Annotated in this window: 199 protein-coding genes (1 of these 199 cut by a window edge); 77 read left to right on the forward strand and 122 right to left on the reverse strand. The window is 72.1% G+C overall.

The window, feature by feature from the left end; all coding sequences use genetic code 11:
• The coding region (locus tag FXF60_RS04035) for an ATP-binding protein (RefSeq protein WP_238335723.1) at window positions 1–139 on the forward strand (139 nt) is incomplete at its 5' end.
• Between the two features lie 253 nt (window positions 140–392).
• Here FXF60_RS04035 and FXF60_RS04040 read toward each other — a convergent pair.
• Both FXF60_RS04040 and FXF60_RS04045 read right to left on the reverse strand, forming a co-directional pair.
• The gene (locus FXF60_RS04040) at window positions 393–1,478 is read right to left on the reverse strand and encodes a 5-methylcytosine restriction system specificity protein McrC (RefSeq protein ID WP_192796586.1); all 1,086 of its coding nucleotides are present in this window, start codon (window positions 1,476–1,478) and stop codon (window positions 393–395) included.
• Between the two features lie 23 nt (window positions 1,479–1,501).
• The gene (locus FXF60_RS04045; RefSeq protein WP_151523995.1) at window positions 1,502–3,664 is read right to left on the reverse strand and encodes a DUF8426 domain-containing protein; all 2,163 of its coding nucleotides are present in this window, start codon (window positions 3,662–3,664) and stop codon (window positions 1,502–1,504) included.
• Between the two features lie 707 nt (window positions 3,665–4,371).
• Here FXF60_RS04045 and FXF60_RS04050 point away from each other — a divergent pair.
• Complete coding sequence (locus FXF60_RS04050; RefSeq protein WP_238335696.1) at window positions 4,372–6,246, forward strand: DUF2075 domain-containing protein; 1,875 nt, start codon at window positions 4,372–4,374, stop codon at window positions 6,244–6,246.
• Window positions 6,247–6,411: 165 nt separating this feature from the next.
• On the forward strand, window positions 6,412–7,671 hold the full coding sequence (locus FXF60_RS04055; RefSeq protein ID WP_151523997.1) for a hypothetical protein: 1,260 nt from the start codon (window positions 6,412–6,414) through the stop codon (window positions 7,669–7,671).
• Between the two features lie 9 nt (window positions 7,672–7,680).
• On the opposite strand, the gene FXF60_RS04060 is transcribed toward FXF60_RS04055, so the two are convergent.
• Window positions 7,681–9,837 (reverse strand): DUF6351 family protein, encoded by a 2,157-nt coding sequence (locus tag FXF60_RS04060; RefSeq protein ID WP_151523998.1) that lies wholly within the window; start codon window positions 9,835–9,837, stop codon window positions 7,681–7,683.
• A gap of 134 nt (window positions 9,838–9,971) precedes the next feature.
• Here FXF60_RS04060 and FXF60_RS04065 point away from each other — a divergent pair, with 134 nt between their 5' ends.
• The 3 genes from FXF60_RS04065 to FXF60_RS04075 are packed head-to-tail and all read left to right on the forward strand — an operon-like array spanning window position 9,972 to window position 12,684.
• Window positions 9,972–10,820, forward strand: coding sequence for a TrmH family RNA methyltransferase (locus FXF60_RS04065; RefSeq protein WP_151523999.1), 849 nt, complete (start codon window positions 9,972–9,974; stop codon window positions 10,818–10,820).
• An 8-nt stretch (window positions 10,821–10,828) separates the two neighbouring features.
• Window positions 10,829–11,815, forward strand: coding sequence for an aldo/keto reductase (locus FXF60_RS04070; protein ID WP_151524000.1), 987 nt, complete (start codon window positions 10,829–10,831; stop codon window positions 11,813–11,815).
• Complete coding sequence (locus FXF60_RS04075; protein ID WP_151524001.1) at window positions 11,812–12,684, forward strand: amidohydrolase family protein; 873 nt, start codon at window positions 11,812–11,814, stop codon at window positions 12,682–12,684. Before FXF60_RS04070 ends, FXF60_RS04075 begins: the two co-directional genes overlap by 4 nt.
• Here the strand turns inward: FXF60_RS04075 and FXF60_RS04080 are convergent.
• From FXF60_RS04080 to FXF60_RS04095, 4 genes are read right to left on the reverse strand one after another with little or no spacing between them, the layout of a single operon-like run.
• Entirely contained in the window at window positions 12,660–14,318 is a 1,659-nt protein-coding gene (locus FXF60_RS04080; protein WP_151524002.1) for a fucose isomerase, read from the reverse strand. The genes FXF60_RS04075 and FXF60_RS04080 overlap by 25 nt on opposite strands.
• On the reverse strand, window positions 14,315–15,808 hold the full coding sequence (locus tag FXF60_RS04085; RefSeq protein WP_151524003.1) for an FGGY-family carbohydrate kinase: 1,494 nt from the start codon (window positions 15,806–15,808) through the stop codon (window positions 14,315–14,317). The genes FXF60_RS04080 and FXF60_RS04085 overlap by 4 nt, the downstream gene beginning before the upstream one ends.
• A gap of 11 nt (window positions 15,809–15,819) precedes the next feature.
• Window positions 15,820–16,578, reverse strand: coding sequence for an SDR family NAD(P)-dependent oxidoreductase (locus FXF60_RS04090; RefSeq protein ID WP_151524004.1), 759 nt, complete (start codon window positions 16,576–16,578; stop codon window positions 15,820–15,822).
• Window positions 16,579–16,595: 17 nt separating this feature from the next.
• Window positions 16,596–17,480, reverse strand: coding sequence for a fumarylacetoacetate hydrolase family protein (locus FXF60_RS04095; protein ID WP_151524005.1), 885 nt, complete (start codon window positions 17,478–17,480; stop codon window positions 16,596–16,598).
• Window positions 17,481–17,643: 163 nt separating this feature from the next.
• Here FXF60_RS04095 and FXF60_RS04100 point away from each other — a divergent pair, with 163 nt between their 5' ends.
• The gene (locus FXF60_RS04100) at window positions 17,644–18,996 is read left to right on the forward strand and encodes an enolase C-terminal domain-like protein (RefSeq protein ID WP_151524006.1); all 1,353 of its coding nucleotides are present in this window, start codon (window positions 17,644–17,646) and stop codon (window positions 18,994–18,996) included.
• Between the two features lie 106 nt (window positions 18,997–19,102).
• Here FXF60_RS04100 and FXF60_RS04105 read toward each other — a convergent pair whose 3' ends face one another.
• From FXF60_RS04105 to FXF60_RS04125, 5 genes are all read right to left on the reverse strand, one after another.
• Window positions 19,103–20,134 carry an ABC transporter substrate-binding protein gene (locus tag FXF60_RS04105; RefSeq protein ID WP_151524007.1) on the reverse strand — a complete coding sequence of 344 codons (1,032 nt, stop codon included), beginning with the start codon at window positions 20,132–20,134 and terminating at the stop codon, window positions 19,103–19,105.
• A gap of 99 nt (window positions 20,135–20,233) precedes the next feature.
• Window positions 20,234–21,283, reverse strand: a complete 1,050-nt coding sequence (locus FXF60_RS04110; RefSeq protein ID WP_151524008.1) for an ABC transporter permease — start codon at window positions 21,281–21,283, stop codon at window positions 20,234–20,236.
• Entirely contained in the window at window positions 21,280–22,797 is a 1,518-nt protein-coding gene (locus FXF60_RS04115; RefSeq protein ID WP_151524009.1) for a sugar ABC transporter ATP-binding protein, read from the reverse strand. The genes FXF60_RS04110 and FXF60_RS04115 overlap by 4 nt, the downstream gene beginning before the upstream one ends.
• Window positions 22,798–22,898: 101 nt before the next feature.
• Window positions 22,899–23,324 (reverse strand): RbsD/FucU domain-containing protein, encoded by a 426-nt coding sequence (locus tag FXF60_RS04120; RefSeq protein WP_151524010.1) that lies wholly within the window; start codon window positions 23,322–23,324, stop codon window positions 22,899–22,901.
• Window positions 23,318–23,929 carry a glucose-6-phosphate isomerase family protein gene (locus tag FXF60_RS04125; protein WP_151524011.1) on the reverse strand — a complete coding sequence of 204 codons (612 nt, stop codon included), beginning with the start codon at window positions 23,927–23,929 and terminating at the stop codon, window positions 23,318–23,320. Before FXF60_RS04125 ends, FXF60_RS04120 begins: the two co-directional genes overlap by 7 nt.
• Before the next feature lie 150 nt (window positions 23,930–24,079).
• On the opposite strand from FXF60_RS04125, the gene xylB reads away from it, so the two are divergent.
• From xylB to FXF60_RS04160, 7 genes are all read left to right on the forward strand, one after another.
• Window positions 24,080–25,573, forward strand: coding sequence for a xylulokinase (gene xylB, locus FXF60_RS04130; protein WP_151524012.1), 1,494 nt, complete (start codon window positions 24,080–24,082; stop codon window positions 25,571–25,573).
• A complete protein-coding gene (locus tag FXF60_RS04135) occupies window positions 25,570–26,541 on the forward strand; it encodes an NAD(P)-dependent oxidoreductase (protein WP_151524013.1) in 972 nt (323 codons plus the stop codon). Before xylB ends, FXF60_RS04135 begins: the two co-directional genes overlap by 4 nt.
• The gene (locus FXF60_RS04140) at window positions 26,538–27,440 is read left to right on the forward strand and encodes a shikimate dehydrogenase family protein (protein WP_151524014.1); all 903 of its coding nucleotides are present in this window, start codon (window positions 26,538–26,540) and stop codon (window positions 27,438–27,440) included. The genes FXF60_RS04135 and FXF60_RS04140 overlap by 4 nt, the downstream gene beginning before the upstream one ends.
• Window positions 27,437–28,411, forward strand: a complete 975-nt coding sequence (locus FXF60_RS04145; protein WP_151524015.1) for a phosphotriesterase family protein — start codon at window positions 27,437–27,439, stop codon at window positions 28,409–28,411. The genes FXF60_RS04140 and FXF60_RS04145 overlap by 4 nt, the downstream gene beginning before the upstream one ends.
• On the forward strand, window positions 28,392–29,042 hold the full coding sequence (gene eda, locus FXF60_RS04150) for a bifunctional 4-hydroxy-2-oxoglutarate aldolase/2-dehydro-3-deoxy-phosphogluconate aldolase (protein ID WP_151524016.1): 651 nt from the start codon (window positions 28,392–28,394) through the stop codon (window positions 29,040–29,042). Before FXF60_RS04145 ends, eda begins: the two co-directional genes overlap by 20 nt.
• A gap of 5 nt (window positions 29,043–29,047) precedes the next feature.
• Window positions 29,048–29,851 carry a GntR family transcriptional regulator gene (locus FXF60_RS04155; protein WP_151524017.1) on the forward strand — a complete coding sequence of 268 codons (804 nt, stop codon included), beginning with the start codon at window positions 29,048–29,050 and terminating at the stop codon, window positions 29,849–29,851.
• Between the two features lie 71 nt (window positions 29,852–29,922).
• Window positions 29,923–30,669 (forward strand): FadR/GntR family transcriptional regulator, encoded by a 747-nt coding sequence (locus FXF60_RS04160; protein WP_151524018.1) that lies wholly within the window; start codon window positions 29,923–29,925, stop codon window positions 30,667–30,669.
• A 15-nt stretch (window positions 30,670–30,684) separates the two neighbouring features.
• Here the strand turns inward: FXF60_RS04160 and FXF60_RS04165 are convergent, their stop codons facing one another.
• Both FXF60_RS04165 and FXF60_RS04170 read right to left on the reverse strand, forming a co-directional pair.
• Window positions 30,685–31,332, reverse strand: a complete 648-nt coding sequence (locus tag FXF60_RS04165) for a transaldolase family protein (RefSeq protein ID WP_151524019.1) — start codon at window positions 31,330–31,332, stop codon at window positions 30,685–30,687.
• 47 nt (window positions 31,333–31,379) lie between these two features.
• Window positions 31,380–32,387 carry a Gfo/Idh/MocA family protein gene (locus FXF60_RS04170; RefSeq protein WP_202879555.1) on the reverse strand — a complete coding sequence of 336 codons (1,008 nt, stop codon included), beginning with the start codon at window positions 32,385–32,387 and terminating at the stop codon, window positions 31,380–31,382.
• A 113-nt stretch (window positions 32,388–32,500) separates the two neighbouring features.
• Between FXF60_RS04170 and FXF60_RS04175 the strand changes: the two genes are divergently transcribed.
• Together FXF60_RS04175 and FXF60_RS04180 are read left to right on the forward strand one after the other, a co-directional pair.
• A complete protein-coding gene (locus FXF60_RS04175) occupies window positions 32,501–33,322 on the forward strand; it encodes a ribokinase (RefSeq protein ID WP_238335697.1) in 822 nt (273 codons plus the stop codon).
• A gap of 48 nt (window positions 33,323–33,370) precedes the next feature.
• A complete protein-coding gene (locus tag FXF60_RS04180; RefSeq protein WP_151524022.1) occupies window positions 33,371–34,237 on the forward strand; it encodes a sugar phosphate isomerase/epimerase family protein in 867 nt (288 codons plus the stop codon).
• A gap of 39 nt (window positions 34,238–34,276) precedes the next feature.
• Here the strand turns inward: FXF60_RS04180 and FXF60_RS04185 are convergent, their stop codons facing one another.
• From FXF60_RS04185 to FXF60_RS04205, 5 genes are all read right to left on the reverse strand, one after another.
• Window positions 34,277–35,935: a thiamine pyrophosphate-binding protein gene (locus FXF60_RS04185; protein WP_151524023.1), complete on the reverse strand. Its 1,659-nt coding sequence runs from the start codon at window positions 35,933–35,935 to the stop codon at window positions 34,277–34,279.
• Window positions 35,936–36,110: 175 nt separating this feature from the next.
• Window positions 36,111–36,896: a 2-keto-4-pentenoate hydratase gene (locus tag FXF60_RS04190; protein ID WP_151524024.1), complete on the reverse strand. Its 786-nt coding sequence runs from the start codon at window positions 36,894–36,896 to the stop codon at window positions 36,111–36,113.
• 10 nt (window positions 36,897–36,906) lie between these two features.
• The gene (gene hpaD, locus FXF60_RS04195; RefSeq protein WP_151524025.1) at window positions 36,907–38,070 is read right to left on the reverse strand and encodes a 3,4-dihydroxyphenylacetate 2,3-dioxygenase; all 1,164 of its coding nucleotides are present in this window, start codon (window positions 38,068–38,070) and stop codon (window positions 36,907–36,909) included.
• A complete protein-coding gene (gene hpaE / locus FXF60_RS04200; RefSeq protein ID WP_151524026.1) occupies window positions 38,067–39,587 on the reverse strand; it encodes a 5-carboxymethyl-2-hydroxymuconate semialdehyde dehydrogenase in 1,521 nt (506 codons plus the stop codon). Before hpaE ends, hpaD begins: the two co-directional genes overlap by 4 nt.
• A 3-nt stretch (window positions 39,588–39,590) precedes the next feature.
• The gene (locus FXF60_RS04205; RefSeq protein WP_238335698.1) at window positions 39,591–41,132 is read right to left on the reverse strand and encodes a fumarylacetoacetate hydrolase family protein; all 1,542 of its coding nucleotides are present in this window, start codon (window positions 41,130–41,132) and stop codon (window positions 39,591–39,593) included.
• 34 nt (window positions 41,133–41,166) lie between these two features.
• Here FXF60_RS04205 and FXF60_RS04210 point away from each other — a divergent pair, with 34 nt between their 5' ends.
• Window positions 41,167–43,059 carry an FAD-dependent monooxygenase gene (locus FXF60_RS04210; protein ID WP_151524027.1) on the forward strand — a complete coding sequence of 631 codons (1,893 nt, stop codon included), beginning with the start codon at window positions 41,167–41,169 and terminating at the stop codon, window positions 43,057–43,059.
• Here FXF60_RS04210 and FXF60_RS04215 read toward each other — a convergent pair.
• Window positions 43,040–45,679, reverse strand: a complete 2,640-nt coding sequence (locus tag FXF60_RS04215) for a DEAD/DEAH box helicase (RefSeq protein ID WP_151524028.1) — start codon at window positions 45,677–45,679, stop codon at window positions 43,040–43,042. The genes FXF60_RS04210 and FXF60_RS04215 overlap by 20 nt on opposite strands.
• Before the next feature lie 283 nt (window positions 45,680–45,962).
• Window positions 45,963–46,256, reverse strand: a complete 294-nt coding sequence (locus FXF60_RS16435; protein WP_192796618.1) for a hypothetical protein — start codon at window positions 46,254–46,256, stop codon at window positions 45,963–45,965.
• Window positions 46,257–46,382: 126 nt separating this feature from the next.
• Between FXF60_RS16435 and FXF60_RS04220 the strand changes: the two genes are divergently transcribed.
• A complete protein-coding gene (locus FXF60_RS04220) occupies window positions 46,383–46,991 on the forward strand; it encodes a TetR/AcrR family transcriptional regulator (protein WP_202879556.1) in 609 nt (202 codons plus the stop codon).
• A gap of 67 nt (window positions 46,992–47,058) precedes the next feature.
• On the opposite strand, the gene FXF60_RS04225 is transcribed toward FXF60_RS04220, so the two are convergent.
• The 5 genes from FXF60_RS04225 to FXF60_RS04245 are packed head-to-tail and all read right to left on the reverse strand — an operon-like array spanning window position 47,059 to window position 50,279.
• Window positions 47,059–48,303 (reverse strand): HNH endonuclease signature motif containing protein, encoded by a 1,245-nt coding sequence (locus FXF60_RS04225; protein WP_151524029.1) that lies wholly within the window; start codon window positions 48,301–48,303, stop codon window positions 47,059–47,061.
• A gap of 58 nt (window positions 48,304–48,361) precedes the next feature.
• On the reverse strand, window positions 48,362–49,045 hold the full coding sequence (locus FXF60_RS04230) for a haloacid dehalogenase type II (protein ID WP_151524030.1): 684 nt from the start codon (window positions 49,043–49,045) through the stop codon (window positions 48,362–48,364).
• Between the two features lie 41 nt (window positions 49,046–49,086).
• Complete coding sequence (locus tag FXF60_RS16440; protein WP_192796588.1) at window positions 49,087–49,689, reverse strand: SHOCT domain-containing protein; 603 nt, start codon at window positions 49,687–49,689, stop codon at window positions 49,087–49,089.
• A gap of 40 nt (window positions 49,690–49,729) precedes the next feature.
• On the reverse strand, window positions 49,730–50,071 hold the full coding sequence (locus FXF60_RS04240; protein WP_151524031.1) for a DUF2200 domain-containing protein: 342 nt from the start codon (window positions 50,069–50,071) through the stop codon (window positions 49,730–49,732).
• A 13-nt stretch (window positions 50,072–50,084) separates the two neighbouring features.
• Window positions 50,085–50,279, reverse strand: coding sequence for a hypothetical protein (locus tag FXF60_RS04245; RefSeq protein WP_151524032.1), 195 nt, complete (start codon window positions 50,277–50,279; stop codon window positions 50,085–50,087).
• 145 nt (window positions 50,280–50,424) lie between these two features.
• Here FXF60_RS04245 and FXF60_RS16445 point away from each other — a divergent pair, with 145 nt between their 5' ends.
• The 5 genes from FXF60_RS16445 (at window position 50,425) to FXF60_RS04275 (ending at window position 55,743) form a co-directional block, all read left to right on the forward strand.
• Window positions 50,425–51,189: a hypothetical protein gene (locus tag FXF60_RS16445; RefSeq protein ID WP_192796589.1), complete on the forward strand. Its 765-nt coding sequence runs from the start codon at window positions 50,425–50,427 to the stop codon at window positions 51,187–51,189.
• Window positions 51,190–51,193: 4 nt separating this feature from the next.
• Window positions 51,194–51,985, forward strand: coding sequence for a DUF429 domain-containing protein (locus FXF60_RS04260; RefSeq protein WP_151524035.1), 792 nt, complete (start codon window positions 51,194–51,196; stop codon window positions 51,983–51,985).
• 400 nt (window positions 51,986–52,385) lie between these two features.
• Window positions 52,386–53,570, forward strand: coding sequence for an NAD(P)/FAD-dependent oxidoreductase (locus FXF60_RS04265; protein ID WP_151524036.1), 1,185 nt, complete (start codon window positions 52,386–52,388; stop codon window positions 53,568–53,570).
• Between the two features lie 94 nt (window positions 53,571–53,664).
• Window positions 53,665–54,246 carry a (2Fe-2S)-binding protein gene (locus FXF60_RS04270; protein ID WP_151524037.1) on the forward strand — a complete coding sequence of 194 codons (582 nt, stop codon included), beginning with the start codon at window positions 53,665–53,667 and terminating at the stop codon, window positions 54,244–54,246.
• A 108-nt stretch (window positions 54,247–54,354) separates the two neighbouring features.
• A complete protein-coding gene (locus FXF60_RS04275; RefSeq protein WP_151524038.1) occupies window positions 54,355–55,743 on the forward strand; it encodes an AI-2E family transporter in 1,389 nt (462 codons plus the stop codon).
• 45 nt (window positions 55,744–55,788) lie between these two features.
• On the opposite strand, the gene FXF60_RS04280 is transcribed toward FXF60_RS04275, so the two are convergent.
• The 6 genes from FXF60_RS04280 to FXF60_RS04305 are packed head-to-tail and all read right to left on the reverse strand — an operon-like array spanning window position 55,789 to window position 64,139.
• Window positions 55,789–57,642, reverse strand: a complete 1,854-nt coding sequence (locus FXF60_RS04280) for a glycoside hydrolase family 2 protein (protein ID WP_238335699.1) — start codon at window positions 57,640–57,642, stop codon at window positions 55,789–55,791.
• Window positions 57,643–57,644: 2 nt separating this feature from the next.
• Window positions 57,645–58,697 (reverse strand): glycoside hydrolase family 43 protein, encoded by a 1,053-nt coding sequence (locus FXF60_RS04285; protein WP_151524039.1) that lies wholly within the window; start codon window positions 58,695–58,697, stop codon window positions 57,645–57,647.
• Window positions 58,694–60,958: a glycoside hydrolase family 43 protein gene (locus FXF60_RS04290; protein ID WP_151524040.1), complete on the reverse strand. Its 2,265-nt coding sequence runs from the start codon at window positions 60,956–60,958 to the stop codon at window positions 58,694–58,696. Before FXF60_RS04290 ends, FXF60_RS04285 begins: the two co-directional genes overlap by 4 nt.
• A 25-nt stretch (window positions 60,959–60,983) precedes the next feature.
• A complete protein-coding gene (locus tag FXF60_RS04295; RefSeq protein WP_151524041.1) occupies window positions 60,984–61,811 on the reverse strand; it encodes a carbohydrate ABC transporter permease in 828 nt (275 codons plus the stop codon).
• Complete coding sequence (locus tag FXF60_RS04300; RefSeq protein ID WP_151524042.1) at window positions 61,808–62,776, reverse strand: carbohydrate ABC transporter permease; 969 nt, start codon at window positions 62,774–62,776, stop codon at window positions 61,808–61,810. Before FXF60_RS04300 ends, FXF60_RS04295 begins: the two co-directional genes overlap by 4 nt.
• A 4-nt stretch (window positions 62,777–62,780) precedes the next feature.
• Window positions 62,781–64,139, reverse strand: a complete 1,359-nt coding sequence (locus FXF60_RS04305) for an ABC transporter substrate-binding protein (RefSeq protein WP_151524043.1) — start codon at window positions 64,137–64,139, stop codon at window positions 62,781–62,783.
• 131 nt (window positions 64,140–64,270) lie between these two features.
• Here FXF60_RS04305 and FXF60_RS04310 point away from each other — a divergent pair, with 131 nt between their 5' ends.
• Both FXF60_RS04310 and FXF60_RS04315 read left to right on the forward strand, forming a co-directional pair.
• The gene (locus FXF60_RS04310) at window positions 64,271–65,278 is read left to right on the forward strand and encodes a LacI family DNA-binding transcriptional regulator (RefSeq protein WP_151524044.1); all 1,008 of its coding nucleotides are present in this window, start codon (window positions 64,271–64,273) and stop codon (window positions 65,276–65,278) included.
• Between the two features lie 114 nt (window positions 65,279–65,392).
• Entirely contained in the window at window positions 65,393–67,402 is a 2,010-nt protein-coding gene (locus FXF60_RS04315; RefSeq protein ID WP_151524045.1) for a DUF305 domain-containing protein, read from the forward strand.
• Here the strand turns inward: FXF60_RS04315 and FXF60_RS04320 are convergent.
• Window positions 67,350–67,721, reverse strand: a complete 372-nt coding sequence (locus FXF60_RS04320; protein WP_202879557.1) for a 2-polyprenylphenol hydroxylase — start codon at window positions 67,719–67,721, stop codon at window positions 67,350–67,352. The two genes, FXF60_RS04315 and FXF60_RS04320, sit on opposite strands and share 53 nt — an antisense overlap.
• A gap of 21 nt (window positions 67,722–67,742) precedes the next feature.
• Complete coding sequence (locus tag FXF60_RS04325; RefSeq protein WP_151524046.1) at window positions 67,743–69,161, reverse strand: vWA domain-containing protein; 1,419 nt, start codon at window positions 69,159–69,161, stop codon at window positions 67,743–67,745.
• Between the two features lie 90 nt (window positions 69,162–69,251).
• Between FXF60_RS04325 and FXF60_RS04330 the strand changes: the two genes are divergently transcribed.
• Window positions 69,252–69,986: a flavodoxin family protein gene (locus tag FXF60_RS04330; protein ID WP_151524047.1), complete on the forward strand. Its 735-nt coding sequence runs from the start codon at window positions 69,252–69,254 to the stop codon at window positions 69,984–69,986.
• Between the two features lie 7 nt (window positions 69,987–69,993).
• On the opposite strand, the gene FXF60_RS04335 is transcribed toward FXF60_RS04330, so the two are convergent.
• Both FXF60_RS04335 and FXF60_RS04340 read right to left on the reverse strand, forming a co-directional pair.
• Window positions 69,994–70,953, reverse strand: coding sequence for a diacylglycerol/lipid kinase family protein (locus FXF60_RS04335; protein ID WP_151524048.1), 960 nt, complete (start codon window positions 70,951–70,953; stop codon window positions 69,994–69,996).
• Window positions 70,950–72,182: an amidohydrolase gene (locus FXF60_RS04340; protein ID WP_151524049.1), complete on the reverse strand. Its 1,233-nt coding sequence runs from the start codon at window positions 72,180–72,182 to the stop codon at window positions 70,950–70,952. The genes FXF60_RS04335 and FXF60_RS04340 overlap by 4 nt, the downstream gene beginning before the upstream one ends.
• 11 nt (window positions 72,183–72,193) lie before the next feature.
• On the opposite strand from FXF60_RS04340, the gene FXF60_RS04345 reads away from it, so the two are divergent.
• The gene (locus FXF60_RS04345; RefSeq protein WP_151524050.1) at window positions 72,194–73,351 is read left to right on the forward strand and encodes a M20 family metallopeptidase; all 1,158 of its coding nucleotides are present in this window, start codon (window positions 72,194–72,196) and stop codon (window positions 73,349–73,351) included.
• 13 nt (window positions 73,352–73,364) lie between these two features.
• Here the strand turns inward: FXF60_RS04345 and FXF60_RS04350 are convergent, their stop codons facing one another.
• The gene (locus FXF60_RS04350) at window positions 73,365–73,913 is read right to left on the reverse strand and encodes an acetyltransferase (protein ID WP_238335700.1); all 549 of its coding nucleotides are present in this window, start codon (window positions 73,911–73,913) and stop codon (window positions 73,365–73,367) included.
• 485 nt (window positions 73,914–74,398) lie between these two features.
• On the opposite strand from FXF60_RS04350, the gene FXF60_RS04355 reads away from it, so the two are divergent.
• Both FXF60_RS04355 and FXF60_RS04360 read left to right on the forward strand, forming a co-directional pair.
• The gene (locus tag FXF60_RS04355) at window positions 74,399–76,351 is read left to right on the forward strand and encodes an HNH endonuclease signature motif containing protein (RefSeq protein WP_151524052.1); all 1,953 of its coding nucleotides are present in this window, start codon (window positions 74,399–74,401) and stop codon (window positions 76,349–76,351) included.
• A 25-nt stretch (window positions 76,352–76,376) separates the two neighbouring features.
• Window positions 76,377–76,850, forward strand: a complete 474-nt coding sequence (locus tag FXF60_RS04360) for a PPOX class F420-dependent oxidoreductase (RefSeq protein ID WP_151524053.1) — start codon at window positions 76,377–76,379, stop codon at window positions 76,848–76,850.
• A gap of 9 nt (window positions 76,851–76,859) precedes the next feature.
• Here FXF60_RS04360 and FXF60_RS04365 read toward each other — a convergent pair whose 3' ends face one another.
• Genes FXF60_RS04365 through FXF60_RS04375 form a run of 3 tightly spaced genes read right to left on the reverse strand, consistent with a single transcriptional unit; the run spans window position 76,860 to window position 79,791 of the window.
• Window positions 76,860–78,350, reverse strand: coding sequence for a cryptochrome/photolyase family protein (locus FXF60_RS04365; RefSeq protein ID WP_151524054.1), 1,491 nt, complete (start codon window positions 78,348–78,350; stop codon window positions 76,860–76,862).
• Window positions 78,347–78,889 (reverse strand): 2'-5' RNA ligase family protein, encoded by a 543-nt coding sequence (locus tag FXF60_RS04370; RefSeq protein ID WP_192796590.1) that lies wholly within the window; start codon window positions 78,887–78,889, stop codon window positions 78,347–78,349. The genes FXF60_RS04365 and FXF60_RS04370 overlap by 4 nt, the downstream gene beginning before the upstream one ends.
• Window positions 78,886–79,791 carry an oxygenase MpaB family protein gene (locus FXF60_RS04375; RefSeq protein ID WP_151524056.1) on the reverse strand — a complete coding sequence of 302 codons (906 nt, stop codon included), beginning with the start codon at window positions 79,789–79,791 and terminating at the stop codon, window positions 78,886–78,888. Before FXF60_RS04375 ends, FXF60_RS04370 begins: the two co-directional genes overlap by 4 nt.
• 92 nt (window positions 79,792–79,883) lie before the next feature.
• Here FXF60_RS04375 and FXF60_RS04380 point away from each other — a divergent pair, with 92 nt between their 5' ends.
• On the forward strand, window positions 79,884–80,828 hold the full coding sequence (locus FXF60_RS04380) for an aldo/keto reductase (protein ID WP_151524057.1): 945 nt from the start codon (window positions 79,884–79,886) through the stop codon (window positions 80,826–80,828).
• Between the two features lie 57 nt (window positions 80,829–80,885).
• Here FXF60_RS04380 and FXF60_RS04385 read toward each other — a convergent pair whose 3' ends face one another.
• On the reverse strand, window positions 80,886–83,282 hold the full coding sequence (locus FXF60_RS04385) for a xanthine dehydrogenase family protein molybdopterin-binding subunit (RefSeq protein ID WP_238335701.1): 2,397 nt from the start codon (window positions 83,280–83,282) through the stop codon (window positions 80,886–80,888).
• A 51-nt stretch (window positions 83,283–83,333) separates the two neighbouring features.
• Here FXF60_RS04385 and FXF60_RS04390 point away from each other — a divergent pair, with 51 nt between their 5' ends.
• Window positions 83,334–84,509 carry an acyl-CoA dehydrogenase family protein gene (locus FXF60_RS04390; protein ID WP_151524058.1) on the forward strand — a complete coding sequence of 392 codons (1,176 nt, stop codon included), beginning with the start codon at window positions 83,334–83,336 and terminating at the stop codon, window positions 84,507–84,509.
• Here FXF60_RS04390 and FXF60_RS04395 read toward each other — a convergent pair.
• The gene (locus FXF60_RS04395) at window positions 84,500–85,192 is read right to left on the reverse strand and encodes a YwaF family protein (RefSeq protein WP_151524059.1); all 693 of its coding nucleotides are present in this window, start codon (window positions 85,190–85,192) and stop codon (window positions 84,500–84,502) included. The two genes, FXF60_RS04390 and FXF60_RS04395, sit on opposite strands and share 10 nt — an antisense overlap.
• A 17-nt stretch (window positions 85,193–85,209) precedes the next feature.
• A complete protein-coding gene (locus tag FXF60_RS04400) occupies window positions 85,210–86,037 on the reverse strand; it encodes a L,D-transpeptidase family protein (protein ID WP_238335702.1) in 828 nt (275 codons plus the stop codon).
• A gap of 211 nt (window positions 86,038–86,248) precedes the next feature.
• On the opposite strand from FXF60_RS04400, the gene FXF60_RS04410 reads away from it, so the two are divergent.
• From FXF60_RS04410 to FXF60_RS04420, 3 genes are read left to right on the forward strand one after another with little or no spacing between them, the layout of a single operon-like run.
• Window positions 86,249–87,559: an ABC transporter substrate-binding protein gene (locus FXF60_RS04410; protein WP_238335703.1), complete on the forward strand. Its 1,311-nt coding sequence runs from the start codon at window positions 86,249–86,251 to the stop codon at window positions 87,557–87,559.
• Window positions 87,559–88,467, forward strand: coding sequence for a carbohydrate ABC transporter permease (locus tag FXF60_RS04415; RefSeq protein ID WP_151524060.1), 909 nt, complete (start codon window positions 87,559–87,561; stop codon window positions 88,465–88,467). Before FXF60_RS04410 ends, FXF60_RS04415 begins: the two co-directional genes overlap by 1 nt.
• A 2-nt stretch (window positions 88,468–88,469) precedes the next feature.
• A complete protein-coding gene (locus FXF60_RS04420; RefSeq protein ID WP_151524061.1) occupies window positions 88,470–89,303 on the forward strand; it encodes a carbohydrate ABC transporter permease in 834 nt (277 codons plus the stop codon).
• Window positions 89,304–89,421: 118 nt separating this feature from the next.
• On the opposite strand, the gene FXF60_RS04425 is transcribed toward FXF60_RS04420, so the two are convergent.
• From FXF60_RS04425 to FXF60_RS04435, 3 genes are all read right to left on the reverse strand, one after another.
• A complete protein-coding gene (locus FXF60_RS04425; protein WP_151524062.1) occupies window positions 89,422–90,066 on the reverse strand; it encodes a maleylpyruvate isomerase family mycothiol-dependent enzyme in 645 nt (214 codons plus the stop codon).
• A gap of 12 nt (window positions 90,067–90,078) precedes the next feature.
• Entirely contained in the window at window positions 90,079–93,363 is a 3,285-nt protein-coding gene (locus tag FXF60_RS04430; protein WP_151524063.1) for a DEAD/DEAH box helicase, read from the reverse strand.
• A 67-nt stretch (window positions 93,364–93,430) separates the two neighbouring features.
• Complete coding sequence (locus FXF60_RS04435; RefSeq protein WP_151524064.1) at window positions 93,431–94,276, reverse strand: alpha/beta fold hydrolase; 846 nt, start codon at window positions 94,274–94,276, stop codon at window positions 93,431–93,433.
• 97 nt (window positions 94,277–94,373) lie between these two features.
• Here FXF60_RS04435 and FXF60_RS04440 point away from each other — a divergent pair, with 97 nt between their 5' ends.
• A complete protein-coding gene (locus tag FXF60_RS04440) occupies window positions 94,374–95,903 on the forward strand; it encodes a DEAD/DEAH box helicase (RefSeq protein ID WP_151524065.1) in 1,530 nt (509 codons plus the stop codon).
• Between the two features lies 1 nt (window position 95,904).
• Here the strand turns inward: FXF60_RS04440 and betT are convergent, their stop codons facing one another.
• From betT to FXF60_RS04455, 3 genes are read right to left on the reverse strand one after another with little or no spacing between them, the layout of a single operon-like run.
• Window positions 95,905–97,938 (reverse strand): choline BCCT transporter BetT, encoded by a 2,034-nt coding sequence (gene betT, locus FXF60_RS04445; protein ID WP_151524066.1) that lies wholly within the window; start codon window positions 97,936–97,938, stop codon window positions 95,905–95,907.
• On the reverse strand, window positions 97,935–99,695 hold the full coding sequence (gene betA / locus FXF60_RS04450) for a choline dehydrogenase (protein WP_151524067.1): 1,761 nt from the start codon (window positions 99,693–99,695) through the stop codon (window positions 97,935–97,937). The genes betT and betA overlap by 4 nt, the downstream gene beginning before the upstream one ends.
• Window positions 99,692–101,305, reverse strand: a complete 1,614-nt coding sequence (locus FXF60_RS04455) for an aldehyde dehydrogenase family protein (RefSeq protein WP_202879559.1) — start codon at window positions 101,303–101,305, stop codon at window positions 99,692–99,694. Before FXF60_RS04455 ends, betA begins: the two co-directional genes overlap by 4 nt.
• On the opposite strand from FXF60_RS04455, the gene FXF60_RS04460 reads away from it, so the two are divergent.
• Window positions 101,304–102,836 (forward strand): BCCT family transporter, encoded by a 1,533-nt coding sequence (locus FXF60_RS04460; RefSeq protein ID WP_151524068.1) that lies wholly within the window; start codon window positions 101,304–101,306, stop codon window positions 102,834–102,836. The two genes, FXF60_RS04455 and FXF60_RS04460, sit on opposite strands and share 2 nt — an antisense overlap.
• Here the strand turns inward: FXF60_RS04460 and icmF are convergent.
• On the reverse strand, window positions 102,815–106,096 hold the full coding sequence (gene icmF / locus FXF60_RS04465) for a fused isobutyryl-CoA mutase/GTPase IcmF (protein ID WP_151524069.1): 3,282 nt from the start codon (window positions 106,094–106,096) through the stop codon (window positions 102,815–102,817). The genes FXF60_RS04460 and icmF overlap by 22 nt on opposite strands.
• Before the next feature lie 138 nt (window positions 106,097–106,234).
• On the opposite strand from icmF, the gene FXF60_RS04470 reads away from it, so the two are divergent.
• From FXF60_RS04470 to FXF60_RS04480, 3 genes are read left to right on the forward strand one after another with little or no spacing between them, the layout of a single operon-like run.
• Window positions 106,235–107,095, forward strand: coding sequence for a DUF1295 domain-containing protein (locus FXF60_RS04470; protein WP_151524070.1), 861 nt, complete (start codon window positions 106,235–106,237; stop codon window positions 107,093–107,095).
• 26 nt (window positions 107,096–107,121) lie between these two features.
• Window positions 107,122–108,504 (forward strand): UTP--glucose-1-phosphate uridylyltransferase, encoded by a 1,383-nt coding sequence (locus FXF60_RS04475; protein ID WP_151524071.1) that lies wholly within the window; start codon window positions 107,122–107,124, stop codon window positions 108,502–108,504.
• Window positions 108,501–109,274, forward strand: a complete 774-nt coding sequence (locus FXF60_RS04480; protein WP_151524072.1) for a helical backbone metal receptor — start codon at window positions 108,501–108,503, stop codon at window positions 109,272–109,274. The genes FXF60_RS04475 and FXF60_RS04480 overlap by 4 nt, the downstream gene beginning before the upstream one ends.
• Here FXF60_RS04480 and FXF60_RS04485 read toward each other — a convergent pair.
• The 7 genes from FXF60_RS04485 to FXF60_RS04515 form a co-directional block, all read right to left on the reverse strand.
• Complete coding sequence (locus FXF60_RS04485) at window positions 109,271–110,332, reverse strand: LacI family DNA-binding transcriptional regulator (protein WP_151524073.1); 1,062 nt, start codon at window positions 110,330–110,332, stop codon at window positions 109,271–109,273. The genes FXF60_RS04480 and FXF60_RS04485 overlap by 4 nt on opposite strands.
• A 17-nt stretch (window positions 110,333–110,349) precedes the next feature.
• Window positions 110,350–111,762, reverse strand: coding sequence for a GH1 family beta-glucosidase (locus tag FXF60_RS04490; protein ID WP_151524074.1), 1,413 nt, complete (start codon window positions 111,760–111,762; stop codon window positions 110,350–110,352).
• On the reverse strand, window positions 111,759–112,652 hold the full coding sequence (locus FXF60_RS04495) for a carbohydrate ABC transporter permease (protein WP_151524075.1): 894 nt from the start codon (window positions 112,650–112,652) through the stop codon (window positions 111,759–111,761). The genes FXF60_RS04490 and FXF60_RS04495 overlap by 4 nt, the downstream gene beginning before the upstream one ends.
• Complete coding sequence (locus FXF60_RS04500; RefSeq protein ID WP_151524076.1) at window positions 112,649–113,635, reverse strand: carbohydrate ABC transporter permease; 987 nt, start codon at window positions 113,633–113,635, stop codon at window positions 112,649–112,651. The genes FXF60_RS04495 and FXF60_RS04500 overlap by 4 nt, the downstream gene beginning before the upstream one ends.
• Window positions 113,636–113,637: 2 nt before the next feature.
• Window positions 113,638–114,939: an extracellular solute-binding protein gene (locus FXF60_RS04505; RefSeq protein ID WP_151524077.1), complete on the reverse strand. Its 1,302-nt coding sequence runs from the start codon at window positions 114,937–114,939 to the stop codon at window positions 113,638–113,640.
• A 271-nt stretch (window positions 114,940–115,210) separates the two neighbouring features.
• Window positions 115,211–116,173 carry an NAD(P)H-dependent flavin oxidoreductase gene (locus FXF60_RS04510; protein WP_151524078.1) on the reverse strand — a complete coding sequence of 321 codons (963 nt, stop codon included), beginning with the start codon at window positions 116,171–116,173 and terminating at the stop codon, window positions 115,211–115,213.
• A 28-nt stretch (window positions 116,174–116,201) separates the two neighbouring features.
• Entirely contained in the window at window positions 116,202–117,689 is a 1,488-nt protein-coding gene (locus tag FXF60_RS04515; RefSeq protein WP_151524079.1) for an aldehyde dehydrogenase family protein, read from the reverse strand.
• A gap of 80 nt (window positions 117,690–117,769) precedes the next feature.
• On the opposite strand from FXF60_RS04515, the gene FXF60_RS04520 reads away from it, so the two are divergent.
• The gene (locus FXF60_RS04520; protein WP_151524080.1) at window positions 117,770–118,207 is read left to right on the forward strand and encodes a type II 3-dehydroquinate dehydratase; all 438 of its coding nucleotides are present in this window, start codon (window positions 117,770–117,772) and stop codon (window positions 118,205–118,207) included.
• 7 nt (window positions 118,208–118,214) lie between these two features.
• Here FXF60_RS04520 and FXF60_RS04525 read toward each other — a convergent pair whose 3' ends face one another.
• Window positions 118,215–119,777 carry a phytoene desaturase family protein gene (locus tag FXF60_RS04525; protein WP_151524081.1) on the reverse strand — a complete coding sequence of 521 codons (1,563 nt, stop codon included), beginning with the start codon at window positions 119,775–119,777 and terminating at the stop codon, window positions 118,215–118,217.
• Window positions 119,778–119,800: 23 nt separating this feature from the next.
• On the reverse strand, window positions 119,801–121,816 hold the full coding sequence (locus tag FXF60_RS04530) for a DEAD/DEAH box helicase (RefSeq protein ID WP_202879560.1): 2,016 nt from the start codon (window positions 121,814–121,816) through the stop codon (window positions 119,801–119,803).
• A gap of 219 nt (window positions 121,817–122,035) precedes the next feature.
• Here FXF60_RS04530 and FXF60_RS04535 point away from each other — a divergent pair, with 219 nt between their 5' ends.
• Complete coding sequence (locus tag FXF60_RS04535) at window positions 122,036–123,151, forward strand: hypothetical protein (protein WP_151524083.1); 1,116 nt, start codon at window positions 122,036–122,038, stop codon at window positions 123,149–123,151.
• Here FXF60_RS04535 and FXF60_RS04540 read toward each other — a convergent pair.
• The gene (locus tag FXF60_RS04540; protein ID WP_192796592.1) at window positions 123,102–125,213 is read right to left on the reverse strand and encodes a DNA gyrase/topoisomerase IV subunit B; all 2,112 of its coding nucleotides are present in this window, start codon (window positions 125,211–125,213) and stop codon (window positions 123,102–123,104) included. The genes FXF60_RS04535 and FXF60_RS04540 overlap by 50 nt on opposite strands.
• 187 nt (window positions 125,214–125,400) lie before the next feature.
• Here FXF60_RS04540 and FXF60_RS04545 point away from each other — a divergent pair, with 187 nt between their 5' ends.
• Together FXF60_RS04545 and FXF60_RS04550 are read left to right on the forward strand one after the other, a co-directional pair.
• Window positions 125,401–125,616: a DUF7455 domain-containing protein gene (locus tag FXF60_RS04545; protein WP_151524085.1), complete on the forward strand. Its 216-nt coding sequence runs from the start codon at window positions 125,401–125,403 to the stop codon at window positions 125,614–125,616.
• A 79-nt stretch (window positions 125,617–125,695) separates the two neighbouring features.
• The gene (locus FXF60_RS04550; protein WP_151524086.1) at window positions 125,696–126,184 is read left to right on the forward strand and encodes a DUF456 domain-containing protein; all 489 of its coding nucleotides are present in this window, start codon (window positions 125,696–125,698) and stop codon (window positions 126,182–126,184) included.
• Between the two features lie 84 nt (window positions 126,185–126,268).
• Here the strand turns inward: FXF60_RS04550 and FXF60_RS04555 are convergent, their stop codons facing one another.
• From FXF60_RS04555 to FXF60_RS04595, 9 genes are all read right to left on the reverse strand, one after another.
• A complete protein-coding gene (locus FXF60_RS04555; RefSeq protein ID WP_151524087.1) occupies window positions 126,269–127,051 on the reverse strand; it encodes a class F sortase in 783 nt (260 codons plus the stop codon).
• A 1-nt stretch (window position 127,052) separates the two neighbouring features.
• On the reverse strand, window positions 127,053–127,817 hold the full coding sequence (locus FXF60_RS04560; RefSeq protein WP_151524088.1) for a CHRD domain-containing protein: 765 nt from the start codon (window positions 127,815–127,817) through the stop codon (window positions 127,053–127,055).
• Window positions 127,818–127,972: 155 nt separating this feature from the next.
• The gene (locus FXF60_RS04565) at window positions 127,973–128,794 is read right to left on the reverse strand and encodes an anti-sigma factor (protein ID WP_151524089.1); all 822 of its coding nucleotides are present in this window, start codon (window positions 128,792–128,794) and stop codon (window positions 127,973–127,975) included.
• A complete protein-coding gene (sigK, locus tag FXF60_RS04570; protein ID WP_151524090.1) occupies window positions 128,791–129,435 on the reverse strand; it encodes an ECF RNA polymerase sigma factor SigK in 645 nt (214 codons plus the stop codon). The genes FXF60_RS04565 and sigK overlap by 4 nt, the downstream gene beginning before the upstream one ends.
• On the reverse strand, window positions 129,405–129,836 hold the full coding sequence (locus tag FXF60_RS04575; RefSeq protein ID WP_151524091.1) for an SCO2097 family morphological protein: 432 nt from the start codon (window positions 129,834–129,836) through the stop codon (window positions 129,405–129,407). The genes sigK and FXF60_RS04575 overlap by 31 nt, the downstream gene beginning before the upstream one ends.
• 190 nt (window positions 129,837–130,026) lie before the next feature.
• Window positions 130,027–131,253 carry a DNA polymerase IV gene (gene dinB, locus FXF60_RS04580; RefSeq protein ID WP_192796593.1) on the reverse strand — a complete coding sequence of 409 codons (1,227 nt, stop codon included), beginning with the start codon at window positions 131,251–131,253 and terminating at the stop codon, window positions 130,027–130,029.
• Complete coding sequence (locus FXF60_RS04585) at window positions 131,247–135,227, reverse strand: DNA polymerase III subunit alpha (protein ID WP_238335726.1); 3,981 nt, start codon at window positions 135,225–135,227, stop codon at window positions 131,247–131,249. The genes dinB and FXF60_RS04585 overlap by 7 nt, the downstream gene beginning before the upstream one ends.
• A gap of 59 nt (window positions 135,228–135,286) precedes the next feature.
• Complete coding sequence (locus FXF60_RS04590; RefSeq protein ID WP_151524093.1) at window positions 135,287–135,730, reverse strand: SAV_6107 family HEPN domain-containing protein; 444 nt, start codon at window positions 135,728–135,730, stop codon at window positions 135,287–135,289.
• A gap of 70 nt (window positions 135,731–135,800) precedes the next feature.
• On the reverse strand, window positions 135,801–136,175 hold the full coding sequence (locus FXF60_RS04595) for a DUF6504 family protein (protein WP_202879561.1): 375 nt from the start codon (window positions 136,173–136,175) through the stop codon (window positions 135,801–135,803).
• Between the two features lie 314 nt (window positions 136,176–136,489).
• Here FXF60_RS04595 and FXF60_RS04600 point away from each other — a divergent pair, with 314 nt between their 5' ends.
• On the forward strand, window positions 136,490–137,572 hold the full coding sequence (locus FXF60_RS04600; RefSeq protein ID WP_151524356.1) for a polyprenyl synthetase family protein: 1,083 nt from the start codon (window positions 136,490–136,492) through the stop codon (window positions 137,570–137,572).
• Between the two features lie 46 nt (window positions 137,573–137,618).
• On the opposite strand, the gene FXF60_RS04605 is transcribed toward FXF60_RS04600, so the two are convergent.
• Entirely contained in the window at window positions 137,619–137,942 is a 324-nt protein-coding gene (locus tag FXF60_RS04605) for an Rv2175c family DNA-binding protein (RefSeq protein ID WP_238335704.1), read from the reverse strand.
• A 186-nt stretch (window positions 137,943–138,128) separates the two neighbouring features.
• Between FXF60_RS04605 and FXF60_RS04610 the strand changes: the two genes are divergently transcribed.
• Window positions 138,129–139,433, forward strand: coding sequence for a LysM peptidoglycan-binding domain-containing protein (locus FXF60_RS04610; protein ID WP_151524095.1), 1,305 nt, complete (start codon window positions 138,129–138,131; stop codon window positions 139,431–139,433).
• Window positions 139,434–139,504: 71 nt separating this feature from the next.
• Window positions 139,505–141,460 carry a Stk1 family PASTA domain-containing Ser/Thr kinase gene (pknB, locus tag FXF60_RS04615; protein ID WP_151524096.1) on the forward strand — a complete coding sequence of 652 codons (1,956 nt, stop codon included), beginning with the start codon at window positions 139,505–139,507 and terminating at the stop codon, window positions 141,458–141,460.
• A gap of 6 nt (window positions 141,461–141,466) precedes the next feature.
• Here pknB and FXF60_RS04620 read toward each other — a convergent pair whose 3' ends face one another.
• The 4 genes from FXF60_RS04620 to FXF60_RS04635 are packed head-to-tail and all read right to left on the reverse strand — an operon-like array spanning window position 141,467 to window position 145,442.
• Complete coding sequence (locus tag FXF60_RS04620; protein ID WP_151524097.1) at window positions 141,467–142,054, reverse strand: molybdopterin-dependent oxidoreductase; 588 nt, start codon at window positions 142,052–142,054, stop codon at window positions 141,467–141,469.
• Window positions 142,054–143,139 (reverse strand): threonine aldolase family protein, encoded by a 1,086-nt coding sequence (locus tag FXF60_RS04625; RefSeq protein ID WP_238335705.1) that lies wholly within the window; start codon window positions 143,137–143,139, stop codon window positions 142,054–142,056. The genes FXF60_RS04620 and FXF60_RS04625 overlap by 1 nt, the downstream gene beginning before the upstream one ends.
• 1 nt (window position 143,140) lies before the next feature.
• Window positions 143,141–144,508, reverse strand: a complete 1,368-nt coding sequence (locus FXF60_RS04630; protein WP_192796594.1) for a class II 3-deoxy-7-phosphoheptulonate synthase — start codon at window positions 144,506–144,508, stop codon at window positions 143,141–143,143.
• 43 nt (window positions 144,509–144,551) lie between these two features.
• Window positions 144,552–145,442 (reverse strand): 1-acyl-sn-glycerol-3-phosphate acyltransferase, encoded by an 891-nt coding sequence (locus tag FXF60_RS04635; RefSeq protein WP_151524098.1) that lies wholly within the window; start codon window positions 145,440–145,442, stop codon window positions 144,552–144,554.
• Between the two features lie 120 nt (window positions 145,443–145,562).
• Here FXF60_RS04635 and FXF60_RS04640 point away from each other — a divergent pair, with 120 nt between their 5' ends.
• Complete coding sequence (locus FXF60_RS04640; protein ID WP_151524099.1) at window positions 145,563–146,018, forward strand: hypothetical protein; 456 nt, start codon at window positions 145,563–145,565, stop codon at window positions 146,016–146,018.
• A gap of 42 nt (window positions 146,019–146,060) precedes the next feature.
• On the opposite strand, the gene FXF60_RS04645 is transcribed toward FXF60_RS04640, so the two are convergent.
• From FXF60_RS04645 to FXF60_RS04655, 3 genes are read right to left on the reverse strand one after another with little or no spacing between them, the layout of a single operon-like run.
• Window positions 146,061–146,747: an endonuclease/exonuclease/phosphatase family protein gene (locus tag FXF60_RS04645; RefSeq protein WP_151524100.1), complete on the reverse strand. Its 687-nt coding sequence runs from the start codon at window positions 146,745–146,747 to the stop codon at window positions 146,061–146,063.
• Window positions 146,748–146,798: 51 nt separating this feature from the next.
• Complete coding sequence (locus tag FXF60_RS04650) at window positions 146,799–147,821, reverse strand: ROK family glucokinase (RefSeq protein ID WP_151524101.1); 1,023 nt, start codon at window positions 147,819–147,821, stop codon at window positions 146,799–146,801.
• Entirely contained in the window at window positions 147,818–148,774 is a 957-nt protein-coding gene (locus FXF60_RS04655; RefSeq protein ID WP_151524102.1) for an ROK family glucokinase, read from the reverse strand. Before FXF60_RS04655 ends, FXF60_RS04650 begins: the two co-directional genes overlap by 4 nt.
• Window positions 148,775–148,851: 77 nt before the next feature.
• Between FXF60_RS04655 and FXF60_RS04660 the strand changes: the two genes are divergently transcribed.
• The gene (locus FXF60_RS04660) at window positions 148,852–150,651 is read left to right on the forward strand and encodes an AMP-dependent synthetase/ligase (RefSeq protein ID WP_151524103.1); all 1,800 of its coding nucleotides are present in this window, start codon (window positions 148,852–148,854) and stop codon (window positions 150,649–150,651) included.
• Between the two features lies 1 nt (window position 150,652).
• Here FXF60_RS04660 and FXF60_RS04665 read toward each other — a convergent pair whose 3' ends face one another.
• A complete protein-coding gene (locus FXF60_RS04665; RefSeq protein WP_151524104.1) occupies window positions 150,653–151,000 on the reverse strand; it encodes a hypothetical protein in 348 nt (115 codons plus the stop codon).
• Between the two features lie 127 nt (window positions 151,001–151,127).
• Here FXF60_RS04665 and FXF60_RS04670 point away from each other — a divergent pair, with 127 nt between their 5' ends.
• Entirely contained in the window at window positions 151,128–152,960 is a 1,833-nt protein-coding gene (locus tag FXF60_RS04670; protein WP_238335706.1) for a DEDD exonuclease domain-containing protein, read from the forward strand.
• Window positions 152,961–152,973: 13 nt separating this feature from the next.
• On the opposite strand, the gene FXF60_RS04675 is transcribed toward FXF60_RS04670, so the two are convergent.
• The 6 genes from FXF60_RS04675 to ctaE all read right to left on the reverse strand — a co-directional run bounded on the left by FXF60_RS04675 (window position 152,974) and on the right by ctaE (window position 158,066).
• Window positions 152,974–153,255, reverse strand: coding sequence for an Lrp/AsnC family transcriptional regulator (locus FXF60_RS04675; protein WP_151524105.1), 282 nt, complete (start codon window positions 153,253–153,255; stop codon window positions 152,974–152,976).
• A 23-nt stretch (window positions 153,256–153,278) separates the two neighbouring features.
• A complete protein-coding gene (locus FXF60_RS04680; protein WP_151524363.1) occupies window positions 153,279–153,614 on the reverse strand; it encodes a metallopeptidase family protein in 336 nt (111 codons plus the stop codon).
• Between the two features lie 55 nt (window positions 153,615–153,669).
• Window positions 153,670–155,478 (reverse strand): cytochrome bc1 complex cytochrome b subunit, encoded by a 1,809-nt coding sequence (qcrB, locus tag FXF60_RS04685; protein WP_151524106.1) that lies wholly within the window; start codon window positions 155,476–155,478, stop codon window positions 153,670–153,672.
• A complete protein-coding gene (qcrA, locus tag FXF60_RS04690) occupies window positions 155,475–156,509 on the reverse strand; it encodes a cytochrome bc1 complex Rieske iron-sulfur subunit (RefSeq protein ID WP_367889956.1) in 1,035 nt (344 codons plus the stop codon). Before qcrA ends, qcrB begins: the two co-directional genes overlap by 4 nt.
• A 64-nt stretch (window positions 156,510–156,573) precedes the next feature.
• A complete protein-coding gene (qcrC, locus tag FXF60_RS04695) occupies window positions 156,574–157,377 on the reverse strand; it encodes a cytochrome bc1 complex diheme cytochrome c subunit (protein WP_151524108.1) in 804 nt (267 codons plus the stop codon).
• A 53-nt stretch (window positions 157,378–157,430) separates the two neighbouring features.
• Window positions 157,431–158,066, reverse strand: a complete 636-nt coding sequence (gene ctaE, locus FXF60_RS04700) for an aa3-type cytochrome oxidase subunit III (RefSeq protein ID WP_437440848.1) — start codon at window positions 158,064–158,066, stop codon at window positions 157,431–157,433.
• A 125-nt stretch (window positions 158,067–158,191) separates the two neighbouring features.
• On the opposite strand from ctaE, the gene FXF60_RS04705 reads away from it, so the two are divergent.
• Genes FXF60_RS04705 through FXF60_RS04715 form a run of 3 tightly spaced genes read left to right on the forward strand, consistent with a single transcriptional unit; the run spans window position 158,192 to window position 160,686 of the window.
• Complete coding sequence (locus tag FXF60_RS04705) at window positions 158,192–158,611, forward strand: response regulator transcription factor (RefSeq protein ID WP_151524110.1); 420 nt, start codon at window positions 158,192–158,194, stop codon at window positions 158,609–158,611.
• A complete protein-coding gene (gene trpD, locus FXF60_RS04710) occupies window positions 158,608–159,690 on the forward strand; it encodes an anthranilate phosphoribosyltransferase (protein ID WP_238335707.1) in 1,083 nt (360 codons plus the stop codon). Before FXF60_RS04705 ends, trpD begins: the two co-directional genes overlap by 4 nt.
• Before the next feature lie 24 nt (window positions 159,691–159,714).
• Window positions 159,715–160,686, forward strand: a complete 972-nt coding sequence (locus FXF60_RS04715) for a quinone oxidoreductase family protein (protein ID WP_151524112.1) — start codon at window positions 159,715–159,717, stop codon at window positions 160,684–160,686.
• Between the two features lie 10 nt (window positions 160,687–160,696).
• Here FXF60_RS04715 and FXF60_RS04720 read toward each other — a convergent pair whose 3' ends face one another.
• The 9 genes from FXF60_RS04720 to FXF60_RS04760 form a co-directional block, all read right to left on the reverse strand.
• Window positions 160,697–161,098 (reverse strand): cytochrome c oxidase subunit 4, encoded by a 402-nt coding sequence (locus FXF60_RS04720; RefSeq protein WP_151524113.1) that lies wholly within the window; start codon window positions 161,096–161,098, stop codon window positions 160,697–160,699.
• Window positions 161,098–162,873, reverse strand: a complete 1,776-nt coding sequence (gene ctaD, locus FXF60_RS04725; protein ID WP_151524114.1) for an aa3-type cytochrome oxidase subunit I — start codon at window positions 162,871–162,873, stop codon at window positions 161,098–161,100. The genes FXF60_RS04720 and ctaD overlap by 1 nt, the downstream gene beginning before the upstream one ends.
• A complete protein-coding gene (gene ctaC, locus FXF60_RS04730; RefSeq protein ID WP_151524115.1) occupies window positions 162,873–163,763 on the reverse strand; it encodes an aa3-type cytochrome oxidase subunit II in 891 nt (296 codons plus the stop codon). The genes ctaD and ctaC overlap by 1 nt, the downstream gene beginning before the upstream one ends.
• 53 nt (window positions 163,764–163,816) lie before the next feature.
• Entirely contained in the window at window positions 163,817–164,605 is a 789-nt protein-coding gene (gene aat / locus FXF60_RS04735) for a leucyl/phenylalanyl-tRNA--protein transferase (RefSeq protein ID WP_238335708.1), read from the reverse strand.
• Window positions 164,584–164,934: an iron-sulfur cluster insertion protein ErpA gene (gene erpA / locus FXF60_RS04740; RefSeq protein ID WP_151524116.1), complete on the reverse strand. Its 351-nt coding sequence runs from the start codon at window positions 164,932–164,934 to the stop codon at window positions 164,584–164,586. Before erpA ends, aat begins: the two co-directional genes overlap by 22 nt.
• An 85-nt stretch (window positions 164,935–165,019) precedes the next feature.
• Entirely contained in the window at window positions 165,020–166,123 is a 1,104-nt protein-coding gene (locus tag FXF60_RS04745; RefSeq protein WP_151524117.1) for a glycerate kinase, read from the reverse strand.
• 8 nt (window positions 166,124–166,131) lie between these two features.
• Window positions 166,132–167,271: a tryptophan--tRNA ligase gene (gene trpS / locus FXF60_RS04750; protein ID WP_151524118.1), complete on the reverse strand. Its 1,140-nt coding sequence runs from the start codon at window positions 167,269–167,271 to the stop codon at window positions 166,132–166,134.
• A gap of 54 nt (window positions 167,272–167,325) precedes the next feature.
• The gene (locus FXF60_RS04755) at window positions 167,326–168,300 is read right to left on the reverse strand and encodes a glutathione S-transferase family protein (protein WP_202879562.1); all 975 of its coding nucleotides are present in this window, start codon (window positions 168,298–168,300) and stop codon (window positions 167,326–167,328) included.
• Complete coding sequence (locus FXF60_RS04760; protein WP_151524119.1) at window positions 168,290–169,678, reverse strand: dipeptidase; 1,389 nt, start codon at window positions 169,676–169,678, stop codon at window positions 168,290–168,292. The genes FXF60_RS04755 and FXF60_RS04760 overlap by 11 nt, the downstream gene beginning before the upstream one ends.
• 49 nt (window positions 169,679–169,727) lie before the next feature.
• On the opposite strand from FXF60_RS04760, the gene FXF60_RS04765 reads away from it, so the two are divergent.
• The 3 genes from FXF60_RS04765 to FXF60_RS04770 all read left to right on the forward strand — a co-directional run bounded on the left by FXF60_RS04765 (window position 169,728) and on the right by FXF60_RS04770 (window position 171,161).
• Window positions 169,728–170,321: a DUF3043 domain-containing protein gene (locus tag FXF60_RS04765; protein ID WP_238335729.1), complete on the forward strand. Its 594-nt coding sequence runs from the start codon at window positions 169,728–169,730 to the stop codon at window positions 170,319–170,321.
• Between the two features lie 52 nt (window positions 170,322–170,373).
• Window positions 170,374–170,511, forward strand: coding sequence for a hypothetical protein (locus FXF60_RS16450; protein ID WP_192796595.1), 138 nt, complete (start codon window positions 170,374–170,376; stop codon window positions 170,509–170,511).
• A 92-nt stretch (window positions 170,512–170,603) separates the two neighbouring features.
• Complete coding sequence (locus FXF60_RS04770; RefSeq protein ID WP_151524121.1) at window positions 170,604–171,161, forward strand: bifunctional adenosylcobinamide kinase/adenosylcobinamide-phosphate guanylyltransferase; 558 nt, start codon at window positions 170,604–170,606, stop codon at window positions 171,159–171,161.
• 29 nt (window positions 171,162–171,190) lie between these two features.
• Here the strand turns inward: FXF60_RS04770 and gcvT are convergent, their stop codons facing one another.
• Entirely contained in the window at window positions 171,191–172,303 is a 1,113-nt protein-coding gene (gene gcvT, locus FXF60_RS04775) for a glycine cleavage system aminomethyltransferase GcvT (protein WP_151524122.1), read from the reverse strand.
• An 81-nt stretch (window positions 172,304–172,384) separates the two neighbouring features.
• On the opposite strand from gcvT, the gene FXF60_RS04780 reads away from it, so the two are divergent.
• The gene (locus tag FXF60_RS04780; RefSeq protein ID WP_151524123.1) at window positions 172,385–173,899 is read left to right on the forward strand and encodes a leucyl aminopeptidase; all 1,515 of its coding nucleotides are present in this window, start codon (window positions 172,385–172,387) and stop codon (window positions 173,897–173,899) included.
• Window positions 173,900–173,980: 81 nt separating this feature from the next.
• Here the strand turns inward: FXF60_RS04780 and FXF60_RS16455 are convergent, their stop codons facing one another.
• Window positions 173,981–174,157 carry a DUF5302 domain-containing protein gene (locus FXF60_RS16455; RefSeq protein WP_192796596.1) on the reverse strand — a complete coding sequence of 59 codons (177 nt, stop codon included), beginning with the start codon at window positions 174,155–174,157 and terminating at the stop codon, window positions 173,981–173,983.
• Window positions 174,158–174,346: 189 nt separating this feature from the next.
• On the opposite strand from FXF60_RS16455, the gene sucB reads away from it, so the two are divergent.
• Both sucB and FXF60_RS04790 read left to right on the forward strand, forming a co-directional pair.
• A complete protein-coding gene (gene sucB, locus FXF60_RS04785) occupies window positions 174,347–176,326 on the forward strand; it encodes a 2-oxoglutarate dehydrogenase, E2 component, dihydrolipoamide succinyltransferase (protein WP_151524124.1) in 1,980 nt (659 codons plus the stop codon).
• Window positions 176,327–176,333: 7 nt separating this feature from the next.
• On the forward strand, window positions 176,334–177,299 hold the full coding sequence (locus FXF60_RS04790) for a TIGR01777 family oxidoreductase (RefSeq protein ID WP_151524125.1): 966 nt from the start codon (window positions 176,334–176,336) through the stop codon (window positions 177,297–177,299).
• A gap of 6 nt (window positions 177,300–177,305) precedes the next feature.
• On the opposite strand, the gene FXF60_RS04795 is transcribed toward FXF60_RS04790, so the two are convergent.
• Window positions 177,306–178,919, reverse strand: a complete 1,614-nt coding sequence (locus FXF60_RS04795) for a serine/threonine-protein kinase (RefSeq protein ID WP_151524126.1) — start codon at window positions 178,917–178,919, stop codon at window positions 177,306–177,308.
• A gap of 80 nt (window positions 178,920–178,999) precedes the next feature.
• Between FXF60_RS04795 and lipB the strand changes: the two genes are divergently transcribed.
• The 7 genes from lipB (at window position 179,000) to glnA (ending at window position 187,783) form a co-directional block, all read left to right on the forward strand.
• Window positions 179,000–179,650: a lipoyl(octanoyl) transferase LipB gene (lipB, locus tag FXF60_RS04800; RefSeq protein WP_151524127.1), complete on the forward strand. Its 651-nt coding sequence runs from the start codon at window positions 179,000–179,002 to the stop codon at window positions 179,648–179,650.
• A gap of 169 nt (window positions 179,651–179,819) precedes the next feature.
• On the forward strand, window positions 179,820–180,851 hold the full coding sequence (locus tag FXF60_RS04805) for an ABC transporter ATP-binding protein (RefSeq protein ID WP_151524128.1): 1,032 nt from the start codon (window positions 179,820–179,822) through the stop codon (window positions 180,849–180,851).
• Window positions 180,851–181,834, forward strand: a complete 984-nt coding sequence (locus tag FXF60_RS04810; protein ID WP_151524129.1) for an ABC transporter permease subunit — start codon at window positions 180,851–180,853, stop codon at window positions 181,832–181,834. The genes FXF60_RS04805 and FXF60_RS04810 overlap by 1 nt, the downstream gene beginning before the upstream one ends.
• 133 nt (window positions 181,835–181,967) lie before the next feature.
• Window positions 181,968–183,014, forward strand: a complete 1,047-nt coding sequence (lipA, locus tag FXF60_RS04815; RefSeq protein WP_151524130.1) for a lipoyl synthase — start codon at window positions 181,968–181,970, stop codon at window positions 183,012–183,014.
• 5 nt (window positions 183,015–183,019) lie between these two features.
• Entirely contained in the window at window positions 183,020–183,802 is a 783-nt protein-coding gene (locus FXF60_RS04820) for a DUF4191 domain-containing protein (protein ID WP_151524131.1), read from the forward strand.
• Between the two features lie 191 nt (window positions 183,803–183,993).
• Entirely contained in the window at window positions 183,994–186,225 is a 2,232-nt protein-coding gene (locus FXF60_RS04825; RefSeq protein ID WP_151524132.1) for a spermidine synthase, read from the forward strand.
• A gap of 133 nt (window positions 186,226–186,358) precedes the next feature.
• Window positions 186,359–187,783, forward strand: coding sequence for a type I glutamate--ammonia ligase (glnA, locus tag FXF60_RS04830; protein ID WP_151524133.1), 1,425 nt, complete (start codon window positions 186,359–186,361; stop codon window positions 187,781–187,783).
• Between the two features lie 67 nt (window positions 187,784–187,850).
• Here the strand turns inward: glnA and FXF60_RS04835 are convergent, their stop codons facing one another.
• A complete protein-coding gene (locus tag FXF60_RS04835; RefSeq protein ID WP_151524134.1) occupies window positions 187,851–188,948 on the reverse strand; it encodes a site-specific integrase in 1,098 nt (365 codons plus the stop codon).
• A gap of 245 nt (window positions 188,949–189,193) precedes the next feature.
• Between FXF60_RS04835 and FXF60_RS04840 the strand changes: the two genes are divergently transcribed.
• The 11 genes from FXF60_RS04840 (at window position 189,194) to FXF60_RS04890 (ending at window position 197,918) form a co-directional block, all read left to right on the forward strand.
• Window positions 189,194–189,493, forward strand: a complete 300-nt coding sequence (locus FXF60_RS04840) for a hypothetical protein (RefSeq protein ID WP_151524135.1) — start codon at window positions 189,194–189,196, stop codon at window positions 189,491–189,493.
• A gap of 230 nt (window positions 189,494–189,723) precedes the next feature.
• Window positions 189,724–189,936, forward strand: a complete 213-nt coding sequence (locus tag FXF60_RS04845; RefSeq protein ID WP_151524136.1) for a helix-turn-helix transcriptional regulator — start codon at window positions 189,724–189,726, stop codon at window positions 189,934–189,936.
• Between the two features lie 145 nt (window positions 189,937–190,081).
• The gene (locus FXF60_RS04850; RefSeq protein ID WP_151524137.1) at window positions 190,082–191,911 is read left to right on the forward strand and encodes a hypothetical protein; all 1,830 of its coding nucleotides are present in this window, start codon (window positions 190,082–190,084) and stop codon (window positions 191,909–191,911) included.
• A gap of 344 nt (window positions 191,912–192,255) precedes the next feature.
• Window positions 192,256–192,540, forward strand: coding sequence for a hypothetical protein (locus FXF60_RS04855; protein ID WP_151524138.1), 285 nt, complete (start codon window positions 192,256–192,258; stop codon window positions 192,538–192,540).
• 88 nt (window positions 192,541–192,628) lie between these two features.
• Window positions 192,629–193,696 carry a hypothetical protein gene (locus FXF60_RS04860; RefSeq protein WP_151524139.1) on the forward strand — a complete coding sequence of 356 codons (1,068 nt, stop codon included), beginning with the start codon at window positions 192,629–192,631 and terminating at the stop codon, window positions 193,694–193,696.
• A gap of 217 nt (window positions 193,697–193,913) precedes the next feature.
• Complete coding sequence (locus FXF60_RS04865) at window positions 193,914–194,345, forward strand: hypothetical protein (RefSeq protein ID WP_151524140.1); 432 nt, start codon at window positions 193,914–193,916, stop codon at window positions 194,343–194,345.
• Window position 194,346: 1 nt separating this feature from the next.
• A complete protein-coding gene (locus tag FXF60_RS04870; protein WP_151524141.1) occupies window positions 194,347–194,619 on the forward strand; it encodes a hypothetical protein in 273 nt (90 codons plus the stop codon).
• Window positions 194,616–195,455, forward strand: coding sequence for a WhiB family transcriptional regulator (locus tag FXF60_RS04875; RefSeq protein ID WP_151524142.1), 840 nt, complete (start codon window positions 194,616–194,618; stop codon window positions 195,453–195,455). The genes FXF60_RS04870 and FXF60_RS04875 overlap by 4 nt, the downstream gene beginning before the upstream one ends.
• Window positions 195,452–196,369, forward strand: a complete 918-nt coding sequence (locus tag FXF60_RS04880; protein ID WP_151524143.1) for a hypothetical protein — start codon at window positions 195,452–195,454, stop codon at window positions 196,367–196,369. Before FXF60_RS04875 ends, FXF60_RS04880 begins: the two co-directional genes overlap by 4 nt.
• Before the next feature lie 56 nt (window positions 196,370–196,425).
• A complete protein-coding gene (locus FXF60_RS04885) occupies window positions 196,426–197,265 on the forward strand; it encodes a HipA family kinase (protein WP_151524144.1) in 840 nt (279 codons plus the stop codon).
• A complete protein-coding gene (locus tag FXF60_RS04890) occupies window positions 197,262–197,918 on the forward strand; it encodes an HIRAN domain-containing protein (protein WP_192796597.1) in 657 nt (218 codons plus the stop codon). Before FXF60_RS04885 ends, FXF60_RS04890 begins: the two co-directional genes overlap by 4 nt.
• Window positions 197,919–198,253: 335 nt before the next feature.
• Here FXF60_RS04890 and FXF60_RS04895 read toward each other — a convergent pair whose 3' ends face one another.
• From FXF60_RS04895 to FXF60_RS04910, 4 genes are all read right to left on the reverse strand, one after another.
• Window positions 198,254–198,838, reverse strand: coding sequence for a hypothetical protein (locus FXF60_RS04895; protein ID WP_151524146.1), 585 nt, complete (start codon window positions 198,836–198,838; stop codon window positions 198,254–198,256).
• A gap of 358 nt (window positions 198,839–199,196) precedes the next feature.
• A complete protein-coding gene (locus FXF60_RS04900) occupies window positions 199,197–200,096 on the reverse strand; it encodes a prenyltransferase (protein ID WP_192796598.1) in 900 nt (299 codons plus the stop codon).
• On the reverse strand, window positions 200,093–200,719 hold the full coding sequence (locus FXF60_RS04905) for a class I SAM-dependent methyltransferase (protein ID WP_202879569.1): 627 nt from the start codon (window positions 200,717–200,719) through the stop codon (window positions 200,093–200,095). Before FXF60_RS04905 ends, FXF60_RS04900 begins: the two co-directional genes overlap by 4 nt.
• Complete coding sequence (locus tag FXF60_RS04910; RefSeq protein WP_151524148.1) at window positions 200,719–204,210, reverse strand: TM0106 family RecB-like putative nuclease; 3,492 nt, start codon at window positions 204,208–204,210, stop codon at window positions 200,719–200,721. Before FXF60_RS04910 ends, FXF60_RS04905 begins: the two co-directional genes overlap by 1 nt.
• A gap of 87 nt (window positions 204,211–204,297) precedes the next feature.
• Between FXF60_RS04910 and FXF60_RS04915 the strand changes: the two genes are divergently transcribed.
• Complete coding sequence (locus tag FXF60_RS04915; protein ID WP_151524149.1) at window positions 204,298–205,029, forward strand: potassium channel family protein; 732 nt, start codon at window positions 204,298–204,300, stop codon at window positions 205,027–205,029.
• On the opposite strand, the gene FXF60_RS04920 is transcribed toward FXF60_RS04915, so the two are convergent.
• The 21 genes from FXF60_RS04920 to mraY form a co-directional block, all read right to left on the reverse strand.
• A complete protein-coding gene (locus FXF60_RS04920) occupies window positions 205,020–205,436 on the reverse strand; it encodes an HIT family protein (protein WP_151524150.1) in 417 nt (138 codons plus the stop codon). The two genes, FXF60_RS04915 and FXF60_RS04920, sit on opposite strands and share 10 nt — an antisense overlap.
• 10 nt (window positions 205,437–205,446) lie before the next feature.
• Complete coding sequence (locus FXF60_RS04925; protein ID WP_238335709.1) at window positions 205,447–206,739, reverse strand: aminotransferase family protein; 1,293 nt, start codon at window positions 206,737–206,739, stop codon at window positions 205,447–205,449.
• A gap of 49 nt (window positions 206,740–206,788) precedes the next feature.
• Complete coding sequence (locus tag FXF60_RS04930) at window positions 206,789–208,153, reverse strand: aminotransferase class III-fold pyridoxal phosphate-dependent enzyme (protein ID WP_151524152.1); 1,365 nt, start codon at window positions 208,151–208,153, stop codon at window positions 206,789–206,791.
• Window positions 208,154–208,212: 59 nt separating this feature from the next.
• A complete protein-coding gene (locus FXF60_RS04935; protein ID WP_151524153.1) occupies window positions 208,213–209,772 on the reverse strand; it encodes an aldehyde dehydrogenase family protein in 1,560 nt (519 codons plus the stop codon).
• Window positions 209,773–209,877: 105 nt separating this feature from the next.
• The gene (locus FXF60_RS04940) at window positions 209,878–212,022 is read right to left on the reverse strand and encodes a S9 family peptidase (protein ID WP_151524154.1); all 2,145 of its coding nucleotides are present in this window, start codon (window positions 212,020–212,022) and stop codon (window positions 209,878–209,880) included.
• 34 nt (window positions 212,023–212,056) lie between these two features.
• A complete protein-coding gene (dnaE, locus tag FXF60_RS04945; RefSeq protein ID WP_151524155.1) occupies window positions 212,057–216,763 on the reverse strand; it encodes a DNA polymerase III subunit alpha in 4,707 nt (1,568 codons plus the stop codon).
• Window positions 216,764–216,814: 51 nt separating this feature from the next.
• The gene (locus FXF60_RS04950) at window positions 216,815–217,744 is read right to left on the reverse strand and encodes an RluA family pseudouridine synthase (protein ID WP_192796613.1); all 930 of its coding nucleotides are present in this window, start codon (window positions 217,742–217,744) and stop codon (window positions 216,815–216,817) included.
• A 2-nt stretch (window positions 217,745–217,746) separates the two neighbouring features.
• A complete protein-coding gene (lspA, locus tag FXF60_RS04955) occupies window positions 217,747–218,298 on the reverse strand; it encodes a signal peptidase II (RefSeq protein ID WP_238335710.1) in 552 nt (183 codons plus the stop codon).
• Window positions 218,271–218,651, reverse strand: coding sequence for a TraR/DksA family transcriptional regulator (locus tag FXF60_RS04960; RefSeq protein ID WP_238335711.1), 381 nt, complete (start codon window positions 218,649–218,651; stop codon window positions 218,271–218,273). Before FXF60_RS04960 ends, lspA begins: the two co-directional genes overlap by 28 nt.
• Window positions 218,652–218,916: 265 nt before the next feature.
• Window positions 218,917–219,903: a DivIVA domain-containing protein gene (locus FXF60_RS04965; RefSeq protein ID WP_151524158.1), complete on the reverse strand. Its 987-nt coding sequence runs from the start codon at window positions 219,901–219,903 to the stop codon at window positions 218,917–218,919.
• 109 nt (window positions 219,904–220,012) lie between these two features.
• The gene (locus FXF60_RS04970) at window positions 220,013–220,297 is read right to left on the reverse strand and encodes a YggT family protein (protein ID WP_151524159.1); all 285 of its coding nucleotides are present in this window, start codon (window positions 220,295–220,297) and stop codon (window positions 220,013–220,015) included.
• A 61-nt stretch (window positions 220,298–220,358) separates the two neighbouring features.
• Window positions 220,359–220,868: a cell division protein SepF gene (locus FXF60_RS04975; RefSeq protein WP_151524160.1), complete on the reverse strand. Its 510-nt coding sequence runs from the start codon at window positions 220,866–220,868 to the stop codon at window positions 220,359–220,361.
• Window positions 220,869–220,929: 61 nt separating this feature from the next.
• A complete protein-coding gene (locus FXF60_RS04980) occupies window positions 220,930–221,664 on the reverse strand; it encodes a YggS family pyridoxal phosphate-dependent enzyme (protein ID WP_151524161.1) in 735 nt (244 codons plus the stop codon).
• 2 nt (window positions 221,665–221,666) lie between these two features.
• Window positions 221,667–222,434 (reverse strand): peptidoglycan editing factor PgeF, encoded by a 768-nt coding sequence (gene pgeF, locus FXF60_RS04985; protein WP_151524162.1) that lies wholly within the window; start codon window positions 222,432–222,434, stop codon window positions 221,667–221,669.
• Between the two features lie 13 nt (window positions 222,435–222,447).
• Window positions 222,448–223,740, reverse strand: a complete 1,293-nt coding sequence (gene ftsZ / locus FXF60_RS04990) for a cell division protein FtsZ (RefSeq protein ID WP_151524163.1) — start codon at window positions 223,738–223,740, stop codon at window positions 222,448–222,450.
• 128 nt (window positions 223,741–223,868) lie between these two features.
• A complete protein-coding gene (locus tag FXF60_RS04995; RefSeq protein ID WP_151524164.1) occupies window positions 223,869–224,666 on the reverse strand; it encodes a cell division protein FtsQ/DivIB in 798 nt (265 codons plus the stop codon).
• Window positions 224,663–226,171, reverse strand: coding sequence for a UDP-N-acetylmuramate--L-alanine ligase (gene murC / locus FXF60_RS05000; protein ID WP_151524165.1), 1,509 nt, complete (start codon window positions 226,169–226,171; stop codon window positions 224,663–224,665). Before murC ends, FXF60_RS04995 begins: the two co-directional genes overlap by 4 nt.
• Entirely contained in the window at window positions 226,168–227,292 is a 1,125-nt protein-coding gene (murG, locus tag FXF60_RS05005) for an undecaprenyldiphospho-muramoylpentapeptide beta-N-acetylglucosaminyltransferase (RefSeq protein WP_238335712.1), read from the reverse strand. The genes murC and murG overlap by 4 nt, the downstream gene beginning before the upstream one ends.
• Complete coding sequence (locus FXF60_RS05010; protein ID WP_151524166.1) at window positions 227,289–228,614, reverse strand: peptidoglycan glycosyltransferase FtsW; 1,326 nt, start codon at window positions 228,612–228,614, stop codon at window positions 227,289–227,291. The genes murG and FXF60_RS05010 overlap by 4 nt, the downstream gene beginning before the upstream one ends.
• Window positions 228,611–230,164 (reverse strand): UDP-N-acetylmuramoyl-L-alanine--D-glutamate ligase, encoded by a 1,554-nt coding sequence (gene murD, locus FXF60_RS05015; protein WP_151524167.1) that lies wholly within the window; start codon window positions 230,162–230,164, stop codon window positions 228,611–228,613. Before murD ends, FXF60_RS05010 begins: the two co-directional genes overlap by 4 nt.
• A protein-coding gene (mraY, locus tag FXF60_RS05020) for a phospho-N-acetylmuramoyl-pentapeptide-transferase (protein ID WP_151524168.1) crosses the window boundary here: on the reverse strand, window positions 230,161–230,686 show its 3' end. It continues 590 nt past the right edge of the window; 526 of the gene's 1,116 nt are visible here — the last part of the coding sequence; its start codon lies beyond the right edge, outside the window; it ends in the stop codon at window positions 230,161–230,163. Before mraY ends, murD begins: the two co-directional genes overlap by 4 nt.

Consider the following 230,686-nt stretch of genomic DNA (forward strand, 5'->3'; position numbering starts at 1 on the left):
TGACGACGTCGTGGCTGCCGCGATGATCGACCGCCTGGTCCACCACGCCGAGGTCATCAACCTGCGCGGTGACTCCTACCGGCTCAAGGATCGAGACCTCGGCCGCGTCCCCGCGGCCACAAACCAGGAAGAGAACTGACATGCAGGGGGTCAGCTTTCACCTGCCGTCAGGGGGTCAGATTTGGCCTGCCGTTGACACGGCTTGGCAGATACGACGCGCGCAAATCGCCTTGTACAGACTGCGCCACCACGCCCCATCCTCGCGGAACGCGGCGGTATGTCCCCACCCATGGCGATATATCGAAGGTGCGCCCTGCGGCAGGCGCATCGATGTAGGTCAGCCCGCGACTATCGCGGTGGCGCCGCCCGTCGGAAGTCTGCCCCAAGCTCACTCACTCGGGCGGTCGCGCTCGTACGGGAACTGTTGGAGCGGCACTCGGACAGGATGGAGTGATCGCCTCAAGCAGCTGGTCGGCCATGGTCGGCGCGTCGGCTGCTAGGTCGACCGTCGCGAATCTGATCCGATGCCCCTGAATCACAACTTCCTCGTCAACTGGCTCGCCTACCGTTGGATGCAGCATCAACCCTTCCGACTTCGGGTCGATCTCCGACGCCTCCTGGGACATCAGGTAGGCATAGATCTGGTAGACGTAGCCGCTCCTCAACTTCAGGTCGCCGAACTGGTTTGTCTTGGTTACCGACGTGAACTTGGTGTCGACGATGATTCGGCGACGACCAGGCCCCGTCGGGTGCGGCTGGACGAGCTCGATGTCGAGCTTCATGCTGGGTAGTAGTCCATCCATGCCCGAGGACATGGAGGAGGCGTCCCACTTCAACCGCGAGCCGTGCTTGACCTTCCACCCTTGCGGCCGAAGGCGTAGCCGGTAAAAGCCCACGCACGCTCGCTCGAACAGGTCGCGAAGGTAGTGCTCGTTCATGTCCGGTACCGGCAAGAACTTGCTTCCATCATCGGTCGCGGGGAGCGCGAGCCCGAGCAACAGATCTGCGGCCGCGATCATCTGTCTGTCGCGTACAAGAAGCCGCTCGCGGTGCAAGCCTGGCACATGGCTGAGCGGTGGGCATGGGCCGCGGACACCTGCAGCCTCGAACTGGAGAGCAAGCGACCGCAGACGCGGCTCGCCAGGAACAAGCACTGCAGCCCGCCAGAGCGCAAACCTCACTAGGCGGTTGGCCGGGGTGTCGGTGACGACCTCATCGAAGGTGCAGTGCACCTGCCCGCGTGGCAATAACTGGTGCCGCGCAGTGGGAAGAACGTTGATCCGGCCTCGGATCCTCGTCACCGGGCGCGAAGTCTGCCGGAATCCCACAGAGAGGCCAGTGTGCAACCTCTGCGTCACCGCATCGGCGAGAATGCCCGCGACGAGGGCGGGCAGGTCCTCGGGGTTTTCCTCGGCGGCCGCGAACTTGTGGCCGACCGCGCGGTAGAGGGAAGACGCGTAGAGCTGCAGCAGCCACACGTTCCGGATTGGGATTCTTAAAGTCACGGTCCGAGCAGAGCCTGGCAGGAGGTCTCGGCAAGATCGGGCCTGTCGAACCAGTACTCCTCCAGAAGTGGACGCACGTCGGTCTCGACAACGCGCTGCCACCAGCTACGAGTGTCCAGTCCAGTTTGGACAAGGCTCACCGTCGGTGTGAAGAAACTGTGGCCGATGCAGTACTGCCGCCCGAGGGCGGAGTCCTGAGTGATGGTCTCATTGAGCGCTTCCAGTCGCTTGCCGTACACCTCCAGGCGCTCTCGGTCGTAGCCCAGCCCAGACACGTACTCCACCCAGTCATCACCGAACTCAGGCTTGAGCTCAATGAAAGCAAACCGCCGCCTCAGCGCCATGTCCACGATAGCCAACGACCGGTCAGCGACGTTCATTGTGCCGATCAAGTGTAGATTCGGTGGAATGAAAAAGGCCTCATCCTTGCTACGGGGGTACGCCAGCCGCATTGCCTGATCGGGGAAGCGCTTGTCCGCCTCGATCAACGTGAGTAGCTCGCCGAAGATTTGAGCTGGGTTGCCACGATTGATCTCTTCGATCACCAGGACGTAGTTGTTGTCCGGGTCTGCACTCGCCTGCGTACACAGGTCCAGGAAGAAGCCATCCGTGAGCTCGAGTCCAGTCGTTGACGTCGGCCGCCATCCTCGGACGAAGTCCTCGTAAGTAAGCGATGGATGAAACTGGAGCACTTGGACCCGCTTGCTGTTCTTTTGGTTGCAGAGCGCCCAGCCGAGCCTTCGGCCCAACCAAGTCTTTCCGGTTCCGGGAGGGCCCTGCAGGATCATGTTCTTCTTGGCTCGCAGCCGCTCGAGCATCGGCTCTAGCTCCGCCTCAGGTATGAAGCACCCTTGGTCGCGGATTGATTCCAAGTCATAACTCTCGCCACGTAGGACGTCTGCCTCTGTGTCGCTCAGATCGTCAGGAGCCGGGTTCGGTTCGGGTGCTGACAGAGCGTTCCATGCCGCTTGGGAGAATTGCGGGAACGTGTCAAAGGGCGAAGTGGAATCCGCGATCCAGGCAGCCATGGTCTCGGTGTTGGCTAGAAACTGTTCGCCGCCGAGTTTGGCGTCGAGAGAAAGGCGGCCGGCGATCGCAGGAAAGTTGGTCTTCAGGAATGCCGTGCTCGTGGAGTCATAGGATGCGAACGACCCGGGGCGGATCCAGTAGAGCGCGATGGACAACTTTCGCGCACCAACACCCGGGCACGCATCGAAGGTTGCAACCAGCCGCTCACGCGTTGCTTCATTCGCATCAGTCGCGTAGTCGATTGCGGCACGTCCGAGGTCCCACAGCGCGTCGATGTCGTGCTCTCCACGGTCCTTCTCCCAGTGAAAGAACCACGAGTTCAAGTTGTTGAGGACAGGCACTCCAGCGAATGACGTGGGAAACGGCGGACCGAGGCTGAACTCCTCGCCGAACGCTGCGGCGATCAGAGCGCGTGCGTCGTTGCGAATGCCGCGGTTGAACGAGCCGAGCACGGTGAAGGGGTCTATGTCGCGGACCGGACCTCTAGATCCGTCGACGCGGCGGTCACCCCGCAGGTACTTGAACAACTGGGGGCGTTGGGACGCCGTAGACGCCGCCCACAACCTTTCAAGGAGGGCTGTCCGATCTCCCCGGTACTGCATGAGTGCGTCCCCCAGTCGCGGGTAGAAGTCTGTCCATGAGTAGTCCGGCTTCGTGTCCCGCTGGGGCGTTGCCAGGAGGTGCCCTATCTCGTCTTCGCCTGTCACGATTTGAAAAAGCGTCGTCGCGGAGCTGATTTCCTCTTGGGCTGGGTACGACAGCTCGTCCCGAGGAACGCCCGTGCGAATCCACGTCACTGGCCGCCAATGCTTGTGCACGTCGCTCGTGGGATGAAGTTCGTAGGGGCCCGACACGCGGCCGATGTTGAGCGTGCTGGTCTGGCGGTCCGGACAAACAACGATGTCGCCGACCTTCACCGCGTGGACGAACCGGTACACGGTGCCTGCCTGGTAGGGGATGCTGGCATCGTCGATCTGCGGCATCCGCTCCGACATGGCTGCCTTGAAGGCGTCGCGCGTAGCCTCCAGCTGCGCGAGGTCGCCCATCTCGTCCCAGCCGATCCGCACGGCACCGTCCGTTACAGGATCAACGCTACTTTGATTGTTGTGGATGCCCCAGGTCGTAGCCATGGTCTTATCTTTCCTGGCCCGGCGGCGATTCGGAAGGCTCGCCCTCAGATTCGGCCCACTGCCATGTCAACTTCAGCAAGCCCGGGAGGCATCGACTCTGCGCTGCTCGCGCGTCCTCGAATCGAAAGCCCACCCCCGACGCCCCAACTTCTGGATCGACGCACTCCGTCGCCGCGCTTGGGCACAGCGTGCAACCGCGTCCGTGCCAACGGCGGATCTCGTAGGGCTCTGTCCCCGGTGCATGTTCGAGCGACTGTCTGCTACGTCATATTGGGCGGAAAGACGCCCCCAACAGCCCGGAAGTCGAAACTTCACCGCTAGCGGTGCCATGCCACGCCTGGGGTGGGCGAGCGCGTACCCGCCAGTCTGGACGGCTAGCGCGTCGCCGAGTTTGCCACCTCTTCACTTCTCGACCTTTTGAGCTGGGGTTGTAGGTAGTCGACCAGGTCCGTCATCTCGCATTGCGCGTCCTGGCTCCGTGCAGCGTCGTCGTGGCCGGTGCGGAATTTCCTTACCGCCGTGCATCCGCCGGACGACGGCCGCAATAGCTGCCAGTTCGTCGACATCTACTGGGTTCGCCTAACCTCCCTTCTCTCAGGATCGCGTCTGCGACCTAGAGTGGGTCGCGTCATACGCGGCCCGACGGGCTTCCACTCCGGACACGCCCCCACCCGCACGAGTTTCGTGCTGCCTGGGGAGTCCTGCCGGTGTTCTTGCTTCGATCGTCCGCGCAGGGGCTGTCCGTAGGCGAGGCCCAACTCGCCCAGCACATCGCGGAGCAGATGGCCATCACGACAGGTCGTTCAGCCTCCCCCTCCGAACGCCGCTCGTGGGAGCGCAGTCTCCCCCGCCTGCGCGCCGATCTCATCGACGCCGGGCTCGGCGACGTCGAGATGCTCGTCGAGTACCAGCTTCCGCTGACCAGCAAGCGCGCCGACGTCGTCCTGGCGGGACAGCATCCGCAGACCGGACGCCCGTCATACCTCGTCGTCGAGCTGAAGCAGTGGAGCGAGGCCGAACGGTTCGAGGACAGCGACGTCCTCGTGCGGATCGACGGCTACGGGGACCGCCCCGTGCTGCACCCGCTGGAACAGGTGCGGGGCTACTGCGACTACCTCACCGACTTCGTCGTGACCCTGGCTGAGGACGAGCACGAGCTCGCCGGCACGGCATACCTGCACAACGCGACCAACCTGGGCATCGCGGACCTGCGCGACATGGCGAGCCCTGACAGCGCGCGGCCAGCACGGATGTTCAGCGGGCAGGACCGGGGTGACTTTCTCGACTACCTGAGGAGCCGCTTCGCGCCCGGCGTGCCAGGGGCTGAGTATGCCGACCAACTACTGGGCAGCCGCATCGCGCCCTCCAAGCAGCTCTTGGCCCTGGCGGCCGACGAGGTGCAGCGGCGGGAGCAGTTCGTGCTGCTCGACGAGCAGCGCGACGCGTACGAACTGGTCCTGCACGCGGTCGAGAGGGCGCGGCGGGGCAACACCAAGACGGCGGTCGTCGTCAGCGGCGGACCTGGCAGCGGCAAGAGCGTCATCGCGCTGTCGCTGATGGGTGAGCTGTCGCGGCAGGGGCGTGGCGTCATGCACGCGACGGGCTCACAGTCTTTCACCCAGACACTGCGAAAGGTGGCGGCTTCCCGAGCACCGCGGGTGCGCAAGCTGTTCGGCTACTTCAACGGCTTCATGGCGGCGGAGCCGAACGAGCTGGAGTGCCTGATCCTCGACGAGGCGCACCGCATCCGGGAGACGTCGGAGTCGCGGTTCACCCGCAAGGAGCACCGGACCGGGCGGCCACAGCTCGACGAGCTGCTCAGCGCTGCCCGGGTGCCGGTCTTCCTGCTCGACCAGAACCAAGTCGTGCGGCCCGGAGAGATGGGCACGGTGCTTGCGATCACCGAGTACGCCGAGTCACTGGGCATGGACGTGCACGAAATCGACCTCGACGATCAGTTCCGGTGCGGTGGGTCGGCGCTGTATGTCGAGTGGGTCGAGCGGCTCCTCGGGCTGGCCCCGGGCGGGCCCTTCACCTGGGAGGGTGACGGGACATTCGAGCTGCACGCCGTGGACTCCCCCGAAGAGCTAGAGCACGTCTTGGCCGTGCGTCAGGACGATGGCTACACCGCGCGGATGGCGGCAGGTTATTGCTGGCCGTGGTCGGACCCAGAGCCAGACGGGACGCTCGTGCCGGACGTGCGGATCGGTGACTGGTCGCGCCCGTGGAACCTCAAGGGCGATCGCTCGGTCGGCGGAGCGCCGGCGGCCGCGCTGTGGGCGACGGACCCTGCCGGCTTCGGGCAGGTGGGGTGCATCTACACCGCGCAGGGCTTCGAGTACGACCATGCCGGGATCATCATCGGGCCCGACCTCGTCTGGCGAGACGGTCACTGGCGCTCGGTGCGCGAAGGGAACAGGGACCCGGCCCTGCGCAACCGCACGAAGGTGTCGGAGCACGACTTCGACCGGCTCGTGCGCAACGTCTACAAGGTGCTCCTGACGCGCGGGATGCAGACCGCCTGGATCTACTCCACCGACCCACAGACGAGAGACTTCCTCCGAAGTCTGATGCGGAGATAGCGGGCGGCGACTTGCTGCCCACGACCCACAACCACACACCGACGGATCGACAGGCTTTCGCTCATGGACACGTCGAGGGCCTGCGAGCCTCACCCTCCCGGGTGTAGCCTGACCGAACCCTGTGAACCGGCGTCACCGTGGGCGCCGCCTGGCGAGGAGCCCGTGATGGCCGCTACTGCTGTCTGCTACCCCTGCACCGACACCCCTCCTGCCCCGCCGTCCTGGCGTCGGCCACGGGCGGTGCTCCCCGTCGCCGTGCTGGCGGGCCTCACCCTCACGGGCTGCGGCGGCTCGGCCGAGGCAGGCGGCTGCCCGCTCACCGAGGACACGATGAGCGCCTATCTCACGACGCTGCACGTCGAGGAACAGGTGGTGACCATCACGCCCGACGAGGAGCTGCCTGGGCTCTGCGTCTACACCGTCACCACCGCCGGGACCCCGCCGGAGGAGGGCGACTCCGCGCGGGTGACGATCGACACGGGATGGGACGACTTCTCCACCCAGGAGGACCACGAGGCGACCCTGGCCGAGTACGCGCAGGACGACGACGACTACACCGAGGTGCGCGAGGTCGGCGGGGTGCCGTACTTCGTCAACGTGGAGCGGGGCGCCCAGGTGGCGCTGGACGACGAGCGCTACTGGGTGACCTGGACCATCTACGAGGACGGCGTCGTCTACCGACCCTCGCTGTCCCGCGAGACCACCGGGCTGCGCGCCGCCTGGGTGGTGGACCTGCTCATCCACACCCGGGCCGGTCAGGATCCGGACGGCTGGCGGGACGCGCAGGCTGCGGAGTCCGCCGAGCCTGCGACGGCCGAGCCCGAGGAGGACGCATCCGTCGAGGACACCGACGTGCAGGTGCAGCCCGACGACGTCGGCGCCGTGGAGCCGGGCCCCGAGGGCGGGGTCGTGGCCGCGCCGGAGACGTTGCAGGACGACAGCCTCCAGGGCGAGGGCACCGGTCCGTTCCCCGATGACGGCTCGGTCTGGCTCGGGGACGAGGGCACCGGCCCCTTCCCTGATGACGGCTCCGTCTGGCTCGGGGACGAGGAGCCTGGCACGGACCCGGGCGACGGCTCCGCTGCTGCGGATCCGGGCGACGGCACCGACCACCCCCTGGTCGGCAGCGTCCTGCCTGCCGCCGGCCCCGAGGACGCCGCCTTCCTGCTCTGGCAGGTCTCCGGCTACCCGCCGTGCGAGGCGATGCTGCCCGGTGAGTCCTGCGTCGACGGGCCGGTGGAGGTCGGGGGCGAGGTGCTCGTCACGGCCCTGCGGGCACCGGTCCCGGACGTCCCGATCGACCCGGTGGACCCGGTCCGGGACACCGCGGTGCTGCTGCAGCCCGCCGCGGACGGCTGGACGGTCGTCCGCTACTGGGAGACCGACCAGCCGATGGTTGAGACGTTGCCCGCCTGGGCCGGCTGAGACACCGCCTCAGAAGCGCAGCCAGACGCCGTCCAGGCCCTGCTGCTCCACCCCGCGGCGGCGGTAGTCGCAGACGCCCTCCGCGAAGACCTCCCGCAACCGGCTCCACTGCTCATCACTCATGGGCGGGTAGGACCGGCGCCTCGGGTCGCGCGTCTGGCACACGATGACGTCGGCGCGCACCGACTCGCCGGCGACCTCACGCGGGAAGCTCGCCGAGGGATAGAGCTGCTCGCAGGTGCCCTCCGGGTCGCGATCCAGGGTCTCGGCGACGAAGGTCGGCTCGGCGTCGCGCGTCATACATCCCTCGACCAGGTCGTGCGGCCTGGCCCGCCCGATCTCGCGCAGGCTCGGCCGCTTCCGGCCCTCCAGGTCGAGGTCGGACAGCCACGCGTCCATCTGCACCACCGCGTGCTGCAACAGCGGGCTGCCGGTGCTGAAGAGGCCGTAGCGGTTGTCCTCGACGAGGCTCACGTGGTTTGCCACGGACCCGTTGGCCGCCCGCATCCGCTCGCGCATCGAGTTGGTGTGGTAGCGCACGTGGATGTCGCCGTTGGTGACGTCGTCGTAATAGGCGCGGTAGTCGATGACCGGGGTGCTCGCCAGACCGCCGCCGCCGTTCGTGAGACGCCCGGTCTCGTAGGCGGCCTCCACGGCGGGGAGGTCGGCCACCGACCGGCCCTCCTGGAAGCCGCCGTCCTGGTCGTAGCCGCCGATCTGCTCGTTGAGGTCGAGGAACTGGTCGACCGAGATCGCGCCCTCCCGCAGCGCCCCCAGGCCGTACTGGATCCCCACGTTGTCGAGCGGCCGCAGCGCGAAGCCGGTCTCCGGGTCCGTGCCGTAGACGTTGACGGTGTGGTCGTAGACGTCGCACCTGGCCCCGCCCGGGTTGGTGTCCGGGTCGTAGCGCAGCTCCTCCGGGAGCACGTCGGGGCAGAACACGCGCGGATCGATGCGCTGGGCGCCGTAGGCCACGTTGGTCATCGTCGCCAGGGTCTGGAAGCCGGTCACCGCGCGCTTCTGCTCCTCGCTCCACGCGGTCGCGGTGCCGCTGAAGTAGTGGTCCAGCAGACGGGCGTCGGTGATGAAGTTCACCGTGCCGAAGCCGACCTCCGGGAAGGAGCAGCCGACGACGATCCCGTCGAAGATCCCCGGGTAGTTGTCCGCCGCCTGGTGCGCCTGGTAGCTGCCCCCGGAGCAGCCGAAGCCGATGGTGAAGTCGTCACGGCCGTAGCGCTCGATGAACTCCTCCTTCGTCATCTGCGCGGTCTCGGAGGTCAGCAGGTCCGAGCAGTTCTGCCCGAAGACGTTGAGGCTGGAGGAGGCCAGGGCATACCCCTGGCCCAGCATCCACGGGTCGGTGACGCCGCCGGTCGAGGCGCCCTGCCGGAACCAGCCGCCGGTGCACCCGCCGCCGAGGGTGTAGACGACCTTGCCGTTCCAGCCCGCGCCCCGCTCGGTCGGTGTCGGCTCGGGCTCGGTCAGCGGGTCGTGCAGGGTAGTGTGCTGGAAGATGCCCCGGTTGGCGGTGCCCGTCTCCATCCGCACGATGAAGGGGACCTCCTCACCCTCGGTGGGCGTGGTGCGGGCCAGGTCCTCCGGGTATGCCGTCGCCCCCTCCGGCCACGCGAGGTACTGCTCGTCCACGGTCCGGTAGAAGTAGTCGACCCGGTCCTCGATGGAGCAGTCCGCGTCCAGCGGCGCGCCGAGCGTGCCCCCGACCACGGGCACACCGAAGCTGTCCGTCTCGCAGATGAACGGCTCCTCGTGCGGACCGGAGAACAGCGGCCCCTCGTCGGGGTGGTTGATGAGCGTGAGCCGGTCGCCACGACGGTCGCGCCAGCCGGCCGACGCGGTGAGCGTGTTCTTCCCCAGCGACAGGCCGTCCACGACGCCCACGAGCACGCGACGCTCCCGCTCCCAGGTGAAGGAGTCGGAGACGTCCTCCCGCCCGAGGCGGACCGTGACCCGCCGCGGGTCGACCTTGCGCGGTACCGAGACCTCGACGAGCGCGTCGCCCGAGGTGACGAGGTCGGGTGCGCTGGACACCGTGCGGATCTCGAGGCCGGACCCGCGGCCGTCCGCCGCGTCGCTGGTCGCCGGAGTGGTCAGCTGGGCCGTCATCAGGGCCAGGGCGGTCAGGGCCGTGCCGAGCAGGAGCTTCATCGCTGTTCCTCGTCTGTGAGCGGGACCTCCTGGCAACGTAGCACCGGCCAGAGCCCCGGGACGGCCCTGCGGGTAAAGGTTCCGTAAGCGTTTTCATCCCGTCCCTCGCGAGTCGGTCTGGTTCGATCGGCGGTATGCCCACACCCCACCGCCCGCTGCGCGTCACCACCCGCAACGCCACCTTCCAGCGGTGGCAGTCGCTGCTGGGCAACCGCACCGCGCGGCACCGCGCGGGCGAGTTCCTCGTGCACGGGGTGCGCCCGATCAGCCAGGCGCTCGCGCACGGCTGGCAGGTGCGCGCGCTGCTGCGTCCCCTCGGCGCCCGCCCCTCGACGTGGGCCGAGCAGGCGTGGGCGGACGCGGGCGGCGAGCGCTACGAGGTGGCCCCGCCGCTGCTCGCCGAGCTGGCCCAGCGAGAGGACGAGGGCACCGAGCTGCTGGCCGTGGTCCGGATGCCGCCGGACGACCTGGAGCGGCTGCACCGGCCCGGCACCGTCCCCCTCGTCACGGTCTTCGACCGGCCCGGGCAACCGGGCAACATCGGCACCCTGCAGCGCTCCGTCGACGCCTTCGGCGGGACCGGCCTGGTGATCACCGGCCACGCCGCCGACCCCTACGACCCCAAGGCGGTGCGCGCCTCCACCGGCTCCTGCTTCGCGGTCCCGACCGTGCGGGTCCCGTCCGCACGGACCGTCCTGGACTGGGTCGCCGCGCAGCGGGCCCAGGGCATACCCCTCCAGATCTGGGGCACCGACGAGGGCGCCGAGACCGACCTGGGCCGGGTGCCCTGGGCCGCACCGACGGTGCTCGTCGTCGGCAACGAGACGCGCGGCATGGCGCAGGCCTGGCGGGAGGCGTGCGACGGCGTGCTGAGCATCCCCATGGCCGGCTCGGCGAGCTCGCTCAACGCCGCGGTCGCCGCGTCGATCGTGCTGCACGCCGCGATGCGGGCGCGGCTGAGCGGGCCACCGCCGGCTGGTTAACTGGCCCCATGCCCGCTCCCCCGCCGTCCGGCCCGTCCCTGTCCACCTTCGGCCCGCTGGGACTGGGCGCGGCGAACGCCGGGAACCTCTACACCGCGATGAGCGACGAGGACGCCGCGGCCCTCTTCGAGGCCGCCTGGGAGGGAGGCGTCCGGCACTTCGACACCGCCCCGCACTACGGCCTGGGACTGAGCGAGGAGCGGCTCGGGGCGTTCCTGCGCACCAAGCCGCGCGAAGAGTTCCACCTCTCGACCAAGGTCGGCCGGCTGCTCGTCCCGAACGAGGCCTTCGCCGGGGAGAGCGACCCCTTCGACCAGTTCGACGTGCCGGCCACGCGGCGACGGGTCGTCGACTACTCCTCCGACGGGGTGCGACGGTCGGTGGAGGACTCCCTCGACCGGATGGGGCTGGACCGCATCGACACCGTCTACGTGCACGACCCGGAGCAGCACGGCGCCGAGCGCACACTGCCCCACCTCGAGTCGGCCCTCCCCGCGGTGTGCCGGCTGCGCGAGGAAGGTGTCGTCGCCCACGCCGGCGTGGGCACCGGCTCGGTCGCAGCAGCCCGTGCCGCCGCGGCCATCGGGGGCATCGACCTGCTCATGCTGGCCGGCCGCTACACCCTGCTCGAGCAACCCGCCCACCCCGAGCTGCTCGACGAGTGCGGCTCCGCCGGGATCGGCATCGTCAACACCGCCCAGTTCAACTCCGGGCTGCTCGCCAGCCCCACCCCCGCGCGCGACGCCCACTACGAGTACGCCGAGGTCCCCGAGGACAAGCACCGGCGGGCGGTGCGCCTGGCCGAGGTCTGCGCCGCCCACGACACCGAGCTGCCCGCCGCCGCGCTGCAGTTCGGCCTCCAGCACCCCCAGGTGGTGGCGGTCGTCATGGGGGCGGCGACGGGTGACCAGGTGCGGCAGAACGTCGCCCGGATGCGCGCTTCGGTGCCCGCTCAGCTGTGGTCGGACCTGCGAGAGGAAGGACTGATCCCGTGATCATCGACAGCCACATGCACGTGTGGGACCGCACGGTCAGCGACTACGACTGGATCACCGACGACCTCGGCCCGCTGCTCGAGGTGCACACCCCCGAGCGCAACGCGGACGCGCTGGCACGGTGCGGCGTCGACCAGGTCGTCCTCGTCCAGGCCGAGGACTCGGCGACGGACACGGCATACATGCTGGACATGGCGCACGGACGCCTGCCCGGCGCGCTGGCGGCCTCCCACCCCACCCGGATCACCGGTGTCGTCGGCTGGGCGCCGCTGGACGACCCCGCAGCCACCGCGGAGCACGTGGAGGGCCTGCTGGCCGATCCCCTCGTCAAGGGGGTCCGGCACCTCATCCACCGCGACCCGCGGGCCGAGGAGTTCCTGCGCCTCGACCCCGTGCACGCGAGCCTGGACCGCCTCGCGCAGGCAGGGCTCACGCTCGACCTCCCCGACGCGTGGCCCTGGTTCGCCGCAGACATCGCCGCCACCGCGCGCCGCCACCCGGACCTCACCGTCGTGATCGACCACCTGGCCAAGCCGCCCAGCGACCCGGACGCCTGGGACGCGTGGGCCCGCTGCCTGCGCGAGAGCGCCGCGGTGCCCACCACGGTCGTCAAGCTCTCCGGCCTGCACCTGGACGGGATCCCCTACACCGCCGACGCGCTCCGCCCGTCCTTCGAGGTCGCCCTGGAGGCCTTCGGCCCGGACCGGATGATGTATGGCGGCGACTGGCCGATGACCCGGCTCACCGACGACTACGTGCCCACCTTCGAGGTGCTCGCCGAGCTCATCGGCAGCCTCAGCGAGGCCGAGGCGGAGGCGGTCTGGTCCGGCACCGCGGCCCGGACCTACCGGCTCCCGCTCCCGGCCTGAGCCACCGGCACGTCGCCGCACAGGTGCACCTGCAGGCCGAGCCGGTCGAAGAGGGCCGCCTTGGCCAGCAGCGCCCGGTCGGCGCTGTCCGCGTCCTCGCCGTAGGCGATCTGGACATGGTTGGCCTTGTGCCGCGCCATGAACTGGTTGCGCGTGACGCCGTGCAGGACGACGTGGGCGACCGGCCACTCGGGGTTGGTCGCCTCCTTGCGCCGCGTCGACTCCTCCTCGGGCAGCTCGACCACCGAGGCCCGGCCGATGTCGACGTGCAGCGCGCCCTGCGCGACGTAGACCCGTGACCACACGATCTCGCCGGGCTTGGACACGCCGTTGATCGTCGCGCCGCCGGCGGGGAAGAAGACGTTGCCCTGGCGCCATCCCTCGGCACCGGCATACCCCTGCGCGAAGTGCGAGGGAGGCACGGACCCGGAGATCTCGTAGACCCAGACGAAGTCGCCCTCGAACTCCTCGCCCCACCGCACGTCGTGCAGCGTGGTGGCGGGGTCGAGCCCCATGGCGGTCCACACCCGGTTGGTGACCAGGGCGTCCACCGCCACCCCCTCGTCCACCTCGTTGAAGTGCGGCAGCGCGACGCCGGGATAGAGCTCGCGGGAGCCGTCCCTGCTGGTGACCGGCGGCCGCTGCACGTTGTTGAGCAGCCCCTCCACCAGGTCCGAGGCCGGCGCCAGGTCCTTCAGCCCCTGCTGGTACTGGATGCCCACGGCGTCCAGGCCGAAGTCGTCCGAGATCCGCAGCGCCGCGACGTACATCTTGTACTGCCACAGCAGCTGCCGCTCGGTGAGCTCGGTGTCCTCGTCCTCCCCGAGCCGGAAGGTCATCCCGGCCTCCGTCAGCCAGTCGCCGACGGCCCTGGCCTCGGCGTCGTCGACGCGCTGCATCTCCGCCCAGAGGGCGCTCTGGGAGAGCCGCTCCTTGTAGATCCCGACGGGGTTGAGCAGCTCGTCGTCGATGATCGCGTTGTACATCCCCATGCAGCCCTCGTCGAAGACCCCGATGATGGCCTTGTCGCGCAGCAGCTGCTCGGCCAGCGCGACACCCAGGTCCCGCTCGGCCGACTCGGGCAGGGCCGGCAGGTCGCGCACGTGCGCGTCGTCGTGGGTGACCTCGCCGGTCGTCAGCCACTCCCGGATCCCCTCGCGGAACCAGTCGTCGGTCCCGTCCACGGTCCACAGCGTGGAGTAGTCACGGCCCATCTTGGTGAGGCCGGCGTTGAGCCCGAGCAGGCCCACCAGCCCCGGCCACTCGCCGGCGAAGTTGGCGACGGTGAGGATCGGGCCCCGGTGGGTGCGCAGCCCGGCCAGCACGTGGTGGCTGTACTGCCAGACCGCCTCGGCCACGACGAGCGGCGCGTCCGGCGGGATGGCTTTGAAGGCCCCCAGGCCCATCCGCTGGGAGGAGATGAAGCCGTGGCCGGTGCGCGGGTCGACCTCGATCGCGCGGACCACCTCCCACCCGTGCTCGGCGAGGGCGCCGCCGACGATCCGCTCCAGCTCCTGCTGCACCGGCCAGCCGGCCGTGTTGGCGGACTCGCGCAGGTCGCCGCTGGCGATGAGGTATGCCGTGCGCTCGGGCGCCGTGGGTGTCGCCGGGGCCTCGGGGAAGAGATAGGTCATGAGGGGTCCTCTCTGGTCGTGGCGAGATCGTGCTGCAGGTCGGCCAGGGCGTGCGCGACCTCGGCCGTGGCGGGGTAGAGCTGCCGGTACATCGGGTACAGGTCGTCGTAGCGGCGCCGGCTCTCCGGGTCCGGCTCGGTCGTGCGGGCCGGAGGGTTCCAGCGGTCGACGTCGACGTCGCCGGTGGAGGCGGCGGCGAGACGGGCCATCCCGTAGCTGGCGCCCACCGTGGTTTCCGGAATGACCTGCTCCAGGCCGGTGACGTCCGTGACCACCTGCGGCCAGAGCGGGTGCTGCACACCCCCACCGGCAGCGACCACCCGCCGGACCTCCACCCCCTCGGCACGCAGGGCCTCGATGTTGTGCCGCACCCCGAAGGCCGTCGCCTCCAGCGCCGCGCGGTAGAGGTCGCCCCGGGTGTGCGACAGGGTCAGGCCCACCACGAGCCCTCGCGCCCGCGGGTCGGACACGGGCGTCCGCTCGCCGTCGAAGTAGGGCAGCATGAGCAGCCCGCCGGCCCCGACACCGCTGGCCTCGGCCTCGTCCAGCAGGGTGCCGAAGTCGGCGCCGCCGGTGAGCTCCCGCACCCAGGCGGTCACCGAGCCCGAGGAGGCCATCCCACCGGCGAGGTTGAAGGTCCCGGGGAACGCGCCGACGGTCCCCCACAGGACCTCGCTGGTCCGGGGCTGGTCGGCCGTGGCGATGAGGAACATCGTCGTGCCGTACATGAGCATGAGGTCGCCCGGCGTCTGCGCGCCGACGCTCACCGCCTCGGCCCAGGCGTCGATCGTCCCGGCCACGACGGGCACGCCCGCCTCGATGCCACCGACCCGGGAGGTGGTGCGGCCGACGACCTCCCCCGGCCAGGCCAGCTCGGGCAGCTCGATCCCCGGGGCGACCAGCTCGGCCCAGGGCCGGTGCCACTCCCCGGTCGAGAGGTCGAGCATCGGCTGGCACTGGCTGGCCGAGTGCCGGTCCATCCGGTAGGCACCGGTGAGCCGGTGCACCAGCCACGAGGACGGCATGAACACGCGTCGGGCGCGGGCGTAGGCCTGCGGCTCCTCGTCGCCCACCCAGGCGATCTTGGGTCCGGCGGCCTGGCTGGAGAGCACCGACCCGCACCGGCGGCGGATCTCCTCCCGCCCGAGCTCCCCCTCCAGCCTCTCGATCTGCCGGGTGGCGCGGCTGTCCACGCCGTAGAGGATGGCCGGACGCACGGGGACGCCCTCCTCGTCCGTGAGCACCACGCACGGACCCATCCCGCTCACCCCGACGGCCGCGATGTCGACGGCGCCGTCACCGGTGAGCTCCTCGACGAGCGACACCAGCTCCTCCCACCAGACGGAGGGGTCCATCTCCACGTGCCCGGGAGCGGGGCGCCGGACCCGGTGCTCCCGGGTCGCGGAGGACGCGACCGACCCGTCCTCGAGCACCACCACCGCCTTGGTGCTGGAGGTGCCGACGTCCAGGCCGAGGAATCCGCGAGGCATACCTGATCCTGTCAGGAGCCCACGGGGCGCAGCCGCAGCCCCTGCATGCCACCGTCCACCGCGAGGGCGGTGCCGGTGGTGGACCCGGAGCGGGGGGACGCGAGGTAGGCGATGGCCTCGGCGACCTCGTCGGCCGACACCAGGCGACCGTGCGGCTGACGGGCCTCCAGGGCGGCGCGCTCGGCGGCGGGGTCTGCCGCCGACTCGAGCAGGCGGGAGACCCACGGGGTGTCGGCGGTCCCCGGGTTGACGCAGTTGAACCGGATGCCCTCCCGCAGGTGGTCGGCGGCCATCGCCAGGGTCATCGAGAGCACCGCCCCCTTGCTGGCGCTGTAGAGGACCCGGCTCGGCAGCCCGGCGGTGGCCGCGATGGAGCTGACGTTGACCACGGCGGCGGACGGGGACCGGCGCAGGTGCGGCAGCGCCGCGGCGACCACCCGGGCGGTGCCTGCGACGTTGATGTCCAGCACGCGGGCCCACTCCTCGTCGGGGTTGTCCGCCACCGTTCCCTGGGCCCCGACCCCGGCGCTGTTCACGACGATGTCGAGGCGACCCCACCGCTGCACGACCTCGGCCACGGCGGACTCCACCGAGGCCCGGTCGGCCACGTCCGCCTGCACCGCGAGTGCCGCCTCCGCCCCTCCCGGACTGCGGTCCAGGACCGCGACGCGGGCCCCGCGCGCGGCCAGGGCAGCGGCCGCCGCCGCACCGATGCCGGACGCTCCCCCGGTCACCAGGGCGGTCAGCCCGTCCATCTCCTGCCCACTCATGTGATCTCCTTCCCCGCTCACCGGGTCGGTCCTGCGCCGTGCGGGTCGTCCGCCACGAGCTCCTGACGCTGCCGGCCGAGTCCCCCGATCTCCAGCTCCACCACGTCCCCGGGTCGCAGGTAGGGGAACCGCCCGGAGAGGGCGACGCCCTCCGGCGTGCCGGTGAGCACCAGGTCTCCCGGCTCGAGCCGGAGGTACTGGCTCAGGTGGTGCACGATTTGGCCCACCGAGAAGATCAGGTCGGCGGTCGAGGAGTCCTGGCGCGGCTCGCCGTTGACCCAGGACCGCAGCCGCAGGGCCGAGGGGTCGACCTCCTGCGCCGGCACCAGCCACGGGCCGAGGGGGGAGTATCCCGGTGCGCACTTGCCCTTGGACCATTGCCCGCCCGACTCCTCCAATTGCCAGGTGCGCTCCGAGAGGTCGTTGCACAGCGCATAGCCCGCGATGCACCCGAGCGCCTCCTCCGGCGAGGACAGCTGCCAGGCCGGCCGCCCCACCACCAGGGCCAGCTCGACCTCCCAGTCCGTCTTCTCGCTGCCGGGGGGCACGCGCACGGTGTCGTGCGGACCCGCCACGGTGTTGGGCGTCTTGAGGAAGAGCACCGGCCGCTCGGGGGGCGCGGCACCGGACTCGGCGGCGTGGGCGGCGTAGTTCATCCCGATGCAGAGCACCGCGCCGGGCCGGGCGATCGGGGCGCCGATCCGCAGCCCCTCGATGTCCAGCCGCGGCAGCGACCCCTCACCCGCGGCCCGGGCCGCCCGGGCCAGTCCGTCCCCCTCGAGGAACGGCCCGTCGATCGCGTCCGTCAGGGGCGACAGGTCGAAGGTCGACACCTCCCCCGCCTCCTCGACCTGGACGACGGGTGTCTCCGCGCCGGGCTCACCCACCTGAAGAAATCGCACCGACTGGCCTCTCTGTCGTGTCCCGGACGCCGGGGCCTCCGGGTGGCGCGATCCCGCGCCGGATCGGGTGGTCGTCCGATGATCGTGCACCGGCCCATTGACCGTCAAACATCGGATGTCTAATCTTGAGCGACACTATCACCCAGCTGAGGAGCGCCCCGACATGAGCACCATCGCGTCCGCCGAGAGCCTGGACATCCGCTTCCCCACCTCGCGGACGCACGACGGCTCGGATGCCATGAACCCCGATCCCGACTACTCCGCGGCCTACGTGGTCCTGGAGACCGACGCCGCCGACGGGCTCAGCGGCCATGGCTTCGTCTTCACCATCGGGCGGGGCAACGAGGTGGTCCGGGCTGCGCTCGAGGCGCTGCGGCCGCTCTTGGTCGGCCAGCCGGTCGAGCCCCTCCTCGACGACATGGGTGGGACCTGGCGGCGCCTCGTGCACGACTCGCAGCTGCGCTGGCTCGGGCCGGAGAAGGGCGTCATGCACATGGCGATCGGGGCGGTGGTGAACGCCCTCTGGGACCTCAAGGCCAAGCGGGCGGGCCTGCCGCTGTGGCAGCTGCTGGCGGGGATGGCTCCCGAGGAGCTGGTCGACCTGGTCGACTTCCGCTACCTCACCGACGCGCTCACCCGTGAGGAGGCGCTCGAACTGCTGCGTCGTGCCGAGCCCGGCCGCGCCGAGCGCCAGGAGCAGCTGCTCCGAGACGGGTACCCGGCCTACACCACCACCCCGGGGTGGCTCGGCTACGACGACGAGAAGCTGCGGCGGCTGTGCGAGGAGGCGGTGGCCGACGGCTTCACCCAGATCAAGCTCAAGGTCGGGACCGACCTGGCCGACGACGTGCGGCGACTGCGCATCGCCCGGGACGCGGTCGGGCCGGACGTGGCGATCGCCGTCGACGCCAACCAGCGCTGGGACGTTCAGGAGGCGGTCGACTGGATCCGCGGGCTCGGCGACGAGCACCTCGCCTGGGTCGAGGAGCCCACCAGCCCGGACGACGTCCTGGGCCATGCCGCGATCGCGCGGGCCATCGCCCCGATCCCGGTCGCCACCGGCGAGCACGCCGCCAACCGGGTGATCTTCAAGCAGATGCTCCAGGCCGGCTCCCTGGAGGTGCTGCAGCTGGACGCGACGCGGGTGGCCGGCGTCAACGAGAACATCGCCATCCTGCTGCTCGCCGCCAAGTTCGGCGTCCGGGTCTGCCCGCACGCCGGCGGAGTCGGACTCTGCGAGGCCGTGCAGCACCTCAGCATGTTCGACCTCGTCTCGGTGTCCGGGTCTGCCGACGGCCGGTTCGTCGAGTACGTCGACCACCTGCACGAGCACTTCGTGACCCCCACGGTGCTGGACGGGGGGCGCTACCGCGCTCCCCTCGCGCCCGGCGCCGGCACCGAGATGAGGCAGGACAGCCGGGAGCGGTATGCCTTCCCCTCCGGCGCCGCGTGGTCGGGGACCGAGCGCACGGACGCCACTCCCGTCCTCGGCCGGCCGGAGCCCGTCGAGGTGTGACGCGACCGGCTCCGGCCGGTCGCGTCCGGGCCTGCGGGTCACGGCGACGGGGGCCCGGCCGAAGCCAGGCCCCCGCGCGGGACAGCGACGAGACGTCGGGTGTCTGTCACTGGTAGAGCATCGCCTGGATCTCTTCGTCCTCGATGTTGGACTGGTCCACCCAGAAGGACCCGGTGTCGATGATCTCCTCGACGTCCTCGCCCTCGATGACCTGCACCGCGGACTCCACGGTGAAGCGACCGATGCCCTGCGGGTCCTGCGTGATCAGACCGGCCATCACACCGCTGTTGATCGCGTCGATCTGCGCCTGACCGGAGTCGAAGCCGATGATCGTGACCTCGCCGGGCTCCATGCCCAGCTCGTTGACCGCGTTGACGATGCCGATGGCCGAGCCCTCGTTGGTGCCGTAGAGGCCGGCCATGTCCGAGTTCGCGGCGAGCATGGTCTTGGCGATGTCGGCGGACTTCAGGTGGTCCCCGTCGCCGTACTGGATGTCGACCACCTCGATGTCGGGGTAGTCCGCCTCGATCTTGTCGACGAAGCCGTCCCGCCGCTCGACGCCGGTGCTGTTGATCTGGCTGTGCGCGACGACACCGACCTTGCCCTCACCGCCGATGAGCTCGGCCATGTGCTCGGCGGCCAGGGCACCGGCCACCATCGAGTCGGTCTTGGAGATGTTGACCGGGACCTCGGAGTCGCAGCCCGCGTCGAACTCGACCACGGGGATGCCCGCCTGCTCGGCCTCCTCGTAGAGCGGCACGCAGGCCTCCGGGTCGAGGGCGGCGAAGCCGATCGCGTCCGGCCCGCGCTCGATGGCGCTGCGCAGCATCTGGAGCTGGGCGTCGATCTCGGTCTCGGAGGCGGGGCCGTCGAAGGTGACGCTCACCCCGAGCTCCTCGGCCTTCTCCTCCGCGCCGGACTGCACGGCCTGCCAGAACTGGTGCTGGAATCCCTTGGAGACGAGGGCGATGTCGTACTCACCGTCCTCGGCGCCGCCCTCCTCGCCACCGCTGCCGCCCTCGGCCTCGGCCTCGGCGCCGGGGTCCTCGACGAGCTCGCCCGAGCTGCCGCCGCAGGCGGACAGGGTGAAGGCGGCGGTGGCCGCCACGGCCAGGAAGGTCGCTCTGCTGTGCTTCATGTGGTCTGCTCCTTTGCAGGATGGGTGTCCGATCAGGACGTCAGGGGGTGGTGGAACGGGTCGGCACGGGTGTCCGTGCGGATCGACGGACGGGAGGGGCTAGGCGCGGCCACCCCCTTCGGCCCGGCGCTTGCGGAGGTTGTCGGCGAAGACGGCGACGAGCACGACGATGCCGACCACGACCGTCTGCCACTCGGACTGGACGGCCATGATGCGCAGGCCGTTGATGAGCACGCTCATGATGAGCGCCCCGATCAGGGTGCCCAGGATGCTGCCCCGGCCGCCGAGCAGGGAGGTGCCGCCGATGATGACCGCGGCGATGGCCTGCAGCTCGTAGCCCATGCCCAGCTGGGGCTGGGCCGAGCTCAGCCGCGACGCCAGGACGACGCCCGCGAGCCCGGTGCACGCGCCGGCGAGGGCATAGATCCCGAGCAGCCACCGGCGGGTGTTGATGCCGGACAGCCGGGTGGCCTCCTCGTTGCTGCCGATGGCGTAGGTCATCCGGCCCAGCACGGTCTTGGTGAGGACCACCCCGAGCACCAGGGCCAGGGCGAAGAGGATGAGGACGGCGTTGGGGATGCGGGGCACCAGCTGACCCAGCGCGATCTGCTGGAAGCCCGGCACCCCGCTGAGGTAGATCGGTCGCACGCCCGAGAGGACGAGCGCCAGGCCCTGGGCGACCATCATCATCGCCAGGGTGGCGATGAAGGGCGGCAGCCCCAGGACGGCGACGTTGAAGCCGTTGATGAAGCCCACGAGCGCACCGAAGGCGATGCCACCCAGGACCCCGACGATCAGCGGCAGCCCCATGTCCGTGAGCAGCAGACCGGTGACGACCGAGCACAACGTCATACCGGTGCCGATCGACAGGTCGATCCCGCCGGTGATGATGACGAAGGTCGTGCCGACGGCGAGGATGCCGATGACCGCGGTCGCCAGCAGGATCGAGGTCAGGTTGCTCACGGTGAAGAAGTTCGGGCTGGCCACGGCGAAGAAGAGCATCAGCGCCATGAGCGTGCCGAAGGCGAGGAGCTGCTGCAGCCCCTGCCCGAGGCGGCCGCGCCAGCCGCCGGTCGACTGCTCCGGAGGGGCCTCGGCACCCTCGTCCGAGGTCTGCCTCTCCTTCGCCGGTGCCTGAGATTCAGTCATGCCACATCTCCCTCGTCGATGTTCTTGGTGGCGAGCGCCATCACCTTCTCCTGGTCCGCCTCGTCGTTGGCGAGCTCACCGGTGACCCGGCCCTCGGACATGACCACGATCCGGTGGGCGAGCCGCAGCACCTCGGGCAGCTCGGAGCTGATCACCATCACCGCCTTGCCCCGGCCCGCCAGGTCGTGGAGCAGCCGGTAGATCTCCTCCTTGGCGCCGACGTCGATGCCGCGCGTCGGCTCGTCGAAGATCAGCACGTCGCAGTCCCGCGCCAACCACTTGGCGATGACGATCTTCTGCTGGTTGCCCCCCGAGAGGTTCTTGACCATCGCCCGCGTCGACGGCGTCTTGATCCGCAGCGCATCGACGAAGGAGGAGGCGAGCTGACGGGCCTTGCCTCCGCGGAGGACACCGAGGGGACCCCGGACCTGGGCCAGCGAGGACATGGTCACGTTGAAGGCGACGTCCTGCTCCAGCATCAGCCCGTGCCGCTTGCGGTCCTCGGGCAGGTAGCCGATCCCCCGGCGGACCGCCTGGTCCGGCCGCGAGATCCGGACTTCCTCCCCGCGGACGTAGATCGTGCCGGCGCTGATCGGGTCGGCGCCGATGATCGCCCTCGCGGTCTCGGTGCGACCGGCGCCCATGAGCCCGGCGAAGCCGAGGATCTCCCCCCGGTGGAGGTCGAAGGAGACGTCCGACAGCAGTCCCCTGGTCGACAGTCCTCGGACCGAGAGCACGACCTCCGCGTCGCCGCCCTGCCGTTCCGGCCGGTCCTCGTGGTGCGCGGAGAGCTCGCGGCCGACCATCATCGCGATGATCTCCTCGTCGGTGACCTCGCCGATGTCGCGCGTGTCGACATACCGGCCGTCCCGGAGCACCGTCACCCGGTCCGCGATCTCGCGCAGCTCCTCCATCCGGTGGGAGATGTAGACGATGCCCACCCCGCGCTCACGCAGCGAGGCGATGAGGCGGAAGAGCACCTCCGTCTCGGAGATGCTGATGGCCGAGGTGGGCTCGTCCATCACCAAGATCTTGGTCGACTCGAAGGACAGCGCCTTGGCGATCTCCACCATCTGCTGCTGCGCCACGGTCAGGTCACCGACCACCGCGGTGGGCCGCAGCCGGATGCCGATCTCGTCCAGCAGCGCCTGCGTCTGCCGACGCAGCGCGCGCTCCTGGAGCATGGGTCCGACCCGTGGCTCACGACCGATGTAGATGTTCTGCGCCACGGTGAGGTGCGGCAGCAGGTTCATCTCCTGGTGGATGATGCTGATCCCGAGCTCCTGGGCGGCGCGGGGCCCGGCGATCTCCACCTGCTCCCCGTCGATGCTGATCGTCCCGGTGTCCCTGGCGTAGATGCCGGAGAGGATCTTCATCAGGGTGGACTTGCCCGCACCGTTCTCCCCCACCAGGGCGAGCACCTCGCCCCGGTCGAGGACGAGGTCGACGTCCTGCAACGCCTGCACCCCCGGGAATCCCTTGGAGACGTCCCGGATCTCAAGGAGTGCACTCATTCGTCACCTTCTCCATCGAAGTCAGATCCTCGTCGGTCGGTGGGAGGGACCTCTCACCGACTAGACATCCTATGTCTGGCCGATACTACGACGTATCTCGGTCAGACGACACCCTTGCGCAGCAGATAGCACGAGTAGGGGATGGTCTCCCCGGTCTGGACGAAGGCCATCGCCCCCTCCGCGAGGTCGTAGAAGTCGAACCGGGCCACCGGCTCGACCCGGATCTCGCCCTCCCCGGCGCCTGCAGCCGCGGCGACCAGCGCGGTGGTCGCGTCCGTGATGCGCTCCGGGTCGTCGTCGATCTCCATCCGCTGGACCGGGGCCTCGACGAAGCCGTCGAGGGGCAGGACGCTCAGCAGCGCCCGCGCGGCCGCGGCGGTGTCCGCGCCACGCAGGTCGATCACCGGCACGGAGTAGCGGTAGGCGGGGAAGTTGCGGTCGACCAGACCGATGACGTCCCCGTGTCCCATCTCGTCGAGCAGCCGCAGCAGCGATCCGGTGAGCAGGGGGTCGGTGTTCTTCAGCACGGGCTTCCTCCGTCGTATCCGCGGTGGTCGGGGTTGGGGCGTGTGGTCCAGCCACCCGCACCGTCGTCGACCACCAGGGACGCCATGCCCTCCGCGGCCTCGATGAGGGCGTAGTTCTGCCCGGAGTCAGCGGGATAGCAGAACATCGTCACGAAGGGCTCGGTGCCGGTGTTGACGCTGCGGTGCACCCAGTGGCCGGGCACGTGGACCGCCTCGCCGGGCGACAGCGGCAGCGCCTTCGTCCTCCCGTCGACGGTGTCCACCAGCATGACCCCGGTGCCGCTGAGGCAGTAGTACAGCTCGGCACGGTTCGGGCGGGCGTGCAGGTGCCCGCGGGTCACCGCGAACTCGTCGCCGTAGCGGCCGGGCAGCAGGGTGCTGGTGCCGACGATCAGCGCGCCGTCGTCCTCCACGTCACGCTGCTCCTGGACCGTGTAGACCACCGCGTCAGCACCCCGGGCGGCGAGCTGCTCGGCGTAGGCCGTGCGGTCGCGGTAGACCCCGTCCATGTCCCCGAGACGCTTGGTGTAGCGCCCGGTGGCCCCGGTCAGGCGACCGTCGGTGGCCACGGCCAGACGGGCCGGGTCAGGGGGCGGGCTCGGCACGGTGGATCTCCTCGGTCGCGGTGGTCGGCGATGACGACAGAGCCGACGATAAGCCGTGACGACCTGTCATGACAAGAGGTTGACAACTTGTCATGACATCGGCAGTCTCTGGGAGACGGATCAGGCCCCCGGCTCGCAGGAGAGACAACGATGATCGTGGCGCACGACCTCGGCACGACGGGGGACAAGGCCTCGCTCCACGACGACGCCGGGCACACCCTGGCCACCTTCACCGCCGAGTACCCCACCCGCTTCGACGCGCACGGCGTCGCCGAGCAGGACCCGGAGCAGTGGTGGCAGGCCGTCGGCACCGCCACCCGGGGCCTGCTGGAGCAGACCGGCACCCCGAGCAGCGAGGTCCGGGGGGTCGGGCTCTCCGGGCAGATGATGGGTGCCGTCTTCCTGGACGGGGCCCATCACGTCACCCGACCCGCCATCATCTGGGCAGACCACCGCAGCGCGCCGCAGGCCGACCGGCTGCTGGCCGAGGTCGGGCAGGACACGGCATACCGCGAGCTGGGGCACCGGATCCACCCGACCTACACGCTGGCCAAGATGATGTGGGTGCGGGAGAACGAGCCCGAGGTGTGGGGGCGCACCCGCCACGTCTGCCTGGCCAAGGACTTCGTCGTCCATCGACTCACCGGGGTGCTCGTCACCGACCCCTCGGACGCCTCCGGGACCGACGCCTTCGACCAGGTGGCCGGCCGGTGGTCGGCGCGGATGCTGGACGCGGCCGGTGTCGACGAGGGACTGCTCCCCGAGGTGGTGCCGTCGACGACGGTGGTCGGCGGGCTCACCCCGGAGGCCGCCGCGGCGACCGGTCTGGATGCCGGCACCCCCGTGGTCCTGGGCGGTGGCGACGGGCCGATGGCGGCCGTGGGCGCGGGGGTCCTCACCGCCGACGACGCGGCCTACGCCTGCCTCGGCTCGTCGTCGTGGATCTCCTGCTCCTCGACCCGCCCGCTGCACGACCCGGAGCTGCGGTCGATGACCTTCAACCACGTCGTCCCGGACCACTACGTGCCGACCGCCACGATGCAGGCCGGTGGCGCGAGCCTGAGCTGGGTGATCGACCTGCTCGGCGGTGCCGGCGCCTACGACCGGCTGCTCTCGGAGGCCGCGCACGTGGCCGCCGCCGACGAGGGGTTGTTCTTCCTGCCCTACCTGCTCGGCGAGCGCTCGCCGAACTGGAACGCGGACGCCGCCGGCACCTTCGCCGGGCTGCAGCGCCACCACGGCCCGGCGCACCTGGTCCGCGCGGTGCTCGAGGGTGTCGCCTTCAACCTGAGGACCTGCATGGACGCCTTCACCGAGAACGGCGTGGGCATGGAGGCCGTGGACGTCATCGGTGGCGGCGCGCAGAGCGCGGTCTGGATGCAGGTGCTCGCCGACGTGTGGCAGGTCCCGGTGCGGCAACGCACCATCGTCGCCGACGCCAACAGCCTCGGTGCCGCGGTCACGGCCGCGGTCGGTCTCGACCTCGTCGACGGCTTCGACGTCGCCCGGACCCTGTCCTCCCTCACCGACGAGTTCACGCCCGACGCCACGCGTCGTGACCTGGCGGCGGCCCAGCACGAGGTCTTCCTGGGCGCCTACGACCGGCTCGAGCCCTGGTTCAGCACCCGGACGGTCACCCGGTGAGCGCCACCGTCCTCGTCACCTCGCGGTCCTTCTCCTCCGGCTCCCTCGACCTCGTCGGCCGCCTGGAGGAGGCCGGCCTCCGGGTGGTGCGGGGTCCGGCGGACCACGACCTCGCCTCGCTCGGGGCCTACCTCGTGGACGCGACCGCCTGGATCGCCGGCACCGGCCCGGTCACCGACCAGCACCTGGAGCGGGCCCCCGGGCTGCGCGTGCTCGCGCGCTACGGCGTCGGGGTGGACGCGGTCGACCTCGCCGCCGCCGCCCGCCGCGGGGTCACCGTCACCAACACGCCCGGGGCGAACACCGAGGCGGTGGCCGAGCACGCGCTCGCCCTGCTCCTCGCGGTGCTGCGCTCCGTGCCCGCGGGAGACCGTCGGGTCCGGGACGCCGACTGGAGCGTCACGAGGGGACGGCAGCTGGCGGGGTCCACCGCCGGCGTGGTGGGGCTGGGTCGCATCGGGCGCGCGGTCGCCGCGCGGCTGGCCGCGCTGGGCTGCACCGTCCTCGCCCACGACCCCTGGCTGTCCGACGATGAGGTGCGCTCGGCCGGGCCGGAGCCCACGACGCTGGACGAGCTGGTGCAGGAGTGCGACGTCGTGTCGCTGCACGCACCCGGCGGACGGACGCTCGTGGACCCGACCTGGACCGGCGCCAGCCGCCCCGGTCAGGTGCTGGTCAACACCGCCCGCGCCGACCTGGTCGACGAGGCCGCCGTCGCCGCCGGGTTGGCCTCCGGTCGGCTGGGTGGGTATGCCGCGGACACGCTGGTCTCCGAGTCCGGCAGCGCGACCTCCCCGCTCCTGGAGGCCGCCCTGGCCGACCGCGTGGTCCTCACCCCGCACCTGGGCGCCCAGACCACCGAGGCGGTCGACCTCATGGGCTCGATGGCCGTCGCAGCCGTCCTCGACGTCCTGCAGGGACGCGAACCCGCGCACCCGGTGCCCACCCGGGCGGGGAACACCCGATGACCGCGCGGATGAGGTTCGTCGGCGTCACCACGGGCTCCTCGTCGATCATGCGCCTCTTCCCGGTCTGGTCCGAGCTGCTCGGCCTGGACGCCGAGCTGGTCGGGCTGGACATCCCGCTCGACGCACCGGCCGCCTCCTACCGCGCCGCGATGCGCGAGATGCAGGAGGACCCGGACTGCGTCGGCGCCCTGGTGACCACCCACAAGATCGCGCTGCTGGACGCGACCCGCGACATGTTCGACGACCTCGACCCGTTCGCCGCGGCCGTCGGGGAGGTGTCGTCGATCGCCTTCGGTCCGGCCGGGACCCGGGGCGCCGCCAAGGACCCGGTGACCGCCGGCCTGGCGCTCGAGGAGTTCCTCGACCCGGGCCACTTCGCGGCCGGCGGGCACGTCCTGTGCCTCGGCGCCGGCGGCGCGGGCACCGCCCTGGGGTGGTACCTCGCGCAGCGCACGGACCGCACCGGCCCGCTCACCTTCGTCGACCCCGCCCCGGAGCGGCTGGAGCACCTCCGGGCCACCCTGACCGCCCGCTGGCCGGACCTCGACCTGCGCACGAGGCTCCTGGACGAGACCGACGTGTCCGACCTGCTGCGCTCGCTGCCGCCGGCCAGCCTGGTCGTCAACGCCACCGGGCTGGGCAAGGACCGTCCGGGCAGCCCGGTGCCGGACGGCGCCACCTTCCCCCGGGGCGCGGTGGTGTGGGAGCTGAACTACCGCGGCAGCCTGGAGTTCCTGCACCAGGCACGCGCCCAGCAGGCCGGGCAGGGCCTCACCGTCGTGGACGGCTGGCGCTACTTCATCCACGGGTGGACCCAGGTGATCTCCGAGGTGTTCGGGGTCGACATGCCCCCCGAGACGGTCCAGACGCTGGCGCAGGCCGCGAGGACCTCACCGTGACCGGCGTCGTCCGCACGGTGCTCGGCGACATCGCTCCGGACGCGCTCGGGCCCACCGACTACCACGAGCACCTCTTCCAGGTGACCCCGCTGCTGCCCGGTGAGGACCTCGACGACGAGGACGCCAGCCGCGCCGAGGCGGCCGCACTGCTCGCCTCGGGCGCGAGCGCGATGGTCGAGGCGACGCCCACGGGTCTGGGCCGGCGCCCGCAGGCGGTCGCCCGCATCTCCAGGGACACCGGCCTGCACGTCGTCCACACCACCGGGCTGCACCGGCACGCCCACTACCCGGGGCCGCACCAGCCCACCGAGCTGTCCCGGTCGGACCTGCTGTCCCGCTTCCGCGCCGACCTGCTCGTCGGGATGGACGACACCGCCGTCCGAGCGGGTCTGCTCAAGGCCGGGGTCGGCTACTGGTCCGCGGACGAGGTGGAGCGCACGGTGCTGGACGCGGTGGGGCAGCTGGCGGCCGAGACGGGGGCACCGGTGATGGTCCACCTGGAGCACGGCAGCGCCGCCCACAAGGTCCTGGACCTGCTCGACGAGAGCGGCTGCCCGCCCGACCGCGTCGCGCTCGCGCACGTGGACCGCAACCCCGACCCCGGGCTGCATCTCGAGCTGGCGGCGCGGGGCGCCTACCTGGGGTACGACGGGGCGGCCCGGCACCAGCGCTGGCCCGACTCGATGCTCCTCGACTGCCTGGCCGAGGTCGTCGCCGGCGGAGGCGGGCGGCGGCTGCTGCTCGGCGGGGACGTCGCCCGGCGATCCCGCTACGTCTCCTACGGTGGTATGCCCGGCCTCGCCTACCTCTTCGACCGCTTCGTCCCGCGGGTCCGGGCCCGGGTGGGCGACGAGGCGACCGACCAGATCCTCACCGAGAACCCGGCCCGCTGGCTGAGCTGGGAACCCGGACCCGCCCCCCGGCACCGTCCAGAGAAAGGCTCCGTGGTCCATGACCAGCACCGAGGTTGACGCCCCGTCCGCGATGGTGGACCTGATGCACCGCGGACCGGTGATCCCGGTCGTGGTGATCGACGACGCCGCCACGGCGGTCCCGTTGGCACGCGCCCTCGCCCGCGGCGGTGTGCAGGTCGTCGAGATCACGCTGCGGACCAGCGCGGCGCTGGACGCGATCCGACGGATCTCCCACGAGGTCACGGACGTGGTGGTCGGCGCGGGGACGGTCACCTCGCCCTGGCAGGCGGAGGAGGCCGCACGCGCCGGAGCCGAGTTCCTCGTCACGCCCGGCGGCCCTGCCGGGCTGGTCGACGCCGCACTGGGCACCGGGCTGCCGGTGCTCCCCGGAGCGACCTCGCTCACCGAGATGATGACGCTGCTGGACCGCGGCCTGCGGGCGCTCAAGTTCTTCCCCGCGGTCCCGGCCGGGGGCGCCCCCTACCTCGCGGCGGTGCACGGTCCCCTCCCCCAGGCCGTCTTCTGCCCCACCGGTGGCATCACCGCCGACACGGCGGGCACCTTCCTGACGCTGCCGAACGTCGCCTGCGTCGGCGGGTCCTGGCTGACCCCCGCGACGGCGCTGGCCGAGCGCGACTGGGACCGGGTGACCGCCCTCGCCACCACCGCCGCCTCGCTCCGGAGCTGATCGCCATGACCGCCGAGCCCGAGACCCCGCCGAGCGGCACGATCGACCGCAGCGCGTCGACGCCGTACTACCTGCAGCTCAAGCACATCCTGCAGGACCAGGTGAGCAGTGGGCTGCTGCGCCCGGGTGACCAGCTGGAGGGGGAGCACGACCTCGGCCGGCGGTACGGCGTGTCCCGTCCCGTCGTGCGCCAGGCGCTGGCGGAGCTGCACCGCGAGAACGTGCTCGAACGGGTCCGGGGCCGCGGCACCTTCGTCGCCGAGCCACGGACCTCCCAGAGCCTGGTCCAGTTCGTCCACGGGCTCTACGACGACGTCGCGGCCCTCGGCAGGACGCTGCGCAGCGAGGTCCGCCGGTTCACCGTCGAGCCCGCCGACCACGACCTCGGGCTCCGTCTCGGGGTGGACCTCGACACACCGGTCATCGCCCTGGAGAGACTCCGCTTCGTCGACGACGAGCCCTGGGTCTACACCATCAGCCACGTCCCGTTCGCCCTCGCCCCCGACCTGCTCACGCACGACCTCACCCGGCTCTCGCTCTACCACCTGCTGCAGGAGGTCTACGGCCTGCAGATCGAGCGCAGCGACCGCGTCGTGGAGGCCCAGGCCGCCGACACCGAGCTGGCCAAGGACCTGCGCATCCCACCCGGCGGACCGGTGCTCAAGCTGACCAGCGTGAGCTTCACCACCGACGGGACGCCCCTGGAGACCTTCGTGGCCTACCACCGGGCCGACCGGTCCCGGTTCGAGGTGAGCCTCACCCGCTCGGAGCAGGGTGGACCCTCTCACCCGGTCGTGCGGATCGTCTGACCCCACGCCGCGGACCCCCGCTGCGGCACGACCTGCACCACGGCGACGGGCGACATACCTAGGATGCCGTCATGTCCCTGACCGACCAGGCGATCCTCAGGATCAAGGAGATGATCATCTCCGGCGAGCTGGGACCGGGCGACCGGTTGCCGCCGGAGCAGGAGCTCAGCGAGCGGCTCGGGCTCTCCCGCAACTCCCTGCGGGAGGCGGTCAAGGCGCTGTCCATGTTCCGCGTCGTCGACGTGCGCCGCGGCGACGGCACCTATGTGACGAGCCTGCGCCCCTCGCTGCTCACGGACGCCCTGGGGTTCGTGGTGGACCTGCACCAGGACAGCAGCGTCCTGGAGCTGATGGAGGTCCGCCGGGTGCTGGAGGCGGCCGCGGTCCGCCGCGCCGCCGCACGCATCAGCGACGCGCAGCTGCAGGAGCTGTGGGCCTCCATCCCGGACGCCGAGGGCCTGGACCCCGAGGACCTGGTGAGCGCCGACCTCACCTTCCACCGGCTGCTCGCGGTGGCGTCCGGCAACGACTACCTCGTGGGGATGCTGGACGGACTGTCGGCGAGCACCGTCCGAGCCCGGGTGTGGCGCAGCCTCACCGAGGAGGGCGCGGTGGAGCGGACGATCCGGGAGCACGAGGCGATCCTGCGCGCGCTCGAGGCGCACGACAGCGAGCTGGCGGAGGCGAGCCTGGTCGCCCACATCGGCGGGGTCGAGGCGTGGCTGAGGCACACCCTCGCCACCGAGGAACGCGCGTCCCAGGCGGCGCTGCTGGACGGCGACGGCGACGAGCAGCCGCTCCCCGAAGGACCGGGCTGACCGCGGGCCGTCGCGTCAGCGGGAGGCGGCTGCCCGCGCGTCGCTCTCGAAGTCGGCGACCGCCCGCGCGGTGAGCTCGTCCTCCACCACCGCGCGGGCCACGGCCTCACCCAGGGTGAAGTCCGGCACCCCGGCCGCGGCCAGCCGCGCCACGTCGTCGGCCGAGCGCAGCGATGCCGCCAGGATCCGGGTGGGCTCGGACCCGATCGCCTGCTGCATCTGGATCACCGCCTCCACGCCCGGGCGGCCCGCGTCGGTCATCCGGCCGACGTAGGGGGCGACCCCGGCGAGCCCCAGGTCCCGCGCCAGCACGGCCTGGACCGGGTGGTACACCGCCGTGAGGAGGATCGGCACGCCGTCCCGCGCGAGGGTGGACGCGGCCGCGAGCCCCGCTGCCGAGGCCGGGACCTTGACCGTCACCGGGCCGAGCTCGAGCAGCCGCTGCGCCGACGCGAGCATCTGCGCCGTCTCCGTGCCGAGCACCTGGGCGTAGATCGACCCCACGCCCAGATCCCGCAGGGAGCGGTAGAGCTCGGGCAGGTCGTCCTGGGCCAGTCCCGCCCGGGACAGGATGGTGGGGTTGGTCGTCACCCCGCGGAAGACCCCGGTGGGCCACAGCTCCTCGACGAGGGCGAGGTCGGCGGAGTCGATGTACAGGCCCATGGGCGCTCCTAGGGTCGTGGTCGTCGCGGGACGGGTCGGGTCGGCGGTCAGGTCGGTGCGATGGTCGCGGCGAGCCGGGAGACGGTGCGGACGGTCCGCCCGGTGAGCTCCCAGGACGGCTCGTCCCGCTCCCCCCGCGCCACCTGACGGGCGAAGGCGCGCACCTGCTCGGCGTACTGGTCGCCCTCGCAGGACAGCTCCCGCCGACCGCGCTCGTCCTCGACCACGAGGGTCGCGACGCCGCCGTGGCGGTCCGCGCGGAAGACGTCGGTCAGCGTGACCGCACCCCGGGTGCCGATGACGGTGGCCGAGTTGCGGAACGGGGCATCGAAGCTGCAGTCGAAGGTCGCCAGGACCGGGCCGTACCGCAGCGCTGCCGCGAGCCGGGTCTCCACCCCGTCCGGACGGTCACGGGAGGACACGGTCGAGACCTCGTCGGGCTCGGCGCCGGTCAGCATCCCGAACAGGTCGACGCAGTAGCAGCCCAGGTCCCGGAGGCTGCCGCCCCCCAGCGACGGGTCGAGCCTGATGTCGTCGGCGCCGTCGCGCCGGTCCAGGTCGAAGTGCAGGCGCGCCTCGAGGGCGACGAGGTCACCGAGACCGCCCTCGGAGCAGAGTCCGCGCAACGTCTCCAGCTGCGGGTGGTGGCGATACATGAAGGCCTCGGCCACGACGACCCCGGCGGCCTCGGCGGCCCGCTCGACGCCCTCCAGCTGCGCCGGCCCCATGACCATCGGCTTCTCGCACAGCACGTGCTTGCCGGCGGCGGCGGCACGCTCCACCCACGCCGCGTGCTCGGTGTTCGGCAGCGCGACGTAGACGGCGTCGACCCCGGCGTCGGCGAGGAGCTCCTCGTGCGAGTCGTAGGCCCGACCGATCCCCAGCCGCCGGGCATACCCGGGTGCGCGCCCGCTGGCGCTGCTCACGGCGACGACGTCGCCCGCACCGGACCGACGGATCGCCGGGATCACCTGCTCCTCGGCGATGCGCGCCGCTCCCAGGACACCCCAGGCCAGGTGGCTGTCGGACATGATCTCCTCCACGGGCCGGGGCATGGCCGACCTGACGGAGGCAGCCATCGGATGTTTGACTACAGTCTAGCGAGAGGCGTGATCGACATCGCCAGGCGCCCGAGGGCCGGCAGGCCCGCTCGATGAGGAGGAAACCCGTGGGCAAAGTCGTCGTCTTCGGCTCGCTGAGCCAGGACCTGCACCTGCCGATGGAGCGGCACCCGAGCACCGGCGAGACGGTGATGTCGGGCGACATCGAGTACCGCTTCGGCGGCAAGGGCGCCAACCAGGCGGTGGCGGCCGCCCGTGCCGGGGTCACCTCCGTCTTCGTCGGGAAGGTCGGCGACGACCCGCAGGGCCACGAGTACGTCCGGCGGCTGGGTGCGCACGGGGTGGACACCTCCAGGATGGAGATCGTCGAGGGTGCGCCGACGGGCACGGCGATCATCTACAACGACGCGAGCGGGGAGAACATGATCGTCGTCGCGCCGGGGGCCAACCACCACGTGCAGCTCTCCGACGTGGACCGGCTGGACGACCTGACCTCGGACGACGTGCTGCTCATGCCGCTCGAGCTGCAGCACGACGTGGTGGCCGCCGCGGCCCGCCGCGGCAGCGAGCTGGGCGCGCGGGTGGTGCTCAACCTCGCGCCCTTCGCCGAGCTCCCCGACGACGTGCTCGCCCTCTGCGACCCGGTCGTCGTCAACGAGCACGAGGCCGGCCTGCTCTCCCGTGCCGGCATCACCCCGCGGTCGTTGCTGACCACCCTGGGGGCGGAGGGGTCGCGGTGGGGAGACCTCCAGGTCCCCGCCGTCCCCGTCACGCCGGTGGACACGACCGGGGCCGGTGACGCCTTCTGCGGCACCCTCGCCGCGGCGCTGTGCCGGGGCGAGGGGCGCGAGGCCGCGATGTCGCTGGCCGCCGAGGCTGCCTCGGCGTGCGTGCTGCACCACGGCGCGCAGCCTCCCCTGGAGACCTGACCCGAGATCCACGGCGCACGAGCGCCAGACGTCCGAGGAGGACCCCCTGTGAAGATCGGCTGCCACGGCCTGGTGTGGACCGGCACGTATGACGCCCGCGGCATCCGGCACGCGGTCGAACGCACCCGCACGGCCGGGTTCGACCTCGTCGAGTTCCCCCTCATGGACCTCGAGACCTTCGACGTCCGAGCCGCCCGCGAGGCGCTGGACGAGCACGGGCTGGTGGCGACCGGCAGCCTCGGGCTGACCGCCGGCACCGACATCAGCAGCGAGGACCCGGAGGCGGTGCGGGCGGGTGAGACGCTCCTGCTCCGTGCGGTGGACCTGCTCGCCGAGCTGGGGTCGCGGCACCTGTGCGGGGTGATCTACAGCGCGATGCAGAAGTATGCCGGGCCGACGACCGCCCAGGGCGTGGAGAACAGCCGCGCGGTGGTCCGGCGGGTGGCCGAGCACGCCGCGGCCGCCGGCATCCAGGTCAGTGTCGAGGTGACGAACAGGTATGAGTCGAACGTCCTCAACACCGCTCGTCAGGCCCGCGACTTCGTCGCCGGCCTGGAGCCGGGGGTGGGGGTGCACCTGGACACCTACCACATGAACATCGAGGAGGCGGGGATGTCCGCCCCGGTGCTGGAGACCGCCGACCAGCTCAGCTACGTGCACATCGGCGAGAGCCACCGCGGCTACCTGGGCACCGGCACCGTCGACTTCGCCGGCTTCTTCGCCGCGCTGCGGCAGATCGACTACGACGGACCCGTGGTCTTCGAGTCCTTCTCCTCGGCCGTCGTGTCCGCGGAGCTCAGCAACGCGCTGGGCATCTGGCGCAACCTCTGGGAGTCGGGGGACGACCTCGGCGAGCACGCCCACCGGTTCATCCGCGACCACCTCGCCGGGGAGGCATCTCCGCCCGGGCGCTGAGCACGGACCGGACGCGCCCCGGTGCACGCCCGAGGGGCCTCAGCCGTTGACCCGGATGATCTCCTCCTGGTAGGGCGCGACCACGTCCCCGGAGATGCGGCAGTCCAGCACCAGGAAGCGTCGCTGCTCGGGAGGCTCGGCGGCCCAGCTCGCGAGCCGGTCCAGGTCCTCCACGCGACGCACCGCCACCCCTTCGGCGCCCACGCCCTCGGCGAGCGCGGCGAAGTCCACCTCGGGGATGAGCATCGGGTCCCGGGCCAGGCCCTGCAGACCGTAGAGGTTCACCTCCGCCCCGTAGGCGGCGTCGTTCCACACCACGGCGATCCCGCTCCCGCCGGCGACCCGGACCGCCGACTCCAGGTCCGCGAGCGCCATCAGCCCTCCCCCGTCCCCGGTGGTGAGGACGACGGTGGCTCCCGGCCGGGCCAGCGCGGCGCCGAGGACGGACGGCCAGCCCAGCCCGATGGACTGGAAGGCGGTGCCGATCATCATCATCCGGTCCGGCGAGGCGACCGGCCAGTACATGTTCGCCCACCCGATGAAGTGGCCGCCGTCGGAGACGACGACCCGGTCCTCGGGCAGCAGCTCGCCGAGGCGGGCCGCCACGGTGCGCGGGTCCAGACGCCCGTCCTCGGCCACGCCGACACCCGGGTCGTAGCCGCGCAGGGAGGCGACGTCCACCGACTCGCGCCACCCGCCCGGTCCGTCATCGCGTGGGAGGCGCGCCAGGTGCTCCGTGAGCGCCCGGGCGACGACGGCGGCGTCGCCGCGCACGAACCCCCCGACGTGCGGGTGGGTCGCCGCCGGGGCGACGTCCACCTGGAAGACCCTCGTGCCCGGGGAGAACAGCTCCCCGAAGCGCATCGTGAACTGGTTGAGCGAGGCACCGAAGACGACGGCGACGTCCGCCTCACGGACCAGCTCCATGGCTCCCGCGGCACCGAAGCCGCCGGTCACGCCGAGGTCGAACTCGGGCCGCGGGAAGATCCCCCGGCCCAGTGCGGTCGACGCCGTCACGGCACCGGTGGCGTCCGCCAGGTCGCCCAGCGCCGCACCGGCGTCCGCGAGCCAGGCACCGCGCCCCGCGAGCAGCAGCGGCCGTCGCGCGGACGCGAGCGCCTCGGCCATGTCCCTGATCGTCCCGTCCGCGAAGTCGCCCGCCGGTCGCTGCACGTCGGGCGGCCGGGGCGAGGGCACCTCGGGCACCGGACCGACCTCGAGACGTGCGACGTCGTAGGGGATGGCCAGGACGGTCGGCACCCGGTAGGTCAGCGCGTGCTCGATCGCGATGACCGTGGTCGCGGTGGCGTCGGCCCGGCCGACGGTATAGGTGCGCGCCCCCACCGCGGAGGCGATCGCGATCTGGTCGACGTCCCACGGCCTCGGCCCGGACGTGGGTCCGTCACCGACGACGAGCAGGAGGGGCACCTGGGCCTGCACCGCCTCGGCGAGGGCGGTCAGGGTGTTGGTGAAGCCTGCGCCGTAGGTCGAGGTGGCGGCCGCCAGCCGGCCCGAGGCCCGGTGGAAGGCGTCGGCGGCCACGACGCCACCGGCCTCGTGCCGGACCGCGGTGTAGACGACGTCGGTGGCGCGCTCGAGGGCGTCCAGCAGGTAGGCGTTGCCGTTGCCCATGACCCCGAAGACGTGGTCGACGTGCTGGGCGAGGGCGAGGGCGACGTGCGTGGAGACGGTGGGCACAGGCAGGGTCCTTCACGAGACGGGACGGGGGTGAGTCCGTATGTGTCCCGCGCGCCGTCGCGGCGGTGTGCCCCTTTTTCGAGCACCGACGCGCACCGCGCGCCGGACCCGTCGATGATAGAGGAGGTGTCCGGGGACCGCCGCGGACGTGGCGAGGTCCTCGCGGACATCGGCCTCAGACGAAGCTGCAGGTGATGCTGCCCATCTCGCGGTAGTCGCAGTGGACGACGTCTCCGCGGGAGACCCACATCGGGCGGGTGAACGACCCGGCGAGAATGATCTCGCCCGCCTCCAGCCGGGCACCGTGCTGGTGGAACTTGTTGGCGAGCCAGGCCACACCGGTGGCCGGGTGGCCGAGCACCCCGGCCGCGACCCCGGTCTCCTCGATCTCGCCGTTGCGCGCGAGCACCCCTGGCACCCACCGCAGGTCGATCTCGTCCGGCCGCCGCTGCACGTCGCCGAGGACCATCGCGCCGTAGGCGGCGTTGTCGCTGATGGTGTCCACGATGGTCCGGCCCTCCATCTCGATGTGCGAGTTGAGGACCTCCAGCGCGGGCACGGCGTGGTCGATCGCCGCCAGCGCGTCCTCCAGGGTGGCGTCCGGCCCCTCCAGCGGCTCGCCGAGCACGAAGGCCAGCTCGACCTCGATCCGGACGTTGGAGAAGTGGTCGACCGGGATCTGCACCCCGGAGCGGTGGACGGTGTCGTCGAACATCACGCCGTAGTCCGGCTCGGTGATGCCGGTCGCCTGCTGCATCGCCTTGGAGGTCAGCCCGATCTTGCGGCCCACCAGCCGTCGCCCCGCGGCGAGGTTCGCGTCCCGCCACAGGCCCTGGATGGCGTAGGAGTCCTCGACCGTGGCGTCCGGGTAGCGGGCCGAGATGCGCGGGATCACGCCGTGCGTGCGCCCCGCCTCGGCGAGCTCGTCGGCGATCTGCCTGATCTGCTCCGGTGTCAGCATCGGCGCCTCCTCAGAGCTGGTGGCCCAGCTTGTACTCGCCCTGCTTCCAGGTGGGCATCTCCTCCTGCTCCCCCGGCCGGGTGTAGGAGAACCCGTCCGCGCCGATGGTGACGCCCATCTCCGAGTCGTCGGTCCGCTCCACCACCGGCTGCGGGTTGCCGTCGAGGTCCAGCACCAGCGAGGCCTCGGTGTACCACGACGGCACCACCGGGTTGCCCCACCAGTCGCGGCGCTGGTTGTCGTGCACGTCCCACGTCACCACGGGGTTGTCCGGGTCACCGGTGTAGTAGTCCTGCGTGTAGATCTCCACGCGGTGCCCGTCCGGGTCCCGCAGGTAGAGGTAGAACGCGTTGGAGACGCCGTGCCGCCCCGGGCCCCGCTCGATGGCGTCCGAGCGGCGCAGCGCCCCGAGCTTGTCGCAGATCGCCAGGATGTTGTGCTTCTCGTGGGTCGAGAAGGCGACGTGGTGCATCCGGGGACCGTCGCCGCCGGTCATCGCGGTGTCGTGCACCGTCGGCTTGCGCCGCATCCACGCGGCATACACCGTGCCCGCGTCGTCCTGGATGTCCTCGGTGACCCGGAAGCCCAGGTCCTGCATGAACTTCGTCGCCCGGGGCACGTCCGGGGTGACCTGGTTGAAGTGGTCCAGGCGCACCAGCGCACCCGGCGTGTAGAGGTCGTAGCGCCAGGCGAGCCGCTCGACGTGCGCGACGTCGTAGAAGAACTCGTAGGGGAAGCCGAGCGGGTCGGTGACCCGCACCGAGTCGCCGATCCCCTTCGTGAAGCCGTCCGCCCGGCGCTCGACCCGGCAGCCCAGCTCGGTGTAGAAGGCGACCGCCGCGTCCAGCTCCTGGGGCGAGCGCACCCGGTAGGAGAAGGCCGCCACGGCCGCCACCGGGCCCTGGCGCAGCACCAGGTTGTGGTGGATGAACTCCTCGATGGAGCGCAGGTAGACGCACGCCTCGTCCTCCTCGGTCACGGTGAGCCCGAGGACGTCGACGTAGAACTGGCGCGAGGCGGCCAGGTCGGTGACGACGATCTCCATGTAGGCGCAGCGCAAGATGTCCGGCGGCGGCGCCGACGGCGTGGGGATCGGGTCGTCGGTCTGGATCGGTGCTTCCTGCGAGACGTAGTAGCCCGAGGAGGTGAGGGTCTTGTCGGTGTGCCTGCTCATCGGTCGCCCTTCCCGAAGGTGGGGTTGTGGACCGCGCCCAAGGTGATGTGCACGGCCTGCTGGTCGGTGTAGAAGTCGATCGAGCGGTAGCCGCCCTCGTGGCCGAGACCGGAGGCCTTCACCCCGCCGAACGGCGTGCGCAGGTCGCGCACGTTGTTGGAGTTGAGCCAGACCATCCCGGCCTCGACCGCCTGGGCGACGTTGTGCGCCCGCTTGAGGTCGTTGGTCCAGATGTAGGCGGCCAGGCCGTAGCGCACACCGTTGGCGAGCTCGAGCGCCTCCTCCTCGGTGTCGAAGGGGGTGATGGCCACGACCGGACCGAAGATCTCCTCCTGGAAGATCCGAGCGTCGGGCGGCACGTCGGCGAAGACCGTCGGCGCGACGAAGTTGCCGGTGTCGAAGCCGTCCGGCCGCCCACCCCCGGCGACCAGCCGACCTTCGGTCTTGCCCAGCTCGATGTAGCTCATCACCTTGTCGTAGTGCTCCGGGTGCACGAGGGCACCGACCTCCGTCCGCTCCTCGTGCGGATAGCCCACGACCACCCGCTCCGCCTGCGCGGCATACCGCTCCACGAACTCGTCGTAGACCTCGCGCTGGACCAGGATCCGGCTGCCTGCCGTGCACCGCTCGCCGTTGAGGGAGAAGACGCCGAAGATCGTCGCGTCGATCGCGGCGTCCAGGTCGGCGTCCGCGAAGACGACGGCCGGCGACTTGCCGCCGAGCTCCATCGACAGCCCCTTGAGGTAGGGCGCCGCGTTGCCGAAGATGAGCTCCCCGGTGCTGCTCTCGCCGGTGAAGGAGATGAGCGGGACGTCCGGATGCTTCACCAGCGCGTCACCGGCGTCCTCCCCCAACCCGTTGACCAGGTTGAACACGCCCGGCGGCAGGCCCGCCTCCTCGAAGATGCCGGCCCAGAGGGAGGCGGACAGCGGGGTGAACTCCGCGGGCTTCAGCACGACGGTGTTGCCGGTGGCCAGCGCCGGCCCCAGCTTCCACGACTCGAGCATGAACGGCGTGTTCCACGGCGTGATGAGGCCGGCGACCCCGATCGGCTTGCGGTTGACGTAGTTGACCTGCCGGCCGGGCACCTTGTAGGTGTCGTCCGCCTGGGCGACGATCAGGTCGGCGAAGAAGCGGAAGTTCTCCGCCGCGCGGCGCGCCTGGCCCAGGGCCTGGGTGATCGGCAGGCCGGAGTCGAAGGACTCCAGCTCGGCCAGGCGGGTGTCCCGGGACTCGACGATGTCCGCGATCTTGTGCAGGACCCGGCTGCGCTCGCGCGGCAGCATCCGCGGCCAGGGGCCGTCGGTGAAGGCGCGACGGGCGGCCGCGACGGCCGCGTCGACGTCCGCCTTCTTGCCGGCCGCCGCCCGCAGGTAGGTCTCGTTGGACACGGGGTCGAGCACCTCGAAGGTGTCACCGTCGACGGAGTCGACGAAGCTGCCGTCGATGTAGTGCTGGATCTGCTCCGGCAGGTCGGCCGGCAGGTGACGCCCCTGAGCGGCGGCGGTGTCGGTCATCGGTCAGTCCTCCTGGGTGGGGGTCCGGGTGCGGAGCCAGTCGTCGTACCTGGTCCGCCATTCCTTGTTCATCGGGAAGAGCCCGTGGACCGGATGGCCCTCGGCGACCCGGTCGGCGACCCAGGCGTCCTCCCTCTCCTTGGCGAGGGCCGCGTCGGCCACCTCCTCCGCCAGGCCCGGCGGGATGACCACGACGCCGTCGGCGTCGCCGACAAGGACGTCACCCGGCTGGACGGCGGTGCCCCCGCAGGCGATGGTCAGGTCCACGTCCCAGGGCACGTGCCGTCGGCCCAGCACGGCGGGATGGGCGCCGGAGCTGTAGACCGGGATCCCGACGGCTGCGACGGCGTCGTGGTCACGGACGCCACCGTCGGTGACGATGCCCGCGGCCCCGCCGGCCCGCGCCCGGATCGCCAGGATGTCCCCCAGGGTGCCCGAGCCGGTCTCACCACGCGCCTCGATGACGATGACCTCCCCCTCGGAGACGGCGTCGAAGGCCCGCTTCTGCGCGTTGTAGCCCCCGCCGTGGCTGGCGAACAGGTCCTCCCGGTGCGGGATGAAGCGCAGCGTCCGGGCCAGCCCGACCAGCTTGACCCCCGGGTGCATGGGGCGGACCCCGTCGATGGTCACGTTGTCGAGGCCGCGCTGGCGCAGCTGCTGGGACAGGCCGGCGGTCGGCGCCTCCAGCAGCTTGGCCCGCAGCTGCGGGTCCAGGCCGGTCGAGCCCTGCTGCGGGAGACCGGCCGCCTCGCGCGAGCCCCAGGCCTCGGCCCGCTGGGTGTCATCGACCGAGGGCAGCGAGCCGAGCTCGGCGTCGAAGTCCTGGTCGCCGGCGACGACCGTGGTGACCAGGCGTCCGCTCGTCGGGGTGTCGGGCGACGAGGGGGCGTCGACCTCGACCTCGACCACGTCCCCGGGCTCGATCACCGAGGAGCCGGCGGGGGTCCCGGTGAGGATGACGTCGCCGCGCTCGAGGGTCAGGTGCTGGGCCAGGTCGGCGACGATCTGGGTGAGCGGGAAGATCAGCCCGGCCGTCGTGTCGACCTGCACCAGGTCACCGTTGACCCAGGTCCGCACCCGGAGAGCCTCGGGGTGCACCGCGGCGGCGTCGATGAGCTCGGGGCCGACCGGGGTATACCCGTCACGCCCCTTGGAGCGCACGTTGGAGCCCTTGTCGTTGGCGCGCAGGTCATAGACCCCGAGGTCGTTGGCGGCCGTCACCCAGCCGACGTGCGCCCACGCCTCGTCGGCGGAGACCTGGTGCGCGGGGGTGCCGATGACCAGCGCGATCTCGCCCTCGAAGGCCAGCAGCTCGGTGCCGGCCGGGCGCTCGACGGTGCTGCCCGAAGCGGTGACGGAGCTGGCCGGCTTGAGGAAGTAGGACGGGTGCGCCGGCCGTCGACCGCGCTGGTCGGCGCGTGAGCCGTAGCTGAGGTGGACGGCTATGATCTTGCCGGGTCGGCACGGCAGGCTGGCGAAGCGCGGATCCTTCGCGACCCCCTCCCGGCGCTCAGGGTTCTCGTGAGCCTCGTCGCTCGTCATCATGTCCAGAATCGTATGACGAAGGAGTCATCGCCCGATGCAGTACCACCACCACGGCTACGTCTCCGGCGATCCCCGCGTGCAGGACGCCGCGGGCACCGGCGTCGACCGCCCCGCCGAGCTCCCCGGCCAGACGGACGTGCTCATCGTCGGCTCCGGCCCCGCGGGGATGCTGCTGGCCGCCCAGATGTCCCAGTTCCCGCAAGTGAGCACCCGGATCATCGAGCGGCGCGAGGGACGGCTCGAGCTGGGGCAGGCGGACGGGATCCAGCCGCGCAGCGTCGAGACCTTCCAGGCCTTCGGCTTCGCCGAGCGGATCGTCGCCGAGGCCTACAACATCGCCTACATGAACTTCTGGGGCCCCGACCCCGACAACCCGCAGCACATCGTCCGGACGGCGCGCACCGAGGACTACGGCTTCAAGATCAGTGAGTTCCCGCACCTCATCGTCAACCAGGCCCGGGTCCTGGACTACTTCGCCGAGGCCGCCCGGCGCGGACCGGGTCGGATCGTGCCGGACTACGGCATCGAGTTCCTCGGCCTCACCGTCCACGACGACGGCGACCACCCGGTGGAGGTGCGGGTGCGCCACCTGGGTGGGGAGCGCGCGGGCGAGGAGCGCACGATCCGGGCCAGGTATGTCGCGGGGTGCGACGGGGCACGCAGCCGGGTGCGCGAGGCCATCGGGCGGCGCCACGTGGGGCAGCTCGCCGCGCACGCCTGGGGCGTGATGGACGTCCTGGTCAACACCGACTTCCCCGACTGGCGGACCAAGTGCGCCATCAACGCGGAGGCCGGCAACATCCTGCACATCCCCCGCGAGGGCGGCTACCTGTCCCGGATGTACATCGACCTCGGCGAGTCGCCCGAGGACCCCGACCACGCCATCCGCAGGACGCCGATCGAGGAGATCATCCGCCGGGCCAACGAGATCCTGCACCCCTACTCGATCGACGTGAAGCAGGTCGCCTGGCACAGCGTCTACGAGGTCGGCCACCGGGTCACCGACAAGTTCGACGACGTGCCCGAGGGTGAGCACCACGCGCCCCGGGTCTTCCTCACCGGCGACGCCTGCCACACGCACAGCGCCAAGGCGGGACAGGGGATGAACGTCTCCATGCAGGACGGCTTCAACCTGGGGTGGAAGCTCGGCCACGTCCTCACCGGTCTCAGCCCCGCCTCGTTGCTGGCGACCTACTCCGCGGAGCGGCAGCCGGTCGCCCAGCAGCTCATCGACTTCGACCGCGAGTGGTCCTCGCTCATGGCGCGCAAGCCGCAGGACATCACCGACCCCTCCGAGCTGGCCACGTTCTACCTCGGCACGGCCGAGTTCCCCTCCGGCTTCATGACCGAGTATGCCGCCTCCGACCTGGTCGCGGACGCGGAGCACCAGGGGCTCGCCGCCGGCTTCCCGCTCGGCAAACGGTTCAAGTCGGTCGAGGTGGTCCGCGTCTGCGACGGCAACGCCGTGCACCTCGGGCACCACGCACGCGCCGACGGACGCTGGCGGATCTACGCCTTCTCGGACGCGCCCCCACCGGGCGAGACCTCCGTGATGGCGGACTGGGCGCGGTGGGTGACCTCCCCCGAGTCCCCCGTCACCCGGTTCACCCCCGCCGGGGCCGACGTCGACGCCGTCTTCGACGTCAAGGCGGTCTACCAGCAGGCCTACGAGGACGTCGACCTCGCCCGGGTGCCGGACGTCTTCCTCCCGCGCACCGGACCGCTGGGGCTCACCGACTGGGAGAAGGTCTTCGCCGCCGCGCCGAACACGTGGACCGACGTCGACATCTTCGACGAGCGCGAGCTGTCCCGCGACGGCGTCGTCGTGGTGGTCCGCCCGGACCAGTACGTGTCGGCGATCTTTCCGCTCACCGCCACCGAGGAGCTCGCGGCCTGGTTCGGCGGCCTCATGCTCGACCCTGCGTAGAAACGTCCTCGGGGAACAGCCGCGACCGCTCGGCGGCGATCACCTGCCGGGCGAGGTCGCCCTCGCTGAGGTCGAACGCCTCCGGCGCGCTGTGCGCCGTCTCGCTGACCCTGGCGTAGTCCTCGAAGGTGCTGGTCTTGGTGGACAGCAGCTCGACCAGGCGCTCGTCCACGCTGTCCTCGGTGAGCAACCGGTGCACCTGGACCGAGTGCAGCTGACCCATCCGCCGCGCCCGCGCGATCGCCTGCCACTCGGTGGTCGGCTTCAGCTGCGGCTCGCAGATCACCACGACCGAGGCGGCCTGGATGTTCAGCCCTACGCCGACCGCCTGGATCTGCGCGACCAGCGCGGCCCCGCCCGGCGCGGTCGAGAAGTCGTCGACCGTGGCCTGCCGCTCCACCGGCGGCACCGAGCCGGTCAACGGCCCGAAGACCCGCCCCGGGAGCGACGCGGCCACCTGGTCCAGGACGTCGCGGAAGTAGGAGAAGACGAGCACCCGCCGGCCGTTCGCCTCGGCCTCCGCCACGATCTCGACCAGGTGCGCCATCTTGGCCGACGCCATACCCGCCTCGAACGCGGCACGGCGCATCGCCATGAAGTTGCCGGACGCCACCGCGTCCCGGTAGGCCTGCTGGTCCGCCGCGGTGAGCTCGAGCCACTCCTCGACCTCGACCAGCTCAGGCAGCTCGAGCAGGACGTCCTCGGTGTTGCGGCGCAGGTAGACCGGGGCCACGCGGCGGCGGAACTCCAGCGGCGAGTCACCCATACCCTGCAGCAGCTCGGGCTGCAGGTAGTCGATGAGGGTGGTGAAGTCGCCCACCGTGTTCTCCAGCGGGGTGCCCGTGAGCAGCATGACGTGCTGGGTCCGGCGGACGAGCGCCTCGACCCGCCGGGACCGCTGGGCCGCGGGGTTCTTGACGTAGTGGGCCTCGTCGACGACCAGGCTGTCGATCTCGAAGCCGTCCAGCCCGTCCCACACCGAGCCCAGCGTGCCGTAGGTCGTCACCGCCACTCCCCCGTGCGCCCGCCAGCGCGACAGCTCACCGTCGCGCCGCTCGCCATGGAGCCGCCGGGGCTCCAGGTCGGTCTTGCCGTCGATCTCGCGCACCCAGTTGCTCAGGACGGCGGCCGGGCACACGACGAGGAACCAGCGCGCCCCCTCGCTCGCCCGGTGCGCCAGCACGGCCAGCGCCTCGATCGTCTTGCCCAGGCCCATCTCGTCGCCGATCACCACCTTGCGCTGCACCAGCGCGAACCGCGCGGCGAAGCTCTGGTAGCCCCGCAGCGAGACGTGCAGCCGGGTGTCGTCGAGGTGCTGCTCCCGGACGGCCTGCACCACGTCGTCCGGAACGTCGCCGTAGGTGCCGGTCTCCTCGATCAGCCCGAGCTCGGAGAGCAGGGCAAAAGAGTGGGCCGGGCGCGCGGCGAAGTCCGGCCAAGGATCTGCGGTGGCGGCCCGCTCGACCGCGTCGCCCAGCTGGGTGGCGTGCTCCAGGACCGCGTCCACGACCTCGCGCAGCTCGCCGGTGCCGGTGTCGCCGAGCACCGCGAGGTGGGTGGTGCCCGTCGTCAGGCTCGCGGCGAGCGGCGACAGCGCCTGCGCCTGCGCGACGACGTCGGTCGCCTTGGCGGCCTGCCGCAGCACCTCCCAGGTATGCAGTCGGCGCAGCAGGTCGGTGGCCTCGGGACTGCGATCGTCGGGGTCGAGACGCAGCGGGGTGTCCTCCAGCGCGAGCGAGCGCAACGTCTGCGCGGCACCGCGCATCCGGGCGGCGGTGACGGCGCCCACACCGGGGACGTCGGCCAGGTCCCCACCGCGGTCGAGCACCTGCTGGACGCTGCGCACCCCTGCCTCCTGGAGCGCGGAGATGCGCAGCCGCTCGCCGGTGGCCTCCCTGAGGCGGTCCACCGGCATCTGCTCCAGGAGCCGGCCCACCGCCGCCTCACGGACCTGCTCCCCGGCCCGGAACGCGGCCTCCCGGGCCAGCTCGGCGTCGGTGATGACCGACGCCAGCGGCGGCACCCGGTCAGAGAGGTGGCGCATCGCCCCGAGCGGCAGCACGGCGTGCTGCCGGCTCCGCGGTGCGAGCGCCTCCCGGAGCCCGACTCCCTCGTGCAGGGCGGAGGTGCGCGGGAGCGGCAGGCCGGGCTCGCGCGTCTGGGCGTCGAGGCGGCGGAGCCAGGACACCGAACCCGCCGACCCCCACCGCGCGTGACCCTCGAGCAGCCGACCGGCCGCCCGTCCGGCCTCCTGGCGCCGCCCGCCGAAGGTGAGGAACCGTCGCAGGCCGAGCAGCCCCGCGGCCGCGTCCGCCTGGCCGGGCACGTCCTCGGCCAGCGTCCGGAGCAGACCCTCGCCGGTCGGGTCGACGGGGTGCAGGGCAGACCAGGCCGCCAGCTGCCCCACCAGCTGGTCGTCGCCGGTCCCGAGCGGCAGCACCGCCCACGACCCGGTCGCCGGCAGACGAACGGTCACCAGCCGCCCGCGCAGGGTGTCGAGGGCCTGCTCGGCGGCGCGGCGGGTGGTGGCGCGGTGCGTGAGCACCCGGCCGGCGACGGGCGACCAGCGCCGTCCCGCCTCGATCACGGACCGCAACCGGTCCCGCTCGCGCCTGTCCATCGTGAGGAGGGTAGAGCACCCAGGGACGCCACTATGGGCCTCGTCGTCATGCGCTATCCATACTTAGGGTAGCCTCACCACATGACCTCGACGGCTCCCACGAGGACGACCCTGGCCCGAGCGTGCCCGCACCGTCATCGGCACCTGCAGCCCGCTGCGCGTCGGCGTCCTGGGCGAGATGGCCCCGCTGGACCGGCACCTCGTCGAGACCGACGGCAGCATCCTCGGCCGCGCCGCCGTGCTGGCCGGGCCGTGCGTCGAGCGTGCCGCACGGGGGGACCGATCACCGCTGCTCCAGGTGCTGGCGACCGACATCACCCCGGTGCCCCAGCCCGACCGGCAACGCCGCACCCTGGAGCTGAGCGGGCACGTGAGGATCGTGCCCGAGGGAGTCCCCGATAGGTACCGCGAGATCCTGCGGGCCGCGCCCGACGAGGACATCGCCGTGCCGGAGCGCATCCCCGTGCGGGTCGCGCTGCACCCGGTCCGCCCAGGCCGAGGCGAGGTCACGATGCCCCGGCGGGAGCGTGCTCGGCACAGCGTCGGGATAGTGCTGCAGCCACGGTCGTGTCGTCATCGTCACCTCCGTCGACCGAGCGATCGCTCGGTCGGCGGTGCTAGCGTAGCACCTGCACCCCGCGCGCGGCTGGCACCACCCACCTCGCGCGGGGTGCCTGACCACCGACGAGGACGAGGGATCTGTGTGAGCGCCCAGGACTGGCGGACCCACGACACGGACGAGCTGCCCACCATCCTGGCCGCGGCCCTGGAGTGCTTCGTGGAGCAGGGCTACCACGGCACGTCGATCCGCGAGGTCGCGTCCCGCGCCGGCCTGTCGGTGCCAGGGGTCTACCACCACTACCCCTCGAAGCAGGCCATCCTGGTCGCGATCATGGAGCACGCCATGGCGGATCTGTGGTGGCGCAGCGAGGCAGCCGCCGCGGAGGCCGCCGACGACCCCTGGTCGCAGCTGCGCGCCCAGGTCGAGTGCCTGGTGCTGTTCCACTCCCGCAAGCAGGATCTGGCCTTCATCGCCTGGAGCGAGATCCGCAGCCTCTCGCCCGAGCACCGCGTCGAGCACATCTCCCGGCGCGACCGCCAGCAGCGGGTCCTGGATCGGATCGTCGAGCAGGGTGTCGCCGACGGGGTGCTGCAGAGTCGCCGGCCCCGTGAGGCGAGCCGGGCGGTGACCACGATGTGCACGGCCGTCGCGCAGTGGTACCGCACCGGCGGACCCCTCTCGCCGGACGAGCTGGCCCTGGAGTACGTCGCGCTGGTCGCGGCGATGCTCGGTCGTCCAGATCCCGGCTGACCCCCGAGGTCGCACCGCGCCTGGGCATGCCGGACGCCCCGGCGGTTTGTGGCCGGGGTGCGGGGCGTCACGGTCGCAGTCTCCACCGGACGCCGTGGGCGTCCACGTCGGCCGACGGCTCGTGCTGGTGCACCCAGGTGTGGTGCCTCGGGCAGAGCAGGGCGTAGTTGCCCAGGTCCGATCGCCCGCCGTGGGCCCAGTGCACGACGTGATGGGCGTCGCACCACGTCGCGGGCACGCTGCACCCCGGGAAGGTGCACCCGTCGTCGCGGTGCGCCAGCGCCACCCGCTGCCCCGGGGTCACCAACCGACGGGCGCGGCCCAGGTCCAGGATCTCGCCGCGGCTGCCTAGCACGGCCGGGATCAGATCCGCCTCGCAGGCCAGCCGCCGCACCTCCTCGGCCGACAGCGCACCCCCGTGCACCGTCCGCCCTGCATCCGCACCGCTGCCGACTCCGGCGAGCTCCTCCCGCAGCGCGTCCAGGGTCACGGTCACCATCACCTGCGCCTTCGGCGTCGTCGGCTGCCCCCGGGTCCCGGCAACACCGCGGCGCAGCACCGTCATGAAGGCGTCGTACCGCCGCTGGCCGGCGGTGCGCGAGTCCACCTCGCCGGTCGCCTCCTGCTCCTCCCGGCTCGCCGGCGCGGCCAGCGGAGACATCAGCACCGCCCTGATCGTCTCGCAGTCCGCGTCATCCCCGACGGTCAGCACGAAGCGGCGCACCGACCCATCCCCCAGCGAGGTCTCGTGCAGGTCCCGCAGCCCGTGCATGGCTCGCGCTCGCTCGTCCTGCTCCCGCCGGGAGGTGCACGCCGCCACCAGCCGGCGGCACACCCGGTCCAGGTCCTTCTCGGTGAACCTCTCCTGGGCCGCGGCCCCGGCCAGCAGCGTGACCGCCGAGGCATACTCCTCGCGCTCGACCCCGCCACGCACCCGCTCCAACGCCCGCACCACCCGCGCCGCCCGCGCCAGCGGCACCCTCCCGTCCTCCACCGCCTCCACCAGCGCACGGTGCACCGGGTCCTGCCCCGCCCGCGCCACCACCGCGACCTCCGTCGCATCCCGCACCGACAACCCCGGGCACAGCAACCGCACCCAGTCCGGGACCGAGAAGCCCGCCTCCACGTGCAACCCCCGACCCACACCCTCACGCACCAGGGCCACCAGCGACGCCCTGGACGAGGCGATCACCTCACCCAGCCGCTCCACCCGCGACACCAGCTCGGCCTGCTGCACCCACCCCAGATCCCCACCGGGCGCACCACCCGACGGATCGCTCGAGCCCCCGAAGGCCCCCGTCCTCCCCTTCATGCGAACAACTGTACGACCACCCTCCGACAGACCCCTTGACCTGCACAGACAGCGCAGATCAGGCCCCGCCGGCGCCCAGCTGCCGCGCGAGGTCGCCGAGGCCCGTCGCCGTCACGTCGGGTGCCGCCATGTGATCGGGATACCGACCACCGGCCCGGTCGATCCATGCCGTCGCCACCCCGGCCGCCCGCGCCCCGTGCAGGTCCCACGGATGGACCGCGACGAGCATCGCCTCGGACGCCGGCACCCCGCAGACCTCCAGCGCGTAGGCATAGGCCTCCGGCGCAGGCTTCCAGCGCGGCGCCTGCTCCACCGAGAGCAGACGCTCGAAGCAGTCCAGCACCCCGGCCCGGTCGAGCAGCCCGCGCGCCACGTCGGCCGAGCCGTTGCTCAGCGTCACCAGCCTGACACCGGCGGCACCGAGCGCGCGCACGCCGTCGACGACGTCAGGGTGGACGTCGAGCTGACCGAAGCCGGACAGCACGTGCTCCACCGCGTCGTCGAGCTCGCCCCGGCCCACGTGCTCCGTGAGCTGCGACCCCAGCACGCCGCGGGCGACCTGGGCGAAAGCAGGGTTCTCGCCCGTCACCGTCAGCGCGAAGCCGTCCCGGAGCAGCGAGGCGAACCAGGTCGCCGCGAGAGACGTCGGCGCACCGACGTCGGCGAAGCGCCCGGCCATCGGCGCCATGTCGGACAGCGTCTCGTTGACGTCGAAGAGCAGGACGGAGGGCGAGGGGGTCATCGGTCCATCATCGGCCACGCGGCGGGCCGGGGAAAGGGCTGTCAGTCCCGCGGACCGCGGAGCAGCCGGGCCTTGGCCGCGGCGAACTCGCCGTCGGTGAGTGCCCCGCGCCGGTGCAGGTCGGCGAGCGACTCCAGCTCCGCGACGAGCGGGTGCCGCCCGCCCGAAGGACCCACGGGGGCGTCCTCCGGCGGGGGCTCGGCACCTGGCCGCCCGAGCGTCGGGATCACTGGGAGCCGCGGTCCGCCACCCCGGGCCCACACCTCGTCGAGCCCCAGGAAGGTCTCCGGGCCGTAGTCGAGGGTGCCGAGGTTCACCGCGTCGGCGTCCGTGACGGCGGTGACCCGACCCATGCTGAAGGTCTTGACCCGCTCGACGTGCAGCTCGGTGACCTCGCTCCGCGGCACGTCGTCGACGACGGGGAGCCCGGCGCTGGGGTCCCCCAGGGTCAGCAGCCGACGGTCGGTGATGACGAGCAGGCTGATGCTGCGGCGGATGCGCCAGCTCACGAAGAGCCCCTCCACCTGCTCACCCGGCTGCAGCGTGACCGCGAGCGAGCGACGCAGCGCGCGCAACGTCCGTCTGCCGACCTTCTTGTCGCGGTATGCCGTGTCCTCGCCGGGCAGTGGCGCGGGCACGCTCACGGCGTCCTCCCCCGGCCGCCGCGACCCGTCGCGCCGCGCATCAGGAGCGGAGCACCTTCTCCATCGGTCGGCCCTTGGCGAGCTCGTCGACCAGCTTGTCGAGGTAGCGGATCTGCCGCATCAACGGGTCCTCCACCTCCTGCACCTTCACCCCGCATACCGATCCGGTGATCTGGTCGACGTGGTCGTTGAGGTCGGCGGCGGCGAAGAACTCCTCGAACGTCGTCCCGTCGTCCAGGTGCCGGGTGAGCGCGGCGTCGTCGAACCCGGTCAGCCACTCGATGACCTCGCGCACCTCACCCTCGGTGCGACCCTTGCGCTCCGCCTTGGTGACGTAGTGCGGGTAGACCGACGCGACGCTGGTGGTGAAGATGCGGCTCATGGCCCGATCGTAGTCAGTGCCGGGTGCCGTCCGCCTCGTCCTCGGCCGAGGGGTCCCCGGCAGACGAGTCCTCGGCGGAGGCGTCGTCGGGGCCCGTGTCGTTGGTGTCGGGGGTCTCCGGCACGGCGTCGGCCCCGCCGTGGGCGGTCTCGCTGTTGAGCGCGCCGGACCCGCCCTCGGAGACGGTGCCGTCGTTGCTGTCGGTCATCCCCCCAATGTAGGCGACGGCCATCGGCTCGGCGCGGCACGACGTCGCCGCGAGGCCTAGCCGCGTCTGCGCCCCGCGGTGTAGCCTCCTCGCCATCCCCGTGACTCGACCCGGGCCCGTGAGCCCGGGGCGCGAAAGGCTCGACATGGCCAAGCAGGCGTCCATCGGTGAGTGGTACTGCCCCGGATGCGGTGGGTCGGGCAGACCCGTCGGCGACACCCACGAGCAGTGGTGCATGGTCTGCGGCGGACGCGGCACGGTGAACTGGGACCCCGACAAGCAGCAATCCGGCGAGATCAACCCGCTCGACATCGCCACGGACGGCCGGCTCTGGGCCATCGGCGTGCGCAACATGGCTGCGGCAGCCGTCCTCCTGGTGATCGTCGGGGGTCTGGGACTGGCCGTGATGATCACCTCCACCTGGCTGCAGGTGGGCTCCGGGCCGCTGCGCGGTCTCGCCGAGATCCTGCCGGAGTCCCTGGTCGCGCGGACGCCCGAGGGTCAGGGCCGCCCCTGGGTGGTGGGCCTGCTGGTCTTCGCGCCGTTCCTGGTGGCCGCGGTCGTCGCGACCGTCGCCGCGCGTCGGGAGGCACGGACGGGGCGGGGTATGCAGACGCTCGCCTGGACCCTCGGCCGCGCCACCGCCGTCGTGATCGGTCTGGCGACGGCGGTCACCCTCGCCGCGATCGCGACCGGGGCGGACCTCACACCGCCGGGGGACGCCGACAGCTACGTCGGGGTCGGGTCCGGCGTGCCGGAAGGATTCGCCGGGCCGGTGCTGCGCACCGACACCTGGTGGGCCTTCGCGGTGGTCGCCGGCGTGGTCGTGGTGTGGGCGTGGTGGAGCCAGTGGCGGCTGGGGCGCCGTGCGAGGCGTGCCGGCCTCGCGGCAGGGACCGAGGCACCATGACACGATGCCCGACATGTTCGTCGGCATCGACCTGGCCTGGAACGACCGGGCACGGACCGGACTCGCCGCCGTGGACGCCGACGGCCGGCTCGTGGGCTCGGCGACCTTCCGCTCGGACGAGGAGATCGACGCCTGGCTGCGGGCATACCCCGGCCCTGAGGTCGTCGCGGTCGACGCGCCGCTGATCGTCACCAACCCGACCGGCCAGCGACCGTGCGAGCGGCTGGTCACCTCCGCCTACGGCCGCTACGACGCCGGTTGTCACGCCAGCAACACCAGCAAGGCCTACATGGACCCGCCCAGGGCGGCGCGGCTCGCCGGACGGCACGGCTGGGTCACCGACCCCTCCGCGTCAGGGCCAGGGGTGTGCCTGGAGGTCTACCCGCACCCGGCGATGGTGGGGCTCTTCGGGCTCGGTCGGATCCTGCCCTACAAGGGCAAGCGGGGGCGCAGCGTCGAGGCTCGCCGCACCGCCACGGTGGATCTGCTGGACCGGATCGACGGGCTGAGCGATCTCGACGTGAGCGGGAGCGACCGGTGGCGCGAGATCAGGTATGCCGTCGAGCACGCCTCCCGGCCGATGCACCTGGAGCACGTCGAGGACGAGATCGACGCCGTCTTCTGCGCCCACCTCGCGTGGCTGTGGCGGCACTCCCCCGGCGCGCTGCGGGTGTACGGCGACGTCGGGACCGGCTACATCGTCGCCCCGCCAGCACCGACGCACGAGACGACGCCACGGGCTGCGCACTCGGGGGAGATCCGGCGGAAGGCGAGCTCGCCGACCTGCTCGGCGTAGCCGACCGTGACCTGGTAGGTGAGCAGCAGCGCTGACGCGGCGCCGATGACGATGGCGACGGCGATCTCCGGGGTGGTCAGGAGGTGGTGCATGTTCTGCTCGGGCGGGCTGTGTGAGCACCACCCTGCACATCCGCTCGGTCGACGCATCGCTGGCGCCCAGAATTCGCCCTCTCGAATCGTCGCCATGGCAGACAAAGGCACAGTCGAATTCCGGCAGGCGCAGGGTCAGCAGGAGTTCGACCTCTCGAATGTTCGCCATGGCGACGATTCGAGAGGTCGAATTCGGGTCGGAGGTGACGTCGGTGTCCAGGTCGACTCCCCCCAACCGACACGTCGCCCGCACCAGCTCCAGGATCACTACTGTGGTGAGGTCCGCGCCCCTCGAGAACGGAGCCCCCATGGCACGACACGACGTGCTCATCGTCGGTGGCGGCAACGCCGGGATCTCCTTGGCTGCGCGCCTGCGACGCCTCGGGGCACGGGACGTGGCCGTGGTCTCACCCGACCGCCCGCACCTGTTCCGCCCGACGCTGAACTACGTCGCCGGCGGACAGGCCACCATGAGCGAGCTGACGCGCAGCGCCGCCTCGGTGGTCCCCCGCGGGTGCACCTGGGTCGACGACCGCGCCGTCGCCGTGCACACCCACGAGAGGGAGCTGGAGCTCGCCGGAGGTGCACGGGTCGGCTACCGCGACCTGGTCCTGGCGCCCGGCCTGGAGGAGGACCTCGACGCGGTCACCGGCCTGGCCGAGGCGATGGAGGCGGGGTGGGCGCGTTCGGCCCACGTGCACACCCAGGCGTCCGCCGTGTGGGAGGCGGTCGACGGTATGTCGCGTGGCCGGGTCGTCTTCACCCTGCCTCCCGAGCCCTCACCGTGCGGTGGCACGGCGCTCAAGCCGCTGTTCCTCGCCGCGGACCTGTGGCAGCAGCGTGGGGTGCTCACCCACATCGACGTCCACCTCGTCACGCCCTACGCCGACGTGCTCGGCCTCCCCTTCGTCGACCACCGTCTGCGCGCGCAGCTGCAGCGTCTGGGCGTCACCGTCCACCACGGGGCGAGGGTGACGGCGGTGGACCACGGGGCGCGCACCGTCACCCTGGGCGGTGCGACCGAGACCACCGTCCTCGACCAGGTGGACCACGCCTTCGTGGTCCCGCCCTACCGCGGGCCCGGGTGGCTGGGTCCCCTCTCGGCGGACGACGGCACCGGCCAGGTGGACGTCGACCCCGGCACCATGGCGCACAAGGACGTCGCGGGAGTCTGGAGCCTCGGTGACGTCGCGGCGCTGGGCACCCGCCCCTCCGGCGGTGCGCTCCGGCGACAGGTCGAGGTGCTCGCCGACAACATCCGGCGCTCACGGCTCGGGGAGCCGCTGCGCGCCTACGACGGCTACACCATCATCCCGGTGACCGTCGACCGTCGACGGCTGCTGCTCGCCGAGTTCGACCGCAACGGCAGCCAGGCCCCGACGACGAGCCTGGTCGACCTGGCCGTGCCACGACGGGCGCTCTGGCTCTTCGACCGCTATCTCGAGCCGCAGATCTACTTCCGGGCGCTGCTCAGGGGGCGCCTCGTGCCCTGACCGGCACCATGCCCGCACCGCCCGGGACGCGTGCCGCCGGCCCCACCTGACGCGTCGGCGTGCGCCCCTCGCCGCCAGGCTCGACGATGTGGGGATGGACGAGACCCACACCACGCCCGCGCTCGTGCGGTGGACCCAGCGCCTGGAGGAGACCGAGGCACTGGACGGACCGGTCAGTGCGATCGAGCCCACCATCACCTCCGTCTTCGGCTCCGGAACGCGCGGCGCGCTCCTGCGCGGCGAGCAGCTCGGTCACGCGCTGCACCCCGTGCTCACCGACCTCACCCTGGGGTCGTGGACCTCGGCGACGGTGCTCGACCTGGTCGGTGGCCCCGACTCCGCGGCGGCCGCACGCCGGCTCGTCGGCCTGGGCCTGCTCACCGCCGGCCCGACGGCGTGGTCCGGGTGGGCAGAGTGGGCCGAGACCGGCCCGCGGGACAAGCGCGTCGGCCTGGTCCATGCGATCAGCAACGGCGTCGCGGCCGGTGCCTACGCCGCATCCTGGATCGCCCGCCGCCAGGGCCACCACCGCCTCGGCGCGGTGCTCGCGCTCGGCGGTGCCGGCGCCTCCGGCGTCGGGGCATACCTCGGCGGGCACCTCGCCATCGCGCGGGACGTGGGCAGCCGCGACCCGGCCTTCGGCACGGACGCCCGGGTGGGGACCCTGGAGGCGTAACCGGGGACGATCCCGACCCGCCCGTATGTCGTGAGGGTGCTGCGAGGGAGACTCGCAGCAGGACGGACGGCACACCCCGCGGCCACCGTCACGGACGACAGGAGCACCATGCCCACCCACGACCTTCCGGACGAGGCCCGCGCGATCGCGTCCTTCGGCGTCCGCGCCGAGGATCCCGCCGAGCGACCCGGGCACCGGCCCCCGACCGTCCCCGGCACGAGCACCCACCCCACCGACACCCCGGAGCCGACGACCAACGTCGGCACCGACCGGATGCGGGTCATCGGTGACGGCTTCACCTTCATCACGGCGTGGACCCTCCGAGCGATCGTCGTCGCGGGCGGCCTGTGGCTGCTGTGGTGGGTGCTGGACCGCGTCTGGTTCGGCGTGCTGCCCATCCTGCTCGCGCTCATCGTGGCGACCCTGCTGTCCCCGGTGGTCGCCCTCGGCCGACGCTGGGGGCTGCACGGCACCCTGGCGACCATCCTCACGCTGCTGCTCTCCCTGGGGCTGGTGGTGGGGGTCTTCGCGGCGCTCGCCCCCTCGATCACGTCCCAGTCGCGGGAGATCTTCGAGCAGGCCTCCGGCGGGGTGGACGAGGTCCGCGAGTGGATCGGCGGGCCCCCGCTCAACCTCGACAACGCCCAGATCGACGAATACCTGGGCACCGCCATCTCCTGGCTGCAGGAGCGCAGCAGCGTCGCGGCCGGTGCGGTCGCCTCCGGCCTGGGCGCCGTCGGATCTGCCCTGGTGACCCTGGGTCTCATGGTCGTCCTGCTGTTCTTCTTCCTCAAGGACGGGCCACGCTTCCTCCCGTGGCTGCGGCGCACCACCGGACGCACCGTGGGACGCCACCTCACCGAGGCCCTGACCCGGATGTGGACCACCCTCGGCGGCTTCATCCGCACCCAGGCGATCGTCAGCGCGGTGGACGCCGTGCTCATCGGCATCGGCCTGCTCGTCCTGCAGGTCCCGCTCGCCCTGACCCTGGCGGTCCTCACCTTCTTCGGCGGCTTCATCCCCATCGTCGGCGCGGTCGTCGCCGGTGGCCTGGCGGTCCTGGTGGCGCTGGTCACCCAGGGCTTCACCACCGCCCTGTGGGTCCTGGCCATCGTCCTCGCCGTCCAGCAGATCGAGGGCAACGTGCTGCAGCCCGCCCTGCAGGGCCGCAGCATGCAGATGCACCCGGGCATCGTGCTCCTCGCCGTCGCCGGGGGCAGCACCCTCTTCGGCATCATCGGCGCCTTCCTCGCCGTCCCGTTCGCCGCCACCTTCGTCGTGCTGCTGCGCTACCTCAGCGAGCTGGTGGACCTGCGCAGCGGGGACGTCGAGGTGCAGGACATCGCCTTCGCCACGCCCGAGGGACGGGTGGCCGGGGCACGGACCCAGCACGCCGGCGAGGACGAGCGGGCGGCGCGGGCCACGGCCACGCCCTCCGAGGGCAGGCAGCCGCAGGCCCGGACCGGCTTCCTCGCCTGGCTCTGCGGTCGCCACTGAGCAGGCGGCGGTGTCCCGCCCGGCCCGTCCGACGGGCCGTCCGCCTCACTCCTCGTAGGCCGCGGCACCCCCGAAGACCCCGCGGATCCGCGCCATGTCGAACTTCTCGCTCCGGTCGAAGCCGTAGATGCCATTCTTCTCCTGGAAGACGTCGGTGAGCTGGGTGTAGCAGTAGCCGAACATCATCGGGTCCCGGTCGAGCACCCGGGTCAGCCCCTCGGCACGGGCGTAGAACTCCTCCTCGTCCCGCACCCGGTCGCCGTAGCCCCACGACTCGCCCGCGTCGTGAGCGGCGTCGGCTTCGGAGCGCTGCGCCTCCGGCACCCACCAGATCCCGCCGTACTCGCTGCAGAAGTAGGGCTGGCCGGCATACGGCAGCGAGTAGCCCGGCGCCCCGTCGACGCAGGCGCCGGTGTTGGACCCGGTGTTCTCGTGCGGTCTGCCGTCCGCGAGCCCGGCCATGTGGGCGGCGAACCGCTCCGGGTCCTGGGTGTAGTCGTGGCTGTCCCACACGTCGGTCGTCGGCACCCGGTGGCTGTAGCCCGAGGCGTCGATGACCGGCCGCGTCCGGTCGATGCCCTTGGTCGCCCAGTACATCGCGAGGGTCACGTCGTCGAGCACCGTGAACCGGTCGTGCAGGAACTGGTGCGTCTCGTTGAGGGGGCACCAGCCGACGATCGCCGGGTGCGAGTAGTCGCGCTCGACCGCCTCGACCCACTGCGCGACGAAGGTCGGTCCCGGCTTCTGGTTCTGCCCGGCGGCGCCCTGCCCCGAGACGCCCCAGTCGGGGAACTCGCCCCACACCAGGTAGCCCAGCCGGTCGCAGTGGTGCAGGAAGCGCTCCTCGGCGATCTTCTGGTGGATCCGGGCGCCGTTGAACCCGGCCGCCAGGCCCAGCTCGATGTCCGCCACCAGGGCGGCCTCGCTCGGCGCGGTCATCAGCGACTGCGGCCAGTAGCCCTGGTCCAGCACCAGCCGCTGGAAGACCGGCTCCCCGTTGAGCAGGATCCGGTGCCCGTCGATCGCGATGGTGCGCAGGCCGGCATACGACTCCAGGGTGTCCAGCGTCGTGCCTGCCTCGTCCAGCAGCTCCAGCCGCAGGTCGTAGAGGTGCGGGTCACCCGGCCCCCACCAGCGCTGCCGGTCCTGCGGCACCTCCAGCCGCACCCGTGGCACCAGCTGCCGTCCGACGGCGCACTCGGTGACGGTGATCTCGCCCCGGTCGTCGCCGAGGGTGGCGCGCACCCGCTGACCCGGTATGCCGTGGCGCACCGGGATCTCCACGTCGAAGGCACCGGCGGCGTCCGGGGTGATCCGCGCCCGGTCGAGGTAGGCCCGGGGCACCGACTCCAGCCACACGGGTTGCCAGATGCCGGTGGTCCGGGGGTACTGCGCGTGGGTGCCGTGGAACCAGGTCGCCTGCTTGCCCCGCGGCAGCAGCTCGTGCCGCGGGTCACGGGCGCGCACGACGAGCGTCACCGCCGGTCGCCCGGCCACGGCATCGGTCAGGTCCAGCGAGAAGCTGGTGTGCCCGCCGCGGTGCCGCCCCACCTCGACGCCGTCGACCCAGACCGTCGCGTCGTGGTCGATCGCCTGGCAGTGCAGCAGCACCCGGTCCTCCTCCGGCCAGTCCGGGGGCAGCTCGACGCGGCGGCGGTACCACACCGCCTCGTGGAAGTCCGGGTCGCCGATCCCGGACAGCTCCGACTCGGGTGCGAAGGGCACCACGATCGACCCGGACAGCTCGGCCTGCACCAGGCCCCGCTCGAGCCCCGAGTCACCCGGGTCCCGCTCGAAGCCCCACGCCCCGTTGAGACTGAGCCACCGCCCGTCCGGCCGCACGAACTGGGGGCGGGGATGCTCCGGCCTGGGAATCTCCTCGGTCAGACCGCCGTCCACGCTCACTCCCCCGCCTCCGGCGCCACCGGGTGGTCCACCGTCGGCTGCTCCACCTCGACGCCGCCGTCCTCGGTGAAGTCGACCCGGGAGAGCCACATCTGCCGCCCGGTCACCTCGTCGCCGACCGCCCCGGGAACCCAGGCGTGGTAGACCATCCAGAGCTGCCCACCGACCTCGATCAGCGAGTTGTGCCCCGGCCCGGCGGCGACGTCATTGGTCACCAGCACCGGCTCCTCGTCCTTGACGAAGGGTCCGGTCGGGCTGTCCGAGGTCGCGTGCCCCACGGCATACCGGTCGGTCCAGAAGCCGTTGCCGGAGTAGAACAGGTGGAACACCCCGTCGCGCTCCCACATCGAGGGACCCTCGACCAGCATGTCCTCCCACGGCAGGTCCTGCTGCAGCACGTCCACGGTCTCCCCCTCGACGCTCAGGCCGTCCTCGGACAGCCTCGCGGCCCGCAGGAAGGTGTCGACCCCGATGTGGTTGCCGTCGTTCTTCCAGTAGAGCCAGGCGGTGCCGTCCGCGGCGACGAAGGGGCTGGTGTCGATCGACCCGCCCTCGTCGATCTCGCACAGCAGCGGCTCGCTCGACTCGTCGACGTAGGGACCCTCCGGCGTGTCGGCGACCGCGACCGAGATGCACTGGCGGTCCTCGCCGGCGAGCGCGGTCGTGTAGTACATCCGGTAGGTCCCGTCGGACCAGGCGATCGTCTCCGGTGCCCAGACCTTGCCCGGCGTCGACCAGCCCGGCAGCTGCGGGAGGGCGTCGCTGCCCTGCTGCCAGGTCACCATGTCCTCGCTGGTCGCGGTCTGCACGTTCATCGCGTTGCCGTTCGTCGCGAACGCGAGGTAGCCGCCCTGCCCATCGGTCAGGATGTGCGGGTCGGGGAAGTTGGTGGGGTAGACCGGGTTGGTGAACCCGGAGGTGGAGCTCACGGCGGCGTCCTCGCTCTCGGTGGTGGGTGACTGGCTCGCGGTGCCTACCTCGCCCCCGCCGGCGCACCCGGCGAGGGCGAGGAGGATCAGGGGTATGCCGACCGCCCGGCGACCGGTCACGGCGCGGTCTCGTAGACGGTGACCTCGTGGAAGCGCGCCTCGGTCGGCGGCTCGGCGCCGCCACCGGCATACAGTCCGAGCCGCGGCTCGGCGTCGGCGGGGAAGGTCCAGGCCGCACCCCAGACCCAGGACTCGCCGTCGCGGCTGATGCCAGCACGGTAGACGTGCTCTCCCTCCTCGTTCGTCGAGTGCGCGATCCGCATCGACATCGTCGGTGCGGGGGCGCCGATGATCGCCCCGCCGTAGATCGTCCGCTCGTCGGCCGGGTCGGTGCTGGCGGCCAGCTCGCGGCCGTACTCGACGGTCCGGGTCGGCCAGATCGCGACCGTCCCCAGCCGGGCGAAGTCGTCGTCGCTCTCGTGCACCACGAGGCCGGCCTGCTGGTAGTTGCGGACCGTCGTCTCACCCAGGTCGAGGGTCAGCTCGGTCTCGGCGATCCACTCCCCCGCGGGCATGTCGCGCAGCAGCAACGCCCCGGTGTTCGCCTCGCCCACGAGGTCGACCGAGCGCAGCGGCCAGACCAGGTCGCCCTCGCTGACCTGCACGTCCTGCTGCGGGCGGACCCACGACCACGAGTCGTCCACCGTCCCGTCGAAGGTGTCGGTGAAGAGCACCTCGCCCGGCTCCGGCACGGGCGCCGCGTCGGTGACCGGCTCGGCCGGGCGCTGGAGCCCGACGTTGTCCACGCGCGCCCCCTCGCCGGTCAGCTCCACCGGCGCGGCGGCCAGGGAGAACCCCGGGAAGGTGCTGCCCGCCACGGCCATCGGGTCGCCGAGGTCGTCGGCGGAGACCTGCGCGGTCACCGTGCGGCGGCCCGCCTCGACGACGAGGGTGCGCCAGCCGGCGCCACGCGGGAGGCTGCTCACCTGCTCACCCTTGGGCTTCCCGCGCCCCATGAGGACGGCCGTCCGCAGCTCCCCCGCGGAGCCGTCGTAGGTGACGCGGACCCTCTTGGGGTGCTCGCCCAGGACCACCGTGACGGTGTCCTCGGCCCGCACGTCCAGACGGAGGCGGGCGGCGTCGCGGGGCGCGTCCGTGGCGCTCCTCGTCGTGCCGTCGACCACGCCGATCGCACCCCCCTGCGCGTCCGAGCCGGCCGCCAGCCCGGGGAACGCACCCGTCGGGTCGGCGGGGTCGCCGGGGAGCAGCGAGTCGGTGACCGGCAGCGGCATCGGCCCGTCCGAGGGTCCGGCGCCGGCGTTGGTCACCGGCCACCCGTCGATCCAGTCGAGCCGGTCGATGAGCATCGGGCGGCGGTTGATCCCGAACGGATCGGTCAACCAGGGCTCGTCCTTGTCCAGGGCGTGGTAGACGATCCAGTCCTGGCCGGCGGCGTCGGTCATGACCGCGTGGTGCCCGGCACCGATCCAGTCGTTGCCGTTCTGCGTCAGCACGGTGGTGCCCCCGGTCACGGAGGCGTTGAGGTCCAGCCCGTCGGCGTCCAGGAACGGCCCGCGCGGGTCGCGGGACCGCCCGGCGAAGACGGAGTACCCGGTGGCGGGCCCGGCGCAGCAGTTCGCCGAGGACCCCATGAGGTAGTACCAGCCGTCGTGCTCCACGACGTAGGGCGCCTCGTACCGGTCGAAGCTGCCGACCTGGGTGAGATCGCTGATCGAGGTCAGCCCGTCGGCGCTGAGCTCCACCGCGTGCACGCCACCGAAGTAGTTGCCGAAGTAGAGCCACTGCCGCCCGTCGGTGCTGGTGAAGCCGGCCGGGTCGATGGTCCAGTACCACCGGCCGTCGCCGCTGGGCCGGGGCGCCACGATCGGCTCGTCCGTCGGCACCCATGGCCCGGCCGGGTCCGGCGAGGTCGCCACGCCGATCGCCGAGTCCTGACCCTCGTTGAGCGTGGTGTCGGTGACGGTGAAGTAGAGGACGTACTGCCCGTCGACGTAGCGGATGTCCGGGGCCCACAGCCCGGCGGACTCCTCCGCCCAGCCCGGCCGGTTGGTCTCGTCGAAGATGGTGCCGACGTACTCCCACGTGGACCAGTCCTTGGTCCGGGCGATGTGCCCGATCCCCGGCTCGTCCCCGGCACGGAGCGGGTCCGCGGTGGCGTAGGCGTACCACCACCCGTCCTTGGCCTGGATCACCGCCGGGTCGGCATAGGTGTCGGCGAAGGAGTCGGACACCGCGTTGGTATACGTCGGCTCCGCTCCGGCCCCGGGCTCGGCGAGGGCCAGCCCGGGAGTCATCAGCGCCGCTCCCACGGCGAGCGCGGAGACGGCGGCGAGCAGGGGACGGCGGGCTCGAGCGGACATCGGGTTCTCCTCGTGGGTGGTGGGGTCAGCCCTTGACGCCCGAGCTCGCGACGCCGTCGATGACGTAGCGCTGGACGAAGGCATACAGCAGCAGGACCGGCAGCGAGGCGATGACGGCGCCGGCCATGATGATCGGGTAGTCGATGGTGTAGGCCCCCTGGAGCTTGGTCAGACCGATCGGCAGGGTCAGGCTGGTGTCGTTGAACAGCACGTAGAGCGGCCAGACGAAGTCGTTCCAGTTCGTCAGGAAGCTCAGCACCAGCAGGGTCACCATGGCCGGCATCGCGTTGGGCAGCACGACCCGGAAGAACGTCGTGAACGGCCCGGCCCCGTCGATCCGCGCGCTCTCCTCGTACTCCTTCGGCAGGGAGAGGAAGAACTGCCGCATGAAGAACACCCCGAACGCCCCGGCGGCCCCCGGCACGACGATCGCGAGCAGCGTGTCCAGCCAGCCGAAGCTGTCCAGGATGAGGAAGTTCGGCATGAGGAAGATGAAGCCCGGGACGAACATGGTCGAGAGCACCACGGCGAAGAGTGCCCCTTTGCCCTTGAACTCCATCCGGGCGAAGGCATACCCGGCCATCGAGGCGACCAGGACGACCAGCAGCGCGTGCGCCGTCGCGGCGATCATCGAGTTGGCGAACCAGCGCAGCACCGGGTTGTCCGGGCTGGACAGGAGCACGTCGTAGGCCCGGCTGGTCCACTCCCCCGGCCAGATCGTCGGGGGCACCGCCTGCGACTCCCCGGTCGTCTTGAACGACGTCAGGGTCATGACGACCAGCGGGCCGAGGAAGACCACGGACAGCAGGAGCAGCAGCAGCCACAGGAAGGGGTTGCGGGCGGCCCGGTTCATCGCGCCACCACCTCGGGCTGCTCCCGCACCGTCCGGCGCTGGTCGCGCACCAGTCGGCGCTGGGCCGCGGCGTCCCGGTCGCGCATCAGCCAGAAGTTGAGGATCGAGACCACGGCGAGGAAGAGCGCCAGCAGATAGCTCTCGGCCGCCGCCGCGCCCATCTGGAAGCGGGACAGGCCCAGCTCGGTGATGACCATGATGGCCGTCTGGGTCGACTGGGTGGGCCCGCCCTGGGTGATGATGTAGGACTGGCCGAGCATGTTGGCGCTGGCCAGGACGGTGATGACGACGATGAAGACGAGCACCGGCCGCAGGCCCGGGAGCGTGACGTAGACGAACTTCTGCCACCAGTTGGCGCCGTCCAGCGAGGCCGCCTCGTAGTGCTCCACCGGGATGTCCCCCAGGCCGGCGAGGTAGATGATGGCGTTGAACCCCATGGTCCACCAGACCGTGACCGCCACCAGGCCGACCCAGGCCCACGGCTGCGAGGTGGTCCACGCGATCTCGGTGCCGAGAGCTGAGTTCACCAGACCGAAGTTGGCGTCCAGCAGGTAGCGCCACATCAGGCCGATGACCGCCACCCCGAGGACGTAGGGGGCGAAGAACATCGCCCGGAAGAACGTCCGGCCAGGGAACTTCTGGTGCAGCAGCATGGCCAGCAGCAGGGGCAGCACGACGAGGAAGGGGACGCTGGCGAGGGTGAAGATCAGCGTGTTCTGCATCCCGTTCCAGAAGTCGGGATAGATCACCGACGTGGAGTCGAACAGGTCGGCGTAGTTCCCCAGGCCGACGAAGATCTGGGAGTCCAGCATGTAGTCCCAGTCGTGCAGGCTGATCCACAGGCCGAAGACGGCCGGCACGGCGACGAAGGTGACGAACAGCACCAGGTAGGGCGCCAGGAAGAGGTAGGGCACGAGGGGCGAACCGGTGCGCCGGTCCGCCCCTCGTGGGGCACCACGCGGCATCGACTCAGCCGCCGTACTTCTTCGCGTTGTCGTCCAGGATCTTCTGCGCCCGGCCGGCGGAGTCCGCGAGCGCCGTGGCGGGGTCGGTGCCGCCCAGCGTGGCCGCGTTGAGGGCCTTGTCGAACTCGCTCATCGAGTCGGCGATACCCGGCACGGTCGGCGGGAAGCGCAGCACGTCGATCTGCGCGGCCAGCGCCGACTGCTCCTCCAACGCGGTGAACTCCTCGGACTCGCGGGCGCTGTTGCGCGCCGGCACCTGGCCCGCCTCGGCCCAGGACTGGGACTGCTCGCTGATCCAGTTGAGGAAGACGCGGGACGCCTGCGCCTTGTTCTCGTCCGCCGACTTCTGCACTGGGAGCACGAACTGGTGCGAGCCGGCCCACGCCGCCGCGGAGCCGCCGATGTTCGGCAGCGGCGCCACGCCCCAGCCGATGTCGGTCTGCTTGAGGTCGTTGATCTGCCAGATGCCGTTCCAGTTGAAGGCCGACTTGCCGTTCTTCAGCGCGATGTAGTCCGCGTCCTGGTCGACCTTGGCCGGCGAGTACCCCTCGTTGATGAGGTCCACCCACCAGGTGAGGGCCTGCACCGCCGGGTCCTCACCCCAGGTGACGGAGGTGCCGTCCTCGTTGAACAGGCTCCCGCCGAACTGGTAGATCAGGCTCTGCAGCGAGAGCCCGCCGGTGAACGGGAAGGGACTGGCCCAGTGGCCCTCCACGCCGGCGCTCTTGAGGCTCTCCAGCGCGTCCATGTAGGACGCGGCGTCGGTCGGCGGGGCCTCCGGGTCCAGCCCGGCGCTCTCCATGACGTCCTTGTTGTAGTAGAAGCCGAGCGGGTGGACGTCCAGCGGGATCGCGAACCGCTTGCCGTCGTAGATGCCGGCCTGCCACGGGACGGGGGCGAAGTCGCCCTCGGCCAGCTCGAGGGCGGTCGCGACGTCGTCCAGCGGCTGGATGACGTTGCGGGCGGCGTTGGTGGCGACCGAGTCGACGTGCATGATCCCCACGTCGGGCCCGTTGCCGGAGGTGACGGCGGTCGGCAGCTTGGAGTAGTAGTCCGCCCACTGCATCGTCGTCATGGTGACCGCGATGTTGGCGTGCTCGGAGTTGAACTGGTCGACCAGGGCCTTCATCGTCGGGCCGTCGCCGCCGGTGAAGCCGTTCCAGAATTTCAGGTCGACCTCCGGCCCGTCGTAGCCGCCGGCACCCCCGTCGCCGGTCGCGGCCGCGGGCTCGCCCCCACCGGCGTCGCGCGGCGAGCTGCCGCTGCCGCACGCGGCCAGGGTCGCGGTCATGCCGCCGGCCGCGGCGAGCGACAGGAAGCTGCGGCGGGTGAAGGGGGAACGGTGCGCGTTCGGCTGGGTCATGAGACGTCCTTGTCCTGGTTTACAACGGATAACCAACAGCGGTTGGGGCTGAGTATGCCGCGTCGGTTCACCGTTGTAAAGGGCGTGGCACCGGCGTTTCCCCGACCGTGTCGTGCCCTACGATGTGTCGCATGCCGGTCAGACTCAAGGACGTCGCGCAGCACGCCGGCGTCTCGGTCAAGACCGTCTCCAACGTGGTCAACGACCACCCTCACGTCAGCCCCACGATGCGCGCCCGGGTCCAGGCGAGCCTCACCGAGCTGGGCTACCGCCCGAACCTCGCGGCGCGCCAGCTCAAGCACGGCCGCGGCGGGTTCATCACGCTGGCCGTGCCGGAGCTGGACTCCCCCTACTTCGCCGAGCTCGCCGCCCGGCTCTCGGACGAGGCCACCCGGCGCGGCTTCCTGCTGCTGCTCGACATCACCGGGGCCGACCCGGCCCAGGAGCGGCTCGTGCTGTCCGGGATGCGCGCCCACATGGTGGACGGCGTCATCTTCAGCCCGCTCGTCGTCACGGCGGAGGAGATCGCGGCGCGGACCGACGACATACCTCTCGTCCTGCTCGGCGAGCGCCGGACCCCCACGCAGTTCGACCACGTGGCCGTGGACTCCGTCGCCGCCTCCCGGGCGATGGGCGAGCACTTCGTGGACCGGGGGTGCCGCCGGCTGGCGGTCATCGGCCGGCAGACCCGGGTCGGCACGGCGTCGGTGCGCCTCGAGGGGTTCACCGCCGCGGTCCACGACGCCGGCCTGGACCTGCCGGACGAGCGGGTGGTGACCGTCGACGGCTTCGGCCGCGAGGAGGGCTACCGCGGCATGCAGCAGCTGCTGGCCCTCCCGCCGGAGCGCCGCCCGGACGCGGTCTTCGCGTTCAACGACCTGATGGCCGTGGGCGCCCTGCGGGCGTGCCACGAGGCGGGGGTGCGGGTGCCGCAGGAGGTCGCGGTCGGAGGATTCGACGACAACACCGAGGGCCGTTTCCACACGCCCTCGCTCACCACGGTGTCGCCCGACCTCGGAGCGCTCACCGCCGCCGTCCTCGACCTGCTCGTCGCCCGGATCCACGGCTCCACCGCTCCGCCCGAGCACCCGGTCGTCCCGTGGCGGCTCACCGTCCGCGAGTCGTCGAACGCCGGGTAAAGGTGTCCCCAAGGTCTGTCCAAGATCAGGTCAAGACGCTGTTCACCGCCGACCCCGAGGACTAGCGTCGAGGGGGTCGCTATCGAACTCGTCGAACCAACGGGGGTTGGCATCATGAAGCGTCCTGCAGGATCCACTCGTCGACAGCTGCGCGGATGGGCCGCGGCGCTCCTCGCCCTCGTCATGGCGGTCGCCATGGTGCCCGGCACGGTCCAGGCCGATCCGGACGACATCCAGATGAGCGGCAACATGCGCCACCTGGACAACACGCCGAAGCGCTCCCCGCTGGACGCCAGCTTCAACTCCGACATCGCCTTCTGGGGCGACTACGCCTTCCAGGGCAACTACGACGGCTTCACGATCTGGGACATCTCCCGGCCGCGGAACCCGCAGATCGTCAGCCAGGTCCTCTGCCCCGGCGGACAGGGCGACATCTCCATCACCGAGGACGGATCCCTGCTGTTCTTCTCGGTGGACTACGCCCGCACCAGCGACTCCTGCGCCAGCGAGCCGACGGGCAGCGGCGACCCGGACGGCTGGGAGGGGATGCGGGTCTTCGACATCAGCAACCTGCGCAACCCCGACTACGTCACCGCCATCCCCACCGAGTGCGGTTCGCACACGCACACCTACGTGCCTGACCCGGCCGGCGAGAACGCCTACCTCTACGTCTCGTCCTACGGGCCCAACGACGCCTTCCCGAACTGCCAGCCACCGCACGACAGCATCTCGATCGTCGAGGTCCCGCTGGACGACCCCGGCGCCGCCGAGGTGGTCGCCGAGCCCGTGCTCTTCCCGGGCGGCGGTGCGGCGAACACCAGCGGCTGCCACGACATCACGGTGGCCCCCGAGCGTGAGCTGGCGGCCGGCGCCTGCATGGGCAACGGCATCCTCATGGACATCGGCGACCCGGTGGACCCGCAGGTCATCGACCGGGTGCAGGACCCCAACTTCGCCTTCTGGCACTCGGCGACCTTCAACAACCACGGCACCAAGGTCGTCTTCACCGACGAGCTCGGTGGCGGTGGCGCGGCCACGTGCAACGAGGAGGTCGGGCCGAACCGCGGCGCGAACGCGATCTTCGACATCGCCGGTGCCGGGAGCTCGCGCGACCTGATGTTCCGCAGCTACTACAAGATCCCGAGGCACCAGACCGACAACGAGAACTGCGTGGCCCACAACGGCTCGCTCGTCCCGGTCAAGGGCGGCGACGTGATGGTGCAGGCGTGGTACCAGGGCGGCGTCTCGGTCTTCGACTTCACCAACTCCTCGGAGCCGGAGGAGATCGGCTACTTCGACCGCGGCGCGCTCTCCGACGAGTTCCTCACCGTCGGCGGGTCGTGGTCGGCCTACTACTACAACGGCCACATCTACTCCAGCGACATCGAGCAGGGCCTGGACGTGCTGCGGATCAACGGCACCAAGGGTGACCGTCGGGTGAGCTTCGACGTGCTCAACGCGCAGACGCAGTACCAGTACGCCGAGGGCCGCTCCCGCGGCCGGATGCCGACCATGACGGCCCAGGGCGACACCGACAGCGCCCCGGTCATCGTCCCGGGGGCACCCGGCGAGAGCACCCGGTCACTCAGCGCCGGTCAGGCGGACCGGATGACCGCCCAGGGCGGGTCCATGACCACGGCCGTGGTGAACGACGCCGACGAGATGTTCATGCACATGATGGCCCCGCACCACCACCAGGCGGTCCTCATGAGCAGGATGGCCCCGTCGCGGGCGGACGACCCGCAGGTCAAGGCGCTCGCCGCCCGGATCCTGGTCGAGCAGGGCCTGGAGATCGACGCCATGCAGGGCTGGCAGGCCCGCAACGGCCTCCCGGTGACGAACGAGAAGAAGGCCTACCGCGAGATGCTCGGCGACCCCGAGATGGTCGAGATGATGGGCATGGCGACCAGGCAGGAGATGCGCGCCCTGCGCGCCTCGGACGGAGCCGACTTCGACGCGCTCTTCCTGGACCTGATGATCCCCCACCACGAGGGTGCGGTGGACATGGCCGTGGACGTGAGCATCAACGGCTCGGACTTCTTCGTCCGGCAGTTCGCCTCGGACCTGATCGTCACCCAGCAGGCCCAGATCCACCAGATGGAGGAGCTGCGCGAGGCGGTCTGACCGACTCGCCCTGGCGGTCCAGCTCGTCCAGGGCCGCCAGGGCCTCCTGCCACCGGACCCTGCGCTGGTCGGCGTCCTGCTCCCACCAGGGTGTGCCGCGCTCCCCCAGGCCGTGCTTGGCCAGGTCCACGCGGCGCCGGGCCGGGCTGGGATCCTGGCCCTCCCGGCGTCGCGACCGCACCGCAGCGCGCCCGCGCCCCAGGTGGGAGCGCAGACGTCGCGCGACGTCGTCGGGCAGGTCCGGATCCTGCCTGCGCCAGCGTCGCCCCCGCACGACCAGCCAGCGCTCGTCCTCCTCGGGCACCTCGACCCCCGTCACGGGTCGGACCTCAGGTCGGGCTCAGTCGCCGACCTGCTTGCGGTAGTACTCCGACCACTTGTCGTTGCCCTTGTCGTAGACGTCCCGCCAGTTGAGGTTCTTCTCGTCATAGGCCGCCCGCCAGTTCGAGTTCTTGCGGTCGTAGGCCCAGCGCCACATGTCGTTCTTGCGGTCATAGGCCCAGCGCCAGACGTCGTTGCCCGTGTCGTAGTCGACGACGTCCTCGTCGCCGAGGCGGCTCGCGAGGTCCATCGCGTGGTCGCCCTCGGCGTCCGCGCCCTCCATCAGGCGGCGCCCGACGTCCGAGGCCTCCTCCATGTTGTCCCGGCCCTCGTCCGAGATGCGCTGCATCTCCGCCTGCTGCCACTCGTTCCAGGCCTGCATCATCCGGTCGTACTCCTCCGCCCAGTACTCCTCCAGGTCGGCGCCGGAACCCACCGCGGTGAACTCACCACCGCCGGCCTCGGCCATCGCCCGCAGCGCCTGCTGGTCGGCGTCACCGACCTCGAAGCCGATGACGTTGACGATCGGCTCCACGCCGGACCCGGCCAGGTCCTGCGCCGCCTGCACCGGGTCCCCGCCGCACGACTCCAACCCGTCGGTCACGACATACACGATGCCGTCGGTGGCGTCCTCCGGTATGTCGTCGGCCGAGTCCCGCACCGCGCGCGCGAGCGGGGTCCAGCCCACCGACTCCACCTCGTCCAGCGCCTCACCCAGCCCCGAGCCGGCCGCGTCCCCCTCGAAGACGACCTCGCTGGACTCGCACGACTCGGCCTTGCCGGCATCGGTGTTGTCCCCCTCGTGGCCGTAGATCCGCAGGCTCACCGTCGACCCCTCCGGCAGCGTGTCGGCGAACTCGGCGATCGCCGCCTTGGCCTCGGCCATCCGGGTGCCGCTCCTGGCCTCCGCAGCCATCGAACCGCTGGCGTCGAGCACGATCGCGAAGTGGTTGCTGCCCACGGTCTCGGCCTGCGGCGCCTCGCCCTCGGTCGGCTCGGCCGCGCGGTCCGAGAGGCTGGGGTCGAAGAGGATCGCGGCCTTGACGTCCTCGGCGTAGTCGCCCTGCACCTGGGACTGGATCGCGCGCTGCCACTCCTGCGCGCTCTGCGGCTCCATCGCCAGGACCGCCTGGTAGGCCGCGTCCTCGTCGTAGGCATCGCCCGCGTAGGGGCCGGGGGCGTACATGAACTCCCGCTCGACGTCGGTCAGCTCGCGCGGGGCGTCCGCCCACTCGACCGGCACCAGCTCGGGGATCCCCGAGGCCGCCGGCGGGGCGGAGGTGGCGGCCGCGTCCTCCTCAGCGTCGGTGGACTCCTCCACCGCGTCACTCACCTGGGTGCCGCTGGGGGCGCTCTCCTCCGATCCGGAGGTGCCGTCGCAGCTGGCCAGTGCCAGCGCGAGCGCGAGCGCGGTCGTCGTAGCGGTCGTGGTCTTCACGGTCGTCCCCTCGGTCCTGGCGATCCAGGCTCCCCAGGCTAACCCCACCGTGCCACGCTGGCACCCCACCCACTCTCCAGGAGGTCAGCCATGGAGGCACCCCGCTACGAGCAGCTCACCGCGCTGCTCATCAACTGCTCGCTCACGCCCGAGCCCGCCCGGTCGCACACCGGGCGTCTGCTCGACGTCGTGGAGCACCTCATGTCCGGGGCCGGTGTGACCGTCGACCGGCTGCACGCCGTGGGCCACGACATCGCACCCGGGGTGCAGCCGGACATGCGCGAGCACGGCTGGGAGCAGGACGAGTGGCCCGACCTCTGGCCGAGGGTGCAGGCCGCCGACATCCTGGTCCTGGGCACCCCGCTGTGGCTGGGCGAGGAGTCCTCCGTGTGCCGCACCGTGATCGAGCGGCTCTACGCCATGTCCGGTGAGCTCAACGACGCCGGTCAGTCGATCTACTACGGCAAGGTCGGGGGCGCCGTCATCACCGGCAACGAGGACGGCGTCAAGCACACCTCGATGTCCCTGCTCTTCGCGCTGCAGCACCTCGGGCTGGTCATCCCGCCGCAGGCGGACTGCGGCTGGATCGGGGAGATCGGCCCCGGACCGTCCTACGGCGACCCGCGCGAGGGCCAGGACCCGGTCGGCTTCGACAGCGACTTCACCCGCCGCAACGCCACGATCATGAGCTGGAACCTCATGCACCTGGCCCACCTGCTGCGCTCCGCCGGGGGCCTGCCGACCTACGGCAACGACCGCAACGCGCTGGCCGACGGCGAGCTCTTCGGGTATGCCGCTCCCCGCCCGGTGGCGGACGAGGGCTGATCCACCCCTAGCGGCGCGCCCGCTCCTGCGGCACCCGCAACGTCCAGCCCTGGTCCAGCAGCCGCCCGGACCGCCGGGTCACCCGGTCCTGCTCGACCTCGCCGTCGGTGTTGACCCGGAAGGCGTCCTGCTCGTCGGCGGCCTCCACGACGATCTCGTGCCCCGACGTGAGCGTGACGTCCTCGCGCCGGGTGTGCCGGCCCTTGCGCAGGTCCCGGGCGAAGCCCACCCGTGCCCACGGAGAGACACCGTGCGCCACGACCACCTCGACCTGGCCGTCGTCGGGCCGGGCATGCGGCGCGACGGGGGTCCCGCCCCCCACCGAATTGCCCAGCGCTAGGGACACCATCAGCTCGGGCCGGTCGTCGTCCGCCGTGCCCTCGCCGTCGACCCGCACCCGCAGGTGCCAGCCCTTCGAGGTCAGCCCGGCCGCCCGGAGCGCGCCCCAGGCGTAGGCCGCCTTGCCGAACGTCCCCTTGACCTCGCTGGCGTGCGCGGTGGCCTCCGCCGCGACGCCGGCGTGCACGACGTTGACCACGACCGACCCGGTGTGGTCCACCATCAGTCCGCGCTGGAGCGGGCTGCCCTCGATCGCCACCGTGGCCGCCTCGCGGGGGTCGAGCGGCAGGCCGGCTCCCCTCGCGAGGTCGTTGCCGGTCCCGAGGGGCACGACGCCCACGGCGCCGATGCGCCCCAGCAGGTCCTGGTCGTGCACGGCCTGCAGGAAGCGGTGGACCGACCCGTCCCCACCCATGACGACGACGTCCCGCCCGGCCGCCGAGGCGACCGCGGCGGCATACTCCTCGTCCGACCCCGGTGCGCGGACGTCGAGCTGCTGCACGGAGCAGGACTCGAGGTGGGCGCAGACCTGCTCCACGACGTCCCCCTCGGAGCTGCCTGCCGCGGAGTTGGACAGCACGAGCACGCCCCGGTCGCCGGCCCCGTCGCGAGTCTCCTCGGCCGTCATGCGCGCGCCAGCCGGTCGGTCAGGACCGCGTGCGCCGCGGTGACGCCCACACCGAGGGTGGGCTCGAGCTGCGGCGCGAAGAAGGGCGAGTGGTTGGTGACCGTCGGCTCCTCCCCCTCGACCTCGTCGCGGGTGAGACCGCCGAAGAACCAGTAGACGCCGGGCACCTCGATCGCGTCCGGGAGGGCACCGAAGTCCTCGCTGCCCATGACCGCCGGGATCTCGTCGACCTGCTCCTCGCCGATCGCCCCGCGCAGCACCTCCACGACGCGGGCCGTCTCGTCCTCGTCGTTGACCAGCAGCGGGAAGGTGTAGAGCTCCTCGATCTCCGGCTCCGGTGCGTCCGAGGCCATCGCCTCGGCGAGGATGACCCGGCGGAGCCCGTCGAGCAGGTGCTCGCGCACGTCGGCGTCCAGGTTGCGCATGTTGACGGTGAACTCGGCGGTGGCCGGGATGATGTTCTCCTTGAGCCCGGCGTGGATGGTCGCGATGGTGATCACCGCCGCCTTCTGGGCCGGCACCTCACGGCTCTTCAGACTCTGGATCCGCACGATCATGTGGGCGGCCAGGACCACCGGGTCGATCGTCGACTCCGGCTGCGAGCCGTGACCGCCACGACCTTTGACCGTGACCTTCCACGCGTCGGAGTAGGTCATCGCCGGACCGGGGGTGAGGTCGATCGTGCCGGTGACCCCCGGCCACACGTGCTGGCCGTAGATGACCTCCGGGCGCTCCGCCCGGTCCCAGAGCCCGTCGGCCAGCATCGACGCGGCCCCCTGGGCCGTCTCCTCCCCCGGCTGGAAGAGGAAGACCACGGTCCCCGACCAGGCGTCCCGGTCCTGCGCCAGCAGGGTCGCCGCGCCGATGGCGGCGGTGACGTGCATGTCGTGCCCGCAGGCGTGCATCACCGGCACCGCGGTCCCGTCCGGCAGCGTCCCGCGCGCCGTGGACGCGTAGTCCAGGCCGGTGTCCTCCTGCACCGGCAGCGCGTCCGTGTCCGCCCGGAAGCCGACCACCGGTCCCTCGCCGTTGCGCAGGGTCGCCACCACCCCGGTCCCGCCGCACCGGAAGACGTCGTAGCCCAGCCCGCTCATCCGGTCCTCGATCAGCTCGGCCGTCGCCTCCTCCTGCATGGACAGCTCCGGGTGCGAGTGCAGGTGGCGGTAGAGATCGTGCAGCGAGGCGCGCAGATCGGGGTGGTCGTCGAGGATCGTGGCGGGATCAGACATACGGTGAGGGTATGCCGACCACTCACGCGGCCGCGGCGCGGGACTACGTGACCGCCCACCTCGACGACGTCCTCGCCGACCTCGCGCTCCTCGTGGGCCTGGAGACGCCGAGCCAGCGCCGGGACCTGCTGCAGGCCGCACTGCCGCGGATCGAGGCATACCTCGTGGGGAGGCTGGGTGAGCCGTCCGGACGCACGCAGCACGACGGGGGTGAGCACGGGGACGTGCTCGACCTGACGTGGACGGGCAGCGGCCCGGCCGGACACGTCCTCTCGCTCGCGCACTACGACACCGTGTGGCCGGAGGGGACGCTCGCGCAGTGGCCGCTGCGTCGGGACGGCGACCGGCTCACCGGCCCGGGGGTGCTCGACATGAAGGTGGGGATCGTCCAGACGGTGTGGATGGTCCTGGCGCTGCGCGAGCTGGGCCTGCCGCACCCCGACGTCCGCCTGCTGCTGACCGCGGACGAGGAGATCGGCTCTCGCGGCGGGCGCCCGCACCTGGAGGAGGCGGCCGGTGACGCCCTCGTCACGCTGATCGCCGAGCCCAGCGCGGCGGGTGCCGTCAAGACCCGGCGCAAGGGCATGGTGTTCGCCGACCTCACCGTGCACGGCGTCGAGTCGCACGCCGGGCTCGACCCGGACGCCGGCGCGAGCGCCGTCCACGAGCTCGCGCGACTGGTGCCCACGGTGCTCTCCCTCGCCGACAGGGAGCGGCAGACCACGGTGAACTGCGGGACGATCTCCGGAGGCACGGGGCGCAACGTGGTCGCCGGGCACGCGACGTGCGCTGTCGACGTGCGCATCCAGCACCCTGCCGAGGAGGACCGCGTGGTCGCGGCGCTGGAGGCCCTCCGGCCGACCGACGAGCGCTGCCGGCTCGAGGTCTCGATCGACCGGAACCGACCACCGATGAACCCGACGGCCCACACCGAGCGCCTCCTGGCCCTGGCCCGGTCCGCCGGCGCGGACCTCGGCGTCGAGGTGCGGGACGAGCCGGTGGGTGGCGCCAGCGACGGCAACTTCATCGCCGCACGGGGGCTGCCGGTGCTGGACGGGCTCGGCGGGATCGGCGCAGGCCCGCACGCCCGGCACGAGCACGTGCTGGTGAGCGGGCTGGCCCGGCAGACGGCTCTGATGGCCGGGATCGTCGAGCAAGTGGCGCGCTGACTTCCGGCTCTGGTCAGCTCGGGGAGAGCGTCACCCACTCCTCGTCCACGACGTATCCCAGGGCGAGGTTCGAGGCGAGACCGGCACTGTTCTCCGCGGACCCTCCGGTGCGAAAGACCTCAACTCCCTCAGCACGGAGGGTAAGCACGGATGCCGCCTTGACAGCCGTGCCCAGGCCGAGGCCTCGACGCTCTCGCACCACCACCGTGAAGTCGGTCTCGGCGTGCTGCCCGTCGAGGTCGACGAAAGTGATCGCGATCGCCCGCCCGGCCTCGTCGAAAGCCCCGAAGCCTCGTCTCGCGGGCGTCGCCCAAGCGGTCGACCTGGTCAATGGAGTGTGCTGGGTCGCGATCCCACCCGGATAGTCGCCCAGGGTCGCCGAGTCCAGCGCCAGGACCGGCTCGACATCCCCGCCGTCGAGCTCGCGCAGGGTGCCGTGACGACGGCCACGCCGGACGATGTCCGAGAGGGCATCGGCATCGATCCTCGCCGCGGTGAGCTGCGCGGCCCACGAGCGCGCGACCACGCGCCACCCGTCGCCCACGAACTCCGCAATCCTCACGTCGTCCGACCTCAGCACCAACTGCTCACCCTGCACCCGGCCAGTGTGGCTGACTGGAGGGTTCGCAGCCATCCCGGACCTTGCTCGCCACCGGCGTCGGCGAAGTTTCTGGGCGCGAGGCTTCTGTGCGCGGGGCCTTCTGCTGTTCGAACATGTGTGCTAACATCAACCCATCGAAGGGAGGGACGATGAGTCGACACAGGGGCCAGGGGGCCGCGCACGAACAGCCGCGCGGGTCGACGGCGTGCGAGGCACGGCTGCACCGACTCGTCTCCTCCTCCCAGCGGATGTCCTCCGTCCCGCGGGTGCAGACGTCCTCGCTCGGGGGATGTCGCGTGGTCCTGGAGCTGTCTGCCCCCTCTCCACCACAGACCTCTGCGAGTCGACCACAGCGCAGCTCGACTCCACCACAGCCCACCGCGACCGTCCCAAAGACCGACGACAGCCCGCGAGTCCTGCACGGCAGCGCGGATGGCTCGACCGCCATGGCGCGCGTCCGGGAGGTCGCCGCCCGCCGCTGCACGCTCGAGGCGGAGCTGTTGACATCGGCCCGCGAGCTGGCCGCCGAGGTCGGCAGCGCCTTGCTGGCGGACAAGGGGTTCTCCGACGTCGAGGAGCTCTCCGCCGGTCAGCGTCGACGCTGGCGGGCCGAGACGAAGCGGCTCGCGTGCGCCGAGCTGCAGATCGCCCTGGGTGTGGGCATCAAGGAGGCACGGCAGCTCGTCGGCGTGGCCTGTGCGCCGGTGTCGGTGCGCACCGTGGTGCACGAGGCGCTGCGCAGCGGCCTGGCCGGCTGGGGCCATGTGCGCGGCTTCTGGGACCGGTGCGGGTCCCTGCCTGCCGAGTCGGGAGCGCTGGTGGCCGAAGCACTGTTCGGGTCCGATGCGGCGACGGTGGTGCCGGAGCGCCGCGGGCCGGACGGTCAGCTGCTGGACCGACCCTGGCACGCCGCGGAGTTCTGGGCCGCCCTCGAGCGGGAGGCGGTGCGGGTCGAGGGCGAGGACGTGCAGTCCGAGCGTGAGCGTCGCCGTGAGGCACGCGCCGAGCGGCGCCTCTGGATGCGGGTCGACGACGACTCGACGGCCACGCTCGCGATCACCGGCCCGCTGACCAGCCTCTGCGCGATCTCCCAACGGGTGGACTCCTGCGCCAAGGCGCTGCGCAAGGGCGGCGACGAGCGGACCCTGGCGCAGCTGCGCTCGGACGTGGCCCAGACCCTGCTGCTGCACGGCCGGGTGGACCCGCCCGAGAGCGACACCGATCCGCTGCTCACACCGGACGGTGCCGAGCACATCGCGCAGGTCGTCACTGCCCAGCCCCACATCTCGCTGCAGGTCGTCGTGCCGTGGACCGCCTTCGCGTCCCCCTCGACCAGCCGGTCCGCAGACGCGGCCGACGACCCACCCGGCGACACCCCGGACGCACACGACGAATCACCGCCCGCCCCACCGGATCGATCCGGTCCAGAGCGCTCGGCCGACGATCCAGCCCGCGACACCCACGGCGAGCACGACGAATCACCGCCCGCCCCACCGGATGGTCCCGGCACTGACCGCTCGGGCGACCCCCGGTCCGGGCCCGCGGGCACCGTCGGCGAGATCTTGGGGCGGCACCCTGCCTTCATCACCCCCGGGCACGCGCGGGAGCTGGCCCTCACGCCAGGTGCCACGCTGACGAGACTGCTCACCGACCCAGCGGACGGGCGACTGATCGAGCGCAGCATCACCTCCTACCGTCCGGACGCCGCGATGCGCCGACAGATCGTCGCCGCGGACGTCTACTCCCGTGCCCCGGGCAACCGGCGACCGGCAGCCGCGTGCGAGATCGACCACGAGACGCCCTGGGGTGATGGCGGCGCGACGACCGAGACCAACCTGAGCCTCAAGGACGTCGCGAGCCACCAGCTGAAGACCGCAGGCTGGTGGTCCACGACCATGGCCCCCAACCGCGACCTGACCTGGGAGACCCTGCTGGGCCAGATCGAGCGGACCCGCTCGCACGACTACCGCCAGTACCTCCCCACCATCCGCGCCCAGGCCGACGCGGCCGGCGGGGCCGGCGGGGCCGGCGGGGCCGGCGGCGAACGCAACACCGTCTGCGGAGGGCAGGAGGAAGACCTCGACCTGGCCTGCCGCGCTCTCTACACCGCGCTCGCCCACCGCGGCACGGCGGCCCTGCTCGCGGATGACGACGACGCGGACGGCGCCACCGACCACGACCCACGACTCAGTGGCTGGATCAGCCTCACCCACCGGGATCGCGACGGGCAGCGGCGCCACGGGCCCCGCGAGGACCTGGCCACCCTCCCCAGCCTCCTCGGATTCGGCTCGCCGTCCGAGCCAGAGAGCAAGAACGAGACCGAGAGCGAGACCGAGAGCGAGGACAGCGGGCCGCAGCAGCCCTGGGGCGACCGGCCCGACGCCCCACCTCCCTTCTGAGACCGATCAGTGACACAGTGGCGTCATGCCACGCACCATCGCTACCACGACCGACGTCGACCGCGACGCCCTGCTCGACTTCGTCCGCCCGCGGCACAACCTCGTGCTCATCACCAGCCGCAAGGATGGCCACCCGCAGGCCTCCCCCGTCACCGGCGGCGTTGACCAGGAGGGCCGCATCGTCATCTCGACCTACCCGGACCGCGCCAAGACGCACAACGCCCGGCGTGAGCCCGAGGTCAGCATCCTCGTCACGTCGGACGACTTCGGCGACGCCTGGGTCCAGGTCGACGGCAGCTGCGAGGTGCTCGACGGCGAGGAGGCGATCGAGCCGCTCGTCGACTACTTCCGCTGCATCTCCGGCGAGCACCCGGACTGGGACGAGTACCGCCAGGCGATGCGGGACCAGGGCAAGTCGCTGCTGCGGATCACGCCCACCCGCTGGTCCCCGGTCGCGACCGGCGGCTTCCCCCCTCGGCTGGCCGACCAGGACGACTGAGGCACGGGGCTACCGGCCCAGCCAGGGCGCTGCGGCGTCCCGGTGGGACTGCCGCTTCTCCTGCGCCATCCCGTCCCAGGTGCGCACCGCGAAGCCGGCGCGGCTGTTGGCCTCGAAGACCTCACGGTGGTCCTCGACGAAGGTCCAGTAGAGCCCGTCCCACGCCTCCCGCCAGTCCCCCGCGGGCAGGTCGGACATCTTCCTCAGGTAGTTGCTTCCGGAGACGTACGGCTTGGTCGTGATCGCGTCGCCCGCGGCGAACTGGCTCATGGCATAGACGTTCGGCACCATGACCCAGTCGTAGGCGTCGACGAACAGCGACATGAACCACCGGTACACCTCGTCCGGGTGCACCCGCAGCAGGCACAGCGCGTTGCCCAGGACCATCAGCCGCTCGATGTGGTGGGCATACCCCCGCTCGAGCACGCGGCGGATCACGAGGTCGACCGGCTCCAGCCCCGTCTCCCCCGTCCACCACGACGTGTCCAGGCTCCGGCCGTGCTCGAGCACGTTGCTGGTGCGCATCCGTCGCCCCCACAGGCGGTAGGTCGCGCGCATGTACTCCCGCCACCCGATCAGCTGGCGCACGAAGCCCTCCAGGCTGGCGAGCTCCACGTCGTGCTCGTCCGCGGCCGCCAGGACCCGCTCCAGCACCTGCGCCGGGTCGATCAACCCGCAGTTGAGACCGGGTGTCAGGGCGGCGTGGAAGATCACCGGGTGCTCCCGGCTGATCGCGTCCTCGTACGGCCCGAACTGGGTGAACCGCTCGTCCAGGAAGCGGCGCAGCGCCGCATCCGCCTCCGCGGGTGAGGTCGGCCAGCAGAAGGTCCCGGGGTCGCCGGGGGCGTCCGGGAAGTGCTCGCCGACCCAGTCGACGGCCTCGGTGACGCGGGTATGCCGTCGCGCCGGCCCGAGCGACGGGTCCGGCACGGGGTGACCGGAAGGCAGCTTCTTGCGGTTCTCGGTGTCGAAGGACCACCGGCCCCCCACCGGCTGGTCGCCGTCCATGAGCACGTCCAGCCGTCGACGCTGCCAGGCGTAGAAGTGCTGCATCCGGGCCCCGCCGGACGCGAAGTGCTCCCTGACCTGCTCGCGGGTGGTGAGGAAGCCCGGCGTGTCCAGGACGTCCTCCGTGCGCAGCTCGTAGCCGCCCTCGCGCAGCTGGTCGCGGCAGTGCCGTCCCAGCCAGTCGTCGGCGACGTCGAGCACGGTGACCTGGCCGGGCCGCAGACGCTCCACCAGCTCCACCAGCCCACGGCCGCTCGTGCGGTCCGGCGAGGACTCGACGACCTCCACGTCCAGGCCCTGCTCCCTGGCCCGGTCCGCGAACCGCCGGGTGGCGGCCCGGTGCAGGACCAGCTTGTGCGCGTGGAAGGGGTACTGGCGGTAGAGGAGGTCCTCCTCCACCACGACCAGCACCGTCCCGGGCGGGACGTGCAGCTGCTCCGTGTGCAGCTGGTGCGGGTAGACCAGGCGCAGCCGGGTGGAGCGCCCGCTCATGCCGCCGCTCCGGCGACGTCCGACACGACCTCGTGCTCGGGATCCCACCAGCGCAGACCGCATGCGGTCAGCCCGGTGGGCGCCCGGACCGGCTCTCGAGGTGACGGTGCGCCGGACAGCACGGCCAGCGCAGCACCCACCTCGGGGACGCGCAGGCGGGTGCCGAGGGTGACGTGCGGGACCCACGGCCGCTCGTCCACGCCCGGCCACGCGCGCACCGTCCGGGCCCGGGCGTCCTGGACGGCCGGGGCCGGCACGATCAGCACGGCGAGGCTCAGCCGCCGTCGACCCAGCAGGACCAGCCCGCCCGTCCCCAGCCGCAGCGGCAGCAGCGGCGCCCACACCTCGCGCGCCCGGCGCAGCACGCTCTCGTCCGGGGCGGACGCCGATGACGCGACGGTCAGGTGGGGCCGGTGGGTGGGGCCGCGGTGCCGGGCGGACGAGCGGACCCCACCACGTTCCAACGTCTGCCAGGTCGACCGCACGCGCTCGTCGTCGTCGGGAGCGAGCACCAGCTCCAGGGCGTGCTCCCGGCTCACGCGGCCGCGTCCTGCTCCCGGTCCCGTGCGACACCAGCCATCGCCCAGCGCACCGTCGACGTGCTGGCCCGGCCCAGAGGACGCAGCAGCGTGCGGGACAGCGCGGGCGAGGCCGGCAGGCCGAGCTCGACCCGCGCCCACCGTGGCAGCACGGCCAGGCCGCCGGCGGCGATGGCCCAGTAACCGGGCCGGGTAGCCACCGGCAACGGCGGCTCGGTCAGCAGGAAGCGCGCCGCATCCCGCGCCGCCTCGGTGGCCGCCAGCTCGCCGCGGTAGGCGAGCAGCTGTTCCTCCAGGGCGGCCACCGAGCCCGGGGGGTCGAGCACGCCGAGGTGCGCGGCCGAGACCCCGGCCTGCGCGACGTAGGTGTCCGCCTCGTCCTCGGTGAGCGGACGCCGGGCGAACGCCTGGTAGGCCTGCAGGAAGGATCGGACCTCAGCCACGTGGACCCACCGCAGCAGGTGCGGGTCCGAGGCGTGGTAGCTCCGGCCCAGGGCGTCCTTGCCGCGCACCCGCTCGTGGATGTCGCGGACGTGCCCGATGGTCTCCAGCGCGTGCTCGACCGTGCCGAAGGTCGTGGCCGCCAGGTAGGTGCTGGTCCGCTGCAGCCGACCCCACGGGTCCCCCCGGTAACCCGAGTGGCCTGCCACACCGGCCATCGCCATCGGGTGCAGCATCTGCAGGAGCAGGGCCGCCACGCCACCGGGGAACATCGCCGCGTCGGCGTGGACACGCCAGACCGGGTCGTCCTCGGTGAACCAGCGCTCGCCGGGGGTGTCCCAGATGCGCGCCGCACGGACGCTCGCGTCCTGCCCGGCCACGCGGGCTCGGAGGGCGCTGCCCAGGGCGGTCTGCAGCCGTCCGACGCTCACCGGCACCGGCACCTCCGACGTGATCGACATGTGGAACCCAGGATTGTCGATCCTCGCACCCCCGGTGCACCCCGTCCAGGCCAAGCGGACGGCGCGCGGTGCCGACGCGTACCGTCGGCCCCATGCAGACCCCCACCTTCCCCGGCACCGACCGTCCGTTCGCACCGATCAACCTCGGCGGCAACCCCTTCGGCTGGACCGCCTCCGCCGACGCCAGCTTCGCGGTGCTCGACGCCTTCCTCGACGCGGGCGGTGCCTTCGTGGACACCGCCGACGCCTACTCGGCCTGGGCCGACGGGCACGAGGGCGGCGAGTCCGAGGCGATCATCGGGCGGTGGATGGCCGACCGGGGCAACCGCGACCAGGTGCTCGTGGCCACCAAGGTCGGCAAGAAGCCCGATCGTCAGGGGCTCGGGCGGGCGAGCGTCCTGGCCGCCCTGGACGAGTCGCTGGACCGGCTGGAGACCGACCACGTGGACCTCTACTACGCCCACGCCGACGACGAGAGCGTCGCCATCGCCGACCAGGTCGCCACCTTCGACGAGGTCGTGACCAGCGGCAGGGCCCGAGCACTCGGCCTGTCCAACTACACCCCGGCGCGGCTGCGCGAGTTCCTCGAGACCGCCGCGAGCCAGGACGCGACGCTGCCGACGGCGATCCAGCCGCGCTACAGCCTGGTCTCCCGGGGCGACTACGAGCGCACGCTGGCGCCGCTGGTCGCGGAGTTCGACCTCGCGGTCTTCTGCTACCCGGCCCTCGCCTCCGGCTTCCTCACCGGCAAGTACCGCACCGAGGCCGACTTCGACGGCAACGCCCGGGGAGGCGCCGCCCGACGGTATGCCGAGGCCGGCGGGCTCGCCGTCGTGGACGCCCTGGTGCAGGTGGCCGACCGGCACGGCGTCGAGCCGGCCACGGTGGCCCTGGGCTGGCTGCTGGCCAAGGGCGTGACCGCTCCGATCGCCTCCGCCTCCCGGCCCGAGCAGCTGGCGCCGCTCATGGCGGCGACCGGGCTGCGGCTCACCGAGGACGACGTGGCCGAGCTGGACGAGGCGTCGGCGAGCTTCTGACCGAGCCCGACCGGCCCGGCACCGGACCGTCAGCGGGCGCGACTCCGCGCCGCCGGCTCAGACCTCGACGTCGTCCACGGCATCGAGGTCAGGCAGGTCGTCGAAGACGGCGGGCGGCTCCCGCCAGGGGTGGTGCTCCCCCCGCTGCGCCTCGCGGATCGCGGTGAGCACCCGCTCCGGGGTGCACGGGATGTCGACGTGGCGTACGCCGAGGTGCGCGACCGCGTCGACGACCGCGTTCTGCACCGCCGGGGTGGACCCCACCGTGGCAGCCTCCCCGATCCCCTTGGCCCCCAGCGGGTTCCGGTCGGTCGGGGTGGTGGTCGAGGTGGTCTCCAGCTGCACCAGGTCCCCCGTCGAGGGCAGGGTGTAGTCCGCGAAGCTCGCCGTGACCGGGTTGCCCCACTCGTCGTAGCGGAACTCCTCCCAGAGCGCCTGCGAGATCCCCTGCACGCAGCCTCCCTGCTGCTGGCCACGCACCAGCAGCGGGTTGACGACGACGCCGCAGTCGTCGACCGCGACGTGCCGCAGCAGCCGGACCGCCCCGGTCTCCACGTCGACCTCCACCACGCTGACGTGGGTGCCGAACGGGAAGGTCGAGCCGTCCTGGGAGAAGTCGTGGTCCACCTGCAGACCGTCCGACTCGTCGTGCGCGTACCGGGCGACGTCGTCCCAGTCGACCGCTGCACCGGGGACGCCGCGCACGGAGAAGGTGCCGTCGACCAGCTCGATGTCCGCCTCGGCGACCTCGAGCAGGTCGGCCGCCACCCGGGTGGCCCGCTCGCGCAGCTCGACCGCCGCACCCAGCACGGCGCTCCCGCCGAGCTGGAGCGACCGGGCACCACCCGTGCCTCCCCCGGTGCGCACCTGCGCGGTGTCCGACTGCACGTAGGTCACCCGCTCCATCGGCAGCCCCAGCTGGTCCGCGACCAGCATCGAGAAGGCGGTCGCATGGCCCTGCCCGTGCGCGGAGGTCCCGGCCATGACCGTGAGCGAGCCGTCCCGGGCCACCCGGATGCCGGCATACTCCGACCCGCCGAACCCGGTGACCTCGACGTAGCTGGCGATCCCGATGCCGAGCTGCCAGGACGCCCCCTGCTCACGCCGACGACGCTGCTCGGCCCGCAGACCCTCGACGCCCGCCCGCTCCAGCGCGACCTCGAGGGTGCCCGCGTAGTCACCGGTGTCGTAGCGCGCCCCGAACTTGGTCTCGTGCGGGAAGGCGTCGGCCGGCACGTAGTTGCGGCGCCGGAACTCCTCGGGGGTCAACCCGCTCTCCCGCGCGGCATGGTCGACGAGGCGCTCCACCATCGCGGCGGCCTCCGGTCGGCCGGCGCCACGGAAGGCACCCGTCGGGGCGGTGTTGGTCAGCACCGAGACGGCGTCGTAGCGCAGCCGCGGGATCCGGTAGGCGCCCTCGGACATGGTGCGGGTGGAGCCGCTGGCGAAGGAGCCGCCGAAACCGGCGTAGGCGCCGCAGTCGCCCACCAGCCGCGCCCGCATCCCGGTGATGCGCCCCTCCTGGTCCACGCCGAGCTCGGCGTACTGCACCTGCCCGCGGCTGCTCATCGACAGCATGCTCTCGCTGCGCGTCTCGACCCAGCGGACCGGCCGGCCCAGACGGCACGAGGCGCGAACCACCGCCGCGTGCTCGGGCACGATCCCGGCCTTGCCGCCGAACGCCCCTCCCACGTGCGGCGCACGCACCCGCACGTCGTCGGCCGGGAGCCCGGTCCAGCGGACCAGCAGCCGCTTGGCCAGGTGGGGGTGCTGCGTCCCGAGCGTCACGTCCAGCCCGGTCACCTCGCCGGCCTCACCGGACGCCGGGGCCAGCGGCGTCGGGCGGACCAGGATGCCGTGCCCCTCGATCGGGCTGGTGGCCATCCGGTTGTTCTCCATCCGCAGCCGCGCCACGTGGTGCGCCCCGGCCAGGACGTCCGGCTCGCCCTCCGGGTCCTTCACCGCCAGGGCCAGGTTGCTGCCCAGCTCCGGGAACTGCCGCGGCGCGTCCGGCCCGAGCGCCTCCTCCAGGTCGATGACGGCGTCGAGCTCCTCGTAGTCCACGTCGACGAGGTCACCGGCGTCGACGGCCGCCGCGCGGGAGGTCGCCACGACGAGCGCGACGGGCTCGCCGACGAAGCGGACCCGGTCGGTGGCGAGCGCGGTGCGCCCGATCCGGTCGTTGATCTGGGCGAACGGCGGCACCGGGTCGGAGCCGAGCTCCGCCGCGGTGAGGACCGCCACCACCCCCGGCGCGTCGCTCGCGGCGCCGGTCCCGATGCCCCGGACCAGCGCGTGCGGCACCGGGCTCCGGACGAAGGCGGCGTGCAGCACGGTCGGGTCCGCCAGGTCGACGTCGCCCACGAAGTCGCCCCGACCGCGCAGCAGGTCAGGGTCCTCCACCCGGCGCACCTCGGTGCCGAGGATCGAGGTCCCGCGCATCGGTTCGGTCATGAGCCCATCCTGCCTCCCCGGGAGGCGACCGGCGACCGGCATGATGGTGGTATGCCTGCTGCGACCCACGACCTGCTCGACCTGGACTCGCTGCTCACCGAGGACGAACGCGCGGTCCGGGCCAGCGTCCGCCAGGCCTGCGCCGACCTGGTGCTCCCGCACGTGGCGGGGTGGTACGAGAACGGCGACCTCCCTGCTGCGCAGGTGCGCGAGCTGGTCGGGGAGTTCGGCCGGCTCGGCCTGCTCGGGATGCACCTCGAGGGCTACGGCTGCGCCGGGATGGGCGCGGTCGACTACGGCCTGGCCTGCACCGAGCTGGAGGCCGCGGACTCCGGCATCCGCTCGATGGTCTCGGTGCAGGGCTCGCTCGCGATGCACGCCCTGCACACCTTCGGCAGCGAGGAGCAGAGGCAGGAGTGGCTGCCGGCGATGGCCGCCGGCGAGCGGATCGGCTGCTTCGGGCTCACCGAGCCGGACCACGGCTCGGACCCCGCCTCGATGACCACCCGCGCCCGCCAGGACGGGTCCGACTGGATCCTGGACGGCACCAAGACCTGGATCACCAACGCCCCGGTGGCCGATGTCGCGGTCGTCTGGGCCCGGACTGACGACGGCGTCCGGGGCTTCGTCGTGCCCACCGGCACCGCCGGTGTCCAGACCCCGACCATCAGCCACAAGCTGTCGCTGCGCGCCTCCGTGACCGGGCAGGTCGTCCTGGAGCAGGTGCGGCTGCCCGGGGACGCGGTGCTGCCGGGCGTGCGCGGCCTGAAGGGGCCGCTGTCCTGCCTGTCCGAGGCCCGCTACGGCATCGTGTGGGGCGCCATGGGTGCTGCCCGGACGGCGCTGCTGACGGCGTTGGAGTATGCCGGCACGCGCGAGCAGTTCGGTCGCCCGATCAGCGGCTTCCAGCTGACCCAGGCCAAGCTGGCCCGGATGCACCAGGCCTGGGCGACCGGCACCCTGCTCGCGCTGCACCTGGGCCGGCGCAAGGACGAGCACGGGCTGCGGCCCGAGCAGGTCAGCGTCGGCAAGCTCAACAACGTCACGGCCGCGCTGGAGATCTGCCGCACGGCGCGCACCGTCCTGGGCGCGAACGGCATCTCCGGCGACTACCCGCTCATGCGGCACGCGAACAACCTCGAGTCGGTGCTCACCTACGAGGGGACCGAGGAGATGCACACCCTCGTCGTCGGGCAGGCGCTCACCGGCGAGCCGGCCTACCGCTGAGGTCGGGCTCCCGGGAGCCGGCGGCTCACGGCATACCCCAGCCCGAAGAGGGCGACCGTGGCGGCCATCGACGCCAGCAGGTACCACGGCTGACCGAGCCAGGGCAGCAGCGGCCGCTCCCGCTGGTAGAAGTAGTTGCCGTCGAAGAGCGCGTTGGCGCCCACGGCCACGACGAGGTAGGCGGCGAACCAGGCGAGCGCCCACCTCAGCCCGCGCAGGCTGGGGCGCCAGTCCGTGGTCACCCAGGCGAGCACGGGCATGAGCAGGGTGACCGCGTGGTTGACGAAGAAGCTCCAGCCCAGGATGTTGGTGGGTGGCTGGATGTTCTGCGGGTAGGCGAAGCTCGCCCACGCCCACAGCCCGAAGTAGAAGAGGACGTCCATCACCCTGCGGTTGCCGGTGAGCAGGTAGACCAGGCCCAGCAGGGCGGACACCCGCGAGATGTGCAGCGGCAGCGTCTCCGCCGGGTCCCACCCGGTCATCGCGTAGAAGCCGTAGAGGGTGAGCTGCTGCAGGAGCACCACGACGGCGAGGACGCGTCGCACGCCGACCTGGTGCTCCCGGACCCAGCCTCGGGTGCCGAGCAGGGTGAGGGCCAGGAGCAGCAGGGCGAGGACGTAGCCGAGATGCTGGCCACCACCGATGGTGATCCACTCCGGATGGGGGTCCAGGAACGAGTCCACGACGCCTCCGGCCGGCCTCAGATCACGACGACCCGGTCACCCATGCCGAGCAGCCCCTGGGCCCAGATCATCTCCATCGCGGGGACCGACACGCGGGCGCACCCGTGCGAGGCCGGGAACGGCGGGATGGACTGCGAGCCGTGAACCGCGTAGTTGCCGTAATAGAACATCGGCCGGTACATCTTCCCGAGCTCACCGTCGCGCCAGCCCTTGCTGTGGGTCAGCCACACCGCGAAGTCGCCGGTGGGGGTGTTCGCGTCGTACCTGCGCTTCTCGAACTTGTAGGGCTCGCCGTTGCCGGTCGAGGTGTTGAGGATCATGCTCGCCCACCCGCCGCGGACCACGAGCAGCAGCTGGCTGGCGAGATGGACCTCGACGTGGTCTCCGCCGTAGGCCGCAGCCGGGCGGTAGCCGGTCGCGAGGGCCGCATAGGTGTTGGGGCCGACGATGCCGTCCCGACCCAGCCCGTGCGCCTTCTGCAGCGCCCACACCGCCTGCTGGGTCAGGTGCCCGAAGCCCCCGTCCGGCGCACCGCACCAGTAGCCGGAGGCGTTGAGCTGCTCCTGCAGCACCCAGACCTCATCCCCGGCGTTGCCCCGCTGCAGGATCGACGGCGGAGCCGGCTCCGGCTCCGGCGGGGGCTCTGGTTCCGGCTCCGGCTCAGGTTCGGGTTCGGGCTCTGGTTCGGGTTCGGGCTCCGGTTCCGGCTCGGGTTCGGGCTCCGGCTCCGGTTCGGCGCGGACGAAGACGGCACCGTCGTCCTGCAGTCCCCCCACGATCGCGCCCACCATCAGACCCGCGCCGCCCTTGACGAGCGCGCGTCGCTGCAGCGGCTCGGCGAGCACGCGTCCTGCGTCTCGCACCAGTCGTTGCCTTCGCATTCCGGTTCCCCTTCGTGAGTGTCGTCTCCAGTAGACGGGATCGGCACACCTCCACGTTGCCAGCACACTCGCACTGTTGCGCAATCGTGACCTCAGTCGTCCCACCCGTCACATCCGCGCGCGGCCGAATATGCTGCCTCCATCACGACCGCGCCCGTCCCGCACCAGGAGGTCCATGATGGCTCGCCCACTGCGCCCCAGCTCGAGCCTGTCCCGCCGCCGCATGCTGGCGCTGACCGGGGCGGGAGCCCTGGGGGCCTCCCTGGCCGCGTGCGGTGACAACACCGGCCGCGGGACCTCGGCCAGCGACGACGCCGGTGCCGCCAGCGGTGGTGGAGGCCGTCCGACCATCGCGCAGTGGTACCACCAGTACGGCGAGGCGGGCACCCAGGAGGCCGTCGAGCGGTATGCCGCGGACTACCCCGACGCCGACGTGACGGTCTCGTGGAAGCCCGGTGACTACGACCAGTCCACCGCCGCCTCGCTGCTCACGGATGCCGGACCCGACGTCTTCGAGTACGGCAACGGCCCCACCATCGACATGATCAAGGGTGGGCAGGTGGCGGACCTCACCGACCTCTTCGGCGACACCCTGGACGACTTCACCCCCTCGCTCATCGAGCGGATGAGCTACGACGGCATGATCTGGGCGGTCCCGCAGGTCCTCGACATGCAGGTGCTGGTCTACCGGCCGAGCCTGCTGGAGCAGGCCGGGATCGAGCCGCCCCAGCAGATCCCCGACCTGGTGGCCGCCGCGCGCGAGCTGAGCCGCGGCGACGTCAAAGGTCTCTTCCTCGGCAACGACGGCGGCGCCGGCCTGCTGGGTGGCCCGATGCTGTGGTCGGCCGGGCTGGACTACCTCGACGAGGACCAGGTCGGGTTCGAGGCCGCCGGAGCGGCCGAGGCCCTCACCGTGCTGCGGACGCTGTGGACCGATGAGTCGCTGCTGCTCGGCGAGGCCCAGGACTGGTTCGACGCCACCGCCTTCACCTCCGGCCGCGCGGCCATGCAGTGGACCGGCCTGTGGACCTTCCCCGCCATCAGCGAGGCGCTCGGTGACGACTTCGGAGCGATCCCCTGGCCCGCGATGGAGGGCGGGGCACCCTCGGTGCCGGTCGGCGCCTACGGCTCGTGCGTGTCGACCCGGGCCCAGGACGTCGAGGCGGCCAGGGAGTTCGTCCGCTGGCTGTGGATCGACCAGACCGACAAGCAGCTGGACTTCGCGACGTCCTACGGGTTCCACGTGCCCTCGCGGGCCAGCCTGGTCCCCGAGGCGGACGTCCTGACCTCGGGTCCGGCGGCAGACGCAGCGGCCTACGTGACCGAGTACGGCCACGCCCAGACCCCCCTGCTGTGGACGCCGCGGTGCGCGACGGCGTGGAACGACATGATGAGCCGGGTGGTGCGGGACGGCGCCGACGCGCAGGCCGAGCTCGAGGCCCTGGTGCCGATCGTGGAGGACGAGTTGGAGCGGGTCACCGCCTGATGCTGGGGCGCCTCCGGGGTCGCCAGGACGTCAACCTCTGGTTCTGGGTCTTCGTCGGTCCGTTCTTCGCCGGGCTGGTGCTGTTCATCTACGTCCCGATCGGCTGGAGCGTCTACCTCTCCTTCTTCGAGGCGTACAACACCGTCACCCCCACCGAGTTCGTCGGTCTCGCCAACTACCGGGACATGCTGGCCGACCGCGCGTTCCGCGACTCGCTGCTCACCTTCGTCGTCTTCGCGGCCTTCATCGTCCCCACGACCTTCGCGCTGTCGCTGCTCACGGCGGTGCTCGTGGCGCGGACCCGGCTGATGCAGGCCTTCTTCCGGTCGGTGTTCTTCCTGCCGGTCGCCTGCTCCTACGTCGTGGCGGCGCTGATCTGGAAGATGTCGATCTTCTCGGGCATGCGGTCCGGTGTGGCGAACGCCGCGCTGGGCCTGGTCGGCGTCAGCCCCGTGCCCTGGCTCTCGATCACCGACCCGCCGTGGTACTGGCTGGTGATCGTCTCGGCGCGCCTGTGGCTGCAGGTGGGGTTCTACATGATCCTGTTCCTCGCGGCGCTGCAGCGGGTCCCGGCCAACCTCTACGAGGCGGCCGCCATCGACGGGGCGGAGGGCTGGCAGGTGTTCCGGCACATCACCTGGCCGCAGCTGCTCCCCGCGTCCACGGCGGTGCTGCTGCTGCTCCTCATCAACGCCTTCCAGGCCTTCGACGAGTTCTACAACATCCTGTCCAGCTTCGGCAGCTACCCGCCCTACGCCCGACCCCCGCTGGTCTACCTCTACTACACGGCCCTCGGGTCGGGCCAGAACTTCGGCGACGGGAGCGCGGGCGCGGTGATCCTGACGGTGATGATCGCGGTGGTGGCCCTGGCCCAGACCCGGCTGCTCCGGCTCGGCGGGAGGGACTGACGGTGCTGCACGAACGACGGCGCTACGCCCTCCTGCGTTGGGCCCTGCTGCTGGTGGGGACGGTGCTGTTCCTGCTGCCCTTCTACCTGCTCCTCCGGGGCGCCCTCAGCACCGAGGCCGACCTCGCCTCGGCCGAGTGGCACTGGCTGCCGCCCTCGTGGGAGTGGGGCAACCTGGCAGCCGTCTTCGGCGACCGGACCGTGCCGATGGGTCGGGCGCTGCTCAACAGCACCGTCATCGCGGTGACCCAGACGATCGGTGTGCTGGTGCTGTCCGGGATGGCCGGCTACGGGTTGGCACGCATCCCCTACCGCTGGTCGAACGCCGTGTTCTGGCTGATCACCATCACCCTGCTCATCCCGGCCGCCGTGACCTTCGTGCCCAGCTTCGTGCTGGTCAGCTCGCTGGGGTGGATCTCGACGCTGCGCGGGCTGATCATCCCCGGGCTCTTCCAGGCGTTGGCGACCTTCCTCTTCCGCCAGTTCTTCCTGTCCTTCCCGAAGGAGATCGAGGAGGCCGCGGCGTTGGACGGGCTGTCCTGGTGGGGGACGTTCTGGCGAGTCGTGGTCCCCAACTCCGGTGGCTTCGCCGCCGCGATCGGCACGATCACCTTCATCGGGAGCTGGAACGCCTTCCTGTGGCCGCTGGTCATCGGGCGCACGCCCGACTCGTGGACCGTGCAGATCGCGTTGTCCACCTACCTGACCGCCCAGACCTCGCAGATCAGCCAGCTCTTCATGGCGGCGCTGATCGCCATCCTCCCGCTGCTGCTGATGTTCCTCTTCCTCCAGCGGTGGATCGTCCAGGGCGTGGAGCGCACCGGCATCAGCGACTGACCTCCGGCGGGGCGTCGTGCCGACGACACGCCCCACCCCACCGGCTCACCCGTTCACGTGAACGCTGGAGCCGACGACACGCCCGACCCCGCCGGCTCGGCCAGGCTCGGGCACGTCGTCAGCCCGCGGCAGCGCGCGCCTCCAGCTCGGCCAGGCCCGGACCGCGGAGCACGCCTGGGACGACGCGGCCGGAGACGACGAGGAGCAGATCCAGGGCAGGCCCCTCGACCACCGGCCCCGAGCCGGAGGCGATCCCGGCATCCGTGGCGCGCACCGTGAGGCCCGCCACCCGCTCCCGGGCGCCACCGAGGCCCACGGCGGTGGCCAGCTGGTAGGTGAGGGCACGCTCGACCGCCTCCTGGACGTAGGCGTGCTCGAGGCCCAGCGGTCGACGGATGTCCTCGCCGTGCACCACTTCCTCGACCAGCCTGCTGGCCCGCGGGGCAGGTGGTCCGGAGGTCCGGGTGACGACGGCCCGGAGACGGGCCAGGGTCTCCCGAGGGGTGTCACCACGCTCCCGCGCCACGCCGGCGGCGTTCTGGGCGTCGAAGTCGAAGCGGGCGCGCGCCATCGCCAGGAGCAGGCGCGGGGTCGTGGTCCGCGCGTTGTCGACCAGGTGCGCCGCCACGTCGTGGACCGTCCACCCGGGGCACAGGGACGCGTGCTCCCACAGCGGCTCCTCGAGCGCGGCGAGGTCCTCAACGAGGGCACGTCGCTCGGCCTGCACGAGATCCCAGGTCGGGCTGCCCCCGGTGGTGGTCATGCGTTCAGCCTCTCACCCGTCGACGAGCCCGCGGATGTCCTCCGCGGTCACCGTGCCGGTGGCGAACTCGCCGGAGTCGACGACGGTGGTGAAGAGGCGCCGCTTGCGATCCTGCAGCGCCACCACCTTCTCCTCGATCGTGCCCCGGGAGACCAGGCGGTAGACGTGCACCGGCCGGTGCTGGCCGATGCGGTGGGTGCGGTCGACGGCCTGGGCCTCGGCGGCAGGGTTCCACCACGGGTCGAGGACGAAGACGTAGTCGGCCTCGGTCAGGGTCAGACCGACCCCGCCCGCCTTGAGGCTGATGAGGAAGGCCGGTTGCCGACCCTCCCGGAAGGACGAGATCCGCGCCGGGCGGTCCCGGGTGCGCCCGTCCAGGTAGACGTGGTCGATGCCCGCCCGTTCCAGCGCCTCCCGCACGAGGGCGAGGTATCCGGTGAAGCTGGAGAAGACCAGGGCACGGTGGCCCTCGGCCGCCACCTCGGTGAGCTGCTCCACCAGGGCGGTGACCTTGGCGGAGGTCGCGAGGCCGGCGTGGTCGGCGTCGACCAGGGCCGGGTCCAGCGAGAGCTGACGCAGCACGGTCAGGGCACGGAAGATCCGGATGCGGTTCTTGTCCATGTCCGCCAGGAGCCCGAGCACCCGCTGTCGTTCCCGCTGCAGGTGCTGGTCGTAGACGCGTCGGTGCGCGGGGTGCAGGTCGATGGTCAGGGTCTGCTCGATCTTGTCCGGCAGGTCGGCGGCCACCTCCGCCTTGGTGCGCCGGAGCATGAACGGGCGGATCCGCGCGCGCAGCCGATCCAGCTCCAGCGGGGCCGAGCCGGCCTCGATCGGCTTGCGATACCGCTCGGTGAAGACCTCGGGGCGGGGGAAGAGGCCTGGTGCTGCCAGCGAGGTCATCGACCACAGGTCCATCAGGGTGTTCTCCAACGGGGTGCCGGTCATCGCGAAGGTCCGACCGACATCCAACCGACGGACGGCCTGGTAGGTCGCCGAGCGGCGGTTCTTGACCACCTGGGCCTCGTCCAGGACGACGCCGCTCCACGGCATCGAGTGGTACTCCGGCGCGTCCATCCGCAGCAGGGTGTAGGAGGTGATGACCAGGTCCGCGGCCCCGATGGCGGTCGCCAGGTCGGTGCCGCGACGGCGGCCGGTCGAGGTGATCGTCGCCGTCGCCAGGTGCGGGGCGAAGCGGGCGGCCTGCTCGGCCCAGGCCCCGACGACGCTGGTCGGCGCCACCACGAGGACGGGACCCTCCGCGAGGTCGGCGCGGTCCTCGGCGCGGACCACCATGGCCAGCGCCTGCAGCGTCTTGCCCAACCCCATGTCGTCGGCGAGGATGCCGCCGAGCCCGGCGTCCCAGAGGCCGGCCAGCCAGCGGAAGCCGTCCAGCTGGTAGGGGCGCAGCGTCGCCTCCAGCGCCGGCGGTGCCGGCACGACACCCCGGTCTCCCTCTCCGAGCGCGAGGAGGGCGTCGACCCGCTCGCGCCACCGGCCGTGCTGGTCGTGCACGACCCCGAGCTCGACCAGCTCCTCCCAGAGGCCGGCCTGGTAGGGGGTCAGCCGCAGCTGGGCCGGATCGTCCGCGGCGTCGGAGTCGACCAGCTCCCGGGCCTCCTCGATGAGGCGACGCAGGCTGAGCAGCTCGGGCTGGTCCAGGCGCAGCCAGAGGCCCGAGTCGAGCAGCAGCACCTCCTCGCCGCGGGCCAGCGCCTCGAAGAGCAGCTCGAACGGGATCTCGACGTCCCCCACGGTCACGCTGACGTGCAGGTCCAGCCAGTCACCCTCCTGGGCCTCGCTGGTGGTGAGGTGCACGACCGGACTCTGCGCGGCCTCCTCGTAGGTCGCCAGGTCCCCGTGCAGGACGACGTCCACGTCGTCGCAGTCCTGCAGGACGGGCAGCACCTCCTCGACGAACCGGGCCGTCTGCAGCCCGGTCAGGACGCACCTGGGTCGCAGGGCCTCCCCGCCGTGGGGCTCCCGAGCCACGCAGGCCGGTATGCCCTCCAGCAGCGGCAGCACCGCACCGGTCGCCCGGCGCTCGGCGTCGGCGTCCCGGGGTGGGTCGTCAGGTCCGGCCGACAGCCCCACGGTCGCGAGCTGCGGCTCCCCGTCGACGGTGGGCAGGGCATACCCGAACGTCCACCGCAGGTGCAGCACGTGCCCCGGCTCCGGGGTGATCTCCAGCCGGAGCCGCGGGGGGGCGTCGGCCGGGGTGACGACGCTGCCGTCGCTGGAGGTGAGGCGGACCTGCCGGGCGAGCGCCGGGTAGTACTGCGTCAGGAACCGGCCCACGTCCTCGGGCGGGACGCGCATCACCCGGCCGGACTCGACCAGGCCGACGACGACCTCGGGCACCGCGCCGCCCAGCGGCCAGAGGGTCAGCTCGCCCCCCTCGTCGACCCGGCCCAGCCCGTGCGGCGGGCGGCCGACCAGGAACACCCCGGTCGGTGACGCCGGCAGCCCGTCGGCACGGACCCCGGCCCGCAGGGCCAGCTGCCCGTCCTCCTCCCGGGTCAGGTCCAGGCCCACCTGCGCCTGTCCCTCCCCCAGCGCGACGCTGGTGACGTCCTCGCCCGCCACCAGCGGGACGCCCGCGTCCACCACCTGCCGCAGCACCGGCCAGGCGACGGCCCCGATCTCGCCGAGCGGCAGCTCCTTGGCCGAGCTGTAGAAGTATCCGAACCCGGAGCTCTTGCCGAGCGCCGCGAGCTGCCCCAGCAGGGACCGGTGCCGAGGGTCGACCTCAGTGGTCGACCAGCGGTTGGTGAGGTCGTCCCACCCGACCCCCTGGCCGACCCACGGCTTGCTGCGGCCCGGCCGGACGGGACGGAGCGCGACGCGCGTCCGCTCGTCCCGACCACCGGGACCCCGGCTCACCGAGACCTGCAGGCCGAGCCGGTGCGGCTGCCGGCCGAGCTGCTGCGCCGGGCGCACCAGGGGCGCCAGCACGCTCTCCCAGTCCGCGGCCCCGGAGCGTGACCGCAACCGCGACCGGGCGGTGATGAGCACGGCGACCGCGTGCTTGCAGTCCTGGCCCACGGGGCAGCTGCACTGCCCGCTCCAGACCAGCACCTCGCGGTCGTGGATCCGCACGACCGTCTGGTAGACGTGCCCCCGCCCGCCGGTCACGGTGCCGACCAGCGCCGCGCCGTCCGGCCCGGTGACGAGGGTCCGGACGTGCCCGGCCTCGGCATACCCCTGGGCGCGGGCGAAGGTCAGCTCCCCCACGTCCGCGCGCAGGGCACCGTCCTCGACGCGGAGCACCCAGTCCGCGGCGGCGAGGTCCGGTGGCATGGACCGATCGTAGGTGCCGCCGCCGACAGACGCCGTGCCCTGTCCACAGGGTCGGGTCGGGCGCGGGTCAGGCCTGCCCGCGGTGCCGGTGGACGCCGGTGAGCACGGCCTCCGCGACCACGTCCGGACGCTTCTCCGGCAGCCAGTGACCGGCCGCGAGCTCCTCGAAGCGGTAGTCGCCGGTGACGTGCCGGCCCGTCCGCTCGGCCGCGGACCGACCGAGGAAGGGGTCGCGCCGCCCCCAGAGGTAGGCCGTGGGCACCGTGACGCCGCCGACCGGGCGTGCGCCGCGTCCCGCCGCCGCGCGGTACCAGTTCACCGGACCGCGCAGGCTCCGCGCCGTCCCCAGCCTGGCGGCGTAGCGCGCGACGTCCTGCGCCGGCAGACCGGTGCGGGCCAGGCCGCCCCGGCGCAGGCTCCGCGCCATGACGTGCTCGGGCAGCCGGGGCACCTGGAAGGCCCCGATGTACCAGCTGCGCCGGGCCTGGTCGCCGTGCCGCACGGCCCACCGCAGCGCCGCGGGGTGCGGCGTGGACAGGACGGTCAGGGTCGAGACCCGGTCCGGGTGCCAGGCGGCCAGCGCCCAGCCCACCGCACCGCCCCAGTCGTGGCCGACGACGTGCGCCCGTGGCAGGCCGACGGTGTCCAACAGGGCGAGGACGTCTCCCACCAGGTGCTCCATCCGGTATGCCGTGACCGCCGGTGGGCGAGCACCCGCGGCGTATCCCCGTTGGTGCGGCGCCAGGGTGCGCAGGCCTGCGTCGTGGAGCAGCGGAGCGACCCGCCCCCACGCGGTCGCGTCCTGAGGGAAGCCGTGCAGCAGCACGACCGGCTCGCCGTCCCCCGGACCGGCCAGCAGCGCCTCGTGCCTCAGCCCGTCGTGCTCGTGGGTCAGCAGCTCGCCGGTCTCCATCGCTCCATCATGCCGGTGCCGGGCCGCGCCGTGCGATAGAATGAGGCGCACGGCGCTGCGCGCCGACCCGCCTCACCCCCTTTGCTGAAAGCCCCCCGTGACCTCTTCCTTCGCCGAGCTCGGCGTGCCCGCACCCCTGTCCGCGGTCCTCGCGACCCAGGACATCACCGTCCCCACCCCGATCCAGGCGGCGACGTTGCCCGACTCGCTCGCCGGACGCGACGTGCTCGGCCGGGGCCGCACCGGATCCGGCAAGACCTTCGCCTTCCTGCTGCCGGTGGTGTCGCGCCTGATGGCCGACCCGGCCGCCGCACGCCGGCGCGGACGGCTGCCGCGCGCCCTCATCCTGGCCCCCACCCGCGAGCTCGCCGGTCAGATCGCCGCGTCCCTGGAGCCGCTGGCCGCCCGCGCCGGGCTGGCCCACGTGACGATCTTCGGCGGGGTCGGGCAGAACCCGCAGGTGCGCGCCCTCCGGGCCGGGGTCGACGTGGTCGTCGCCTGCCCCGGCCGGCTCGAGGACCTCCTCGGGCAGGGACACGCCGACCTCTCCGGCGTCGAGGTGACCGTCCTGGACGAGGCGGACCACATGGCCGACCTGGGCTTCCTGCCCGTGGTCAAGCGCCTGCTCGACCGCACGCCGCGCCGCGGCCAGCGGATGCTCTTCTCCGCGACCCTGGACGCCGGCGTGGACGTCATCGCCCGCCGCTACCTCAGCGACCCGGTCACCCACCACGCGGACTCGGCACAGTCGCCGGTGCAGGCGATGGACCACCACGTGCTGCACATCGACGCCGGGCAGCGGCTCGCCGTCCTCACCGACCTCGGGGCGGCCCCGGGCCGCACGGTGGTCTTCACCCGCACCAAGCACGGCGCCAGGAAGCTCGCCAAGCAGCTCAACGGGGCGGGCGTGCCCGCCGTCGAGCTGCACGGCAACCTCGCGCAGAACGCCCGCACCCGCAACCTGGACGCCTTCCACTCCGGCCGGGCCTCCACCCTCGTCGCCACCGACATCGCCGCCCGCGGGATCCACGTGGACGACGTCTCCCTCGTGGTGCACGCCGACCCGCCCGTCGAGCACAAGGCCTACCTGCACCGCTCCGGGCGCACCGCCCGCGCGGGCGCGGCCGGCACCGTGGTGACGCTGATGACCGACGAGCAGGTCCGCGACGTCCGGTCGCTGACCCGGGCCGCGGGCATCCGGCCGACGACCACCCGGGCGGACGCGCGCCACCCGATCCTGGCCGAGCTGGCACCCGGCGAGCGGGTCCTGGTCCCCGGTGGTCTGGCTCCGCTGCAGGCACCGGCGACCGGTGGCGCCCAGCGCGGCCCGAAGCAGGGCCGTCCCGGCGGGCGCAGCGGCAGCCGCCAGGGTGGTCGTCGCCGGGCCGAGGGCCAGGGCGGGGACCGCCAGGGCCGGCAGGACCGGGGCCGGGGCCGGGGCGGGGACCGCCAGGGCCGGAAGGACCGGGGCGAGGGCACAGGCCGCCAGGGTCAGCGCCAGGGCGGCGGTGGCCGCCGGGGCACCGCCCAGGGCGCCGGCCGCCGCACGGGAGGCCGCCGGGCAACCTCCTCGGGCGGGTCGATCGTCGCGTTCTCGACGTCGAGCGGCGGCGGCCGGCGCCGCTGACCTAGAGCTCCCGCTGCTCGGCCACCCTCGCCGAGCTGGCCGCCCAGCGCTCGTACTGGTCCAGCACGTCGTGGCACACGTCCTCGACGTCGTAGGACATGAGGTCGTACCCGCCGGCGATCGGCTGCGCGACCTGCAGCCGGGTCGTCCGGTCGTGCGCGAGGCGGCCCAGCCCGTAGGTCGGCGCCGGGCCCCGCCTGACCTGGACCGGGTAGGTGAAGCCCACCTCGTCTCCCTCGGCGGCCACCAGCAGCGTGGCCGACCGCACGACCCGCGCCTCCGGGTCGGCCTCGCTCACCTCGACCCGGGCCGGCACGCCCTGCTCCTCGAGCGCGTCACGCACCGCGTGCAGCGCCGGGACGACGACGTCGTCCAGCCGCTCCTGGGCCTGGTCCACCGTCACCGAGCCGAAGGACTGCGCCAGCCGCAGCCGCCACGGCACGCCGCTCGCCTCCCGGCCCACCAGGGAGGTCGTCACCGAGTCCTGGAAGGCCCAGGTGCGGGTCCGCTCGTGCTCCAGCGCACGGTGCAGACCGACCATGACGGCCACGATGACGAAGGCGAACGGCAACCCCATGATGATGGTCGCGCTCTGCAGCGCCGGGATCCCGCCCACGAGCAGCATCGCGATCGTCAGCACGCCGGTCGCCACCGACCAGACGATGCGCAGCCAGGGCCGGGCGTCGGCCTCCCCGCTCGGGAGCTCGGAGGACAGGTTGGCCATGACCAGCGCCCCGGAGTCGGCGGAGGTGACGTAGAACAACAGCCCGACGAAGGTCGCCAGCGCCACCACCGCGAGCCCCAGCGGGTACTGCTGCAGCAGCGTGAAGAAGCCCAGCTCCGGCGTGTTGACGGCCGCCTCGCCGAAGGCCTCGTCGCCGTCCCGGATCTGCTTGACCGCGCTGTTGCCGAAGATCGACACCCACATGACGATGTAGCTGAACGGGATGGTCATCGTCCCGAGCACGAACTGCCCGATGGTCCGGCCCTTGGAGATCCGGGCCAGGAACATCCCGACGAAGGATGCCCAGGCGATCCACCAGGCCCAGAAGAAGAGGGTCCAGAAGCCCATCCACTCGGCGGGGTAGTCGAAGGCCATCGTGTCCAGGGTCATCCCGGGGAACATCGAGACGAAGTCGCCGACGTTCATCATCATCCCGCGGAGCAGGAAGGCCGTCTCACCGGTGACGAGCACCCAGCCGGCCAGGCCGATCGCCAGCAGCACGTTCAGCTGGCTGAGCAGCCGGATGCCCTTGTCCACGCCGGTGGTCGCCGAGATCGTCGCCACCAGGATGGCGAGGACGACCAGCCCGATCTGCGCGGGTATGCCCTGGGAGACGCCGAAGAGCACGTCCAGCCCCACGTTGAGCATGACGACGCCGATCCCGAGCGAGGTCGCGACCCCGAAGATGGTGCCGATCACGGTCGCGATGTCGACGGCGTCGCCGAGCGGACCCTTCACCCGCTTGCCGATCAGGGGGTAGAGGGTCGAGCGGACCGCGAGCGGCAGGCCCATGCGGTGCGCGTAGTAGCCGAGGGCGATGCCCATGAGGGCATACATGCCCCACCCGGTGATGCCGTAGTGGAACAACGTCCACACCGTCGCCTCACGGGCGGCCTCGAGGGTGCCGCCCTCCCCCTGCGGGGGGTAGAGGTACTGCGAGGCGGGCTCGGCGACGGCGTAGAACATCACGTCGGTGCCGATGCCCGCGGCGAAGAGCATCGAGGCCCAGGCGAAGGTCGAGAACTCGGGTCGGTCGTCGTCCTGGCCCAGCCGGACCCGGGAGTGCCGGACCCCGAGGTAGAGGACGAAGACGAGGATCACGGTGGCCAGGACGATGTAGAACCACCCGAACCACTCGGAGGTCCACCCGACCACGACACCGAGCACCTCGGAGGACTGGGTGGGGGCGATGAGCGCCCAGAGCGCCACCGCCGCGGTGATCGCGCCCGAGACCGCGAGCACGGTCCACTTGGTGCGGGGCTGGCCGGGTGGGGCGAGCGTCTCGGGCGCGGTGTCACGGGTCGTACTCATGGGGTCTCCTCCTCGTGCGGCGCCATCGCGCGCACCGCGCTGGGCACCTCCTGACGGGTGTCCCACGCCTCGTTGCGGGGATCGCCCGGCGGGTACAGGGGCATACCGGCACCGGCGCGGAAGACCGGCGGGTGCTCCGGCGCCAGCGGGGTGTTGCCGGCGATGAGGTCGGCAGCCTTCTCGGCCACCATCATCACGGGAGCGTAGATGTTGCCGTTGGTGATCGTGGGGAAGACGGAGGCGTCCACGACGCGCAGCCCCTCGGTCCCGTGCACGCGCATCGACCCCGGGTCCACGACCGCCGTCTCGTCCTGCGAGCTCCCCATCCTCGCCGAGCAGGACGGGTGCAGCGCGGTCTCGGCGTCCTGCGACACCCAGTCGATGATCTGCTGGTCGGTCTCGACCGCCGGCCCGGGTGAGATCTCCCCGCCGTCGAAGGCCGCGAACGCGGGCTGGGACAGGATGTGCCGGGCGGCGCGGATCACCTCGACCCACTCGCGCCGGTCGTTCTCCGTGGAGAGGTAGTTGAACAGGATCGACGGGTGGTGGAAGGGGTCCGCGTCGGTGATCCGCACCCGTCCCCGCACGTCGGAGTTCATCGGCCCGATGTGCACCTGGAAGCCGTGCTTGCCCTCCGGGGCGGTCCCGTCGTAGCGCACCGCGATCGGGAGGAAGTGGAACATCAGGTTGGGGTAGGCCACCTCGTCGTTGGTGCGGATGAAGCCGCCGGCCTCGAAGTGGTTGCTGGCGCCCACGCCGCTGTCGAAGAACAACCACTGGGCCCCGATCCACGGGGCCTTCCACTTCTTCAGCCACGGGGCGATCGAGACCGGCTGCAGGCTGGTGTGCTGCAGGTAGACCTCGAGGTGGTCCTGCAGGTTCTCCCCCACCCCGGGCAGCTCGACCCGCGGGGTGACGCCCGCCGCCCGCAGCACCTCGGGGTCACCGACCCCGGACAGCTGCAGCAGCTGGGGCGAGTTGAAGGCGCCACCGCACAGGATCACCTCACCGGCCTCGACCGAGTGCTGGCGGCGAGGTGGCCGGACGAAATCGACACCGGTGACCCGGTGGCCGGACCAGCGCAGCCCGGTGACCATGGCGAGGGTGGCGACGTCCAGGTTGGCGCGGTCACGGACGGGTCGCAGGTAGGCCCGCGACGCCGAGAGCCGGCTGCCCCGGTAGACGTTCCGGTCGAACGGCGCGAACCCCTCCTGGCGGTAGCCGTTGACGTCGTCGGTGCGGGAGTACCCCGCCTGGGTGGTGGCCTCGAAGAAGGCCTGGAACAGCGGCGTCGAGGCCGGGCCGCGCTCCATCTTCAGCGGACCGGACCCGCCGCGCCAGGCGTCGGCGCCCGCCAGGCAGGTCTCCATCCGCTTGAAGTAGGGCAGGCAGTGGGCGTAGTCCCAGTCCTGCATCCCGTCGAACTCGGCCCACTTGTCGTAGTCCCCGGCGTTGCCCCGCTGGAAGATCATGCCGTTGATGGACGAGGACCCGCCGAGGACCTTGCCGCGGGCGTGCGGCACCCGGCGCCCGTCCATGTGCGGCTCGGGGTCGGTCTGGTATGCCCAGTCGTAGAGCGGGTTCCCGGACGGGAACATCAGCGCGGCCGGCATGTGGATGAGCGGGTCGACGAGGTAGTCCGCGCGCCCGGCCTCGAGCACGAGGACGGTGCTGCCCTCGTCGGCGGACAACCGGTTGGCCAGGGCCGAGCCGGCGGAGCCACCACCCACGATGACGTAGTCGTAGCGCTGCCTCATGCCTGCTCCTCGCTGCTCGTGCCCTGCTGCTCGTGCCGGTCGAACCAGTCCGCGACCGCGGGTCGGGTGTTGTGCCAGACGTGCTTGGTCTCGAGGTACTCGTGCAGCCCGGCCACGCCGAGCTCGCGCCCGATGCCGGACTGCTTCATCCCGCCCCACTCGGCCTGCGGCACGTAGGGGTGGTAGTCGTTGATCCAGATCGTGCCGTGCCGCAGCCGGCCGGCGACCCGCTCGGCCCGTCCCGCGTCCTGGGTCCAGACCGCACCCGCGAGGCCGTAGATGGTGTCGTTCGCGAGCGCGACGGCGGCGTCCTCGGCGGCATCCCGGTCCTCCCCCGAGAAGGTCTCCACGGTGAGGACCGGGCCGAAGGACTCGTCCTGGACGCAGGACATGTCGCTGGTGCACCCGTCCAGGACGGTCGGCGGGTAGTAGGACCCGACCTCCAGCTCGCCGCCAGGCACCTCACCGCCGCAGCGGACGACGGCGCCCTCGGCGCGGGCGGCCGCGACGTAGGCCTCGACCTTGGCGCGGTGCTCGTCGCTGATGAGCGGACCGGTCTCGGCCCGCTCGTCGAAGGGTCCGCCCATCCGGATCCGCTCGGCCCGGCGGACCAGCTCGTCCACGACCTCGTCGTGCACCTCCTCCTCGACGATCAACCGGGCGCCGGCCGAGCACACCTGACCGGAGTCCAGGAAGATGGCGGTCAGCGCGTTGTCGATCGCCGCGGGCAGGTCCGCGTCGGCGAAGACCACGTTGGGGTTCTTGCCACCGAGCTCGAGGGCGATCCGCTTCACCGTGGGCGCGGCCGCCGCCATGATGGTCCGTCCCGTCACCACGCCACCGGTGAAGGAGACGAGATCGACGTCCGGGTGGGAGGTCATCGTCGGCCCCACGTCGGCGCCCGTGCCGGTGAGCAGGTTGCCCACGCCGGCGGGCAGGCCGGCGCGCTCCAGCGCCCCCATCAGCCAGATCGCGGTCTGCGGGGTCAGCTCGCTCGGCTTCAGCACGAAGGTGTTGCCCGCCGCGAGCGCCGGCGCGACCTTCCAGGACGTCTGCAGCAGCGGGAAGTTCCACGGCGTGATGAGCGAGCAGACACCGACCGGCTCGTGCACGACGCGCGAGGAGACCCCCGGCATACCGGTGTCGACCACCCGGCCCGCCTCGCCCTGCACCAGGTCGGCGAAGTGCCGGAAGACGCCGATGATGTCCTGCATGTCGATCCGGGACTCGGCCATCCGCTTCCCGGTGTCCAGCGACTCCAGCCGGGCGACCTCGTCCAGCTCGGCCTCCAGCAGGTCGGCGACGCGACGCACCACGCCGGCCCGCTCCGGGGTCGGTGTCTGCCGCCAGGCACCCTCGTCGAAGGCCGTCCGGGCGGCGGCGATCGCGGCCTCGGCGTCGGACGCGTCCGCCTCGGACACGGTGGTGACCACCTGGCGGTCGGCCGGGCAGGTGATCTCGCGCGTCCGCCCGGAGGCGGAGGCGCGCCACTCGCCGCCGATGTAGAGCGTGCGCACGTGGGGCTCCTCCTTCGTCGTCGTCGTCGGGTGCGCCCACTCTAGCCAGCCCCGGGGGTCCTCGGCCGGGCTGTCGCTAGGGTGGTCGGGCATGGACCGTCCGGCCGTGGATGGCGCGAGGGACCGGCCTCGTCTGGGGGCCGTGTTCTGGGTCTCGCTGGTGCTCTCGCTCGGCTTCGTCCTCGCCGGGCTGCTCTCCCCCGGCCGGTTCACTGCGGTGCTCGAGGCGACCCGGGATCTCGTGGTGGGGCGGATCGGCCCGATCTACCCCGTCACGATGCTGCTCATCCTGGTCTTCGTCGTGGTCCTGGCCACCTCCCGATACGGACGGATCCGGCTGGGCGAGGCGGGGTCGCGCCCGGAGTTCGGGTTCGTCTCCTGGATGGCGATGCTGCTGAGCGCGGGGGTCGGCCTGAGCTTCCTCTTCTGGGGCACGGCGGAGCCGCTGATCCACTACGCCGAGCCTCCGCACGGGATGGCGCCGTCGGAGTCCGAGCAGGCGGCCCGGGACGGTCTGCGCTACTCCTTCCTCTTCTGGGGCTTCCACGCGTGGGCGCTCTACGCCGCCGTCGCGGTGGCGGTCGGCCACGCCAGCCACCGGCACGGGCGCACGGTGCTCATCAGCGCGACGCTGCGCCCGTTGCTGCGGCGGCACGCGGACGGACCGGTCGGCACGGTCGTGGACCTCTGCTCCGTCTTCGCCATCCTCTTCGGGGTCGCGACCTCGCTCGGCCTGGGCACCCGGGAGCTCAACGCCGGGCTGGAGCACCTCGCCGGCGTGCCGGACGCCTACGGCCCCAAGATCGCGATCATCGTCGGCCTGATGACGGTGAGCACGATCTCGGCGATGACCGGTCTCGGGCGGGGCATCCGCATCCTCTCGCTGGCGAACCTGACGCTGTGCGGGATGCTGCTGCTGCTCGTCCTGGTCCTCGGCCCGACCCGGGTGATCCTGCAGACCCTGGGCACCGGGGTGGTCGACTACGTGCGGCACCTGGTGCCGATGAGCCTGGCGACCGAGGGTGGGTCGGACCGCCGCTGGGAGCAGGAGTGGGTCTACTTCTTCTGGGCCTGGTGGATCGCCTGGGCACCCTTCGTCGGCACCTTCATCGCCCGCATCTCGCGCGGCCGGACCATCCGCCAGGTCGTGACCGGGGTGGTGGGCACCTCCGGGACGGTGACGCTGGTGTGGTTCTCGGTCCTCGGTGGGACGGCGCTGGAGGCCGAGCGCAGCGGGGCGGTGGACGTCGCCGGGGTGGCCGCGGACAGCAAGTCCGTCGCCACCCTGGAGGTGCTGGGGACGCTGCCCTCGACGTCCCTGGCCCTGGTGCTGCTGGTGCCCGTCCTCGCGCTGCTGTTCATCACCTCGGCGGACTCGGCGTCCTTCATGCTCGGCTCCGCCACCTCAGGGGGCTCGATGCGTCCACCGAGGCCGCTGCGGCTGATGTGGTCCTTCGCGGCCGCCTTCGCCGCGGTGCTGCTGCTGACCGGCGGGGCGGACAGCCTCCGTCACGCCGCCGTCATCGCCGCGGTGCCGTTCACCCTCATCCTGGTGGCGCTGTGCGTCAGCCTCGTCCTCGACCTCCGGAGTGACCGGCCCGGTCACACGTTGCGGCGGTACTGACCCCCGACCTCGAAGAAGGCCTCGGTGATCTGGCCCAGGGAGCACACCCTCGCGGCGTCCATGAGCACGGAGAAGACGTTGTCGCCGGCCATCGCGGCCTCCTTGAGCCGGCCCAGGGCCGCCTGCGCCTCGTCGCGGTGCTCCTCCTGGTATGCCTCCACCCGCTGCAGCTGCGACTGCTTCTCGGCCTCGGTCGCCCGCGCCAGCTCGACCTCCACCTCCTCACGGTCGGCCTCGGGCCGGCGGAAGGTGTTGACCCCGATGATCGGCAGGCTGCCGTCGTGCTTGCGGTGCTCGTAGAGCAGCGACTCGTCCTGGATCTTGCCGCGCTGGTAGCCGGTCTCCATCGCGCCCAGCACCCCGCCGCGCTCGCTGATCCGGTCGAACTCCGCGAGCACCGCCTCCTCGACGAGGTCGGTGAGCTGCTCGATGATGAACGACCCCTGGTTCGGGTTCTCGTTCATCGCCAGGCCCCACTCCTTGTTGATGATGAGCTGGATCGCGAGCGCCCGGCGCACGGACTCCCCGCTCGGGGTGGTGACCGCCTCGTCGTAGGCGTTGGTGTGCAGGGAGTTGGCGTTGTCGTAGATCGCGATGAGCGCCTGCAGCGTGGTGCGGATGTCGTTGAAGTCCATCTCCTGGGCGTGCAGCGACCGGCCCGAGGTCTGCACGTGGTACTTCAGCTTCTGGCTGCGCTCGTTCGCGCCGTACCTGTCCCGCATGGCGACCGCCCAGATCCGTCGCGCGACGCGGCCGATGACGGAGTACTCGACGTCCATGCCGTTGGAGAAGAAGAAGGACAGGTTGGGCGCGAAGGCGTTGATGTCCATCCCGCGGGCGAGGTAGGACTCGACGTAGGTGAACCCGTTGGCCAGGGTGAACGCCAGCTGGCTGATGGGGTTCGCCCCTGCCTCGGCGATGTGGTAGCCGGAGATCGAGACCGAGTAGAAGTTGCGCACGCCCTGCTCGATGAACCACTCCTGGACATCACCCATCATCCGCAGCGAGAACTCGGTGGTGAACAGGCAGGTGTTCTGCCCCTGGTCCTCCTTGAGGATGTCCGCCTGGACGGTGCCGCGGACGTTCTGCAGGGCGTAGGCGCGCAGCTCCTCCGCCTCCGCCCCGGACGGCTCACGGCCCTCACGCTCGCGGAAGGCGTCGACCTGCTGGTCGATCGCCGTGTTGAGGAAGAACGCCAGCACCGTCGGTGCCGGACCGTTGATCGTCATCGACACCGACGTCGTGGGGTCGACGAGGTCGAACCCGTCGTAGAGCGCCTTCATGTCGTCCAGCGTCGCGATCGACACGCCCGAGGTGCCGACCTTGCCGTAGATGTCGGGACGTGGCGCCGGGTCGTGCCCGTAGAGGGTGACCGAGTCGAAGGCGGTCGAGAGGCGGGTGGCCGGCTGTCCCTCGGACAGCAGCTTGAAGCGGCGGTTGGTGCGGAACGGGTCGCCCTCCCCGGCGAACATCCGGGCCGGGTCCTCGTTGTCGCGCTTGAAGGCGAAGACCCCGGCGGTGTAGGGGAAGGACCCCGGGAGGTTCTCGCTGCGCCAGTAGCGCACGAGCGCTCCCGCCTCGTCGTAGGTCGGCAGCGCCACCCGCGGGATGCGGTTGCCGGAGAGCGACTCCTTGGTCAGCGTCGTGTGGATCTCACGGTCCCGGACCTTCACCACCTGCTCGTCGCCGGAGTATGCCTCGACCCGGGCGGGCCAGCCGGTGATCATCTCCTCGATCTCGGTGGGCAGCTCCCGACGCGCGTCGGCCAGGAGGTCGTCGACGCCGTGGTCGGTCTTCCCCGCGGCCGCCAGCTCGTCGTCCACGGCGGCGAGCCGCTCCACCCGGCGGGCGGCGAGGGCATACCGCTCCGTGTCGTCGTGGTAGCCGCGCACCGTGTCCGCGATCTCGGCGAGGTAGCGCACCCGCTTCGGCGGCACCACCTGGCGGATCATCGAGGAGTAGCGCACGTCCACGACGGGCAGGCTGCCCTCCTGCACGGTCAGCCCCTGCTCGCCCAGAGCGGAGCGCAGCTCCTGGTAGAGCGCCGTCACGCCGTCGTCGTTGAAGGTCGCCGCCGAGGTGCCGTAGACCGGCATGTCCTCCGGCTTGGCGCCGAAGGCCTCCCGGTTGCGGACCAGCTGGCGGCCCACGTCGCGCAGGGCATCCATGGACCCGCGGCGCTCGAACTTGTTGATGGCCACCACGTCGGCGAAGTCGAGCATGTCGATCTTCTCCAGCTGGCTGGCCGCACCGAACTCCGGCGTCATGACGTAGAGCGAGGTGTCGACGTAGGGGACGATCCCGGCGTCGCCCTGCCCGATGCCCGGCGTCTCCACGACGACGAGGTCGAAACCGGCCGCCTTGAGCACGTCGATCGCCACCGGCAACGCCTCGGGCACCTCCGACTCGCCCCGGGTGGCCATCGACCGGAACATCACCTGGGCCCCGCCGATCGCGCCCATCCGGATCCGGTCGCCGAGCAGTGCGCCGCCACCCTTGCGCCGCGTGGGGTCGATGGCGATGACGCCGACGCGGAGCCGGTCGCCCTGGTCCACCCGGAAGCGTCGCACCAGCTCGTCGGTGAGGGAGCTCTTGCCCGACCCGCCGGTGCCGGTGATGCCCAGGACCGGCGTGGCGCGCTCCCGCGCCGCCGCGGCATACCGCTCCCGGTCCGCCGCGGGGAGGGACCCCAGCTCGGCACCGGTGATCGCCCGCGCGACCGCGGTCCGCTCCCCCGCCAGCACCGCCTCCACGTCGGCCGCACCGACCTGCCACATGTCGTAGTCGGCGTCGGTGATGACCTGGTTGATCATCCCCGGGAGGCCGAGCCGCTGGCCGTCCTCCGGGGAGAAGATGGTCACACCCGCGTCCCGGAGCCGCGCGATCTCCTCGTCGACGATGACGCCCCCACCCCCGCCGACGACCTTCACGTGCCCGGCCCCGGCGTCGCGCAGCTGCTCCACGAGGTACTCGAAGTACTCGACGTGGCCGCCCTGGTAGGAGGACACGGCCACGGCGCTCGCGTCCTCGTCGAGCACCGCCTCGACCACCTCGGCGACCGACCGGTTGTGCCCCAGGTGGATCACCTCGGCCCCCTGGCTCTGCATGATCCGCCGCATGATGTTGATCGAGGCGTCGTGCCCGTCGAAGAGGCTGGCCGCCGTGACGACGCGGACCGGGTGCTCCGGTGCCCTGAGGGAGGGCTTCCCGCTCGCCTGACCCGCCCCTGCCGCGGTCCCTGCGCCCTGGTCGTTCTTCACCGTGCATCTCCTCGTCGAGTGGGCCGTGCCCTTCGATGGTAGTGGACATCGAGGCCGGAGTTGACGTGCCCGTCAACAAGAGAGACATGGTGCCGGTCGATGGCGCGGCCCGGCTGCCGCGCACGTACGCTCACCCGTGTGAAGAGTCTCGTGCTGGCCGCCCTCGCCACCGTCCTCGGTCTGCTGCTCGCCCTCGCCGGCTCCGACGGCGGGCAGCAGCTGTCCGGCGGCATGCCGGTCCTGCTGCTCCTGGTCCTCGTCGCCTTCGGGATCAACTGGGTGGTCTACGTCCCGTCGTTCCTCGCCCAGACCGAGCGGTACTTCGACCTCACCGGGTCGCTGACCTTCCAGCTCGTCGCCGTCCTCGCGCTGGTCCTGGCGGAGGAGCGGGACGCCCGCACCTGGATCCTCGCCGGCATGGTCCTGGTGTGGGCGCTGCGGCTCGGGATCTTCCTCTTCCGGCGGGTCGTCCGGGCCGGCAAGGACGGGCGCTTCGACGAGCTGAAGAAGAGCTGGTCCCGCTTCCTGCTGGTCTGGACCACGCAGGGGCTGTGGGTGACCTTCACCGCCGGCGCCGCGCTGGCCGCCATCACCTCGGCCACGAAGACGCCGCTGGGACTGCTCGGGTATGCCGGCATCCTGGTGTGGCTGGCCGGGATCACGGTGGAGTCGGTCGCCGACGCCCAGAAGTCGGCCTTCAAGGCCGACACCGCGAACGAGGGCGACTTCATCTCCTCCGGCCTGTGGTCCGTGTCGCGACACCCCAACTACGTCGGCGAGATCCTGCTGTGGACCGGCGTGGCCATGCTGGCCGCCGCCGCCCTGTCGGGGTGGCAGCTGGTCACCCTCGTCTCCCCGGTGCTGATCTATCTGCTGCTGCGCTTCGGCAGCGGGGTCCCGGCCCTGGAGCGCCGCGCCGACGACAAGTGGGGCGGCCGGTCCGACTACGAGGCGTACAAGCAGCGCACCCCTGTGCTCTTCCCCGTCGGCAAGGGCTGACCTGGTCTGACGCTAGGTTGGTCCCCATGAGCGCATCGGGACGTCAGCAGGCCCTGGACCGTATGCAGCAGGCCGGCGTGAGCCAGCCCGCGCGCGACACCTTCGCCCGGCACTACGACAACCTGGCCGCCGGCGCGACCGGCCTGATCGCCGAGGCCGACGTGGAGCCGGCGCTGCCCGCGGCATACCTCCAGGAGGTCGCGGTGAGCGACGAGGAGGCGCGCGCGGCGCTCTCGGCCACCGCCGTCATCACCCTCAACGGGGGTCTCGGGACCTCCATGGGGCTGGCCGGTCCCAAGTCGCTGCTCCCGGTCCGGGACGAGCTGACCTTCCTCGACATCACGGTGCGTCAGGTCCTCGCGCTGCGCGAGCGCTACGACGTGCGGCTCCCCCTGACCTTCATGGACAGCTTCTCCACCCAGGAGGCGACGCTGCAGGTGCTGGGCCGCTACCCGGACCTGCCCGTCGACGGCCTGCCGCTGGACTTCCTGCAGAGCCAGGAGCCGAAGCTGCGGGCCGACGACCTCGGGCCGGTGACCTGGGAGGCCGACCCGCGTCTGGAGTGGTGCCCCCCGGGGCACGGCGACCTCTACCCGTCGCTGCTCGCGAGCGGCCTGCTCGACCAGCTGCTCGACGCGGGCTTCCGGTATGCCTTCGTCTCCAACGTGGACAACCTCGGTGCGGTGGCGGACGGGCGGGTGGCGGCGTGGTTCGCCGCGAGCGGTGCCGGCTTCGCCGCGGAGGTCTGCCGACGCACCGAGATGGACAAGAAGGGTGGTCACCTGGTGCGGCGCCGGGCCGACGGGCGCCTGGTGCTGCGGGACACCGCCCAGACGGCCGAGGAGGAGATGGTGCACTTCATGGACGGGGACAAGCACCCGTTCGTCAACACCAACAACCTCTGGTTCGACCTCGCGCGGCTGCGCGCGATGCTGACCGAGCGGGACGGGGTCATGGAGCTGCCGCTGATCCGCAACGCCAAGACCGTCGACCCCACGGACAAGAGCTCCACCCCGGTCATCCAGATCGAGTCGGCCATGGGCAGCGCGGTCGAGCTCTTCGAGGACGCGGCGTCCGTCGCCGTCACCCGCGACCGGTTCGTGCCGGTCAAGACCACCAACGAGCTGGCCCTGCTGCGCTCCGACGTCTACCAGGTCGACGACAGCACCTACCGGCTGCGCCGGAGCGTCGACCCCGCGCCGGTGGTGGACCTGACCAAGGCGCACTACGGCATGATCGGCGACTTCGACCAGCGGTTCCCGGCCGGTGTGCCCTCGCTGGTGGACGCGACCCGGCTGCAGGTCGAGGGCGACTGGTCCTTCGGCAGCTCGGTGCGGGTCGTCGGTGCCGCGGTGCTGGGACCCGAGGGCGGCACCGTCGAGGACGGGGAGACGCTCGGTAGCCCATGAGGGCCCTCGTCGACGACCTCGGCGGGGACCTCACCCTGCCGGACGGGCCGGTGCGGCGCGTGGTGTCCCTGGTGCCCTCGCTCACCGAGGCGCTCGCGGCGACCCGGCCGGAGGCGCTCGTGGGTGCCACCGACTGGTGCACCCACCCGGCCGACCTCGGCGTGACCCGGGTGCGCGGCACCAAGAACCCCGACCGGGCCGCGGTCGCGGCCCTCGAGCCCGAGCTGGTGGTGTGCGTCCAGGAGGAGAACCGCGAGCTGGACGTGCGGCGGATGCGGGACGCGGGCCTCCCGGTCTGGGTGGGCGTGGTGGAGTCGGTGGACGACGCGCTGCGGGTGCTGCGGACGATCGTCGTGGAGGTCCTCGGCTGGGAGGAGCCCGGGTGGCTGGTCGAGGTCGAGCGGCGCTGGGCGGCTCCCACCGACCCCGCGGCGGCCAGGGGCAGCGTGGCGGTCCCCATCTGGCGCGACCCGTGGATGGTCGTCGGCGCCCGCACCTACACCACGGACCTGCTGCGGCGCGCCGGGCTGGTCAACGTCTACGGCGAGCACCAGGACCGCTACCCCGCCGTCGAGGTGGACGCGGTGGACGGTGCGGGCGCCGACGTGGTGCTGCTGCCGGACGAGCCCTACGTCTTCACCCCGGACGACGGCCCGGAGGCCTTCCGCCGGTCGCCGGTCCGGCTGGTGAGCGGCCGGGTGCTCACGTGGTACGGCCCCGCGATGCTCGAGGCCGCGGACCTGCTGGACGGGCTCCCGCCCGGCCGCTAGGCCGTCCCGCCCTCGACCAGGTGGGTGGGCAGCACGGTCGAGCGGACCTCCCGCCCGTCGAGCAGGTCGCGCAGCATCCTGGTCGCCTCGCCCGCGAGCAGCTCGCCCGAGTTGGCCACGGTCGTGAGGCGTGGATGGGTGAGCTGCGCCGCCGGCGAGTCGTCGTAGCCGACCACGGCCACGTCGCGCGGCACGACCCGCCCGCTGGCCTGCAGCTCGCTGACCCCGGCGGCGGCCATGAGGTCGGAGGCCACGAAGACCCCGTCCAGCTCCGGGTGCGCGGCCAGCAGGCGCCGCATGGCCACCCGCCCGCTCTCGGAGGAGAAGTCGCCGTGCTCCACCGCGTCGCCGGCCAGGCCCGCCGCCCGCACCGTCTCCCGCCAGCCCACCAACCGGTCCCGGCTGGCCGCCATGTCCTCCGGCCCGGCCACGGTGCCGATCCGGCGGCACCCGCGGTCCAGCAGCCGCTGGGTCGCCAGCCGGGCTCCGCTCACGTTGTCCAGGTCCACGAACGGCAGTCCCTGACCCGACGGCGGGGGCCGGCCGATGACGACGGTCGGCAGACCGATCTCGCCGAGGACCGCGGTGACCCGGTCGTCCAGGTGGGCGCTGAGCACGATGGCGGCATCGGTGTGGCCACCGCGCAGCCACCGCTCCAGCCGCTGGGTGTCCCGACCCGCGCGGGCGAGGACGAGCACCATCTGCAGGGGCGTCTCCTCCAGCCCGGTGCTGATCCCCCGCAGCATGCCCATGATGACCGGGTCGGCGAAGACCCTCTTCTCGCTCTCGGGCACGACGACCGCCACCGAGTCCGGCTCCGGCACCACGAGCGCCCGGGCCGCCCGGTTCGGTCGGTATCCCATCTCGGAGACGGCCCGGGTGACGGACTCCCGCGCCTCCGCACGCACGCGTGGGTCGCCGTTGACCACGCGCGACGCGGTGGCCCGGGACACGCCCGCCTGCGCGGCGACGTCCTCCAGGGTGGGGCGCCGGGACCGGGCCACCAGGCCCGCCCCGTCTCCTCGACCGCCGCGTCGACGCTCTGCTCGCGCAACCATGGCGATCCTCTCTCTCGCTACCCGACCGAGCCCGATCCTGCCACGTCGGCGAACCACTGCCCGCTCGCCTTGGGCGTGCGCCGCTGGGTGTCGTAGTCGACGCGCACGATGCCGAACCGCTTGGTGTAGCCGAAGGCCCACTCGTAGTTGTCCAGCAGGGACCAGACGAAGTATCCCCGCACGTCGGCGCCGTCCTCGACCGCCGCGTGCACGGCCCGCAGGTGGCCGTCCAGGTAGGCGATCCGGTCCTGGTCGTCGACGTAGCCCTCCTCGTCCGGCACGTCAGGCATCGCCGCACCGTTCTCGGTGACGTAGATCCGGGTCCCCGCCGGGCCGGTGTAGTCCCGCTGCAGCCGCAGCAGCAGTAGGCGCAGGGCGTCCGGCTGGATCTCCCAGCCCATGTCGCTGACCGGTATGCCGCGGCGCACCGTCCGGACGTGCTCGGACCCGACGTTCGGCGAGGGACCGTCGAAGGCGCGGGCCTGCCGCGCCGCCTCGGCCGCCCCGGACGGCTCCGGGCCGGTCACCATGGTGCCCGCGTAGAAGTTCACCCCGAGGACGTCGATCGGCGTCGAGATGGCCTCGAGGTCGCCGTCCTGCACCAGGTCCGCGGGCCACAGCTCCCCCAGGTCCTCGATGACGTCGGCGGGATAGGCGCCGCGGGTGATCGGCTCGACGAAGAAGCGGTTGGCCAGGCCATCGATCCGCCGCGCCGCGTCGACGTCACCGGGCGAGGCGGGGTCCTGGGGCTGGGTGTCGGTGAAGTTCAGCGTCAGCCCGAGCTCCAGCTCCGGGTCGCGGCGGCGCAGCTCCTGGACCGCACGGCCGTGCGACAGCAGCAGGTGGTGCGCGGCCCGCAGCGCGTCGGACGGCTCGGTGCGACCGGGCGCGTGCACGCCGGCGGCATACCCGAGGAAGGCCGAGCACCACGGCTCGTTGAGCGTGGTCAGGTGCCGGACCCGGTCGCCGAGCCGGTCGTGCACGGCCAGGGCGTGGTCGACGAACCGGTCCACGACACCACGGTCCGGCCAGCCCCCCGCCTCCTCCAGCGCCTGCGGCATGTCCCAGTGGTAGAGCGTCACCCAGGGCAGGATGTCCGCCTCGAGCAGCTGGTCCACGAGGCGGGAGTAGAAGTCCAGGCCCTGCTGGTTGAGGGTGCGCCCGTCCGGGAAGACGCGCGCCCAGGACACCGAGAAGCGGTAGGCCCCGAGCCGCAACGAGCGCATGAGAGCCACGTCGTCGGGCATCCGGTGGTAGTGGTCGCAGGCCACCGCCCCGGTGTGCCCGTGCAGGACCTTGCCGGGCGTGGCGGAGAACGGTCCCCAGATGCAGTCCGCCCGGCCGTCCTCGTGCACCGCACCCTCGATCTGGTAGGCCGCGGTGGCGGAGCCGAAGAGGAATCCGTCGGGGAAGGTGATCTGCGTGGTCATTGCTTGACGGCTCCTTGCATGATGCCGGACACCAGCTGGCGCCCGGCGACGACGAACAGGACGAGCAGCGGGATCGTGGCGAGCACGGCACCGGCCAGGACCAGCGAGTAGTCGACGAAGTGGGCGGCCTGCAGCTGCTGCAGCGCCACCGGCAGCGTCGGGTTGGCCGGTCCCAGCACGATGAACGGCCAGAAGAAGTTGGTCCAGGTGGCGACGAAGGTGAACAACCCCAGCATGGCCGCGGCGGGCCGGGCGGCCGGGACTCCGACGTGCCAGAAGGTGCGGAACATGTTGGCGCCGTCGACCCGGGCCGCCTCGATGAGCTCGGTGGGCACGGCCTGCCGCAGGTACTGCGTCATCCAGAACACGCCGAACGCGGTGACCAGCCCCGGGACGATCACGGCCGTGAGCTCCCCGGTCCAGCCCAGCCTGGCCATGACCTGGTAGAGCGGGACGACGCCGAGCTGGGTCGGCACCGCCATCGTCGCGATGACGAAGATCAGCAACGGCCCCGAGCCGCGGAAGCGGAGCTTGGCGAAGGCATACCCCGCGAGGGTGGAGAAGAAGACCACCGAGGCGGAGACCGTCGTCGACACGATGATCGAGTTGACCGTCGCCCGCCAGAACTCCACCGTGTCGAAGACGGTCGCCGCGTTGCGCAGGAAGTTGCCTCCCGGCACGAACGGGAACGGGTCGCGCGAGAGGACCGTGGAGTCGTGGCTGGCGATGAGGTAGGACCACCACAGCGGGAACATGCTGCCGAGGACGACCGCGGCGAGCAGACCGTAGACGATCCAGCTCGGCCGTTCGCCGCGATGGCCGCGCCGGCGCTCGCGCCCGGCCTGCGCCTCGTCGGTCTCCGGCGGTGCCGGCACTGGCGTGGTGCTCATCGGCTCTCCTCGCTCGCGATGCGTCGGCTGAAGGCGAAGTTGACCAGCCCGATGGCCACGATGAGGAGGAAGAGCAGCACCGCGACCGCCGAGGCCCGGCCGAAGTCGGCGCGGGTCCACCCCAGCTCGTAGAGGTACAGGGTGAGGGTCTGCCACTGCCCGTCGGACCCGCCCCGGCCGTACTGGTCGTACATCTTCGCCTCGTCGAAGATCTGCAGGCCCCCGATCGTGGAGGTGATGATGACGAAGATCATGGTGGGCCGCAGCATCGGGATGGTGATCGAGACGAACCGGCGCAGCCCGCTGGCCCCGTCGATCGCCGCCGCCTCGTAGAGGTCGCGTGGGATCGCCTGCATCGCCGCCAGCAGGATGAGCGCGTTGTAGCCGGTCCAGCGGAAGTTGACCATGGTGGCGATGGCCACGTGGCTGGCCAGCCGGTCCGAGTGCCATCGGACCGGCTCCACGCCGACGGTCTCGAGGAGGGTGTTGATCAGGCCGAAGCGGTCGGCGAAGAGGTTGGAGAAGATCAGCGCCACCGCGACCGGGGCGACGACGTAGGGCAGCAGCACCCCCATCCGCCAGAAGGTCGCGGCGCGCAGCTTGTGGTCCAGCAGCCCCGCGATCGCCAGGGCGGCGAGGACCTGCGGCACCGAGGAGAGCACGAAGATGCTGACCGTGTTGACCAGGGCCGTCCAGAAGTCGTCTCCGGTGAGCACGTCGACGAAGTTCTGCGCCCCGACGAAGGCGCCCTGGCCCATGATCTGGTCCCAGTCGTGCAGGGCGACCCAGCCGGTGTAGATGAGCGGGAACAGCCCGGTGACGAAGAACAGGATGAAGAACGGGGCGATGTAGGCGTAGGGCGAGACGGCGTGGTCCAGCCGTCCGAGACGGCCGCGACCAGGTCCGTCCCCGCCCCGCCGGCCCCGGCGACCGGCCCGCTGGGGGGCCGGTGCCGGGGCCTGCGTGGGGGTGGCGACCGTCATGCTCAGCGCAGGTCGTCGACGGCGGAGACGAACTTCGCCCAGCTGCTCTCCGGGTCGTCGGTCTCGTCGACGTCGACCCGGCTGATGGCATCCTGCATCGCGGTGTTGACCTCGAAGTACTTCGGGCCCTTGAACGGGGTGACCGTCACCGCCTCGGCGCGCTCGGCGAAGATCTCGCCGGTCGGTGCGTCGTTGAAGAAGGCGTTGCTGGACTCGGCGAGCGTGTCGGAGTCCAGCGCCTCGGTCTGGCTCGGGAAGGTGCCCCGGGCCTCGAACGCCTTGATCTGCTGCTCCGGCGCGGTCAGCCAGGCGGCGAGCGCCGTGGCCTCCTCGATGTTGTCACCCTGCGCGGGGACGGTGAGGTAGGAGCCGCCCCAGTTGCCGCCACCACCGGGGAAGACGTTGGCGACGTCCCAGCCCTCGATGTCGGCGGCGTTGCCCTCGATGACTCCCATCATCCAGGCGGGGCAGAGCATCGTGGCGAACTCGTCGCCCTGGAAGGCGGCAGTCCAGTCGGCACTCCACTGACCCAGCCCGGCGGACAGGCCGTCGTCGACGGAGGCGGCCAGCACCTGGTCGTAGAGGTCACGGATCTCGGGGTTGTCGGTCGCGATGATCTCGCCGTCCGGCGTCTCGTAGGGCTGCTCGACCTGGTTGATCATGCCCTGCCAGAGCGCGCCGGCCGAGTCGTACCAGGCGATGTCGGTCTCGGCGACGAAGTCCCGGCCGACCTCGAAGTAGGTGTCCCAGTCACCCTCGAGGAGCGCGGCCACCTCCTCGCGGTCCGTGGGCAGACCTGCCTGCTCGAAGAGGTCCGCGCGGTAGCACAGGGCCTCCGGACCGATGTCGGTGCCGTAGCCGAGCAGCATGCCGTTCTCGAGGGTCACGGCCTCGGTCTTCCAGTCCAGCCACCGGCCCTCCACGTCCGGTGAGCTGAGGTCGGCGAACTTGTCGGGGTACTGCTGGAACTCGGTGACCCAGTCGACCTCGATCGCCTCGATGTCCGCCGCTCCCGAGTCCGCGCCCAGGCTGTTGCGCAGCGCCGCACGGGCGTTGTCGGCGGTGTCCGCCTTGACGTGCTGAACGGTGATGCCCGGGTTCATCTCCTCGTACTCGGTGAGCAGGTCCTCGTACCCGAACTCGTTGAAGGTGGCGACCGAGAGCGTGATGTCGCCGCCGCCCTCACCGCCGCCTGCGCTGCTGTCGCTGTCGTCTCCGTCACCGCTGCCCCCGCCGCACGCGCCGAGCGCCAGCGTGGCGGCGGCCGTGGTGGCGAGGAGCATCCTGCGTCGCGTGGTGTGCATGCCAACTCCTTTGGTGGTCTGCGCCTCAACTGTGAGAGCGCTCTCACGAATGCTGCACGGCGCGGACGCGAGTGTCAAGGGTTTGTGACCGAAACGAGACCGACGACATACGTAGCGTCATCTCGCCAGGCGCACGAGGCCCATCTCGCCCCCGCGCACGAGGCCCATCTCGCCCCGGCGCACCTGGCGCTTCCGGGCACCGCTGATCTTCCCGAATTCGACTGTTGGTTTCGTCGCCATGGCGACGAAATCAACAGTCGAATTCGCAAGGTCAGCCGGTGGCGAGGGCCCTGCGCAGGACGCGCTGCGCCTCGTCGACGACCCGGCGGACCACGTCCCCGGCCGCCGGGACGTCATGGATCAGCCCCTGCGACTGGCCGACCGACCAGATGCCGGCATCGAGGTCGCCCTCCTCGAAGACCCTGCGCCCGCGAGACCCGGCCACCAGCTCCCGCACGTCCTCGAACTCCCCTCCCTCGTCCAGGATGCGGACCACCTCGCGACTGACCTCGTTGGCCGCCACCCGGGCGGTGTTGCGCAGCGGCCGGAAGATCAGCACCGTGTCCAGCTCCCCCTGCTCGACGATCCCGCGCTTCACCTCGTCGGCGACGGGCGACTCGGTCGTGCACATGAAGCGGGTGCCCATGTTGATCCCGTGCGCCCCGAGCACGAGCGCGGCCGCGAGCCCGCGACCGTCGGCGAACCCGCCGGAGGCGATGAACGGGATGTCGAGCGCGTCGGCCGCAGCAGGGATGAGGATCAGGCCGGGGACGTCGTCCTCGCCGGGGTGACCGGCGCACTCGAAGCCGTCGATGCTGACGGCGTCCACGCCGATGCGCTGGGCCTTGACCGCGTGCCGGACGCTGGTGCACTTGTGCAGCACCGTCAGGCCGGAGTCCTTGAGCAGGTCCATGAACGGCTCGGGGTTGGCTCCGGCCGTCTCGATCACCTGCACCCCCGAGTCGGCGATGGCACGGACGTAGTCCTCGTAGGGCGGCGGGTCGATGGTCGGCAGGATGGTGAGGTTGACGCCCAGCGGCTTGTCGGTCAGCGTCCGAGCCCTCTCCACCTCGGTCACCAGGTCGGCCGGGCTCGGCTGGGTGAGCGCGGTGATGATGCCCAGGCCACCGGCCTCGGAGACGGCTGCGGCGAGCTCGGCCCGGCCGACCCACATCATGCCGCCCTGGACCACGGGGTGTTCGATGCCGAGCAGGTCGGTGATGGGGGTGCGCACCAGGTGACCCTCTCAGACGCCGCGTCGGTCAGCTCAGCCGCACGTTGATCTGCTGGATCTGGGTGAAGCCCTCCAGCATCCCCTCGAGGGAGAACTCCCGGCCCTGCCCGCTGGCCTTCATCCCGCCGTAGGACTGGCCGACCTGCTGCCCGCCACCCTGGTTCACCTGCACCCAACCGGACTCGATGCGCTGCGCCGTGCGCAGGGCCATCCCCAGGTCCCGGGCGAAGACGAAGGCGGCGAGTCCGTAGTGGCTGTCGTTGGCCATCGCGACCACCTCGTCCTCCTCGTGCCAGCGCAGCACGGACAGGACCGGGCCGAAGATCTCCTCCCGCGCGATCCGCCAGTCGTTGTCGACCTGGGTGAGGATCATCGGCGCGTGGTAGAACCCGGGCTCCCCGACCGTGAGCGTGTCCCGACCGTCGTAGGCTACCTGGACCCCCTCGGCCGCCAGACCCTCGTCGATGAACCCCTGGACCCGGTCCCACTGCCGCTGGTTGATGATGCAGCCGATGTCCGTCGCCTCCTCGCGCGGATCACCGACCCGCAGCTCACCCACCCGCCGCACCAGCTTCTCCAGGAAGCTGTCGTGGATCGCGTCGTGCAGGAACAGGCGCGAGCCGGAGGTGCAGCTCTGCCCCTGCCGGGCGAAGCGGGTCGCCAGCAGCACCTGCTCGACCACGTCGTCGGTGTCGGCGTCGGGAAAGACGATGCACGGGCTCTTGCCGCCGAGCTCCAGGCTCACGTGGGCGAGCCGCTCCCCTGCCCGCGCCGCGACGCCGGAGCCGGTCGCGGTCGAGCCGGTGAACGACACCTTGTCCACGCCCGGGTGCTCGACCAGGGCGTGGCCCACCTCGGGCCCGTAGCCGGTGACCACTCCCAGCACACCCGCGGGCAGGTGCCGGGCGCACACCCGCGCCAGCTCCAGGATCGTGGTGGGCGCGTCCTCCGCGGCCTTCAGCACCACGGCGTTCCCCGCGACCAGGGCGGCCGGGAGCTTGAAGGCGGCGATCATCAGCGGGCTGTTCCACGGCAGGATCCCCGCCACCACCCCGAGCGGGAGCCGCCGGCTGAGCGACAGCGCGTCGGTGCCCACGGGCAGGGTGACCCCCTTGAGCTCGCCGGCCAGCCCGGCGAAGTAGCGGAAGGCCGTCACCAGCAGCTGCGCCTCGGGCCTGGCCTGGGTGCGCAGCGCGTTGCCGGTGTCGAGCGCGGTGAGCGCGGCGAGGTCCTCGACCACCTCCTCCAGGTCGTCGGCGATCCGCAGCAGGGCTCGTTGCCGCTCGGTGAAGGTCAGGGCCGCCCACCCCGGCTGGGCGGCCGCCGCGGCTCGCACCGCCCGGTCGGCGTCCTCCGCCCGCCCGCGCGGCACGGTGGCGATCACGCGGTGCCGGTCGATCGGCGTGATCACGTCGATCGTCTCACCGGTGGCTGCGTCCACCCAGCTCCCGTCGATCAGCATCTGGTATGCCCTCGGCGCGGTCGCCTCGAAGCTCGGGAAGGTGCCGGTGCTCATGGTGCTCCCTCGTGCGGTGGTGGCCACGAGCCTAGCCAGCACGCCACCGCGCCCGGTGGGCGTGTGAGAACGTAGCCCTCATGGCGCGCCGCATCCTGGTCCTCAACGGACCCAACCTCGACCTGCTGGGCACCCGGGAGCCGCACATCTACGGCACCGCCACCCTCGCCGACGTCGAGGCGCTGTGCGCCGAGCGGGCCGCCGCGCACGGGCTCGAGGTGAGCTGCCGGCAGAGCAACCACGAGGGCGAGCTGGTCGAGGCGCTGCACGAGGCGGGCGCGGACACCGAGTGCGTCGGTGTGGTGCTCAACGCGGGTGCCTACACGCATACCTCCGTCGCGCTGCACGACGCGATCACGGCGACCGGCGTCCGCGTCGTCGAGGTGCACATCTCCAACCCGCACGCCCGCGAGCCGTTCCGGCACACGTCCTACCTGTCCTCCGTCGCGGAGATGGTGGTGGCCGGTGCCGGGGTGCGGGGCTACGGGTATGCCGTCGACCAGCTGGCGACCGGCTGAGCCGTCGTCAGCTGCGCGCACCGTCCAGGACCGCGCGCGCCGCGTGGTAGCCACCCAGGCCGCTGACGCCTCCACCGCGCCGCGAACCGGCCCCGGCGAGCAGCACGCCGGGGTAGGCCGTGTCCACGCCCCACCGCTGCGCCGCCGTCTGCAGCGGCGCGTCGTCGTCGGCGAAGGGCCAGTCCAGCGGCGTGTGGAAGATGTTGCCGCCGGGCATCGCCAGGGCGTCCTGCAGGTCCCGGGTCGTCCGTGTCTCGACGCACGGCCGGCCCGAGGGATCGGTGAGCACGACGTCCTCGATCGGCTCGGCCAGCACCGACGAGAGCGAGTCCAGGACCGCTCGCTGCAGCTCCTCCCGGGCCTCGGGGCCGCGATCGTCGAGCAGCCGGTCGGGGGTCTGCAGGGTGAAGACCGTCATCGTCTGCGCGTCGGGGTGCTGCTCCCGCAGCTGCGGCGACAGGATGCTGGGGTCGGTGAGCGTGTGGCAGTAGATCTCGGCCGGCATCGGGGCGGGGACCCGACCCTGCTCGGCTGACGCGGCGGCCTGCTGCAGCTGGGTGTAGGTCTCGTTGATGTGGAAGGTCCCGCCGAAGGCCGCCTCGGGGGCCACCCCGGTCTCCCGCAGCCGGGGCAGGCGGGACAGCAGCAGGTTGACCTTGACCTGCGCGCCCTCCACCCGCTCCCCGCGAGCCGCCCCGGCGACCTCGTCCAGCACCGCCGGCGCTGCCGCCCAGAGGATGTACCGAGCCGTGGCGCGGTGCGGCGTCCCCTCACCGTCCTCCCAGGTGAGCGCGCCCTCCTCCAGACCGGTGACGGTGGCGTCGGTGACCAGCTCGGCGCCGGCCGTCCTGGCGGCCTGCTCCAGCTGACCGGACACCTGCCCCATGCCACCGATCGGCACGTCCCAGTCACCGGTGCCGCCACCGACGACGTGGTAGAGGAAGCAGATGTTGTGCCGCAGGTGCGCGGCGTGCGCGTCGGCGAAGGTGCTGATGAGGCCGTCGGTGAGGATGACGCCGCGGACCAGGTCGTCCGCGACACTGGCCTCGATCACCTCACCGAGCGGCCGCTCCAGGAAGTCCCGGACCAGTCCGGCGTCACCGATGCGACGTGCCATCTCCCGGCGCCGCACCAGGGGCTCGGTCATGGTGGGCCAGACCGCCTGCGCCAGCTCGCCCACGCGCTCGTAGAACCGCTCCCACCGCGGTGCGTCAGCAGCCGCCCCCACTGCCGCGAACGAGGAGGCCGTCGCCGCCGGGTCGCCGTTGTCGATGAGCAGGCCGGCGTCACCGCCCGGGACCGGGGTGTAGGACGAGTAGCGGCGCCGGGCCAGGGACAGGCTCAGGCCCAGGTCGTCCACGACGCGTCGCGGCATCAGGCTGACCAGGTAGGAGTAGCGCGAGAGCCGCGCACCCATGCCCGGGAAGGCCTCGGCCGAGACGGTGGCGCCGCCCAGCGCCGCCGAGCGCTCCAGCAGCAGGACCGAGTGTCCCGCCGAGGCCAGGTAGGCAGCCGCGGTGAGGCCGTTGTGCCCGCCACCGACCACCACGACGTCGTGGGTGGAAGTCATGGACCGATGGTAGGGGCTCGACCTCAGTCCCGGGGCCGCCAGTCCTGGCGGCGGCCACCGTCGCCGTCGGCGCCGCGCCGCCCGCGACCACGGTCATACCCACCGCGACCGGGACGCCGTCGCTGGTCCGGGCGTGGGCCGCCGTGGCCCCGACCACGGCCCGGACCCCCGCGGCGCGGTGCCCGCCGGGGCCGCATCACGTCGTCGAGGCGGCTCTGCGGCACCGGCTCGCCCTCCGGCACCGCACCGCCCGCGGTCTCGATCACGGCGTGGTCCTCGGGCGCGACCGGGCGGGGCTCGGTCTCGACCCCGGCGGCGTCGAGCATCCGGGCGACCTGGCGCTTCTGGTGCGGCAGCGCCAGCGTCACCACCACGCCGTCCTCACCCGCGCGTGCGGTGCGTCCGGAGCGGTGGAGGTAGTCCTTGTGGTCCGCCGGCGGGTCCACCTGGAGCACCAGCGAGACGTCGTCGACGTGGATGCCACGAGCGGCCACATCGGTGGCGACCAGCACCGGCAGGGTGCCGGACTTGAAGGCGTCCAGCACACGCGTGCGCTGGGCCTGGTTCAGCCCGCCGTGCAGGGCCGCGGCGAAGACGCCGGACTCGCGCAGCTGCAGCGCGACCCGGTCCGCGCCCAGCTTGGTGCGGCAGAAGACGACGGTGCGTCCGGACCGGTTGGCGATGGCGGCGGTGATCGGCTTCTTGTGGTGCGGGTGGACCAGGAAGATGTGGTGGGCCATCGTCGTCACGCTCGCCCGGGCGTCGTCGGTGGAGTGGGTGACCGGGTCCTTGAGGTAGGTCCGGGCGACGTCGTCCACGCCGTGGTCGAGCGTCGCGGAGAAGAGCAGCCGCTGCCCCTGCGCCGGGGTGAGGTCGAGGATCTGGCGGATGGCCTCGACGAAGCCCATCTCCGCCATGTGGTCCGCCTCGTCCAGGACCATGACCTCGACCTCGGAGAGGTCGGCGGCGCTGCGGTCGATCAGGTCGATCAGCCGACCCGGGGTGGCGACCAGGACGTCCACGCCCTTCTCCAGCGCGCGCAGCTGCGGCGTGTAGGGCATCCCTCCCGCCACGAGCACGAAGCGACGGTCGACCGCCCGGATCAGGGGCGCGAGCGCGTCGGAGATCTGCATCGCCAGCTCGCGGGTCGGTGTGAGGATCACCGCCCTCGGGCGGTGCGGGACCGCACGCGGCCGGGTCGCCAGCCGGTCCAGCAGCGGCAACCCGAAGGCCATCGTCTTGCCGGAGCCGGTCTGCCCGCGGCCGAGCAGGTCACGGCCCGCCATGGCGTCCGGGATGGTCGCGGCCTGGATCGGGAAGGGTGCCGTGATGCCGGTCCGGGCGAGGGCGCCGACCAGCTCCTCGCGCAGCCCCAGCCCGGCGAAGCCGTTGTCCGCGGTGACGACCGCGGCCGAGTCCTCGGCGGCCGCCCCGGCGAGGCGCTGCTGATATGCCTGGTCCGCCTCGTCCCGGTCCGCCTCCGCGTCGTCGAAGGCGGCCCGCTCCACGGTGGGGCGGCGTCGCCGGTCGTCGCGCTCGTCCCACCCCCGGTCCCGACGGCGCTCCTCCCAGGGGCGTCCCTCGTGCCGACCCCGTCCAGGTCGGCCCTCGCGCTCCTCGCGGTGCGCCCGCCAGGTGTGCTCCTGGTAGCCCCTGCGGTCCTCGCGGCGGCCCCCTCGCTCGTCCCGGTCGTCCCGCCGACGCGGACGCTCGTCGTAGCGGTCGTCCCGCCGACGCGGACGCTCGTCGTAGCGGTCATCGCGCCGACGCGGACGCTCGTCGCCGTCGCGGCCACGGCTCCGGGACTCGGCACGGTCACCGCGACCGCGGGGGTCACGCTCGTCACGGTCACGCCAGCGGTCCTTGCTGCCGCGCGGGGGGCGGTCGGACGAGCCGGCGCCGGACCGGCGGTCGCCGCGGCCACCCTTCAGCTGGGCACGGGCCTGCTTCTCGCGCGCCTGCCGGGCGGCCTTCTTCTGGGCAGCGGTATGACGGGGCTTCTTCTTGCCGGACGCGCCGGCGCGGGCGGGCTTGGCCATGGGTGGCTCACCTTTTCGAGTGGGGTCGAGGTGGGTTCTCGCCTCGACGCCCTCAGGCGTGACCGGACCTACCTCCAGGCGCGTCGTGGCGCCCGATGTCGTCCTCAGGGCCGGATCGCCCGGAGGGTCCTCGCCGCAGCGGGCGAGCGCATCCATTCTAGCCGACCGGGGCGGGGTGTCCCGACGCGCGGGACGTGCCCGGGCGCTAGGGTCGGCGCCATGGTGCCGGACCCCGACGCGGACCCCTTCCCCGGCTTCGTGAGCACCGTCCTTCCCGAGCTGGGCGGGTACCGCGACATCCGGCGTTCGTGGGGCACGCGCGGCACCATCAAGGCCGCGGCTGCCGCGCACGGCCTGGAGGTGGACGAGTACCCGGGCGGCATCCAGGTGCTCCGCCGGGACGGCCGGACCATCGGCATGATGCACAAGATGGTGAGCTCGCTCGTCCCGCTCCCCGTGGCCCCGCTGTGCCGGGACAAGGAGTCCACGAGCGCCGTGCTGCGGGGGGCCGGCCTCCCGGTGCCGGCCACCCGGTCCTTCCGGGCGGCGGAGCGGGCGGAGGCGGTCGAGTATGCGCTCGGCCTGGGCCGGGCCGTGGTCAAGCCGCGCGACGGACGCGCGGGTGCGGGGGTCGCCATCGACCTGACCGAGCGGGTCGAGGTCGAGGCCGCCTGGGACGCCGCGCAGCAGCTGGACCCCGCGGGCGTCGTCCTCGTCGAGGAGCACGTCGTCGGGATGGACGTGCGCGTCACCACCGTGGGTGCCCGCGCAGCCGGCGTGTGCGTGCGGCTGCCCCGGTTCGTGGTCGGTGACGGGGTCCGACCGATCCCGGAGCTGGTCCAGGAGCACCGCGCGCGCCGCCACGCGCACGCACACTTCCGCGAGGGGGAGTTCCCCCCGCTCGGCACGGTCCTCGAGGACCGGGTCCCCGCCCGCGGCGAGGTGGTGCTGCTGGGGCGTCGCGCCATCATGGCCAACGCCGAGACGGCCGAGCTGCTCGGCACCGGCCGGGTCCACCAGGAGCACCTGGAGCTGGCGCTGCAGGTCGCCCGCGCCCTCGGCACCGGCATGTGCGGGGTCGACCTCATCGTCGCCGACCCGTCCCGGCCCGGAGGTGCGGTCATCAACGAGGTCAACACCTCACCGAACCTGCGGCTGCACCACTTCCCTGCCTACGGGGCCTCGTCCGACGTCGCCGGGGCGATCGTGGCGGAGATGATCTCGCGGGCCGAGCACGGCCTGCCGTCCGCCGGGTGGCTCGCCGACACCTCGCCCGAGGGCGGGCTCAGGCGTCGATTCGGTCTCGGTCGAGGTCGTGGGCGGAGTCGACGATGAAGTCCTTCCGCGGGGCGACCGAGGAGCCCATCAGCAGCTCGAAGACCTCGTCCGCCCGGGCGGCGTCGGCCAGGGTGATCCGCCGCAGCGTGCGGTGGCGCGGGTCCATCGTGGTCTCCGCCAGCTGGTCGGCGTCCATCTCCCCCAGGCCCTTGTAGCGCTGCATCGGCTGCTTGACGCTCCGCCCCTTCTTCTCCAGGGCCGCCACGGTGCGCCGCATCTCGGCCTCGGTGTAGGTGTAGACGAACTCCCGCTCGCGCCCCTTGCCCCGGCCACCGGACACCTCGATCCGGTGCAGCGGCGGCATGGCGGCATACACCCTCCCCGCCTCGACGAGGGGGCGCATGTAGCGGAAGAACAGGGTGAGCAGGAGGGTCCGGATGTGGGCGCCGTCCACGTCGGCGTCGGTCATGATGATGACCTTGCCGTAGCGCACCAGGTCGAGGTCGAAGGACCGTCCGGAGCCGGCCCCGATCACCTGGATGATCGCGGCGCACTCGGCGTTGGAGAGCATGTCCTGGACGGACGCCTTCTGCACGTTGAGGATCTTGCCGCGCAGCGGCAGCAACGCCTGGTAGTCACTGGTGCGGGCGAGCTTCGCGGTGCCCAGCGCGCTGTCGCCCTCCACGAGGAAGAGCTCGGAGCGGTCGGTGTCGTTGCTCCGGCAGTCCGCGAGCTTGGACGGCAACGAGCTGGACTCCAGCGCGTTCTTGCGACGCTGGGTCTCCTTGTGCAGCCGGGCCGAGATGCGTGACTTCATCTCGGCGACGACCTTCTCCAGGAGCAGCGAGGCCTGGGCCTTGTCCCCTCGGTGCGTGCTCGTGAGTCGCTCGGTCAGCGCCTTCTCCACGGTCCGGGAGACGATGGAACGGACGGCGCTGGTGCCGAGCACCTCCTTGGTCTGTCCCTCGAACTGCGGCTCGGGCAGGCGCACCGTCACCACGGCCGTCAGCCCGGCCAGGATGTCGTCCTTCTCGACCTTGTCGTTGCCGACCTTGAGCTTGCGCGCGTTGGTCTCCAGCTGCTTGCGGAAGACCTTCATCAGCGCCTGCTCGAAGCCGGCGACGTGGGTGCCACCCTTGGGGGTGGTGATGATGTTGACGAAGCTGCGCACGGCGGTGTCGTAGCCGGTCCCCCACCGCAGCGCGACATCCACCTCACACTCCCGCTCGGTCTCCCGCGACACCATGTGCCCCAGCTCGTCCAGCATCGGGACGGTCTCGGTGAAGCTCCCGGAGCCCTGCAGGCGCCACACGTCGGTGACCGCCGGGTCGGTCGCGAGGTACTCGGCATACTCGGCGATGCCCCCGGAGTAGGCGAACGTCTCCTCGGCCGGGCCGTCCGCGCCTGGTGTCCCGGGCAGCCGCCGCTCGTCGCGGACCACCATGGTCAGGCCGGGGACGAGGAACGCCGTCTGCCGGGCGCGGGCGACCAGCTCGTCGTAGGCGAACTGGGCGTCGGCGAGGAAGATCTGCGGGTCGGCCCAGTAGCGCACCCTGGTGCCGGTCACACCTCGCCTGGCCTTGCCGACCACGGCGAGTTCGCTGCTGCGCTCGAACGGGGCGAAGGTGGCCGTGGGCTCGGGGCTGCCGCCCCGGTCGTCGAAGGTGCCCGGCTCGCCGCGCCGGAAGCTCATGCCGTAGGTCTTGCCGGCGCGGTCGACCTCGACGTCCAGCCGTGCCGACAGGGCGTTCACGACCGAGGCGCCGACCCCGTGCAGACCACCCGAGGCGGCGTAGGACCCGCCCCCGAACTTGCCTCCCGCGTGCAGCTTGGTGAAGACGACCTCGACCCCGGACAGCCCGGTGCGCGGCTCGATGTCGACCGGGATCCCCCGGGCGTGGTCGCGGACCTCGACCGATCCGTCCTCGTGGAGCAGCACCTCGATCCGGTCACCATGACCGCCCAGCGCCTCGTCCACGGCGTTGTCGATGATCTCCCAGAGACAGTGCATCAGCCCCCGGGCGTCGGTGGACCCGACATACATCCCCGGGCGCTTCCGGACCGCCTCCAGGCCTTCCAGGACCTGCAGGTGGCGGGCGGAGTAGTCCTGAGTGGTCACGCCCGGCAGGGTAGCGCGCGCCACCGACAGGCCCCGGGAGGCGCGTCGGGAACCCCACCCCCGACGGCGCCGTCTTACGCGCACAGCGAAACGCGCTCGCTCCGGGGCACAAAGGCACGGTGCGGCGGCGTTGACATGTTTGACTGTGACGACCAACCGTCGGTTGGCCACTGGAGAGGAGACCGCCGTGAACGCCACTCTGACCCCTGAACTCAGCACCGCCGACCGCTGCGACCGCTGCGGGGCACAGGCCTACGTCCGGGCCCGGCTCGGGGACGGCCTCGAGCTGCACTTCTGCGCCCACCACGGGCGTGAGCACCTGGACAAGCTGCGCGCGGTCGACGACGTGCACATCCTGGACGAGACGCACCGGCTGGAGGAGGAGGAGACCCCCGCGGTCTGACCCCACCAGCACGACACCCGACGCCCGCCCGGCTGCAGAGCCGGGCGGGCGTCGGGCTGCGTCAGGCAGAATCTGACCCATGGAGCCCGCCGAGATCCTCATCCTGGTGCTGATGGCGGTCGGGGTGGTGGGAGTCGTCATCCCCGTCCTGCCGGGCCTGCTCATCGTCCTGGTCGGCTCGCTGGTCTGGGCGCTGACCGAGCGGAGCGCGCTGGGGTGGGTGGTCTTCGGGCTGTCGACCCTGGTCTACCTGCTCGGGGTGGCGCTGCAGTGGGCCATCCCCGGCCAGCAGATGCGGCGGGCCGGGGTCCGGACCTCCACGCTGGTCATCGGCGTGCTGTGCGCGCTGGTCACCGGGGTGCTGATCCCCGTCGTCGGACTGTTCGTCGGCTTCCCGCTCGGGATCTTCCTGGTCTCCCTGGCCCGCACGCGCGACCGGGGCGAGGCGCTCCGGGCGACCCGGCACGCGCTGCGCGCCGTGGGGCTCAACATCCTCATCGAGCTCGCCACGGCCTTCGCCCTCATCGCGATGTTCGTCGTGAGCGCGATCGTGCTGACGCCCTCGTGAGCACGCGGACGCCCTCCGGTGCCTGTCTCCCTGCGGACGGCACCGGAGGACGTGGCTCGTGGGTCCTGCGGGTGGTGCGGGAGGTCAGCCCTCGACCATCCGGGCATACACCACGGTGTTGTCCTCGTGGCTGCCGGCGGCCTCGTCGAACTCACCACCGCAGGTGATGAGCCGCAGCTCGGGCTCGCTCGTCGGTCCGTAGACGTCGACCGTCGGGAACTCGTCCTTGGCGAACTGGTCCACGCGGTAGACCTCGAAGATCACGGTCCGGCCGTCCTCACGGTCGACCTCGGCCGTGTCCCCGGGCTCCAGCGCCCCGAGGTCGAAGAAGATGGACTCGACGCCGCCGGCACCGGTGACGTGCCCCTCGATGACCGTGGGGCCGGCCTCACCCGGGGTCGGGGACCCGTCGTACCAGGCCGCCTCGTGGTATCGGTCACCGCTGGGCACCTCGAGGGTCCCGTCGTCGGTGAGACCGAGCGCGTGCAGCGGGCTGGTGACCGAGATGGACGGTATGCGCACCTCCACCGGCTCGGACGGGTCCAGTGCCTGGACCGTCGGCTCGGCCTCGGACTCGCTCGGCTCGGCGGTCGCAGACTCCGTCGCCGTGGGCGAGGCCTCAGCCTCCGCCGTGGACCCGGAGGTGTCCTCGGAGGCGCCGTCGCCGCTGCCGGCGTCGCTGTCGTCCGACGTGTCGTCGTCAGCGGTAGGGCTCGGGCCCGCGGCTGCCTCGGTCGGGGAAGGTGGGTCGGGTCGTTGCGTGCCGAGACCGAACCCGACCAGCACGACCCCGACCAGCAGGGCGAGCACGGCCAGGGCCGTGAGGGCAAAGCCCCCACGGCCCCGGCTGTTGCTCTCGAGCGACATGTCAGCTGTCGGTGCGACGACGCTGGTTCAGCGCGAAGGCACCGGCACCGGCCGCGGCCAGCAGGGCACCACCGGCGATCAGGCCGGCGTTCTCGGTGCCGGCGGTGCTGCCACCACCGGTCGCCACGCCACCACCGGGAGCGCTCATCTGACCCATCTCGAAGGCGCCGCAGAGCGCCGGGTCGGTGGCCTCCGAGGGCAGGCTGTCGTCCAGGTCGGACATCTGCTCGCCGTCGTACTCGCCGGAGCCGTTGTGGTCGACACCGTGGATCACCACGACGCCCTCACCACGGTGCAGCGCCTGGCCCACCTCGTTGGGCACCTCGAAGGTGCGCTCGTAGGTGTAGGTGCCGTCGGCCGGGAAGTTGGCCACGTCGAGCGCGGCGGCCTCGGAGGTGTCGGCGTCGTTCCCGGTCAGGGACACGCGGACGGCGCCGTAGCTGTCGATGGCGTCCGTGGTGCGGATGGCACCCTCGAAGCCGCTGCCCTCCATGTTCGGGTCCGGGCACTCGCCGGCGCCACCGATGTGGATGTGCTGGGCGTGCGGGTTGCCCTCGAGCAGACCCTGCACCTCGACCTTGATCCACACCTCGTTGCCGGTGACCTTGGCCCAGGCGTTGCCGCTGCCGCCGGAGTCGTTCAGCTCGGTGAACTCGGTCATGAGCTCGACCGTCTGGTTCTCGTGCGCCGCCAGGGCGGGCGCGGCGCTCACCGCGAGCAGTGCGGGGGCGGCCAGGGCGGCCATCGTCGTCGTGAGCTTCTTCATCGAGGTTCACTCCTCCATCTGGTGCCGCTGCAGCCCGTCTGCCACAGCGTGGGTACAGGAGGGATTCGGCGCGGCCCCAGGTCCGGATTGCGGATGTGACGAACGTCACTCCGAGGTCGGGAACCTCGCGCGACGGCGGTAGCGGGGCGGGCCTGTCAGGCCAGGGGGACGACGACGAAGGGCTCCGTCGTCGGCTGGTCCGAACCGCCCGTGGGCTCCACGGTGAACCCGACCGCGACGGCGTCGTCCGGCGAGCCCTCCAGCAGGGCGGTGCGCTCCTCCAGCATCTCGGGCTGCAGCACCCCCGCGGACCGGGCGGTCCCGTCGGCGCTGACGAACCAGGCCTGGTAGACGCTGCCCGCCCGGGGGGAGGCGAACTCGGCCGGGAGCTGGACGACGGCCCGGCCCTCGGCCGCCGAGACGATGACGGCGACCGGGCCGTCCTCGGTGTCCGCGGTGTGCTCGGAGGCGTCGTCGGCGCGGATGACCTGGGTCGCAGGGTCGGGGTTGAGAGCCTGCGAGACGCCCCAGACGCCTCCGGCCAGCACCACCGCGGCAGCGGCGGCGGCGAGCCAGCGCCCGGGGCCACGGGTGGGGGCGCGGTGCCGACGTCGGGCGTCCAGGGACGTCACGTCGGCCGCACCGTCCTCGTGGGGCTCGGCGGTTGCGGTGGCGTCGCCGTCTGCCGGCGACCCGGTGGCCGCGGCCTCTCCCCCGGCGGCGTCGCGCGCCGCCCCGGCCGTCTCGGGCCCTCGGGCCTCGGTGGCGACGAGATCGAGCACGGAGGCACGCAGCTGAGCGGGGGGCTCGACCTCGAGACCGTCGCTGAGCACGAGGGCGAGGTCCTGCAGCTCCTCCACCTCACGGCGGCACCGGTCGCAGTCGGCGAGGTGCGCCTCGAAGGCCGCCCGCTCGTCGGGGTCGACGGCATCGACGGCATAGGCCGCCGCCAGGTCGTGCATGTCCGCCTCGCTCATCCCTGCTCACCTCCGTCCAGCTGTGTCCGCAACTTCCGCAACCCGTCCCTGATCCGCGTCTTGGCCGTTCCGAGCGGAATGTCCATGCGCTCAGCCACCTCACGGTGGGTGAACCCGGAGAAGTACGCCAGGGCGAGGGTCGTCCGGTGTGGTTCACCGATCCGGTCCAGCGCCTGCTGCACTCTTCCTGCCTCGATCCGCTCCACGGCCTCCTCCGCGGTGACGTCGTACGGTGGTGTCTTGTTCTCTGATTCGTAGCGGTGCAACCGATCGGATTGCGCCTGTTCGGAACGAACCCGGTCCACCGACCGGCGATGGGTCAGGGTCATCACCCAACCGACCGGAGAACCGCGACCGGGATCCACCTCGGACGCCTGTCGCCAGATCTGCAGGAAGACGTCCTGGGTGACCTCCTCGGCGAGGGCGCGGTCACGGACGATGCGCAGGGCCAGGCCGAAGACGCGCGGAGCGAGCTGGTCGTAGACCTGGGCCAGGGCGCTCTGGTCGCCCTCGGCCACCGCGCGGATGAGCTCGATCAGCTCCGGCCGACCGGACGGGGAAACGTCGACGACCCGGGCCTGGCCCGGGTCGTCATGAGAGGCGTCGGAGGTCAGAGACCCTGCTCCCGTCGCCGATCCCACTGCTGCTCCATCCGCTCCATGAAGGTGCCACCACGAGAGCTCTTCTTCTTCGTCGTCGGCCCGGCACCCGGACCGCGGACGTGGCCGTCCTTGCCGACGACCCCGAGCCGCCCGCGCCGTGAGGCGTTGCGGGAGGGGGACGCGGCCCAGGCACCTCCCAGCACCATGGCCAGGAAGCCGAGCGCACCGACCCAGATCATGGAGGACATCACGCCCACGACGACCAGCGCGAGGCCAGCGAGAGCGGCGACGACACCGAGGACGAGGCGGCGTCGGTCCAGGCCGGCGGCGGCGCTCCCGGCGGCCGGGCGCTTGAGCTGGCTCGCGAGCCGGGGGTCCTCGGCGTAGAGGGCCTGCTCCATCTGCTCGAGCACACGCTGCTCGTGGTCTGAGAGCGGCACGTTCACCTCCGGTGGTGCGAGTCGTAGGTCGCCGGCACGGGAACCGACGTCCTCGTCCTGTCTTTCAGGATAAGGCGTCAACGTCCGGAGCACTAGCCGGAGTTCCCCAGCCCTGACGCGCCCCTGTCGAACAGGACCGAGCATAGGCGGACTGCGGGGGGCGCCACAGCAGCGGGTCGGACCACGTGCGTCACCGCTGCAGCAGACTGGCTGGACGCACCGCCTGCTGCCCGAACCGGGCGACGGCGCGATCCGCTGCCCGTTCGGCCTCGCGCCAGCCCTTCTCGGGCTCGTCGAGCCGACCCTGGACCAGCGTCCGGTCAGCCTCGGTGATGCCCTCCACCCGCACACCCAGCATCCGGATCCGGGCTCGCTGCAGTCCCAGCGCGGCATACAACGAGCACGCGGTGCCGTGGATCTCCCGGGTGACATCGGTGGGGACGGCCACGGTGCGAGACCGGGTGAGGGTGGTGAAGTCGGAGAACCGGACGGTCAGCACCACGGTGCGGCCCAGGACCCCCGCGTGCCGCATCCGGCTGGCCGTCCGCTCTGCGAGGTGCAGCAGCTGGCGTCGGACCAGCTCCGGGTCGTCCACGTCCTGTCCGAACGTCTCGGAGGACCCGACGCTGCGCTCCCGACGCTGCGGCACGACGGGATCCTGGTCGATCCCCCAGGCCAGGGTGTGCAGCCGCGTCGCGGACTGCTCGCCGAAGGCTCGGCGCAGCGTGAGCAGGGGCACATGGGCCAGCTGGGCCACCGTGTGCAGGCCCAACCGGTGCAGCTCGGCCTCGGTGGACTCCCCCACCCCCCACAGCGCGCCCACCGGCATGGGGTGCAGGAAGGGGACCACCTCGTCCCGGGTGATCAGCCTCATGCCGTCCGGCTTGGCCGCCCGGGACGCCATCTTGGCGACCGCCTTGGAGGGGGCGCCACCGACCGAGCAGGTGATCCCTTGCTCGTCGGCCACGGTGTTGCGGATCCACCTGCCGATGCGTTCCGGGTCGCCCCAGGACCGCCCGGTGGTCGAGATGTCGAGGAAGGCCTCCTCCATCGAGACGGGCTCGACCTGGGGGGTGACCTCGGCGAAGATCGCCATCACCGCCTCCGAGACCCGGGCGTAGCTGTCCCCGTCAGGACGGACCACGACCAGCGCCGGGCAGAGCCGGCGCGCCGTGGCCATGGGCATACCGGAGCGCACGCCGTAGGCGCGGGCCTCGTAGGTCGCGGCCAGCACCACGCTGCGCCACCCACCCCCGACCACCATCGGCTGTCCTCGCAGGTCGGGACGGTCCAGCAGGGAGACCGCGGCGTAGAACGCGTCCATGTCGACGTGCAGCACCCATCCTCGCCCGGACCGGGCCGAGGACCCCGCGCGGTCGGAGACCGGACCGGCACGGTCACAGGTCGTGGTCACCATCCGGGGCTCCCCGGGCTGGAGTGCCACAGCTTGGTGCCGGGCTGACGGGTGGCCTCACCGGCCGGAGCGACATCGGCATACGGCGACTGGGCGAAGCCGGAGGCGTGCAGCAGCACCCTCCGGCCCGGCGGGGCGCCGGCCTCCTCGGACGCACGCCGCGAGGCGTCCTCCGCCTCCTGGGCCACCTGGCGGGCGGTCCGCTCGGCCTGCTCCATCGCCGCGAGCGCCGCGGCACGCCCTCCGGCCTCCCAGGCCTGCGCGATCTCCCCCAGCTCCCACGCCGCGGTCGCCCTGATCGACACCCCCCTCGGGCCGGTGCGTCGCACCACGCCTCGCACCACGAGCAGCCAGGAGTGGAAGACGGTGGCGGCGTAGGGCCCCTGGACGTCTTCGAAGAAGGTGGCGTCGGCGGGTCCGCTGCCGTCGTCCACGGTGAGGAAGACCACTCGCCGACCGGACCGGACCGGGGGGGTCTGGGTGGCCACCTTCGCCCCGGCCACGAGCACCTCCGCCCCGCTGCCGTAGGAGAGCAGGTCCCGGGACCGGGTCACCCCGAGCTCGGCCAGCATCGGCCCGAAGGTGTCCATCACGTGGTGGCTGACGTCCATGCCCAGCACCTCCAGCTCGGCCCGCAGCTGCTCGGACTCGCTCATCTCCGGCAGGCCGCTGCCGACGAGCGGTGCCGGGTCGTCGCCGAGCTGCAGGGTCAGCTGCGTGGCCGGACCCTCGCCGGCAGCGTGCCACGAGCGCCTCCCCACGGCCTGACCTCCCGCCCGCGCGGCCACCTCACCCGCCTCGATCACCGGCGCCGGCCGCCTCCGGCCGCCGCGGGCGCCCCGACCGCTGGTGGCGTGACGCGACCAGCGCTCGAGATCACGCACGTGCAGCATCAGGTCGCGGCGGGTCAAGGTCGCCCGGCCAGCACCTCCCGTCGACCGACCAGAGGTGTGCTCACCCCGAGGGCTGCACCGCCCGACCCGGTGCAGCCGGTCCAGCGCACCCGCCAGCACCAGCCGCTCCGCCGTCGGGCGGCTGGGGTGGGCGCGGTGCCACAGGTCGGACAGGGAGTCGTAGGGCGCTCCCGCGACGATCCGGGCGACCTCGTCGTCGGTGATGCCCTTGACGTCGGCCAGCGACAGGCGGATGCCGTAGCCGGCCGCCCTGCGCTCGACCAGCTCCATCGTGGCGTCGACCCGGTCACCGGTCCGTCGCACCGTGCCCTGCGTGGAGGGCGGCCCGGCGGGCGCGGAGAGGAAACCTCCCGGTATGCCGGAGTCCTGGTCGAGGTGGGCACCGGCGTCCTGCGCGGGCTGGTCCACCCGCTCGACCCGGTAGGTCGCGCCCGAGGCGTTGACGTCGAGCCCGAGCACGTGGACCCCCATGGTCCTGGCCTCGTCCAGGATGAGGCGCTTGGGGTACATCCCCGGGTCGTGGGTCAGGACGCCGGCGAGGAACGCCGCCGTGTGGTGCGTCTTGAGCCAGGCCGACTGGTAGGTCGGGAGCGCGAAGGCGGCGGCGTGCGCCTTGCAGAAACCGAAGGAGGCGAAGGCCGCCAGCACCTCCCAGATCCGGTCCACCTCGTCCCCGTGGTACCCCCGGGCCGCAGCCGCGCCCCGCCACCACACCTCGACCTCGTCCTGCCCGGCCGGGCTGCCCATCGCGCGACGCACCTCGTCGGCCTGGGCCAGCGACACCCCGGTGGTCTCCGCGACGATCTGCAGCACCTGCTCGTGGAAGACCACCACCCCGCACGTCTGCTCCAGGTGGGGCACCAGGCTGGGGTGGAGGTACTCCGGCTCGCCCCACCCCTGGCGTGCGTGCAGGAAGGGCCGGATCATGTCGGACTTGACCGGACCGGGGCGGAAGAGCGAGATGTCGATGATGATGTCGGCGAAGCTCTCGGGCGCGAACTTCCCGACCAGCTCGCGCTGCCCGGGCGACTCGATCTGGAAGCACCCGAGGGTCCGGGTCGACTGGATCAGGGCGAAGGTGTCCGGGTCGTCGAGCGGCACCTGGGCGCGGTCGTCCAGATCGATCCGGCTGCCGTCGACCCGCTCGACCTCGTCCAGCGCGTGCGTCATCGCCGACTGCATCCGGATGCCCAGCACGTCGAGCTTGAGCAGCCCGAGCTCCTCCACGTCGTCCTTGTCGAACTGGCTCATCGGGAAGCCCAGCCAGCTGGCCTCGACCGGGGTCCGGTCGAGCAGACCGGTGTCGGACAGGACCACCCCGCAGGGGTGCATCGCGATGTGCCGCGGCAGGCCGTCGAGCGACTCCACCAGCTCCATCAGCAGCTGCATCCGGGGCGCGTCCAGCCCCTGCCGACGCAGCTCGGGAAGGTCCCGGATCGCCGCGCGGGCATCACGCGCGCGGATGTGCGGGAAGGCCTTGGCGATGATGTCGATCTCCCCCGGCGGCATCCCCAGCGTGGCGGCGACGTCCCGCACCGCGTGACGCACCCGGTAGGTCTCCGTCATCGACACACAGGTCACCCGTTCGGAGCCGAACCGCTCCAGGATGCGCTCGTAGAGCTCGGTACGCCGGGCGGACTCGACATCGATGTCGATGTCCGGGAGCTGGGCGCGCAGCGGTGAGCAGAAACGCTCCATGAGCAGGCCGTGCTCCATCGGGTCGACCCCGCTGATCCCCAGCAGGTAGGTCACCAGGCTCCCGGCACCCGACCCACGGGCGGCCACCCGTACGCCGTGGTCCCGGATCAGGTCGCACACCTGGGCGACGGTGAGGAAGTAGGTCGGGTAGCCCAGCCCGGCGATGACCCCCAGCTCCTCCTCGAGCCGGTCGTGGACCTTCCGCCGGAACGACGGACCGCCCCCGGGGTATCGCGCGCCGACGGCCTGGGTGCAGCGCTCGGTGAGGACCTGGTGGGCCTGGCCGACACCGCGCACCCCCAGCACCTCCGGCTCGGGGAGATGGACCGCCCCGATGCCCAGGTCGGACCGGGCGTCCTGGTGACAGGCCACGGCCAGCTCCAGGGTCTCGCGCAGCAGCTCCTCGGCCCGGGCACCTGGTCCGGCAGCGCGTTCGAGCTGGTGGGCCAGGGCATGCATGGTGGCGGTCGTCGCCAGATGCCCGGCGCTGCTGACGCGGTCCAGGTGACGCTCGTCCAGCGCGACCCGTCGCCGGGCCGCGTCGAGCACGTCCACCACGCGCGCCTGCTCGGGGCGGGCGTGCCGCACCGCGGCCGTGAGCACGGCGGGGATGCCCGCCTCCCGGGCCAGCGCCCAGGACGCCGTGGCGTGCGCCAGGCTGCCCGGTGTCCCGTCGGGTCCCCCGTGACAGACCACCTCGATCCGCACCGCTCCCGCCGGGAGCAGTCTGGTCCACCCCAGGAGCAGCCGTCGGGCCAGGTCCCGACGTCGAGCCAGCAGCGCCCGGCCGACGTCGGAGTCCGGACCGAGCAGCACGACGACCGGTGCCACCCCTGCCGTGGTCGCCGCCGCGCGGGCGATGAGCTCGGGGGTGACCCGGGGGACGGACCGCTCACCCGACAGATGGGTGTGGGTGACCAGCCGGCACAGGCGGGACCATCCTGCTCCTGCCTCGGCCCCGCCGCGCTGGCCCCGCGCCAGCAGCACCACCCTCGGCTGCTGGTCGTCGACCAGCGTCCCTCCCTTGACCGGCGTGCGTGGACCACGCCGCTCCGGTCGGACGTCGAGACCCTCGCCCCATCCGCGACCGGGGGCCACCCGGTGCCGTCCTGGCGGTGGGTCGTCCCGCAGCCCGGTGACGAACGGGCTCCCGGCCGGGCCCGGTCCACCCTGGCCCGGCCCGGGCGGCGAACCCCCCAGGGCGAGATCCACACCGAGCACCGGGGCGATCCCCGCCTCGCCGCAGGCACGGACGAACCGCACCGCACCGTAGAGCCCGTCACGGTCGGTCAACGCCAGTGCCGACTGCCCCAACCCGGCCGCCCGGTCGACCAGCTCGGTCGGGTGGGACGCGCCGTAGCGCATGGAAGCACTGGAGGAGACGTGCAGATGGACGAAGTCGTCACCGGCGCCGCTCACCGGTCTCACCCAGGACCCAGCGGCACCAGCTCGGAGTGCAGCGGTGTCTCGCACGGCAGGTGCAGCGACGCGCGCACCAGCTCCAGGAAGCGCTCCCCCGCCCGGACCAGGTCGTCGGCGTCCCGCGCCGTGACGGTGGCGCGACCGGCGCCACGCTCCAGGACGATCCGCCGCCGACCGGACTCGGCGAAGAACGCCGCCCACTCGGTCAGCTCGGGTGCCACCGAGGGCAGCACCTCCCACACGCTGCGGGGGCGGCTGCGCCTGCTGGGCGACGGTGTCGTCCGGGCGGCCAGCAACGCCGCGCCGGCCCGCAACGCGGCGAGGTGCGCCTGGGTGTACCGCTCTGCTGCGGTGCCGCTGTGGCACGCCTGCAGCAGCACCCCTCGCGAGCGCTCCAGCAGATCCAGCACCGCCCCCGCAGTGGCACCTGTCTCGGTGACCGTCATCTCCTCGTCCTTCCGTCGTCCTGTCCTGCACCAGCTGGTCGGCCGTCCATCGGCTCCTCCGCCGCGGGCATCAGTCGGCCACCCGGTCCAGCCACCACTGCTCTCCCTGGACGAGGTCGTAGACCCCGGTCCCGGACGTCCTCCCGGCGCTGGCCTCGACCCGCCAGACCACCCGCTCCAGCTGACCGTCCACCTCGCCCTCGACGGCGTCGACCGTGGCGCCCTGCTCGACCTGCGGCTGCTCGCTCCTCCACCACGGGACCCGCACGGTCCACCGGTCCAGCACCGCACGCACGAGGTGCGGCCGACCCCGCCAGAGGAAGACGGTGGGCACCTGCGGGCACTCGCCCGCGGGGCTGACCGGCACGGCGCCCTCCCACCGGACACCGTGCTCCTCCGCCGCACCCACCTTCATCTCGACCGGCTCGTGATAGCTCCTGCTCATGCTTCTTCGTCCGCCTCCTCGACGTCGCACGGGCCGGGCACCGACCACCTAGGATCATCGAACTCGTGTTCGACGATGGGAACAAATGTACGACTGCGCACCGACAGACTTCAACCCCCGACCCCCTGTGGACAACTTCTGCGCCCGCCGCGGCATCCGCAGCAGCATGGAGGTCGTCTGCCGGCCCGGGCCGCGGGAGGGGGTGGCCCGGGCCGGCCGGACGGCGGATAGGCTCAGGTGCGGGCGATCAGCCGGGCCCACCACCCTCCCGGCCACCCCACCGGCGACCCGGCCGAGGCACAGGAGGACTCGTGATGCACGCCCTGGACGGCGTGGACCTGCGCCCCCGCGTGCAGCAGGCCCTGGACGACCATCTCACCCGGCAACGGGGCGTGCTGGAGGACCTCGGGCCCCCGATGACCCCCTTGGTCGACTCCGTCGCCGACCTGCTCTCCGGCGGCAAGCGGCTCCGAGCCGCCTTCTTCTACTGGGGATGGCGCGCCCTGGGCCGGCCCGACGACCACGCGGTGGTCCGTGCCGCCAGCGCGATGGAGATCTTCCAGGCGGCCGCGCTCCTGCACGACGACGTCATGGACAACAGCGACCTGCGCCGCGGTCGCCCCACCGCGCACCGCACCTTCAGCACCTGGCACCAGGAGCAGGGGTGGGCCGGTGACCCGGTCCGGTTCGGCCACGCGGCCGCCGTCCTCGCGGGAGATCTCTGCCTCAACTGGACGGACGAGGTCTTCGCCACCAGCGGACTGCCGGCCGCGGCCCTGCAGCGCGCCCGCCCCGAGTTCGACCGGATGCGCAGCCAGCTCATGGGCGGTCAGTTCCTCGACATCCTCGAGGGTGCTCGCGGGTGGCGCGACCTCGCCCCGGAGCAACGCCTGGAACGCTGCCTCACGGTCATCCGCTACAAGAGCGCCCGCTACTCCGTCGAGCAGCCGCTGCTCATCGGGGCGGACGCCGCGGACGCAGCCACCGGGACCCGGGTCGGACTGGCGGGCTACGGTGCCGCGCTCGGCGAGGCCTTCCAGCTGCGGGACGACGTCCTGGGTGTCTTCGGTGATCCGGAGCAGACGGGCAAGCCCGCGGGGGACGACCTCCGGGAGGGCAAGCACACCGTGCTGGTCGCACACGCCCTCGCCCACGCCGACCCCGAGGGTGTCGAGCTCATCGACGCGTCCCTCGGGACGGCGGACCTCGACGACGCCACGGTCCAGGACGTCCGTGACGTCCTGGTGCGCTCCACCGCCCTGGAGCGCACCGAGGAGATGATCAGCGGCGGTGCCCGCCGCGCCCTGCAGGCGCTGGACCGCACCCCGGGCCTCACCGACGAGGGCCGGCAGGCCCTCCGGGACCTCGTCGCCATCTGCACCGACCGCGCGCTCTGACCACCAGCTCGGGGGGCCGAGCCGGCACCCTCCACGCCGCGATCTGCTAGAAGGCCTGCTCCTGGGCCCGACGACGCACCTCGGTCTTGGCCCCCGACCGGAGCGAGGCGATCGCGCTGCCGCCCGGCAGGGTGTCGTCCGGCGCGTGCAACCACGCGACGATCTCCTCGTCGTCGTGCCCGCCGTCGTCCAGGACGGTGATGGTCCCCCGCAGTGCGGGCAGCGGCGCGTCGTCGACGAAGAAGCTGGCGGGGATCATCACCACCCCGTCCGGACCTCGACGCACGCCGACGACGTCGCGCTCCTGCAGCCAGCGACGCACGGTCTGCAGGCTGGCACCGGTGCGCTCCCCGACGTCGGGAACGGTCAACCACTCTGAAACTACATCGGTGTCACTTACCACATCTTCCAGTCAATCACATCATCCGACACGCCGAAAGGGTGGCGCTCCTGCTCACGGGCAGGTACTGTCCCTTCTGCCTCGCCAGTCACGATGTCCCCTAGAGCCGCGTGAGGCACATCATCCCCACGACCACCACTCCCTGGAGGACCCGACGTGAGCCCCCTCTTCGCCGCCCTGCCGCCCGGAGACCTGCCGTCCGTGGCCTACGTCGCCCCCACGGGCGTGCACGCCACCGCACCGATCGCGGTCCTGCCGACCGCCGGCGGCACGACCCACGTGGTCGCGCCGGGAGACACGGTCTACGACCTGGCCGAGCGCTACGACGTCACCCCGAGCGCCATCCTGCGCGCCAACTCCCTCTCCGACGGGGGACGCTGGATCATGCCCGGCGAGAAGCTGCGCATCCCCGGCACGGACCGCGCCACCGCGCCCACGCCCTCCGGTGGCGACTCCGGCACGAAGGCCCGCAAGGCCGCACCGGCGAAGGCAGGCGGCGGCACCGTCACCGTGCGTCCCGGCGACACCCTGACCCACCTCGCCGCACGGCACGGGGTGAGTGTCGAGCAGCTGGTGGACGCCAACTCGATCAGCAACAGCCGCCTGATCTACCCCGGCCAGGTCCTGCACCTGACGGGGTCCGGCGACCGGTCGACCGGTCCACGGCGCGATCCCGCGCCGACGGCGAAGCAGTCGACCTCGTCGACCTCGTCCTCGACCTCGGGCACGGTCACCGTCCGCAGCGGGGACACCCTCTACGACCTCGCGGCCCGCCACGGCGTCAGCGTGGCCAGCATCGCCCGCGCCAACGACCTGCAGGACACCCGGCTGATCTACCCGGGGCAGAAGCTCCGGCTGTCCGGATCGGCCCCTGCGGCCGACCGCCCGGCACCCAAGGCCGACCGCTCGGCCAGCCGCTCCACCACGCTGGACCGTCCCTACGACGAGCACACGATCGGCGACCACCGCGCCGGGGAGAAGGTGCCCGACACCTTCCTGCACTACCGCTACAGCGACGGGATCGCCCGGTCGGCGGCCGCCAACCGCGACTACCTCACGTCGATCGAGGTGCCCGACCGGGAGGCCATGCGCGACCTCATCGTCCGCACGAGCAAGCGACACGGCGTCGACCCCACCCTCATGCTCGCCCTGTCCTACCAGGAGTCGGGCTGGAACCAGCGGGCCGTCTCGCCCGCCAACGCGATCGGTGCGATGCAGGTGATCCCGAGCTCCGGCGAGTGGGCCTCGGGCCTGGTCGGTCGCGAGCTGAACCTGCTCCAGCCGGAGGACAACGTCACCGCCGGGGTCGTCATCATGCGCACCCTGCTCCGCTCCGCGGACAGCACCGATGCGGCCATCGGCGGCTACTACCAAGGGCTGGCCAGCGTCCGGCAGTACGGCCTCTTCCCCGATACGCGCCAGTACGTCGCCAACATCAAGCACTTCCGCACGACGCTCTGAGCGGCCCGCCGACGGCATACCGTCGACACCACGTCCCACGGTCCGGGCCTCCGGCTTCGTAGACTCGGGACGTGAGTGCCCCGACCCCCACCCTCTACGACCGCGTCATCGACGGTCGCTACCAGGTGGAGGCCGAGCTCGCCCGCGGCGGGATGGCCACCGTCTACCGTGCGCGTGACCTGCGGCTGGACCGCCCGGTGGCGCTCAAGGTCATGCGGCCCGACCTGGCCGACGACGACACCTTCGTCCGGCGGTTCGTGGCCGAGGCCCGGGCTGCCGCACGGCTGACTCACCCGCACGTGGTCGGGGTCTACGACCAGGGGGAGGACGACGACGTCGTCTTCCTGGCGATGGAGCTCGTCGAGGGCCCGACGCTGCGCGACATCATCACCGACCACGCCCCCCTCTCGACCCGGCGGGCGATGGCGCTGCTGCTGCCCGTGACCGAGGCGCTCTCCGAGGCGCACCGGCACGGCCTGGTCCACCGGGACATCAAGCCGGAGAACGTCCTGCTCGCCGGCGGCCGGGAGAGCGGGGTCAAGGTCGCCGACTTCGGCCTGGCCCGGGCGGTGTCGGCCTCGGGACGCCATGCCAGTGCCGAGCTCCTCTGGGGCACCGCCGCCTACCTGGCGCCGGAGCAGGTGGAGCACGACGCCGTCGACGCCCGGACAGACGTGTATGCCGTCGGGCTGCTGCTCTTCGAGCTGCTCACCGGACGGAAGGCCTTCCCGGGCGGCGACCCGCTCCGGGTCGCCTACGAGCACGTCCACGGCAGCGTCCCGGCGATCCGCGACACCGCCCACGGCGTCCCGGCGGCCGTCGAGGACCTCATCCGGCGCGCGGCGGCGACCGACCCGGCCGACCGGCCGCACGACGCCTCCGCCCTCCTGGTGCAGATGCGGGCCTGCCTGCGCGAGCTCAGCGACGCCGAGCTCGACGAGGTGTCGGCACCGCAGCAGACCGAGCAGGTGCCGCAGGCGCGCGCCGGCGACCTCACCCAGGTCGTGGGCGCGGACGGAGGGTCGACCCGACAGCTCCCGCTGCACACCGCGCGGTCCGACGGTCACTACGCGCGGACCACCGGCAACCGGACGACGCGACCACCGACAGTCACGAAGCCGCGACGCGACCGCCCGCGGCGCCGGGGGGGTGTCGTCCTCACGCTGCTCTTCCTGCTGCTCCTGGGTGGGGGCGGGTATGCCGCGTGGTGGTTGCTCGAGGGACCAGGGGTCCACTCGGCCATGCCCGAGGTGGTCGACCTGCCCGAGCAGGAGGCGAGGGGGCTGCTCGATGCCGGGCAGCTCGACCCGGTGATCACCTATGCCTACTCCGAGGACGTGCCCGACGGCACGGTGATCTCGGCCGACCAGCAGGTGGGGGCCCAGGTGCGCCACGGCACGGACGTGTCCGTCGTGGTGTCCCAGGGCCCGGAACGCTATGACGTCCCGCCCCTGACCGGTCTGGCCCTGGAGTCGGCGCAGGAGGCCCTGGACGGGGCCAACCTGGTGCTCGGGGAGCAGACCCGGGAGCACCACGAGTCCGAGCCCGAGGGCCGGATCCTGCGCACCTCCCCCGAGGCCGGCGAGCCGTTGCCGCCGGGTGGCTCGGTGGACGTCGTCGTCAGCGACGGCCCGGCACCGGTCGACGTGCCCGATGTCACGGGTCAGCCGGAGCAGCAGGCCGTCGCGGCGCTGAGCGATGCCGGCCTCACCGTCACGGTCGACCCGGAGAGGGCCTTCGACGACGAGGTCCCGGAGGGCGCGGTGCTGGCCCAGACCCCGGCCTCGGGCCAGGTGGAGCGCGGGACCGGCGTGACCCTGACCATCTCCCAGGGGCCGGAGCTGGTGGTGGTGCCCCAGGTCGTGGGTCGGCAGTTCTCCGTCGCAGAGGAGGAGCTCACCGAGCTGGGCCTGGTGGTGCGCCGCGAGGACGTGCGTGGCGGCTTCTTCGGCACCGTCCGCGAGCAGTCGGTCGAGCCGGACCAGGAGGTCCCGACCGGCACCGAGATCGTGCTGACGGTCGTCTAGGACTGCCTAGGCCTGGTGCGCCCACCGCTCCTCGTGGGCGACGCGGCCGCGCGGGTGGTAGCCGTGCGACTCCCACCAGCCCTGCTGCGGCCGGTCGTGGTAGGTCACCTCGACCACCCACTTCGGCCCCTTGAAACCGTAGAGGTGCGGGAGCACCACCCTGGCCGGCCAGCCGTGCTCCGGCGTGAGCGGCTCACCCCCCACGCTGTGCGCGAGGAGCGCGTCGGGGTGGCGCAGGTCCTCCAGGTGGACGGCGGCGGCGTAGCCGCGCGTGGCGGCCAGCAGGACGTGCTCGACCCCGCGGGCGGGTGGCGCGAGCGCGAGCACGTCGCGCATCCGCACACCGCCCCACCGCAGCCCGGGCACGGTGTGCCGGTCCACGCAGTGCATCCCGGCCACCACCTCGACCTGCGGCAGCGCGCCCAGGTCCTCCCAGGTCAGCACCCTCATCCCGCCGTCCCTGGTCTCCCCCGCGAGGGTGAGCGTCCAGCTGTCCGGGTCCAGCCGGGGCACCCGGCCGTAGTGCGAGGCACGCCAGGTCCCGGTGGGCCGCTGCCCCGGGGGGAGAGCGTCCTCGGAGGGGCCGGGCGGCATCACGACGCCCGGCCGGCCGCTCGCTCGTCGAGCGCGGCGAGCAGGGTCTCCTGCGCGTGCCGGGTCATGGCGTCGTCGATGTCCAGGTGCCAGACGAAGCGGGCGTGCCGCGCATCGGTCGGATAGCCGTGGACCCCCCGGTCACCGACGGCCGCGACGAACTCGGCGGCGGGCCACCCGGCCGCCCCGACGTCCAGCACGAGGATGTTGGTCTCGACCCGGGCGGCGTCCACCACACCAGGGAAGGCCTCCCCCACGGCCGCCGCCACGGCCGCGGTCCGCGCGTGGTCCTCGGCCAGCCGGTCCAGCTGGTGCTCCAGGGCATACCGCCCTGCTGCCGCCAGCAGCCCCACCTGGCGCATCCCGCCACCCATCCGCTTGCGCAGGACGCGAGCGCGGGCGATCCGGTCCGTGTCGGCGACGAGCACCGAGCCGACGGGTGCCCCCAGCCCCTTCGACAGGCAGACCGACACCGTGTCGGCGCAGCTGCCGTAGTCCGCCAGCGGCACACCGGTGGCCACGTGCGCGTTCCACAGCCGGGCTCCGTCGAGGTGGACACCCACCCCGACCGACGCCGTCTCCTGCCGCAGCCGCTGCATCTCGTCGAGCGGCTGGACGGTGCCACCACCGAAGTTGTGGGTGTTCTCGACCACGACGCACGCGGTGCCCACCTGGTAGGCACCGCCGTCCGGGACCATCACCTGCAGGGCCGTGTCGACGTCGATCCGTCCCCGGTCCGCCACCCAGCTGCGGGTCGTGATGCCGGAGTATGCCGCTGCCGCGCCCAGCTCCGCGCGCAGCACGTGCGCGAGGTGGTCGGTGATGATCTCCTGACCGGGGCCTGCGTGCAGGCGCAGCCCGATCTGGTTGGCCATCGAACCGGTGGGCATGAACAGCGCCGCCTCGTGACCGAGCAGCTCCGCCACCCGCGCCTCGAGCGCCGCGACGGTCGGGTCCTCGCCGTAGACGTCGTCCCCGACGTCCGCGGAGACCATCGCCTCGCGCATACCCCTGGTGGGGCGGGTGAGCGTGTCCGAGCGCAGGTCGGCGACCGGTGCCGTGCCGGGGGTGGTCCCGCTGCTCACCTCAGCGTCCGCCCCGCTCCAGCATCTCGGCCACCAGGAACGCCAGCTCCAGGCTCTGCTGGTGGTTCAGCCGGGGGTCGCAGAGGGTCTCGTAGCGCAGGCCCAGGTCGTCCACGTCCACCGGCGAGGTCCCACCCACGCACTCGGTGACGTCGTTGCCCGTCAGCTCCACGTGGATCCCACCGGGGTGGGTGCCTGCCTCGGCGTGCGCCTCGAAGAAGCCCCGGACCTCGTCGACCACGTCCTCGAAGCGACGCGTCTTGTAGCCGCTCGGGGAGGTGAAGGTGTTGCCGTGCATCGGGTCGCACACCCATGCCACCCGCCGGGCGTCCTCCCCGAGCGAGGTGAGCAGGGGCGGCAGCACGTCGCGGATCTTCGCCGCGCCCATCCGGGTGATGAAGGTGAGCCGCCCCGGGGTGCGGTCCGGGTCGATCCGGTCCATCAGGGCCAGCACGGTCTCCCGGTCGGCGGACGGCCCCAGCTTCACCGCGACGGGGTTCTGGATCCGGGAGACGAAGTCGATGTGCGCGCCGTCCAGGTCGCGGGTGCGCTCCCCCACCCACACCAGGTGGCTGGAGGTGTCGTAGAGCAGCCCGGTGCGGTGGTCGCGACGGACCATCGGCCGCTCGTAGTCCAGCACGAGCGCCTCGTGCGCGGAGTAGAACTCCACCCGCCGGATCTCCTCCGCGTCCGCCACGCCGGAGGCCTCGAGGAAGCGCAGCGCCCGGTCGATGTGCCCAGCCATCTGCTCGTACCGCTTGTAGGCGGGGCCGGCGAGGAAGCCCTTGTTCCAGGCGTGCACGCTGCGCAGGTCCGCGAACCCGCCGCTGGTGAAGCCTCGGACGAGGTTCAGCGTGGCCGAGCTCGCGTGGTAGCACCGCAGCAGCCGCTCGGGGTCCGGCCGGCGGGCCTCCGGGGTGAACTCGAAGCCGTTGACCATGTCGCCGCGGTAGGCGGGCAGGGTGACGCCGTCGCGGGTCTCGGTGTCCGAGGAGCGCGGCTTGGCGAACTGTCCGGCCATCCGCCCCACCTTGACGATCGGCATACCCGCGCCGTAGGTCAGCACGACCGCCATCTGCAGGATCGTCTTGATCCGGTCACGAATGTTGGGTCCGGTGACGTCGGCCAGGGTCTCCGCGCAGTCACCACCCTGCAGCGTGAACGCCTCACCGGCCGCGACGGCGGCCATCCGCCGACGCAGCTGGTCGCACTCGCCGGCGAAGACGAGCGGCGGATAGGTGCCGAGCACCGACAGGGTCTGGGCCAACGCCGCGGGGTCCGCCCAGGTGGGCTGCTGCCGCGCCGGCAGGTCGGGCCAGTCGATGTCGTGGCCACCCGAGGTGGCCAGTCCGGTCAGGTCGATGCTCACCGCACCATGGTAGGAGACTCGCGGGGGCGCCTTTGACGCGGCGTCAGTGCTGCGCCGGTGGCTCGGGGTCGGTATGCCGTCGCGCCCGTCGGTCGGCGAGGTTCTCGCGGGCTCGCTCGGTGGCCCCGGCGAGGTCGTCCTTGGCCTGGCCCAGGCCCTCCTTGGCCCGTTCGCCCGCCTGCCCCAGGCCGTCCTTGGCCTTCTCCGCAGCCTGCTCGATCCCGGAGCGGGCCTGCTCGACCCCGGCCCGTGCCCGGGCGGCGATACGCTCCTTCACCGTCGCGGCGTACTCGTCGACGTACTGCTGCCCGGAGAGCCGCTGCAGCTCGGCCATCACCTCGTCGGTGATCTGGCGCAGCACCACGTGGTCCTCGCTGCGACCCGCGTGCTCCGGGAAGTGCATCGGCCGACCGATCCGGACCCCGACCTGCACGACGTTCGGGATCTTCTGCCCGGTGGGCTGGGCCTTGTCGGTGTCGATCATCGCGCACGGGATGATCGGCACGTCGGCCTCCAGCGCCAGCCGGGCCATCCCGGTCTTGCCGCGGTAGAGCTGGCCGTCCGGGCTACGCGTCCCCTCGGGGTAGATCCCGAAGAGCTCACCGCGGCGCAGCACCTGCAGCCCCTGCTCCAGGGCCGCCATCGACGCCGAGCCGCCGGACCGGTCGATCGGGATCTGACCGGTCGAGGTGAAGAAGAGCTTGGTGAGCCAGCCCTTCACCCCGGTGCCGGTGAAGTACTCCATCTTGGCGGGGAAGGTGATCCGTCGATCCACCATCAGGGGCAGGAAGATCGAGTCCGAGAAGGACAGGTGGTTGCTCGCCAGGATCGCCGGGCCCTCGGAGGGGATGTGGTGCTTGCCCTCGATCCACGGGCGGAACACCGCCCGGATCGGCGGCCCCACGAAGAGGTGCTTGAGGATCCAGTAGATCAACGCAGGTCCTCCTGGGTCGCGTCGTCGCTGCAGCACTGCGGGCGGTGTGCGCGCTGACTCTACCCCTGCCGACCCGGGACGACCACGTCGGCGGCGTGATCCCCGTGCGAGACTGGCACGGTGAGATTTTCCAGCCCGGAGGACGGCCCGGGCGACCCGGACGTCGACCGGGCCTTCCGCGACATCGTCGCGGGGCTGCGCGACGAGGGCGCCGGGTCGCCGGTGGGCGACGTCAACCCGCCGTGGCCGCAGGAGGCGCCGCGGTCCCACCTCGGCGACCGCACCCCGGAGGGCATGGCGACCGACCACCGGTCCTACGAGCCCCCGGAGGAGGACGACCACTTCGTGCCTCCGCCACCGCCCCCTCTGCCGGCCGGGGACCTGCACTTCTGGGGCATCGTGGTCGGGCTGGTGGTCGGGCCGCTCCTCGTGGTCTTCTCCGCCATCGTGCCGCTGCTGGACCGGTGGTTCTCGGCGCTCGGGCTGCTGCTGGCGATCGCGGGCTTCGTGCTCCTGGTGCTGCGCCAGCCGCGCCGTCGCACGCCCTTCGACGGGGACGACGGCGCCCGGGTCTGAGCGCGCCGGCTCCCCACGGCGGGCCCGCCGGACGGGTGGGCCTCAGACCTCCAGGTCGACCCAGACCGGCAGGTGGTCGCTGGCCCTGGCCACCGGCATACCGTCCAGCAGGGCCGGGTCGCCCGGTGTCGCGGCGGTGTGTCCGCGCGCGAAGATCGCGTCGATGTAGCGGTGCGGCCGGTGCGCGGGGAAGGTCGGCCGGTCCGCCGAGACCTCCACCAGCGCCTCGCCGATCGCGCCCCACGCCGCACCGTCGCGCCCTTCGTTCAGGTCACCCCCCACGACCAGCGGCACGTCCTCGCCGAAGCGCGGGTCGGCGGCCAGCTCGGTGAGGACGGTGCGCGCGTGCTCCACGCGCTGCTCGGCCCGCAGCGAGAGGTGGATCGAGACCACGTCGGCCCGCTGGCCCTCCGGAAGCCGCACCTGGGTGACCGTGTAGCTGCGGGGGTTCTCCCGCAGGCCGACCGCGAGCCGTCGGTCCTGCGAGTCGGCCGCGGTGACCCGCAGCGCCGTCATCAGACCCGTCCCGCTCACCATGCGCGTCCGGCCGGACCAGAGCAGGTCGCAGGAGCGCGCGAAGGCGCTGATGGCGTACTCCGAGGTCGGGTAGCGCGGCACCTCCTGCAGCAGCAGCACGTCCGGGGCGATCGCGCGGACGACCTCGGCGGCGGCACCGGCGTCGTCCTTGAGTCCGCGCAGGTTGTAGGTCGCGACGCGCAGGGAGGGCATGGGGTCATCCTCCCCGATTGCCCCGACCCGCGAGGTATGCGGGTGGCCGGCTCAGCGGCACAGGTCGCCCGCAGGCCCGTCGCCGCGGGCGAGCTCGGCCCGCGCGAGGTCCGCCGCACCGACGAGCCCGGCCGACGCGCCGAGGGCGGCGGGGAGCAGCTGCGGCACCGGACGGTGGCCTCGACCCACGAGGTGGCGGGCCAGGGTCTCCCGGGCGGGGTGGAGCAGCAGGTCGCCGGCGAGGCTGGCGCCTCCCCCGATGACGACGGTGCCGGGGTCCAGCGCGCCGACGACGCCGGCCAGGCCGATCCCGAGCCAGTGCCCGACGTCGGCGAGGATCTCCCGGGCGGCCGGGTCGCCCTGCCGGGCGGCGAGGCTCACGTGCTCGCCCCGCAGCGCCGACGGGTCCCCGTCGCAGCTGCGCAGCAGACCGGCCGCGTGCTCGCCGCCGACACGGACCACCTCCCGTGCCTGCCGGGCCAGCACCCCCGCCGAGGCGTACTGCTCCCAGCAGCCCCGGTTGCCGCACTCGCACCGCCGTCCGTCCGGCACCAGCTGCTGGTGCCCGAACTCACCGGCCAGTCCATGCCGCCCACGCTGCACCTGCCCGTCGGTCACGATGGCCCCGCCGATCCCGGTCCCGAGGGTCAGCACCACCAGGTGGCTCTCCCCCCGGCCCGCGCCGAAGCGGTACTCCGCCCAGGCGGCCGCGTGCGCGTCGTTGTCCACGAGGACCGATCGGTCCAGCCGCCCGGTCAGCCGCTGCTGCAGCGGCTCGTCGCGCCAGGACAGGTGCGGGGCGAAGACGACGGTCCCCCGCCGGGCGTCCACGAAGCCTGCGGCGCCCACCCCCACCGCGACCACCTCCCGGTCCTGGCTCTGCGCCAGCGCCACCAGCTCCTCCACCAGGTCGGCCAGGACCCGCTCCACCTCGGCCGCGGGGGTGGAGCGGGGCGGGGTGCTCCGGGCGCGGGTGTCCCGGACCGTGCCGTCGCGGTCGACCAGCCCACCCTTGAGACGGGTCCCGCCGATGTCCACACCGACGGCCCACCCGTCGACGGCAGGAGCGGTCACACGCGTCGGGAGGCCAGGTCGGCGGCGCCGATCATGCCGGCGTCGTTGCCGAGCTGCGCCAGCACCACCGGAGTCACCTCCCGGTGCCCTCGCCCGGTGAGGTTGCGGGCGAAGGCGGCGCGCGCCGGGACCAGCACCAGGTCGCCCGCCGCGGAGACGCCCCCACCGATGACCATCAGCCCCGGGTCCAGGATCGCCGCCAGGCTGGCCAGGCCCTCCCCCGCCCAGCGCCCGATGTCCTCGAGCAGCTCGCGCGCCGCGGGGTCGCCGGCCTGCGCGACCTCGGTCACCATGACCCCGGTGACCGCCCTCGGGTCCCCGCCGGAGGCGTCCGCGAGCGCCCCGGCGTGCGGGCTGCCGCCGGCCACCAGGTCCTGCGCCTCGCGCACCAGCGCGCTGCCCGAGGCATACACCTCCCAGCAGCCCTTGTTGCCGCAACCGCATCGGTGGCCGTCCGGGACCACCCGCATGTGGCCGACCTCGGCGCCCATCCCGTGGCTGCCGCGCACCAGCTCCCCGTCGACCACGATCCCGCCCCCGACGCCGGTCCCGAGCGTGATGAGGACCATCTCCTCGACGTCGCGTGCCGCCCCGAACCGGAACTCGCCCCAGGCCGCGGCGTTGGCGTCGTTCTCGAGCACCACCGGCAGCCCGGTGACCTCCTCCAGCCGCGCCCGCAGCGGCTCGTCCCGCCACGCGAGGTTGGGGGCGAAGACCACGACGTCCCCGGCGCGGTCGATGAAGCCGGCGCAGGCGACCCCGACAGCCTCCACCGGGCGCTCGGGACCGAGCCGGTCCTGCAGCTCCCGCACCACGTCCCCGACGGCCTGGACGATGTCGTCCGGTGCCTGCGCCGGCGTCTCCCGCAGCGCCTGCTCGACGATGACGCCCCCGGTCACGGCGCTGGCCGCGATCTTGGTCCCACCGATGTCCACGCCGACGCAGATGCTCACCCGTTCACCCTAGTGCCTCCCGGGTAAGGTGATCGGGCCACCGCAGCCCACTGACCTCGACGAACTGGAGATCCTGCGTGCCCGAGGTGTCCGTCCCCGCCCTCGTCCCCCACGCCGACCAGGGCACCGTGGCCGACTACCCGCGGCGCTGGGCGCGGACGCAGCCGGACCGGGTCATGGTGTCGGTCCGGCGGGACGGCGGGTGGCGCGACGTCACCGCCGCCGAGCTGCACCGGCGGGTCGACGCGTTGGCCAAGGGCTTCATGGCAGCCGGGGTGGAGCAGGGAGACCGGGTGGGGCTGATGAGCCGGACGCGGCTGGAGTGGACCCTGGTCGACCTGGCGCTCTGGACCGCGGGGGCGGTGCCCGTGCCGATCTACGAGACCAGCTCGGTGGACCAGGTGCGCTGGATCTGCGCGGACTCGGGGATGGTGGCGGCGGTCGTGGAGGACGCGGCCATGATGGCCACCGTCTCGCAGGCGCGTGAGGGGCTGCACGAGCTGCGCGAGGTCTGGCAGATCGAGACCGGGTCGCTGGACGAGCTGGCCTCCGCGGGCGCGGACGTCTCGGACGAGGAGCTGGAGCGGCGTCGCAGCGGGGTGGGCCGGCAGGACCTGGCGACGATCATCTACACCTCCGGGACGACGGGTCGGCCGAAGGGCTGCGAGCTCACCCACGACAACTTCGTGTCGCTGGTCGAGAACGCCTCGGAGCGCCTGACCGAGATCGTGGACGCGCCCGGCTCGGCCACCCTCGTCTTCCTGCCCCTGGCGCACGTCTTCGCCCGGTTCATCCAGGTGGTATGCCTGCGCTCGGGGGTGCGGATGGGGCACACCCCGGACCCGTCGACCCTGCTGGACGACCTCGCGACCTTCCGGCCCACCTTCCTGCTCTCCGTCCCGAGGGTCTTCGAGAAGATCTACAACGCTGCGGAGCAGCGCGCCGAGCGCGGTGGCCGCGGTCGGGGCCGGCTGTTCCGCTGGGCCGCCGGTGTCGCCGAGGACTACAGCCGCGCGCTGGAGCGCGGCTCGGTCGGGCTGGCGCTGCGGGCCCGGCACGCGGTCGCCGACCGGGCCGTCTTGGCGCGGCTGCGCGCGGCCCTGGGCGGCCGGGTGACCTACGCGATCTCCGGCGGCGCCGCGCTCGGCGAGCACCTGGCGCACTTCTTCCGTGGCGCCGGCCTGGTGGTGCTCGAGGGCTACGGCCTCACCGAGACGACGGCCCCGGTGACCGTGAACACCCCCGACATGATCCGCATCGGCACGGTGGGGCGACCGCTGCCCGGTGCCGGGGTGCGGGTCGACGAGGGCGGGGAGGTCCTGGTCCGTGGCGCGGGCGTCTTCCGGGGCTACCGGGGAGACACCGGCACCGACGAGCTGCTCCTGCCCGACGGATGGTTCCGCACCGGCGACCTCGGCGAGCTGGACGACGAGGGGTTCCTGCGCATCACCGGACGGCGCAAGGAGATCATCGTCACCGCCGGGGGCAAGAACGTCTCGCCGGGCCCGTTGGAGGACCGTGTGCGGGCGCACCCGCTCGTCTCGCAGTGCCTCGTCGTCGGCGAGGGACGCCCCTTCGTGGCCGCGGTCATCACCCTGGACGAGCAGATGCTGCCGGGGTGGCTGGACCGGAAGGGCCTGTCCGGCACCGCGCCCGAGGAGGCGCCACGGCACCCGCAGGTCCGGGAGGAGCTGCAGCGCGCCGTCGACCAGGCCAACGCCACCGTCAGCCGTGCGGAGTCGATCCGTTCCTTCGTCGTGCTCGACGAGGACCTGACCGTGGCGGCTGGCCACCTGACCCCGTCGCTGAAGCTGCGACGCGCGGCGGTGACGGAGATGCTGTCGGCGCAGATCGACGCGATCTACGCCGCCCGCTGACTCAGCCCGTCGCGCGGCGCGGACGCTGCACGACGGCCCGGGCGGCGTCCGCGTCCTCCGGTGCCACCAGCCCCGCACGGACGAAGGCACTGACCGCGGCGAGCTCGTCGCTGTCCAGCGCGGCCGTCACGTCCTCCTCCGGACCGACCGGCCGGTGCTCCGCCTCCGGCTCGCTGCGCGTGCCCGGCTCGGCCGGTGCTGACCGCACCGGGTCCTGCAGCCAGATCCGGCCGAGGACCGGCACGAAGCAGTCACCGCAGTGCCGTCCTCGGACCGGACAGGTCTCGCAGTCGATGAGCGCGGTGGTCGCGCCGTTCGGGCTGGGTGGTGTGGTCGGCGTCGGGTTCATCGGCTCCACCTCCTTCGTGGCCACGACGCTAGAGGCGTGCACCGACAGACCCCCTCACGCGGACGGATCTGAGGCTCCCCGGTTCCGCCTGCCGCGGTCTGTCGGTGGCCCCACCTAGCGTCGGGGCATGCAGATGGTGCACGAGAGGTCCGGCGGGTCGTCGACCTTCACCCAGGAGACCTTCGACGACCTCGGCACACCGCTGGCCGACGTCACCTTCGTGGTCGTCGACCTGGAGACCACCGGCGGAGCACCCGCAGGCTCGGAGATCACCGAGGTGGGTGCGGTGAAGGTGCGCGGGGGGCAGGTCCTGGGCGAGTTCCAGACGCTGCTGCGTCCCAGCACGCCCATCCCCGCCTTCATCACGGTGCTGACCGGCATCACCAACGCCATGGTGGTCGAGGCGCCGAGGATCACGACCGTGCTGCCGCAGTTCCTGGAGTTCGCCCGCGGCAGCGTCCTGGTCGCCCACAACGCCGGCTTCGACGTCTCCTTCCTCAAGGCCGCCGCCCAGGAGACCGGTCACCCGTGGCCGTCCTTCGCGGTGCTGGACACGGTGCGGCTGGCGCGGCAGCTTGTGCACAAGGACGAGGCGCCCAACCACAAGCTCGCCAGCCTGGCCCGGCTCTTCGGCGCGAGCACCACCCCGGACCACCGTGCCCTGCACGACGCGCGCGCCACCGTCGACGTGCTGCACGGCCTCATCGAGCGGGTGGGCAACCTCGGCGTCCACACCCTGGAGGAGCTGCAGTCCTACAGCTCGCGGGTGAGCTCGGCCCAGCGACGCAAGCGGTTCCTCGCCGAGGCGATGCCCTCCAAGCCGGGGGTGTACGTCTTCCGCGACGGGGGCGGCGCCCCGCTCTACGTCGGCACCGCCACCGACCTGCGTCGCCGCACCCTCACCTACTTCACCGCCTCCGAGACCCGGCGACGGATGGCGGAGATGGTGGGCCTCGCCGAGTCGTTGACCCCCATCGTCTGCGAGACCGCGTTGGAGGCCTCGGTCCGAGAGCTGCGCCTCATCGCCGAGCACAAGCCCCGCTACAACCGCCGCTCCCGCCACCCGGAGAAGGCGGTCTGGGTGCGCCTCACCGACGAGGCCTTCCCGCGCCTGTCGGTGGTGCGCTCGCTGAAGGATCGTGACGTCGGTGCACAGTATGCCGGCCCCTTCGGCTCCCGGCGCAGCGCCGAGGCGGCGATCACCGCGCTGCACGAGGTGGTCCCGCTGCGCCAGTGCACCCGTCGGCTCTCGGCCCGCAGCCCGGGCAGCGACGCCTGTGTGCTGCTGGAGATCGGCAGGTGCGGAGGTCCGTGCATCGGTGTCCAGTCACCGGCCGACTACGCCGAGGTGACCAGGCGGGCCGGGCAGGTGCTCACCGGTCGCACCACGGACGCCGTCGGTGCCCTGCGCGACCGGCTGGACGAGCTGGCCGCCCAGGAGCGGTTCGAGGAGGCGCGCACGCTGCGGGACCGGATGATGGCGTTGGTGCGGGCGACGGCGCGCAGCCAGCGGCTCCGGCCCCTGACCGAGACGCCCCAGCTCATCGCCGCGCGGCGCGGCGAGAACGGCGGGTGGGAGCTGGTCTGCGTGCGGCACGGCCGCCTGGCGGGCGCCACGGTCAGCCCGCGGGGGGCCGATCCCCTGCCCTACGTCGCGGCCCTGCGAGAGACGGCCGACGTGGTCCGTCCCGGGGCGGGCCACGGCGGACCCCACGGGTCGGATGGCGGGCCGCTGGCCGCGCTGCCGGAGGAGACCGAGCTCGTGCTGCGCTGGCTGGAGTCCCCCGGCGTCCGCCTGGTCGACCTGGACGGTGAGTGGACCTGCCCGGTGGGTGGCGCCGGGGCGAGCCGGGCCGAGCTGGAGACCCGGGCCTCCTCCTGGGCCGACGACGCCCCGCCCGGAGGCGCGCCCGCCATGCCCCGCCCGCTGGACCGGCCGGTCGGGGCGCTGCCCGCCTGAGCGGGCGGGTGGGTCAGCGGTCCAGCCCCAGCGAGAAGCCCGCCTCGAGGTCGGACGAGCTGTAGGTCCGGAACGAGATGTGCGTCGTCGTCTCGAGCACGCCCTGCACCTTGTTCAGCCGGTCGGCGATGACGTCGGCGAACTCCTCGTGCTGGTTCACCCGGGCGATCGCGATCAGGTCCGGGTCGCCGGTGACGGAGTAGACCTCCCGGATGCCCTCGATCTCGGCGATCTCCTGGGCGACCTCGGGGATGCGTCCGACCTCGGCCTTGATCACGACGATGGCAGAAATCACGGGCACCACCCTACCGGTGCCGGTCATCCCCATCCCAGGTCGTGCAGACGTTCCTCGTCGATCCCGAAGTGGTGGGCGATCTCGTGGACGACCGTGACCGCGATCTCGTCCAGCAGGTCCTCCCGGTCCTCGCACATCCGCAGCAGCGGACCGCGGTAGATGAAGATCCGGTCGGGCAGCTGCGTGCCCCAGTCGCGCTCGGTGAGCGGGACGCCGTCATAGAGCCCCAGCAGTTCCGGATCGTCCGCGGGTGGCTCGTCCTCGACCAGGAAGACGACGTTGTCGAGCCGGTCCATCAGTGGCCCCGGCACCAGGTCCAGGGAGTCGCCCACCGCCTCCTCGAACTCGGCGGCCGACATGGACAGCGCCCCGCCGTCCTCCTCGGGGGCGGGGCGCTGCTCGGTCGGGTCGGCGTCAGTGATGGCGGGGCGGCGCGTGCACGGCCGAACCGTGCGGGTCGCTGAAGTCGTCGTCACCGATGCTGTCGTTGACCGGCACCCCGAGCTGCGGTGAGGACGCCTCCTCCAACGCGTCGTGCTCGCCGTGGTGGTGCGCTGCCGCCAGCTCGGCGGGCGTGACCGCCGACACTGTGTCCGTGTAGAAGAAGGAGGACAGCCGGTCGCGCAGCCCGGACAGGGGGCTGCGACGTCGCGCCACCCCGCGCCGGTCGACCTCCGGCCCCTGGGTCAGCCCGGTGGGGGTGGGCGTCTCGTAGTCGACCAGCGCCCAGCGCTCGTACTCGTCCAGCGGCTCGTGCGACTCGAAGAAGCGGCCCTCCGGGGTGCGGACGATGCGCCCGGTCTCGTTGCCGTGCAGGACCCGCTCCCGGTCGTGCCGCTGCAGCGAGAGGCAGACGCGCTTGGCCATGAAGAACACCAGCACCGGCAGCACGAAGAACAGGGTGCGGAAGAGGATGGTGAGGTCGTTGATCGACAGCCCGAGCTTGATGGCCAGGATGTCGTTGACGCAGGCGAGCGCGAGCACGAGGTACATCGAGATCGCCGCCAGGCCGATCGCGGTCCGCGTCGGGGCGTTGCGGGGACGCTGCAGGATGTGGTGCTCCCGCTTGTCCCCGGTGATCCACGCCTCGATGAACGGGTAGGCGCCCAGCACCATCCACACCAGGGGTAGCAGGACCAGCGACCCGAGGAAGATGTTGAAGCTCCACACCGTGTCGAAGAGCGTGAACTCCAGCCACCCGGGCAGCAGTCGGAGCGCTCCGTCGGAGAACCACATGTAGAAGTCCGGTTGGCTGCCGGCCGTCACCTGGGTCGGGTCGTAGGGTCCGTAGACCCACACCCCGTTGATCTGCACCAGGGCCGACACCAGTGCGGTGATGCCGAAGACGACGAAGAAGAACCCGCCCGCCTTCGCCGCGTAGACCGGCATGATCGGGAAGCCCACGACGTTGTCGTTCGTGCGACCCGGGCCGGGGTACTGCGTGTGCTTGTGGATGACCACCAGGGCGAGGTGCAGCACGAACAGCCCGACGATGATCGCCGGCAGCAGCAGCACGTGCGCGATGTAGAGACGCGGGATGATCGACTCGCCGGGGAATTCTCCGCCGAAGACGAAGAAGGTCATCCAGGTGCCGATCACCGGGGCCGACATCATGAAGCCGTTCATCGCCCGGATGCCGGTGCCCGACAGCAGGTCGTCGGGGAGCGAGTAGCCGGCGAAGCCCTCGATGGCGGCCAGGAGGGACAGGACGACGCCGATCACCCAGTTGATCTCGCGCGGCTTGCGGAAGGCCCCGGTGAAGAAGACCCGGGCCGCGTGCAGGGCGATGCCGACGATGAAGAACAGCGCCGACCAGTGGTGCAGCTGCCGGATGAGCAGGCCGCCCTTGACCTCGAAGCTGATGTCCAGGGTGGAGGCATAGGCCTCGGACATCCCCACGCCCTTGAGCGGGACGTAGGCCCCGTCGTAGGTGACGTGGCCCATGCTCGGGACGAACCAGAGGGTGAGGAACGTCCCGGTGATCAGCGCGATGATCATCGAGTACATCGCGATCTCGCCCAGCAGGAAGCTCCAGTGGTCGGGGAAGACCTTCTTCAGCGCGAAGCGCAGACCCTTGGCCGCGCCGACCCGCTCGTCGGCCCAGACGAGGGCGCCGGGGAACTTGGCGTCAGGACTGGACTGGTCGGTCTGGCTGACCGGGCGCTCCGGCCCGGTGTCATCGGACCGCAGGTGGTCCGCACCCTGGGGTACGTGCGTCGTCATGACTGATCATCTCCCAACAGCCCGGGGCGGTTCCGCTCCCAGAAGCTCGGTCCGACCGGCTCGCGGAACCCGCCCGCGGCCACGATGTAGCCCTCGGCGTCGACGGTGATCGGCAGCTGCGGCAGCGCGCGCTTGGCCGGGCCGAAGATCACCTTGCAGTCGTCGGTCATGTCGAAGGTGGACTGGTGGCACGGACAGAGCAGGTGGTGCGTCTGCTGCTCGTAGAGGGCCACCGGGCAGCCGACGTGGGTGCAGACCTTGGAGTAGGCCACGATGCCCTCGTAGCCCCACTCCCGCTGCTTCTGGCTCCGGATCGTGGCCGGGTCGAGCTTGACCAGGATGATCTGGTCCTTCGCCTTGGAGATCATCGCCTCCTCGGCACCGTGCTCCTCGATGGCCTCGTGCCCGACCCACCCGTCGGGCATGACGTGGAAGACCGACCCCTGGGTGACGTCCGCGGCACGGATGGCCGCCCCCGAGGGGTCGATCCGCAGCAGCGTCCCCTCCTCCCAGTGGGTGGTGTAGAGCTCCTGCCGTGGCCGCGGCCCCAGGCCGGCCACCACCGGGAGGACGAGCGGGAGGGCGAACAGGCCCAGCGCGCCACCGGCGGAGCCGAGCAGGGCGGCGCGGCGGTTGAGCTGCGAGCTGCGCCACCCGTGCGAGAGCGTCTGACCGACGGCCTGCCGGTCGTCCTCACCCGAGGACTGAGGGTGCCTCTCCTCGACGACCTCCTCGTCCGGCATGAGCGTCTTGGCCCAGTGGATGGCGCCCAGCCCGATGCACAGCAGGGACAGCCCCATGGTGACGCCGAGAGCGACGTGGAAGAGGTTGACCTCCCCGATGCCCAGCAGGTAGCCCTTGAGGTCGCGGTCGATCGCGTAGTAGGCGACGACGAACCCGATCGACGCCAGCGCCGAGATCGTGAACAGGGCGACGACCTGGAACTCCGCGCGCCGGGCGGCGCGCGGGTCCTCGTCGGCCCGCCGCGGCACGTGCGGGGGCATGCCCGGGTTCTCGAAGCGCTCAGTCACAGCGGGCGTCGCATCCCCCCGAGTGGCGGGGGCGTTCGAGTCGTCGTGGTGCGGTGTCGTCATCTCAGGCCGCCTTCCGTCCGAGCCACACGGCAGCAGCGATGAACGCCAGGACCCCGAGGGTCCAGGCGAACAACGCGTCCCCGGCCGGGCCGAAGCTGCCCAGCGTGTGCCCGCCGTGGTCGTTCCCGCCCTCCTCGATGCTCTTGAGGAAGGCGATCACGTCGCGCTTCTCCTCCGGGGTGATGTTCTGGTCGTTGAAGACCGGCATCGACTGGGGGCCGGTCAGCATGGCCTCGTAGATGTGCTGCTCGTCGACCCCCATCAGGGTGGGGGCGTACTTGCCCCGCGTCAGGGCGCCACCCGTCCCCGACGAGTTGTGGCACATGGCGCAGTTGGTGCGGTAGACGGCACCACCGTTGTCGACGTCACCCTCGGCGTAGTCCAGCCACTGCTCCTCGGGCACGTCCGGCCCCGGTGCCAGGGAGTCCACGTAGGCGGCGAGCGCCTCGATCTGCTCCTCCGAGAACTTCACCTGCGAGATGTTCCGCTCGGCCTGCACCCCCGGCGCCGGCAGCGGCATCCGCCCGGTGGCCACCTGGAAGTCGACCGAGGCGGCCCCGACCCCGTGCAGCGACGGGCCGTCGTTGCCGTTGCCCTCGCCGTTCGCGCCGTGGCAGGTGGCGCAGTTGCCGAGGAAGAGCTCCCGGCCCTCCGCGATCTCGTCCGCCGACGCGGACGCGCTGGAGGTCCCCGGCGACGCGGTCGGCTGCAGCGCGGCGTAGGCGGTGCCGGTGAAGGCCAGCCCCAGCAGGATCAGCACCAGCAGCGCCAGGGGGCTGCGGCGGCGGGCGGCGAGGAAACTCACGCGGCGGTCCTTCCGGGGTGCGGGGGCGGGATCGGGGTGGGTCGGCACGGGGGTCACCCGACCAGGTAGATCACGGCGAACAGCGCGATCCAGACGACGTCGACGAAGTGCCAGTAGTACGAGGTCACGACCGCACCCGTGGCCTGGGCATGGGTGTAGCGCTTCGCGGTGAAGCTCCGGCCGATGATGAGCAGGAAGGCGAGCAGACCGCCGGTCACGTGCAGGCCGTGGAAGCCGGTGGTGATGTAGAAGACCGAGCCGTAGGAGTCCGCTGTCGGGGTCAGCCCTTCACTGGTGAGGGTGGCGTACTCCCAGACCTGGCCGGCGATGAAGGTGGCGCCGAAGAGATAGGTGAGGACGTACCACTCGCGCATGCCCCAGCTCTTGACGTTGAGCAGGCTTCCGGTGCGGTGCGGGATGCCACGCTCGGCCTGCCACACGCCGAGCTGGCACCACACCGAGGAGATGACCAGGATCATCGTGTTGATCGAGGCGAAGGTGATGTCGAGGTATTCCGTGCGATCGGCCCACATGTCGGGCGAGACCGAGCGGATGGTGAAGTACATCGCGAACAGCCCGGCGAAGAACATGATCTCGCTCCCCAGCCAGACCATGGTGCCCACGGCGACCATGTTGGGCCGCGTGGCCGGTCCGTGCGCCGTCGCATGGAACCGGTCAGCATCGCTCAGGGTTGCTGAAGGAGTCGTCGCCACATCCTCATCTTAGGCGAACTTGGGGTGCGGTCGCGCGCCCACCCCGCCGACCCGTCCGGCATGCTTTCTCCGACCGCCACCGCGTCGGTAGGATCGGGCGCATGAGTTCTGCTGCGGCCCCCTCGACCCCCACGGGCGCCACCACCTCCGTCTCGATCCTGCTCTACAGCAACGACCGCAGCGTGCGGGACGCGGTCCGGGTCGGCGTCGGCGAGCGACCGGCGGACGACGTCGTCGTCGAGCGCTGGATGGAGTGCGCCACGCCGGAGGTCACGCTGCTGGAGGCGGCCAGCGGCGACTACGACCTGCTCGTCCTGGACGGCGAGTCCCAGCCCTACGGCGGGATGGGGGTCTGCCGTCAGCTCAAGAACGAGCTCTTCGACTGCCCCCCGGTCCTGGTGCTCACCGGGCGTCCGGGCGACGGATGGCTGGCCGCCTGGTCCCAGGCCGACGCGGTGCTGGCCCGGCCGCTCGACGAGGCGCGCCTGACCGCCGCGATCGCGGATCTGGCCCGCCGGTGACCGACGTCGCCGCGCAGGCGGGCGCGGCGCCGGTGAGTTGGCCCGATGTCCTCACCGCCCTGACCCGGGGGGACGACCTGTCGTCGGAGGTCGCGGCCTGGGCGATGGACCAGGTCATGTCCGGGGCGGCCAGCGACGCCCAGCTCGGCGGGTTCCTCATGGCGCTGCGGGGCAAGGGGGAGACCGCGCAGGAGATGGCCGGCCTGGCCGCGATGATGCTGCAGCACGCGCACCGCTTCCACGTGGACGGCCCGACCGCCGACATCGTCGGGACCGGTGGGGACCGGGCGATGACCGTCAACATCTCCACCATGTCGGCCGTCGTCATGGCGGCGGCCGGCGCCACCGTGGTCAAGCACGGCAACCGGGCCGCCTCCAGCCGCTCGGGGTCCGCCGACATGCTGGAGGCCCTCGGCGTGCGCCTGGACCTCAGCCCCGAGCGGGTCCAGGAGGTGGTCGAGGAGACCGGCATCACCTTCTGCTTCGCCCTGACCTTCCACCCCGCCATGCGGCACGCCGGCGCGGTCCGGCGTGAGCTCGGCATCGGCACGGCCTTCAACTTCCTCGGCCCGCTCACCAACCCGGCCCAGCCGAGGTATGCCGCGGTCGGCTGCGCGGACGCCCGGATGGCCCCGTTGATGGCCGAGGTCTTCGCCCGCCGCGGGACGCAGGCGGTGGTCTTCCGGGGCGACGACGGTCTGGACGAGGTCACCACGGCGACGACCAGCAGCCTGTGGTGGGCCGACGAGCACGGAGCCGTGCACCGGTGGTCGCTGGCACCGCAGGACCTGGGGCTGGAGCCGCACCCGCTCGAGGCGCTCCGCGGAGGCGACGCGGGGCACAACGCCGATGTCGCCCGCCGCCTCTTCGCCGGTGAGCGGGGCCCGGTCCGCGACGCCGTGCTCATGAATGCCGGCACCGCCCTGGCGCTCGTCGCCGCCGGCGAGTCCGGCGCCCACCCCCGGTCCGAGGGCCAGCTGCGCGAGGCCGTGCTCGACGGCATGGCTCGCGCCGCGGACGCGCTCGACGACGGCGGGGCGGCGCGGGTCGTCGAGCACTGGGTCAGCGCCAGCAGCTGAGACCCGCACGGTAGCGTCGCCACCATGCGCGCGATCATCGTGGAACAGACCGGCGGGCCGGAGGCCCTCACCCTCGTGGAGCGCCCCACGCCCGAGCCCGGACCGGGGCAGGCCCTCGTCGACGTCTCCGCAGGCGGCGTCAACTTCATCGACATCTACCAGCGCAGCGGCGCCTACCCGCTGCCCACACCCTTCGTGCTGGGCAGCGAGGGGGCGGGCGTCGTCCGCGCCCTGGGCGAGGACACCTCCGGGGTGTCGGTCGGGGACCGGGTGGCCTGGGCGATGGCCCCTGGCACCGGCTACACCGACCAGGCGGTGGTCGACACGGACCGGCTGGTGCACGTGCCGGCCGAGGTGGAGCTGGAGACCGCCGCCGCCGTGATGCTGCAGGGCCTGACGGCGCACTACCTGGCCCGGACCACCTTCCCCGCCGCACCGGGGCATACCGCCCTGGTCACCGCCGCCGCCGGAGGGGTCGGCCTGCTGCTGACGCAGCTGCTGCACCGCGCAGGGGTGCGCGTCATCGGCACCGTCGGCTCGCCGCAGAAGGCGACCCTTGCCGAGGAGGCCGGTGCCGACGAGGTGGTGCTCTACCGCGACGCGGACCTGGTCGACCGGGTGCGGGAGCTCACCGACGGGGAGGGGGTGCACGTCGTCTACGACGGCGTCGGCAAGGACACCTTCGCGGCTGGCCTGGAGCTGCTCCGGCCACGCGGGATGATGGTGCTCTTCGGTGCGGCCAGCGGCCCGGTGCCTCCCCTCGACCCGCAGCTGCTCAACCAGCAGGGCTCGCTGTTCCTCACCCGCCCGACGCTGGCGCACTACGTGGCGGACCGTGCCGAGCTGACGGCTCGCGCCGACGACGTCCTGCACCTCGTGGCCGCCGGCGACCTCGACGTGCGGATCTCGGGTCGCTACCCGCTCGCACAGGCGCGGCAGGCGCACGAGGACCTCGAGGGTGGCGGCACCACCGGCAAGCTCGTCCTGGTGCCGTGAGGGTGCTGCGTCAGACCGCCTTCTCGCCCCGGAAGAACTCGAAGGTCCACCCGAGGATCGAGATCACGAGGAAGGGCGCGGCGCAGATCAGCAGCCACCATCCCACGGCGAGACCGAGGGCGACGGCGGCGATCGACAGACCCAGCCAGAGCGGCCACCACGAGTAGGGCGCGAAGTGGCCGTAGTCACCAGAGAGGTCGGCGATCTCGCCCTCGAGGTCGTCCTCGGGCCGGCGGTCGGTCTTGCGGCCGGTGATCCAGAGGTAGAACGCGATGAACGCCGAGAAGATCGTCGTCAGCAGCAGGCCGACGATGCCGACCCACTCCCGCGGCTCGGTGAAGTAGGCGTACAGCCCGGTCGCCAGGGCGAAGAACGGGACGAGGTATCCGAAAATCTTGACCTCGGTGCGCATCAGCCGCGCTCCTTCCCGGTGTAGCCGCCGGAGTCGGTCCCGACCCGGCCGTCCGGGTCGGTGTCCGGACCTCCGAGCAGCTTCTCGGCGACGCCCTTGTCCGGCTCGGGCGACTCCAGCGTGCCGATCTCCGGGTGGTACAGGTCGAAGGCGGCCCGCTCGGAGCGGATCCGCGGCAGCGAGTCGAAGTTGTGCCGCGGCGGCGGGCAGGAGGTCGCCCACTCCAGTGACATCCCCCAGCCCCACGGGTCGTTGCTCGTGACCTTGGGCGTGCGGAAGCTCTTCCAGACGGCGTAGAAGAACGGCAGCATCGAGGCCGCGAGCAGGAAGGAGGAGATGGTGGACAGCTGGTTCATCCAGGTGATGCCGTCCTCGGGGAGGTAGTCGGCGTAGCGCCGCGGCATGACCTTCACGCCCAGCCAGTGCTGGATGAGGAAGGTCCCGTGGAAGCCCACGAACAGCATCCAGAAGTGGACCTTGCCCCACTTCTCGTCGAGCATGTGGCCGGTGAGCTTGGGCCACCAGAAGTAGTAGCCGGCGAACATCGCGAAGACCACGGTCCCGAAGACGACGTAGTGGAAGTGCGCCACCACGAAGTAGGTGTCCGAGACGTGGAAGTCCAGTGCCGGGCTGGCCAGGATGATCCCGGTGAGGCCGCCGAAGAGGAAGGTGACCAGGAAGCCCACGGCCCACAGCATGGGCGTGTCCATCTTGATCGAGCCCTTCCACATGGTCCCGATCCAGTTGAAGAACTTCACCCCGGTCGGCACCGCGATGAGCATGGTCATGATCGCGAAGAACTCGAGCAGCACCGCCCCGGTGGCATACATGTGGTGCGCCCACACCGTGACGGAGAGGGCGGCGATCGCCATGGTCGCCATCACCAGCGTCTTGTAGCCGAACAGCGGCTTGCGGGAGAAGACCGGGATGACCTCGGAGATGATGCCGAAGAACGGCAGCGCGATGATGTAGACCTCGGGGTGGCCGAAGAACCAGAAGAGGTGCTGCCACAGCATCGCCCCACCGTGCTCGGGGTCGTAGATGTGCCAGCCGAAGATGCGGTCGGTCGCCATCCCGAAGAACGCGGCCGCGAGGACGGGGAACGCGACCAGCACGAGGATCGAGGTGACCAGCACCGTCCAGGTGAAGATCGGGACCCGGAACATCGTCATGCCGGGGGCGCGCATGCAGACGATGGTGGTGATGAAGTTGACGGCGCCGAAGATCGTCGCGAAACCGCTGACGGCCAGACCCACGACCCACAGGTCGCCGCCGAGGCCCGGGCTGTGCGTCGGCCCCGCGAGCGGCTGGTAGGCGAACCAGCCGAAGCTCGCGGCGCCGCTCGGCGTGAGGAACCCGCCGACCGCGATGAGGCTGCCGAAGAGGAACATCCAGAACGCCAGCATGTTCAGCCGCGGGAAGGCGACGTCGGGCGACCCGATCTGCAGCGGCACCAGGGCGTTGGCGAAGCCGGCGAAGAGCGGGGTCGCGAACATCAGCAGCATCACCGTGCCGTGCATGGTGAACATCTGGTTGTAGATCTCGGGGTTGTCCACGACCTGCAGGCCGGGGACGAAGAGCTCGGCGCGGATGACCAGGGCCATCAGCCCGCCGAGGATGAACCACCCCATGGTGGCGACGAAGTAGAGGTTGCCGATCACCTTGTGGTCGGTCGTGGTGAGCACCCGCACCGCGTTGCGGACGAAGGAGCTGCGCTCCGGCATGGGCTGCACCGGTGTCCCGGTGGCGGCCGTGCGCTCCGTGGTGATGGCCATCAGTTCTCCACTCCCTCGGGCAGCTTGTCCTGCTGGTCCGGCTGCAGCTCGTAGAGGTCGAGGTCGGGACCCAGCTGGCCGGTGTTGCCCGACTCCTCCAGGTCGGCGATGAAGGTGTCGTACTCCTCCTGGGACACCACCTCGACCTGGAACAGCATCTCGGAGTGGTAGGCGCCGCACAGCTCGGCGCACTTGCCGGCGAAGGTGCCCTCCTCGGTGGTCGTCACCTGGAAGATGTTGACCCGTCCGGGCACCATGTCCATCTTCTGCAGGAAGTTCACCACCCAGAACGAGTGGATGACGTCGCGCGAGGTCAGCACGAACTCGACGCGGCTGTCCACCGGCAGCACCAGCGTCGGCAACGTGTCGGGGACCCCCTCCTGCCCGTCGTTGAGGTCCCCCGCCTGCTCGCCGGAGACGAAGACCTGCTCCTCGACGTAGTTGAAGTCCCAGCTCCACTTCTTGCCGACCACGTTCACGACGACGTCCGGCTCGGGCTCGGTGTCGAGCATGGCGTTCTGCAGGTTCACCGTCTGCCCGAACATCGCGGCGACCATGAAGATCGGCACGACGGTGTAGAGGATCTCGAAGGGCACGTGGTAGCGGAACTGCACCGGCACCTCGTCCTCGCTGCGGCGCCGGTAGGCGAAGACCGCCCAGAGGATGAGGAACCACACGACGACACCGACGGCCAGCGCGGCGATCCAGGTGGCGTTCCAGAAGCCGACGACGTCGGCGCCCACCTCGGTGGCCGGCTCGGGCAGGTAGCCCCGGGTCAACGACTCGCCGCAGCCGGACAGGGCCACGACGCCCGCCCCGGCGGCGACCGCCGCCCCGATCCTGCGGGGCAGGGGCAGGGTCTGGGCCCCCCTCTCCTCACGCCGTTGCACAGATCCACCTCTTGCTGCTGGGACGGACGGGCATCACGGTGAACACTCTACCCTCATCGTCCCCCGCGGGCCGCTGCCCCGGGGGGTATGCCGCGCCACCGGCGGGGTGGCTCCTCACCGCACGTTTCGCGGACCAGACCCAGGTAGGTCTCGCGGTCGAGAGCCTGCACGCCGAGCGAGGCCAGGTGGGGCGTCTGCCACTGCGCGTCCAGGACCCAGGGTCGACCGTCCTCGGAGAGCAGGTCCACCAGCCCGGACAGCGCGGCCTTGGACGCGCCCGGCACGCGGTGGAACATCGACTCACCGGCGAAGAGGCGACCCAGCGCCAGGCCGTACACCCCGCCGACCAGCTCCTCGTCGCTCCAGACCTCCACCGAGTGGGCCCACCCCAGGTCGTGCAGCCGCCGGTAGGCCAGGGCGATCTCGGAGGTGATCCAGCCGCCCTCCCGGTCGGGGTCCGCGCACCCGGCGACCACCGCGTCGAAGGCACGATCCACGGTGAGGCTCCAGTGCCGCATCGCGCGACGCGCCGAGCGGCTGAGGCGGAACTGACCGGGCAGCAGCACGCCCCGTGGATCCGGCGACCACCAGCCGATCGGCTCCGAGCCGCCCTCCCCCAGCCCCATGGGGAAGATCCCGGCGCGGTAGGCCGCGAGGATGGTGCCGGGCTCGAGGTCGGCACCGATGCCGATGAGGTCCTCACCCGGCTCCGCCCCCGCCGTCGTGAGCTCCCAGACGGTCGGGGGCGGTTCTACGGGTCCGGGCGCGCGCGCCTCCTGCTCCGCGAGGACGGGCTCGCCGCCCTGGCGGTCTCGCGGGATCAGCTGAAGCTGTCCCCGCACGCGCAGGAACTGCCCGCGTTGGGGTTGTCGATGGTGAAGCCCTGCTTCTCGATCGTGTCGGCGAAGTCGATGGAGGCCCCGTCGAGGTAGGGGGCGCTCATCCGGTCCACGACGACCTCGACCCCGTCGAACTCCGCGACCAGGTCGCCGTCGAGGGTGCGCTCGTCGAAGTACAGCTGGTAGATCAGCCCGGAGCAACCGCCGGGCTGGACCCCGATGCGCAGCCGCAGGTCGTCGCGGCCCTCCTGCTCGAGCAGGCTCTTCACCTTGCCGGCGGCGAGGTCGGTCAGGGTGACGCCGTGCGCCTGGGTCGTCTGGGTCTCGGTCATGCGCCGCAGGTCCTCTCCTGAAGGGAAGTCGTGCACGGGGAACGTCGGCCGGGGCCGGTCCTGTTCCCGTCCTCACCAGGGTACGTCACGACCGGGTGCCCGGCGTCCAGGTGCGGGCGACCCGGGCGGCCAGCGCGCCGAGGTCCTCCTCCCCCCGCGCGGCGTAGGACCCGCTGACGCCGAGCGACATCCCCTCCCGCCGCCCGACGGCCACCTCGCGGGCGAGCACCAGCGTCGGGGCGGCGACCTCGGCCGCCGCCCGCGCGGTGTCGGCGACCACGCCGTCGTGCACCGTGGTGTAGTCGTAGACGTCGGTGACCAGCACCACCAGGGCACCCACGAGCCGCGGCCGCACCCCGAACTCGTCCAGCAGCAGCCGGGCACCGGTGTCGGTCCGCGCACCCAGCAGCTGCAGCGCGTAGCCGACGCCCCCGCCCGTCCCGGAGCCGGGCGAGCGCTCGGGTCGTCGCGGCAGCCCGGTGAGCAGGTCCCGCGGCGGCGGGAGGACGGCGTTGACGCGGTCGCTCAGCCCGCCCAGCTCGGTCTCGAGGCGTTGCGTGACCTCAGGGGCCACGCCGTGCTCACCCAGGGAGGCGCTGGCCCCGTGGAAGCCCAGCAGGGAGGCCTCCGTGGTGGTCGCGAGCACCAGCTCGACGTCGGTCCAGTCCCGCCGCACCTCGGCGAGACGGCTCAGGTCGGCTCCGGCGCCCAGCGCGGCCAGGAGGCCCACGCCGCCGTCGTGGCTCGCGGCCGGGCCGACCCCGACGACGATCCGCTGCGCGCCGAGCTCGGTCGCGCGCAGCAGCAGCTCCCCCACCCCCGCGCTGCTCAGCCCGGCCGGGTCGGCCAGCCTCGCCTCGTCCACGAGGTGGCGACCTGCCACCTGCGCCGCGTCGAGGTATGCCGTCGTCCCCCGGTCCGCGCGCACGAGCGTGATCGCCGCAGGGACCTCGGGCCCGCTCGGTCCCGGCACGAGGACCGGGTGCGTGGTGGCCGGCGCGCCGGTCGCCGTGGCCCGCTCCGCGACGACGGCCGCGAACCCGGGCCCGCCGTCGTGCGACAGGTGCGGCTCCACCGCCACGTGCGGTGCGGTGGTCGACCAGCCCCGCGCGACCTGGTCCTGGGTCCCCGCCGGCAGCCGGTCCCCGGACCGGTCGGCGACGACGACGACGCGTGCGGCGGAGGGCATACCGTCGCTCAGGCGTAGACCATCTGCATGGCCTCGCGCACCTCGTCCAGCGTGGCGCGCGCCACCTCGTCCGCGTGCGCGTTGCCGGCGGCCAGCACCCGCCGCAGCTCGCCCGGGTCGGCCTCCAGCTCGGCGCGCCGGGCGCGCAGCGGGGCCAGGTGCTCGTTGACCGCCTCGGTGACCAGCGACTTCAGCGCGCCGGAGCCGGCGGAGCCGATCTCCTCGGCCACCTCCTCGGGCCGGCGCCCGGTGGTGAGCGAGGCGAGCAGCAGCAGGTTCGACACCTCGGGCCGCTGCTGCGGGTCGTAGGTGATCTGCCGGTCGGCGTCGGTGACCGCCCTCTTGATCGCCCTGGCCGTGTCGTCGGCGCTCATCCGCAGCTCGATGACGTTGCCCCGGGACTTGCTCATCTTCTGCCCGTCGGTGCCCAGCAGGTTGGGGACCTCGGAGAGCAGGGCGTCCGGCGCCGGGAAGACCGGGGCGCTCCCGTCCCCCGCCCGGCCGTAGCGCTCGTCGAACCGCCTCGCCACGACCCGCGTCTGCTCCAGGTGCGGCAGCTGGTCCTTGCCCACCGGGACGACGTTGGCCTTGCAGAAGAGGATGTCGGCAGCCTGGTGGACGGGGTAGGTGAGCATCAGCCCGGTCATCGGGCGGCCGCCGGTGGCGTCCTGCTCGGCCTTCACCGTGGGGTTGCGCCGCAGCTCGGCATCCGTGACCAGGGACAGGAAGGGCAGCATCAGCTGGTTCAGCGCCGGCACCTGCGAGTGGGCGAAGATGGTGGTGCGGGACGGGTCGATCCCCACGGCGAGGTAGTCGGTGAGCAGCGACTGCACGCGTTCGCCCAGCGACCCGACGCCGTCCCGGTCGGTGATGACCTGGTAGTCCGCGATGAGGACCCAGGTGTCGACGCCCTTGTCCTGGAGCGCGACCCGGTTGCGCAGGCTCCCGAAGTAGTGACCGAGGTGCAGGTGCCCGGTCGGGCGGTCGCCGGTGAGCATGCGGTAGCGGCCGGGGTGCACGTCGAGGTCGGCCGCGATCTGCTCGCTCCGGGCGACGCTGCGCCCCAGCGACGCCTCGGACGTGGAGTCGGCGAGCGCGTCCGCCCCCTCGCCGGCGGGCGGCTGGTTCTGGTGCGGGGTTGAGGTCACGAGGCCCGATGGTATCCAGCGGGCCGCTCCGGTCCGGCGCCGGGATGCCGCCCGCTAGCGCTGCAGCGCCTCGCGCCCGTGCGGCGTCGTCCACCCGCTGGTGTCCGGTCCGGCAGGGATGACCCCGGTCGGGTTGATGTCGCGGTGGGTCGCGTAGTAGTGCGCCTTGACCTGGTCCAGGTCCGTGGTGGCACCGAAGTCCCACGTCTGCCACAGGTCCCGGGCGTAGGCCCAGAGCACCGGCAGCTCGGTCAGCTTGTGCCGGTTGCACTTGAAGTGGCCGTGGTAGGCCGCGTCGAAGCGCACCAGCGTCGGCCACAGCCGGACGTCGGCCAGGGTCAGCTGGTCCCCGACGAGGTAGCGCCGACCCTCCAGCCGGTCAGACAGCCAGTCCAGCCGGGCGAAGAGCTGCTCGTAGGCCTCCTCGTAGGCCTCCTGGCTCCCGGCGAAACCGCAGCGGTAGACCCCGTTGTTGACGTCCCGGTAGACGAGGTCGGACACCTCCTCGATCTCGTCCCGCAGGTGCTCCGGCCACAGGTCGGGAGCGTCGGGGCGGTGGTGCTCGCCCCACTCGGTCACGAGGTCCTTCACCATCTGGTGGAAGTCGTTGGTCACGACCCGACCGGTGGTCGTGTCGACGAAGGCGGGGACGGTGACCCCGGACTCGGGGTACCCCTCGGGGCGCGCGTCGTAGGCGTCCTTGAGCCTGGGTATGCCCAGCACCGGGTCGACCTCGCCCGGGTCCAGGTCGAAGGTCCACGAGTCGGCGTCGTGCACCGGGCCGGCCACGCCCATACCGATCACGTCCTGCAGCCCGAGGAGCTGCCGGGTCAGGATCATCCGGTGCGCCCAGGGGCACGCCCGGGACACGATCAGCCGGTAGCGGCCCGGCTCCACGGGGAAGCCGTCGCGGCCGTCCTGCGTGATTCGCTCCGGGATGTAGCGGGTCTTGCGCTCGAAGCTTCCGCCGGTGTTGACGTAGCTGCCGCTGGAGGTGCCGTCGGATGTAGTTGAAGTTTCACCCATCATGGCTCCCATCATGCCCGGTGCGGGCCAGTCGTTCCAGCAGAAGGGCCTCGGCCAGGCAGACCCGCTCGAACTCCCCCAGGTGCAGGCTCTCGTTGGCGGCGTGCGCGCGGGTGTCCGGGTCCTCGACACCGGTCACCAGGATCGCCGCGTCCGGGAAGCGCTCGGCGAAGGCCGCGACGAAGGGAATGGATCCCCCGACACCGATGTCCACGGCGTCCACCCCGCCCCAGGCGTCCCGGAAGGCCGAGCGTGCGGCGTCGTAGACCGGACCACGCGCGTCCGCCGCGAAGCCGGCCCCGTCGTCGACCACCTCGACGTCCACCGCGCAGCCCCACGGCGCGTGCTGCTCCAGGTGGCTGCGCAGGGCCTGCGCCGCCACGGCGGGGTCCTCCTCGGGGTGCAGCCGCATGGACAGCTTGGCCCGCCCGACCGGGGTGAGCAGGTTGGCGGCCGTGTCCACCGAGGGGGCGTCGATCCCGATGACGGTCATCGACGGGCGGGTCCACAGGCGGGAGAGCAACGACCCGGTGCCGATCGGCCGGACCCCGTCCGGCAGTCCCGCGTCGGCCCGCAGGTCCTCCTCGGTGAAGTCCAGGTCCGCCGCCTCCGAGGTGCGCAGCCCGGGCACCGCCACGTCGCCGGCGTCGTCGTGCAGCGTGGCCAGCAACCGGCACAGCGCGGTCAACCCGTCCGGGACCGCGCCGCCGTAGAGGCCGCTGTGCAGCCCGTGCTCCAGCACCCGCACCTCGACGACCACCCGCACCATGCCGCGCAGGGTCGTCGTCAGCGCGGGGACCCCGATCTTCCAGTTGTGCGAGTCGGCCAGCACGATCGCGTCGCAGCGCAGCGACTCACCGTGCTCATCCAGGATCGCCGGCAACGAGTCGGACCCCACCTCCTCCTCGCCCTCGACGAAGACGGTGACCCCGACCGGGGGAGCTCCACCGTGCGCCCGCAGCGCCGCGACGTGCGCCATGATCCCGGCCTTGTCGTCCGCGACGCCCCGCGCATACAGCCGGTCGCCCACCTGGGTCGGCTCGAACACGGGGGTGTCCCAGTCCTGGTCGTCACCGGGGGGCTGCACGTCGTGGTGCGCGTAGAGGAGGACCGTGGGGGCACCCTCCGGCCCGGGACGGTGCCCGATCACCGCGGGGCGGCCACCCTCACGCACGACCCGCACCTGCAGGCCCTCGGCGCGCAGCAGCTCGGCGGTCGCCTGCGCGCTGTCCTCGACGTGCTGCTGGTCGAAGGAGTCCAGGGAGACCGACGGGATCCGGGTGAGGGCCTCCAGGTCGGACCGCACCCCCGGCATCAGCTGCCGCACCCGGGCGGCGAGGTCGGTGGTGCGAACGGCGTCGGCGTCGGTGTCGTGCGGCATGGACCAGAGGGTAGTCACCGGCCGGGCAACGCCTACACTGCCTAGGGTGATGTTCGGGAAGAGGTCGAGCGAGCTGACCGAGACCAACCTCGAGGCGGTCCAGCAGCCGGTCGACCCTGCCCGGACCGTCGGCAAGGGCCGACCCACCCCGAAGCGTCGGGACGCCGAGCGCGCCAACCGGCGGCCCCTGGTCGTCGACAAGAAGACGATGTCGGCGGAGCAGAAGGCCAAGGCACGCAGCGAGCGGGCGCGGATGCGCGAGGCGATGCTCCGGGGCGACGAGAAATACCTCCCGGCGCGCGACAAGGGCCCCGAACGCCGCTACCTGCGCGACGCCGTCGACGTCCGGTGGAACGTCGGCGAGGTGCTGCTGCCCGCCATGATCCTCGTCCTCGCCGTGTCGCTGCTGCCCTTCGCCTGGACCCGCGGCGGCACCTTCCTCCTCGCCTACGTCCTCATGCTCGGGGGCGTCCTCGACTGCTGGTTGCTGTGGCGGCGGACCAAGAAGCGCTTCACCGAGGCCTTCGGGCACGAGCCCGGTCGAGGGTCCGCCTGGTATGTCGTCCTGCGCGCCTTCCAGATGCGCGGCAGCCGGATCCCCCGTCCGGCCGTGTCCCGCGGGGACACGCTGCAGCGACGCTGAGCGGCGCGCCCCGGCGGCCGACCCCGCGCTCGGCAGGCCACCAGGTCCGTCGTTGCCCTCTGGTCGAGGACAGGCAGGCGCGCAGTCCCTGCTGTCGGCACTCGGCCAGCACCAGGACGCCCTCGCCGACGGCGCCTCGGGCGGGATCCTCGGCGACGTCCTGGGCAGCATCCTCGGCGGGCGTCGCTGACCGGTGGGCCGGGGGCCGGGCACGCGCGAGCGTTTGTATGCTGACCGCGTCAGTCCCCTTGCCCTCACGAGCCCGAGGAGTGCCGGCCCGCGATGACGTCCACCTTGGTCCTGGGAAGCGCCGGAAGCGGTAGCACCCGGCACGCCGAGTCCCTCCTGCGCCGGCACCCGAAGGTGACCTGCCTGACGCCCAGGACCCGCCCGCTGCCTCCCGGCATCGCCGAGTTCCGCCAGCGGGTCGGCAGCGAGCCGGGCGAGCGCCCGTCGGGGTGGAGCGAGCACCCCACCGGGAACCTCAGCATGTCGCTGCTGGCCGCCCGGCACCCCGTGCTCCTGGACAGCGTGGCCGACTGGTTGTGGTCCGTGGTCGACGACCACGAGCTGTGGGACGACCCACGGGCGGCGACCCTGCTGCTCGAGCCGATGCTCGACGAGGCCGTCGTCGCGCTGCGCGCACTGCCCTACGACGTGGTGCTGGTCAGCGAGGAGGCACCGGTCGCGGGCGTGGCCGACGACCCCGCGGACCTGCTGCTGGCCACGCTGCTGGGCCACGCCAACAGGCGGCTGTCGGCGGCCTGCGACCAGGTCCACCTGGTGCTCGGGGGTCGGGTGCTCGACCTGTCCGGGTCCAGCCCCGTCGGGGCCGGCTGAGCAGGTGCCGCCGACCGGCCCGCGCCGGGTCAGCCGGCCGCGCCGCCCTCGACGAACGGCGGCTTGCTGACCTGCACCGGGATCTCCCGGCCGCGCACCTCGACGGTGAGCTCACTGCCCTGGTCCGTCCCGCGGTCCAGCAGCGCCAGCGCGATCCCCTGCTTGCGGGTGGGGCTGAACGTGCCCGAGGTGACCACGCCGACCTCCTGACCCGCACCGTCGACCACCCGGCAGCCGGCCCGGGGGATCCCGCGGCCGGTCACCACCAGCCCGCCGGCCAGACGGCTCTCCTTGGCCTCCTTCTGGGCGGTGAGCGCCTCCTTGCCCCAGAACTCCTCCTTGCCCCAGCCGACGGCCCAGCCGGTGCGTGCCATCACCGGGGTGATCTCGTCGGAGAGCTCGTTGCCGTGCAGGGCATACCCCATCTCGGTCCGCAGCGTGTCCCTGGCGCCGAGGCCGCAGGCGAGCCCCTCGTGGGCCCCCATCGCCGTCATGAGCGCGTCCCACAGCGCAGGGGCGGCGTCGCTGGCGCAGACCAGCTCGTAGCCGCGCTCCCCGGTGTAGCCCGTGCGGCACACCGTGACCTCCGCGCCCTGCCACTGCGCGGGCACGAAGCTCATGTAGTCGTGGCCCGTCGGCAGGTCCAGCTCCTCCATGACCTGGTCGACGAGCGGCCCCTGCAGGGCGAGGATGGCGTAGTCGTGGTGCTGGTTCTCGACCCGCACCCCCTCCGGCCGGTGGTCCGAGGCCTGGAGCAGCTCGACGACGCGGGCGGTGTTGGCGGCGTTCGGGATGAGGAACACCTCGTCGTCGGACCGGAGGTAGGCGATCATGTCGTCGACCACCCCACCGTCCTGGTCGCAGCACAGGGTGTACTGCGCCTTGCCCGGCTCGATCCGCTCCAGGTCGTTGGTCAGGCAGCGGTTGAGGAAGTCCTTCGCCCCCGGCCCGCTGACGAGCGCGTTGCCGAGGTGCGAGACGTCGAAGAGGCCGACCCGTTCCCGGACCGCCGTGTGCTCGGCGACCACACCTCCCCCGGGATACTCGATGGGCATCGACCAGCCGCTGAAGTCGGCCAGCTTGGCCCCGAGCCCGACGTGCTTGTCGTGGAGGGGGGACGTCTTCGTCGCAGAACCGCTCATGTGCGCACACCCTAGTGCCTGCCCACGTGGCCTACCCTCGGTGGGGAACAGGCCCTTCCCTCCGAGCGACAAGGACTCTCCATGGGAGCACGCACACCCCTCACCTTCAGCACCGACGACCCGGCGGGAGCCGAGGTCGAGGCCCTCGTGATCGGGGCGGTGAAACGCGACGGCGCCCTCGTCCTGCTGGACGGCCACGGGCTCCCGGACGACACCGCGAGCGCGCTCGCCGGCTCCCTGGCCACGCTGGGCGCCGAGGGTGGCGCGGACGAGCTGACCCGGATGACCGGGGTCGACGGCGTGGCCGCCCCCCTGGTCCTGGTCGTCGGCGTCTCCGGGAGCGGCCCCGCCCCGCGGACCGAGCAGCTCCGCCGCGCGGCGGGGGTCGCTGCGCGCGCCCTGGCCGGCCGGGGCTCCGCCGTGTTCGCGCTCGGTCAGCAGGGTCGGGAGCAGGCGATGGCGGTGGCCGAGGGTGCCGTCCTGGGCGCCTACAGCTACGTCGACCAGCACGGCATCGGCAAGGCCGACTCGGCCAAGGCGCCGCTGGGGTCCGTCACCGTCGCCGGCCTGAGCGGCGAGGAGGGCACGGCCGCCGTCGCAGAGGTCTCGGCGCTGGTCAGCGGGGTCGCCTATGCCCGTGACCTGGTCAACACCCCGCCCAACCTGCTCTACCCCGAGTCTTTCGCCGACGACGTCGTCGCCCGGGCCCAGGAGGCGGGCGTGGAGGTCGAGGTCTGGGAGCCGGAGCGGCTGGTCGAGGAGGGGTGCGGCGGCATCATCGGTGTCGGGCAGGGATCGGCGCGAGGACCGCGACTGGTGATGCTGCGCTACGCCCCGGCGGGGGCGAGCCGCCACCTGGCGCTCGTCGGCAAGGGCATCACCTTCGACTCCGGTGGGCTGTGCCTCAAGCCCGGGGCCTCGATGGTGACCATGAAGATGGACATGGGTGGCGCAGCCGCCTGCGCCGCGGCCACCCTGGCCGTCGCCGAGCTCGGACTCCCCGTCCAGGTGACGGCATACCTGTGCCTCGCGGAGAACATGACCGGCGACCTCGCGCAGCGTCCCGGTGACGTCGTCACCATGCGTGGCGGCCGCACGGTCGAGATCATCAACACCGACGCCGAGGGCCGGCTGGTCATGGCGGACGGTCTGGCGCTCGCGAGCGAGCAGCAGCCGGACGCCATCGTCGACGTCGCCACGCTGACCGGGGCCTGCATCATCGCCCTCGGCGAGCGGACCATCGGCGTCATGGGCAACGACGACGCGCTGCGCGACTCCCTGGTCGACCTGGGCACCCAGGCCGGGGACACCGCGTGGGCCCTGCCGTTGCCGGAGGAGATCCGCCCGACCCTGGACAGTCCCGTCGCCGACCTCAAGCACACCGGGGAGCGCTCGGCCGGAGCGATGGTCGCGGCGACCTTCCTCAAGGAGTTCGTCGGGCACCAGGACGGTGAGGAGACCCAGATCCCCTGGGCCCACCTGGACATCGCCGGCCCGGCCTTCAACGAGAAGGCCGCCTGGGGCTACTACCCCAAGGGCGGCACCGGTGCCGGGGTGCGCTCGCTGGTCGCCCTGGCGCGCTCCTACGCGGACTGAGGATCAACCCGACCCGGACACGCACGAGGGGCACCGCCGCGCATCGCGGTGGTGCCCCTCGCATCCGTCTGCCGGTCGACGTCAGCCGCTCTTGCGGCGGAACATCTGCTGGGCTCCCGAGGTCTTGGCGTCGCGCTCGTGCGCGACCTTGCCGTGCTCGGAGTGGTCCGAGACATCCGTCCCGCCATGCGCCTGCTTCTTGGCCAGCGCCTCACGGAACTTGGCCTTGACGTCGTCCGTGACCGGATCGTTGCTCATCGGGCCACCTCCTCACTCTCGCCGGACATGACCCGACCACCCTGACACGTGGGCCGGTCCTCCGCCACCAGTTTCCCGCAGGTGGCAGGATGGATCGTGGACCGGACCCCTGGGTGGCACCAGTGCCTGACCCAGCGGCAGCAACACCCGTAGACTGCAGAACCCCGGACGAGGAGAGTGTCAACAGAGATGTCGGAACGCGTATCGATGCCCGCCCTCGGTGAGTCCGTCACCGAAGGCACCGTCACCCGTTGGTTGAAGAGCGTCGGCGACACCGTCGAGGTCGACGAGCCGCTGCTCGAAGTCTCGACCGACAAGGTCGACACCGAGATCCCCTCCCCCGTCGCGGGCGTCCTGCAGGAGATCCTCGCCGAGGAGGACGAGACCGTCGAGGTCGGGGCCGACCTGTGCGTCGTCGGCGACGGTGACGGCGGTGGCTCCGAGGGGTCGGGGGGCGACGAGCAGTCCGGGGACGACGCGGAGGAGGCGCCTGCGGACGACGCGCAGGCGTCGGAGGACGACGCGGAGCAGGCGCCGGAGGAGGACACGTCCGAGGACTCCGGCTCCGGGGACGAGTCCGGCGACGAGGGGTCGCAGCAGTCCGGGTCGGACAGCGCCTCGGGATCGTCCGGGGGCGGCTCCGGCGGCGAGACCGTCACGATGCCGGCGCTGGGCGAGTCGGTGACCGAGGGCACCGTCACCCGCTGGCTGAAGTCCGAGGGCGACTCGGTGGAGGTGGACGAGCCGCTGCTCGAGGTCTCGACCGACAAGGTCGACACCGAGATCCCCTCGCCGGTGGCGGGCGTGCTGACCTCGATCATCGCTGGTGAGGACGAGACCGTCGAGGTCGGCGGGGAGCTGGCGGTCATCGGCGGCGAGGCCTCCGGTGGCGGCACGGACGACGAGGGCTCGAGCGAGCCGGCCGACGAGGCCGACGACGAGCCGGCCGAGGACCAGCCGGCCGAGGACCAGCCGGCCGAGGACGAGCAGGCCACCGAGGACGAGGGGTCCTCCGGCGACCTGGCCGAGGAGCAGGACAAGCACGAGGAGGCGGCGAAGGAGTCGGCGGAGGCCGGCTCCGGGTCGGCCGAGGCCGACGACTCCGGCGTGGCCGTGGGTGTCGGCACACGCTCCGGCGACAACGGCACGACCTCGCACAAGGACGCGGATGGCGACGGTGTGCGCGACGTCGAGCAGAGGTCGGAGACCTCCTCGGCCGGCGCCGGTCAGGACGTCAGCGCCTACGTCACCCCGTTGGTGCGCAAGCTGGCGGCGCAGCACGACATCGACCTGAGCTCGCTCAAGGGCACCGGTGTCGGAGGCCGCATCCGCAAGCAGGACGTGCTGGACGCCGCCCAGGCCAAGACGTCGGAGTCGCAGCCCGAGCCGGCCGCCCAGGAGACGTCGGCACCTGCCGCCTCGCCCGCCTCCGGTGCCCCGGCGCCGAGCCCGGAGAGCGAGGCCAAGCGTGGCACGACGGAGAAGATGTCGCGCCTGCGCAAGGTCATCGCCTCGCGGATGGTGGAGTCGCTGCAGACCAGCGCCCAGCTCACCACCGTCGTCGAGGTCGACGTCACGAAGATCTCCCGGCTGCGCAAGCGGGCCAAGGACGAGTTCCTCCGCCGCGAGGGCACCAAGCTGTCCTTCATGCCGTTCTTCGCGATGGCCGCGATCGAGGCGCTCAAGGAGCACCCGATCGTCAACGCCAGCGTCGAGGAGGACTCGATCGTCTACCACGCGGCCGAGCACCTGGGGGTCGCCGTCGACACCCCCCGGGGCCTGCTGGTGCCGGTCATCAAGGACGCCGGTGACCTCAACATCGCCGGGCTGGCCCGCAAGATCGCCGATCTGGCCGAGCGCACGCGGGACAACAAGGTCACGCCGGACGAGCTGTCCGGCGGCACCTTCACGCTCACCAACACCGGCTCCCGCGGGGCGCTGTTCGACACCCCGATCATCAACCAGCCGAACGTCGGCATCCTCGGCACCGGTGCGGTGGTGAAGCGCCCGGTGGTCATCGTCGACGAGGACGGCATGGAGACGATCGCGATCCGGGACATGGTCTACCTCGCGATCAGCTACGACCACCGTGTCGTCGACGGTGCGGACGCCGCCCGCTTCCTGGCCACCATGAAGGAGCGCCTGGAGGACGGGAAGTTCGAGGTCTGAGCCGCCGATGACCGAGCCTGCCGACAGCTCTGGCCCGCGCACCGTCGCGATCACCGGCTCCAGCGGCCTGATCGGGTCCGCGCTCAGCCAGGCGGTGCGGGACCGCGGCGACCAGGCACTGCACCTGGTGCGCCGCGATCCGCACCCGGCCGCCGACCTCCCCGACGGCGTGCGCGAGGTCACCTGGGACCCCGGCTCCACGCTGGACCCCGGCGTGCTGGCCGACGTCAGCGGCGTGGTGCACCTGGCGGGAGCCGGCATCGGGGACGAGCGATGGACCGAGGAGCGCAAGCAGGTGCTCGTCTCGTCCCGGATCGACGGGACCGGCACCATCGCCCAGGCCCTGGCCGAGCTGACCGCGGGTGATCCCGGGGCTCCGGTGCCACGGCTCGTCTCCGGCTCGGCCGTCGGCTACTACGGCGACCGCGCCGACGAGGTCCTCACCGAGGACAGCGCCGCCGGCGAGGGTTTCCTGGCCCGGCTCTGCCAGCAGTGGGAGGACAGCACCTCCCCCGCGCAGGACGCGGGAGTGCCGGTGGCGCACGTGCGCACCGGCATCGTCCTCAGCGCGGACGGCGGTGCGCTCGGCCGGCTGCTGCCGCTGGTCCGGCTCGGTCTGGCAGGGCCGCTCGCGGGAGGGGGCGCCTGGTGGCCCTGGATCACCCTGCACGACCACGTGCGCGCGCTGCTGTTCCTCCTCGACCACCGCGAGGTCACCGGCCCGGTGAACCTCGTCGGCCCCGCACCGGCGACCCAGCTCGAGGTCACCCGCGCCCTGGCGCGCACCCTGCGGCGGCCCGCCGTGCTCCCCGCACCGGGCATCGCCCTCCGGGTCGTGCTGGGCGAGATGTCGCAGGAGATCCTCGCCTCGACCCGGGCCGTGCCCGACGTGCTGGCGGACGCAGGCTTCGACTTCGCGCACGCCGACCTGGACCGCGCGGCGGCCTGGGTGGTGGAGGACTCGCGCCGCTGAGCGGGGTCACCGGGTCGGCTGCGGCCCCCACTCGTGGACCAGCCAGCGCTGGTCGTGCCGGGTCAGCACGACGCGGATCCGGTCCTCACGCTCGGGCTCTGCCCGCACCACCTCGTCCCCCCGGCGCACCTGCAGCGCCGCGCGCCGCACGGTGAGGTCGACCGTGGCGGAGCCCCGGTCCACCTGGCCCACCCGTGCCTCGGTGACGGTGAACACCACCGAGGGATAGCTGACCCCCGCCGCACCGGCCTCGGCCAGGTCGGCCAGCTCGGCGCGGTGGGCCGGTGACCCGGGTGCCATGACCTCGTCCACCCTCGCGGGGTCGGAGCGCTCCCAGGCCGCGGAGCGGCCGTCCAGCAGCCGCTGCAGCACCACGACGGTCTCGTGCTCGTCCCAGTCCGCCGGGGAGGGAGTGGCCGTGGCGGTGGCCGCAGGGGCCGGGGCGTGCCCCGACCCGGCCCCGGTGGGTGGGCTCTCGACGGGGGTGGTCGGCGTGGCGGAAGGCAGAGCGGCCGGGGGTCCGGCTGCCGGCGGCTGCGGGAGCCAGAGCCGGACGGTCGCCACGACCAGCAGCAGGGCGACCGCCACTCCTGCGGCGACCCACCACCCGTGCCACCGGCGCGATCCTCCGGTCGCGGAGGCGACCCGGTGCGCGCCGCCGCGGCGCAGCACCGCGGGCCGGGCGGTGGTGTCCTGCTCCCGCGTGGGCGCCGAGCGCCGCCCGACTCCCCAGCGACGCCGGCGGGGCGACGTGGGTCCGGAGGCGTCCGCGAGCGCGACCTGACGCAGCCGCTCGGTCAGCCCGTGGGCGACGTCGGCCTCCGGCGCCACCTCGATCGGCTCCGGGTCGGCGAGGGCCAGCAGCGCGGCCGGCAGCTCCTCGGCCGCGGGCCGGTCCTCCGGCTGCGGCCCCATGCACCGCTGGACGAGGTCCACCAGGTCCCCCGGCAGGTTCGGGTCCACCTCCGCGAGGGCAGGACGGTCGAAGCCCGGCCCGGGAGTCTGCCCCACCAGGCACAGCCACGCGAGCGCACCGACCTGGTAGACGTCGGACTCGACGGTGGCGGAGAACCCCTCCATCACCTCCGGGGCCACCATCCCGTCGTGCCCACCGGTCCCCCAGCCCTGCAGCCCGTGCTCGCCCACCACCCGGGCGGTGCCCAGGTCACCGAGCAGCGGCATACCGTCGCTGCGGAAGAGGACGTTGCCCGCCGACACGTCCCCGTGCACCACCCCCAGCCGGTGCAGCTCGGCCAGCGCCCTGGCGAGCGGGTGCAGCACCGTCACCAGCTCGCCCGGGGACAGCAGGCGACGGCGGTGCAGGACCTGCGCCAGCGAACCGCCGGCAGCGAGCTGGGTGACCAGGGCGACCGTGGGATGCTCCGCCTCCCCCAGCGGCAGGACGTCGTAGAGGTGGAGGATGTGCTCGTGCCGCAGGCCGGCCATGAGTCCGGCCTCGGCCAGCGCCGCCGTCAGGTCGCCCCTGCCGTCCCCGGGGCGCACCAGCTTGATCGCGACCGGCAGGTCGTCGACCCGTCGGCGTCCGCGCCACACGCTCCCGCTCCCGCCGGCCCCCAGCGGACCGAGGACGTCGTAGCCAGGGACGGTCGGGACGGTCATGACGCCAGCCTGCCCCGGACGGCCGCCGTCCCGCAGGAGTTGTCCACAGCCCGGGTCCGGGCACGGGATACAGTGCCGACATGCGCTTCGAGCTGCTCGGCCTCGCCCCCGACCTGGTCGACTACGTGCAGGCGTGGGAGCACCAGCGCGAGGTGCACGCGCAGGTGGTCGACGGCTCCCTGCCCGACACGGTGCTGCTGCTGGAGCACGCGGCGGTCTACACCGCCGGCAAGCGGACCGAGGCGCACGAGCGGCCGCTGGACGGCACGCCGGTGGTCGACGTGGACCGCGGCGGCAAGATCACCTGGCACGGTCCCGGTCAGCTGGTGGGCTATCCCATCGTGCGGCTCCCGTCGCCCGTGGACGTCGTGGCCCACGTGCGCCGGCTGGAGGACATGATGATCGGGGTATGCCGTGACCTGGGTCTCCCGACGACCCGGATCGAGGGGCGCTCCGGTGTCTGGCTGCCGGCGGACCGGCGGGGCCCGGCGCGCAAGATCGGGGCCATCGGCATCCGCGTGAGCCAGGACGTCACCATGCACGGCTTCGCCCTCAACTGCGACTGCGACCTCGGCTGGGCCGACACCATCATCCCGTGCGGCATCGCCGACGCCGGTGTGACCTCGCTGTCCCGCGAGCTCGGCCGCGAGGTGGGCGTCGCCGACGTGCTGACCCTCGCCCAGCGGCACCTGGAGCGCGTCCTCAGCCCAGCGCCGGCAGGGCACGCCTAGGCTCCTCACCGGCCTCGGGCCCCGGTGCCCACCGCTGCGCGACCGGGACACCGTGCCCTGGTTCGGGGACACGCTGCAACACTGCGCGGCGCAGCGACATAGCCACGGTTGACTGACCCTGCAGGGTTCGGCCGCTCGCGGCTGCCCGCCCGAGACCAGGAGGACAGCAGTGACGGTGCCGCACGTGGTCGCCGAGGGGCCGGCCGTGACCACGCGCGGTCTGCGCAAGACCTACCGGACCGTCCGGGGTCGCCGGGTCGCCGTGCACGGCCTTGACATGGACGTGCCCTCCGGAGGGGTGCACGGCTTCCTCGGGCCGAACGGCTCGGGCAAGACGACGACGATCCGGATGCTGCTGGGCCTGGTCCGGCCGGACGCCGGCGAGATGCAGATCTTCGGCACGCCGGTCCCCCGGCAGCTCCCGCAGGTGGTCGACCGGGTGGGGGCCATCGTCGAGTCGCCCAAGTTCTTCCCCAGCTTCACCGGCGCCCGCAACCTGGCGTTGCTGGCCCAGGCCATCGGGACACCCGTGGGCCGCGTCGGCGAGGTCCTGGACGAGGTCGGCCTCGCCGCCCGCGGCAGGGACACCTTCCGGTCCTACTCGCTCGGCATGAAGCAGCGGCTGGCCATCGCCGCGACCCTGCTCAAGTCGCCGGACCTGCTCATCTTCGACGAGCCGACCAACGGCCTCGACCCGGCGGGGATCCACGAGATCCGGCAGACGATGCGGCGGCTCGCCGACGCCGGACGGACCGTGCTGGTCAGCAGCCACATCCTGTCCGAGGTGGAGCAGATCGCCGACACGGTCACCATCATCGGCCGGGGACGGGTGCTGGCGCAGGGCACCGTCGCCGGGCTCATCGGGGGCGGCGGCGAGACCGTCGAGGTGGGGGTCCGGCACCCGGGGGCGGCGGCCCGGCTGCTGCGCGACGCCGGCTTCACCGTGGACTGGATGCCGCGCCCGCAGGGTGGCGACGCGGCGGAGGCCCTGGCGCGCGCGGACGACTCCGCCGGCCCCGAGGCGGGGCTGCTCACGGTGACCGGCGCGCAGCCGGCCGAGATCACCCGCCTGCTCGCCGGCCAGGGCCTGTGGGTGGAGCGGCTCGTCCCCAGCCGTCGCGGGCTGGAGCAGATCTTCCTCGAGCTGACCGGCGACGACGCGCTGCCCAGCTCCCTGGGCGAGGGCGAGGGGGCGGCCTGATGCGACTGACCCTGGTCGAGGTGCGCCGGCTGCTGTGGCGTCGGCTCCCGACGCTCGCGGTGCTGGCGGCGCTGCTCGTGGCGCTCATGGCGCTCTTCGGTGTGCACCAGCAGGCACAGCAGATCGCGCAGGCCCGCGCCGGTGCGGACCGGGACCTGCAGGCGGCGATCGAGGACTGGGAGGCCAACGGCGAGTCCTACGTCGAGGAGTGCCGGCGCGGGCAGGAGGACGAGCGGCGCGCGACCGGGGACGGGAGCATCGACTGGGGGTGCGACGAGATGCAGGCCCCGAGCCCGGAGGACTGGTACGGCCAGATGCCCGGCATCGGCGAGCAGTACACCGAGCTGCTCGCGGTCGTGGTCTACCCGCTGCTGCTGCTCGCGCTCGCCGTCGGCTCCACCGGCGTCGCCGCGGAGTTCAGCCACCGCACGATGGGGTCCTTCCTGACCTTCGTGCCGCGGCGGGTCCCGGTCTTCGTCGCCAAGCTCGTCGCCGCCGCGGTGATGTCGGTCCCCATCGTCGCGGTATGCCTGCTGGTCCTCGCCCTCGGCATCCCCGCCGTCTACCGGCTCACCGGGAGCGACCCCGGCATCCTCGCGGACGGGGTGACGCCGACGTTCTGGATGTCGGTCCGCATCCTCGGCCTGGGTCTGGCGGCCGGCGCCTTCGGAGCCGCCGCGGCCTTCGTGCTGCGCCACAGCGCGGTGGTGATCGGCATCATGGTGGGCTACGTCGCCGTGGTCGAGGGGATCCTCGGCTCGCTGCTCCCGGACCTCACCCGCTACCTGCTCGGGCGCAACCTCGAGGCCGTCGTCCGGGACGGCACCGAGTGGGCGACCTATGTCGACTGCGAGTCGACCACCGGCTGCCGCGAGCTGATCCACCAGCTCAGCCTCGGACAGGGACTGGTGACCGTCTCCGCCCTGCTCCTCCTCGTGGTCGGCCTGGGCCTGCTCCGGTTCGTCCGCTCCGACATCGACTGAGCCTGCGCCACGCCGACCCGCGACCCCCGGGCCGCCGTGCCCCGGCCGGGAGCACGGGCATACCCTGGGGGGTGCAGGCGTTGCCACCCACGGAGCACGACGACGACGCCGCACCGACAACGAGGGAGAACTTGTGACCGTCGCACCGGAGGGCCGCCGGCTGCTGCGCGTGGAGGCGCGCAACGCGGAGACCCCGATCGAGCGCAAGCCGTCGTGGATCCGGACCACCGCGAAGATGGGCCCGGAATACCAGGAGCTGCACTCCATGGTGAAGAAGGGCGGGCTGCACACGGTGTGCCAGGAGGCAGGCTGCCCGAACATCTTCGAGTGCTGGGAGGACCGCGAGGCCACCTTCCTCATCGGCGGGGACATCTGCACGAGGCGCTGCGACTTCTGCGACATCTCGACCGGCCGGCCCGGCCCGCTGGACCTGGAGGAGCCGCGCAAGGTCGCCGAGTCGATCCGGACGATGGAGCTGCGCTACGCCACCATCACCGGCGTCGCGCGGGACGACCAGAAGGACGGGGCCGCCTGGCTGTACGCCGAGGTGATCCGCAAGGTGCACGAGCTGAACCCCACCACCGGCGTGGAGATCCTGCCCCCGGACTTCGGCGCGGTGCCCGAGCTGGTGCAGCAGGTCTTCGACGCCCGGCCCGAGGTGTTCGCCCACAACCTGGAGACGGTGCCGCGGATCTTCAAGAAGATCCGGCCCGCCTTCACCTACGACAAGTCGCTGCGCGTGCTGTCCATGGCGCGCGACAACGAGCTGGTGACCAAGTCGAACCTCATCCTGGGGATGGGCGAGAACGAGGACGAGATCGACCAGGCGATGCGGGACCTGCACGACGCCGGGTGCGACATCCTCACCATCACGCAGTACCTGCGCCCCTCCAAGCTGCACCACCCGATCGAGCGCTGGGTGAAGCCGGCCGAGTTCGTGCACTGGTCGGAGCGGGCCGAGGAGATCGGCTTCAAGGGCGTCATGGCCGGTCCCCTGGTCCGCAGCTCCTACCGTGCCGGCAAGCTCTACGCCCAGGCGATGCGACGGTGGGGCCGCGAGGTGCCGGAGAACCTGTCGCACCTGGCCCAGCAGGCCGAGGCCGACATCCCCGCCCGGCAGGAGGCCGCCTCGCTCGTCGCCCAGGAGCGTCAGGATCTGGCCAGCCGCCACGTATCCTGAACCCCATGTCCACGAGCACCACCGCACCGGAGCCGAAGAAGCGCCGCTTCGGCCGCAACCGCAAGCCCAAGGACCCGAACAACCCGGGTCGGATCGCGCAGTTCCGCCAGGTCTTCTCGATGACCCGCAAGGCGGACCCCGCCGCCGTGTGGTGGATGGCGCTCGCCGCGCTGGCGGTGCTGGTCGTGGCCCTGCTCGTCGGCCTGTGGCTGGACCAGGTCGTCTACCTGATGGTCCTCGGCGTGCCGTTGGCGCTGCTCGCGGCGGTGATCATCCTCGGTCGCCGGGCGGAGCGTGCGGCGTTCACCCAGATCGACGGCCAACCGGGGGCGTCGGCCGCCGTCCTGCAGCAGCTGCGGCGCGGGTGGTACTACGACCAGGAGCCGGTCGCCGCCGAGGCGGGCGGGCAGGTCCGAGGTATGCGTGACCTGCACAACGCGGCGATGGTCTTCCGGGCCGTGGGTCGGCCCGGCGTGGTGCTCATCTCCGAAGGTCCGCGCGGCTCCGCGCAGCGGCTGGCCAAGGCCGAGGAGCGCAAGGTGGCGCGGGTCGTCGGCGGCGAGGTGCCGGTGCACACGATCGTGGTGGGCAACGGCGAGGGACAGACCCCGTTGCGCCGCGTGGTGAAGACGATCAAGGGCTTCCCCAAGCAGCTGAGCAACGACGAGGCCCTCGTCGTGCAGCAGCGGATGAAGGCGCTGGGCAGCCGCAACAAGCCGGCCATCCCAGCGGGCATGGACCCGACGCGGCCGCCGCGGGCGAGTCGCCGCGCGCTCCGCGGCCGCTGACGCACGAGCGCGCGGTCCCACCGGCACCCAGTGCCGCACCCACCGCGCGCGAGCAGGAAGCGGCCACGGCAGAATGCCGCTGACGCACGAGCGCGCGGTCCCACCGGCACGCAGTGCCGCACCCACCGCGCGCGAGCAGGAAGCGGCCACGGCAGAATGCCGCTGACGGCGAACCCAGGGGGACAGGCACGATGAGCACCGACAGCTCGGTGCGCGCCAGCGAGCGCGACCTCGAGAACGACGCGGGACCGGCCAGCATCTGGATCACGGTCCTCTTCACGGCCACGGTCTTCGTGGGAGCGGGTCTGCTCTTCGTGGTGCAGCCGATGGTGGCCAGGCTGGTGCTCCCCCAGTTCGGTGGGTCGGCGACCGTCTGGAGCACGAGCAGCCTCTTCTTCCAGGTGCTGCTGCTCGTCGGGTATGCCTATGTCCACGGCAGCACGCGATGGCTGGGGCCGCGCGCCCAGCCGGTGCTGCACCTCGGTCTCCTGTTGCTGCCGCTGGTCGCCCTCCCGGTGGCCCTGCCCGGTGCTGCCGCGGCCTCGGGGAGCAACCCTGTCGCCGCGCTGCTGCTGACGCTGACGCTCATGATCGGTCTCCCCTTCGCGGTGCTGTCCACCACGGGTCCGCTGACTCAGAAGTGGTACTCCTGGACCGGCGGTCGCCGCGCGGACGACCCGTACTTCCTCTTCGCGGCCAGCAACCTGGGCAGCTTCGGCGGGCTCCTCGCCTATCCCTTCCTCATCGAGCCGTTCCTGAGCATCGACCAGCAGCGGGTGGGCTGGTCGATCGGCTACGGCCTGTTCCTCGTGCTCATGCTGACCTGCGGTGCGGTCACCCTGGTCTCCTCCCGGGCGCGCACCCGCGCGGCCGTCGAGGTCAGGACCGGTCGGGACGAGGCGTCGGGGACCCTGCGCGGGCGGGAGGTGCTGGTGTGGCTGGCTCTGGCCTTCCTTCCCTCGACCCTGATGCTGGGCGTCACCGCGCACATCTCGACCGACGTGGCGGCCATCCCGCTGCTGTGGGTCGTGCCGCTGGCGATCTACCTGGGCACCTTCGTCATCGCCTTCGCCCGGACCTCACGCCGGGTCGCGCCCACCTGGGCCCGGGCGGTCACCGTCGCGGCCGTGGCGGCGATGGTCATCTGGCTGATGCCGACGGCGTTGCCGATCTGGCTGGTGATCGGGATGGACCTGCTCCTGCTCACGCTGGTGGCGGGGACCGCCCACGCGCACCTCGCCGCCCGCCGGCCCGGACCGTCCCACCTCACCGCGTTCTACCTCGTCGTGGCCTTGGGTGGAGCCGTCGGTGGGCTGGTGAACGGCGTCCTGGCGCCGTTGCTCCTCCCGGACGTCTGGGAGTACCCCGCAGCCATCGCGGCGTCCACCCTGCTGGCGCTCCCCTGGGCCCGACGGCGACGCGGCGACCGGCCCCGAGCGTCCCGCACCCTGCTCGTCGGCCTCACCGTCGTGCTCGTCCTCTTCGTCGGTGCCTTCGCCGCGCTCAGCCTGCAGGGCTGGTCGCTGCTGGCCCTCTGCCTGGCCCTGCTGGTCCTGGCGTGGTGCGTCAGCAACCGCCCGGTGGCGATGGTCGGAGGGCTGCTCATGGTGATGCTGCTCCCCGTGCTGGCCGACAGCGAGCCGCTCGTCCGTGACCGGTCCTTCTACGGTGCCTTCACCGTCCGCGACCAGGACGGCATCCGGACCTTCTCGCACGGGACGACGGTGCACGGCACCCAGGTCCTGGCGGAGCCGGCCGAGCCCACCACCTACTACGCCCGCGGTGGCCCGGTCGGGGCCGTCATGGGGACCAGCGCCGACGACGCCGACATCGGGGTCGTCGGGCTGGGAGCCGGGGTGATGGCGGCCTACGGCCGCGAGGGACAGCGGCTCACCTTCTACGAGATCGACCCGGAGGTGGTCGACGTCGCCTCCGACCCGGCGTTGTTCAGCTATGTCGAGGACAGCGCTGCCGAGATCGACATGGTCGTCGGCGACGGCCGGTTGAGCCTCGAGGAGGTCCCCGCCGAGCGCCACGACGTGCTCTTCGTCGACGCCTTCACCTCCGACGCGATCCCGGTGCACCTGCTGACCCGGGAGGCCTTCGACACCTACGGCCGGGCGCTGCGGGACGACGGCATCCTGATGATCCACGTGAGCAACCGGGTGTTCGACCTGGAGCCGGTCGTGGCGGCCGGCGCCGAGCACCTCGGGTGGGCGAGCGCCGTCGGGCGCGGCACCGCCGACGACGGTCCGGGTGCGACACCCAGTCGCTGGGTCGCGCTGTCCGCGGACGACGCGGCGATCGAGGAGCTCACCGCCTCGGACCGGTGGCGGGACACCGGTGCCGGACGGGTCCGGTGGACCGATGACTTCGCCTCGGTGCTGCGGGTGCTGGATCTCGGCGACGACCCCGCCGGGTGAGCCTCGGCAGGTGACCGGAGGCGTAACACCGACGTAACACCCGAGTGACCCTGCGGAAACCACCGGCACGTAGGTTGGGCATACCGGACCCGAACCCCGAGCTCTCGCCTGGTCCGCGACAGGAGGAACTGGAATGTTCAGCAACGCCGATGAGGTGCTCGCCTTCATCAAGGACGAGGACGTCAAGTTCATCGACATCAGGTTCTGTGACCTGCCTGGTGTCATGCAGCACTTCAACGTCCCGGCGGAGACCTTCGACCAGGACGCCTTCGACACGGGGCAGATGTTCGACGGCTCCTCGATCCGCGGCTTCAAGTCGATCCACGAGTCGGACATGAAGCTCATCCCGGACCCGCAGACGGCATACCTCGACCCGTTCCGGGCCGAGAAGACGCTCATCATGAACTTCTCGATCGTGGACCCGTTCACCGACGAGCCCTACGAGCGCGACCCGCGGCAGATCGCCCGTCGGGCCGAGGAGCACCTGGCGTCCACGGGGATCGCGGACACCGCCTACTTCGGCGCCGAGGCCGAGTTCTACGTCTTCGACGACGTCCGCTTCGCGACCGGTCCGAGCGGCGGTTACTACCACATCGACTCGATCGAGGCGGCGTGGAACACCGGGCGCGGCGAGGACGGCGGCAACCGGGGCTACAAGCCGCGCTTCAAGGGCGGCTACTTCCCCGTCCCGCCGGTGGACCACTTCGCCGACATCCGTGACCGGATGGTGCTGGATCTGGCGACGGTCGGCATCGACGTGGAGCGCGCGCACCACGAGGTCGGCACCGCCGGGCAGCAGGAGATCAACTACAAGTTCAACACCCTGCTCCACTCCGGCGACGACATGATGAAGTTCAAGTACGTCATCAAGAACAGCGCCTGGGCCGCGGGCAAGACGGCGACCTTCATGCCCAAGCCGCTCTTCGGGGACAACGGCTCGGGTATGCACACGCACCAGAGCCTGTGGAAGAACGGCGAGCCGCTGTTCTACGACGAGAACGGCTACGGCGGCCTGTCCGACATCGCGCGGTGGTACATCGGTGGCCTGCTGCAGCACGGGCCGGCGCTGCTGGCGTTCACCAACCCGTCGCTGAACTCCTACCACCGGCTGGTGCCGGGCTTCGAGGCGCCGATCAACCTGGTCTACTCGGCCCGCAACCGCTCGGCCTGCGTCCGCATCCCGATCACCGGCACGTCGGCGAAGGCGAAGCGGGTGGAGTACCGCGTGCCCGACCCGTCGTCGAACCCGTACCTGTCCTTCTCCGCGCAGCTGATGGCCGGTCTGGACGGGATCAAGAACCGGATCGAGCCGCCGGAGCCGGTGGACAAGGACCTCTACGAGCTGCCGCCGGAGGAGCTGGCCGACATCGCCCAGCTGCCGACGTCGCTGCCGGAGGTGCTGGACGCCCTCGAGGACGACCACGCCTTCCTCACCGAGGGCGAGGTCTTCACCGAGGACCTGCTCGGTGCGTGGGTGGACTACAAGCGGGCCAACGAGATCACCCCGATGCGCCTGCGGCCGCACCCGCACGAGTTCGAGCTGTACTTCGACATCTGATCGGAGAGAGGCCCTGACCAGCACAAACGCTGGTCAGGGCCTCGATGTTTCCGTGAAAGTGTCCGTACTAGCCGGAAGCCGCACGCTGCCCGAGAGCGGCCGAGACGGCTGCCCGTGACGTGTCGTCGCTGTCCGGCCACAGGTGCCCGTAGACGTCGAGCGTCGTCCTCGCCGAGGCGTGCCGCAGCCGGGTCTGCACCACCTTGACGTCGAGCCCCGAGGCGATGAGCATGCTCGCGAAGTAGTGCCGCAGGTCGTGGAACCTGAACCAGTCCGGCAGCCCGTCCACCCGCTTGCGAGCAACCCGCATCGCTCGCTCGATCTGCCACGGGCCGACCGGCTGGCCGAGCTGGTCGGCCACGACGGTGCCCGCACGGGTCGAGAGCATCGTGCAGAGCTCCCGCGGGATCGGCACCGCCGTGCGGCTGCACTCCGTCTTCAAGCCCTCCGCCGGCCACTGCACCGCGGGATGGATCACGCCCCGCAACCAGTCGACATCGGTCGTCCGCAGTGCGGACACCTCGGCCACCCGTAGCCCGGCGAAGGCGCCGAGCAGGACTGCCGAGCGCAGGTGGTCGGGCATGGCGTCGTGCAGCGCCCATACCTGCGCTGTCGTCGCGACGTAGGGACGGGGCCGACCAGCAGCAGGGGACGTGCGCCTCGAGCACGGATTCCGCGGGATGAGCCCGTCATGCACCGCATCGGCCATGATCTGACTCAGCCGACGATGCAGCGCGTAGACATAGGACGGTGCGAGCCCGTCGCGGCCGAGCCGGGCCACCCATGACCGGACAGCGGACGGCTTGACGTCGACCAGCGGCACCGCGCCGAACTCCGCGACGATCTGCCGCACATGCACCCGCGCCTGACGCACCGTGGACGGCTTGTGAGAGCCGTAGGCATCGAGCCACCGCTCGCACCACTGGCCGACCGTGGTCCTGGCGTCCCTGGCGCTCACGTGATCCCCGCGGATGACTCCGGAGCGTTGTGCCTCGATCCACTGCTCGGCATCGACCTCGCGAGCGAACCGCCGCGCCTGCTCCCTGCCGCTCGGATCGAAGTAGCGGGCGCGCCAGCGTGAGCCCTGGCCGTGGTCGGCGGTGGGCACGCGCTTGCCCGTGGCCCGGTCGAGACGGGTCCAGCGGTCTTGAATGAGCGACTTCACTTCCGCACCTTCCCTGGAGTTGTCGGGGGAAGCAGACCAGCCCGTCGCGCCGCCTGGACGCGCGACGTGGCCTGCCGATGGCTCAGCCCCATGACCTCGGCCACGGCCTGTGTAGGACGGGCCGCCGCTGAGCGGTACACGTCCGCTGCCCTCTCGAGCTCCGCGTGCGGGATTCGAGGTCGGCCACGGGTGCCTCTGAGCTTGCGATCCACAGTGCGCCGCCCCTTCTTGTCCAGCGGGACGGTGTGGCTTACGAGCAGGGCGGCCGTGTGGTCGCCCGCTGGCATCTGGTCGGCCTCGGGATCGCCCGGCGCGAAACCTCCTCGCTCCTCCATCGCGTGGCCGAGCAGTGCGTCACGCGCTACCTCATCGAGCGCCACGTCACGGATGGCCGTCGTGCTCACCGGCTGCTCGATGGTGCCGTGATGCTCGATCCGGAGGCAAAGCACCCGACCATCGGCAACGGCAAAGTCAGCGGTCACCCGAACCTCGCCATCCACCGAGCGGGACCACCGAATGCGATCGGGCACGACGTAGACGCGTAGATCCATGTCCCACTCATCAGGCCCGACCTGGAAAGGCTCGCCTTCGGGCACTTCCAGCCGCGCCCAGCTCCAGCCGCTTGTCGGCTCTGCTCTCGTCTCAACCGCCACCGTGACTCTCTCTGCCGAAAATTGCACCTTTTCTATGTAGGGACAACCTATACGCAAACACTCTAGTTTGTAAACAGACGCCGACCAACAAGGTCCGCACCTCACCAGCAGGAGGACATGACATGGATCGCTACCTCACGAGTTCGGAAGTTGCCGAGCTTTGCCGCACGAGCCCGAGCACCGTCCGGTGGTGGCGCCACGTCGGGCGCGGTCCGCGGGCGACGGTGCTACCCGGTGGCCGGCGCGTGCTCTACGCCCAGCGCGACGTCGAGGCGTTCCTCGCTGCTGGCAGGGAGCCCGAGCGCGAGACGACACCCGCCGCCGCGAGCCGCTGACACCCATCCCACATCGGCGGCCGTGCCCCTCGCCCCACCCCGCGAGCCGCCGCCGAGCAGAACGGACCACGACACAGTGACCAGCGAACATGCCGCCGCCCCCGGCGGGAGCACCCACACCGAGGGCGGCGATCTAGACACAACCGTGACGAAAGCCATCACCACGAGCGACACCGTCAGTATACCCCAGCAGGGTATGCCCACGGGCAACATCGCGGCTCCGTTCGAGCTCGCCGACACCCGGCCCTGCACCGGCCACCCCGCGCCCAATCCCCCGCCGTGGCCGCCCGCTAACGGGTTCACCGAAGACGACTTCCGCGACCCTGACCCCGAGCTTGGGCCGGACGGGAACCTCGTCGACCCGCCCGCCGACGTGCACGCTCAGGGTGAGGCCGACGTCGAGGCCGCAACCGCTGCGCACCACGCCGAGAACGCCGAGAGCAGGCACCCCTACTGCCTCGTTCGCCATGAGCGCGACGCCCAGCATCGCGGCGTCGACACGTCCACCTGGGATATCCGACCGCCTCGCGACGCCGCACTCGACCGCGTGCTCGCTGAGGCCGGGCTCGAGCCCATCCCCGACTTCGCCACCCCGCGGGAGATTGAGCGGGCCCGCCTCGTCGCTCGCGCGGCATACCGGCGCCAGCACGGCCACGCACCTGGCCTGCCGCAGCCTCCGCCGGCGCCCGTGAAGCAAGCTGCGGGAGCGGAGCCGGCCGCCGGCCAGCAGCGGGGCGACGACCTCGCGGCCATCGAAGAGGCGTTCTGGTCGGCCCGTGAGTCTCTGGCCCACATCCACAGCTTCGCCCTGGCCCGGATGGCCTCGCCGTGGGCCGTGCTCGGGGTGACCCTGGTCAGACTGCTCGGCACCGTGCCCCCGCACATCACGCTGCCGCCCGTCGTCGGTGCTGAGGCGTCTCTGAACAGCTTCCTCGCCCTCGTCGGCAACTCCGGCGGAGGGAAGGGCATCGCGATGGCCGTAAGCCGGGCGGCCGTGCCCCTCGGGACAGACGAGCCAGCCCAGAAGCCCCCCGGCAGCGGCGAGGGGATCGTCAAGGCGTTTGCCCACACCACGCGGCAGGGTGAGCTCATCCGCGAGCGCGAGTCCGTCGTCTTCGTCGCCTTCGAGGTGGATGCCGTGACCGCCCTGTCCGCGCGCGTGGGGTCGACGCAGGATGCGATCTTCCGCAGCGCGTGGTCGGGCGAGGAGCTCGGATTCTCCTACGCCGACAAGACGAAGGCGACGCAGCTTCCGGCCCACTCCTACCGTGCCGGCCTCATCCTCGGTGTCCAGCCCGAACGGGCGGCCGGACTGTTCGATCAGACCTCCGGCGGCACTCCGCAGCGGATGCTCTGGCTACCGGCGGACGACCCCGCGATCACGCCCGACGAGCTGCACCAGCCAGAGCCTCGCCGCATGGCCCGGCAGGCATGGTCAGGCAAGCCGCTGTCCCTGTCACTGCCGCCCGAAGCGATCCGGGCGGCCCGGGAGCACCGGGCGGCCCGCGGGCGCGGCGAGGGTGACGCTCTGGACTCGCACGCTATCCTCGTCCGGGAGAAGGTCGCCGCCGGCCTTGCTCAGCTCGACGGGCGACGCAGCATCACGTCCGAGGACTGGGAGCTGTCCGGCGTCGTCATGAGGAAGAGCAACGCCACGCGGGCCGGCGTGGTCCGCACCCTGCAGAAGGTCAGCACCGAGGAGAACAGGCGCCGGGGCGAGGCCGAAGGGGTCCGCCAGGTGGCCGCCCAGAGCGTGACCGACAAGGCCGCTGCGCAGCGGGTGACCGCGGTCGTGCGCCGCAAGCTGCTTGCCGCAGGCAGGGCTGGCCAGAGCCGCGGCGAGCTACGCAAGGCGATCTTCTCGGCAGACCGGCACCGGCTCGACGACGCGCTCGACGCCCTAACGCAGACCGGCGACGTCATCGCTACCGAGACGGCGAGGGGGGTGCGTCTCCAGTGGGCCGACCAGTCCTAACGGCGCGGGCAGCCTTCTGGTCTTGCGGGGCTGGACAGGGGTGCGGCCAAGGGTGGAGAAAGTGGAGAATCTCCACCCCTGCCGGGGAACGCATGCCCTTTATGGGTAGAGAGAGATCTATATATATACCTCTGACCTGCGGAAACGCTAAGCGCGCTCAGAGAGCGTTTCGGAGTAGGGGTGGAGATTCTCCACTTTCTCCACCCTTAGCCGCTACCCCTGTCCGGCTGCTGGTCGGCCTCGCCTACGGCCTATCCGAAGCCCTGCCCGCCTCCCCTGCCCACACTCCACCTCCGCTAGACCGCCCCACCCGACACCGCATCCCTACAGGAAGGCACCACACCATGAGCACCACCGCAGCACCGTCAGCTCCACAAGCCCTCGTCGTGTGGCGCGGTCGGCATACGGTCGTCGTCCAGTGCCCGCACGGCCGGCCTGACGCGCCGCACTATCACCGGCACGGCGCCAGCGGCGACGGTGACCGGGCGGGGCACTCCGGATGCCCCGGCTACACCGTGGTCGGCACCAACGCCGTGCCCGTCAGCAGCGATCCGACCCCGCGCGAGTACCGCACCCTCGCCCAGCTCTCGCGGCGCGAGCGGTCCCGCGCCCTGGCCGGCCAGCGATGACCACCGCAGCGCCGGGCCACACCCCAGCTACCCGCAGCACCACCCCGCCCGCGGCGACCGCCGCAGGCATCATCGAAAGGAAGTCAGCATGACCACCCAGCCATTCCCCTCCCAGTCCCCGGCCCTGCCGGACCAGCCCGACGCGCCGACGCAGACGCAGCGTCTCGACCCGGCCAAGCTCGCCGACCGGGCGATGCCCCGCGATGGCTCCCGGCCGGGCGGCACGATGGGCTACGACGAGCTCGATGCCGTGGACAAGATGTCCCGGGACGACAACGCCCTCCGGCCGCAGATGGGCCGCACCGGCAACGACGGCCTCGGAGGCGCCCTGGATACTCCGAGCTGGAGCGACAACTCGCCAGACCGCCGGCCGGCCGTCCACGCTGCACTCCAGATCAAGCGGCTCGATCAGGCCTGGAGCACCGTCGTCTCCACCGTCGCGGACGCCCGGGCGGCGAGGGATGCAGCGAGGGCGGTCCCGGCGGAGCAGAGGCGCCAGGAGGCCGCTCACGACCGGGCGGTGAGCGATGCCGCCCGCACCGGGAAGGAACCCCCGACCGCCGTCCCGGTCGACTGGCCCGCTCGGGCCCGTGAGCTGACCGCCACGGCCCAGGGCAAGGCGCACCGGGCCAGGGACGCCAGGGCGGCCTATAACCAGCTCTGGGAGGAGCTCAGCAGCGATGCCGACGCGCAGCGCGAGCGAGTGACCAAGGCCGTGCTCAGCGCCCGTGCCGACCTGGCGTCTGCCCTGGAGCAGGCCGAGCAGGCCCTCGCCACGCTGGCCGACGCCTGGAGCGCAGCGAGCACCCTGCCCAGCCAGGACGAGGACATCGCTCTGCACCCACACCAGCGCATGCCCCAGAAGGCAGGGCAGCACCTCGCAGCAGCGAGCGCAGCCCTCGCCAGCCTCGACCCAGACAGGCCGATCTTTGTCACAGGCAGGGGCACAGCACTGAGCCTGCGTGAGCGCAGGCAGTGGGCTGACGCTGCCAACTCTGGCGACCAGCGCGCCAGGCACGAGCTCGCCCAGCTCGAGCGACACGAGGGCTACGCAGTGAGCGCGTTCAGCAAGCACTGGGGACAGCTGGGCCCGAAGCCGGCCGACGTCCGAGACCTGGCCCGGCTCCACCGCGCCGAGCAGCAGCGCCAGAGCTGAGCGCGGCCATGACTCCCCCGCCCCTCGCCGCCGTATGGGCAGCGCTACACGCCGCTCATCCACCCACGGCTGTGGGGGGTGGGGGGTTACCCCCTGGCCCGTCGATCGCCCGACCGTACCCCATAGCGCCCGCCTCTCCGTGCAGCACGCTCAGCCCTGATATTTAGCCCCAGGCTAACTATCTAGCAGCACCCTCCGCACCCGTTAGGAGCCACGCATGACCCCGATGCCCGACCTGCTCACCGATCCTGAGCAGCCACCGCCCCCACCGCCGACGCTGGCCGGCAAGCCGCGTGCCCTGGACCTCTGGCAGGCCGTCACGTCCCGCTACGCGCTCCGCGCCGACGAGCTCGTCGTGCTGGAGCAGGCATGCCGGATGCTCGCCGTCTGTGACCACCTGGCCGAGGCTCTGGCAGGGCAGCCGTTGGTGGTCGAGGGGTCGATGAAGCAACCGGCCCCACATCCTCTCCTCCCTGAGCTCCGGGCGCACCGCTCGCAGCTCGCCGCCCTGCTCCGCCAGCTCCACCTACCCGACGAGCTGGCCCCGGCCGGCGAGGACGGCGGCAACGAGGGCGCCAGCGTCTCCGAGCTAGCCCGCAAGGCCGCCCGTGCGCGCTGGGACAAGCACGCTGCGCAGAAGGCCCGCTGACATGGCACGCGCATACCGCAGGCCCGCACCGACCGCTCCCCCGATCGAGGTGCTCGTGGCCAAGGTGGACGAGGAGCTCATCGACCAAGAGTCGAGGCCGCCTTCCCGGCCGCTCTGGGAGGCCCTGGACGACGAGGAGAAGGAAGCCGTCGTGACCCTGGCCCAGACCGAGCACGGCATATCGGCCGTCCGCACGTGGCTGATCGGCAATCGGCAGGACGACGCCGACCGCCTGCTTGGAGCCGTCGTCTGGACGTTGGGCGACGCCCGATGAGCGCCCAGCCGACGACGCAGCACGAGGGCAGCAGCGACCGACTCGTCGCCGAGCTGGAGGCCGTCGCCGACGCTCACGACCAGCAGGCCGAGGCCGTAGACCGCGATGCCGTGGTCGCGATGACCCCGGCCGAGCGGCGCGCATGGTTCCGCAGCACCCCGAAGAAGGCCCGCTGGGCCGTGCTGACCGACCCGCAGGCCCCGGCGCTGCCCGGGGCGGACCGCTGGCACGAGAAGGCCGCGTGCAGCGGCGTCGGCGCCGATCTGGTCGAGCTGACCACGCAGGCCGCCGGCAAGCCCTACGCCGAGGAGCTGTGCGCCGCCTGTCCTGTGATCGCTCACTGCGCCGCCGACGCTGCAGCACATCCGGCGTGGGGACTCTGGGCCAGCGTGGTGCATCGCGGCAGGCTGGCCCCGGACAGCCCGCAACGCAAGGCCACGCTCGAGCGGGTCGCGTCGTGGCTGGCCTGCTACCTGGCCGACAACGGGCCGACCCTGCCCGGCGTGATCCTGCAGAGCGCCCCGTGCGGGTCCGGCCTGCTTCGCCGCGCCGCCGACCACCTCGGCATCGAACGCCGCGGCGGCATGGCCCTCTGGTGGCTCCCCGAGGGTCACGAGCTGGACGTCGAGGACGAGCAGCCCCGAGGCGATGGTCGGCCGATCCCTGGCCCGCTGCCCGGCCTGCCCCTCGATCCTGCCGCCCGCACCGCCTCCGCCGGCCTGCTCGCCCCGCCACTGCCTCAGCAGGCCGAGGAGCAGCCGCGCCGCCGTGGTGGGCAACGTCGCCAGCCACGCCGCCCCCGATCCCGACGCAGCAGGAGAGGACTCCCCCGATGAGCGAGGACACGCTGAACATCACCGACCGGACGGACCTGGAGGTCGCATGGGTTATGCAGCGGGGCCGCCTGGACGATGACCACTGGCTACGCCTGTGGCGCAAGTACCGCGACCGGGCCGACGTGCCGCGCAGGCCGATCACCCTCTACCGCGGCGCCCCGGCCCAGAACAAGCGCGGCATGTCCTGGACCGAGAGCCGCAGCGTGGCCGAGAACTTCGCCGCCCTCTGGGGCGAGCAGGCCGGCGGGGCCGTCTGGACCACGCAGGCACCGCCCAGCGCCATCCTCGGCCGCCCGAGCGATAGCGAGGTCGTGGTCGACCCTCGCAGGCTCGGCAGGGTCACCGAGGTCCGCGACGCCGCGCCCCACGAGGCACGGAAGCAGGAGAAGGCAGCCCAGCAGCAGGCCAGGGACGACCGCCGGGACCGCTCCCGCTGGCAGGCCACCTACGACGCCGCCCTTCGCGCCCAACGTGGCTCCGGCGCCTCCTCGCTCCAGCAGGTGATGCGTGCCCGTCGAGCAGCCGACCGAGGCCGCCCCGCAGGCGGCAGGCCACGTCGGCAGGCAGGTGGTCGGCTCACCTCCAGCGCCGCCCTGACCTCTCTGGCCCAGCGACAGCACGAGCAGGACCAGCAGCCCGCCGAGCAGCAGGCCGAGCAGGACCGTCAGACCGAGCATCAGCTCGAGCGGGCCCAGGGGCGGCAGGTGGCCGTGCTCGCCGATGCCGACGCCTACCTCGCCGGCATCGAGCAGCGGAAGCAGGATCGGGCCGACGCGCTCGCCGCCGAAGCCGCCCAGTGGCAGGCCGAGCACGACCAGCAGCGCCAGGAGGTCAGGGCCCGCCGCGCCGCCCGCTGGCAGGCCCTCCGCGAGCGCGAGGCAGCCCTCGCCGAGCAGGAAGCCGCCGCTCAGTAGAGGCATAGCGGCGCGCCTCTACTCGCGCGTCATTCCCGCATGATCGGCTGTCGAACGTGGAGCGGATCGACGTCAGCGACTGGCACACCATCCGACTAGAGGATGAAGGCCGCGAGCAGAACAAGGCGTGGATCGCGGCCGGACCAGGGCTAAGCCGGGAGCACTGGTGGCTCTGGAAACCCCAGCAGATGACCGGGAAGCAGCCCAAGACCGTCCCCCGGCACAACGACGTGTCCGAGATGCTGGCATCGCACCTGGCACGGCATATCGGTCTCCCCGCCGCCCGGTGCGAGCTCGCCATCCGTCAAGGTCAAGCTGGCGCCATCTCGCAGAGCATGATCTCCGACAGGGTGGAGCTCATCCGGGGCAAGTTCGTCATGGCTTCCTGTGAGGAGTACTCTCTCGGCTCGATCCTGAGCATGCTCGCCGGGAACGTGGGAGTCCCCGCCAACTGCGAAGGCATGTCAGCGCGAGAAGTCTTTGCGGGATTCACCGTGTTTGATGCTTGGATCGCGAACACCGACCGTCACGATGAAAACTGGGCGGTCGGGGAGCATGAGAACGGGAAGCAGTCGCTCCTACCCTCCTTCGACCACGGCAGCGCCCTCGGTAGCGGCCTCACCGACGACAACAGGCGCAAGCGGGATGCTGTCAGGTTCTGCGAGGACGGCAAGACCCGCAAGTACGGGCAGCCTCGTCGAATACTTGACGTAGCCCGAGAAGCCCTCGACCTCACGGGCGCCTACTGGTGGGCCGAGCGCGTGGCTGAAGTGCCGCCCGACGCCTGGCGCGGCATACTGGCAGGCATCGATGGCCTGTCAGACGTCGCGCGTACCTTCATAGATGACGTACTGACGACCAACCAAGAAAGGGTGAGCACGCTATGTCAACGATGACCAGGACGAGCACACGGCGCCTGTTGGTCACCCGCCGCAACCCCGAGACAACTCACTACGAGGCCGTGGGGGAACTCGTTCGAGACGAGAACGGATTCACCTTCACCTACCGGGACGGCAGCCGCGCCCTGCCGAGCATGCCGCACACCGGCCAGCCCTACCGCTCCGACGTCCTGTTCCCCCTGTTCAGCCACCGCGTCATCTCCCCGCGCCGCGCGGACCACGACGCTTACCTCGCCGGCCTGCACCTTCCGCCCGAAGCAACTCCCTTCGAGGTACTGACGCGCTCTGGTGGTCGATCCGCCGTGGACACCCTGGAGCTCACCCCCATCCCCGAGCCCGGCCACGTGGACCTCTGCTTTCTAGTGCACGGCATCCGGCATCTTGGCGAGGCCGAGCGGGCGCGCATTGACACACTTAGGCCGGGTCAGCGGCTCCACCTGGAGGCAGCACCGGACACTCCCACCGACGAGCACGCCATCCTCGTCACGGATGACGGCCACCGGCTCGGCTACGCGCCCCGCCCCCTGACCCAGTACGTGCACCCCATCATGGCGAGCGAGCACGAACTCACGGTCGAGCGCGTCAACCACCGCGACGCCGGCTTCCACATGCGGCTGCTCGTGCGGCTGGTGGGCACCTACCCCGGCTGAACACCGGCCATCGCACCGCCGTAGTTGGCAGGAGAGCTCTCGTGACCGAGGTATCCAATCGCGACACCTATCAGTCGCCCCCATGCCGCCTGTGTGCCTCCGAGACGTTCGTCGTCAAGTGGCTGGAGAACCGCAAGCTCGGCAGCCCCACGGTCACCTGGATCGCTGTCCGAGCGTGTTCCAACACGGACTGCGAAGCAAGCCGCAGCGACCGCATGTGCCCCGTCCAGCCGTAGCCAGGCTTCCGCTCGCAGGCGCCGCGGGCCGCGTCACCGAGGGAGCCATCGCCGCCGTGCTGGCAGGCGTCGTGAGTGGAGGCATGTAGTTGGGTAGGGCTACTCCTCGCCCTTGGCATACGGATCGCCGTTGATCCACGTCACTGTCTGCACCGAGGTCACCCCGGAACGAGCACCGTAGACGCCCACCTCGAACTCATCCCCCGTCCGGGGCCAACGGAAGGCGATGAGCCAGTGATCGGGATACTGAGTTTCCTGCGTGACGACCAGCTCGCCGCGCACGACCTTTGCATAGCGGGTCGCTACTGCCCAGGTGGCCGCTTCGAGGGCCTCCTCTCGTGATGGCCTCGGAGGCATGCGCCGGTTCAGCAGTTCGAGCAGCAGAGCAACTGTGGGGACGGTGTTGATGACCCCGAGCGTGACCGACAACGCTTCGAGGCCGCTCGCACCGACTCCGCCCTGTGACTTCCGGTAGTCCTCGATGGCTCCCAAACCCCACAGGCACTCATCCCGTAGACGGTCGGTCACGGTCTCCAGATCGCCGAGACTCCAGCCCTCCGCAGAGGTGGTCACCTCGATGGACCGCGTAGGCGTGAAGCGAGGGTCATCCGCCTCGATCACGAAGACCAGGCGAGTCTGCGCAGACAGGGCCTCTCCTGCGAGGTCGGTCTCTTGCTCCGTCATGCACCGGAGGCTACCGACGTTTCCACGAAGTGTCCGTGAAAGTGTCCGTACTTCCCCGGACTCTGCCAACCCCCACCAACGCAAAACCGCAGGTCAGAGCAACGTGCCCCAAACACGCAAACGCCGTCAAACCGCGGGTTGCAGTCCGAGCTGTACTTCGACATCTGACGAAGCGCGTGGGCGGCGGGCTGGCAGCGAGGAACGAGCTGTCGGCCCGCCGTAGCGCGAGGAAGGTGTCGAGAGAGCGGAGACATCTGACGGTCCGCCCGTCTGAGAGCCGGTTTGTCATCTGAGAGCCCCCTCCTCGGGGCTGACAGTTGACGAACCGGCTCTCAGTGCGTCTGGGGGCTCGCGGACCTCACCGGAGCGACCAGGCAGCACCCTGCAGGAGCAGGAAGAGCACCATCGCCACCACCGACGGCCCGGGTGGTCCCTGCCCGAGGCGCCGCACGCCGTATGCCGACAGCGGCGCGGCGAGCAGGCCGGCGACCGCGACCGACCAGGGGTGCACGACCAGGCTCAGGCCGTAGGCGAGCACCGCGGCCACTCCTCCGGCGCGGCGCAGCGCCGACGGTGACAGTCGGGACGCGAGCGTGTGCTTGCTGGCGCTGCGGTCGGCCTCCCGGTCGGCCCACTGCGTCTCGAGCAGGTTGACGAAGGTGAGCAGGGCGAAAGGGACGAAGGTGAGCGCGGCCCAGGCGGGTGGGGCACCCACGGCCACCGCACCCGTAATCGGCAGCAGCAGCCCGCCGAGCAGGGCGTTGACCACCTCACCCCAGCCGTGACGCGAGAACGGCCACGGCCCGACGGAGTAGGCCCAGCCTCCCACCAGCCCGAGCGCCAGCAACATGGCCACCGTACCGGTGATCCACCCGACCACCAGACCGAGGAGGGTCAGTGACCCGGCGACGGCAGCCGCGACGAGGGCGACCCGCAGCGCGAACGCCCTGGGCAGGCCCGAGGCCGCGAGCGCGCCGCTGCCGCCGGAGAAGCGGGTGCGGGTCGTCCGGGCGTCGGTCTCGGTGTCGGCGAACTCGTTGACCGCGTGGACACCGACGGCGACCACGGCGACCGCCACACCGGTGAGGACCACCCCGGCGGTCGGCAGCGCGGCACCGCCCGCGGGCGCGCCCCGCGCTCCGGCAGCGCACCCGACCGCGTAGACCACGAGGATGAGCAGGACATGGTCGGGGCGGCTCAGCCTGGCCGCGGTGCGGACCCGACCGGCGCGCCCCGGCCCACGCCCGGTGCCGGTCACCGCAACGTCCCGACCAGGACCTGCACGTGCCCTCCTCGCCTGCTCCAGGTCCGCGTCTGCCCCAGGTCCGGGCGGACGGCGGTCCATGGGTGCGCGTCGATGTCGGCTCCGCCGAGCCGGCAGGCCAGCCGGGCCAGCGGGGCGGCCCAGGCCGCGCGCCCGGTCGGTCGGGCCATGTCGACCACGGCGACACGCGCCCCTGGCCTGAGCACCGTGGTGATCGAGCGCCAGACCTCGCGAGGGTCGGGCGTCAGCGAGAGGGAGTAGGTGAGGATGACCGCGTCGAAGAGTCGTCCGTCGGCCGCGTCGCGCAGCACGGCCCGGTCCCCCATGTCGCCCGGCACGAGGCGCAGGCGGGCCGCGTCGGGGCGGGAGGACATCGTGCGTCGGGCCGCCTCCAGCATCGCCGTGCTCCGGTCGAGACCGACCACCTCTCCCGCCGGTCCGACCGCGTCGAGCAGGTCCGGCAGGTTCAGCCCGGTCCCGCAGCCGGCGTCGAGCACGCGCTGCCCCGGCTGCAGCCGCAGGGCCGGGATCGCCAGGCGACGCCCCACGCCATACACCGGCTCCCCGGAGAGCAGGTCGTAGGTGCGGGCCGTGAGTGGGCCGTATCGCTCCACCATCACGCCCGGGACAGGTCCCGCGGCCGGGTCGACGGCACGCCCTGGTCGCACAGGGCGATGAACGCCCCGAGCTGGAGCAGCGACTCCGCGCTCGAGGGCAGGTGTGCCGTCAACGCCTCGGAGCGGATGAGGACCGCCCTCCACTGCGCCCGGGAGATCGCGACGTTGAGCCGGTTCCGGCTGAGCAGGAAGGACATGCCACGAGGCACGTCGGCGGCGGACGAGGCCGTCATCGACAGGATCGCCACCGGTGCCTCCTGGCCCTGGAACTTGTCGACCGTCCCCACCCGGACACCCGTGAGGCCGGCCTCGTCCAGGTGACCGCGGATGAGCGCCACCTGCGCGTTGTAGGGCGCGACGACGAGGACGTCCGACGCGCGCAACGGCCGGGGCGTGGACGGATCCCCCGGGTCGGTCCATATCGTCCCCAGATGGGCCCGCACCTGGCGGACCACCTCCTCGGCCTCCTCCGGGGACTCGGTGCGGTTGCCGTGGTGCTCCAGCCGCACGACCTCCAGCCCCGGCTCGACCCCCTCGAGGGACCGTGCCGAGGCAGCCGCCGCCGACCCGAGCTGGCCGGCATACGCCAGCTCCGAGACCGGCGCCGTCACCGCCGGGTGCATCCGGTAGCTGCGCCCGAGGAAGTAGCCCCGCGACCGGTCCAGGGTGGGCTCGCCGTCCATCAACCACCCGAGCGCCGACTCGTCCACCGGCTCGGCGTGGGTGCCCTGGCTGACCTGGGGCAGCTGCTGCGGGTCACCCAGCAGCAGCAGCCGCTGCGCCGCGGCACCGACCGCGATCGTCGGGGCGAGGGCGAACTGGCCGGCCTCGTCGATGACGAGCAGGTCGAGCCCGCCCGGCTCGATCAGGTCGGCGTGGGAGAACGTCCACGCGGTCCCGCCCAGCACGCAGCCGGTCCCCCGGTGCTCCTCCAGGTATGCCGCCCGCGCAGCCACGGAGTTCTTCACGTCCGTCCAGGCAGGGTCGACCGTCTCGTTGAAGGACTTCCCCACCCGCCTCGGGTCCAGACCCGCACCCACGATGCTGGCGAGCATGTGCTCCACCACGGCGTGCGACTGAGCGACGACACCGACGCGCCACCCGTGCTCCTCCACCAACCGACGGATCACCCGGGAGCCGGTGTAGGTCTTCCCGGTGCCGGGTGGGCCCTGGATCGCGAGGGCCGAACGGTCCAGGGACAGCAGGGCGGAGACGACGTCGTCGATCACCACACCGGACTGCGGCAGGCCGGACGAGCCGACCAGGCGCGGCGGCCGACGGGCCAGCAGGTCCAGCGCCGCAGACCGCGGCAGCTCGGGTGCCGCGGCCGCTTCCGCGGCGACGCGCGCGATCGCCTCGGAGATGGGCCCGGCCCACGGTGGCGCCTCCGGCACGATCGCCGACGGCAGGTCGGCGAAGGTCTCCGCCTCCTTGCGCCGCTCGGCGACCACCAGCACCCGTGGGTCGTCCGGGTCGGTGTCGATGGAGTGCGGTGAGCCGGCGGCGTAGGGCGCACCCTCCGGGCCCGTGGTCCCGGGCGGGCCGGGTGCGGCATACACGAGCTGCCCACGCCCACGCCCGGTGCTCCCCCTGCCCCAGTCGCCGACCAGGCGGAGAGTGCGCTCCAGCGACCGGGCCCTGCCCCCGGGATGGGCCCAGTCGCTCAGGACCTCCGCGGACTCGACGGCGAAGACGTCCCGGGACTGCGCCCACCCCTGCAGCGGGTGCCCGAGACGGTCGTAATGGGCCCACCAGAACTGCTTGGCCTCGCGGGCGTGGTACCCGAGCGCGGTGGCGAGCATGGCGTAGGCCTGCTCCGTCTCCGAGCGCAGCGCCCGCCCGTCCGGCCCGGAGCGGGCGGTCAGCGACTGCAGCAGCGCCTCCTGCTCCTCGGCGACCTCGCGGGGCTCCTCCACGATCGCCCGCGGGACGATGCGGTCCCGCACCCCGGCCTCGCCGGCCCGCTCCAGCAACCAGTCACGCAGCCCCAGCGTCGAGCGGCAGTCGTACCGGTTGTAGTCGACGAGGTCGTCCAGGAGCCGGGTCGCCCGCTGCGGGTCCTCCTCCGCCCACTGGCGGAACTCGTGGTAGGCCAGGATGGAGGCGTCACCGGTGCTGACACCCTCGGTGTCCCGGAGCTCGTCCCCCATGTAGAGCGGCTCGAGCTTCTTGATGCTGTACGACGGCGCCGACACCATGACCGAGCCGCGGACCACGGCGTACAGGTCGACGAAGACCTCCGCCCGCAGCAGGACGTCGAGCTCCTCCTCACGGACCTGGTAGTGCATCGCCATCGCCTTGAGGGCGTGGGTCTCGTAGGCGGCGTAGTGGTAGACGTGCAGGTCGGGCCAGCGCCGACGCCGGGCGGTCAGGTCGTCGACGAAGGCGACGAAGGCCTCCCGCTCGGCGGCGAAGGAGTGCGCCCACACCGGGTGGTAGTCGCCGCTGGTGTCCATGACGCCCCAGAGGTACTGCAGCCCGGCCCGGCTGCGGTCCTCCTCGTCGTAGTGCGGGTCGCCCTCGAAGTCGAAGAACAGGTCGCCCTCGCTCGGGGCCGGCAGCAGGGCCAGGATCGCCGGCGCGGTGTCGAGCAGCACGTGATCCACCTCGCCCGCGCCGGCGCCCGCCTGGAGCGCCGCCTGCGCCCGGAGCCGGTCGAAGGTCACCGGCAGCATGGTCTCCGGCGGGTCGGAGGCCTGCGCCAGGTCCTGCACCGTGCGCACCCCGACCGTGCGCAACCGCGCCCGCTGCGCTCCGTGCACCCCCGCGACGAGCAGCACGTCTTGGTGCTCCTCGATCGCCCGGGTGCACTCCTCGCAGCGCCCGCACGCGGCATACCGCTCCTGCGTCCAGGCGGCAGGCGTCCCGGTGGCCACGTGCTCGCGGACCAGCGCGCGGAACCGCTCACGCACCTCGCGGTAGACCCCTGCGACGTCGCCCGCGGCCACGTCCTGCCGTCGCCCGGACCCCAGCAGCAGGCTCACCACGGGTGAGGTCGGCACCCCGAGTCCGCGCAGCTGCTCGGCGTAGGCGCCCAGCTGCACCAGCGCGCGCGCCGACGCGGAGCGGGCCAGCTTGGCCTCGCACACCCGCCAGCCGTCGTCCCGACGCTCCACGACGTCGGCGAACCCGAGGAACTCCCCGTCGAAGAAGCACGCCTGCGAGAGCGTGCTGCCCTCGCCCCGCAGCGCGCGCTCGGTCTCCGCGGCCGCCTGCTCCAGCCCGGCCAGCGACAGGGGCGGCTCGGGTCGCCGCAGCTCGACCAGTCCACCCTGCTCCCGGTATGCCGCGAGCAGCTCGGCCTCGTGCCGCTGCCCGAGCGCGGCGAGATGCTCGCGCATCGGGTCCGGCTCGGCGGGCACGGCGTCGACCCACCCCAGCTGCGCATCCAGACCCCGCACGAAGGAGAACTCGCAGTCCAGCGCCGCCCCCAGGTCGGACGGGCTCCACACCATCCGGGTGCCGCCCAGCACCAGCATCTGCTCCACCATCCTCACGCCTCGCGCGTCAGCCTCGCACACCGCACCGACAGGCCGGACGTCCGCCATCTGCCGCGTGTCCCTGGGATCATGGCGGGCATGAACCGCCTGGAGCGTTGGGAGTCGCGCACCCAGACCCCCTTGATGATCGCCGCCCTCGTCTTCCTGGTCGCCTTCGCGATCCCGATCATCAACCCCGACCTGCAACCCGGGGTGCGCCGCACCTTCCTCACCGTCCAGGACGTGGTCTGGGCGATCTTCCTCGTCGACTACGTCTACCGCTTCGCCGTGGCTCCGCAGAAGTGGCAGTTCGTCCGCAGGCACCCGATCGACCTGGCCGCGGTGGCCCTGCCGGCGCTGCGGCCGCTGCGCCTGGTCGCGGCGCTGTCCTTCGTGCACCAGGTGGCGGGCGAGAAGCTGCGCGGGCACCTGGCGATGTATGTCGGTGTCGCGATCGTGCTGGTGGTGACCATCTCCTCGCTCGCCGTGCTCAACGCCGAGCGCGGCGAGCCGGGCGCCAGCATCGAGACCTGGCAGGACGCCCTGTGGTGGTCGTTCGTGACCGTCACGACGGTCGGCTACGGCGACTACGCACCGGTCACCGCCGAGGGCCGGCTCTTCGCGGTCGGCCTGATGCTGTGCGGGATCGCGCTGCTCGGCATCGTCACCGCGAGCCTCGCGTCGTGGTTGATCGAGCGGATCGCCGAGCCGGACCCGGCCAAGCAACCCGCGACCACCGCAGACGTCACCGCCCTCACCGAGCAGATCGACGCGCTGCGCGCCGACGTGGCGGCCCTGCGCGCCGAGGCCGGGCGCGGTCCTCAGCCCTGAGCGCCCAGCGCCGCTCGCAGGCGCGACGCGTAGGCACCCGCCTCGCCCTCGGCATACCGCTCCCGGGGCCAGAAGAACCCGCGCAGCCCGTCACCCTTGGTCCTCGGCACCACGTGCACGTGCAGGTGCGGCACGGACTGGCTGACGACGTTGTTCATCGCCACGAAGGTGCCCTGGGCACCCAGCTCGTCCCGGACCACGGCGGCCACCTCCCGGGCGGTGGCGAAGAAGGGCTGGACCAGGCGGTCCGGGAGCTCGGTCAGCGTGTCGACGTGCTCGCGCGGCACGAGCAGCACGTGCCCCTTGAAGACCGGTCGGATGTCGAGGAAGCCGACGACCTCGGGGCGGTCCAGCACGATCTCGGCCTGCTCGTCACCGGTCACGATGCGGCAGAAGAGGCAGGACATGCCGGCCACGCTAGCCTGCCGCGAGGACATCCCCCAGCACCTCGCGCAGGCTCGCCCCCACCCCGGCGGCGATCTCGTCCACCTCGTCGTCGGTCACCACCAGGGGCGGCCCCAGCAACAGGTGGTCACCACGACGTCCGTCCGCGCACCCGGTGCCCGGGTAGACCAGGACACCGTGCTCGCGGCACGCCTCGAGGACCCGCTCGGCGACCCGGTGCGACCGCTCGAAGGGCTCCTTGGTGCCCACGTCGGCCACCAGCTCGACCGCCTGCAGCAGCCCCCGACCACGGATGTCCCCGACACCCGGGACGCCCTCGAGCTCGCGTCGCAGCGCGCCGTGCAGACGCTCGCCCTGACGTGCCGACGCCTCCACCAGCCCCTGGCGCTGCAGCACGCGCAGCACCGCGTGCCCGGTCGCGGCCCCGACGACGTGGTGCGAGTACGTGAAGCCGTGCACGAAGCCGCTGGACGCCAGCGTCTCGTGCACCGGCCCGCTGGCCACCGCCAGGCCCAGCGGCCAGTAGCCCGAGGCGGTGCCCTTGCCCGCGACGAGCAGGTCCGGTCGCAGCCCGAAGTGGTCGCTGGCGAACCAGGCGCCGGTGCGACCGAAGCCGGTCATCACCTCGTCCGCCACGAGCAGCACACCGTGGCGACGGCATACCTGCTGGATCGCCGGCCAGTAGTCCGCCGGCGGGACGCAGGCGCCCAGTCCCGCACCCGAGATCGGTTCGGTCACGAAGGCCGCCACACGTCCCGGCCCCACCCGCTGGATCGTCTCCTCCAGCGCCTCCGCGTGCCGCTGCGCGCACCCGTCCGGGTGGGCGTCGGGGAAGGCGCAGCGGTACTCGTACGGCGTCGTCGTGTGCTCCACGCCCTGCAGCCAGGGCAGGTAGGGCTGGCGCAGCCCGGCCCGGCCGGACACGCTCAGCGCCCCCCTGGTGTTGCCGTGGTAGGAGCCGTGCCGCCCGATGACGACGTCGCGGTCCTCGCCGCGGGCCAGGTGGTATGCCCGCGCCATCTTCAGCGCCGACTCGACCGCCTCGCTCCCGCCGGAGACGGGGTACATCCGGGGGTCGTCCACCGGCAGCAGCGGCGCCAGCGCGTCGGCATACTCCTCCAGGACCTCGCTGGAGAAGCTGGAGCCGTGCACGTAGGCGACCCGGGCGGCCTGCGCCGCCGCGGCCTCGACCACCTCGGTGACGCCGTGCCCGATGCCGACCACGACGGCGCCACCAGCGGCATCGAGGTAGCGCCGCCCGTCGACGTCGAACAGCTCCGACCCCGTGCCACGGTCGATGCGCACCCGCTCCGCACCGCCGCGGGAGAAGACGTGCCGCGACCCCACTAGCGGCTCATCCGCGCCCGGCACCCGCGGCGGCCGCCACGGCCTCGCCGAACAGGCGCAGACCGATCCGTGCCTCGTCCTCGGTGACCACCAGCGGCGGTGACATCCGCACCACGCTCTCGCCCGCCTCGAGCACCAGCAGGCCCCGCTCGAAGGCCGCCTGCTGCACGGCCGCGGACAGGGCGCCGTCGGTGAACTCGACACCGATCATCAGCCCGACCCCGCGGACGTCGACGACGGCCTCCGGGTGCTGCGCCTGGACCTCGCGCAGGCCGGTGAGCAGCAGCTCCCCGATCTCGCGCGCATGCTCCAGCAGTCCCTCCGACTCGATCACCCGCAGGGTCGCGAGGCCGGCGGCGCACGGCACCGGGCTGCCGCCGTAGGTCGACCCGTGGGTGCCGACACCCCAGCTCTCCATCACCGACGCGCGCGCCATGAAGGCGCCCAGCGGCAGTCCCGAGGCGATGCCCTTGGCCGAGAGCAGCATGTCCGGCTCGACCCCGGTCTGCTCGATGGCCCACATGGTCCCGGTCCGCCCCATGCCGCACTGCACCTCGTCGGCGATGAGCAGGATGCCGTGCTCGTCGCACAGCTCGCGTAGCCGCCGCATCCAGCCCTCACCGGGCACGATGTAGCCGCCCTCACCCTGGATCGGCTCGACGAAGATCGCGGCGACCTCGCTCGGGTCCACGTCGTGCGCGAAGATCGTCTCCAGCGCGTCGAAGGTCGCGGTGTCGTCCTCGCTCTCGTCGGCCGCCACCTTGGCCGGGTCGGCATAGGGCACGTGCAGGACGCCGGGCAGCAGGGGGCCGAACCCCTTGTGGTACTTCGGCTTCGAACTGGTCAGCGAGACCGCGCCCATGCTGCGGCCGTGGAAGGCGCCGTAGAAGCTGATGACGTAGGGGCGGCCGGTCGCGTAGCGGGCGAGCTTGAGCGCACCCTCGACCGCCTCGGCACCGGAGTTGGTGAGGAAGACCCGGACCGGCTCGCTCATCGGCGCCGTGCGGGCCAGGGCCTGGCACATCTGGGAGTAGACCGGCAGGAAGAAGTCGCTCGCCGAGTAGTGCAGCAGGTCGGCGGCCTGCTCCTGGACGGCGCGCACCACCTGCGGGTGCGCGTGGCCGGTGGAGTTGACCGCGATGCCGGCGTTGAAGTCGAGGAAGAGGTTGCCGTCGACGTCCTCGATCCGGCAGCCACGGGCCCGGTGCGGGGCGAAGGGATAGGCGCGCGGCAGCGAGGGGCTGGTCACGGCCTGGTCGCCGGCCACGACCTCGCGCGTGCGCGGCCCGGGCAGCTCGGTGCGCAGGTCGGGCACCGGGCGGGCGGGGTCGGCCCAGTCGGTGGTCGGGGCGGCTACGGCGGTGTCGGTCATCGGGGTCTCCTGGGTGGTGCTGGTATGTCGTCGCGCGGGGCGCCGGGTGGCGGGGGCGGTCAGCCGGTGACGATGGTCTGCGACTGCTCGCGCATGAACAGCTGCACGTAGTGCAGACCGCCGCCGGCCTTGCCCGAGCTGCCCGAGCCCTTCCACCCGCCGAACGGCTGCACGCCGGGCCAGGCGCCCGTGGTCGCGCCGGCCGGGCGGTTGACGTAGACGACCCCGGCCTGGATCTGGGCCAGGAAGCGGTCGATCTCGTCCTGCTCCCCGGCGAACAACCCGGCGGTCAGTCCGAAGACGGTGTCGTTGGCGTGCTCCAGGGCCTCGTCCAGCCCCTCGACCGGGGCCACGACGGCCAGCGGCACGAACAGCTCGGTGCTGAACAGCTCGTCGTCGACGGGCAGCCCCGAGATCAGCGTGGGCTGCACGAAGTAGCCGGGGTGGCCCTCGGCACCCTGCAGCACCTCACCGCCGGCCACGACCGTGCCTCCGGCCTCCCGTGCGTGGTCGACCGCGGCGCGGAACCGCTCGACCGCCTCGGCGTCGATGACCGGCCCGCAGAAGGTCTCCCGCTCCAGCGGGTCCCCGACGACCACCTCGCTGACCGCCTTGCCCAGGGTCTGGACCAGCTCGTCGTGGATCGTGGCGTCGACGTAGACGCGCGAGCAGGCCGAGCACTTCTGCCCCGAGGCGCCCGCGATCGACCGGGTGATGCCCTTGGCGGCGGCCTCCAGGTCCGCCGAGGCGGTGACGATGGTGGGGTTCTTGCCGCCCATCTCGGTGATCACCGGGCGGGGGTAGTCGCCACGGAAGGCGTCCATGACCGCCCGGCCACCCGCGTAGGAGCCGGTGAAGGTCAGCCCGTCGACGGCGGGATGGGCGACGACCGCCTTGCCGACGTCGTCACCGCCGGGAAGGATCTGCATGAGCCCGTCGGGCAGCCCGGCCTCGAGCATCGTCTCGTAGAGCTTCCAGGCCACGTGGGTGCCCTGCACGGAGGGCTTGAGGACGACGGCGTTGCCGGCGACCAGGGCAGCCGCCGCCGGACCGGCGGCGAGCGCCATCGGGAAGTTGAACGGGCTGATCACGCCCCACACGCCGTGCGGGCGGAGCACCGAGCGCGTGGTCTCGGTCTGCGACAGCTGCTCCATCGCGGCCTCGAAACCGCCGTTCTTCTCGACCTGGTCGCAGTAGTAGCGGAAGAAGACCGCGGCCTCCTCGACGTCCCCGAGCGCCTCGAGCCGGTTCTTGCCGACCTCCATCGTCATCAGGGCCGCGAGCTCGTTGGCCCGCTCGCTGATCAGGTCGGCGACGTCGCGCAGCACCGGGAGCCGGTCCGCCCACGGCCGCGCCGCCCACGCACGTCCCGCCTCGCGGGCCGCCTCCATCGCGGCGTCCACGGCGGCGGGCGACGCGGCGCGGACCCGCGCCACGAGCACCGAGGGGTCGGCCGGACTGACGACGTCCACCGGCTCCCCCGGCGAGGGATCACCGGGCGCCGAGATCTCGGCCCCGAGCCACCCCTTCGCCACCGTCACGCCCGCCTCGTAGGCGGTGTGCAGGTCCTCGTTGTCAGCGGTCAGGGTCGCGTAGGTCACCTTGTAGGGCTCGGACACGGCGTCGTCTCCTCACATCTCGCAGATTGCCGAGTTCATCCGCCATCTTGCCAGATCTACAGGACGATTGACGGCAAGACCGCCGATCTACCGGAAGATATGCCGTCACGACCCCGTCGCGACCACAGCGTCTCCGCCCTCGGCGGCACCGAGCTGGTCCAGCACGAAGGCGATCTCGAAGGCGGTCTCCCGCCAGGCGTCATACCTGCCGGTCCGGCCCCCGTGGCCGGCCACCATCTCGGTCTTGAGCAGGATGGGGCGCTGCTGCGGGTCGCTGGTCACCGTCTCGCGCAGCCGCGCCACCCACTTGGCGGGCTCGACATAGAAGACCCGGGTGTCGTTGAGCCCGGTGGTGGCGAGGATGGCCGGGTAGTCCACCGGCCGGATGTTCTCGTACGGCGTGTAGGACCGCATCAGGGAGTAGATCTGCGCCGAGTCCACCGGGTTGCCCCACTCCTCCCACTCGCTGACCGTCAGCGGCAGCGAAGGGTCGAGGATCGTGGTGAGGGCGTCGACGAAGGCCACCCCCGCGTGCACGACGCGAAACTTCTCCGGCGCCAGGTTGAGCACGGCCCCCATGAGCAGCCCGCCTGCCGACCGCCCCTCGGCCGCCAACCGGTCCGGCGCCACCCACCCCGTGCCGACGAGATGGTCGGCGCACGCGACGAAGTCGGTGAAGGTGTTGGTCTTGCGCTCCATCCGGCCGTCCTCGTACCACCCACGCCCCAGCTCGCCGCCACCGCGGACGTGGGCCACGGCATACACCACGCCTCGGTCGAGGTAGGACAGCCGGGACACCGAGAAGTGCGGGTCGATCGAGATCTCGTAGGAGCCGTAGCCGTAGAGCAGCCCGGGGTGGCTGCCGTCCGGCGCCAGGTCACGGCGCGCCACCACGGAGATGGGGATCTGGGTGCCGTCGTCCGCGGTCGCCCAGAGCCGGTGCTGCTGGTAGTCCTGCGGGTCGTAGTCCCCGAGCACCGGCTGACGCTTCACCAGGGTCAGGTCCCCGGTGCACAGGGTGAGGTCGTAGACGCTGCGGGGCGTGACCAGCGACTCGACGAGCACCTGCAGGGTGTCGGTCTCGTAGCTGGGGTTGGCGCCCGACTCGATCGTGTAGACGGCCTCCTCGACGGGGACCTGGTAGCCCTCGCCGACCGGCCGGCCCTGCGCGGACAGGGGGAGCACCTGCAGCTGGGTCAGCCCCTCGCGCCGCAGCGAGAGGACCAGGTGCCCGGCGAAGGCCTCCACACCGACCAGCCGCACGCCGTCCTGACCGGCCACCACGGTCGACCAGTCCTGGGCCGACGTGGACCCGGTGGCAGCCACCGCCAGCTCGAAGTCCCGGTGGGTGCGGTTGTGCACGATCCACAACCGGTCACCAGCCGGCTCGACGTCGTACTCCACACCCTCCTCCCGCGGAGCCACCACCCGCGCCTGACCGGTGGGGTCCTCGGCGTCGACCAGCCGGCACTCGGAGGTGTTCTTGCTGCCGAGCCAGATGATGACGTGCCGGTCGTCCCGGGACGTGCCCACGCCCATCCAGAAGCGCTCGTCGCGCTCCTCGTGGACGAGCGTGTCGGCCTCGGCGGGGGTGCCGACCTCGTGCCGCCAGACCTGGTAGGGCCGCCACGCGTCGTCCACCCGGGTGTAGAACAGGTGTCGGCCGTCCAGGCTCCACGCGGTGCCGTAGCCGATGCCCCGCACGACGTCGTCGACGACCTCGCCGGTGTCCAGGTCCTTCACCCGCAGGTCGAACCGCTCGTCGCCGCTGGTGTCGACGGCGTAGGCGAGCCGGTCCCCCGCCGGCGTGACGTCGAAGGCACCGAGGCTGAAGAACTCCTCGCCCTGCGCCTCGGCGTTGCCGTCGAGGAGCACCTGCTCGCCCTCGGGCGCGGCACCGGGGTCCAGCTCGGGCCGGTCCGGGGAGTCGCCGACCGCGACCCGGCCGTGCACGGCGTACTGCTCGCCCTCGATGGTGCGGCTGTAGTACCACCAGTCCCTGTGCCGCACCGGCACCGACAGGTCGGTCTGCTGCACGCGGCTCTTGATCTCGGTGAAGACCCGCTCCTGCAGCGGGTCCAGGTGCTCGGTGCGCGACCGGGTGTAGGCGTTCTCCGCCTCGAGGTGGGCGATGACCTCCGGATCGGACTTGTCCCGCAGCCACTCGTACGGATCGACGACGTCCTCGCCGTGGTGCGAGCGGACGACGTCGACGTGGGCGGCGCGGGGCGGGGTGGTCTGATCGGTCACCGGGCCACGCTACCCCGGCCTCCGGCGGGTGCGGCTAGTTGCCGACGCTGGAGGGACCGAGGAGCGCCTTGAGGTCGCCGAACAGCTCCGGGGTCGCGGTGACCCGCAGGCTCTCATCCAGCTTGAGCAGCACGGTCCGCCCCGGCTGGGTGAGCTTGACGTGCACGTCGGTGGCGCCCGGGTGGTCGGCCAGGACGCCCTTGAGCTTGTGCGCCAGCCCGTCGGTGACCCGGGTCAGCGGCAGGTTGAGCACCACCGGGCCCCGGGGGCCGGCCTTGATGTCCGGCAGCGTCATCTCGTTGGCCATCAGCTCGGTCGACTCGTCCTTCTTCAGCCGGCCCTTCACCACGACGACGGTGTCCTCCGCGAGCATCGTGGAGATGGTCATGTAGGTCTTCGGCCAGAAGACCACGTCCAGCGACCCGGCCATGTCCTCGACCGAGGCACGGGCATACGGGTCGCCGTTCTTGGTGCGCTTGAGCTGCAGGTTGGTGATCAGCCCCGCCACGGTCACGAAGTCGCCGTCCTTGGCACCGTCCTCGCCGACGAGCTGCAGGATGGAGGCGCTGGCGTGCTGGGACAGGATGTGCTCGATGCCGTTCAGCGGGTGGTCGGAGACGTAGAGCCCGAGCATCTCCCGCTCGAACGCGAGCCGCGCCGTCTTGTCCCACTCGATCCCCGGGATGGGGGGCAGGGTCACGATCTGCACCGCGTCGCCCTCGCCCTGCTCGTCGCCGAAGGAGAAGCCGGAGAAGAGGCTGTCCTGACCGATCGCCTCCTGCTTCTTCTCGTCGGCGAGCGCCTCGACATACCTCTCGTGGACGGTCACCAGACCCTGGCGGGTATGCCCGAGGCTGTCGAAGGCGCCGGCCTTGCACAACGACTCGATCGTGCGCTTGTTGCACACGACGGCGGGGCACTTGCGCAGGAAGTCCTCGAAGGAGGTGAACGCCCCCTTCTCCTCCCGGGTGTCGACGATCGCCTGGACGACGTTCGCCCCGACGTTGCGGATCGCCTGCAGACCGAAGCGGATGTCGTCGCCGACGGCGGCGAAGGTGCCGATCGACTCGTTGACGTCCGGCGGCAGCACCGGGATCTTGAGGCGGCGGCACTCGGCGAGGTAGAGGGCGGTCTTGTCCTTGTCGTCGCCGACACTGGTGAGCAGCGCCGCCATGTACTCGGCCGGGTAGTTGGCCTTGAGGTAGGCCGTCCAGTAGGAGATGACGCCGTAGGCCGCGGTGTGCGCCTTGTTGAAGGCGTAGTCCGAGAAGGGCACGAGGACGCCCCACAGGGCGGCGACCGAGGCCTCGGTGAAACCGTTGCTCTTCATCCCCTCGGAGAAGGGGATGTACTCGGCGTCCAGCACCTCCTTCTTCTTCTTCCCCATCGCGCGGCGCAGCAGGTCGGCGTTGCCCAGGGTGTACCCCGCCAGCTTCTGGGCGATCTCCATGACCTGTTCCTGGTAGATGCACAGACCGTAGGTCGTGCCCAGGATGGGCTCGAGAGCTGCCTCCATCTCCGGCTGCAGCTTGCCCTTGAGCTCGGGGTCGAGCGGGGTGTTCTCCTGCTTGCCGTTCTTGCGGAGGGCGAAGTTGGTGTGCGCGTTGACGCCCATCGGACCCGGGCGGTAGAGCGCGAGCGCCGCGGAGATGTCCTCGAAGTTGTCCGGCTGCATGAGCCGGAGCAGCTGCCGCATGCCGTTGCCGTCGAGCTGGAAGACCCCCAGGGTGTCGCCGCGACCGAGCAGCTCGTAGGTCCGGCCGTCGGTCATGTCCTTCGACAGCGCGTCCAGGTCGATCTCCTGGCCGCGGTTGTCCTTGATGTTGTGGATCGCGTCGTCCAGGACGGTGAGGTTGCGAAGGCCGAGGAAGTCCATCTTGACCAGCCCCAGCGACTCGCAGGTGGGGTAGTCGAACTGGGTGATGATCTGGCCGTCCTGGTCGCGGCGCATGATGGGGATGACGTCGATCAGCGGCTCGCTGGACATGATGACGCCGGCGGCGTGCACCCCCCACTGCCGCTTCAGCCCCTCGAGCCCGGTCGCGGTGTCGAAGACCTCGGCGGCGTGCTCGTCGTCGGTGAGCAGCTCGCGGAACTCGCCGGCCTCGGCATACCGCTTGTCCTGCGGGTCCTGGATCCCGGCCAACGAGATGTCCTTGCCCATGACCGGGGGCGGCATCGCCTTGGTGAGCCGCTCCCCCATCGCGAACGGGAAGCCCATGACCCGGGAGGCGTCCTTGAGCGCCTGCTTGGCCTTGATGGTGCCGTAGGTGACGATCATCGCGACCCGCTCGTCGCCGTACTTCTCGGTGACGTAGCGGATGACCTCGGAGCGGCGCCGGTCGTCGAAGTCGACGTCGAAGTCCGGCATCGACTTGCGCTCCGGGTTGAGGAAACGCTCGAAGATCAGGCCGTGCGGGATCGGGTCCAGGTCGGTGATGCCCATGGCGTAGGCGCACATGGAGCCGGCACCTGAGCCGCGCCCGGGCCCGACCTTGATGTTGTTGTCCTTGGCCCAGTTGATGAAGTCGGCGACGACGAGGAAGTACCCGCAGTTGTGGACCGCGACGGCATCTGCGACATAGGTGTGGTCACCGGAGACGGTCAGGTTGTAGACCGTGCCGCTGTAGGGCTTCTGATCGACAGATCGCACCCTGACCCACCATCGTCCATCGACCAGGCGGGCGTTGTAGGGGTTCTTGGTCGCGTTGGGTACCCAGAGAACCTTGCATGTTCGCTGGCTCGGGCTGTGCTGAATTGTGGCCCATTGTCCGAGGCTGAGGATCAGGGACCGGAGCTCCCGCGCCAGGGTCGGATTCACGGTGGTCACCATGTGACGACCACGGTCCACGTGGCCGTCACCCTCGCGCCAGCCGTCGATGAAGGCCCATATGCCCTCGTCTGGCACGGATCGCACCCAGGACCCGACGTGCTTGTTCCGGACACCTGCTCCGAACAGGTGGCCGAGGAGCAGCGCCAAAGGATGATTGGTGAGCATGACCACCACACCCTGGTGATGCGGCGAGCCTGACGAAGCCTTGGTGTAAACCCGTGGGCGCCCCAGGTCCAGCGCCTCGATGACCGAGCAGAGGCGAGCGACTGCTGGTTCGTCCTTGTGGAGGGTCCAGCCGATCTGCCCGGGATTCACGTCGCCGTGGGGATCGTAGACATGACCCTCTGCGACCCATAGCCCGAGGAGCCACATCAACTCTGGGGACCACTCGATGTGCGACGGCAAGCCGCCGTGATTCGCTCGGGCTGCCCTCCGCTCCCCACGACCCATCCTCATGACCCTGCCGTCGCTCTCCGCGATCTCCCAGCCGACGCTGCGCATGAGCCCCACCAGATCGAACGGCGCGTAGTCCCCCCGCTCAGGCTGAGGGAGGAGCAGTTCGTCACCCGGAGCGACATTCTGCGCCTCGACCCACCCCTTCCGAGCCACGAGGAACGGGTGCTCCGAGGTTGCGCTGATCGGCCAAGGTTGGCCGAAAGGCTGGATGCAATGTATGTCCTCAGTGACCTGACGGGACAGCACCTTCTCCACGGTGGCACGCCGTCCCCGGTAGTTCCACGTGCTGATCGACGTGACCTCATCACCCTCGTCGATCTCGTCGATACGCTGCCATGACCCGTCCGCCATCAGGACGGGCGTCTCGGGTGTGAAGCAATACCCCTTCTCCATGATGACGCCCGACTCGTACTCCGCCTGCTTCCGGGCGTAGTCGGGCACTCCCTCGGGGAAGCGACGCTGCAGGCCGGTCTCGACCTCCTTGATGAACCAGCTGGTCTCGTCCTCCCCCTCCGGCACCGGGAAGCGCGGCATGTAGCGCCCCTCGCCCTCGGTGAAGGAGATGTCGCAGCGGTCGGCGACCAGGAGCGTGTTGTCGCAGGCCTCGGGCAGCTCGCGCCACACGTCGCGCATCTCGGCGGCGGTCTTGAGGTAGTAGCCGTCACCGTTGAACTGGAACCGGTTCGGGTCCTGCATGGTGGAGCCGGACTGGACGCAGAGCAGGGCCGAGTGGGCCTTGGCGTCCTCCTGGTGGGTGTAGTGCAGGTCGTTGGTCGCCAGCAGCGGCAGCGAGAGCTCCTTGGCGAGCCGGAGCAGGTCCTGGCGCACCACCCGCTCGATCTCGATGCCGTGGTCCATCAGCTCCAGGAAGTAGTTGTCCGCACCGAAGATGTCCTTCATGTCCGAGGCGTACTGGACGGCCTGGTCCCACTGCCCCAGCCGCAGCCGGGTCTGGATCTCGCCGGACGGGCAGCCGGTGGTGGCGATCAGCCCCTGCCCGTAGGTCTCCAGCAGCTCGCGGTCCATCCGCGGCTTGAAGTAGTAGCCCTCCATCGAGGCGAGCGAGGCCATGCGGAAGAGGTTGTGCATGCCGTTGTTGTTGCGGGCGAGCAGCGTCATGTGGGTGTATGCACCGCCGCCGGAGACGTCGTCCCTCCCGCCGTCGCCGTACTTCACCCGTGTCTTGTCGGTGCGGTGCGTGCCGGGGGTGACGTAGGCCTCGAGCCCGATGATCGGCTTGACGTCGTACTGCTGCGCGGTCTTCCAGAACTCGTAGGCCCCGAAGATGAACCCGTGGTCGGTGGTCGCGATGGCCGGCATGCCGAGCTCGGCGGCCTTCTCGAACATGTCGGTGATCCGCGCCGCACCGTCGAGCATGGAGTACTCGGTGTGGTTGTGCAGATGGACGAAGTTCTGCTCTCTTCGGACCGGAGTGCTGGCTGCGGCTGACATCAGGACGTGATCCTAGTTCGCCCCGCTGACACCCCGGCGACCCCGGTCCGGTCAGCCGCGGACACGCTCGAGCGCCCGCTCCAGGTCCTCCGGGTATGCCGACGCGAACCGCACCCGCTCCCCGCTGCCGGGGTGGTCGAAGGCCAGCTCGGTGGCGTGCAGCCACTGCCGCTCCAGCCCCAGGGCGCTGGCGAGGGTGGGGTCCGCCCCGTAGGTCAGGTCGCCGCAGCAGGGGTGCCGCAACGCGGAGAAGTGCACCCGGATCTGGTGCGTGCGCCCGGTCTCCAGGTGGATCTGCAGCAGGCTGGCCCGCCGGTGCGCCTCCAGCAGCTCGTAGTGGGTGATGCTGGGGCGACCGCTGGTCATGACCGCGAAGCGGTAGTCGTGCCCGGGATGGCGGCCGATCGGCGCCTCGATCGTCCCCTCGTGCGGGTCCGGCAGCCCCTGGACCAGCGCGTGGTAGGTCTTGTCGACGACGCGGTCGCGGAACGCCTGCTTCAGCACGGTGTAGGCACGCTCGGACTTGGCCACGACCATGAGCCCGCTGGTCCCCACGTCCAGCCGCTGCACGATGCCCTGCCGCTCCGGCGCACCGGACGTGGAGATCCGGTAGCCCGCGGCGGCCAGCCCTCCGACCACGGTCGGGCCGGTCCAGCCCACGCTCGGGTGCGCCGCGACGAAGGCCGGCTTGTCGACGACCACCATGTCGGGGTCGTCGTGGACGATGCGCATCCCCTCGACCGGCTCGGCCACGACGTCCAACCCCGCCGGAGATGCCGCCGGTGGCAGCTCCACCTCGAGGAAGGCGCCGGCGGTGAGCCGGTCGGACTTCCCGACGACGCGACCGTCCACCTGCACCAGGCCCTGGCCGGCCAGCGACGCCGCCCGGGACCGGGACAGCCCCAGCAGCCGCGGCAGGGCGGTGTCGACCCGCTCCCCCTCCAACCCGTCGGGCACGGTGAACGCCCGTGACTCGGGCACGCTCACCGGGCCTGCTCCATGTCCTCGTCGTGCTCCTGTCCCTCGCGCGTGCCGTCCGGGTGGTAGCCACGCAGCGAGAGCAGGATGATCAGACCCGCGGCCGTGGTCACCCCGATGTCGGCGACGTTGAAGACCGGGAAGTTCGGCAGGGCGAGGAAGTCGACAACGTGCCCCAGCCCGACCGACGGTGGTCGGACGTAGCGGTCGACGAGGTTGCCCACCGCACCGCCGAGGAGCAGACCCAGGGTGAGGCCCCACCCCAGGCTGCGGGTGCGGAACGACTGGCCGATGATGGCCAACGACACCAGGGTCGCGATGGCGGTCACCACGCCGGTCCAGCCGGTGCCCAGGGAGAAGGCCGCACCGGAGTTGTAGGTCAGGTGCAGCTGCAGCAGCTCGCCGACGAGCGGCACCGACTCGCCGCGGGTGAGGGCCGCCTCGGCCCACGCCTTGGTGGCCTGGTCCAGGCCCGCCCAGAGCAGGGCGACGACGAGCACCACGACGGTGCGCCGGGGAGGACGGTCGGTCAGCGGCGTTCCTGCTTCTGCTTGCATGTCATGCATAGCGTCGCACGAGGAAAGGCCTGCAGCCGCATCTTGCCGATCGGCGTCCCGCAGGACTCGCAGTCTCCGTAGGTGCCCTGCTCGATCCGGTCCAGCGCGTGCGTGTTCTGGTCGATGAGGTCGCGCGCGTTGTTGGTGACGGAGAGCTCGTGCTCGCGCTCCCAGGTGGCTGATCCCGCGTCCGCCTGGTCGTCCCCGGCACCGTCGCCGAAGGCCCGGCCCCGCTCGAAGAGGTCCTGCTCGGCCTCCGCGACCTCGGCCCGGAGACGCTCGATCTCCCCCTCCAGCTCGCCTCGCAGCTCGGCCACCTCGGCGGCGCTCCACGGGCTCTCGCCCTCGCGCACGCTCAGTGCCGTGTGCTCACCCTTCGTCCGGCTCCCCCGCGACGCGCGCGTCGTGCTGCGGGAGCCCCCCTTTTTCGCCGTCGTGGCCACGGTCGTCCTTCGTTCGACAACTGCGCCCGCCCCACAGGGGACGAGCGATGGTGGCGGCAGGATAGAACACGCGTGCGGCGTTGACAACGCAGGATGCCGGGTGTCACCGGGCGGGTATGCCAGAGCGCCCCCGTCGCACTCGCGGCGGGGGCGCTCCCTGGTGGTGTCCCGGGGCTCAGTCGCCCTGACGGGTCGTGCCGTCGAGCCGTTCCATCTGGTCGGTGAGGAAGGCCCGCAGCCGCTGCCGCAGGTCGTTCTCCTGGGTCTGCAGACCGCTGATCGTGGAGGCCAGCGCGGACTCCTGCCCGTGCAGGTCCTCCAGCACGCTGGTCCGCTGGCTCTCGGCCTCGCTGATCATCTGGTCGTGGTTGCTCTGGCCCTCGCCCACGAGCCGGTCGCGCTCCTGCTCCCCGGTGCTGACCAGCTCGTCGTGCTGGGCCTGACCCTCCTGGACCAGCCGGTCGTGCGACTCCTGCCCGGTGCGCAGCAGCTCGTCGTGCTGGGCCTGACCCTCGTGCACCAGCCGGTCGTGCGACTCCTGCCCGGTGCGCAGCAGCTCGGCGCTGCGCTCGTCGGCCTCCGCGACCACGCTGGCCTTGTAGCCGTCGCCCTCCTCGATGAGGCGGGCCTTGGCGCTCTCACCCTCGGCGACGTGCTGGTCGTGCAGGCGCTGGGCTAGCGAGATGATCGAGCTGGGGTCCTCGCCCCCGGCCGCCGAGACCTCGGCGTCCGGCTGGTCGGCGCCGACAGCGGCGACCTGCTCCATCGAGGTGCGCAGCTCGTCGCGCTCCTGCTCGACGCCGGCGACCCGCTCCTGGGCCTGCGCGAGCTGCTGCTCGGCGGCGGCGCGGGCCTCCTGGCACTCGGCGAGCTGGCGACGCAGGCTCTCGACGTCGGAGTCAGCACCGGCCGGGGCCGCCGCGTCGGCGTCCCGCGGGTCGAGCTGCTCGTCGGTCGCGGTGCTCGCCGCCCCCGCCATCGAGCCGCCACCGGCGCGGCAGTCCTCGAGGTCGGTGCGGAGCCCGTCGTTCTCGGCCACCAGCCGCCGCAGCTCCACCACGACCTCGTCCAGGAAGTCGTCCACCTGGGTCTCGTCGTAGCCGCGCCGCAGATGCGTCGCGCTGAAGCTCTTCTTGATGACGTCCTCGGGGGACAGCGCCATGTTTCACCTCACGTTCGCAGGGAACCACCGCCCGGACCCGTCTCACGTGCCGGGCGGGTGGTGACGTGCCGGGATGCACGATGTCCAGCGAGCACTCTAACGCACGTGCTCAGAAGGGCAGGGAGAGCGCCAGACCGCGGGCGATGCCGACCGCGATGATGAGGACGAGGAAGCCGAGGTCGAGTGCGACGCCCCCGATCCGCAGCGGCGGGATCACCCGGCGCAGGGCGCGCAGCGGCGGGTCGGTGAGGGAGTAGATGCCGTTGGCCAGGACCAGCACGGGCCCCTTCGGGCGCCACTCGCGGGCGAAGACCTGCACCCAGTCGAAGACCAGCCGCGCGATGAGGACGAAGAAGTACAGGTTGAGCAGGAGCGCGAGGATCGAGCCGATCATGCGTCCACCCTACGCGAGCAGGCTGGGAGGTCGCGGTGAGCCGGCGGCGACGCGGGCCCGGTCAGCTCTGGTTGAACGGACCCTGCGCGCCGCGGGTCTGCTCGGCCGGCGTGCCGCCGTCGACCTCGACGAAGGACGGGCTGAGCAGGAAGACCTTGCTGGTGACCCGCTCGATGCTCCCGTGCAGGCCGAAGGCGAGCCCGGCGGCGAAGTCGACCAGCCGCTTGGCGTCGGAGTCGTCCATGTCCGAGAGGTTCATGATGACCGGCACCCCGCCGCGGAAGGCCTCACCGATCGTCTTGGCCTCGTTGTAGGTGCGGGGGTGGATCGTGGTGATGCGGTTCAACTCGCCGACCTCCGGCTCGCGGACGACCTGGGAGACGGGGGTCCGGGTGGGCAGGGTCGCCACGGACGTGTCGCCCGCGCCGGCGTCCTCACGCAGCTGACGCACGGTCGCACCACCGGTGCGCTGCTCGGGCGACTCCTCGGCGTAGGTGTCGTAGTCGTCGAAGCGCTCGTCGGACTCGGCGAGTCCGAGGTACTCCATGGTCTTGCGCAGTGCCCCGGCCATGTGTGCGAGCTCCTAGGTGCTGACGGGCGGTAGTCCCGTGGTGGATCGGACGTCACCGACGCTACCGCTGCGCGGGTCGAGAACCGAGGATTGCGCTCCCGACACGCAGGTGTGTCGCGCCTGCCGCCACGGCCGCCTCGAGGTCGCCGCTCATGCCGGCCGACACCCAGGTCGCCGCGGGGTGGATATGCCGCAGCCGCCCCCCGATCTCGACGAGGCGCCGGAACGCCTCGAAGGTGCCGTCCTCGTCCAGCTGGGGCGGGGCGATCGCCATCACCCCGCGCAGGGTCAGGTGCTCGGCCGCCGCGACGGCCTCGGCGAGCGCGTCCAGCTCGCCCGGGACGGCACCGCCGCGGCCGGCGTCCTCGCCCTCCCCGAGGTCGACCTGCAGCAGCACGTCCAGCGGCCCGGTGGCTGCACGCGCGGCCACGGCCTCGGCGCGACCCGTCTCCAGCGAGCGGACCAGGCGGGCCCGGTCCACGGACTGGACGACGTCGGCATACCGCGCGACCCGCTTCGCCTTGTTGGTCTGGAGCTGTCCGACGAAGTGCACCCGCAGTCCCGCCCGGGTCGCCGGGGCCAGCGCACCGACCTTCTCGCCCGCCTCCTGGTCCCGGCTCTCGCCGATGTCGCCGACCCCGTGCGCGGCGAGCGCCTCGACGTCGTCGGCGGGGAAGAACTTCGTGACGGCGACGAGGGTCAGCTCGTCCGCGGACCGTCCTGCGGTCCCGCACGCCCGTTCCACGCGGCGGCGCACCTCGGCCAGGCGCGCCGTCAGCTCCTCCTCACGCGCCACGGCTAGGCCACCCGCTCCGGTGGCAGCAGCCGGACCACCCCGGCGAAGCGTCCGGTCCTGCCGTCGCGGCGGTAGGAGTAGAGGTCCTCGCGCTCCCGGGTGCAGCCGGGGAGCCACCGCACCGAGACGTCCAGGTCACTGTCCGCCAGCTGCTGCACCACGCCGGCGGCCACGTCCACGGCCGGCGTGCCGGACCGCGACACGCTCACCGCGGACGCGACCACCGCCGCCGCCTGGTCGCGCAGCGCGGCCGGCACCTCGTAGCACCGGGGGCACACCGAGGGCCCGACGACCGCCTCCAGCTGCGTGGCACCGAGGTCGCGCAGCGCCTGCACCGCCGCCGGCACGACCCCGGCGACCAGGCCGGGACGACCGGCATGCACCGCCGCCGCCAGCCCTTCGGTGCGGTCGACCAGGAGCAGCGGGACGCAGTCGGCGACCAACACCACCAGCGCCTCGTCGGTGCTGCCGGTGACCAGGGCGTCGGCGGCGGGGACGCCCTCCTCACCGGCCCCGGAGGTGGCGGGGGTGAGCGCGACCGCGCTGCCGTGCTGCTGGTCCATCAGCCGCAGGTCGGCCACGCGCAGGCCCAGCTCGTGCGCCAGCCGGTGCCGGTTGGTGCTGACCGCCTCCTCGAGGTCCCCGACGTGCGCACCGAGGTTGAACGAGGCGAAGGGAGCCAGGCTGGACCCGCCGTGCCGGTCGGTCACCGCCCACTCCACGCCGTAGCGGTCGCCGGTCGGCTCGAGGCGCTCGCGCCAGGTGAACACGGGCGCCGTCGCCTTACTTGAGGAAGTCGGGCACGTCCAGGTCGTCGGAGTCCTCGAAGGTCACCTGGCGGGGCGGCTGCTGCACCGGACGCTGGGGGGCCGCCGTCCGGGCTCCGTCGTCGTCGGTCTGCTCCTGGCCCGGCTGCGCGGCCTCACCGCCACCCTGGGCGGGCTGGCCCTGCTGGCCGGCGCCGGGCGCCACCTGCTGGTCGGCCTGGGGCTCCGGACGCGGCTGCTGCTGGCCTGCCGCGGGCCGCTGCTGCGGCTGTGCCGGGGACCCGCCGGCCTGCTGGCGGTTCGCCCCGCCGGCCTGCACCTGCCCCAGCGCACGCTCGTTGCCCTCGCCGCGGCCCGGCGGCACCCCACCGTCGAAGCCGGCCGCGATGACGGTGACCCGGACCTCGTCGCCCAGGGAGTCGTCGATGACCGCCCCGAAGATGATGTTGGCCTCCGGGTGCGCGGCCTCCTGCACCAGCCGGGCAGCCTCGTTGATCTCGAACAGCCCGAGGTCGGAGCCACCCTGGACCGACAGGAGCACGCCGTGCGCACCCTCGATGCTGGCCTCGAGCAGCGGTGAGGAGATCGCCAGCTCGGCGGCCTGCACGGCGCGGTCCTCGCCGCGGGCCGAGCCGATCCCCATGAGCGCCGAACCGGCACCCTGCATGACCGACTTGACGTCGGCGAAGTCGAGGTTGATCAGGCCGGGTGTCGTGATGAGGTCGGTGATGCCCTGCACACCGGACAGCAGCACCTGGTCCGCGCTGCGGAAGGCATCCAGCATGGACACCGTCCGGTCCGAGATGGACAGCAGCCGGTCGTTGGGGATGACGATGAGGGTGTCGACCTCGTCGCGCAGCGAGGCGATCCCCGACTCGGCCTGGTTGGCGCGACGGCGGCCCTCGAAGGTGAACGGTCGGGTCACGACACCGATGGTCAGCGCACCGAGCGACTTGGCGATCTTGGCCACGACCGGGGCACCGCCGGTGCCCGTGCCGCCACCCTCACCGGCGGTGACGAAGACCATGTCCGCGCCGCGCAGCGCCTCCTCGATCTCCTCGGTGTGGTCCTCGGCGGCCCGCCGGCCCACCTCCGGGTCGGCACCGGCACCGAGGCCGCGGGTCAGCTCCCGACCGACGTCCAGCTTGACGTCGGCGTCGCTCATCAGCAGGGCCTGGGCGTCGGTGTTGATGGCGATGAACTCGACACCCTTGAGGCCGACCTCGATCATCCGGTTGATGGCGTTCACGCCACCCCCGCCGATGCCGACGACCTTGATGACGGCCAGGTAGTTCTGCGCTGCGGACACGATGGACCTTTCGGGAACGGGTGCAGGTGCGATGCATGGTTAGCGGTGCGTGAGCGCGAGCATACGCGGGGAGTCGGCGAGGCACCCCCAGGGTGAACCTCGACCTCAGGTCGAGGGTCGAGGTCGGCTCAGCCGGTGGCCTCGGGCAACCCGGTGACGACCGGCGTGCCGGGGATCCGGACGTCGATCGTCATCGCCAGCGCACCCTGCGGATCGATCGTCTCCTGCCCGATGAGGGCGGTCACGACGTTCCACTTCTTCTCGTTGTCGGTGGGGCTCCCCCACACCAGGGTCACCTGGCCGAGATCCATCTCGATGGAGCCGTCGCTGCCGACGGCCGGTGCGCCGAGATCGCCCTCGAGGGTGTCCGGGTCAGGTCGCATCCGCCACAGCTCGGCCAGCCCGGTGACCGTGTCGCTGTCCAGCTCGGTGGGGTCGGAGCGCAGGGTGATGAGCGGCAGCTTCTTGCTGGGCCGGTCCACCTGCTCGTAGATGACGCCGGAGGCGTCCGCCAGCCAGGTGGTGCCACCACCGCGCAGTGCCACGGCCGGCTCGCGCTCGGTGACGACCAGGGTCACCGAGGAGGGCCAGTCGCGCTCGACCTCGACGGCCGCGATGCGCCGGTCCTCGAGCACCCGGTCGCTGACGCGACCCTCGGACACCCTGGCCAGGGGGCGCCCGTGCGGGATCTGGGCGTGCTGCAGCGCGCTCTCCGTGACCTCCTCGCGGGCACCGGTCGCCTGCAGGTCCTTGACCACGAAGGCGGCGGAGAAGAAGAACAGGAAGACCATGGCCGCCGCCGCGGCCAGCACGACGGCCGTCCAGGTGAGCAGCGTCCGGCGACCGACACCGGCCATCCTGCGGCGGACGGCCCCGCCGCGTCGCTCGGGGCCGGCTCCGCGGCGCCAGGGCAGGGTCAGCTTCACGGCAGCACCTCCGGCGCCGGGTCGCGGCGGACGGCATCCTCCAGCAGGGTGAGCAGCTGGGCCCCGACCTGGGTCACGTCACCGGCACCGATCGTCACCACCAGCGTGTCCTGCTCGTCCGCGAGCAGCTCGGCCAGCGCCGGAGCGGCCTCGGCCACCGAGCCCACCTCCCGGACGTCGGGAGCCGCCTCGCCCAGCCCGCGGAGCCCCCGCGCCAGCAGACCGGAGGAGATGTCGGGATAGTCCTGCTGACGCTCGCGGGCGGCATAGACCGGCAGCAGCACGACCACGTCGGCGGCAGCCAGCCCGTCCACGAAGCCCTCGGCGAAGTCCCGGGTGCGCGAGAACAGGTGCGGCTGGAAGGTCACGACCAGGCGCCGGCCCGCGGCGGCGGCGCGGGCCGCGCGCACGGCTGCAGCCACCTTGGACGCGTTGTGCGCGTAGTCGTCGACGACCTCCACCGCGCCGCTGGCGCCGACCCGCTCGAACCGTCGGTGCGCCCCGGCGAAGTGCTCCAGGCCCTGCGCCGCTGCCTCCAGCGGCAGCCCGAACCCGGCGCCGGCCACCAGCACCGCGGCGGCGGCGTTGTGGACGTTGTGCTCACCGGGCACGGGGAGCCGCAGCCGGAGGGACGTCCCCGCGGGGATCGCCGCCGTGTCGGTGCCGAAGGTGAGCGTCCCGGTCGAGCTCGTCCCCTCGCTGCGCACGTCGTCGAGGCGGACGTCGACGTCGGTCCCGTCGCGGCTGCCCCAGGTGAGCACCCGCACCCCGGTGTCCGCGGCGTGCCGAGCCAGGCGCGCAGCACCCTCGTCGTCGACGCTCGTGACGAGCAGACCGCCGGGGGCGATGGTCGACACGAAGTCGCGGTATGCCTGCTCCACCGCCTCCGCGTCGCCGTAGAAGTCGAGGTGGTCCGGCTGCACGTTGGTCACCACGGCGACCTGGGGCCGGTAGGTGAGGAAGCTGCCGTCGCTCTCGTCCGCCTCGATGACGATCGGGTCCGCCCCCGAGCCCGGCGCGGAGCTGACCCCGCTGCTCGCGAGCGGCGCGCCGATGACATACCCGGGGTCGGCGCCCGCCGCCTGCAGCGCGGCCACCGTCAGGGCGCTGGTCGTGGTCTTGCCGTTGGCCCCCGCGACGGCCACCGCGAGCCGACCGTGCAGCAGCGCGGCGATCCCCTGCGACCGGTGCAGCACCCGCAGCCCCGCCTGCCGGGCGGCGACCAGCTCGGGGTTGTCCTCACGGATCGCGCTCGACACCACGACCGTGCGCGCCTCGCCCAGGTGATCGGCGTGGTGGCCGACGTGGACCCGGGCGCCGGCCTGCTCCACCGACCGCAGCGTCGGGCTGTCCTGCTGGTCGGACCCGGACACCGGCACACCGCGCGCCAGGAACATCCGGGCCACTCCGGACATGCCCGAACCACCGATCGCGATGAAGTGCACGCCGCCGAGCTGCTCCGCGGGCGGCACCGGCAGGGTGAAGTCGAAGCGGGAGCTGCTCATCCGTCGTGTCCCGCCGCCCGCAGGATGAGGTCCACCAGCCGGTCCGCGGCGTCCCGGTCACCGTGCTCGGCCGCGGCGGCCGCCATCTGGGCCACCCGGGCGCCGTCCAGCACGAGCGGCAGCACCACGGCGCGGACCCAGTCCGGGGCGACCACGGCGTCGTCCACCAGCAGCCCGCCGCCGGCTTCGACGACCTCCCGGGCGTTCAGGCGCTGCTCCCCGTTGCCCACCGGGAGCGGGACGTAGATCGCCGGGACCCCCACCGCGGCCAGCTCGCAGACGGTCCCCGCCCCGGCCCGGCACACGGCCAGGTCGGCGACGGCGTAGGCCAGGTCCATCCGGTCGGAGTAGTTGCGGGCGACGTACCGCGCCCCGGTCGCCGCGTCGTCTGCGGGAGCGGTGACGTCCTTGCCGGCCCCGGTGAGGTGCAGCACCTGCACCCCCGCCGCGAGCAGGTCGGCTCCGGCTGCCGCGAAGGCCTCGTTCAGCCGCTGCGCACCCAGCGAGCCGCCGAAGACCAGCAGGGTGGGGCGGTCCGCGTCCAGCCCGAACTCCTTCATCCCCTCCGCCCGCAGCGCGTCCCGGTCCAGGGTGCGGATCTCCTCGCGCAGCGGCAGTCCCACCCGGGTGGCGTGCGGCAGCTCGGTGGAGGCGAAGGTCGTCGCCACGTGCCGGGTGAAGCGGGCCCCCAGCCGGTTCGCCAGCCCGGGCCGGGCGTTCTGCTCGTGGATGACGATCGGCACGCCGGCTCGGCGTGCCGCGAGGTAGGCGGGGGTGGCGACATAGCCGCCGAAGCCCACGACCACCTGAGCGTCCACAGCCGTGAGTGCCCCGGTGGCGCTGGCCACCGCCCGCCGCAGCGCCGGCGCGAAGCGGAGCACGGCGGCATCCGGTCGCCGTGGGAAGGGCACCTTGGGCACCACCGTCAGGGGGTAGCCACGCTCCGGGACGAGGCGGGCCTCCAGGCCCTCCGCGGTGCCCAGGACGACGACCTCGCAGCCGGGGACCCGGCGGCGCAACGCGTCGGCCGTCGCCAGCAGCGGGTTGACGTGACCGGCGGAGCCACCCCCCGCGAGCACGACGCCCAGCCCCCGCGCGCCGGCCTGCGAGCTCCCGCTCACCGCCGCCCGCCCGGGCGTCCGCCGGCCCGGGCTGCCGGTCGGGTCCGTCCGCGACGCGCCACACCCACGCTCGGCACGGCCGCCAGGGTCCGCCGCAGCGGCCCGGTGCGGCGGCGCAGCGCGTCGTCCGCCCCCGGCAGCGACCGGGCCAGGGAGAGCAGCAGGCCGACACCGATGAGGGCGGCGATGAGCGCCGAGCCGCCGCTCGACACCAGCGGCAGCGGCACCCCGATGATCGGCAGCATCCCGATGACCGACCCGATGTTGAGCAGCGCCTGACCCAGGAACCAGACCATGATGCCCGCGGCGGCCAGCCGGGTGAAGCCGTCGGTGGCCTGCGTGACGATCCGGAAGCAGGCATACGCCAGGACCGCGAAGAGACTGAGCACCGCCAGGCTGCCGGGCAGCCCGAGCTCCTCGCCGATGATCGCGAGGATGAAGTCGTTGTGCGGCTCCGGGAGCAGGCCCCACTTCTCCCGCGACTCCCCGAGGCCGAGGCCCCACCAGCCGCCGTCGGCCAGGGCATACTCCGCGTGCACCTTCTGGAAGCAGCCCTCCACCTGAGGGCTGTCGCAGATGCCGCCGATCCAGGTCTGGATGCGCTGCATCCGGTTGGCGCTGCCCGCGGCCAGCACGGCGACCCCGACCCCGCCGACCGCGCCGAGCCCGACGAACCAGCGCGCCGGGAGCCCGACCGCCCACAGCAGCCCGGCGATGATCGCCAGCAGGATCAGGCCGGTGCCGAGGTCGCGGCCCTGGAGGACCAGACCGAGCAGCAGCAGGCCGAACGGGAAGATGAGCGGCACCGCGGCGTGCACCGGCTTGTAGATGACCCGGCGCTTGGCCGCGAGCACGGCGGCGCCGAAGACCACCAGCGCGATCTTGCCGAACTCGGCGGGCTGCAGCGAGAAGCCCGCGACGGAGAGCGAGTTGCGGTTGCCCTGGAACTCGATGCCGAGCGGGGTGAAGACGGCCAGCTGCAGCGCCAGCGCGAGGAAGATGCCCGGCCACGCCAGCTTCTTCCACACGGCCACCGGCAGCCGGGACCCGACCACGGCCAGCGCGATGCCGGCCACCCCGAAGACGAGCTGGTCGAGGAAGACGGTGTAGGAGTTGCCGTTGTCGCGGTAGGAGCCGACGCTGGACGCGGACAGCACCATGACCAGACCGAGGCCGGTCAGCACCGACGCGGAGACCAGCGCGAGGTAGTAGGGGGCGACCGGCGAGCGCAGCCACTCCCCGACCGACTGCACGCTCCAGCCCTGGGTGACGCCGGCGGCGGCCCCAGCCTTGCCCCGCGGGCGGTCCAGGATGGTGGTCACGACCCGCCCTCCCCGAGGGCTCGCCGCACCGCGGCGGCGAAGACGTCCCCGCGGCTGCCGTAGCTGGGGAACATGTCGAGCGAGGCGGCCGCCGGGGACAGCAGCACCACGTCGCCGGGGGCCGCGAACGCGGCGCACCGCGCCACGACGTCGTCCATCACCCGGTCCACGGCAGCCATGTCTCCATGGTCGGTGACACCGGCGTCGTGGACCGGCACATCGGGCGCGTGTCGGCGCACCGCCTCGCCGATCCGGTGGCGGTCGGTCCCGAGCAGCACCACGGCCCGCAGCCGTGGCGCCACCTCGGCCACCAGGTCCTCGACCTCGGCACCCTTGAGCTGGCCGCCGGCGACCCAGACGATGTGCGGATAGGCGCGCAGCGCGGCGAGCGCGGCGTGCGGGTTCGTGGCCTTGGAGTCGTCCACCCAGGTGACGCCCTCGTGCTCGGCCACGATGCTCGTGCGGTGGGCGTCGGAGCGGAACCGGCGCAGCCCCTCGCGGACCGCCGCCGGCGTGATCCCCGCGGCGCGGGCCAGGGCGGCGGCCGCGAGCGCGTTGGCGACCAGGTGCGGAGGGGGCGCGCTGCTGCCGTCGCCGCCGGAGGCGCGGGAGAGGTCGGCGAGGGTGCCCAGCTCGGCGGCCGAGGTGCGGCGTTCCTCGACGAAGGCACGGTCGGCGAGGACGTCGTCCACCAGACCCACCATCGACAGCCCCGGCGTGCCGAGGGTGAAGCCGACCGCCCGGCATCCCTCCACGACCTCGGCCTGCTCGACCATCGCCTCGGTGCGCGGGTCCTGGACGTTGTAGACGCACGCCAGCTGGGTCCGCTCGTAGATCTTCGCCTTGTCCGCGGCATACGCCTCCAGCGACCCGTGCCAGTCCACGTGGTCAGGGGCCAGGTTGAGGACGCACGAGGCCAGCGGGCTGATGGTGTGGGTGAAGTGCAGCTGGAAGCTGGACAGCTCGACGGCCACCACGTCGTAGGGGTCGGGGTGCTGGACCGCGTCGAGCACCGGGACGCCGACGTTGCCGGTCGCGATCGCGCGCAGCCCGGCCGCCTGCAGCATCGAGGTGAGCAGCTGCACCGTGGACGTCTTGCCGTTGGTGCCGGTGACCACCAGCCAGGGCGCGGCCCCCACCCGGGGGCGCAACCGCCAGGCGAGCTCGATCTCGCTCCAGACGGGTATGCCCCGTGCCGCCGCCGCGGCCAGGACCGGGTGGTCCGGACGCCAGCCGGGGGAGGTGACGACGACGTCGACCTCGAGGTCGACCTGCGCCGCACCATCGTCCGCGGGCACCGCCGCCATCGCCGGCCAGGCGGCGGTGTGCTCCGCCCCCCGGCGCACGTCCGCCCCCAGGATCCCGAGGATCCCCGCCTGGGTCTCCTGCTTCTGATCGCCCTGCCCCGCGTCGACGACGGTGACCTCCGCGCCGTGCTGCAGCAGCGCGTCCGCCGCGGCGAAGCCGGTGACACCGAGCCCGGTGACCAGGGCGCGCAGGCCGGCCCAGTCCGCGTCCCGGTGGGTGAGCTGGTCGAGCGGTACGCTCACAGGTTGGCCACCCACTCGCCGTAGAACAGGCCCAGGCCGACGGCGACGCAGATGCCGGCGATGATCCAGAACCGGATGACGATGGTCACCTCGGCCCAGCCCAGGAGCTCGAAGTGGTGCTGCAGCGGAGCCATCCGGAAGACCCGTTTGCGGGTCATCTTGAAGCTCGCGACCTGGATGATGACCGACAGCGTGATCATGACGAACAGCCCGCCCAGCACGGCGAGGAGCAGCTCGGTGCGGGTGGTGATGGCCAGCCCGGCCAGGCCCCCGCCCAGGGCGAGCGAGCCGGTGTCACCCATGAAGATCTTGGCCGGCGAGGCGTTCCACCACAGGAAGCCGAAGCAGGCGCCGGCGACCGAGCAGGCGACGACCGCGAGGTCGAGCGCGTCGCGGACGTCGTAGCAGTTGGGGCCGGGGGCGAGCTGGCAGTTCTGGTTGTACTGCCAGATGCCGAGCACCGAGTAGGCGGCGAAGACCATGACCGAGGCCCCGGTCGCGAGCCCGTCCAGGCCGTCGGTG

It is taken from the genome of Serinicoccus kebangsaanensis (assembly GCF_008919445.1).
Taxonomy (GTDB): domain Bacteria; phylum Actinomycetota; class Actinomycetes; order Actinomycetales; family Dermatophilaceae; genus Ornithinicoccus; species Ornithinicoccus kebangsaanensis.

Bases quoted from the DNA above. Each gene is read 5' to 3' on its own strand.
- betT (WP_151524066.1), bottom strand. From the start codon at position 97,938: ATGAGTACGACCCGTGACACCGCGCCCGAGACGCTCGCCCCACCCGGC.
- FXF60_RS04335 (WP_151524048.1), bottom strand. From the start codon at position 70,953: ATGACGGCCGAGGAGACTCGCGACGGGGCCGGCGACCGGGGCGTGCTC.
- FXF60_RS04515 (WP_151524079.1), bottom strand. From the start codon at position 117,689: ATGAGCACCGGCACCTTCCCGAGCTTCGAGGCGACCGCGCCGAGGGCA.
- FXF60_RS04930 (WP_151524152.1), bottom strand. From the start codon at position 208,153: ATGACCGACACCGCCGTAGCCGCCCCGACCACCGACTGGGCCGACCCC.
- FXF60_RS04380 (WP_151524057.1), top strand. From the start codon at position 79,884: ATGCAGACCCCCACCTTCCCCGGCACCGACCGTCCGTTCGCACCGATC.
- FXF60_RS04385 (WP_238335701.1), bottom strand. From the start codon at position 83,282: ATGACCGAACCGATGCGCGGGACCTCGATCCTCGGCACCGAGGTGCGC.
- FXF60_RS04970 (WP_151524159.1), bottom strand. From the start codon at position 220,297: ATGATCGGCTCGATCCTCGCGCTCCTGCTCAACCTGTACTTCTTCGTC.
- FXF60_RS04770 (WP_151524121.1), top strand. From the start codon at position 170,604: ATGACGTCCACCTTGGTCCTGGGAAGCGCCGGAAGCGGTAGCACCCGG.
- dinB (WP_192796593.1), bottom strand. From the start codon at position 131,253: ATGGTGACCACGACCTGTGACCGTGCCGGTCCGGTCTCCGACCGCGCG.
- FXF60_RS04555 (WP_151524087.1), bottom strand. From the start codon at position 127,051: ATGTCGCTCGAGAGCAACAGCCGGGGCCGTGGGGGCTTTGCCCTCACG.
- FXF60_RS04430 (WP_151524063.1), bottom strand. From the start codon at position 93,363: ATGCCACCGGACCTCGCCGCCGCGGACTGGGTGCTCCGCGTCGAGGAC.
- FXF60_RS04215 (WP_151524028.1), bottom strand. From the start codon at position 45,679: ATGGACAGGCGCGAGCGGGACCGGTTGCGGTCCGTGATCGAGGCGGGA.
- FXF60_RS04670 (WP_238335706.1), top strand. From the start codon at position 151,128: ATGCAGATGGTGCACGAGAGGTCCGGCGGGTCGTCGACCTTCACCCAG.
- FXF60_RS04190 (WP_151524024.1), bottom strand. From the start codon at position 36,896: ATGCTGACACCGGAGCAGATCAGGCAGATCGCCGACGAGCTCGCCGAG.
- FXF60_RS04105 (WP_151524007.1), bottom strand. From the start codon at position 20,134: ATGAAGCACAGCAGAGCGACCTTCCTGGCCGTGGCGGCCACCGCCGCC.
- FXF60_RS04240 (WP_151524031.1), bottom strand. From the start codon at position 50,071: ATGAGCCGCATCTTCACCACCAGCGTCGCGTCGGTCTACCCGCACTAC.
- FXF60_RS04890 (WP_192796597.1), top strand. From the start codon at position 197,262: ATGACCAGGACGAGCACACGGCGCCTGTTGGTCACCCGCCGCAACCCC.
- FXF60_RS04705 (WP_151524110.1), top strand. From the start codon at position 158,192: ATGAGTTCTGCTGCGGCCCCCTCGACCCCCACGGGCGCCACCACCTCC.
- FXF60_RS04315 (WP_151524045.1), top strand. From the start codon at position 65,393: ATGAAGCGTCCTGCAGGATCCACTCGTCGACAGCTGCGCGGATGGGCC.
- FXF60_RS04790 (WP_151524125.1), top strand. From the start codon at position 176,334: ATGACCGAGCCTGCCGACAGCTCTGGCCCGCGCACCGTCGCGATCACC.
- FXF60_RS04645 (WP_151524100.1), bottom strand. From the start codon at position 146,747: ATGCCCTCCCTGCGCGTCGCGACCTACAACCTGCGCGGACTCAAGGAC.
- FXF60_RS04360 (WP_151524053.1), top strand. From the start codon at position 76,377: ATGCCACGCACCATCGCTACCACGACCGACGTCGACCGCGACGCCCTG.
- betA (WP_151524067.1), bottom strand. From the start codon at position 99,695: ATGAGGCAGCGCTACGACTACGTCATCGTGGGTGGTGGCTCCGCCGGC.
- FXF60_RS04680 (WP_151524363.1), bottom strand. From the start codon at position 153,614: ATGTCGGCCGCCGAGTTCGAGGAGGCGGTGGGCGACTCCCTGGACCTG.
- FXF60_RS04755 (WP_202879562.1), bottom strand. From the start codon at position 168,300: ATGATGGGTGAAACTTCAACTACATCCGACGGCACCTCCAGCGGCAGC.
- FXF60_RS04090 (WP_151524004.1), bottom strand. From the start codon at position 16,578: ATGAGTGGGCAGGAGATGGACGGGCTGACCGCCCTGGTGACCGGGGGA.
- FXF60_RS04155 (WP_151524017.1), top strand. From the start codon at position 29,048: ATGACCGCCGAGCCCGAGACCCCGCCGAGCGGCACGATCGACCGCAGC.
- FXF60_RS04210 (WP_151524027.1), top strand. From the start codon at position 41,167: ATGCAGTACCACCACCACGGCTACGTCTCCGGCGATCCCCGCGTGCAG.
- FXF60_RS04875 (WP_151524142.1), top strand. From the start codon at position 194,616: ATGAGCGCCCAGCCGACGACGCAGCACGAGGGCAGCAGCGACCGACTC.
- FXF60_RS04490 (WP_151524074.1), bottom strand. From the start codon at position 111,762: ATGACCACGCAGATCACCTTCCCCGACGGATTCCTCTTCGGCTCCGCC.
- FXF60_RS04070 (WP_151524000.1), top strand. From the start codon at position 10,829: ATGCCCGCTCCCCCGCCGTCCGGCCCGTCCCTGTCCACCTTCGGCCCG.
- FXF60_RS04600 (WP_151524356.1), top strand. From the start codon at position 136,490: ATGCACGCCCTGGACGGCGTGGACCTGCGCCCCCGCGTGCAGCAGGCC.
- FXF60_RS04965 (WP_151524158.1), bottom strand. From the start codon at position 219,903: ATGGCGCTGTCCCCCGAGGACGTCATCAAGAAGAGCTTCAGCGCGACG.
- FXF60_RS04345 (WP_151524050.1), top strand. From the start codon at position 72,194: ATGCCGACCACTCACGCGGCCGCGGCGCGGGACTACGTGACCGCCCAC.
- FXF60_RS04355 (WP_151524052.1), top strand. From the start codon at position 74,399: ATGGCGCGCGTCCGGGAGGTCGCCGCCCGCCGCTGCACGCTCGAGGCG.
- qcrB (WP_151524106.1), bottom strand. From the start codon at position 155,478: ATGACGACGCACGTACCCCAGGGTGCGGACCACCTGCGGTCCGATGAC.
- FXF60_RS04475 (WP_151524071.1), top strand. From the start codon at position 107,122: ATGAGCGCATCGGGACGTCAGCAGGCCCTGGACCGTATGCAGCAGGCC.
- sucB (WP_151524124.1), top strand. From the start codon at position 174,347: ATGTCGGAACGCGTATCGATGCCCGCCCTCGGTGAGTCCGTCACCGAA.
- FXF60_RS04275 (WP_151524038.1), top strand. From the start codon at position 54,355: ATGCCCACCCACGACCTTCCGGACGAGGCCCGCGCGATCGCGTCCTTC.
- FXF60_RS04290 (WP_151524040.1), bottom strand. From the start codon at position 60,958: ATGTCCGCTCGAGCCCGCCGTCCCCTGCTCGCCGCCGTCTCCGCGCTC.
- FXF60_RS04550 (WP_151524086.1), top strand. From the start codon at position 125,696: ATGGAGCCCGCCGAGATCCTCATCCTGGTGCTGATGGCGGTCGGGGTG.
- lipB (WP_151524127.1), top strand. From the start codon at position 179,000: ATGCGCTTCGAGCTGCTCGGCCTCGCCCCCGACCTGGTCGACTACGTG.
- FXF60_RS04530 (WP_202879560.1), bottom strand. From the start codon at position 121,816: ATGGCCAAGCCCGCCCGCGCCGGCGCGTCCGGCAAGAAGAAGCCCCGT.
- FXF60_RS04920 (WP_151524150.1), bottom strand. From the start codon at position 205,436: ATGTCCTGCCTCTTCTGCCGCATCGTGACCGGTGACGAGCAGGCCGAG.
- FXF60_RS04595 (WP_202879561.1), bottom strand. From the start codon at position 136,175: ATGAGCAGGAGCTATCACGAGCCGGTCGAGATGAAGGTGGGTGCGGCG.
- FXF60_RS04715 (WP_151524112.1), top strand. From the start codon at position 159,715: ATGCGCGCGATCATCGTGGAACAGACCGGCGGGCCGGAGGCCCTCACC.
- murC (WP_151524165.1), bottom strand. From the start codon at position 226,171: ATGAGCAGCTCCCGCTTCGACTTCACCCTGCCGGTGCCGCCCGCGGAG.
- FXF60_RS04225 (WP_151524029.1), bottom strand. From the start codon at position 48,303: ATGAAGGGGAGGACGGGGGCCTTCGGGGGCTCGAGCGATCCGTCGGGT.
- FXF60_RS04880 (WP_151524143.1), top strand. From the start codon at position 195,452: ATGAGCGAGGACACGCTGAACATCACCGACCGGACGGACCTGGAGGTC.
- FXF60_RS04270 (WP_151524037.1), top strand. From the start codon at position 53,665: ATGGACGAGACCCACACCACGCCCGCGCTCGTGCGGTGGACCCAGCGC.
- FXF60_RS04495 (WP_151524075.1), bottom strand. From the start codon at position 112,652: ATGAGCACCACGCCAGTGCCGGCACCGCCGGAGACCGACGAGGCGCAG.
- FXF60_RS04410 (WP_238335703.1), top strand. From the start codon at position 86,249: ATGATGGCTCGCCCACTGCGCCCCAGCTCGAGCCTGTCCCGCCGCCGC.
- FXF60_RS04085 (WP_151524003.1), bottom strand. From the start codon at position 15,808: ATGCCTCGCGGATTCCTCGGCCTGGACGTCGGCACCTCCAGCACCAAG.
- FXF60_RS04810 (WP_151524129.1), top strand. From the start codon at position 180,851: ATGCGACTGACCCTGGTCGAGGTGCGCCGGCTGCTGTGGCGTCGGCTC.
- FXF60_RS04910 (WP_151524148.1), bottom strand. From the start codon at position 204,210: ATGGTGGAGCAGATGCTGGTGCTGGGCGGCACCCGGATGGTGTGGAGC.
- FXF60_RS04455 (WP_202879559.1), bottom strand. From the start codon at position 101,305: ATGCCCGACCACCCTAGCGACAGCCCGGCCGAGGACCCCCGGGGCTGG.
- dnaE (WP_151524155.1), bottom strand. From the start codon at position 216,763: ATGTCAGCCGCAGCCAGCACTCCGGTCCGAAGAGAGCAGAACTTCGTC.
- FXF60_RS04620 (WP_151524097.1), bottom strand. From the start codon at position 142,054: ATGCCGCCCGGCCCCTCCGAGGACGCTCTCCCCCCGGGGCAGCGGCCC.
- FXF60_RS04060 (WP_151523998.1), bottom strand. From the start codon at position 9,837: ATGAAGCTCCTGCTCGGCACGGCCCTGACCGCCCTGGCCCTGATGACG.
- FXF60_RS04895 (WP_151524146.1), bottom strand. From the start codon at position 198,838: ATGACGGAGCAAGAGACCGACCTCGCAGGAGAGGCCCTGTCTGCGCAG.
- FXF60_RS04520 (WP_151524080.1), top strand. From the start codon at position 117,770: ATGGCGCGCCGCATCCTGGTCCTCAACGGACCCAACCTCGACCTGCTG.
- FXF60_RS04745 (WP_151524117.1), bottom strand. From the start codon at position 166,123: ATGCCCTCCGCCGCACGCGTCGTCGTCGTCGCCGACCGGTCCGGGGAC.
- FXF60_RS04375 (WP_151524056.1), bottom strand. From the start codon at position 79,791: ATGTCGATCACGTCGGAGGTGCCGGTGCCGGTGAGCGTCGGACGGCTG.
- FXF60_RS04045 (WP_151523995.1), bottom strand. From the start codon at position 3,664: ATGGCTACGACCTGGGGCATCCACAACAATCAAAGTAGCGTTGATCCT.
- FXF60_RS04435 (WP_151524064.1), bottom strand. From the start codon at position 94,276: ATGGAGACCGGCGAGCTGCTGACCCACGAGCACGACGGGCTGAGGCAC.
- FXF60_RS04590 (WP_151524093.1), bottom strand. From the start codon at position 135,730: ATGACGGTCACCGAGACAGGTGCCACTGCGGGGGCGGTGCTGGATCTG.
- FXF60_RS04820 (WP_151524131.1), top strand. From the start codon at position 183,020: ATGTCCACGAGCACCACCGCACCGGAGCCGAAGAAGCGCCGCTTCGGC.
- FXF60_RS04480 (WP_151524072.1), top strand. From the start codon at position 108,501: ATGAGGGCCCTCGTCGACGACCTCGGCGGGGACCTCACCCTGCCGGAC.
- FXF60_RS04535 (WP_151524083.1), top strand. From the start codon at position 122,036: ATGGTGCCGGACCCCGACGCGGACCCCTTCCCCGGCTTCGTGAGCACC.
- FXF60_RS04765 (WP_238335729.1), top strand. From the start codon at position 169,728: ATGTTCGGGAAGAGGTCGAGCGAGCTGACCGAGACCAACCTCGAGGCG.
- FXF60_RS04390 (WP_151524058.1), top strand. From the start codon at position 83,334: ATGCCTGCTGCGACCCACGACCTGCTCGACCTGGACTCGCTGCTCACC.
- FXF60_RS04260 (WP_151524035.1), top strand. From the start codon at position 51,194: ATGCCCGACATGTTCGTCGGCATCGACCTGGCCTGGAACGACCGGGCA.
- FXF60_RS04975 (WP_151524160.1), bottom strand. From the start codon at position 220,868: ATGGCCGGGGCACTGCGCAAGACCATGGAGTACCTCGGACTCGCCGAG.
- FXF60_RS04340 (WP_151524049.1), bottom strand. From the start codon at position 72,182: ATGTCTGATCCCGCCACGATCCTCGACGACCACCCCGATCTGCGCGCC.
- FXF60_RS04915 (WP_151524149.1), top strand. From the start codon at position 204,298: ATGAACCGCCTGGAGCGTTGGGAGTCGCGCACCCAGACCCCCTTGATG.
- FXF60_RS04665 (WP_151524104.1), bottom strand. From the start codon at position 151,000: ATGAACCCGACGCCGACCACACCACCCAGCCCGAACGGCGCGACCACC.
- FXF60_RS04265 (WP_151524036.1), top strand. From the start codon at position 52,386: ATGGCACGACACGACGTGCTCATCGTCGGTGGCGGCAACGCCGGGATC.
- FXF60_RS04505 (WP_151524077.1), bottom strand. From the start codon at position 114,939: ATGCACACCACGCGACGCAGGATGCTCCTCGCCACCACGGCCGCCGCC.
- FXF60_RS04720 (WP_151524113.1), bottom strand. From the start codon at position 161,098: ATGCGCACCGAGGTCAAGATTTTCGGATACCTCGTCCCGTTCTTCGCC.
- FXF60_RS04115 (WP_151524009.1), bottom strand. From the start codon at position 22,797: ATGAGTGCACTCCTTGAGATCCGGGACGTCTCCAAGGGATTCCCGGGG.
- FXF60_RS04425 (WP_151524062.1), bottom strand. From the start codon at position 90,066: ATGACCACCACCGGGGGCAGCCCGACCTGGGATCTCGTGCAGGCCGAG.
- FXF60_RS04305 (WP_151524043.1), bottom strand. From the start codon at position 64,139: ATGACCCAGCCGAACGCGCACCGTTCCCCCTTCACCCGCCGCAGCTTC.
- FXF60_RS04565 (WP_151524089.1), bottom strand. From the start codon at position 128,794: ATGAGCGAGGCGGACATGCACGACCTGGCGGCGGCCTATGCCGTCGAT.
- FXF60_RS04300 (WP_151524042.1), bottom strand. From the start codon at position 62,776: ATGCCGCGTGGTGCCCCACGAGGGGCGGACCGGCGCACCGGTTCGCCC.
- FXF60_RS04310 (WP_151524044.1), top strand. From the start codon at position 64,271: ATGCCGGTCAGACTCAAGGACGTCGCGCAGCACGCCGGCGTCTCGGTC.
- eda (WP_151524016.1), top strand. From the start codon at position 28,392: ATGACCAGCACCGAGGTTGACGCCCCGTCCGCGATGGTGGACCTGATG.
- FXF60_RS04170 (WP_202879555.1), bottom strand. From the start codon at position 32,387: ATGCCCCGGCCCGTGGAGGAGATCATGTCCGACAGCCACCTGGCCTGG.
- FXF60_RS04795 (WP_151524126.1), bottom strand. From the start codon at position 178,919: ATGACCGTCCCGACCGTCCCTGGCTACGACGTCCTCGGTCCGCTGGGG.
- FXF60_RS04330 (WP_151524047.1), top strand. From the start codon at position 69,252: ATGGAGGCACCCCGCTACGAGCAGCTCACCGCGCTGCTCATCAACTGC.
- FXF60_RS04365 (WP_151524054.1), bottom strand. From the start codon at position 78,350: ATGAGCGGGCGCTCCACCCGGCTGCGCCTGGTCTACCCGCACCAGCTG.
- erpA (WP_151524116.1), bottom strand. From the start codon at position 164,934: ATGACCGAGACCCAGACGACCCAGGCGCACGGCGTCACCCTGACCGAC.
- FXF60_RS04825 (WP_151524132.1), top strand. From the start codon at position 183,994: ATGAGCACCGACAGCTCGGTGCGCGCCAGCGAGCGCGACCTCGAGAAC.
- ctaD (WP_151524114.1), bottom strand. From the start codon at position 162,873: ATGGCCATCACCACGGAGCGCACGGCCGCCACCGGGACACCGGTGCAG.
- FXF60_RS16445 (WP_192796589.1), top strand. From the start codon at position 50,425: ATGGCCAAGCAGGCGTCCATCGGTGAGTGGTACTGCCCCGGATGCGGT.
- FXF60_RS04245 (WP_151524032.1), bottom strand. From the start codon at position 50,279: ATGACCGACAGCAACGACGGCACCGTCTCCGAGGGCGGGTCCGGCGCG.
- gcvT (WP_151524122.1), bottom strand. From the start codon at position 172,303: ATGAGCGGTTCTGCGACGAAGACGTCCCCCCTCCACGACAAGCACGTC.
- FXF60_RS04100 (WP_151524006.1), top strand. From the start codon at position 17,644: ATGAGCACCATCGCGTCCGCCGAGAGCCTGGACATCCGCTTCCCCACC.
- FXF60_RS04295 (WP_151524041.1), bottom strand. From the start codon at position 61,811: ATGAACCGGGCCGCCCGCAACCCCTTCCTGTGGCTGCTGCTGCTCCTG.
- FXF60_RS04415 (WP_151524060.1), top strand. From the start codon at position 87,559: ATGCTGGGGCGCCTCCGGGGTCGCCAGGACGTCAACCTCTGGTTCTGG.
- FXF60_RS04870 (WP_151524141.1), top strand. From the start codon at position 194,347: ATGGCACGCGCATACCGCAGGCCCGCACCGACCGCTCCCCCGATCGAG.
- FXF60_RS04110 (WP_151524008.1), bottom strand. From the start codon at position 21,283: ATGACTGAATCTCAGGCACCGGCGAAGGAGAGGCAGACCTCGGACGAG.
- FXF60_RS04760 (WP_151524119.1), bottom strand. From the start codon at position 169,678: ATGCCGCACGACACCGACGCCGACGCCGTTCGCACCACCGACCTCGCC.
- FXF60_RS04080 (WP_151524002.1), bottom strand. From the start codon at position 14,318: ATGACCTATCTCTTCCCCGAGGCCCCGGCGACACCCACGGCGCCCGAG.
- FXF60_RS04160 (WP_151524018.1), top strand. From the start codon at position 29,923: ATGTCCCTGACCGACCAGGCGATCCTCAGGATCAAGGAGATGATCATC.
- FXF60_RS04560 (WP_151524088.1), bottom strand. From the start codon at position 127,817: ATGAAGAAGCTCACGACGACGATGGCCGCCCTGGCCGCCCCCGCACTG.
- FXF60_RS04065 (WP_151523999.1), top strand. From the start codon at position 9,972: ATGCCCACACCCCACCGCCCGCTGCGCGTCACCACCCGCAACGCCACC.
- FXF60_RS04855 (WP_151524138.1), top strand. From the start codon at position 192,256: ATGAGCACCACCGCAGCACCGTCAGCTCCACAAGCCCTCGTCGTGTGG.
- FXF60_RS16455 (WP_192796596.1), bottom strand. From the start codon at position 174,157: ATGAGCAACGATCCGGTCACGGACGACGTCAAGGCCAAGTTCCGTGAG.
- FXF60_RS04845 (WP_151524136.1), top strand. From the start codon at position 189,724: ATGGATCGCTACCTCACGAGTTCGGAAGTTGCCGAGCTTTGCCGCACG.
- FXF60_RS04860 (WP_151524139.1), top strand. From the start codon at position 192,629: ATGACCACCCAGCCATTCCCCTCCCAGTCCCCGGCCCTGCCGGACCAG.
- FXF60_RS04500 (WP_151524076.1), bottom strand. From the start codon at position 113,635: ATGACGGTCGCCACCCCCACGCAGGCCCCGGCACCGGCCCCCCAGCGG.
- FXF60_RS04165 (WP_151524019.1), bottom strand. From the start codon at position 31,332: ATGGGCCTGTACATCGACTCCGCCGACCTCGCCCTCGTCGAGGAGCTG.
- FXF60_RS04780 (WP_151524123.1), top strand. From the start codon at position 172,385: ATGGGAGCACGCACACCCCTCACCTTCAGCACCGACGACCCGGCGGGA.
- FXF60_RS04205 (WP_238335698.1), bottom strand. From the start codon at position 41,132: ATGATGACGAGCGACGAGGCTCACGAGAACCCTGAGCGCCGGGAGGGG.
- FXF60_RS04485 (WP_151524073.1), bottom strand. From the start codon at position 110,332: ATGGTTGCGCGAGCAGAGCGTCGACGCGGCGGTCGAGGAGACGGGGCG.
- FXF60_RS04585 (WP_238335726.1), bottom strand. From the start codon at position 135,227: ATGCGCTACGGCGCGTCCCACCCGACCGAGCTGGTCGACCGGGCGGCC.
- FXF60_RS04140 (WP_151524014.1), top strand. From the start codon at position 26,538: ATGACCGCGCGGATGAGGTTCGTCGGCGTCACCACGGGCTCCTCGTCG.
- FXF60_RS04865 (WP_151524140.1), top strand. From the start codon at position 193,914: ATGACCCCGATGCCCGACCTGCTCACCGATCCTGAGCAGCCACCGCCC.
- FXF60_RS04905 (WP_202879569.1), bottom strand. From the start codon at position 200,719: ATGGTGGAGCGATACGGCCCACTCACGGCCCGCACCTACGACCTGCTC.
- glnA (WP_151524133.1), top strand. From the start codon at position 186,359: ATGTTCAGCAACGCCGATGAGGTGCTCGCCTTCATCAAGGACGAGGAC.
- xylB (WP_151524012.1), top strand. From the start codon at position 24,080: ATGATCGTGGCGCACGACCTCGGCACGACGGGGGACAAGGCCTCGCTC.
- hpaE (WP_151524026.1), bottom strand. From the start codon at position 39,587: ATGACCGACACCGCCGCCGCTCAGGGGCGTCACCTGCCGGCCGACCTG.
- FXF60_RS04230 (WP_151524030.1), bottom strand. From the start codon at position 49,045: ATGACCCCCTCGCCCTCCGTCCTGCTCTTCGACGTCAACGAGACGCTG.
- FXF60_RS04525 (WP_151524081.1), bottom strand. From the start codon at position 119,777: ATGACTTCCACCCACGACGTCGTGGTGGTCGGTGGCGGGCACAACGGC.
- FXF60_RS04055 (WP_151523997.1), top strand. From the start codon at position 6,412: ATGGCCGCTACTGCTGTCTGCTACCCCTGCACCGACACCCCTCCTGCC.
- FXF60_RS04460 (WP_151524068.1), top strand. From the start codon at position 101,304: ATGGACCGTCCGGCCGTGGATGGCGCGAGGGACCGGCCTCGTCTGGGG.
- FXF60_RS16435 (WP_192796618.1), bottom strand. From the start codon at position 46,256: ATGACGACACGACCGTGGCTGCAGCACTATCCCGACGCTGTGCCGAGC.
- hpaD (WP_151524025.1), bottom strand. From the start codon at position 38,070: ATGAGCAGGCACACCGACAAGACCCTCACCTCCTCGGGCTACTACGTC.
- lspA (WP_238335710.1), bottom strand. From the start codon at position 218,298: ATGCAAGCAGAAGCAGGAACGCCGCTGACCGACCGTCCTCCCCGGCGC.